The sequence below is a fragment of the Mesorhizobium japonicum MAFF 303099 genome (assembly GCF_000009625.1).
GTDB lineage: Bacteria > Pseudomonadota > Alphaproteobacteria > Rhizobiales > Rhizobiaceae > Mesorhizobium > Mesorhizobium japonicum.
Map to the genome: position 1 here is coordinate 2,982,904 of NC_002678.2, position 221,392 is coordinate 3,204,295.

Consider the following 221,392-nt stretch of genomic DNA (forward strand, 5'->3'; position numbering starts at 1 on the left):
TCCGGCTATTCCGATCCGGACGAGATCAAGGCATCCTTTCCGGGGGTGAGGCTGGTCACCAAACCCTATTCAGGCGAAGATCTCGTTGAAGCGGTGGCGCTGGCCTATGGGCGCGGCTTTCCAGGCTGAGGTCGATCCGGGTTCCGGTACCACGTCAATGCGCCGCAGTCCCCGTGACCTGGGCAGAGATCGCATCGGGACCATATTCGTCCTCGCCGGAAATCTTGAGAATCTCCTGCAGACGTGTGCGCGCCCTGCTGACGCGGCTCTTGATCGTTCCGACCGCGCAACCGCAGATTTCAGCGGCCTCCTCATAGGAAAAGCCCGATGCGCCGATGAGAATGATGGCCTCGCGCTGGTCTTCCGGCAACTGCTCGAGAGCACCACGAAAATCCTTGAGATCGAGTTGGCCATGCTGGGCCGGATGCACCGCGAGCCTGGCCGTCATGATGCCGTCGCTGTCCTGCACTTCGCGGCCGCGTTTGCGCATCTGCGAATAGAATTCATTGCGCAGGATGGTGAAAAGCCATGCCTTGAGGTTGGTGCCGGGCTGGAAGCTCTCATGCTTGTCCCAGGCCTTGACCAGCGTTTCCTGAACGAGGTCGTCGGCCTTGTCGGCATTCTGCGTCAGCGACACGGCAAAGGCCCGCAGGCTCGGGATTGCCCCAAGCAGATCGGTCTTGAAGCCTTGGGAGACCGCTGCCATGCCTCAGTCCTTCTTCTGTGCGGGTTCGGCCTGTTCCAGCTGGCTGAGCAGCTGGGCAAAGCGATCCGGCACATCGTCGGAGACCAGCTCGTCATAATATTGTTTGAGTTTGCGCCCGATTTCGGAGTTGGGCCCGAGCGGGTCACCGACACCGTTCCGGCGCCTGCCCTCGGCGCCAGCCAAAATATCTTTCGTCATGTCCTTCATTTCGCCCTTATATTCCCAGCATCAGGCCGCTCATACTCAACTCAACACAAGGCAAGCGGCACCCTCGTCTGGTTGCCCAACCCGACACCAAACGCCGTTCCCGACTTTTTGTTCCATATCGGCCGGAACTTTTTGAGAAAATACGCGTTGTATTAGCGGGGCTTGCAATCAGCTTGACCTGCAACGCGTCATACTGAGGGAGACGTCTTATCATGAGTTTATCCGCCACCATCGCACCGCACCTGCCGTTCCTGCGCCGCTTCTCGCGCGCCGTCTCGGGATCGCAAGAGAGCGGCGACGCGCTGGTCGCTGCGATGCTTGAGGCCATCATCGCCGATGTCGACATCTTCCCCGACGCATCGAGCGACCGTATCGCCCTTTACAAGGTCTTCGCCAAACTTTTCACGTCCGTCGCCATCCGCGTGCCGCAGGAGCAGGCCCAATCGGCGTGGGAACAGCGTGCCGCCGCCAATCTCAATGCCATCGCGCCCCTTCCGCGCCAGGCCTTCCTGCTGGTTGCCGTCGAAGGTTTCAGCGAAGACGAGGCGGCCGAGATCCTCGACGTCGGCGACCAGCAATTCTCCGAGCTGCTTGCCCAGGCAAGCAACGAGATTTCCCGGCAGGTGGCGACCGATGTGCTCATCATCGAGGACGAACCGCTGATCGCCATGGACATAGAGGAGATGGTCGAGAGCCTCGGTCATCGTGTCGTTGGAACGGCGCGCACGCATGCCGAAGCGGTGACGATGTTCGGCAAGACACGACCGAAGATGGTTCTGGCCGACATCCAGCTCGCCGACGGCAGTTCGGGCATCGAGGCGGTCAACGAGATCCTGTCGTCAACCTCTGTGCCGGTGATCTTCATCACTGCTTTTCCCGAACGCCTTCTGACTGGCGAGCGCCCCGAACCGGCCTTCCTGGTGACCAAGCCGTTCAATCCCGACATGGTCAAGGCACTAATCAGCCAGGCGCTGTTCTTCGACCGTCAGGCGAAGGCCGCCGCATAGGGGCGCGACCTTTCCAGCCGGGAAAGCAAACCAAAGGCCGCCCGATGCGATGTGTCGGGCGGCCTTTTTGGCAACCGGACCCATCAGTCGCGAATTTGAAGCGCTTTACCTCGAGCAGTTCACCGCTTCAAGTAAACGCCGAGCTGGCCTAAGTTGTTGTTTTGACGCAATTCCCAAGGGAAAGCGCTACGCGCTTTCCTGGAAAACCGCTCACACTTTTCCTGGAATTGCTCTAACGATTTGCAAGCATCGCCTTTTTCGGCAAAGGGTGGAACAAACCGCACCCACCCACGTTTTCCCTGCAGCATTCGGAAGGAGATGAACCATGCTTTACTGGGCGCTCGTATTTCTCGTCGTGGCGATCATCGCCGGCGCGCTTGGTTTCGGCGGCATCGCCGGTACATCCGCCGGCATAGCGCAGATATTGTTCTTCATCTTTCTCGCCTTCCTGGTCATTTCGCTCCTGGCCGGCCTGTTCAGACGGGCGTGAGGGCGAACGCTTCTTCGAGCGAACACTGGAAGCCGCACCCCTCAAACGGTTTCCAGCCACCGCCGGGCGGTATCCTTCAAAGGGAGACCGTCCGGCGGACCGTTTTAGGGGCAGGTCCCCGGAAATTTCATTTGGGAACCCATTTCAAAGTGAGCCGTTCAGCCTGAATTGGGTGGACCGATCAATCGATGCGTTCCAGGACTGCAGATAAGACGGAAGGCGCACGGAGCGACGAAGTCATCGCCCTGCATCCGGCCGAAAGTGGCATGCAGCTTGGCCGGGCTCTTCTCCACGCGCTGCACAATGCCGGCATTTCCGTCCTCTATCAGGATCGCGAGATGAAAACCGTCTGGGCCCGCAACATGCGCGCGCCCTGGATTTCGGACAACTCCGACGGCAATGGCATCCTGCCGATGGCGCAGGCCGACCGCATCAGCACCGCCAAGCGCGATGTGGTCGCCACCGGCAATCCGGAGCGCCTTGAGATCAGTGTTCCGGTCGAAAACGGCGTCCGCTGGTTTCAGGTTTGGGTCGATGCCGACCGGGGCGACGCCGGCGACGTGCAAGGTGTCGTCACCACCATGGTCGAGACGACCGAGCAGAAGCGGCGCGAACAGACCCTGACGACGCTGTTGCGCGAGGTCAGCCACCGCTCGAAGAATTTGCTGGCGATCATCCAGAGCATCGCGACGCAGACCGGTCGCTATTCCGACGGCATCGGCGACTTCCTCACGCGCTTTCGCGGCCGACTGCAGTCGCTCTCCTCCTCCCAGGATCTGGTGACATCCTCCAACTGGAGAGGTGCGGCCCTTCATGAACTGGTGACGAGCCAGGTCGGCCGCTATGGGACGAACACATCGCACAGCCTTCGCCTCCGGGGCGCCAACCCTTATCTCAATCCCAATGCTGCGCTGCATATCGGCCTGGCGATGCATGAGCTTGCCGTCAACTCGGTCAGCTATGGCGCCCTGTCCCGGCAGGATGGATTCGTCGAAGTGACCGCCAATCTCAACATCATCGCCCCTGGCGAGGTTGCGCTGTCGCTGACATGGGCCGAAGCCATAGGAACCAATGACGGCCGGGGGGGTCAAAAGCGTTTCGGCAGCGTCGCGCTGGAGCGGGTGGTGCCGGCATCCCTGAGCGGAACCGCAAGCCTCGACATCGCGGACGGCCGCCTTGAATACCGTCTTGTCGTCCCGCACAGCAATTTCGAGACGCAGTGAGCGGTCGCCGGCTGCAATCAACGATCCTTAACCGGCTGTTCACCATACGAGCGGATGCTGTTTTACCCAGATGCCGCTGCGATCCACTGGGTTGCGGCACGGTGTGGGAGGAATGCTTGACGGTCATCGACATGAACAGACTGGAACAGGCCGCCCGTGTTTCGGTGGGCGACTTCCACGATCCCGAAGCATCCGCAGAACCGCTTGCCTCGCCGCATCACACATTGCCGTGGGGCATCGTCCTGGCGGCGGCCTCGACAATTCTCCTCATCGCCCTGTTCAATCTGACCTGACCGAACATTCCCTGCCGACAACAGTGCGCGCTGTTAACCGCTTGCAGCGCCGGCATTATTCGCATGTCCCCCCGACCGCTCCGGAACTTTTGGCCGATATGGGCCGTTGTTGTGGCGAGAGGACATGTCGCCATGGAACACATCGCTGCATTGTTGCTTGTCATCGGCTGCAGCAACTCGATGACCGATTGTCGTGAACTGCAGGTGCCGGTGAGCATTTTCGAAACCGCCGACGAATGCACCGCCGAACGCCCTTTCGCCATGGGCGACGTGCAGGGGCAGGCGCAGCATATCGTCGCCAAATGTCTCGCTGTCGATCCCGCACTCGAGGATGATTATGACCAGGTCGTCTGGAACGTGCGTCCCGACGGCAGCCTCGACGCCTCTCTTGCCATTTCCAGCCTCGTCATGGCATCGAATGCGATGCGCCCAGAAAAAGACTATCTTAGCCAAGAATAAATTCGAGCAGCAAAGGCCGTCATTTCATGCTAAATGGCTGCTGGAGCTTACCAAAGTGTGGACACAAAGTGAGGAGTGACTCTATGCGGAAGATGATTATTGCCATGGCTGCGGTGGCCGCTCTCAGCGGCTGCACCACGACCGAGCAGGACGTTGTTGGCGGCGGCTTGATTGGCGCCGGCGTCGGCGGTCTGGTCGGCGGCGGCAAGGGCGCGCTGATCGGTGCGGCTGTCGGTGCCGGTTCCGGCCTGCTGGTGCGCAACCTGCGCAACGGCTATTGCCAGTATCGCGATCATCGCGGCCGGATCTACACGGCGCGCTGCAACTGATTCGGCGATAGTCGAAACTTCGATCCGGAGGCCGGTCCGCCGGCCTCCGGATTTTGCACGTATGGGCGTGCCATTGCTGTCCGCCTGACTGTTCGCCGTCAGCCTGTCAGCGGAATTCTGATTTCCACCTTCAGACCATCGGCCTGATAGTCGCGCTTGATCGTGCCGCGCAATTCGCGCGTGACGTTGAGGTCGATCAGCTTGGTGCCGAATCCGGTCTCGGCCGGCGCCTCGACTTTTTTCTTCCCGGCCTCCCGCCAGTTCAGCGCCAGCGTCCGCTCCCGCCCGCGCCCTTCCACCGACCATTCGACCTTGAGCGCCCAGTCGCTTCTGAGCGAATTGGCGGAATTGCCGGCTTCACCATATTTCAGCGCATTGGTCGCAAGCTCATGGAAGGTCAGGCCGAGCGCCTGCGTCGTGGTCTCGTCGAGCAGCACCTCCGGTCCCGACAACAGCCCCTCGGGCAGGTCCTTGCCGAACACCTGGCCAAGCTCGATGCGCAGGAGGTCGGCGAGATCGGCCTTCTGCCAGCGCGAGCGCGTCAGCATGTCCTGGGAGGCGGCCATCGCCTGCAGCCTGGCCGAAAAGGACGCCGAAAACTCGTTGACGTCCGTCGCCCGCGACGCCGTCTGCCGCGCGATCGCCAGAACCCGGGTGATCGAATTCTTGATGCGATGCTTCATCTCCTGCAGCATCAAGTCCTTTTCGAGCAGGCTCTTTTCGGTTGTCTCGTGCAGGCGCGATGCCGCCTCATAGGCACGCTCCTGATAGCGCGCCACCAGTGCGATGGCGCCCGCCGCGAGCAGGCCGAACAGCCCTAGCATCACCGGGATGGCGCGCGACGACGGCTGCGAGAAGGCGCTGGTCGGCCGGAACAGCACCGTCCACGGACGGCCGGCCACCGTGATCTTGCGGGTGACGAGCAGCCGATCGCCAAAGGCGGAGGCCGGCGGCGTCTCCGACCGGAACAAGAGATTGTCGCTGTTCACCTCGCCGTCATAGATCTCGGTGTTGACCGGCAGCAGCGGCGCGCGGCTGAGCGCGATCTGGAACAGGTCGCGAGCCCGGAAGGCCGCATAGAGAAAGCCCGCGGTCGAGGATCGCGATGCGTTGATGACCTCGGGCGCGGTTTCGACATTGAGCCGCACGACGACCAGGAAGCCGGGGAAGGTCTGTGTCGCGCCGGTGCCCTGGCCGAGCTGCACCAGCCCGCTCGCGTGCTGCTGGTCGTCGGCCATCGCCTTTTCGATTGCCGCGCGCCGCATCGGTTCGCTGAACATGTCGTAGCCGATGCTGGCCTGGTTGGACGGATCCAGCGGCTCGAAGAGCATGATGGGCGCGCGCCAGGGCTGCGTGGTTTCCGGATAGATCGGGTGGCTGACGCCAAAATTGTGGAGGATGTCGCGTTCGAGCGCTGCCTCGTCACCTGTCTTGACCAGCCCGAGGAAACCGATGCCGCGCAGGCCGGCGAAATTGTTGTCGACATCCAGCGCGTTGAAGAACGCCTTGAACTCGGTCTGCGAGATATCGCCATTGCGGGCGTCGAACAGGGCCTGTGTGGATCGCAGCAGCGACAGATGCAGGTCGATACGGCTCTCGATCCGGTTGAGGGCGTCGTCGGCCGCAGCTTCGAACTTGATGCGGGAGGCTTCCTGCGTCGCGAAATAGGCGAACCCTGCCATGGTCATGCTGATCAGCGCTACTGCGATGAACGCGACGATTGGAAAAAGTTTCTTCAACGGATGATGCGGCCCATGAGCAATACCGGACCTTTATGCGCAAGTCGTCAGGCCAACACAATGGCAAGGCCAAGCCATCGCGATCACTGGCATATCACGTGAGCGGCAACCGGCCATGCCGATCAAGCCCATACCGGGCCGCCGGCAGGCCTCAGGCGGCGATCTTCAACGCGCCCGGCCCGGGAATGGCGCCCGGAGGACATTTGCCCAGAATGATCATGCCGAGCACCTCGTCCTGGGTGACATCGGTGGTGCGCGCGGTGCCGACGACCTGGCCGTTCTTCATCACGCAGACCCGGTCGGCAAGTTCGAACACATCGTGGATGTCGTGGCTGATCAGGAAGATGCCGATGCCATCGGATTTCAGCTGCTTGACCAGTTCGCCGACCTGCGCCGTCTCCTGCGGACCAAGGGCTGCCGTCGGCTCGTCCATGATCAGGATGCGGGCGTTGAACAGGATCGCGCGTGCGATCGCCACCGACTGCCGCTGGCCGCCCGATAGCTTGATCACCGGCTCCTTGAACCGCTGGAAGCGCGGATTGAGCCGGCCCATCACCTTGCGGGCCTCGGCCTCCATGGCAACATCGTCGAGCGTGCCCCAGCCGGTCATCAGCTCGCGGCCGAGGAACAGATTGGCGGCGGCGTCGACATTGTCGGCCAAGGCGAGCGTCTGGTAGATGGTCTCGATGCCGTATTTCTTGGCGTCGCGCGGGTTGGAGATCGAAGCCTCCTCGCCATTGACAAAGATCTGTCCGGCATCGCGCTTGTAGGCACCGGACAGGATCTTGATCAGCGTCGATTTGCCGGCGCCATTGTGGCCGAGCAGCGCCACGACCTCGCCAGGGAAAAGATCGATCGAGGCATCGTCGACGGCGCGGATGCCCCCAAAGGCGATCGAGATGTTGCGCATGTCGATCAGCGGCGTGCCAGAGGGCGCAGTTGTGGGGGCAGTTGCGGGAGCGATTTTGTCGGACATGATCATTTCTCCCCTAAACCCGCTTGCGATAGACGGTGTCGAGCCACACCGCGATGACCAGCACGGCGCCGACGACGATGCTCTGCAGCGGCGAGTCGATGCCGAGCAGCACCATGCCCGACTGCAATGACTGCATCAGAAGCGCGCCCAGCATGGCGCCCATCACCGTGCCGGCGCCGCCGGCGAGCGACGTGCCGCCGATGACGGCGGCGGCGATGACCAGAAGCTCGTCCAGCGTGCCCAGCGCATTGGTCGATGCGTTGAGCCGGGCCGAAGAGATCGCCGCGCTGATCGCGGCCAGCACGCCCATGATCATGAAAACCTTCATGGTCACCCAGCGGGTGTTGATACCGGCAAGTTCGGCCGCCTCCGGATTGCCGCCAATGGCGAAAACATAGCGGCCGAAACGCGTGCGCTTGGTGATGAACGTCATGATAATGCCCACGGCCACCGCCATCAGCACCGGTATGGCAATGCCATGCGCGATGTACAGCCCGCCTTCGGGAACGGTAATGCCGTTCTGCTGGGCATACTGGCGCACGATGCCGATCGGCCATGGATAGGAATTGGCGATCCAGACGGCGCCAAGGATAGCGGCGCAGGCAACCCCGCCAAGCAAAATCTCGGCCCAAACCGGGCGCAGTGGAAAGTGGAACCGTTTGCGCTGTGACCGGCCGTTGAGCAGCGCGAAGGCGACAGCCGCGCAAGCGACGATTCCGACGATCCAGCTGGCGGTGGCGCCGATCGAGCCGCGTGGTCCGCCGCCCATCAGTTGGAAGGTTGTGTCGAGCGGCGCGACCGTGCGGCCGCTGGTGATCAGCCATGCCATGCCGCGCCAGACCAGCAGGCCGCCCAGCGTCACGATGAAGGCCGGAACCTCCATATAGGCGATGATGAAGCCCTGGAATGCGCCGATCAGGAGGCCAAGCACCACGCCGGCCGCCAGCGCGATGATCCAGAGCCAGGGATTTCCAAGCTGGAAACCGACGACGCGGATGAGGAATTCAGCCTGCGCCACGCCCATGATCATGCCGATCACGCCTTCGACGGATCCGACCGAGAGGTCGATGTTGCGCATGACGATGACCAGCACCATGCCGGTCGCCATGATCGCGACCGACGAGGTCTGCACCGACAGGTTCCACAGATTGCGCGGCGTCAGGAAAAGCCCGCCCGACAGGATATGGATGCCGACCCAGATGACCAGCAGCGCGCCGACCATGCCGAGCATGCGCGTATCGAGCTCGGTAGCCTTGAGGAACCGCCCGACGGCGCTGAGTTCGGATGCACGCGCCCTGTCCGCCGCAGTGCTGCCGACCGGTTGATTAGAGGTCGTGTCGGTCATGCTATCCTCCCACCGGTTTACCGTCTGGCGCGGGTACCGAACATGGATGCTATTTGCTTTCCGCGGTCATTTGAAGCGGGAAGCCCCTTGAGAAACGCCGCGGCTTTTGGGCCGCGGCGTCGATATCGAACGGTATTGCGCCGTTTACTTGCAGGCTGCGACGCTGCCGGCGGCGACACCCGCGCAGACTTCGTCCTTCTTGATCCAACCGGCGTCGATGACGACGTTGAGATTGTCCTTGGTGATGGCGACCGGGGTCAGGAACAGCGACTTGACGGTGTTGCCGCCAGGCGTCGTGAAGTCCTTTACACCGGCGATGTCAGCCATCTTCTTGCCGTCGGCCAGCTGCGAGGCGATCTCGGCGGCGTTCTTGCCGAGTTCGCGCGCGTCCTTCCACACCGACACGGTCTGGGTGCCGAGCGCGATGCGGTTCAGCGCGGCATGGTCGCCGTCCTGACCCGAGACCGGCACGGTGCCGGCAAGACCCTGCGCCGTCAGCGCCGCGACGACGCCGCCGGCGGTGCCGTCATTGGCAGCGACGACCGCGTCGACCTTGTTGTCGTTGGCGGTCAGGAACTGCTCCATGTTCTTCTGGGCGTTGGCGGGCAGCCAGCCGTCCGTATAGGCCTCGCCGACATTCTTGATCTTGCCGCTGTCGATGGCAGCCTTGAGCACTTCCATCGAGCCCGCGAACAGGAAGTCGGCATTCGGATCGGCGCCCGAGCCCTTGATGAAGACATAGTTGCCTTCCGGCTTGGCCTTGAACACCGCGCTGGCCTGCAAGCGGCCGACTTCCTTGTTGTCGAAGGTCAGGTAGAAGACGTCCTTGTTCTCGATCAGGCGGTCATAGCCGACGACCGGAATGCCTTCGTCCAGCGCCTTCTGCACGGCCGGGCCGATGGCCGAGGCATCCTGCGCCAGGATGATCAGCGAATTGGCGCCCTGCGAGATCAGGCTCTCGACATCGGTAAGCTGCTTGCCAGGATTGGACTGCGCGTCGGCGGAAATGTACTTGTCGCCGGCGGCCTCGATGGCCTTCTTCATGGCGGCCTCGTCGGTCTTCCAGCGCTCTTCCTGGAAGTTGGACCACGAAACGCCGATGACCTTGTCCTTCGCCTGCGCGACCGACGCCAGCGTCAGCGACATGGCGACACCCGCCAGGATGGCGGCTGTGAATCTCTTCATGATATTCCTCCCTGCGCCGCGTATGGCGCGACCAAACTGGCCCGAAGGCCGGCACAGAGGCTCTATTTTTTCGAGCCTCGAAAAAACACTGATCCAACACCGGAACGCTGTCAACAACGATTCTGAGGGATTTTGATGTCCTTATGAATTTTTTTCGAGCCTCGGAATAAATAAATGACAGGACGGGCCGCTTCTGCCAGTATTTGATCGTGTCGCCGGCAGCGTTCGAGGGAGGACCGGAAGAACCGCGGCGACGGGGAGGATGTGAGAAACATGTCGGTCGGAATCCGCCACGACGATCTGCGCCGGCGCAACCGCGCCATGGTGATTGCCGCCGTGCGCCGGGCCGGTCGGCCCTCGCGCACCGAGATCGCCGCGACCACCGGCCTCAGCCACTCGACCATATCGGCGATTTCCTCCGACCTGATCGGCGAAGGCATACTGGCCGAGGGAAAGCCGAGCGAGGCCGGCGCGCTGAAACGCGGCAGGCCGCAGGTCGGTCTCGGCCTTAACCCGGAGGCCGCGGCAGTGATGACCGTGGTGCTGTCGCTGAACTTCCTCTCCGTCGCCGTCATCGATTATGCCGGCCAGGTGATATCGGAAGAACAGCGCCGGCTGGATACGCTGACCATGTCGCGCGAGGCGCTGATCGGCGAGTGCGTGGCCATCGTAAGGCGGCGTCTCGAGGATCCCGACATCGACGTGCGCAGCGTCGCCCGCATCGCGCTGGCGATCCAGGGCATCACCGACACCGAGGCCCGGGCGATGCTGTGGTCGCCGATCACGCCGCAGACCGATATCGCCTTCGCCGACATACTCGAAGCCGAGTTCGGCATCCCCGCAACCATGGAAAACGACTGCAACATGATGGCCGTGGCGCTGCGCTGGCGCGATCCCGAGCGCTACCGCGACGACTTCATCGCCATCCTTTTGTCGCACGGCATCGGCATGGGGCTGGTGCTGAAGGGCGAGCTGTTCACCGGCACCCATTCCTCGGGCGGCGAGTTCGGCCACATGATCCATCGGCCGGGCGGCGCGCTCTGCCGCTGCGGGCGGCGCGGCTGCGTCGAGGCCTATGCCGGCAATTATGCCATCTGGCGCAACGCCAGGCAGCTCAGCGAGGACACCGAGCCGGTGGCCGATGTCAGCGACGCGCAGATGCGGGCGCTGGCCGCGACGGCGCGCGAACGCGACGGACCCGAGCGCGAAGCCTACCGCAAGGCCGGCGAGGCATTGGGCTACGGCCTCGGCAGCCTGTTTGCGCTGATCGATCCAGCACCCGTTGCCATGGTCGGCGTCAGCGCCGCCGCCTTCGACCTGATCGAGCCGGCATTGCGCGAGGCGATCGCCCAGACCGCCGGTGGCCAGCACTCGGAATCGATCTCCTTCGACACCGAACCGAACGAACTGCCGCTGATCCGCGAAGGTTGCGCCATGCGCGCGCTGACCTTTGTCGACCAGGAGATTTTCGCGCCGGGCGTGCAAACGAAAGCAGGCCTTGCCGCGAAGAAAAACGTCGCCTGATTCAGGTCGTGCTCAATCCTCGCGGATCGCGTAGCCCGCCCCACGAATGGTTCTGATAACATCCGGCATGCGGCCATTGTTGACCGCCTTGCGCAGGCGGCCGACATGCACGTCCACGGTGCGCTCGTCGATGTAGATCGTCTCGCCCCAGACATTGTCGAGCAGCTGGCTGCGCGAGAACACGCGGCCGGGATGACGCATCATGAATTCGAGCAGGCGGAATTCAGTCGGCCCGAGCCGGATCTCGCTCTTTTTGCGATAGACCCGGTGTGATTCACGGTCGAGCACGATGTCGCCGACCTTGAGCACGCTGGACAGCACTTCCGGCTTGGCGCGGCGTAGCAGCGCCTTCACGCGAGCCATGAATTCCGGCGTCGAAAACGGCTTGACCAGATAGTCGTCGGCGCCGGTGGAGAGCCCACGCACACGGTCGCTTTCCTCGCCCCGCGCGGTCAGCATGATGATCGGCAGCCGCTCGGTCTCGGGCCGCATCCGCAGGCGCCGGCAGAGTTCGATGCCGGACACCGCCGGCACCATCCAGTCGAGCACCAGGAGATCGGGCACGTTCTCCTGCAGGCGGATTTCGGCTTCGTCGCCGCGTGTCACCACCTCGACCTGGTAACCCTCCGATTCCAGATTGTAGCGGAGGAGCACGCCGAGCGGCTCCTCGTCCTCCACCACCATGATGCGTGGTGCGATCATCGATTGGTTACCCCTGCGCTCAGGCCGCCGGCGCCGACATCGCCGTCTCGTCCTGTTTTGGACGGTTGGCGGGCAGTTGCGTGCCGGTCAGGACATAGTACGCATTCTCGGCGATATTGGTCACGTGGTCGCCGATGCGTTCGAGATTCTTGGCGCAGAACAACAGATGCGTGCAGGCCGTGATGTTGCGCGGATCTTCCATCATATAGGTCAGCAATTCGCGGAAGACCGAGGTGTATTTGACGTCGATGCGCTCGTCGTCGGCGCGCAGCTTCGCCAGTGCCGCGGCATCGCGCGCCGCATACTCCTCGATCACGCCCTGCACCTGGATCAGCACCAGCTGCGCCATGGCGTCGATGGAATGCGACAGGTCGCGCGGCGTGGCGCTGAGGCCGACAGTGCCGACCCGCTTGGCGATGTTCTTGGCAAGGTCGCCAATGCGTTCGAGGTCACCAGCCATGCGGATCGAACCGACCACATGGCGCAGGTCGTCGGCCATAGGCTGGCGCTTGGCGATCAGCGTGATGGCGCGGTCGTCGAGTTCGCGCTGGCGCGCATCCATGATGGCGTCGTCGGAGACGACGCGCTGAGCGAGAGCATTGTCGGAATTCAGAAGCGCCTTGGTGGCGCCGCCGACCATCGAGCCGGCGAGGTCGCCCATGTCGCTGATCAGCCTGCTGATCTGTCCGAGATCCTCGTCGAAGGCTGCGACTGTGTGTTCGGCCATGATCCTGGTCCTCGTATGCGTGCGATCAGCCGAAGCGGCCGGTGATGTAGTCTTGCGTGCGCTTCTCGCGAGGCGACGTGAAGATCTTCTCGGTGCGGTCGAATTCAACCAGTTCGCCCAGATACATAAAGGCCGTCTGCTTCGACACGCGCGCCGCCTGCTGCATGTTGTGGGTGACGATGACGATCGTGTAGTCGGCCTGCAGCTCGTCGATCAGTTCCTCGATCTTGGCGGTCGACAGCGGGTCGAGCGCCGAGGCCGGCTCGTCGAGCAGGATGACCTCCGGCTTCACCGCCACGGTGCGGGCGATGCACAGCCGCTGCTGCTGGCCGCCCGACAGGCTGAGGCCGCTGGCATTGAGCTTGTCCTTGACCTCGGTCCACAGTGCCGCGCGCTTCAGCGCCTGCTCGACACGGCCGTCCATCTCGGCCTTGCTGATCTTCTCGTAGAGCCTGACGCCGAAAGCGATGTTTTCGTAGATCGACATCGGGAACGGCGTCGGCTTCTGGAACACCATGCCGATCTTGGTGCGCAGCAGGTTGAGGTCCTGCGAACGGTCGAGAACGTTCTGGCCGTCGAGCAGCACCTGGCCCTCGGCGGTCTGCTTGGGATAGAGCTCGTAGATGCGGTTGAAGACGCGCAGCAGCGTCGACTTTCCGCAACCCGACGGGCCGATGAAGGCGGTGACGCTGCGCTCGGGCAGCGATAGCGTGATATCCTTCAGCGCCTTCGACTGGCCGTAGTAGAAGTTGAGGTTCTTGACCTCGATCTTGGCCTTGGTCACCGCCTCGGCGGCGATCGTCATGTCTGGAGACAACATCTGGCTCATTTGTCCTCTCTGCGTCCGGTCAGGCTGCGCGCAAAGATGCTGAGCGCGAGAACCGTCAATGTGATGATGAGTGCGCCGGTCCAGGCCAGCTGCTGCCATTCCTCGTAGGGACTGAGAGCAAACTGGAAGATGGTGACAGGCAGGCTGGCCATCGGCGCGTTGAGATTGCTCGACCAGAACTGGTTGTTCAGCGCCGTAAACAGAAGCGGTGCGGTCTCGCCGGAGATACGGGCGATGGCCAGCAATATGCCGGTGACGATGCCCGAAAGCGCGGCGCGATAGGCCACCGAGCGGATGACCACCCAGCGCGGCGCGCCGATCGCGGTGCCGGCTTCGCGCAAGGCGTTCGGCACCAGGTTGAGCATGTCCTCGGTGGTGCGCACGACGACGGGAATGACCAGGATGGCAAGTGCCACGGCACCGGCGATCGCCGAGAAATGCCCCATCGGCCGCACCATCAGCTCATAGACGAACAGACCGATGATGATCGACGGCGCCGACAGCAGGATGTCGTTGATGAAGCGCACCACCGTGGTGAGCTTCGAGAAGCGGCCATATTCGGCCATGTAGGTACCGGCCAGCACGCCGATCGGCGTGCCGACGATGATGCCGATGATGGTCATCACGATGCTGCCGTAGATGGCGTTGAGCAGGCCGCCGGCATCGCCGGGCGGCGGCGTCATTTCCGTGAAGACCGAGAGCGAGACGCCGGCCAGACCCTTGTAGAGTAAGGCGCCAAGGATCAGCGCCAGCCAGGCAAGGCCGATGCCGGCGGCGACGACGCACAGCATCATCATCACGCCATTCTTGCGCTTGCGGCTCTGGTGAAGCGATGCGGCTGTCGACATCGGTCAGGCTCCCGTGCGGGCGTCGATGCGCATCAGCATGTAGCGGGCGATGGCAAGGATCAGGAAGGTGATAACGAACAGGATCAGGCCGAGCGCAACCAGCGAGGACGTGTAGAGATCGCCGACCGCTTCGGTGAATTCGTTGGCGATGGTCGCCGAGATGGTCGTTGCCGGCGCAAACAGCGACGTCGAGATGCGGTGCGCGTTGCCGATGACGAAGGTCACCGCCATCGTTTCACCGAGAGCGCGGCCGAGAGCGAGCATGACGCCGCCCATGATGCCGATGCGGGTGTAGGGAATGACGACGCGGCGCGTGACCTCCCAGGTCGTGCAGCCGATGCCATAGGCCGATTCCTTCAGCACCGACGGCACCGTATCGAAGACGTCCTTCGTGATCGAGGTGATGAAAGGCAGGATCATGATGGCCAGGATCATCGCCGAGGTCAGCAGGCCGATGCCATAAGGAGGACCGGCGAACAGTCCGTTGAGGCCCGGAATGCCGTGGAACATGCTGATGATGAGGGGCTGCACCGTCGTCTGCAGGAAGGGCGCCAGCACGAACAGGCCCCAGATGCCGTAGATGATCGAAGGGATGCCGGCCAGCAATTCAACCGCCATGCCGATCGGGCGCCGCAGCGGGCGCGGGCAAAGTTCGGTGAGGAAGATGGCGATGCCGATGCCGAGCGGCACGGCAATCAGGATGGCGATGGCCGAGGTGATGACGGTGCCGTAGATCGGCGCCAGGGCACCGAACTTCTCCGTCACCGGGTTCCAGCTTTCGCTGGTCAGGAAGGAGAAGCCGAAGGTCGACAGGGCTTGCCAGGAACCGGCAAACAGCGAGATCGCAACGCCGCCGAGCAGGACCAGCACCAATATCGCGGCGGCGCGGGTTGTCGCATGGAAGATTGCGTCGGTCAGCGCGAACCGTCGAACGGTGGCATCGCGCGAACTTCTAACGGCTGGCAAGGCTTCCTGGACAGCGCTCATGTCAAGCTCGGCTCTTTCAAGTTGATGAGAAAAGGAGCGCCGCGGGCGCGGCGCTCCTTCGCAGGATGTTACTCGCCGGCGTAGACGGGCTTGCCGCCGGCCTGGATGTCGGCCTTCCACGAAGCCTTGATCAGGTCGACGACGCTGTCGGGGATCGAGACATAGTCGAGCGCCTTGGCGGTTTCCTTGCCGTCCTTGTAGGCCCAGGCAAAGAACTTCAGGGCTTCGCCGGTGGCAGCGGCATCATCCGGAGCCTTGTGGATCAGGACCCAGGTCGAGGCCGCGATCGGCCAGGTGGTGTCGCCGGGCTCGTTGGTGATGATGACGTTGAAGTTCTTGGCGCCCTTGAAGTCGGCATTCGAAGCGGCAGCGCCGAAGGATTCGAGCGACGGCTCGACGACCTTGCCGGCTGCGTTCAGCATCTTGGAGTAGGACAGGTTGTTCTGCTTGGCATAGGCGTATTCGACGTAGCCGATGCCGCCATCCGTCTGCTTGACGGTGTTGGCAACGCCTTCGCTGCCCTTGGCGCCGACGCCCGTCGGCCATTCGACGGCGGTGTCCGAACCGACCTTGTCCTTCCAGTCGGGCGAGAGCTTTACCAGATAGTTGGTGAAGTTGAAGGTGGTGCCCGAGCCGTCCGAACGATGCACGACGGCGATCGCGGTCGACGGCAGGGTGAGGCTGGGGTTCAGCGCCTTGATCGCGGCATCGTCCCAGGTGGTGATGGCGCCGAGATAGATCTGGGCGAGCGTCTTGCCGTCGAGGACGAGTTCGCCCGGCTTGACGCCGGTGAGGTTGACGATCGGCACGATGCCGCCCATCACCATCGGGAACTGCACGAGGCCGTTCTTTTCCAGATCGGCATCGGACATCGGCTTGTCGGTGGCGCCGAAGGTCACGGTCTTGGCGATGACCTGCTTGATGCCGCCGCCCGAACCGATCGACTGATAGTTGAGGCCGACGCCGGTGTCCTTCTTGTAGGTGTCGGCCCACTTGGCGAACACCGGATAGATGAAGGTCGAGCCAGCGCCGGAAAGGTCAGCTGCGATGGCTGCGGAAAGGGTGAAGGTAGACGCTGTAGCCATTGCGATCGCAACGGCCGCCGAGCGGATGAAATGTCTCATGTGGCCTGCTCCTGTTCGGAAGATGGTCTCTCGGCGCCATTCCTAACCAGCGCCCGCTGAGGCCAATAGCCCTCGATTATTACAGTCGCATGACAGTTTCGTGTCAGCCCGGTAACGCGTCGCCGGCGCTGGAAAAGGCGGTGGCGTCGGGTGGCCGTGGCCTGACCCGAGTTTGCGCCCGGAATCAGGGACTTGAGCCATCCGCCGGCCGGAGCCGCCGCCCGATTCGACGGGGCGTTCTCAGATGAAGAAAATCCGGACGGGAGCGCGTTGCTCAAGGCCAGAGCGTGTCATGGCCGGGCCATCGCCAAAAACAGGTCCGTTGGGGTAGGTTGACGCTGTTTCTTGCCGGCGGTCGCTGCTCCCGCCCGTAACTGCAAGGGCGGAATTCGATTTTGCCATTGTCCCGGCTCGGCGCCGCCTTTGGTATGGTGCGATCGCACCATAGGCATTGCACGCAGGGGTAGCAGCAGATCTGCGATTGATTCCCTCGGTTTGCCCCTTCGGACCCCTGGAATCGGGCGACGCGCAGCTATCCCGCGTTGCGCTGGACCTGGCGGCCGGCGCCGAGCCAGCGCTCGACTTTCTCCAGCAAGGCCCTGGGGCTGATCGGCTTGGGCAGATAGTCGTCCATGCCCGCCTCCAGGCAGCGTTCGCGATCGCCCTTGAGCGCATGCGCTGTCACGCCGACGATCGGCACGTGTGTGCCGGTTTGCTGCTCCAGCTGACGGATCGCGGCGGTCGCCTCGAGCCCGCTCATTTCCGGCATCGAGACATCCATCAGGATCATGCACGGATTGAGCTTGCCGAAAGCGTCTAGCGCCTTGCGGCCATTGCCGACGATCTCGAAACCATAGCCGGTCTCGCCGAGGATCTGGGTGAAGACCATCTGGTTCACCTCATTGTCCTCGGCCACCAGTATATCCAGCCTGTGTCCGTCGCCGCCAGTGGCGGGCAGCCGGGGCCGAACCGGGGGCGGCTGCAATTGCGCGCGCTGTTCGGACAGCGCCAGCGGCGGCGGCTGTGGAACATCAGGCCTTTCGGCTGCAAGCGGCTGGACGGCGTGGCTGTCCGTGGCGTGGCGATGGCGCTGGATGGTCGCCACCAGCGTCTCCAGGAGCACCGAGGAGCGCGCCGGCTTGATTAGCTGGGCGTCGATGCCGAGGTCGCGGTAGCTGGTGTTGGCGAGCGATTGGTCGACCGAGGTCAGCATGATGATGGGCGTGTCGGCGAGGCCTCCGGTGTTGCGCACGATGCGCGCCATTTCGGCGCCGCTCATCTCGGGCATCTGGTAGTCGAGCACGACGCAATCCACGGGCACGCCATAGGCGGCGGCCGCGATCAGCACCTTGAGGCCCTCCGCGCCGCTTTCGGCCGCACAGGAATCGAACGTCCACGAGGTCATCTGCTCGGTCAGGATGGCCCGGTTGACGGCATTGTCGTCGACGATCAGCACGCGGGCTCCCGTCACGTCCACCGGCATGATGCGCTGCCCGTTCTGCTGTCCGGCCCTGGGCAGCGTCACGGTAAACCAGAAGGTCGAGCCCTTGCCCTCGGCGCTCTCGACACCGATGGTGCCGCCCATCAGTTCGACCAGCCGTGAGGTGATGGCAAGGCCAAGCCCGGTGCCCTCGTGCCGCCGTGTCGAAGAGGTGTCGACCTGGCTGAATTTTTCGAACACCAGCTTCAGTTTCTCCTCGGGAATGCCGATCCCGGTGTCGGTGACCGAGATCGTCAGCCTGGTTCCGGTCGGAACCCTCTCACCGGTCACGTCGACCAGCACATGGCCTTCGTCGGTGAACTTCACCGCATTGCCGAGCAGGTTGGTGACGATCTGCCGGATGCGGCCGACATCGCCGACGAACAGGCTTTCGAGCCTCGGCTCGACACGCACGATGAGTTCGAGGTCCTTTTCCTTGGCGCGTGTCGACACCAGCGTCGCCACGTCCTCGATCGCCTCGGCAAGATTGAAGGGCGCCGGATCGAGCACCATCTGGCCGGCATCGATCTTGGAGAAATCCAGGATGTCGTTGATGATGGTCAACAGCGCGTTGCCCGACTTGACGATGATGTCGGTGAACGTCTTCTGCTTGGGATCGAGATTGGATTTGGCCAGGAGTTCGGCCATGCCCAGCACACCGTTCATCGGCGTGCGGATCTCATGGCTCATATTGGCGAGGAATTCCGACTTGGCGCGGTCGGCGAGCACGGCGCGCTGGCGCGCCTCGCTGAGTTCCGCCTCGCGCATCTTCAGTTCCGTGATGTCGGTGGTTGACCCGATCAGGTAGAGCGAACCGTCCGACGCGATCATCGCGCCCTTGCGCGCGAACTGATGCCTGACGCTGCCGTCGGCAAGCCGCACCGTCTCCTCTACCTCCTGGGTTTCGCCGGTGCGCAGCACGGCCAGATCGCCGGCCACGAAAGCCTCGCCGTCCTCCCCGAAAATCTCGATGTCGGTCTTGCCGATCGCATCTTCCCTGCTGAGACCGGTCAGATCGCACCAGCCCTTGTTGACATAGAACTGCCTCAGATCGGAGCGCTTGGCGTAGATCGACACCGGTACATTGTCGATCAGGCTGCGGAACACCTCGTTTTCGCGCATGCTCTCTTCCAGAGCCTTCTCGCGCGCCTTGACATCGGTGATGTCGGTGCTGGAGCCGACCAGATGCACCGATCCGTCTGTCGCCACCAGGCGGCTCTTGCGCGTCATCAACTGCCGCACCGTGCCGTCGCGATGGGTGACAGGCTCCTCGACCTCAATACCCTTGCCGGTTACCACGACCTGGGTGTCGTCATGGCTGTAGCCTTCCGCGTCTTGCGTGCCAAACAGCTCACGGTCGGTCCGGCCGATGACGTCTTCCTTGGCGATGCCAGTCAGCGCGCACCAGGCCTTGTTGACGAACTCGATGCTCAAATCCTGCGCCTTGATGAAGGCGGCCACCGGCAACTCGTCCATGACGTGGCGGAAGAGATCGATCTGGCGCATCGAGTCGCGCAGCGCCGCCTCGCGGCTCTTGATGTCGGTGATGTCGACGCGCACGCCGATGAACGTCCCGTCATCGGTGCGCATGTCGTAGACCTGGTACCAGCGCCCATCGGCATTGAGGCGCTCGTAGGAAGAATTTGGCAAGCGGTAGCGCGCCAGCATGCTGTCGAGCCAGTGCTCGGGTTCGACCTCGTACAGCCTGTCGATCCCGGCATCGCCGCTCGAGCGGAAATAGCCGATCGACTGGCCGAATTCCAACGCCTCGCGGAAGCTGCAGCCAGGCTGCCAGAAGGGCTTCAGCGCTGGCAGCGTGTCCTGCAGCTTGCGGTTGGCGAAGACGAATTTGTCGTCACGGTCGTAGATGATGACGCCGGCCGGCAGCGATTCCAGCACGCTGGCGAGATGCTTGCGCGCGTCCTGTGCCTCGGTCTCGCGCCCCTTCATGTCGGTGACGTCGACATAGGAGATGAGCCGCTTGCCGCCGGGCAGCGGCGCCAGCGATGCGACAAGCGTGCGCCCGTCATTGTGCGGCAATTGCTTGGAGCCGGCGACGCCGGCCCTGATTTCGGCTTCGCGTTCCGTTGTATGACGTTGCCAGGCAAGTTCATCGGCGCCGTAAGGGTCGATGGCGCGGCTGGCTTCCATCAGTTCGCGAAAGGCCGAGCCGATCCCGGCGCGGCCTGGATCGATCCTCCAGAAGTCATAGAAGGCGCTATTGATAACTTCGGCGCGCATATCGGCATCGAGGACCAGGACACCGATCGGCATCTCATCGACCATGGTGCGCAGATTGACGAAGGTCTCGGCGATCTTGGCGTTGGCGCTTTCGATCTCGGCATCGCGACGCTTGAGTTCGGTGACCTCATAATAGGTCAAGAGCCGCTTGCCGCCGGACAGCGCCGTCACCGAGAACATCATCGTCCTGCCGCTGGCATGGACAAATTCGCGAGGCGCGACTGAGCCGGCGCGAATCTCCTCGATACGGCTGGCGAGATAGCGCTGCCACTGCTGTTCGTCGATATCGCCATAGATGCCGTTGCGGCGGTTGAGTTCCATCAACCGGCTGAACGGAGCGCCGACGGTCACGGCACCATCCGGAATGCTGGACAGGTCGCGATAGGCCTTGTTGACGATCAGCGTGTCGAGCTTGGCATCGAGAAGCACGACGCCCATGTGCATGGCGTCCATCGTCCGCTCGAGATCGGCAAGATGCCGGTCGGGATCGCTGCCCGACAACGGGTTTTGCTCCACGGTTTCGAAGGCGCCGGCCAGTGTGGTGACGTTGCGGCCTATGCCGCGATAGCCGGCAAATTTCCCCTCGTTGTCGAACCGTGGGAAGCCAGACGTCAGCACCCAGCGGCAGTCGGCGCCGCCCGCCTTCAGTTCGTAGACGAAGTCGCGGAACGGCCGGCGTGCCTGCAAATCCTCCAGATGCGCCGCCGCGCTGCGGCTGCCTTTCAGGTCCTGGTTGAGGAAATCGAAGCGGAACCGGCCCAGCACATCAGCCGGATCGATACCGGTGGCCGCCTGGTACGTGGGTGAAAGCCAGGAGAATCGCAGTTCGGCGTCGGTCTCCCAGATCCAGTCCGAGCCCGCCTCGAGCAGTTGGCGAAGCGCGTCGGGCGAATCCCTGTCCGCGCATGGCGGTGCGTCGCCGCGATGCACCGGCTTGTCGGGCCCACGCTTGCCGCGCGCGCCGATTGCTTCGTCCGCTTCCGCCATCCTGTCCCCACCCCGAAAATCAAGGCCGAACCCTCCCTCCGCGGTTCGTCGGCGGAATGTGCCCGAGAAGCATTAACGATCCGCTAACCTTAACGGCGCAACCAGCACGCTCTTCCTGCGTTATTCCGTCCGGTTGTCGGGCAGGCCAAGGCCGCGTTATAAGCCCGCGCAGGGGTGTTGCTAATGTATCGACGGATAGGGCCTTTCTTGCTGGGCGTGGCGCTGCTTTTCGGCAGCGGCTGTGCGCGCAGCTATGACGGCACGGTCATCATCCCGCGGCCGCTCGACGCCAGGCGCTTCTGGGAACGGCCGCCGCCCAATGTCGACTACGTGCCGCCGGCCGACAACGATGCCTCTCCGGTGTCGCCGCAGCCGCCCGCACAATTTTCCGAACGCAGGGTTTCGAAACCGGCCACGCACAGACGGCATCAGACGCGATTTTTACCGCCGCCTCCCCCACCGTCGGACCCGGAAAAGCAATTGGCATGCAGGAACGTAAGCGCGCCAGGCGAACGCGTTCGCATGGTCTGCGAATAGGGCAATTCAGGAAAGTTCCCCGCGGCCTTACAGCGATGCCGCGCCCTTCTTCGGTTCCTTCGCGCCAAGCTTGTCGAGCGCAAGGCGAACCTGGCGTAGATCGTCCTGCCAGCCGTCATCATCATCCATGGAACTCTCCGACGCGGCCCGCTGCAGGCCGCGCGCCTCGGATTCGATCTCACGCAGTTCGGCGACCTTCTCGTCATGGGTCAGGGAACCGTTCTCAACGATCTCCAGAACCCGCATTTCCCTGAACGTAGCCATGGCGTTTCTCCCGGCTGTTGTCGATCACAACGCCGTGAGCGCCCCTCCGTTCCAGATGGTCCCAGAGCCCGCTACGCTCGTTGCAGCCTGTTATCCCAGGAATGCGGAGGGTAGAGAGGTCATTCAGCCGGAAAGAAGGCCGGGCCGACCACGCGCACCGGCCGCGTACCGGCTTCGATCGACTGCAACTGAGCGGCACCCGAGGCCTCGGTGCCGGACTGCGGGGTTGCCGCGACAAAGAGCTCGGACCGCCGGCTATCGGAACTGCCGCGCCGTGGTTCCCCCCGGGGGCGATCAAGCCGGCGTGACCGAAGCTTGACGCTGAAACCTTTGCCTGACTGCCGCGTTGAAGGCACAGGGAGAACGCAGATGTCGATCCACTTCACGGTGTCGGAACTGACAAGAAACCTTTTTCATTCTCTCGGGTTGGATCACGAGCGCGCGCCACGACCGCTCAATCCCGAGGAAAACCTGTTGCTTGAGTGCTATCTGGCCGGGCAGATCCCTGAATCGGCCTGGAGCGACTATGTTTTCGAGACACCGGACCTGGCACGGCATGCGGAGGTTCGACGCCTGAGCCATTGAGCAATGGCTCAGAAGGGGCAGTGCCGGCCGCTATTTCTTCGGGGAAACCAATTGCAACGTGAAAACGTTGCCGCCAATGCCTTGCGCCAAAGCCGGTGACAAACTCAGAGGCGTGCAATTCTTGACGGCGGCGATGGCGGCGTCGATGTACGCCTTTCGCGCCTTGTCATCGCCGGCCACCTTGGCGGCGGTCGGCCGTGGCGGACCAATCAGCGAGCCGTCACGCTTGAAGCTGAAACTCAGGGTTACGGTCGAATTCCCCGCATCCGCCGGCGGCGTCCAGCACGCCTGGATCGCGTCCCCGACATCATCCATTGTGTTGAGCACGGCTGCCTGTGACGGGAGAAGCGTCCCAGCCAGCATTCCACCGGCGTTCATCAGCATTGCCGCCACGCATTTCATCGCAAGCCCTCATCTCATTCCAGGCCGGCATTCCAAGCCGGATCCGCTGAACGGGATGTTAGGTACAACACCGGCGATGACAATATCCCGACGCAAAAAGTTGATGCTCCGGCACGGTCCTATCACCGTCGCGCGATGTCCCGGCATGGGTCCAAAAGGCAAAAAGGCCGGCACGGAGCCGACCTTTCCTTCCACCGATATTGCGCCAGTACATCCGTGGTCGCGTGGTGAATTCCCGCCAGTAGACAGGGCTTTGGTTAACGAATCCTTAAGCCGAAGCCTTCGCCTGCGACCGCACATAGGCGATATAGCCGCGAACGTCGCCGGCCGGCTCGGCATAGGCCTTGCCGAGCTTCTTCTCGATGGCCGCCATGTACTCCTGCGCCCATTTGGGCAGCGCATAGTCGATGACCGCCAGGAATTCGAGCGTCGCCGCCAGCCTTATGTCGGCGATCGAAGGGTTGTTGCCGCCGATGAACGGCTTGCCGTCCCTGAAGAAGCTGTGGAAGACCTCCAGCGGTTCGGCGATCGCCGCCATCGCGGCCTTCTGTGCCTCCGACTTCCTGTCGGGATGGGCATCGCTGTGGCCGACCTCGCCGGCATATTGCGGAAAACCCAGCGCCGGATAGGTGGCGCGCGCCACATAGGGGTAGAGCGTACCGATCAGGTAGAACATGGCGCTGTCGATCATCGCCCGCTTGGCTGGCGCCTTGGGATAGAATTTCTCCAGCCCGTGCTTGTTGGCGAGATACTGCATGATGGCGCAGCTTTCCCAAAGCACGCCCCTGGGCAGCCCCTTGTCCTCGATCATAGGCGTCAGATGCGCCGGATTGCGCGCCAGATATTCGGGCGAACGCGTGTGGCCCCAGGCGTCGGTCTCGGCGGAGTCGAACCCGGCCGCGCGGGCAAACACCCGCACCGTCATGTTGTTGACGCTCGGCTTCAGCATGCTGAGCTTCAACGCCGGCTTTTTCGCCGACTTGGCCTTGGCGGTCTTGGGCGCCGACTTTTGCGCCGCCGGTTTCGCCGCCGGTTTTGCCGCGGCTTTCGCGGCCACCTTCGGCGCGGCCTTTGCGGCTGCCTTCATCGCCGGCTTCGCGGCTGCTTTCGCCTTTGCCTGGGCAACTGATTTCCCAGAGCTCTTGGTCACTGTCTTTGCCATTGTTATCCTCCCTCTGTTTTGTTGGCCGTCAGTATGGATTCTTCGGTGCCCGGTCGTCCGACAAGGTCGCGCGGGAGCTTTCGACAAGCACCTGGATCGCATCGGCGAGATGCACTTCCGCTATGTTGTAGTCGCCGCGCCCGACGCGCAGCCTGTGCGCCTGCATCAGAACATCGGCATGGGTGAAACCCGCCGGCGGCTCGAAGCGGTAGGAGGCGAGTTCGATCAAAAGGCCAAGCGGATCCTCGAAATAGATGGAATCCATGAAGCCGCGATCCTTGACGCCGCTGTGCTTGATGCCGCGCTCGTCGAGCCGGGCGACCGCCTGCAGGAAGGTGACCCGTGAGACCGCGAATGCGATGTGGTGGACGCAACCCGGATCGGTTGGTGTGCGCCGCTTCTGCGGCGTGCGGCTCTCATCGGTGAAGACGGTGATCAGCCGGCCGTCGCCCGGATCGAAATAGAGATGGCTCTCGCTGGCCTTGTCGAGGTTGGGCTGCTCGAAGATGAAAGGCATGCCGAGCACGCCTTCCCAGAAATCGATCGAGGTCTGGCGCCCGGCGCCGACCAGCGTGATGTGGTGGACGCCTTGTGCTTGCAGTTTCTGCATTGGCCTTCTCCCCGCGGCATCGATTGCCCGTCAGGATCCGCCTGGCACTCGGCGGTCTGTGCGCCGCCTGAGCCGGGCCTCGAAATCCATGACATGATGCTAATGCAATCGGCCCCGCCGCGCCAGAAGCGGCAAGTCCCATCGTTGCGCGACGGCGAACCGCTCGTGGCCGCAAAGCTGCAGGATCCATCCAAGTGATGAGGCACGAGTGCAACGCCAAGGCCGACCGCATCGCGCCCTGCCGAAGCCAGGACTAGGCGACGGCCCTGTACTCGGCTTCCGCAATCATCCCCACACCGCCACACTCGGTGCAAATGAGGGTTTTCCCCGGGCAACTGGTCTGATGCGTCCCTTGCGGACAGCAATGGCCTTTCGACGCACTCCATCTCGAGCAGTCAAACACCTTGCCGCCGCCATGGCAGCGCGCGCAAATCTTTCCTGACGCCATTCCAACTCTGCCCAACCCAAATCCGCGCTGCCGCGGATGCCATCCCAACACGCCGTAAGTAACAGAGATCGTTGCGCTTTCAAGCGTCGCGGCCTGACTTAAATTGGGGGGATTCGGGCGTGCGGACCGCCGGCTATCGCGGGCTTCGCCAACGGCCAAACACAATCCGCGCGGATGCGCCCCCAAGTATTGTCCAGGCTCTCTCTATTGTAGAGAGGATGGCCCTGAAATGTGAATAAGGCTGTTTCCTTCATCTATTCGGCCGATGCGGCATCTCATCCCGAGGACTACATTTGATGATGATCCTACGGATCAATGAGTAGTCCGAAGCCAGTCCCCTTTGCGGCTACTCCAAGGGCCCCGCTTGACTCCCGGTCGGCGGGGCTTTTCCGTGCAATCAACGGACGACCTTGCGGCGTAAAAGCCGATGGTCGAGCAGCCCGGAATTGCCCCGATCAAAGATTGAAGACGTGCGAAGCGGTCAGCCCGGCCAGCAGGACCCCCGCGAGCAGAGCGATGATCGAGGCGAGGAACCAGCGCAGCGTGACCTGATAGACCGGCTCGTCGTCGTCGCGCGGCAGCAGCGAACGCCACAATGCGACGAGTTGGAGGACGATGGCCAGCGCGAGCAGGAGCGTCGCCAGGATCGAGGCGGCCGTCCATCCGCCATCAGCTTCGAAATTCCAATACCGCAGGAAAAGAAGCGAAAAGCCCAGCAATACGGTGATCGCGGAGATCACACCCTGTCGGTAGCCGTTGGGCAAGGGAACTCTGCGCGCCTCGATTGCCTGAAAACCCTGCTCGATGGTTTCTTCGGGATAGCCGTCTTGACGCTTGGGTGAGTCGATCATGAAGGCAACATCTATCTTGGCAGGCCTTTGGACGTCGGCGCAGGCCTTCCTCGATCGATACGACCGAGGAAGCCTTGCAGCTGTCATCATCATCCCTGTGCCTTCCTCGCGCAAGGCGAGCGACGTGACGGAGGCGATTCACCCGAGCGGCCAGACCACTCCTGAGCATAAGGATGAGCATAAGGAGAGGAACGATTCGACCGGCGTTCGCGTTATTTACAATCGAACCGATGGAGGTAACCGTGAGGAAGCTGATACTCGCATCCGTGCTCGCGTTTGCTACCACGGCCGCCGTCATTTCGCCGACCCAGGCGCAGTTTCTCTTTTCGCCCTTCGGCGGCTATTATGGTGGTTTCGGAGGGTTCCCTTTCCCCTACCGCTATAGCGACGATTACTACGGCGGCCCGTACTACGAGCCATATCGCCCATACTACCGATATCACCACAGGTACTACCACCGCTATTACTACCCGCATAGGTACTACTACCCGCACCGGTACTACTACCATCATAGACACTATTACCACCACCACAGGCACCACCACCACAGGTACTATTATAGGTAGTCCATTGGGCATCTGCGCCCTTCACCGTTAGGCGCCAGGTTCGGCGCGTGGCCGACTTGTGTTTCCGGTATCAGCCGGCCATGATCTCAATCATGGAAAAGCCGATCGTGAACGTCGAACACATTCCCAATCCGCGAATTAAGGAACGCGAGAAGGTCGGACTTCACCCGGCATGAGCAATTGGGCCTAAACGGGAGAATCGCTCTCGTCATCACGAACTCTGTTGGCACGATGTGGTGCGCCTATGTCTTTGCGGGGATCGCCCTCATCAGCTTGCCGGTTGCCATCCAGGGTGGAGTTGCGACGCTGATCGCTTGGATCGCACAAACTTTTTGCAGCTGGTGCTGCTGTCGGTAATCATGGTTGGCCAAAAGGTTTCGGCCGCCGCCTCGGACAAGCAGGCGCTGCAGACCTACAAGGACGCCGAAGCGCTCTTGAAAATCCAGGAAGAGGTGCATCGGCTCATCGAGGTCAACAATAGCCTGACCGAGCAGATCCACCGCGCCGTTACGGCGAAGGGGACGCCAGCTGCCTAGCCGCTGCCCGCAGTTCCCATCAGGGCAACCCCTGGCCGGTATTCCCCAGACAGCCTATTTGACCGTTGCTCGACGGTTTTGATCCACACTCAGTTAAATCATTGAGTCTCTTGGTACGCCCAAGGGGAATCGAACCCCTGTTCCCGCCGTGAGAGGGCGGTGTCCTGACCGCTAGACGATGGGCGCGCTCAAGAACCGGCGATATAGGCTGACGGCTCGGAAAAAGCAACCGGGGTTCGGCGGCTTTGCTGTGTCGAACAAAAAGCCGCCCACGCTTTACCGTTTCGGCTCGATCAGATCCCAGAGATTGCCGTGCAGATCGGCGAAAACCGCGACCGTGCCATAGGGCTCGAAACGCGGTGCCTCGCGGAATTCGACGCCCTTTTCCAGCATCGCCGCATGGTCGCGGGCAAAGTCGTCGGTTTCGAGGAACAGGAAGACCCGGCCGCCCGTCTGGTTGCCGATGCTTTGCCTCTGCGCCTCATCGGACGCCTCGGCTAGCAGCAGCCTGGCGCCCTGCCCATTGGCCGGCGCGACCGTGACCCAGCGCTTGCCGCCGCCGAGATCGACATCCTCGAGGAGCAGGAAACCCAGCCTGCCGACATACCAGGCAATCGCCTCGTCATAGTTGGCGACGACCAGCGCTACGGTTGCAACACGACGATTTCCGGCGAAGCCTGTCATGCCCGAGGCCTGTTCATTTCTGCGACAGACTTGTTTGTTGCATTGCCGCCGGCCTATTTGGTGCGGATTGCGAACTGCCCGATCAGGCGGCGCTCGGCGATGTCATAGACGAAGATCGCACGGCCGCCGTCGGCAAGCTCGGCGTCGATCGAGATGCGATTGCCGGATAGCGACTGGCTGACCACTTTCGCCCCGACCGGCAGCACGATGTCGCCGCTGAGCGGCTCGCCGGCCGGCACCTGGATGTCGCCCGCCAGCGGCGGGCTTGCCGGCGGTGCCTTGCGGGCTTTGTAGACAATCGCCGCGATCACCACCATAAGAGCCAGCAACAGCAGGCCGAGATTGATGGCCATGAAGCGGACGAGCTTGCCACGCATCTTTTCGACCTCGGGGTCGAGCGGCTTTTCCTGATCTTCGTCGGCATCGGGCCGGGCCATGGCAAATATTCCGGAACGGTTTTCGATGAGCGCTCATAACGAAGAGGCCCCCGAATTGATAGAGGACCGATTCATGGCGGCCGAGCCGACAGTGCTGGTGGTGGGCGCGGATGCGGCCGGCCAGCGCCTCGACCAATGGCTGGCCGCGAGCCTCGGCCCCGATATGTCGCGCAGCCGCGTGCAGATGCTGATCAGGCAAGGCGCCGTGAGCGTCGACGGCAAGCCGGCCGACGAGACCAAGCGCAAGATGTCCGCAGGCGAAAGCGTGTCTATCGCCATGCCGGAGCCGGAGCCGGCCGCGCCGCAGGGTGAGGCCATCGCGCTCGATGTACTCTACGAGGACGACGCGCTGATCGTCATCAACAAGCCGGCGGGACTTGTCGTGCACCCCGGTGCCGGCAACTGGACCGGCACGCTGGTCAACGCGTTGATCCATCATTGCGGCGACAGCCTGTCGGGCATTGGCGGGGTGCGCCGGCCGGGCATCGTCCACCGTCTCGACAAGGAGACCAGCGGTGTCATGGTGGTGGCCAAGACCGACCGCGCCCACAAGGCGCTGTCGGAGGCCTTCGCCGATCACGGCCGGACCGGCGATCTCGAACGCGCCTATCTGGCGCTGGTCTGGGGCATACCGCAGAGGCCGACCGGAACGGTCGACGCGCCGCTTGGCCGCGCCGCCGACCGGGTGCGCCGCGCCGTGGTGCCGGAAGGCCGCGACGATGCCCGCCACGCCGTCACCCACTTTGCCGTTCAGGAGCGTTTTGGCGAAAACCAGCAGGAATTCGCCACCGCCAGCCTGGTCGAATGCCGGCTGGAAACCGGCCGGACCCATCAGATCCGTGTCCATATGGCCCATATCGGCCATCCGGTCATCGGCGACCCCGACTACGGCCAGGCGTTCCGCACCAAGGCCAACCGGCTGCCGGAACCCCTGAAAAGTCAGGTCAAGGCTTTTTCCCGGCAAGCTTTGCATGCCTGGCTCCTTGCATTTCGCCATCCCGATACCCATTTAACGATGAGGTTCGAGGCGCCGATACCTAGGGACATGGAGGAACTCGTCGGCGGCTTTCGCAATCTCTGAACCTGCCATCAACATCTCGAAACCAGCCATCAAAAAACCTGACTGGCATTGTTCACTTCAGCGTGACACACTGTTTCGTGTTGAACAAATGCCTGTCTTTTCTGGTTTTGTTCCTGTATAAGACTGTATGCCGCGAGCGAGCCTTTTGGTGTTCGCGTCACATGCCTGCCGCGTTTCGGGGGCATCACTCCAATAGAGAGGGGGCGCTATCATGGCCCAGTCACTACCTAGTATTGTTTCCGGCGAAGGCGGCCTCAGCCGCTATCTGGAAGAAATCCGCCGCTTTCCCATGCTTCAGCCGCAGGAAGAGTACATGCTCGCCAAGCGTTATGCCGAGCATGAAGACACGTCCGCCGCGCACAAGCTCGTCACCAGCCATTTGCGGCTCGTCGCCAAGATCGCCATGGGCTATCGCGGCTACGGCCTGCCGATCGGCGAGGTGATCTCGGAAGGCAATGTCGGCCTGATGCAGGCCGTCAAGAAATTCGAACCCGAGCGCGGCTTCCGCCTCGCGACCTACGCCATGTGGTGGATCAAGGCCTCGATCCAGGAATACATCCTGCGCTCGTGGAGCCTGGTCAAGATGGGCACGACCGCCAACCAAAAGCGTCTGTTCTTCAACCTGCGGAAGGTGAAGGGCAAGATCCAGGCGCTGGATGACGGCGATTTGAAGCCCGACCAGATCGCCGAGATCGCCACGCGGCTGAACGTTACCGAGGCAGAGGTGGTGTCGATGAACCGCCGCCTGTCAGGCGACGCTTCGCTCAACGCGCCGATCCGGGCGACGGAAGGCGAATCCGGCGAATGGCAGGATTGGCTGGTCGACGACCACGAAAGCCAGGAAGAGATGCTGATCGAGCAGGACGAGCTGGAGAATCGGCGCGGCATGCTGTCAGGCGCTCTTGCCGTGCTCAATGAGCGCGAGCGGCGCATCTTCGAGGCCCGTCGCCTCGCCGAGGAGCCGCTGACGCTGGAAGAGCTCTCGGCCGAGTTCGACATCAGCCGCGAGCGCGTGCGCCAGATCGAGGTGCGCGCCTTCGAGAAGGTGCAGGATGCGGTCAAGGCCGCCGCCAAGCGCCAGACCCAGGCGCTGCGCACCATCGAGGCGCAGCCGGCGGCTTAAGCCAGCTTCGGCGACAAAACATCAAGGCGGCGCCAGGATACTGGCGCCGCCTTTTTCGTACGCGGGGTGTCGCGGCGATCGCCTCAAAGCCCATCCAGCGGAAATTTCAGATACCGCCGGCCATTGGCTTCCGGTTCCGGCAGCCGGCCGCCATTCATGTTGACCTGCAGCGCGTGCAGGATCAGCCGCGGCATCGGCAATGTCTTGTCGCGTGCCTCGCGCAGCGCCACGAACTCGGCCTCGCTGTGCGCGGCAGCGAGATGGATATTGCTGGCCCTCTGCGCGGCCACCGTGCTCTCCCACAAGGGCTCGCGGCCGCCGGCCTGATAGTCATGGCCGACGAAGACGCGCGTCTCATCGGGCAGCGCCAGTATCTCCTGGATCGAGCGCCACAGCCGCGCGGCACTCCCGCCGGGGAAATCCGCCCGCGCCGTACCGCTGTCGGGCATGAACAGCGTGTCGTGCACGAAGGCGGCGTCGCCGATCACATAGGTGATCGAAGCCAGTGTATGTCCGGGTGAGAACAGCACCTTGACCGGAAGGGTCCCAATCAGGAAGGTCTCACCTTCCCTGAACAGCCTGTCCCACTGCGAACCGTCGGCGGGAAAATCCGGCCAGTTATAGATCGCCTTCCACAGGTTCTGGACGTCGACGATTCTGTTACCGATCGCCGTCGGCGCCCCGGTCTTCTGTTTCAGATAGTGCGCGGCCGAGAAATGATCGGCATGCGGGTGGGTGTCGAGGATCCACTCGGGCTCCAGTCCGTTCTCCCCCACGAAATCGAGCAGGGCATCCGCGCTCTTCGTTCCCGTCGCACCGGATTTCTCATCGAAGTCGAGGATCGGATCGATGATGGCGCAGCGCCTTGTCGCCGGATCGGTGACGACATATTGAATGGCTCCGGTCGGCTTGTCGTAAAAGCCCCTGACCTCAGGTCTTGCCAAAGCCAATTCCAAGCCGAACTCCCCCAACCCAGCCGACAGGAACGATTTTCTCCGCCAAGCTCCAACAGGAGCATGGTTGTCCACCGAGGCAGGCCAGTCAAGCATGACTTGGCCCGCCTGGGTGGGAAAGGCAAAAGCCGTTCCGGCGCCTGTTTCAGGCGGACGGCTGTTTGGTTTTCCTGAGATAAGGCAGGATGGTGTCAAAGGCGCCAAAGCGCTTGATCGCATCCTCGTTGGAAACGGCGGCGGTGATGATGACGTCCTCGCCTTGCTTCCAGTTTGCCGGTGTCGCCACCTGATGCTTGGCGGTGAGCTGCATGGAATCGACCGCGCGCAGGATCTCATCGAAGTTGCGGCCCGTAGTCATCGGATAGGTCAGCACCAGCTTGATCTTCTTGTCCGGTCCGATGACATAGACCGAGCGCACGGTGGCGTTGTCTGCGGGCGTTCGGCCTTCCGAGGTCTCGCCGGCGCCGGCGGGCAGCATGTCGTAGAGCTTGGCGACCTTGAGGTCCTTGTCGCCAATCAGCGGATAATGCACCGTCTGGCCGGTCGCCGTCTTGATGTCGGCCTGCCATTTGTCGTGGCTCGCAACCGGATCGACGGAGATGCCGATGATCTTGACGTTGCGTTTCTTGAACTCGCCTTCCAGCCCGGCCATCGTGCCAAGCTCGGTCGTGCAGACCGGCGTGAAATTCTTCGGGTGGCTGAACAGGATCGCCCAGCCGTCACCGATCCAGTCGTGAAAGCTGATCGTCCCTTGCGTGGTCTCGGCGGTGAAATCCGGTGCGATGTCGTTGATACGAAGGCTCATGGTTCCTACCCCTGTGAATGCCGCCCGTTGGCGGTCTGCCACCCTTTTTACCACTCCATCGGCGACGTTCAAAACGGTGAGGCCACCCGGCAGTGATGCAGGCCGCGAAAAATTTTCGCCTTTTCCTGGGGAATGTAGAAATTTCGCTGTCGGCGTCGCGAAAGACTAGGATTTCACGGCCAGCGACGTGGCGAGATCTTCCATGCGCTGCGCCAGCGCGCCAAGCGCGTTGGTCAGCACGCTGTCGCTCTTGTCAGCCTTGGTCAGTGCCTCGTCGCGCGTCTTGCGCAAGGTCAGCACTTCGCTTTCCATGCCCTTGACGCGCTTCTGCAGTTCCGAGAGTTCGTCCATCACCATGATGCCGGCCATGACGGTCAGCCGCTGGTCGCCGATTTCGCCAAAGGAATCCTTCAGATGCGAGACATAGCGGTCGAAGCGTTCGGCGAGATCGATCAGATGCTCTTCCTGGCCTTCGTCGCAAGCCATCCGATACTGTTTGCCGTCGATTGAAACCGTGACCTGTGCCATGGGCCAGCTCCTATCTGTCCAACACGGCGCGGATGGTTTCCATGGCGGTCACCAGCCGTCGCGAGACTTCCTTGTTGGCATCCTCCAGCCGTTCGGCGCGCGCTTCGGAATTGTCGAGTTCCTGCGCCAGCCTGGAGCGGTCGGCATTCATCCGCTGCACCTCGGCCTCGGCTTCCGAGTAATCGCGTTCATGCTCCAGCTTGGCCGCGACGGCGCTTTCCAGCCCCTCAATGGCCTTGCCCAGCCTGGCGATGACTTCCTTGAGCGTGGTTTCCCCGGTCATGGCCTTCGTCCTGTGCCCTGCCCATCACCGAATCGTTCGCGTTCAGAACGCGTTATCCGTGAAACATTAGGCACCGGGTGAAGGCAACGTCAACAAAGCTCTCGCGACTGTCCCCCGCTAACGCTAATGTAGGGCCGCCGCCAGCATCACAAGACCGGCAAATCTGCGCCCGATTTGTTGACTAAAAGCCCGCGCCTGCTATGTGTCGCGCACCTTTTCAAGGGCGCTCCCAAGCCCCCAAACCCCCACCTTTGGAGGAACCATGACGTCGCGTGAACAACATGATCGGATGGCCAATGCGATCCGCTTTCTCTCCATGGATGCCGTCGAGAAGGCCCAGTCCGGCCATCCCGGCCTGCCCATGGGCTGCGCCGACATTGCAACGGTGCTGTTCACCCGCTTCCTGAAATACGATCCCAAAGCCCCGCACTGGCCCGACCGCGACCGCTTCATCCTGTCGGCTGGCCATGGCTCGATGCTGCTCTATTCGCTGCTGCATCTGACCGGCTACGAAGACATGACCATCGACCAGATCAAGCACTTCCGCCAGCTCGGCTCCAAGACCGCCGGCCATCCCGAATACGGCCACGCCACCGGCATCGAGACGACGACCGGCCCGCTCGGCCAGGGCCTCGCCAATTCGGTTGGCTTCGCGCTCGGCGAGCGCATCATGAACGCCGCTTTCGGCAACGACCTCGTCAGCCACTACACCTATGTGCTGGCCGGCGACGGCTGCCTGATGGAGGGCGTTTCCCAGGAAGCCATTGCGCTGGCCGGGCATCTCAAGCTCAACAAGCTGATCGTCTTCTGGGACAACAACAACATCTCGATCGACGGCCCGGTCTCGCTGGCCGACAACACCGACCAGGTTGCCCGTTTCCAGGCCTCCGGCTGGAACGCCAGCCATATCGACGGCACCGATCCGGAAGCCATCGCCTACGCCATCGAAGCCGCCCGCCATTCCGACAAGCCGACGATGATCGCCTGCAAGACGACCATCGGCTTCGGCGCGCCGACCAAGGCCGGCACCAACAAGGCACACGGTTCGCCGCTCGGCGCCGACGAGATCGCCGGTGCGCGCAAGTTCTTCAACTGGGAGTCGCCGCCCTTCGAGATTCCGGCCGACATCCTCGATGCCTGGCGCACCGCCGGCAAGGCCGGAGCCAAGCCGCGCGCCGACTGGGAAGGCCGTCTCGCCAAGGCCGAGCCGAAGCTGAAGGCCGAGTTCGAGCGCCGGCTCGCCGGCAAGCTGCCGTCCAATTTCGACGCCGTCATCGCCGACTACAAGAAGAAGCTCTCGGCCGACAAGCCGAAGGTCGCCACCCGCAAATCGTCGGAAATGGCGCTTGAGGTCATCAACGGCGCCGTTCCGGAAACTATCGGCGGCTCCGCCGACCTGACCGGCTCCAACAACACCAAGACCAGCCAGACCAAGAACATCACGCCGGACGATTACGGCCAGCGCTATGTCCACTACGGCATCCGCGAGCACGGCATGGCGGCGGCCATCAACGGCCTGACGCTGCATGGCGGCCTCATCGCCTATGGCGGCACCTTCATGTGCTTCTCCGACTATGCTCGCCCGTCGATGCGGCTTTCCTCGCTGATGGGCATCCGCTCGATCTTCGTCATGACCCATGATTCCATCGGTCTGGGCGAGGACGGCCCGACCCACCAGCCGGTCGAGCATCTGGCAGCGCTGCGCGCCATTCCCAACCACAATGTCTTCCGCCCGGCCGACGCCGTGGAAACCGCGGAATGCTGGCAGATCGCGCTCGAATCCGAAAAGACGCCGTCGACGCTGGCGCTGACCCGCCAGAACCTGCCGACGGTGCGCATCGAGCACTCGGCCAAGAACCTGAGCAGCCAGGGCGCTTACGAACTGGCCGCGGCCAGCGGCGAGGCGGCAGTGACGATCTTCGCCACCGGCTCCGAGGTCGAGATCGCACTCGGCGCCCGCGACCTGCTCGAGAAGCATGGCCACCCGACCCGCGTCGTGTCGGTGCCTTGCTTCGAGCTGTTCGACAAGCAGAGCGACGACTACCGCAAGAAGACGATCGGCAACGCGCCTATCAAGATGGCGATCGAGGCCGGCATCCGCCAGGGTTGGGACCATCTCATCGGCTCGGACGGCATCTTCGTCGGCATGACCGGCTTCGGCGCCTCGGGCACGATCGAGCAGCTCTACCCGCATTTCGGCATCACCGCCGAGGCGGCGGCCAAGGCGGCGGAAGCCCGCCTGCACGCCAAGTAAGGCTCAGCATGCCGCCCAAAACTGTGTCGCGGTTTGGGATAATGGCATGCACAAAACAGAAATGCCCCCGGCGAAACCGCGCAAAGCGATTTCGCCGGACTGGCCCAACCTAATCGATTTAAATCTGCGTCGCTGCGGCTGGATTCTTTGCCCATCCGCCGCTATGAAGCTGCGGACCCCATCGTCAGCCTTCCAGCTCCCAGGGAGAGAAAAATGACCGTCAGAGTTGCCATCAACGGATTCGGCCGCATCGGCCGCAACATCCTGCGCGCCATCCATGAATCCGGCCGCAAGGACATCGACGTCGTCGCCGTCAACGATCTCGGTCCGGTCGAGACCAATGCGCACCTGCTGCGCTACGACAGCGTGCACGGCCGCTTCCCGCATGAAGTGTCGGTTTCCGGCGACCAGATCACCGTCGGCAAGGAAAAGTTCAAGGTCACCGCCATCAAGGATCCGACGCAGCTGCCTTGGAAGGAGCTCGGTGTCGACATCGCGCTCGAATGCACCGGCATCTTCACCGCTCGGGACAAGGCCGCCTCGCACCTGACCGCCGGCGCCAAGCGCGTGCTGGTCTCGGCACCTGCCGATGGCGCCGACCTGACCGTGGTCTACGGCATCAACCACGACAAGCTGACCAAGGACCATATCGTCATCTCGAACGCGTCCTGCACCACCAACTGCCTGGCGCCGCTGGCCGCCGTGCTGCATGAGACGGTCGGCATCGAAAAAGGCATGATGACGACGATCCACTCCTACACCGGCGACCAGCCGACGCTGGACACCATGCACAAGGATCTCTACCGCGCCCGTGCAGCGGCGCTGTCGCAGATCCCGACCTCGACCGGCGCGGCCAAGGCCATCGGCCTCGTGCTCCCCGACCTCAAGGGCAAGCTCGACGGCATCTCGATCCGCGTGCCGACCCCGAACGTCTCGGTCGTCGACTTCAAGTTCATCGCCAAGCGCGCCACCACCGTGCAGGAAATCAACGAAGCGGTCATCGCCGCCTCCAATGGCAAGCTGAAGGGAATTCTCGGCGTCACCCATCACCCGAATGTCTCGATCGACTTCAACCATGATCCGCGCTCCTCGATCATGGCGCTCGACCAGACCAAGGTGATGGACGGCAACTTCGTTTCGGTGCTGTCCTGGTACGACAATGAGTGGGGCTTCTCCAACCGCATGGGCGACACCGCCGTCGCCTTCGGCAAGACCATCGCCTGATCGAAGACTACCTTCTCGAGACCTGAAACGCCCGGCTTCGTCCGGGCGTTTTTCATTTGCCGGAGCAGCAACGCCAGTTGCCGGAAAATCAGCGGCATAGGGCAAAAAACCACCCTCCCGCCTTGCACTGGCCATGCCTTCGCCCCACTCTCCCGTAAATCGATAGAAAGAGGAATTCGAGGGGCAAATCACGGATGGAGCATGCGATCTATCTCGTTACGCTGGTCGGCACGGCGCTCGTTGTCGCCGCCGCGTTTTCGAGCCTGATCGCCTTCCGCTTCGGTGCCCCCCTCCTGCTGCTCTTTCTCTGCATCGGGCTCGCCACCGGAACCGATGGCCTCGGCATAGAATTCGACAATGCCCGCATCGCCTATTTTGCCGGCTCACTGGCTCTCGCCGTCATCCTGTTCGATTCCGGCTTCGGCACGCCGCTCAACGCCTTGCGGCAGGCGGCCGGCCCGGCGCTGTCGCTGGCGACCTTCGGCGTGCTTCTCACCACCGGCCTGTTCGGCGCCGCGGCCTACTATCTGCTTGACCTCACCTGGCTGGAATCCTTCCTGCTCGGCGCCGCCGTCGCTTCGACCGACGCCGCGGCGGTGTTCTTCCTGCTGCGCGCCGGCGAGATCAATCTGCGTGAGCGTGTGCGCTCGACGCTCGAGGTGGAATCCGGCACCAACGACCCGATCGCCATCTTCCTGACCATCACCCTCGTCGAGGTCATCGCCGCCCACGCCAACCCCGAAACCAATGTCCTGGTCACCAACCTGATCCTCGGCTTCCTCGTCAATATGGGCCTTGGCGCCGTCGTCGGCGCGCTCGGTGGCCTTGCCATCGTGCGTCTCGTCGACCGGCTCAATCTCGACCACGGCCTGCTGCCGATCTTCGTGCTGACCCTGTCACTGATGGTCTTCGCCGCCGCCGGCGCCATCGGCGGCTCGGGCTTCCTGGCGGTCTATATCGCCGGCCTCATTGCCGGCAATTCCGACATCCGCGCCGTCACCATCCTCAAGCGCTTCCAGGACGGCATGTCGTGGCTGGCGCAGATCATCATGTTCCTGATCCTCGGCCTGTTCGCCACCCCCTCGCAATTTCCGGCGATCATGGTGCCGGCGATAGCGCTTGGCCTGTTCCTGATGTTTGTCGCCCGCCCGATCGCTGTCTGGCTCTGCCTGATCCCGTTCCGCCTGCCGCGCCCCGAAGTCGCCTTCGTCTCCTGGGTCGGCCTGCGCGGCGCCGTCTCGATCCTGCTCGCCATCACACCGCTGCTCGGCGGGCTGGAGAACGGCCGCACCATCTTCAACGCCGCCTTCATCATCGTACTGGTGTCGCTGGTCATCCAGGGCTGGACCGTCGGACCGCTGGCGCGTCGCCTCGGTCTCATCGTGCCGGCGCGCCTTGGACCGCTGGACAAGGTCGAGCTGGAATTGCCGGGCTCCGCCCATCACGAGCTTCTCGCCTATCGCGTGGCGCATGGCAGCCCGGTGGCGCGCGGCGAGCGCATTCCGCGTTGGGCGCGGCCCTCGCTGGTGCTGCGCGACGGCCGCTCGATGCGCTTTCAGGACATGGGCCGGCTCGCCGCCGGCGACCAGGTCTACATCTTCGTGCCGGACCGCTACCCGCGCCTGCTCGACAAGCTGTTCGCCAGCCGCGCGGTGGTCGACCCGGAAGACGCCGATTTCTTCGGCGCCTTCGCCGTCGACCCGGCGCGCGCCGCGGCCGAATTGGAGGCAGCGTACGCGCCGGGTCTGACCGAGGCGGAGCAGAAGCTCACCGTCGGCGCGCTGGTCACGGCGCGGCTTGGCGGCCATGCCGAATACGCCGATCGCGTGCTGATCGGCTCGATCGAGCTGATCGTCAGGGATGTCGACGACAAGGGCAGGATCACGGGTCTCGGTCTTTCCTTCGAGCCGACCGCGCCGGTGGCGCGGGTGCCGGTGTTCCTGAGCGCCGGCGAGATGGGCGACCGCCTCGGCGCCTTCATCCGCAATTGGCGCAAGCCGACCGAGACGCAGGAAGCGGCAGCACAGGCCGAAGACGCCCCCAAGCCGCCGGTTGAAAAAGCCACGACCGGGAGCTGAGAAGGGCGATCGCTGGCCCTGCCCCGTCATCACCGGGCGATGTTCACGGACTATGTTCCTGCCCGCCTGAAAATTTCGCATCGCGTCGCGGCCAAAGCCTTGCATCGTCACCGATGCGGGGTATGGTCCCGGCGATTTTCCCGAGGAAAGGAACCCGCATGGCCGCCTTCAAGACACTGGACGATATCGGCAACATCAGCGGCAAGCGCGTGCTGGTGCGCGTCGACCTCAACGTTCCCGTCGCCGACGGCAAGGTCACCGACGCCACCCGCATCGAACGCATCGCGCCGACCATCGCCGAACTGTCGGGCAAGGGCGCCAAGGTCATCCTGCTCGCCCATTTCGGCCGGCCCAAGGATGGGCCATCCCCGGAATTCTCGCTGGAGCCGATCGCCAGGGCGACGGCCGAGGTGCTCGGCCGTCCCGTCGGCTTTGCCTCGGATTGCGTCGGCGACATGGCGGGAAGTGCTGTCGCGGCCATGAACAAGGGTGACGTGCTGCTCTTCGAAAATACCCGTTTCTACAAGGCCGAGGAGAAGAACGACCCGGCCTTCAGCGAGCGGCTCGCCGCCAATGGCGACATTTTCGTCAACGACGCCTTTTCCGCGGCGCACCGCGCCCACTCTTCCACAGAGGGGCTGGCGCGTCTGTTGCCTTCCTTTGCTGGCCGCACCATGCAGGCCGAGCTCGAAGCGCTGGAGAAGGGCCTGGGCAACCCGGTCCGCCCGGTCGTGGCGATCGTCGGCGGCGCCAAGGTCTCGACCAAGATCGACCTGCTGATGAACCTGGTGAAGAAGGTCGACGCGCTGGTCATCGGCGGCGGCATGGCCAACACCTTCCTTGCCGCGCGCGGCACCGATGTCGGCAAGTCGCTGTGCGAGCATGATCTTGCCCCCACCGCCAAGCAGATCATGATCGAGGCCGCCGAGGCCGGCTGCGCCATCATCCTGCCGGTCGACGGTGTCGTCGCCAAGGAATTCAAGGCGGGCGCCGCCTGCGAGACCGTCGCCATCTCCGACGTGCCGGCCGATGGCATGATCCTGGATGTCGGCGAAAAGACCGTGAAGACGATCGGCGAATGGATCGACCGCGCCGCGACACTGGTCTGGAACGGCCCGCTTGGCGCCTTCGAGATCGAGCCGTTCGATCACGCCACGGTGGCGGCGGCAAAACACGCGGCCGCGCGCACCAAGGCCGGCAAGCTGGTCTCCGTTGCGGGTGGCGGCGACACGGTGGCGGCGCTCAACCACGCCGGCGTCGCCGACGACTTCACCTATGTCTCTACCGCCGGCGGCGCCTTCCTGGAATGGATGGAAGGCAAGCCTCTGCCAGGCGTCGACGTGCTGAAGCGCTGAGGCGCGATCAACACAAAGAGGCGCCCGGGACTTTCAATCGATTCGAGCTTTCCGATGCCATTCCTTTGGCGGTAGATTTCCGTTAAGCGCGGAACGAACCCTTTTCAGGAGAAGCATGATGAGCGAACGTCTCGAAGACATTGCCGCCGCGATCGTGGCCAACGGCAAGGGCCTGCTGGCCGCCGACGAAAGTTCCGGCACCATCAAGAAGCGTTTCGACGTCATCGGCGTCGAATCGACCGCCGACAGCCGCCGCGACTATCGCGAGATGATGTTCCGCGCCAGGGACGCGATGACCAAGTACATTTCCGGCGTCATCCTCTATGACGAGACCATCCGCCAGAAGGCCGCCGACGGCACGCCTCTGGTCGACATCATCAAGGCATCAGGCGCCATCCCCGGCATCAAGGTCGATGCCGGCGCCAAGCCGCTGGCCGGCTTTCCCGGCGACACTGTCACCGAGGGCCTCGACGGCCTGCGCGAGCGGCTTGCCGACTATTACAAGCTCGGCGCCCGCTTCGCCAAATGGCGCGCGGTGATCGACATCGACACCGGCAAGGGCGTGCCCTCGGCCAATTCGATCAACTCGAACACCCACGCGCTCGCCCGCTATGCCGCCCTTTGCCAGGAAGCCGGCATCGTGCCGATCGTCGAGCCGGAAGTGCTGATGGACGGCGCCCACGACATCGGCACCTGCTACGACGTCTCGAAGGCGACGCTGATCAAGCTTTATGATGAACTCCATGCGGCGCGCGTCGTCCTCGAAGGCACGATCCTGAAGCCCAACATGGTGCTGTCGGGCAAGAAGTCGGGCACTGTGGACAGTCCCGAAAAGGTCGCCGAGATGACCATAAAACTGTTCCGCGAGACGGTGCCGGCGGCGGTCCCGGGCATCGCCTTCCTCTCCGGCGGCCAGGAGGACGAGGAGGCGACCGCCAACCTCAACGCCATCAACGCCATCGGCCCGCACCCGTGGAAGCTGACCTTCTCCTATGGCCGCGCGCTGCAGGCCGCTCCACAGAAGGCATGGAGCGGCAAGGCGTCGAACGTCGCCGCCGGTCAGGCCGCCTTCACCCATCGCGCCCACATGAACTATCTGGCGGCGCTCGGAAAATGGAAGGCAAGCCTCGAACAGGCCGCCTGAGCACAGCGCTTCCGTCATCGTTCAAACCCGGGCCAATGCGCCCGGGTTTTTGTTGTCTGCGATTTGGGGGAAGACCTCTTCATCCCTATTTCCTCTGGGCGTTGCCGGCGATGTCGGTTTGCGCTCGTCCCGAACGTCCTTGGGATGAGAGAGACAGGGAGAGGTTCATGCATCGCAACAAGGTCGTTTCACGCGAAGACTGGTTCCAGGCGCACAAGGCGCATCTGGCGCGTGAGAAGGAACTGACGCGGTTGCGCGAACGTGTTGCGGCCGAGCGGCGGGAACTGCCCTGGCTGAAAGTAAGGAAGGACTACGTCTTTGAGACGGAGCAAGGGCCGAAGAAACTGGCCGAGCTTTTCGCCAACCGCAGCCAGTTGATCGTCTACCACTTCGTGTTCGCGCCAGGTTCCACCCATCACTGCGAAAGCTGTGCCTTCGTCGCCGACCATATGGACGGCGCCAACCGGCATCTCAGGCATCATGACGTGTCGCTTGTCACCATATCACGGGCGCCGCTCGTCGAGCTGCTGCCCTACAAGCAGCGCATGGGCTGGACATTCGACTGGGTGTCTTCCTATGCGTCGGACTTCAACTTCGATATGCAGGTGTCCTTCACCGACAGACAGATCGCATCCGGCGAAGCGGTCTACAATTTCGAAACACCGGTGCTGACGTCGAAGGACCTGCCCGGCACCACCGTCTTCTACAAGGGCGAAACCGGTGACATCTTTCTGACCTTCATGTCACGCGCCCGCGGCAGCGAGCAGTTCATCGGCGCCTACCAGTACCTCGACATTGCACCGAAAGGTCGTGACGAGACCGGTCCATACGGGACCTTCATGGACTGGGTGCGGCTGCACGATGAATATGGCAACAGGTCGCAACGGGACGATGTATGCCCTTAGAGCAATTCCAGGAAAAGTGTGAGCGGTTTTCCGTTCGGAATTGCGTCAAAACAAAGAGTTAGAGTGGTTCGCCGTTTCCATGAAACGGTGGACCGCTCTAAGGAACCGGCCGGCGATGCAAGGATCCGTTCACCTCGGCCCAAACATGCGCTAAGCCTGCCACAGATCATTCCACGGTTCCGCCATGCGCTTCCCGGCCTTTCTCACCTGGCTCGCCTTCCCCGTCTATGTCTGGCAGGGGCTCGGCGTACGCCGCCGCACCACGCGCATGCTGCCGGCACAGGGACCGGTCATGCACGATCTCGCCGGCAAGGCGCCTGATATCTCGCTTCTGGTGCTGGGCGACTCCTCGGCCGCCTCGGTCGGCATCGGCAATTCCGAGGACGGGCTTGCCGCGCAGCTCGCTGTGCTGATCTCGCAGCACACCGGCCGCGCCGTGCGCTGGCGCGCCGCCGGCTTCAATTCGGCGACGTCGGGCCAGATCCGCGACCATGTCCTGCCCAATCTGTCGGCCGACCCATGGACGCATATCGTGCTTGCCATCGGCACCAACGACACCAAGAATTTTCATTCGGTGCCGCGCTTCAAGAAGGAGTTCGGCGGCCTGCTCTACGGCCTGCGCGCCAAATGGCCGGAAGCGCGGGTGGTGTGGTCGCCCGTGCTGGAGTTCACGCGGGCGCCGGCCATGCCGCCCCTGCTCGGCAAGATCCTCGAGATCCGCGCCACCGCGATGAACCGGATGGGCGAACGGCTCTGCCTGGAGCGCGGCGCGGTGCCGGCCCCACGCCTGCCGATCACCAATCCGGAACAAGGTTTCGCCTCGGACGGCTTCCACGCCTCGGAGGCGGGCTACCGCGCCTGGGCCGAGCATCTCGTCGGCCTGGTGCTCGCCAGCTGAACACCGACGGCCGATACGGCTTGCAGACCTATGTCAAATGCCCGAGCACGGCCGCCAGCGAGATCGCGGCCATGGCCAGCAGCGCCAGCTTCCAGAAATCGCCGCGGCGCTTGAGTCCCGGCCAGCCGATCGGTTTGATCAGCTGGATGACCATAAAGCCGACGATGACAAGGGCGAGGAGTTTCGTCATGCCGCCTTTGACCAGCAACGTCGCCGGCTGTCAAAGCGCCTTGTTCGATCTCTGAGAAAGAACAGGCGCCACAATCCGAACCGGAAACGCGGCGCCCACCTTTCAGGCAGTGATCTATTTCAGCGGCCTGAGGCCGGCTTCGATCGACGAGCGCTTCGGTTCGAGGAACGGCGGCAGGGCCAGGCTTTCGCCCAGCGTCTCCAGCGGCTCGTCGGCGGTGAAGCCCGGCCCGTCCGTGGCGATCTCGAACAGGATACCATTGGGCTCACGGAAATAGAGTGAGCGGAAGTAGTAGCGCTCGACCTCGCCGCTCGACGGCAGGCGGAATTCGGCCAAACGGGCGGTCCATTGATGCAGTGTCTCCTGGTCCGGCGCCCTGAAGGCAACATGGTGAACCGCACCAGCGCCTTGCCTCGCGGGAGCCAGCCCGGGCTGCACGGCGACATGAAGCTCCGCCGCCGGCCCGCCAGCGCCCATTTCAAAGACGTGGACCTGGCCCTCGCCATCCGGCGAAGCATAGTCGCGGCCCTTTCGCATGTTCATCACTCGGGTCAGCACCGCCTCGGTGTTGGTGATGTCGGGGACGCTGATGACGATCGGCCCGAGCCCGCGGATCTGATGCTCGGCCGGCACCGGGCTTTGCGCCCAGGGATGGCTGCCGCCCTTGCCGCCATCGCTGACGAGCCGCAGACGCTGGCCTTCAGGATCCTCGAAATCGAGGGAGGGGTAGCCGCCGATGTCGGCAATCTCTCCTGTCACGATGTTTTCGCCTGCCAGGTGCTGCTTCCACCATGCCAGGCTCTCCGGGCTGCCGACCCTGAGGCTGGTCCGCGCGATGCTGTGGGTGCCGCGCCGTTCGCGGCCAACCGGCCAGTCGAAGAAGGTCAGGTCGGTGCCTGGCGTCGCTTCGCCGTCGGCATAGAAAAGGTGATAGGCCGACGTGTCGTCCTGGTTCACCGTCTTCTTGACCAGCCGCAAGCCCAGCACCTTCGTGTAGAAATGAAGATTGCCCGGTGCGTTGGCGGTGATGGCGGTCAGATGGTGGATTCCTGTCAGTTGCAGGCTCATGGTCGTCTCCCTGGCTTTGGGGAAGAATTTTCTCCCTTCATATCAGAACTCCGGTCACCTCGCTGAAGGCCGCCGATCCCGACAGTCCGTCGTCCATGACTGAACAACGATGCCCCTCCGGGCGCCGTTGTGGTGAACAATCCCCATCCATGAGCTGGTCGAAGGGTCACCATCCGAGGACGCTTCCAACAACCGGAGCGATCGTCGCGCGCCCTGCCATCCTCCTGACAGACTGCTGTCAGGAGGGGTATGCGATACTGCCTCCAGTTAAAGAGAGGAGAATAGTCATGAACGGTTTCACCATCCTGCGCGGCATGCAGCACTATGTCGGCAAGGTTCGCACCATGCGCAACGAAATTCGCACGCAGCGTTTCCTGAACACGCTGCCCGCGGACATCCGCAAGGATATCGGCTGGCCTGATATGTATGCCGAACGTCGCATCCGGGGCAATTGAGGCGAATTTTTCGACATCGATATTGGACACGGATGCGCCAATGCCCAGATATAGGTGCGGCGCGCTGGGGGACGGAGCGAGCTTATGCCTGATCAGAAGACAATCGGCTTCGTCTTCATCGAAGGTTTTGCCGACTGGGAATATGGTTTGCTGGCCGCCTCGGCGGTTGAGTGGTTCGGTGCTCGTGCCGTGTCTTTGACCCCGGGACGCAGACCAGTGACCGGGATCAGCGGCTTCCGGCTGGCGCCCGACCGCTCAGCCGGCATCGACGAGAATGCCGATCTTGACGCAGTCGCCGTCATCGGTTCCGACCAGTGGGCGGGCAAAACGCCTCCCGATGTCGCTCAACTGCTCAATGCCGTTGCAACGCGCAGCGGCGTCGTCGGCGGCATCTGCGCCGGTACGCTGGCACTGGCCCGGGCCGGCATGTTCGAACAAGCCAAACATACCAGCAATGGCCGCGACTGGATCAACGGACATGAGGCCGGCTATGCCGGCCACGGCAACTATCTGGACGTGCCGCATGCGGTCACCGACGGCAAGATCGTGTCCGCGCCAGGTTCGGCGCCCGGCACCTTTGCCCTTGCCTTTCTGAAAACGCTCTATCCCGAAAGAGGCGTCGATCTCGCACGGATGCGGACGCTGTTTGCCAAGGAATATGCTGAAGCCTCCTGACAGTATGCTGTCAGGAGGGACGTGCGATGATGGGATAATGCGCATGGCCGGCCGAGAGAACGATCGATGAAAAGTTGGAACGACAGGCTGAACACGCCTGGCATCAACGGTGTGAAACCAACGCCGCGCACAGTGGGTGACGTGGTCGAAGGCCAGCCGATGCTGGTGCCGACCGCGCGCCAGGTCGACGCTTTCATCCGCTCGATTCCCGAAGGTGTCGAGATGGATGTCCGTGCGTTGCGCACCGCCCTTGCCATCGAACATGGCGCCGAAGTGACATGTCCGGTCACCATCGGCTACCATTTGCGCACGGTTGCCGAAGCCGCCAGGGAAGATCTCGAGCGCGGCATGACTCTGAGCGACGTCGCCCCCTTCTGGCGCGTGCTCGATGCGAAGACGCCGACAACGAAGAAACTGTCCTTTGGCGCGGAATTCATCGCCGCGCAGCGCAAGCGCGAAGGACTGAAACCGTAATGAATGTCGCCTGGAAGCGGCTCCGGTCCGGGAGCCGCTCCAGCAACAACACTGGGGAAGCAAACGATGCGCCGCGCCGACAGGCTCTTTCAGATCGTGCAGCATCTGCGGGGTGGCCGTCTGGTCACCGCCCAGAAGCTCGGCACGTGGCTCGAGGTTTCCGAGCGGACGATCTATCGCGACATAGCCGACCTGCAGTCGACGGGAGTGCCGATCGACGGCGAGGCTGGCGTCGGCTACATGATGAGGGAGGGTTTCGATCTTCCGCCGCTGATGTTTACGCGTGACGAGATCGTGGCGCTGGTTGCCGGTGCGCGCATGGTGCGCGCCTTTGGCGGCGCCGCCATGGCACGGGCCGCCGACGAGGCGTTGGTCAAGATCGGCGCGGTGCTACCCGATACCGAGAAGGACCGCATCGCCCGTACCGAGATCCACACGCCGATGTGGGTGGTCAGCGACGCCGCCCGCGAGGCGATCGACCTGATCGAGCGTGCAGTCGAAAAGCGCCAGGTGCTGACCATCGACTATTGCGACGAGGCCGGGCGCGGCACCGCGCGCGACATCAGGCCGCTCGGCCTTTGGTTCTGGGGCAAGGTCTGGACGCTGGTCGCCTGGTGCGAGATGCGCGACGACTTCCGCGCCTTCCGCATTGACCGCATCGCCTCGGTGGTGATCGCCGGCCGCATCTTCAAGCCGGAGCGCGGCAAGCAGCTTGCCGACTTCTACCGCGCCGTGGAGCGCAGCGAGGATTACGGCATGGCGCCGGACCGCGTGGCGCGAAGCTAAGACTGCGTATGGAACAAAAAAAGCCCGCTCGAAGCGGGCTTTTTTTAAGCGCGACCTGCCTTTTCGCTATGGCTCCGGGCGTTCGTCGCTTCAATAGTTGTCGATTGATCGGCCAAGGCCGACCTCTCCTCACTCGTCGTCAGCGTCTTCGTTCTTCGACTTCAGCGCCGAGAGCTTGGCGAACACGGCGTTGGCGTCGAGTTCGGCATCCTCGTCCTTCGGCTTTTCGGGCGCCGGCACCAGCCGCTCGGTCAGGGCCGCCGGCAGCAGCGTGTCGCCGACCGGCTGGGCCTGTTCGCGGCCGCGCGAGGCGCGGTTGACTTCCATGTCGAGGTCGATCTGCGAGGCGAGACCCAGCGTCACCGGGTCCATCGGCTGCAGATTGGCCGAATTCCAGTGCTTGCGTTCGCGAATCTGCTCGATCGTCGACTTGGTGGTGCCGACGAGACGCGAAATCTGCGCGTCCTTGAGTTCGGGATGGTTGCGCACCAGCCACAGGATGGCGTTCGGCCGGTCCTGGCGCTTCGACAGCGGCGTGTAGCGCGGGCCTTTGCGCTTGGATTCCGGCACCCGCACCTTGGGGTCGGAAAGCTTCAGGCGCTGGTTCGGGTCCTTCTCGGCGCGCGCGATCTCGTCGCGGGTCAGCTGGCCGGTCATGATCGGGTCCATGCCCTTGATGCCTTGCGCCGATTCGCCGTCGGCGATCGCCTTGACCTCGAGCGGATGCAGTCCGCAGAACTGCGCGATCTGCTCGAAGGAGAGCGCGGTGTTGTCGACCAGCCAGACGGCGGTCGCCTTGGGCATCAACAGCGTATTGGCCATTTCAAAAATCCTTCTCGTTCGCCCGCGTTCCCGCGCGGGCGGTGGTTTAGAGCCACCAAAATGGGAAATTCGCGGCCTGTATAACCGTTCCCTTGCCGTTTCGCAATGTTTTTGGCGGCGCGGCCGCCCCGATGGGTTCGAGAGCCGGCAAGCGCGTTCGGATGGCTGAGCCGCAGCGACGTTAGCCAAGGGGACCGGCACCTTTGAGCAGGCCGCAGAAGTGCTGCGCGCTCCTGGAATTGCCAGGGCAACTGCCTGGCCCCAAAAAGACAAAACCCGCTGGACGAGGTCCAGCGGGCTCGGAACCGGAAACGGGGAACGTCTGCGACGGCTCTACTTCTCAACACGAGCCCGGCCCTGCGGCCGGGTCATGCTTGATATCAGATCGCCTGGCGGGCGATCCGTTCGATGTCGGCGCGGTTGATGCCGAGATCGCTGAGCTGACGCGCGTTGAGACGGTTCAGTTCGCGCACGGTCTCGTTGTACATGCGCCAGTTACGGAAAGCGCGGATCGGGTTCATGGTAGTCCTCCTGATGGGGTGTTCGTTTCGATGCTGCACAGATAGTGATCATCGATGGGGACTTGAACGGCCGATTTTGCATAGCAATGATGCAAATGCTGCATTGCACCATTAAGCCTCTGTTCATCTTGTAGGCAGCCTGGCCCAGGCCCGGACGTGTCGAGATTCAGGTCAGGCCGAGCCGAGAATGGTGGTTTCCGAGAACCGGAGCGGAGCGTACTAGGGTACGTGAGCACCGGAAGCGCAGGAAGCCGCCATTCGCAGGCCGGGCTCACCTGAATATCGCCGTCCTAGCCGACGTCGAGCACGATCTTGCCAATATGCTCGCCCTCCTCCATCCGCTCATGCGCACGCCAGGCATCGGTAAGCGGGTAGATCATGTCCATGACAGGTGCGACCTTGCGTGTGCCGAGCAGCGGCCACACCTGTGCCTCCAGCGCCGCTGCGATCGCCGCCTTGAACTCGACAGTGCGCGGCCTGAGCGTCGAACCGGTGTGGGTCAGCCGCTTGACCATGATCTTCGAAAAATCGGCGCTGGCGACAGCACCAGCCTGCACGGCGATCTGGACAATGCGGCCCTCGACGGCTGCCGCCTCGTAGTTGCGCTGGACATAGTCGCCGCCGACCATGTCGAGGATGACAGTGGCGCCCTTGCCATCCGTCGCCTCCTTGACCGCCGTGACGAAATCTTCCTCGCGGTAATTGATCGCCCGGTCGGCGCCGAGCTTCAGGCAGGCGTCGCATTTCTCCTTGGACCCGGCGGTGGTGATGACATAGGCGCCGAAGGCCGAAGCCAGCTGGATCGCCGTCGTGCCGATGCCGGACGAGCCGCCATGCACCAGCAGCGTCTCGCCTTTCTTCAGGGCGCCGCGTTCGAACACATTGTGCCAGACGGTGAAATAGTTTTCCGGCACCGCCGCTGCTTCGGTGTGGGTGAAACCGGCGGGCAGCGGCAGCACGCTGCCGGAGTGAACCTTGACATATTCGGCATAGCCGCCGCCGGGAGTCAGCGCGCACACCCGGTCGCCGATGCGCCAGCGCGATATCTCGTCGCCAAGGGCAGCCACTTCGCCCGACACTTCGAGGCCCGGCAGGTCCGATGCGCCGGGCGGCGGCGGATAGGCGCCCTTGCGCTGCTGCACGTCGGGCCGGTTGACGCCGGCGGCATGCACCTTGATCAGGATCTCACCTGGGCCGGGCTGCGGCACATCGCGCGTTTCCGGTTTCAGCACCCGTGGGCCACCCGGTACCGAGATAGCGATTGCCGTCATCCTCGCCGGAATTTTTTGTCCGCTCGCCATGAAGTTTCCCGTCTTTCCTCGCCGCATTCTTACCGGCTGTTTGCATCGACGCCCTTGCCCTATGTATGCTGATTGCCAAATCAGGCAAATGGCCAATCTGGTGTGGCGGAGGAGGAGCAACGATGGCGATCTTCGACGACGAACCCAAGAAGAAGGCACGCCCGCACGAGATCGGGCAGGACCTGTCGCTGCTCTCGGTTGGCGAATTGTCGGAGCGCATCGGCATCCTTCGCGACGAGATCGCCAGGCTGGAGGCGGAGCTCAAGGCCAAGGACAACACAAAGTCGGCCGCCGAGGCACTGTTCCGCCGCGGATAGAGGATCGGGACGCAACGGCTCGCCGCTGAAAAGCCCGAATGCGACTGTCTTCAGACCCTGCCATCCCTTTCAGCGTCCAGCCGGATCAAAAAATGCTCGCATCCTACCGACCGATCCTCTCCCTGCTTCGCGGCACTGCTTTCCTGCTGGCGGCATCGGGCCTGCATGGGCTGCTGCTTCCCCTGCGCGGTCAGGTGGAAGGGTTCTCGACCGCATCGCTCGGCCTGATGGGCACGGCCTGGGCCGGCGGCTTCGTCACCGGCTGCTTCTTTGCCCCGCGCATCGTGCGCCGTGCCGGGCATGTGCGCGCTTTCGGCGCCTTTGCCGCGTCCGGAGCCATCGTGGCCCTGCTCACCGGCCTGATCATCGATGAATATGTCTGGATCCTCTTGCGCGCCTTCACCGGCTTCACCATGGCTGGCGCCTTCATGGTCATCGAGAGCTGGCTGAACGAGAAGGCCACCAACGAGAATCGCGGCACCGTCTTCGGCCTCTACATGATGGTCACCTATGCCTCGATCATGGGCGGCCAGATGATCGTCGCCGGCGGTGACGTGAAATCGGCCTCGCTGTTCATGATCACCGGCATCCTGTTCTGCCTGTCGCTGCTCCCGACCGCGGTTTCGACGGCGTCGCACCCCAAGCCGCTGCAGGACGTCAAGCTCGACGTCAAAGGGCTCTACGCCAACTCTCCGGTATCGGCGATCGCCTGCCTTTTGATCGGCATCGCCAACGGCGCCTGGGGCACGCTTGGTGCGGTCTATGGTGCCCGCATCGGCATTTCCACCGCCGAGATCGCCTTGATGATGAGCCTTGTCGTCGTCGCCGGTGCCGCCATGCAGCTGCCGGCCGGTCGTCTGTCCGACAAGACCGACCGGCGTTTCGTGCTGGCCGGCGCCGCTTTCGGCGCGGCGCTGTTCGCGCTTCTGATCTTCCTGTTCGAACCGCGCTCGGGCATCTTCGTCATCGTCTTTACCGCCGCCTATGGCGCTTTTGCCTACACGCTCTATTCGATCGCCGTTGCGCATGCCAACGACCACGCCCGTGCCGAGGACTTCGTCAAGGTGTCGGGCGGACTGCTGCTGCTTTACGGCTTCGGCACCATGATCGGGCCTTTGCTGGCGGCGGCGCTGATGGGCTGGATGCGCCCGGAGGGCCTGTTCCTGGCCACTGCCTTCGCGCATCTGTCATTGGCAGGCTACACGCTGCTGCGCATCAGCCGCCGCGCTCCGGTGCCGATCGGCGATCGCGACGCGTTCAAGACGCAGCCGGCCGACCGCTCGGTGACGCCGGAAGCATTGCGGCTTGACCCAAGAAGAAAAGCAGAAGCAGACAGTTGAGATTCGAAAAACTTTGCCTCACAAATGAGGCATGATGTTTTCCGACGCCTTCATGGCGATCGCCGACCCCAATCGGCGCCACCTTCTGGAAGAACTTCGACGCGGTCCGAAGACCGTCAACGAGTTGGCGGCCGGACTTCCAGTCTCGCGCCCGGCCGTATCGCAGCATCTGAAAGTGTTGCTCGACGCCGGATTGGTCAACGCCAAGGCTGAAGGCACGCGGCGCGTGTACACGGTAAGCAATGCCGGCTTCCTGAGACTCAACATCTGGCTCGATCAATTCTGGGAAGCGTGACCGTTTCTGGTCGCCGCCGAGCAATTCCTTCAAGTCGTTTTGTCCAGAAAGGCGTCGAGCAAATCGAGCAACACCCCCGTCCCGTGCTCGCGCGTCGACGGCGTGTCATGGCCGTCGAGGAAAGCGCCCTGCTCGGTCAGCACCAGCCGCGTGCCCTCGCCCTCGGCAAAAAGTTGGATCGTGGCCAGCGACACGGAGATGCGGGTTTCGCCAAACAGCATGTCGTAGCTGTAGACGATGCGCTGGTCCGGCACGATGTCCTGATAGGTGGCGGTATAGACATGGATCGGACCATCTTTCGGCCCGCCGGCATTTACCTCCTTGCCGCCGACGCGAAAGTCCATTTCAAAACGGCCGGGCATCGGATTGTCGGGATCGGTGAACCAGCGCCGCTTGGCGTCCGCGTTGCCGAGCGCGAAGAAGACTTTCGACGGCGGCGCCGGATAGAGACGCTCGATGATGAAGGTGGAATGGACGACTGATCGTTCGGTCATGTTGGTTTCCTTCAGTTTTCGTCTTTGTTTTGCGCCAGAAAATCGCCCAGCCGATCCAGCCGGCGCTCCCAGGCGAGGCGCCGCTCGTTGATCCAGTGTTCGGCCGCCCTCAGCGCCATGGGCTCGATCTGGCAGGTCCGTACCCGCCCCACCTTCTGCGTGCGCACCAGGCCGCTCGCCTCCAGAAGGTTCAGATGCTGGACGACGGCCGACAGCGACATCGCCAGCGGCTCGGCCAGTTGGCTGACCGAGGCCGGGCCGCGCGACAGCCTGTCGACCATCTGCCGCCGCGCCGGATCGGCGAGCGCCTGGAACATCAGGTCGAGCTGGGCGGGATCGTGCAGCATCCCGGTCAGCCGTTATTGTAGGGGAAGAACTTGAAGTAGGGCTGCGCCTCCTCGATCACCTTGGCAAAGGCGGGGCGCTGCAGCAGGCGGTCGTGATAGCGCTTCACGGCGGGATATTTGTCGCCGAACGGCTCGACCTTGTTGGCATAGAAGAGCGCCGGAGACGCCGCGCAATCGGCCAGGCTGAAGGCCTCGCCCACCGCCCAGGTCTTCGATTGCATCTCCTGTTCGACGATGGCGTAGGAATTGCGCAGCTGGCCGCGCGCCTGCTCGACGCCGAACGGATCGGTCCTGTCCTGCGGCCGCAACCGGTCGCCGACGATCTTCTGCATCGGCTCCTGCACATAGAAATCATAGAAGCGGTCGGCCTGGCGGACCGCCAGCGCCTGGTCGATATCGGCGGGAACGAGCTCGACCGGCCCCGGATAGTGCGCGGCCAGATATTCCACGACGATGGTCGATTCCAGCACCGAGCGGTCGCGCGCATCGTCGCGCAGCGCCGGCATCTTGCCGCTCGGCGATATCTTCAGGAAGGCCGCGCGCGAGTGCTCGTCGCCGAGATCGACGATGACCGGCTTGAAGGCCGTGCCATTCTCGTAAAGCGCAATCAGCGGCTTCCAGCAGAAGGAGGCCAGCGGATGGAAATGCAGCGTGAGGGACATTTTTTGCTCGTCTGTTTCGTGGTTCGTCGATGGGCGGGAGATCGACACTGAAGCATTTACTTAACTATTGCGCCGTGCCTTGTCCGTCAAGACCACCTGCGAAGGTTCAATTGGATCGGATATGCGCAACAATGGCGGCTGATATCGCCGGCCAGTCTTGCGGATGCAGCTCATGGCCGCCGCCCGCGACGCGAAGGAGTTTCGCGCCGGCGACCGTTTTGGCCAGCGCCTCGCCATGTTCGACCGGAAAGATCGGATCTGATGTGCCATGGATGACCAGCAGTGGCGCCGCCATCTCTTGCAGGCGACCCTTCCACGCATCGCCACCCTTGAGTGAAAAATGATTGGTAGCGCTCAGGAATCCGCCGGAGCGGTCGTAATCCTTTTCGATGAAGGCTCTCATCTGGACCTCGTCGAACGGATGTGTGGTGCTGGCGATCGCCCTGGTATCCCTGACCATGAAATCGATCACTTGGCGGCGGTCCGACCAGTCGACATCGACGCCTGCGGCCGAATGCTCGATATAGGCGTCGGTTGTCTGCGGCAGATGCGAAGTGTCCATCCCCACCGGCGAACTGCTGACCACCGTCAACGACGCGACGCGTGACGGGTGCTTGAGCGCCACGAGTTGCGCGATCATGCCGCCCATCGACATGCCGGCGACATGGGCCTTGCCAATGCCATGGCTGTCCAGCACGCCAATCGCGTCATCCGCCATGTCGTCGAATGTGTAGGGCGGCTTGCCCGGCGGATATTTGGTCGATCGGCCGGTATCGCGATTGTCATAGCGGATCACATACAGGCTGGCATCCGCCAGCTCACGGCAAAATGTCTCCGGCCACCACAGCATCGAGGCCATCGCGCCCATGATCAAGAGCAGTGCGGGATTTTCAGGATCGCCGAAGGCTTCGGATTTGATCTCGGGGCGATTGATCGTCGTCATCACACAGTCTCCTGATCTGATTGCATTTTGCAATCGGTTGCACCATAATAAGACTGATACGATAATGCAACTGGTTTTGTGTGGAGAGAATCGAATGAGCCTCGATCGCCGGTCCGGCTGCCCGATCAACCTGTCGCTGGAAGTGTTCGGCGACCGCTGGAGCCTGATCATCCTTCGCGACATGATTTTCGGCGGCAGGCGGCATTTCCGCGAACTGCTCAACGGATCGATGGAAGGCATTGCCTCCAACATCCTCGCCGACCGGCTGAAGCGGCTGATGGAACTCGGCATGCTGACCAAGGCCGACGACCCCAGTCACAAGCAGAAGGCGATCTACAGCCTGACCGAGATGGCCATCACGCTGGTGCCGATTCTCGCCCATCTCGGCGCCTGGGGCCGGGTCTGGCTGCCGACCAGCGAGGAGCTCTCGATCCGCGCCGAGCTTCTGGAAAAGGGCGGACCGCCAATGTGGGAGAAATTCATGGACGAGTTGCGCCATGAGCATCTGGGCATGCCGCTCGACTCGGCATCCGGTCCTTCCGTCCGCGCGACCCTGCAGGCCGCCTATCAAGCCGTGGTCGCCAGCAAGGCTCTCAGCGCCAGCCCAGCCGCGTAACCAACTATTTTCCCCCGTTGCGAGGCCGGCTCTGCTAGAAGAAGCGGAAACCACAATTCACGGGATTGGATAAGGTCTTGGTTGAGAACTCTCGGGATGCCGCCCGCGCGCGCGCCGATCTGCGCTTCAAGAAGCAGGAAGAGGCGGCAACGGTTCGCCAAAAAGCAATGGCCGAATATGCAGCGGAGAGCGACGCCCGCAAGGCCAAGACCGACAAACTACGGGCTCTGCGGCTGGCCAAGGAAGCCGAGGACCTTGCCAACACAGCGGCGGCGCCCGCCAAGAAGCCTGCCCGCGCCAAGAAGAAATAGCCGCACGGCCCTTCGGCAACCCGGCCTGACCAGCCGACACTGTCGCCTGTCGATCCAGCCGCTCGCCGGCGCCGTCCTGGCAGCAGCCCTTCATCCCGCCGCTTCACAAGAAGCAATTTCAACCGAAACCGGGATTGCTTCGGCCGGCCGGCCGCCGATGATTGTCCCTTTCCAACAGGAGATTGCCATGACCGCACTGCCGCTCGAAAAAGCCAGGCAAATCATCGATGCCGCCTTCGCCAAGGGCGCCGTTCTCAAGCTCAGGCCGCTCGGCGTCTCCGTTCTTGACGCCGGTGGCCATCTGGTCGCCTTCGAGCGCCAGGACGGCGCCTCGTTCCTGCGTCCGCAAATGTCGGCGGGCAAGGCCTATGGCGCACTGGCCATCGGCATGGGCTCGCGCAAGGTCGAAGCCTTCGCCAAGGAGCGCCCGCATCTGGTCGCCGGCATCTCCGACGTGTCGGGCGGACGTGTGCTGCCGGTCGTCGGCGGCGTGCTGATCCGCGACAAGGCTGGCACTATCGTCGGCGCCGTCGGCATTTCAGGCGACACGTCGGACAATGACGAGGCCGCGGCCATCGCCGGCATCGAGGCCGCCGGCTTCACCGCAGATCCAGGCTGAGTACTAGTTGAGGTTGATGTCCCGGCTCGCCGACCGCATCGACACCGCGAAACCGGCCAGCACATCGAACAGCGCGATGATCATCAGCGTGAAGAAGATCGAGTGCGCCGCGCCCTTGACCAGCAGGAACTCGACCAGGAAAGCGACGAAGACCAGCGTCGACAGGAGATGATCCATGATCGAAGCGCCGGTCGTGCGCGCAGACTTCACCATTTCGAGGAACAGGACGATCAGCCCGATCAGTATCATCAGGTCGCCGAGCGTCATCGAGAACACCCCGCCCGACATCATGCGGAACGAGAAGATCTCGTTCTCCCACGGGTCGTCGCCGCCGCCGAAAATTCCGAGCAAGCCAAGATTGTAGAGAATGAAAGGCACGATCAAAAGCGGGACGGCACCGAACATCTGGCGTCTCCATATGGGGGCACCTTCTGTAGAATGCGCCACCGCCACGCCGTCAAGATTTTTCGTGCGAAGCCGCAAACACGGTCGAAGACCGGATGCAACAACCATGTCAGCCGGCTTGGAGCAGCGTGAGACAGAGGCTCGGCACTTGAAGGGCCGGCGCGCGCTGCGCGCCGGTGCAGCCTGAGCCTGTGCCCCGGCCATTAGGTTCGTCAAACGCAAAAAAAGACCGGCCTGAGGCCGGTCTTTTGCAACTAACCCTTCAAAAAAGCTGATCTCAGCTTTCCTTGGGGGTCAGCACCTGGCGACCGCGATACATGCCGGTCTTCAGGTCGATGTGGTGCGGACGGCGCATTTCGCCGGAATTCTTGTCCTCGACATAGGTCGGGGCCTTGAGGGCGTCGGCCGAGCGGCGCATGCCGCGCTTGGACGGAGAGGTTTTGCGTTTCGGAACGGCCATGGATATGCTCCACTACATGGTCAAAAGGCCCGCCCGCCCTCGTGAAAGGGCCATGTCGGGGCCTAAATCTGAGAAAGTCGGGTGCCTATACACGCCTGACACTGTTTTGGCCAGCGCTGCCATGAATTTTTTTGAGTCGGCTACTCGAGACAGCCAACATAAGCGCCGGAGCGGCCGGCCCTGCGCTCGATCAGATTGGCGAGCCGTCTGAGGCCTGGTCCGGGTTTGGCCGGATTGCGGGCGATCGGATTAGGCAAGGTGACGGCGAGAAGCGCGGCCTGCCGACGCGACAGCTGTTTTGCCGGAATGCCGAAATGATGCTGCGCCGCCGCCTCGATGCCGTAGATGCCCGGCCCCCATTCCGCGATGTTGAGATAGATTTCCATGATGCGACGTTTCGACATCACCGCGTCGAAAAAGACGGCGAGCGGCAGTTCGACCACTTTGCGCACCGAGCCCAGCGGGCGCGACCAGAGAAAAAGGTTCTTCACCGTCTGCATGGTGATGGTCGAGGCGCCGCGTGTCGCCTCGCCGGCCAGCGCATCGTCGACGACGCCGCGCAATTCGCCCAGATCGACGCCGCGGTGGAAACAGAACTGCCCGTCCTCTGACATGATGACGGAATGGGCCAATACCGGTGCGACATCGTCGATCGACACCCAGCGCCGGTCATAGCCGGAAAAGGTCGCCAGGTCTTTCAGCATCAGCGTCGACACCGGATGCACGAAGGACGGCAGGTAAAGGAAGGTCAGCATGGTCGGGATGAGCGCCAGGACGGCGGCCACGACAAGGCCGCGCCGGACCCAGCGCCTGAGACTGCGGCGGTTCACGCCGCGCGATCTCGTCGCCATGTCCAGCTTTTCGGTTTCATGATCGACGATCGGTTCCGCCAAGCCGCCCAACCCGTGCTTCTCCTCGCTCCGGCATAATGGCGCTTGCCTTCTTGCGCAACGTCTGAGTGTCGGCTACCGGTCCCGATCATGACGAATGACGACGAAATGGCGTTCGAAATGGCGCTCATCAGGCGGGCAGCCGCCGTCGAGGTGCTGCTGCGGCGCTTGCTCGACGATCGCCCGCTTTCGGGAGAGATCGCGCGGCCCGACCGCCTGATGGCGGCGATGCGCCATGGCGTGCTGAACGGCGGCAAGCGCCTGCGCCCCTTCCTGGTCATGGAAAGTGCCGCCCTTTTCTCCGCCGATGGCGAAGCAGCACTGCGCGTCGCGGCGGCACTCGAATGCGTGCATTGCTATTCACTGATCCATGACGACCTGCCGGCGATGGACGATGATGATCTGCGCCGCGGCCAGCCGACCGTGCACAAGGCCTTCGACGAGGCAACCGCGATCCTGGCCGGCGACGCCTTGCTGACGCTGGCCTTCGACATCGTCGCCAGCGAGGCGACCGTCCTGCCGGCGGATCGGCGAGCGGCCTTGGTGCTGGCGCTTGCCCGTGCGGCCGGAGCCGGCGGCATGGTCGGTGGCCAGAAGCTCGACCTCGAAGCCGAGCAGACACCGCCCGACGAAGCGGGCATCATAACGCTGCAGGCGATGAAGACCGGCGCCCTGATCCGCTTCGCCTGCGAGGCCGGCGCCATCATCGCCGGCGCTCCGGCCGAGGACCGCGAAAGGCTGGCCGAGTTCGGCTCGGCCATCGGCCTTGCCTTCCAGCTTGCCGACGACCTGCTCGATTTGACCGCCGACGCCGGCCAGATGGGCAAGGCGACCGGCAAGGACGCCGCCGCCGGCAAGGGAACGCTGGTGGCGTTGCATGGCGCGAATTGGGCGCACAGCCAGTTGCACGGCCTTGTCGGGCAGGCCCACGCGCTGCTCGACCCCTATGGCGACCGGGCGGCGCTGCTGAAGGAGGCTGCGACCTTCGTCGCGACGCGCAACAGTTGAGCGCGGGCCGCGACGTCGGCGCGGGTTGAGACAAATGGGAGATCAGCTTCGATGTCGGCCAATCTGTTCGATCTCAGCGGGCGCCAGGCGCTCGTAACCGGCTCGTCGCAAGGCATTGGGCTCGCTCTGGCCAAGGGGCTGGCGCAAGCCGGCGCAAGCGTGATCCTCAACGGCCGTGACACGGCGAAGCTCGCCGCCACGGCGGCGCAGATCCCTGGAGCGCAAACGCTTGCCTTCGACGCGACCGAGCATGACGCCGTCCGTTCCGCGATCGACAATTTCGAGCTGTCAGGCGGACCGATCGACATATTGGTAAACAATGCCGGCATGCAGTTCCGCACGCCGCTCGAGGATTTTCCGGCCGATGCATTCGAGCGGCTGCTGCAGACCAATGTCGCCAGCGTCTTCCACGTCGGCCAGGCGGTCGCGCGCCACATGATCAGGCGGGGCCGCGGCAAGATCATCAACATCGCCTCCGTGCAGACAGCACTCGCCCGCCCCGGCATCGCCCCCTACACGGCGACAAAAGGCGCGGTCGGCAACCTGACCAAAGGCATGGCGACGGACTGGGCCAAACACGGCCTGCAATGCAACGCCATCGCCCCCGGTTATTTCGACACGCCGCTCAATGCGGCCCTTGTCGCCGATCCGGCTTTCAGCGGCTGGCTCGAAAAGCGCACCCCGGCCGGCCGCTGGGGCAAGGTGGAGGAACTGGTCGGCGCCTGCGTGTTCCTGGCCTCCGACGCCTCGTCCTTCGTCAACGGCCATATCCTTTATGTCGACGGCGGCATCACCGCATCGATCTGATCGCCGCGCCGCCGCGCGAACGAGCAATCCTGCCGGTCGCGCGAACGAAATCTTAATGTAAATGAAGCGTAATCCCGGTCGTTAAAATAATGCGTATGTGTTGGGGTTGCGCATGCCGGAATATTCTTCCTTCATCCGGTTTGTCCGGGTTCGCTATCTTTCAGGATTGCTGATTTTCGCGCTGGCTTCCACGGCCATCATGGTCGCGCTCAACCGCGTCAATTCCTTTCGTCATGAGATCGACGCGCTGAGCAGCAACCTCGTCGTCTTTACTCGCGACCTGCGCAACGCGACCAGCTTCGCCGAGACCACCGGTTCCGCCTGGCGCAACGAAACGCGCGACGCGCTGACCGCCTCGGCCCGCGACCATTCCGAACGCCTGACCAGCGAGATCGACACACTCTCCGCCCAGTTCGCCGCGCTGCGCTCACGCCTGTCGGCCAAGACCCTCAACGAACTCGAAACCGCCTCGGTCAACGGCGATCTGTTCTGGTCGGCGCACGACATGGTGCGCAATTTCAACCTGATGTCGGTGGCGCAGAAGGCCGATGAATGGAGCTATCGGGAAATCCGCAACCAGAACGACCTGTTCGTCCAGCCGATGCTGGTCCGCGTCCGCACCGCAATGGATGAAGAGCGCCATCTGGCCGACGCGTCCAGCGACCGCTTGCTGTTGTGGGCGAGCGGCCTGTTGTTCGGCGTGCTGGCCATTGTCGCCTTCTGGATCTTCCGGCCGATGGAGCAGGCGATCCGCCGCGCCTTTGCCCAATCGGCCGAATCCCTGTTCAAGGCCGAGGCCGCCGACCGCGCCAAGTCGGAATTCCTGGCCAATATGAGTCACGAGATCCGCACGCCGATGAACGGCGTGCTCGGCATGGCCGAACTCCTGGCCAAGACCGAACTGACCCCACGCCAGAAGACCTTCACCGACGTCATCGTCAAATCCGGCAATGCGCTGCTCACCATCATCAACGACATCCTCGATTTCTCCAAGATCAATGCCGGACAGCTCACCCTGGACCCCGCCCCTTTCCGTCTCACCGAAGCGGTCGAGGATGTGGCGACGCTGGTCTCGGCGCGCGTCGCCGAAAAGAACCTCGAACTGATCGTGCGTGTCGATCCGCGCCTGCCGGCCCATGTCGTCGGCGACGCCGGCCGCTTCCGGCAGATCGTTACCAATCTGGTCGGCAATGCGGTGAAGTTCACCGAGAAGGGCCATGTGCTGATCGATGTCGGCGGCGAAACCGTCAACGATGTCGTCCAGCTCAGACTGCGCGTCGAGGACACCGGCATCGGCATCCCGGCCGAGAAACTGCAGAACGTGTTCGAGAAATTCGCGCAGGTCGACGGCTCCTCGACCCGGCGTCACGAAGGCACCGGCCTTGGGCTTGCCATCGCCGCCCGCCTCGTCGACCTGATGGCCGGCAAGATCGGGGTCGAGAGCGAGATCGGACGCGGCTCCGTCTTCTGGTTCGCGGTGCCGCTGCCCGTGCACCATGCCGAGGCGCGCGAAGCGATCGTGCCGGTCGACGTCACCGGCGCGCGTGTGCTGGTCATCGACGACAATCCGGTCAACCGCGAAATTCTGCTCGAGCAGCTCAGAAGCTGGAGCTTCGACTGCGCCGCCGCCGAAAGCGGCGCGGTGGGGCTGGCCTTCCTCGATCGCGCCTGCCAGCTGGGCGCCAGCGTCGACTGCATCATCCTCGACTACCAGATGCCCGGCATGAATGGCGCCGATGTCGCCAGGGCGATCGCCGCCGACAGCCGGCTGTCGGCCATCCCGATCGTCATCCTGACCTCGGTCGACCAGGTCGATTTCGGCAAGATGATCATCGATTTCGGCATATCGGCGCATCTGACCAAGCCGGCGCGCTCGGCGGTCCTGCTCGGCACGGTCATCTCGGTCATCCAGAAGGCCCGCTCGCAGGGCGGCAAGGCGCAATTCATTCGCGAACCGGTCCAGCCGAAGCCTGTCCCGCAGGCGGCTCCGCCCGCCTTCACCGTCATCCGCGGCCCCGCCGTGCCGGTCATGGCAGTGCCGGAATCGACCGCCATGCCGAACGGCCCGATCGACATCCTCATCGCCGAGGACAATGAGGTGAACCAGCTGGTGTTCGGCCAGATCCTCAACGGGCTCGGTCTGAGCTACCGCATCGCCGGCAATGGCCGCACGGCGGTCGAGATGTACCGGTCGCTGCATCCGAAACTGATCCTGATGGATGTCTCGATGCCCGAGATGAACGGCTATGAGGCGACCCGCGCCATCCGGGCGATCGAGACCTCGTCGGGCGGTCACATCCCGATCATCGGCGTCACCGCGCACGCGCTGAAGGGCGATCGCGACAAGTGCATCGAGGCCGGCATGGACGACTATCTGCCGAAGCCGGTTTCGCCCGATCGCCTGGGGACGAAAATCGGCACCTGGCTCAGCGAAACGGTGGTGGCCAAGACGGCGTGAGATATAGTCGCGTCAGGCGACCAGATCAGCGCAACCGACCGATCGGGATGATTTCCGGAGAGGTGTCCGCATAGGGCTCGCCTTGCCAGTCGCCGAGCCATTGCTCCACCAGCAGGCCAGCGTCATCCAGCATCCCGGCAAGATCTTGCTTCTTCGGAAACGCGATTTTCGATTCGGCGCCCAGAATTGGTCTGCCGCCTGGAATTTCATAGAAGGTCGAATAGGTGACCACCGCGCTGGCGGCATCCCAGTCGGCATCATACCAGGCCCTGACCGTACCAAGGCTGGGATGCTCCACCATCCTTTCGGAGCGCTGCGGCGTCCATTCCAGCCATGCCTCCACGGCGGGATTTCGCGTGTCGAAGATGAAGCGCCCACCGGGACCGAGATGTTCGGCGATGGTGCGCAGCACCGCCCGCTGATCCTCGTCGGTCAGGAAAACCTGGAACACGTGACCGGTCAGCAGCACCAGGTCGAACCGTCTTCCGAGCCGCACCGTTCGCGCGTCGGCAACAACCCAGTCGACCTTGTCACCGCCGGTCCTGCGTCGCGCGACATCGAGCATGGCCGATGCGGGATCGACACCGGTGACGTTGCACCCTTGGGCCATTTCGGCGGCCAGTTGACCAGTGCCGCAACCAAGATCGAGGACCGAGCCGCCATCCCGGGCAAGACGGACGCAATAGTCGAAATCGGCGCGGCCATCCTGATTCTCGATGTCGTAGAACTGAACGAAGTCGGGATCATTGTAGATCAAATCGGTCATGCCGCCGCCTATAGCCCAAATGCTTGCCATGCCCGACAGGCACAATCCACGCTGTCGATAAGGTTGCGACCTTGCTCGGCCTTCATACTCAGCCGGCCGCGTCCAGATGGTAGCGTCGCATCCAGTCGAGACTTGTCTCGTCGGCGAGCTTTGCAACGCCTGGCCGGATGTCCTTGGCATTCGGCTGTTGAACGCCGAGGGCCTCGCAGATGGCCAGCAAGGCCGCCACCGGGTCAGCGGAAAGCCGCTCATAGCCGATGCGCAGCGGGGTCAGGCCTTGCGCGGCAAACCAGATGTTCCACGCCGCGTCATAGGCTTCGAGCTTGGCGAGTTCCCCTTTGATCCGCTCGAAATCATAGTGTGGTTCTTGCGCCGGTGCGACCCTTTCGATCTCGGTGCCGTCCGGCGCGATGTGCCAAAGGCCGGTCTGCTGCGCCTTGATCAGCGAGATCGCCTGCGCAAGCTTGTTCTCACGCGACAGATGTATGTAGAGAATGCGGCCAAAAGCTCTTTCGAAACGCGCCGCGTCCGACGCCAGCCCTGGTAAAATCCGGTCGAGGATCGCCGAAAGTTCATCCAGATTTTCGCGCATCAGGCGCAGGCCGAAAATCCCGGTGTCGCCCTTGCCGGCAACGATCGCCGCTTTGAGATAGGCGACATCGAATTCCAGTTCGCCCATCGTATTGCGACGGGGCAGTTTCCATTCCTCGGCCCACTCCGACAGGTCCTGCCGCCGATAGAAGGAGTGCGGATCGCCTGATGTCCCGGTGGAGGCCAGGAGCTTGCACAGCAACGTGCTGCCGGTTCTCGGCGCGCCGCAGATAATGTAGGCGTCGAACATCGCGCTGCCCTTGTCGTTCATCGCAGGCAGGGCAACCCCGGCCGGTCCACCGCCGCCTATAATTGAAATCGTTGCTGAATGCGACGAGCACATTCGAGCGGTGTGGACTGGCTGGTGTCGACCTCGAGGTCGTAACTTATCCCCGCGTGCACGCGCTCATATTGCCAGCGCGCCAGCCCCGGCAACCTGTCCGCGCGCCGGGCTTCGCGGGCCTCCAGAACCTCCAGCGGCGCCATGACGCCGACCAGATGGAAATCGAAGGCCGAGAGCAGGTCGACACAGTCAGATAGTTCGCCGTTGCACAACACATCGTCGACGATCAGGTCGTTGCCTTGTCCGGCCATGGCGGCAATGGCGTGGCGCATGCCGCGCAGGGTTCTTTCGCCCACCGGTCCGGCCCTGATGACGACCGCGGGTTTGCCGTCCTGCCGGACGGTTTCGTAGGAGAAGCCATCGGCATGATCCTGCAAGGCATCGGGCAGCATCTCGAGAAAACTGTCCATCTGGACATGCAGGAACGGCGCGGCGGTTATTGTCTGCAACGCCCTGGCGATCGAGCTTTTGCCGGCACTGCCGACGCCATTGAGCAGGACTATCCTGGCTTTTACCTTCGACGCTGCTTCAGAGCAACTCTCAACAACTCTCAACAAAAAGACTATACGGCTCCGGATCGAGCTACCGGTTGCGCACCACCACACAGGCCCCGCCGACGCTCTGCAATTTCTGGCAGATGACATTGGCGGCGGCACGATCGTCGATCCCGATCCTGACCGCATAGATGCCGCGCCGGCCGATTGGCGTGCGCACCCGGCTCACCACCGGATCATGGCCGGCAAGCAGCGCCGGAAACCGGCTCCTCACCCTGAGCCACTGGCTGATTGCAGCACTGCGGCGGAAATTGCCGGCCACCTGGACGCCCCATGGTTTGACGTTGATCGAGGCCATCGCCACGGTCTGCGACATGATGACAGGCAGTTTGCGGCAGGCGACGGCAAAATCCGTCTTGGCGTCGAGCGGCTCGATTTTTCCGGCATAGGCTGGGTCGGTGAACTTGTCGACCGGCTCGCCCATGACGTCGAAGACATAGCTCTCGGTCTCCATCGGCAGGAAGCCGCCCGAGCCCAGCCAGCGCGACACCCGGCTTTCGCCGGCATTGTAGGCGGCCGCTGCCAGGCCGAGATTGCCGTAGCCGGTTTTCATTTCGGCGAGATATTTCGCAGACGCCGGGATCGCCTGGTAGATGTCGAAGGAGTTTTCGAGGCCCCGCATCTTGGCGGTGCCCGGCATGAACTGGGCGATACCTTCGGCGCCGACGGGGCTGACGGCATTGGGATCGAAACGGCTTTCCTTCCAGATCAGCCTCGCGAAGAAATCCCGGGGCAGGCCGTTCTGGTCGGCGTGGGCCTGGATCAGGTTGCAGACCTTGTCGATCAGCCGCTGCTTGGCCGATTGCGGCGGATCCGCCTGGGCAAGCGTCGACCAGGCCAGCCCGCAAAGCAGAACCAGCGTCACCCTGAGGAAACGCTGCATTTCGTCTACTCTGCCGCGGCTTTGCCGCCGCGCCCAAACCTCTGCTCGATATAGTCGGTGACCATTTTCTCGAAATCCGCCGCGATCGACGTTCCGCGCAGCGTCGCCGCCTTCTTGCCGTCGACGAAGACAGGCGCCGTCGGCGTCTCGCCGGTGCCGGGCAGCGAAATGCCGATATCGGCATGCTTGGATTCGCCCGGGCCGTTGACGATGCAGCCCATCACCGCGACCTTGAGGTTCTCGACGCCGGGATATTTTTCGCGCCACACCGGCATGTTCTTGCGCAGATCAGCCTGGATGTTCTGGGCAAGCTCCTGGAACACGGTGGAGGTCGTGCGGCCGCAGCCGGGACAAGCGGCGACGATCGGCACGAACTGCCTGAAACCCATGGTCTGCAGCAGTTCCTGCGCCACCTGCACCTCGCGCGTGCGGTCGCCATTCGGCTCCGGCGTCAGCGAGATGCGGATGGTGTCGCCGATGCCTTGCTGCAAGAGGATGCCCATGGCGGCGGACGAGGCGACGATGCCTTTCGAGCCCATGCCGGCCTCGGTGAGGCCGAGATGCAGCGCATGGTCGGAGCGGGTGGCAAGCTCGGTGTAGACGGCAATCAGGTCCTGCACGCCGCTGACCTTGGCCGACAGGATGATCTTGTCGCGGCCGAGGCCGATCTCCTCGGCCATCTCGGCCGACAGGATGGCGGACTGCACGATCGCCTCGCGCGTCACTTCCTGCGCCGTCAGCGGAAAGCCCTTGTCCTGGTTGTCGTCCATCAGTCGGGTCAGAAGCTCCTGGTCAAGCGAACCCCAGTTGACGCCGATGCGCACAGGCTTGTCGTGTTTGATCGCCATTTCGACGATGTCGGTGAACTGCCGGTCCTTCTTGTCCTTGAAGCCGACATTGCCCGGATTGATGCGGTATTTGGCCAGTGCCTCGGCACAGGCCGGATGATCGGCGAGCAGCTTGTGGCCGATATAGTGGAAGTCGCCGACCAGCGGCACATTGATACCGAGCCGCTGAAGCCTTTCGTGAATGCGCGGCACGGCGGCGGCGCTCTCGTCGCGGTCGACGGTTATGCGCACGATCTCGGAGCCGGCGCGGTGCAGTGCCGCGACCTGCGCGACGGTCTGATCGATATCGGCCGTGTCGGTGTTGGTCATTGACTGCACCACGACAGGCGCGCCGCCGCCGACGGCCACGCCGCCGACATCGACGCCGACCGAGGTGCGGCGGGGGAAGGGAAAGGAAAAATATCCGGTCATGCCGGCAGCCTTTTGTCTCTGGGGCGCCGTGCGTCCGCTTGGACGCACAAGGTGCGCTCCCGGCCGATGCGCTGAAGTCCGGGCATGAGGTGGAGGAGCAAAGATGGCTTGTCAATGGCGACAGGTCGCCACTGGCCGCAATTGATCTCCGCTGGCGGCTTGAAACAGCGCACGGCCCGGCGATGGCCGAGGTGCAAAATAAATCTGAAGGGATGTTAGCGGCGGCTTATGAAGTCCCGCTGAAATCAAAACAACCACACCGGCGGCGATTGCCGCCGGCAAGGAAGACCGCATAGTGGCGGCTATGTCAGTCGGGCATCAATGCGTGGTCGGTTGCGCTTTCAGTTTCTCAATCGCATCCTTGAGTGCCAGCTTGCGTCGCTTGAGATTCACGATTTCGAGGTCGTCCACCGACGGGTGGTTCATCGCGTCATCGATTTCGCGTTCGATGTCGCCGTGTTTCCGCTGCAACTCATCAAGATGGGATGCAAGAGACATGATTGGTTCTCCCTTTCATGGTTTCCTCGATTGCAGCCATCACGGCGCGTCCACCGCAGGTCGCTCTGTGACGGCACAATGACACTTTGCCACCTTCCGACTGGGATGTCGAATGCTGCGTGGTAGCATTCCACGACAATGTGAAATGTGATATGGGCTGCGCGCCGGTGGCAGAAATTGCCGCCCCCGCCCAATCAGGCCCAGTTTTTGGGCGACGCAGACGTGCAGACGGTAGAGAATGTCCGATCAGGAACAGGCCGATATTCGCCTCGAATTTTCCCGGCTGAAGCAGGAACACGCCGATTTCGATGCGGCGATCAACGCGATGATCGCCACCAATTGCGACCCGCTGCAGATCCAGCGCATGAAAAAGAAAAAGCTCGCGCTCAAGGACCGGCTGATGAAGCTGGAAGACAAGATCATTCCAGACATCATCGCCTGAACGCGTTCCCCTATCCGCCGATCGAAAGCCTGCCGGCGCGATCACGCAGCAGGCCGATGAGACTGCCGGTCCGCTCCTCGGACGTGTCGATCGGAACAACCAGGCACATCGTCGCCTCGACCTTGCCCGGCGCTGAAAAGACCGGGGCGGCAAGACATTTCGTATAGGCATCGACCAGGCCCGAGGTGACGCAGTAGCCAGTCACCCTAGCCTTGGCGATGTCGTCGATGAAATCGTCGAGCCTCAGCTTGCGTCCGTCGGGCAGCACGAGATCGTCTTCCGACACCATGGCTTCGACCTCGGCCCGCTCCAGCCCCGCCAGAAGCAGCCGGCCGGAGGCGGTCCAGGGCAGCGGTATCTGCAGGCCGGTGGCGGAGCTGATGCGGAACGGCCTGGTGCCGGGGCTGGAATGGACGATGGTGTAGCGGCCGCTCTGCAGCATGCACAGTTCCGAGGTCTCGCCGGTTTCGCGCGACAGATGGTCGACCTCCTGGCGCCCGCGCCGCAGCAGGTCGTTGCAGCGCACATAATCCATTCCATAGAGATAGAGCTTCTTGCCGAAATAGACGCGGTTGCCGTCGCCCGCCATTTCCAGCAGGCCGGCGTCGACCAGCGACCGCACCAGCGTGTAGGTCGTCGAGCGGGGTGCGTTCACCCCCTTGGCAAGGTCGCCAATGCCGATCGCCCGCTGCGTCGTGTGCAGAAAGTCCAGGATCTCGAGCACCCGGTTGAGGCCCTTCTCGCGGGACGCCGTCGTCTTTTCGTCGGCCGAAACGGCCAAGGCATTACCGTCTTGCATTGTCGATTCCTGGTGTTAGTATCTGTCTTGTACAGGATACATGCGTCTCTTGTAAGAGACAACCACTTTGAAGCGCCGACGTGTGTCTTGCCTGTGCATGGGGAACACAACACGAAAGGAGGTCGCCGTGAACGACACATCCGGAAGACGTGATTTTCTGAAATTGGGAATGGCGGGACTGGCGACGGCCGGCGTGCTGGCAACCGTCGATGCGCAGAAGGCCGCCGCCCAGGCCGCATCCGACAGCCTGCTGCGCACCGTGCTCGACCGCGGCAAGCTGATCGTCGGCACCGGCAGCACCAACGCGCCGTGGCATTTCGAGAACGATGCCGGCGAACTGGTCGGCATGGACATCACCATGGGACGCATCCTGGCCAAGGGTCTTTTCGATGACCCGACCAAGGTCGAATTCGTCATGCAGGACCCGGCGCAGCGCATTCCCAACGTCACCACCAACAAGGTCGACATCACCATCCAGTTCATGACGATGACGGCGCAGCGCTCGCAGCTGATCAACTTCTCCCGGCCCTACTACGTCGAAGGCGTTGCCTTGCTGACGCTGCCCACCGCCGAGAACAAGACCTTCGACAAGCTGCTCGCCGGCGGTTCGGCAACGCGCATCTCCATCCTGCAGAATGTCGATGCCGAAAGCTCCGTCCACTATGCCTTGCCACAGGCACAGGTGCTGCAGATCGACACCCAGGCCAACGTGCTGCAGGCGCTGGAATCCAAGCGCGCCGACGCCGCCGCGGTCGATCTGTCCACCGTGCGCTGGCTCGCCTCGCGCAATCCGGACAAATATTTCGATGCCGGCAAGAGCTGGTATTCGATGCTCTACGGCGCTGCCTTGCGGCAAGGCGATCTCGACTGGCTGACCTTCGTCAACCAGACCTTCACCATCGCCATGTTCGGCCATGAATCGGCGCTCTACGATGCTGCCTTCAAGGATTATTTCGGCCAGGAGCCGCCGGCACGCCACCCCGGCTTCCCGGTCATCTGATCCGGATTGCGGAAGGGCGGTCCAGCCCTTCCGCAATCCACTCGACGCCCTTCGCACAAAGGCGCAAGCATGGGCTATGCCCTGAATTTCAACCTGATCTGGCGGCATTTCGACAAGCTGTGGGGCGGCCTGCTGCTCAGCCTCGAGCTTGCGGTGATCTCGATCGCCATCGGCACCGTCATCGGCCTGGTGCTCGCGGTCTGGTACGTCTCGGCCGGGCGCGTCGTGCGGGCGATCATCGCCGCCTATGTCGAATTCATCCGCAACGTGCCGCTGATCCTGCTCGTCTATCTCGTCTTCTACGGCGTGCCGACCGTGGTCGACCTGGCCTACAGCGCGCCGACCTCGTTCGTCCTGACGCTGTCGGTCTATAGCGGCGCCTATCTGGTCGAGGTGTTTCGCTCGGGCCTCGAAGCCGTCCCGCGCGGCCAACTCGATGCCGGCAAGGCGATCGGCCTGACGCCATGGCAAAGGCTCATCCATGTGCGCCTGCCGACCATGCTGCGCATCACGCTGCCGGCGCTGTCCAACACCTTCATCTCGCTGTTCAAGGACACCTCGATCGCCTCGGTCATCTCGGTGCCGGAACTCACCTTCGGCGCCCAGTGGATCAACTTCAACACTTTCCGCATCGTGGAGGTCTATCTGGTGACGACGGCGATGTATCTGTTGACCGGCTACATCCTGCTTTTCGGGCTCAGGCTGGTCGAGCGTCGGTTCAGGGCGGCGCGCTGACATGGCGAGCCAGATCCTCTACGCCCTGCCCTTCCTCGCCAAAGGCTTCGCCGTGACCCTTTGGGTGTCGCTCCTGGTCGTCACCCTGTCGCTCGTCGCCGGCGTCTTGCTTGGCGTTGGCCTGGTCTATGGCCCCGCCCCGCTGCGCTGGGCGGTGCGCATCTTCTCCGACACCATCCGCGGCATTCCGATCCTGGTGCTGATGTTCTTCGTCTATTACGGCCTGCCGGCGATCGGGCTGCATCTGCCCTCCTTCTGGGCCGCCGTGCTGGCGCTCACCCTGTTCAAGACGGCGCAGGTGATCGAATATCTCAGGGGCGCGGTCGCCTCGATCCCGAAAGGCCAGTCCGAGGCGGCAATGGCGATCGGGCTGACCTTTCGACAGCGGCTCACCTTCGTCATCTTCCCGCAGGCCTTCAGGCGCTTCCTGCCGCCCTGGATCAACGGCGTCACCGACGCCGTCAAGGGCAGTGCGCTGGTCTCGTTGCTCGGCATCACCGATCTGATGCAGGCCATCAACCAGGTCATCGGCCGCACCTATGAGGCGATGCCGCTCTATATCCTCGGCGCGCTCATCTATTTCGCGGTCAATTACGCGCTTTCGCTCGCCAGCCGGCGGCTCGAGCGGCGCTTTGCCTTCATTCGGGAATAGCACGATGTCCGACGCCACAAACGCCAGTCCCGCGCTGCTCGACGTGCGCGATGTCTCCAAGGCTTTCGGCACCGTCGAGGTGCTGCGTTCTGTCAGCCTTCAGGTGAAACGCGGGGAGGTGGTGACTGTCATCGGCCCCTCGGGCAGCGGCAAGACCACGCTGCTGCGCTGCGTCAACTTCCTCGAAAGCTATGACTCAGGCTCGATCCGCATCGACGGCAAGGAGGTCGGCTATCGCGAGGCCGGAACGCGCCAGCGCCGCAGCGAACGCGACTTGGCCGCGATGCGCGCCGAGACCGGCATGGTGTTCCAGAGCTTCAACCTGTTTCCGCATCTCACGGCGGCCGGCAACATCATGCTCGGGCTCACCAAGGTGCGGGGAAAGGGTCAGGCCGAGGCGCGCCAGATCGCCGAACATTGGCTCGGCCGCGTCGGCCTCGCCCACAAGGCCGACAGCCTGCCGGCCGAGCTCTCCGGCGGCCAGCAGCAGCGCGTCGGCATCGCGCGCGCCGTGGCCATGGAGCCGAAAATCCTTTTGCTCGACGAGATCACCTCGGCGCTCGACCCTGAGCTGGTCGGCGAGGTGCTGGCCGTGGTGCGCAGCCTCGCCGAGGACGGCATGACCATGCTGATGGTGACGCACGAAATGGCCTTCGCCCGCGACGCTTCGAGCCGCATCGTCTTCATGGCCGATGGCTGCGTCAGCGCCGTCGGCCCGCCCAAGGAGATCCTGGCGGCGGAAACCAGCAATGAGCGCCTCCGAACCTTCCTGGCGCGCTTCCGCGCCTCGCATTTCTGACATTGGACGGCCCGTGCCGTCCCAAGGAGCCTGCTTCCATGACGCCTTACATCCGGCTCGCCGAACTCGGCCTGACGCTGCCCGAGCCGCCGACGCCCATCGCCAATTTCGTCACCCATGCTGAGAGCGGACGATTGATCTTCCTGTCCGGCCAGGGGCCGCTGCGTGCCGACGGCACGCTCTGCACCGGCAAAGTCGGCGAGGACGTCACCGTCGAACAGGCCTATGAGCATGCGCGCCTGACCGGGCTTAATCTGCTGGCCGTCATGCATGCCGCCGCTGGCGATCTCGGCCGCATCGTGCGCGTCGTCAAGCTGCTCGGCTTCGTCAACGCGACGCCGACCTTCAGCGACCACCCGAAAGTGGTCAATGGCTGTTCGGACCTGTTCGCCGATGTCTTCGACAAGATCGGCGGCCATGCCCGTTCGGCGATCGGCGTCGGCTCGCTGCCTGGAAACATCACTGTTGAAATCGAGGCGGTCGTCGAGATCGCCGCATGACCTGCCGCTCACGGGATCCGCTCACATGAAAACCTATTCCGACACCGGTTCCAACACCACCATTCGCGAACGGCTGGGTTTGCGGCCTATCATCAACGTCTCCGGCACCATGACCGCGCTCGGCGCATCGATCATCGTCCCGGAGGCGATCAGCGCCATGGCGGAAATCGCCTCGCAATGGGTGGAGATGGATGATCTGCAGCGCGCCGCGAGCACGGTGGTAGCGCGCCTCACCGGCGGAGAGGCCGGCTTCATCACCGCCTGCTGCGCCAGCGGCATCACCATGGCGATCGCCGGAGCGATGACGGGAACCAGCCTACTCGCCATTGAGCGCCTGCCTGACGACACAGGCGACCTCAAATCGGAGGTCGTTATCCAACTTGGCCACATCGTCAATTACGGCGCCCCGATCGACCAGTCGATCCGTGTCGCCGGCGCCAAAGTGGTGCCCGCCGGCACGGTCAGCGTCACCCAGGACTACCATGTGCGCGAAGCGATCAACGAGCGCACGGCGGCCGGCCTCTACGTGGTCGCCCACCACACCGTGCAGTACGGCATGCTGTCGCTGGAGGAATTCTGCGAGATCTGCCACGCCAAGGGCGTGCCGGTGATCGTCGATGCCGCGTCCGAATATGATCTGCGCGGTTTTCTGGCGCGCGGCGCCGATGTCGTCATCTACAGCGGTCACAAATTCCTGAGCGGGCCGACCAGTGGCATCGTCACCGGCCGCAAGGATCTGGTGCGGGCCGCCTATCTGCAGAACCGCGGCGTGGCGCGCGCCATGAAGGTCGGCAAGGAAAGCATCGCCGGCACCATGGCGGCGCTGGAAGCCTGGGAGAAGCGCGACCATGCCGGCATCCGCCGTCGTGAGGAGGCAGCGCTCAACCTGTGGAAGGACGCCTTGCAGGGACTGCCGGGCATCCTTGCCAAGATCATCCCGGACCCGACTGCCAATCCGCTCGACCGGCTGCAGATCTTCGTGTCGCCGGAAAGCCGCTTCACCGCTGCCGGCCTCGCCTCGGCGCTGGCTGCCGGCTCGCCGCCCATCATCGTGCGCAACCACGAGGTCGAGCGCGGCCACTTCTTCCTCGATCCCTGCAATCTCCATCCCGGAGAGGCCGAAATCGTCGCCGAGCGGCTGCGTGCCGTGCTGACGGCGAAGGACCGCCCCGCCGATGCGATGAAGGCCGCCCGCAAGGATTCGTCCGGCGTCTTGAAGTGGCCGGATTAAACGCGCCAAGCAAGGTTAGGTCTCGCCAGAGCATCTCGCCGCCGGATGGCGATGCATGTCAGTCGGTCCCGGCAACAATCCTGACGACATCCATCGGATCCAGCCCAAGTTTCTGTGCACAGGTCAGCGCGTTCGGCACGATCCAGTATGATGAGTCGGAATCGAATGGTGCGGTGCTGTGGGTAAGATTGAACAGCGTTTTGGCGCAGGCCTCTTCAAACATGAATTGCGCTTCGGCCTGAATCTCGTGCCCGCGATGTGCACGTATCGTCTTGTGCCTGACATGATCAAAAAGATGATGCGCCTTCGGCCAGGAGCCACGGTCGTCGATCATTCGGAGCAGGCGTTCCAAGGTCTCGGTATCGCGGACATGCGGGATGAAGAACTCAATCAGTTCTCGCATTTCTCGCAACATATGCGCCTCCCTTGATCGCCAGAGGATTGTTCGCTCTATCTTCGCCTGGGCGCGAGACACCGCAGATCACGACTCCGTGATCTGCGAAAGCGATGCAAGCGGGAATAAATCGGCGCGGCTGCAAGTCTCTTCGGCATACGCCACCACTGGCGTTGAGGAGACCGGCATGCCCCATCATTGCAGGGACAACGAACACGGCGGCAGCCGTGGCGATGCGCTGGCAAGCATGATGATCGTCAGGCTCTCCTTTGTGGCGCTTGACACCGGTGACGCAGATGAATTCAGTTTCGGCAAGGCAGGCGGCTCTGCCTGCTTCCGGGGGCTTTGCCCCTGCGAGCAGGGCAAGGTCGCCGTCGCATCTTGAGGCGGCACGGCCTGGAGTATCGGATCATGGTGCCGCTTTGAGCGAGAGGGCCCTGGCAGAACGCTTCAACGAAGTGGTGCTGCCGCATCTCGGCGACGCGCTGGCGCTGGCCCGCTGGCTGACCGGCAATGCCGCCGATGCCGAGGATGTGGTGCAGGACGCCTGCATCAAGGCGCATGCCGGCATATCAGGCTACGCCGGCGGCAACGCCCGAGCTTGGTTGCTGACCATCGTTCGCAACACCTCCTATACCTGGATGGCGCGCAACCGGCCGCGCGCCATGATGGCCGTCGGCGATCTCGGCGATCTCGACGACATGGCGGCGGCGCACGGCACCAGCATGCCCGACGAGGACGGCCCGGAGGCGAGCCTGATCGCCAAAGCCGATACGGCGGCACTGGAGGCGGCGATCGCGGCCCTGCCGCAGCCATTTCGCGAGACGCTGGTGCTACGCGATATCAACGGCCTCAGCTATCGCGAGATATCGGCCATGCTTGCCGTGCCGATCGGCACGGTGATGTCCAGGCTGGCCCGCGCCCGTGGCCTGCTTGCGACTGAATTGGGGAGAACGTCATGACACACGACGACGGACTGCCCAACGATCCCGAAGGTATCAGACTGATGATCCATGCCCTTGTTGATGGCGAGCTTGATGCGGCGGCCGCTCTTGCCGTGGAGCGTCGCATCGCCGCCGACCCCAGGCTTGCCGCAGAGCATGCCCGCATTGTCGCCTTGCAAGGCGCTGTCAGCCGCTTGCCGCGCCCCGATGTCAGCGACGCGTTTCGGGCCCGGATCGCGTCGATCGGCATGGCCGGCCCCGAACAGCAGGCGCCGGTCGAGGCGGAGCCGCAACGGGGTACGCCGTCGACGCTGCCGGGGTTGATTGCCGGCGCTGGCGGCGGCCAGAGACGGGAAGCCGGGACACGTCCTTCCCAGGCGCGGCCATCACCGAGAGCGCGCCGTTTCGGCTCGTTCGACTGGCGCGCCATGGCCGCTTCGATCATGATCAGCGCCGTGTTGGCCAGCGGGGCGACGCAATGGGTGATGCAGAGCGGTGTCGAGGACGGCTTTGCCGCCGCGGTCGCCAGCGGCCATCGCCGCAGCTTGCTTGCCGCGAGCCCGATCGACATCGTCTCGTCCGACCGCCATACGGTCAAGCCCTGGCTCGACGCCCGCATTGGCGTCTCGCCGCCGGCGCCAGACCTTGCCCAGGACGGCTACGCGCTGATCGGCGGCCGCGTCGAGGTGATATCCGGCCGGCCGGTGCCAGCCCTGGTCTACCGCCACCGCGAGCATCTGATCACGCTGGTCGCCGAACCGCAGCAAGGCGGCAAGGCCACCCAGCCCGACGACCTTTCGTCCGGCGGCTTCTCGATGGTGCACTGGAGCGACGGCGCCTTCTCCTACTGGGCGATCTCGGACATGGAACGGCCCGAACTCGACGACTTCGTCGCCCGCTTCCGCAAAGCGGCGGTTTAGGCTGGATTGTGGCCGTCGGTTGCCGCCGATGCCCGCATATCCTTGCGGCCCCGCGCGAATTCCGCTAAGGCGCGCCTTTGTCGCCGGGGAGCAACAAGCTTGAACGATCAACGCGCCGACGTCGCCATCATCATGGGCAGCCAGTCCGACTGGGCGACGATGCGCCAGGCGGCCGAAACGCTGGAGGCGCTGGGCGTCCCGCACAAACGGCTGATCATCTCGGCGCATCGCACGCCCGACCGGCTCTATGAATTCGCCAAGGGCGCAAAGGCCGCCGGCTACAAGGTGATCATCGCCGGCGCCGGCGGTGCCGCGCACCTGCCCGGCATGACGGCGGCGATGACGCCGCTGCCGGTGTTCGGCGTGCCGGTGGAATCGAAGGCGCTGTCGGGGCAGGATTCGCTGCTCTCCATCGTCCAGATGCCAGCCGGCATTCCTGTCGGGACATTGGCCATCGGCAAGGCGGGTGCGGCCAATGCGGCCCTGTTGGCAGCCGCCGTGCTGGCGCTCAACGACGACAAGCTTGCCCAGCGCCTCGACGCCTGGCGCGCCTCGCAGACCGCCAAGGTCGCCGACGAACCGACGGACACGCCGTGAGCCTGCCCGCCGGATCGACCATCGGCATTATCGGCGGCGGCCAGCTCGGCCGCATGCTGGCAATGGCCGCCGCCCGCCTCGGTTATCGCACCATCGTGCTGGAGCCGCAGCCGGATTGTCCGGCGGCACAAGTCGCCAACCGGCAGATTACATCAGCCTATGACGACCCGGCCGCCCTTGCTGAACTGGCGGCGGCAAGTACCGTCGTCACCTACGAGTTCGAGAATGTTCCCGTTGCCGCCGCAGAAGCGCTTGCCGCCGAGGTTGCAGTCTACCCGCCGGCGCGCGCGCTCGACGTGGCGCAGGACCGGGTGAGCGAAAAAACATTCCTCAATGGCATCGGCATTGCCACCGCCGATTTTTGTCCGGTCGACACGGACGCGGAACTGACAGCGGCGCTGAAGAGATTCGGCGGCAGCGGCATCCTGAAGACGCGGCGCATGGGCTATGACGGCAAGGGCCAGCGCGTCTTTCGCAACATGGAAGCGGGCGGCTTCGCCGGCACTTGCGAGGCGATGGGCAATGTGCCGCTGATCCTGGAAAGCTTTGTCCCCTTCGAGCGCGAGATCTCGGTGATTGCAGCGCGCGGCTTGGATGGCGCCGTGGCCGCCTACGACCCGGCCGAGAATGTCCACCGCCACGGCATTCTCCACACCTCGACCCTGCCGGCGGGCGTCAAACTTGAAACGGCTGAAGCGGCACGAACGGCTGCGGCAAAAATCCTGTCGGCGCTCGATTATGTCGGCGTCATCGGTGTCGAGTTCTTCGTGCTTTCCGACGGTTCGCTGCTGGCCAACGAGATTGCGCCGCGCGTCCACAATTCCGGCCATTGGACCGAGGCCGCCTGCATCGTTTCGCAGTTCGAGCAGCATATCCGCGCGGTTGCTGGCTTGCCGCTGGGCAACCCTGGCCGCCACTCTGATTGCGTGATGGAGAACCTGATCGGCGACGACGTGCTGCGCGTGCCGGCCCTGCTCGCCGAGCCCGATCTGATGCTGCATCTCTATGGCAAGGCGGAGGCGCGCCCTGGCCGCAAGATGGGCCATTTCACCCGCATCAGCCGCCGCGTTTAATAGCCAGAAGCGACCCTATTGCACCTCGTCGCTGTCCTGGTTGGGACTGGCGCAACTCGCATCGCCTTCCTGGCAATTGGCCGAGGCGGCGAGTTGCTTGATGCGGTCATTGGTCAGCCTGGTCAGGCACTGCGAGACCTCCATCGCGTGGATGGAGCCGCCCGCGCTGGCGGCGGTGCTATGCGCGCACTCGGCATCGCGGAAGGTGATCCAGGCGCGTTGCGCCACCTGCAGCAATCTCTTGCCGTCGGCATCATCGGAGCTGATCAGGTCCTTATAGGCCGCATTGAGCTTGGCGTCGGCGGCCTGGTAATCCTCGCCGGCGCAGATGTTCATCATCTGCTGGCTGTCGTCGGAGCGGTCGCATTCCTGTGCGCGTACGATCGACGTTCCCGCAAGGACGACAAGGCAGGCGGACAGCAATATTCGGCGCATGATCGTCCCCAAATCACCTCAAATATACCGCATCATCCCAGCCTGCTTAGAACCGTGCAATGCCAAGGGGCCGACATGGCGGATATTTGATGATATGCGGGTGCGGAGCATGCTTGCGGTTGACATGGGCAAGGCTCCTCGTTTATGAGCCACCCACCGTTGAAAAGGCGCGTCTTCTGGCGCGCCTTAAAATTTCGACCCGGAACCGGGTCCACACCGACAGGCAAGACCATGAAGATCAAGAATTCGCTCAAGGCGCTGAAGGCGCGTCACCGCGACAACCAGCTGGTTCGCCGCAAGGGCCGCGTTTACATCATCAACAAGACCGCCCCGCGCTACAAGGCGCGCCAGGGTTGAGCTTTCGGTCGGAGGCTTTTCGCCTCCGCCCCTTGATGCTTGTCGGCCTGCCGACCTTCTCACGCTAAAATCACTTTGCTGTTCCGCCGCCCGGGACTAGGATCGGGCGATGCGGATTCTTTTTGCATTTTTGACAGCCCTGCTTGTTTCCGGCGCCACAGGCTTGCCGGCCAGGGCCGCGGATGATCAGCCGGCAGCACCGGCTGCCCCGGAGGCTCCCGCCGCGCCAATGACGAAACAGGCCCGGCTCGACAAGCTGTTTTCCGACCTCAAGCGCGAACGCAACGAAAAGGCGGCCGAACGCATCGCCGGCAACATCTGGGGCGAATGGTTCCAGTCCGGCAGCGCCTCGATCGACCTGATGATGCTGTGGTCGCAAAAGGCGATGGACAATCAGAAATTCGACGTCGCGCTCGATTTGCTTGATCAGGTGGTGACCTTGCAGCCGACCTATGCCGAAGGCTGGAACCGGCGCGCCACCGTGCATTTCATGATGAAGAACTACGGCAAGTCGATGTCCGACATCGACCACACGCTACAGCTCGAGCCGCGCCATTTCGGCGCGCTGTCGGGCCTGGCGCAGATCATGGCCCTGACCGGCCACAAGCAGTCGGCGCTCGAGGCCTGGCAGAAGGTGCTCGCCATATATCCGATGATGCGCAGCGCCCAGGACCAGGTCGCGACACTTTCCGAAGAGCTTGCCGGCGAAGGAATTTGATACTCTGAAGGGAGTAAGGGAATAGGGCAGTAGGGGGACCGCGGAACACTCACCCTACTGCCCTACTGCCCTACTGCCCTACTGCCCTACTGCCCTACTGCCCTACTGCCCTACCCAAACTTATCCCAACCCACCCCCGTATCTCCGGCATGAACCTGATCTACGCCGCGTTCGCCTTCCTTCTCGCGCTCGTCTTTACCCTGGTCGGCGTGACCCGCGTCGGCTCGTGGCTGATCGAACGCCGCAATCCACCCATTGGCGAATTCGCCGACATCGGCGGCGCCCGCATCCACTATGTCCACATTCCGGCACCCGCCAATGCGGAGCTGCCGCCGATCGTCTTCATCCATGGCGCCAGCGCCAATCTCGGGGATCAGATGCTGCCGCTCAGGCCGCTGCTCGAAGGCCGCGCCGAAATGCTGTTCTTCGACCGGCCGGGCCACGGCTGGTCGGGGCGCGGGTTAGGCAACAATGAGGATCCATCAGCACAGGCCAAGACCCTCGCTGCCTTGATGGACCGCCTCGGCATCAGGAAGGCGATCGTTGTCGGCCATTCCTTCGGTGGCGTGGTGACGGCGGCTTTCGGCCGCGAGCATGCAGACAAGACGCTCGGTCTCGTCTTCCTGGCGCCGGCGACCCATCCCTGGCCGGGCGGGACGACGTCCTGGTACTACGATCTGACCACCGTTCCGGTGGTCGGCCGGCTCTTCTCCGAAACGCTCGCCTATCCTGCCGGCACGTTTCAGATGGCCGATGCAACGACCTGCGTGTTCTCGCCCAACAAGGTGCCGGACGACTATCTCGGCACGGCAGGGATCCCGCTGGTGTTGCGGCCGTCGGTCTTTCGCGCCAACGCCACCGATGTCGCCGGCCTCTATCGCTACACGCTTGGCGCCGCGCCGCACTACAAGGATATCACCGCGCCGACCGTGGTCATTTCGGGCGACCGCGACAAGGTCGTCTACGCCCATATCCATTCCGTAGGCCTGGCGCGCGATATCCCGGGCGCGGAGCTCGTCTGGGTGCACAATCTCGGCCACAAGCCGGACTGGATCGCCCCGGACCTCGTCGCCGGCGCCATCGAAAAGGTCGCCGGCAGGGATGTCGACCTGGAAGCGATGGCCAGAACGGTGGAAGCGCGGATCGCCGACGATGCCTATGGTGTGGGCAAATGCGCCGACATCAAGGAGCCCCAGGCCGAACTCGCGCCGACCTGACATGTACGTCCTCAAGCACGGCATCAAGAAAAACCCGGAAAGGCGATGGGCTCTGCCGGACCGGATATTTTTCGGCTACGGCGCATGCCACATTCTTGCAGGCACTTTCCTCGAGCATCCCCCGCTTGCAGGATTTTTTGCGGAGCGGATCATCCCGGCCGAGGGCTTTTCGGGAAACCATATCTATGTAACGAACGGCGTCATCGCTTTCGACTACCACGGTTATTCCAACCGAGAGCGCCTGTTGGAGCACCATCGAAAGGGCTGGACCTCCCACAGTGCCGGCTGGCACTGCACGATCGAGAAGGTCGATTTCGACCTGCTCGACACGACTGAATTGAACCGGCGAAAGATGCTGGGCCCGGATCAGTATCTGTATGACGCAGTTTTCCGTGCGCGTGGCTTTCTCCAGCGCATGGACCACGCGGAAGCCGCGGCAAGAGCGCTCGGGATCGCGACGGCCAGAGGCTAGATGAAGGCTGGGACCATTGCCCCGCGCCTTTGTATTCCAGCCACGGCGAACCGCACGAATCCGCGCGACACGCCTCTTCAGTCACGAAATCAGCTGCTTACCGGCTGCCCTGCTTTTCCGACCCGACATAGGCAATGCGCAGCATGTTGGTCGAGCCGGGCGTCCTCAGCGGCACACCGGCCGTGATGATGACGCGGTCGCCCGGCTTGCCGAACTCTTCTTCCAGCGCAATGCGGCAGGCGCGGTTGACCATGTCGTCGAGATCGGTGGCATCGGGCGAAACGACACAGTGCGTGCCCCACAGAAGCGACAGCCGCCGTGCGGTGTTGAGGATCGGCGACAGAGCGATGATCGGCACCTGTGGCCGTTCGCGCGCGGCGCGCAGCCCGGTGGTGCCGGACGCCGTGTAGGTGATGATCGCCGACAGTTTCAGAGTCTCGGCGATTTCGCGGGCAGCCAGCGAGATCGCGTCGGCTCCGGTCGCTTCCGGCTCGGAGCGCTGGGCGTTGATGATGCCGGCATAGGTCGGATCGGTTTCGACCTTGGTGGCGATGCGGTCCATCATCGCCACGGCTTCGACGGGATAGGCACCCGCCGCCGATTCCGCCGACAGCATGATGGCGTCGGCGCCCTCGAAGACGGCGATCGAGACGTCGGAGACTTCGGCGCGGGTCGGCACCGGGGCGGTGATCATCGATTCCAGCATTTGCGTGGCGACCACCACCGGCTTGCCGGCGCGGCGCGCGGCGCGCGTGATCTGCTTCTGGATGCCGGGAACGGCTTCCAGCGGCATTTCGACGCCGAGATCGCCACGGGCGACCATCAGCGCGTCGGACAGTTCGATGATCTCGGCCAAGCGGGCGACGGCCTGCGGCTTTTCGATCTTGGCCATGATCAGCGCCCGGCCCCGCGCGATCTTGCGCGCCTCGGCCAGATCCTCGGGGCGCTGCACGAAGGACAGCGCGATCCAGTCGACGCCCGTGGCGAGCACCGCGTCGAGATCCTTGCGGTCCTTTTCGGTCAGAGCGCCGACCGGCAGGTCGGTATCGGGCAGGCTGACGCCCTTCTTGTCGGAAATCGTGGTGCCGGCGACGACCGTGCAGACGATCGACTTGCCATCGCTCTTCACCGCCTTCAGCTCGAGCTTGCCGTCGTCGATCAAAAGACGGTGACCGGGCTCGACCGAACTCAGGATTTCCGGATGCGGCAGATAGACCCTGCTCGACGTGCCGGGCTCGGGATTGTCGTCGAGCGTGAAGGTCTGGCCTGGCGTCAGCACCTCCTTGCCATTGGCGAACTTGCCGACGCGCAGCTTGGGGCCTTGCAGGTCGGCGAGGATGCCGATCGGCCGGCCGACCTTTTCCTCGACGGCGCGGATGCGCCCGACCAGCGTGCGCATCAGTTCGTGGTCGGTATGGCTCATGTTGATGCGGAACACATCGGCGCCCGCTTCGAACAGCTTCTGCAGCATCTCCTCGGAGGAGGAGGCCGGACCGATTGTGGCTAGGATCTTGACCTTGCGGCTGCGTCTCATTGACTATTTGTTCCCGGGGCGGCTGGTGCGCCTCCCGTTGCGGGCTCATCGGTCAGCTGGACCATCCAGCTTGCCTGTTCGCCCGTGTCATATTCCTGAAATCCGGCGCGCTGGAAGCCCCGGGCGACGCAGTCGTTTACGCCGGCGATCTTGAACTCTTTTTCAGCCACGCACATGTTGATCGGGCCGTCCCAGCGTCCACCGCGCTCGGCGTCTTCTGCATAAAGATAGTAAAACCTTGATGACAGCGGCCCTTCGATCAACGTCTTGCAGCTCGATCCTTCGATGTGCCACCAGCCCTCGGTGATCCAGCCGGCCTTGGCACGATAGCCGATGCCGACGCCGACCAAGTTCTGTGTGGCGTTGCAGACGCGGAAATCGGCGCGCGCCGGCGAGGCCATGACTATCGCCGACAGGCCGACGGCCACGGTCAGGAACGGCATGGCAAAGGCAGAGCGCATGCGCTGCCTGCCGGCGGAACCCATCCGAAAACCCCTCAAGAACCACATCAGCATCTCTCTGCGCCCCTTTTCGGAAAAGTCCGGGCGCATGTCAACGCGCCGTTTTGACCAATTCCAATCGATTTAGGAAGGCTCCCGGCGCACTATCCGTCGCCCCTTGCCAGATTTCCCGGGAAACCTTGGCCAAACAACGGCATTGCGCACGCGTCGTCTTCGTGGAATGACGATAGCACCCTCCCCGGAAGCCAGCGAACAGACCATTTCCCGCCAATGACCCGATCCACAGTTTTCGCGCCTTTCGATATTGTCGAGGGCGACCGCAAGCGGGGCATCGTGCTTCTCGCCGATCATGCCCGCCGCGACCTGCCCGACGACTATGGCAGCCTCGGCCTGCCCGCTGCGGAATTCGAGCGCCATATCGCCTATGACATCGGGGTCGAGGCGGTGACGCGCGAACTCGCCGGTTTGCTCGACGCGCCGGCGGTCATCGCCAATTTTTCGCGGCTGTTGATCGATCCCAATCGCGGCGAGGACGATCCGACGCTCATCCGCCAGCTCTATGACGGCACGGTGGTGCCGGGAAACTATCCCATCGCGCCGGAAGAGCGCGAAAGGCGGCTCGACCGCTTCTACCGACCCTACCACGACGCCGTCGGCGCCATGATCGCCTCGGTCGCGCAGGCATCCGGCCGGGCGCCCTTCATCTTCTCCGTGCATTCCTTCACGCCGGTGATGCAAGGCAGGCAACGTCCCTGGCATGTCGGCATCCTGTGGGATCTGGACGACCGCGTGGCGCGGCCGCTGATCGACATGCTGGCGCAGGACAAGAACCTGATCGTCGGCGACAACGAGCCCTATGACGGTGCACTGCGTGGCGACACCATGTTCAGGCACGCCATCGTCAATGGCTACGCCCACGCGTTGATCGAGATCCGCCAAGACCTGATAGCGGACCAGCAGGGCGCCCTTGCCTGGGCCGGGCGCCTGGCGCCAATCGTTGACGCGATCGACCGCCGTCCCGATATACATGCGGTAAAAATATTCGGCTCGCGCACCGGGCCACTATGACGGAGGTTCCGATGACCGAACTCAGCGAAGAGCAGAAGCGCGATTTCGAAGCCGCCGCCTTTCGCCGGCTGGTCGCGCATCTCAGGGAACGCAGCGACGTCCAGAACATCGACCTGATGAACCTCGCCGGCTTCTGCCGCAACTGCCTGTCGAACTGGTATCGCGAGGCGGCTAATGCCGAGGGCGTCGATCTCTCCAAGGATCAGTCGCGCGAGATCGTCTACGGCATGCCTTATGCCGAGTGGCAGGCTCTCAACCAGACCGAAGCATCGGACGCCAAGAAAGCCGAATTCGAGGCCAGGCGGCCGAAAGATCACTAGGACACGGCTGGCGTCAAGAATTGACTGGTCTAGCCGGCATTGGCAGAACTGGTCAGGCGTTTTTGCCTGATCTTCTCCATAAGATCGCTTAGCATACCACGGGCTTCGGCCGATCCAACGTGATCGACGTAGTCTCGCGATTCTACAATCTCCCCATTTCGCACGCGCACGACGAAGATACAGGGATAGGAAACAGCCTCGCCGCTTTCGATCACGTGCCCCGCATAGCTAAATTCAGCCACGATGACCTCCGGATCGGCAGTCTCATGGACATGAATGTTCGTCGGCTCCAATCTAATCGTCGGGGTGCCCTTCATTGCCCCAAAATGTCGCCGAAGTGCTTCGCGGCCGACAAGCTCAGGTCGTTTCAATGGATCGAATGGGTGCACGACCGACGTGTTCTCCGCATACAATTCCGGCAGATCTGGGCTTGCTTCGCAAATCCCGCGCACCAATGCGAGGAATGTGTCTTTTGGTGTCCGTGTTGACGGCAATCGATACTCCTTTAAGTCTTCAAATGGTGGTGCACGCTTGATCGCCGTGCTTGGGCAGGGCCGGGCGGCGCGCACCGTTGGCGGCGCAGAATGGATCATCTCTCATCTGGCCGCTGGTCTCAAGAAGGCATGGATGCCGGCCTTCCTTGATGGCAGGCCATGCGCAGCGGCACCCCACGAAAACGTGGGCTAGCTGGCCCTCTGCTTGGCCCAGAACTTTCAGCAATGAGCGCTTGACTGAAAATTGAATCGATCTAATTTGCCGCGCAAAGCCATTTCTTGACCGGATTCGAGCCGTGGATGCGCAACACGCCATGCAGACTGCCATTCGCGGGCGATGGGCCGTGGCGGCCATTTTCCTCGCCAATGGCTTCCTGACCGGCAGTTGGGCGCCGCAGATCCCGGTGTTCCTCACGCGGCTCGACATTTCGAAATTCACGCTTGGTCTGCTGATCCTTTTGTTCGGCGCCGGCGCGGTCACCGCCATGACCTGGTGCGGCCACCTGATCTCGAAACATGGCTCGCGCACCGTGCTGCGCTGGTTCGGCCTGTGCGGCAGCCTCGGCCTGCTGGTCGTGGCGCTGGCGCCCAACCTGCCGCTGGCGGCCATCGCCATGTTCATTTTCGGCGGCTCGATCGGCGGCATGGATGTCGCCATGAATGCCAATGCGGTGGTGGTGGAGCGAAAAATGTCCCGCGCCATCATGTCCTCCTCGCACGGCTTCTGGAGCCTTGGCGGTTTCGCCGGCGGCGGCCTCGGCGGCTTTGCCATCCAGCACTATGGCCACCTCGCCCATGCCGCGGTCGTGACCGTGCTTGCCTTCGCGGCGATCGCGATGGCCGTCGGCTATCTCGTGGCCGAGGACAAGCCGCAGGCGGCCGAGCATCATAAATTCGCGCTGCCGGCAAACCCGCTGGTTTACCTGATCGGCCTGATGGCCCTGCTGACGATGGTCTCCGAAGGCGCGGTGCTCGATTGGGCGGCGCTGTATCTGCGACAAGAACTCGGCGCCGACCTTGCCATCGCCGGTCTTGCCTACGCCGCCTTTTCCGGCGTCATGGCGATCATGCGCTTCTTCGGCGATGGCGTGCGCAACCGCTTCGGCGCGGTGACGACGCTGCGCGGCTCGGCTGTTGTCGCCGCCACCGGCATGCTGGTCGCCGGCCTGTCGCCTTCGCCCTGGTTCGCCATCGCGGCTTTTGCCACGTGCGGCTTCGGCATCGCCAACATGGTGCCGATCATCTTCTCGGCCGGCGGCAATCAGGAAGGCATGTCATCCGGCACCGGCATGAGCGTCGTCACGACCATGGGCTATTCCGGCATCCTGGTGGCGCCGTCGGCGATCGGTTTCGTCGCCGAGCATTCCAGCTTCGGGCCGATCTTCATCGCCATGTCGGTGCTGCTGATCGTCGTCCTGCTGATGGCGGGCCTCGCTCACCGCGCCGAATTCGCCCCCGTGCCCGCCGAATAGCGCTTCAGCTCCTCGTGGAGAAAATCCGCCACGCGGCGGATGCGCACGCTGCTGCGCACATCGCGATGCATGGCCAGCCATACCGGCAGGCTTGGCAGCGGCAGGCCGGGCAGCACCTTCTCCACCAGCGGGTCGCGATCGGCCAGCGGCTCCTGGCCAAGGCCAATACCGTTTCCCGCCCTCACCGCCTCCCACAGCACGACCTGATTATCGGCCCTGAAGCGGAAACTGCTTCGGGTGACAGGGATACCGAATTGCGTGAAGCCCCGGATCATCTCGTCGCTGCGATCGAAGCCGATCAAGGGGTGGTCGACGAGGTCGGCCGGCCCGACCGGGCGGCCGCGCCGGTCGAGATAGGAAATGGCCGCGCAGGCGCAGAGCTCGATATCGCAGACCTTGCGTGCCACCAGTTCGTTCTGCGCCGGCTTGACCATGCGGATGGCGATGTCGGCGTCCCGGCGCAGCAGGTTCTCGACCTGGTTCGAGGCAACGATCTCCACCTCGATGCCGGGTTCCTCGACGCCGAGCCGTGCGGTCATGTCGGGCAGCACATAAGCCGCCACCACTTCGCTGGCGGCGATGCGCACCGTGCCTTCGATCGCCTCGACCGAGCCCAGTGCCAGGCGTGAAAACGCACTCGCCTGCTCGCTGACCGCCTTGCCGCGCTCGAACAGCGTGGCGCCGGCTTCCGTCAGCGCATAGCCGCTCCGCCCACGCCTGAACAGCGTCACACCGAGCGCCTGCTCCAACTCGCCGATATGACGGCCAAGCGTCGGCTGGCTGGCCGACAGCTTGCGCGCGGCGGCCGACAGACTGCCGGTTTCCGCGACCGTGACGAAGCTCTTGATCAAGTTCCAGTCGATGTCGGCCATTCAATAATGAATATCAAAACTGCATCCATGGTCAATTTCAATTCATCGGTGAGGCAATCATATTCGCCCAGCAAACACCGATACAGACTGCAACGACCAACCAGGAGAATTCAAATGACCAAGATCGCAATTCTCGGCGCCAATGGCCGGCTCGGCCGCGTGGTTGCCAAGGCCTTCATCGACGCCGGCTTCGACGTCCGCACCGTCACCCGCACCGGCAAGGTGCCGGCAGAGCTCGATGGCGCCACGGCGGTTGCCGGCGATGCGCTGGATCGTCAATCGCTGATAAGTGCCACCGAGGGCGTCGACATCATCTTCAACGGCCTCAACCCGATCTACACCGACTGGGGCAAATGCCTGCCGATGGCCGAGAACGTCATGGCCGCCTGCCATGCCAACAACGCGCTGCATCTGTTCCCCGGCACCGTCTACAATTACGGCTCGCCGATGCCGGCGGTGATCACGGAAGACACGCCGTTCCATCCGACCACCGAAAAGGGCCGCATCCGCTGCGCCATGGAGGAGCTGTTCCGCCGCGAGGCCGATGCTGGCCGCGTCCGCACCATTCTTTTGCGCGCCGGCGACTTCTTCGGCGGCACCGGCAGCGGCTCCTGGTTCGACCTGGTCGTCGCCGCCAAGATGAGCAAGGGCGTCTACACCGCGCCCGGTCCGGTCGATCTGGTGCATGAATGGGCCTATCTGCCGGACTTCGCCGTGGGCTTCGTCGCGCTCGCCAGGAATCTCGACAGGCTCGGCTCCTATGAGGCGCTGAACTTTCCAGGCCATGCCGTCACCGATCTTGAGATCAAGGCCGCTGCCGAGAAGGCGCTTGGCCGGCCGCTCAAGATGACTTCGATGCCCTGGTGGGTGCTGCGCGCCGGCAGCCCGTTCGTGGCGATGTGGCGCGAGATCGTCTCGATGTCCTATCTGCGCTTCGAACCGCACCAACTGGCCTCGACGCGGCTGGAAGGCATCATCGGCGAAATCCCGCACACGCCGCTCGATCAGGCCGTCGCCCAGGCCCTCGAAGACATCGGCATCGCCACTGTGAAGGGCATGAAAGCTGCCTGAGTCAAGCCGGCGGGCCATGCCCGCCACGAACCGGAAAGGCGGCTCAGAGCCGCCCCATCAGCAGCAACACCAGGACCACCACCAGCGCCACACCGACAATGCCAGAGGGTCCATAACCCCAGGAGCGCGAATGCGGCCAGGCCGGCACCGCGCCGACCAGGACAAGGATCAGGACGACGATGACAAGGGTGCTGATCGGCATGAGAAATTCCTCGCATTGAGTCTGGCCGAGGACGACACTTTCGCATGACCCCAGGAGAACAATGCAAAAGGCCGCCCGGTTGTTCCGGGCGGCCTTTGCCGTTCAGATGGGAAGCCTGCCTACTCGGCGGCTTTTGGAAAGGCGATCGCGGGTTCCGCGTCGACATCCGCTGCCGGCGCGTCCGACGAGATCTCGCCCTTGCCGCGCCGGAACAGCCGGCTGATCAAGCCGCGCCGTGCGCCTGGCTTGACCTTGGCGCGGGTGAACACCATCAGCATCGACGGCGTCACCACCAATGTCAGCACCGTCGCGAAGGACAGGCCGAAGACGATCGCCGAGGACAGCGAAATCCACCATTGCGTCGACGGCGCGTTGATCGTCGTCTCGTGATGGAAGATTTCCAGCCCGAGGCCGAAGGCGATCGGCAGCACGCCGAGAATGGCCGACACGGCCGTCAGCACCACCGGTCGCGCGCGCTCGCGGCAGGTCTGCAGCACTGCATCCATCTTGTCCCAGCCTTCTTCGCGCAACCGGTCATAGGTGTCGATCAGCACGATGTTGTTGTTCACCACCACGCCGGCCAGCGCGATGACGCCGATGCCCGACATGACGATGCCAAACGTCTCGCCTGTTATCAGCAGTCCCAGGAACACGCCGATCGTCGCCATGACGACGCAGGACAGCACGAGCCAGACGCTGGTAAACTTGTTGAACTGCGCCAGAAGCACCAGGAAGATCAGGAAGATCGCCGCGCCGAAGGCCTTGCTGAGGAAGGCACTGGCTTCGGCGCTGTCCTCATTCGAACCGGCCAGTTTCCAGCGTATGCCGCTGCCGAGATTCATGTCGGCGACGGCCTGGGTGACCTCCTGCTGCACGGTGGCGACCTGGGTGCCGGCGGTGACGTTGGCCTGCACCACCACGGTGCGGGCGCCGTCGATGCGGTTGAGGATGCCGACGCTTGGCTTGGCCTTGCGGACGACGAAGTTCGAGATCGGCACCGATCCTTGCGAGGTCTGCACCCTGAGCTCGTCGAGCGTCGACAGCGTGCGCCGGTCTTCCGGCAAGCGCAGCCGGATGTCGACCGCCTTGTCGGCTCCGGCAGGCCGGTATTCCGACAGCTTCAGGCCGTTGGTAACGAGCTGCACCACCGTCCCGACCGAGGTCGGGCTGATGCCATACTGGGCAGCCTTGGCGCGGTCGACCTCGAGTGCCCAGTCGACGCCGGGCGGCGGCAGTCCGTCGGAAATGTCGATGACGCCGGGCACCTTGGCAATGCGCGCCGCCACCGCACGCGCCTTCTCGTCCAGTCCCTTGGGATCGATGGCCGAAAGCCTGATCTGGATCGGCTTGCCGGTCGGCGGGCCGGCTTCCGGCACGCGGACCTCGACGTCGACGCCGGGAATGCCGGCCATGACGCCGCGCAGGTCGTTCAGGATCTGGTTCGCCGATTTGCGCTCGCGCCAGTCGATGAATTCGTACTGGATGACGCCGACGACATCCTCGGGCACATCCTGGCCGCCGCCCTGGGACTTGCCGACGCGGGTATAGACCGACTTCAGGCCCGGCCAGCCGAGCAGCCGGTTTTCGGCGATCTTGGTCGCTGTGTCCATTTCGGCCAGTGAGAGGTTGCCGCGGGCATGCACGTAGAGCAGGCCGTAGTCGGGTTCCACGCTCGGGAAGAACTCGACGCCGGCGCCATATTTCGAATAGCCAACGAAGATGCCTACCAGCAACATCACGGTCAGCACCATCACGGTGATGGGGAAACGCACCGCCTGCTTGACGACAGCCATGTACCAGCCGTCGCGATTGCCATCCTCATGATGCTGAGGCGCCTTGGCGAAGATCGCCCCAAGCGTCGGTGCGAAGACCAGCGCATACAGCATCGACGCCGAGAGCGTGACGATCAGCGTGATCGGCATGTACTTCATGAAGTCGCCGATGATGCCCGGCCAGAACAGCAGCGGCGAGAAGGCGGCGATGCGCGTCATCGTCGCCGCGATGACCGGACCGGCCATGCGCTTGGCGGCAAGCGCGAAGGCTTCCTGCTTCGGCATGCCTTCGCTCATCCGCCGTTCGGCGAATTCGGTGACGATGATGGCGTCGTCGACCAGCATGCCGACCGCCAGGATAAGGCTGAACAGCACGATCATGTTGATCGTGTAGCCCATCATCGCCAGGAGCAGGATGCCGATCAGGAAGGACGACGGGATGGCGAGGCCGATGAGCAGCGAGGCACGGCCGGACAGCGCGTAGAGGATGACGATGAACACCAGGATGACGGCGATCATCACATGGTTCTGCAGGTCACCCAGCAGCTGGTTGACGAAGACCGACTTGTCCTGCGTGTAGGTGACGTGCATCCCCTCGGGCATGGTCTTGACGAAGGCGTCGGACACCGCCCTCACCTTGGTGAGCGTGTCGATCAGATTGGCGCCGATGCGCTTCTTGACCTCGATGGCGATGGCCGGCTTGCCGTTGAGGCGCGTGATCGTCGTGGCGTCGGCGAAGGTCGAGCGGATCGTCGCGATGTCCTTGGCCTGCACCACGGCATTGGGGCCGGCAACCACGGGCAGCGCCGCGACATCCTCCGGCGTCTCGATCAGCGACGGCACCTTGACGGCGTATTTGCCTTGCGAGCCCTCGATGTTGCCGGCGGCGACCAGGCTGTTGGAAGCGCCGACGGCGCCGATCAGCTGGTCGAGCTGCAGCCCGTAGGAAGACAGTTTCATCGGATCGATGACGACCTCGACGAGATCGTCGCGGGAGCCCTGCAGAGAGCCTTCGAGAACGCCGGGCACTTCCTCGATGCGGTCACGCAGTTCACGCGCCGCGGCGGCCAGCACGCGTTCGGGCAATTCGCCCGACAATGTGACGACGAGCACCGGGAATTCGGAAATGTTGACCTCGGTGACGACAGGCTCCTCGGCCGCTTGCGGCAGGTCGGCCTTGCCGTCCTGCACCTTGGAGCGCGTATCCTGCAGCGCCGTCGCCAGATTGGTCTGCGGCTGGAATTCGACCAGCACATAGCCACCGCCCTGGAAGGCGGCCGAGCGCATTTCCTTGAGGCCTTTCAGGCTTTTCAGCTTGCTTTCCATCGGCCGCAGCAGAAGACGCTCGGAATCCTCCGGCGAGATGCCTTGATAGATCAGGCTGACATACATCATCGGAATCGGAACGTCGGGTTCCGCTTCCTTCGGCGTCGACTGATAGGCGACCCAGCCTGCAATCAGCAGGAAGACCAGGACCGAGATGGTCAGGCGGGCATTGTTGATTGCGAGTCTGACGATATCCATGACTTATGCCTGTTGCTTTCGGGAGTGGCGAACGGACTGACGTCGCCGGGCAGGGCCCGGCGCCGGCCTCGCTGCGCTACTGCGTCCCGGCGGTGGCTTCGCCGATCAGCTTGTTGATGGTCGCTTGGTCGGCCTCGACCGGCTTGACCTCATCGCCTTCCTTCACCAGTTCCTGACCGGCAACGATGATGCGCGCATCGTCCGGGATGCCGCCAAGCACGAGGCCGGTCGGGGTGTCGTCGACCAGGTCGATGGGGAAGAACGCCACTCTGTTGTCCTTGCCGACGGCGCGGATGCCCAGATCGCCCTTGTCGCCCAGTGTCACCACCGAGCGCGGCAGCAGGACCGCGTCGGTCGGCAGCGCGCTGAGCTGGATTTCCGCCGTCATGCCGGCCGGCACCGAGCCGTCGGCATTGGGGATGGCGACCTCGACGCGGAAGGTGCGGGTCGCCGACGACGCGTCGCGGCTGATATAGCGCACGGTGCCTTCGACGGTCTGGCCGCTGACCAGCCGGACGCCGGCCTTGTCGCCGATCTTGAGATAGCCGAGGTCGCGCTCGCTGATCTCGCCGCGGGCGATCACCGGATCGAGCTTGAGGATGGTGGCCACCTCGCCGCCCTGCATGACGGAGCTGCCGAGTTCCACCGGTACCCGGTCGATGACGCCGTCAAACGGCGCCTTGACCTCGTTGCGGTCGAGTTCGGCCTGTGCGGTATCCAGCTGCGATTGCGCCAGGGTCAGATTGGAGCGGGCGGTGTCGAGCTGCAGCTTGGGCAAATTGCCCGTCTTCATCAGCCGCAGCGACGCGTCCAGCTCGGCCTGGCGTTGCGCGACAAGCTGCTTGGCATTGTCGACCATCGAGATCTTTTCTTCCGCCGCCAGCATCAGCACCAGGTCGCCGGTCTTGACGTGATCGCCTTGCTTGACCGGCAGCTTGTCGATGACGCCGGCGACGCGGGTTGCCAGAACCGCGCGCTTGTCTGCCTCGGTCAGGCCGGAAATGCGGATGGCGCGCGCATAGGTCCTGCGCGGCGGCGTCACCACGGCAACGGTGCGCAGTGGCGCCTTCGGTTCGGCTTCCGCCGTCTTCGGCTTGCTCGCGTCCGCCGCCTTGCCCGGCTCGACTTCGGCCGCCTTGGCCTTGTTGGCCGCTACGCTGCCGACCGACGAGAACTCGCCTGTCGCCATCCACGCCGCGAAACCAATGAGCACAACAATGGCTGCAAGCTTGTGAAACCTGATTTTAGGCATCGTCGTTTTTTCCGTTGCGGGTTCGGTCAGCTCCGCGCCTTCATGACGCGGGCGCGTCGCCGATATGGGTGCGCGCCTGACCGTGTTCAAATTGCCGTGATAGGCGAGCGCGTTTCTACATCAAAGTTGCACTGCAATATAGCCTTAAAGTTGCAAGACCATTACGGCATCGGGCAAGGTGAACCCGCCGCCATCCAGTTTTCGATCGCTTGATAGGTCGCTTCGGCAGAGCCCGGAGCCGGCTCACGATCCGAGCCCGGCGCCCAGCCCCAGGCGACAAGTTTATCGTCGCGGACATGCAGCGCGACATCAGCCAGTTTGCGGTTGCCATTGCGCGCCGGATCCTTGATCTGGGCGCAGATTTCGGCCGAGGATTTACCGAACCAGGCCATCTCGGCCGGCGCCAGATGCCAGCCCTCGGCGCCGGGCGGTCCGTGCAATGCATTGGAATTGCTGGAGAAATGGCAGGTTGTGCAGCGCAGGCCCGGATTGCCGAAGCCCGATTCGTCGGCGCCGCGCTGGACGTTGAAAGCGTGCACACGTGTGGCGCCATAATGCGCCCCCGACCAGCGCGGCCGGTCGTCCGCAACATGACAATCGGCGCAGCGCGGATGTGAGAACACCGCATAGATCTTGTCCCATTCGGACAGGCCCTTGGCCATGTCTACCGTCGGGCTCGATGATGTCTGGCTCTCCTGAGCGGTTGCGAAAGGCGCCGCCGAAAACAAGATGGCAGCAGGCGTCAGCATGATGAGAAGCTTTTTCATGCGAAGGCCACCGTTGTCGACAGCGGCAGTGTGCGGATGCGCTTGCCGGTAAGCGCGAAGATGGCATTAGCCAGCGCCGGCGCCGCCGGCGGTGTGCCAACCTCGCCGACGCCACCCATCTTGTGGAAATTCTCCAGGATGGCGACTTCGAAGACCGGGCACTGGAAGATCCGCATGGCGTCGAAATCGTGGAAGTTCGACTGTTCGACCATGCCGTCGGCGAAGGTGATCTGCTGTCCCATTGCCGCCGACAGGCCATAGATGGCGGCGGAGATCAGCTGCGCCTCGATGATGCCCGGATCGAGCGCGGTGCCGACATCGGCGGCGATCCATACCTTCTCGATGCGGATGCCGGCCGGCGTGTCCGCCACCTGGACGATCTCGCCGACCCAGCTTCCGAAAGACAGCGTGAAGGCCATGCCCTTGGCCTTGTCGGCAGGCAGCGCCTCGCCCCATTTCGCCATCGCCGCGACTTTCTCCACCACCTTCACCGCCGAGGGATAGGCGGCCATCAATCTCTTGCGCATCTCGATCGGATCGATTTTGCCGGCGGTGGCAATCTCGTCCATGAACCCTTCATGGAAGAAGCCGTTGATAGAACTGCCGACCGAGCGCCAGAAGCCGACGGGAATCGAGACGGGCGCCGCGACGCCGCTCACCCGATAGTTCGCAATGGTGTAGGGCTGGTCATAGGCCCCATCGACAATGGACTTGTCGGGACCGACCGGCGGTATCGAGGGAAACAGCCGGCGCAAGGTGCTGGCGATCACCGACGGCGAGGCGATCTTCATGTCGACGGCGACCGGCATGCCGTCGTCGCCAAGCCGCGCCTGAAACTTGCCGACCGCGGCCGGCCGGTAGGCGTCGTGGCGCATGTCCTCTTCGCGCGTCCAGGTCACCTTGATTGGGCGCCCGCCTGTCTCCTTCGCCATCAACGCGGCGCAAAGCGAGAAGTCCATCTCGGTACGGCGGCCGAAACCGCCGCCCATGAAGGTGGTGTGGACAGTGACCTTGTCCTGCCCGATGCCGACCGCATTGGCGCAAAGCTGGCGCAGCAGGGTCGGCGCCTGGTTGCCGCACCAGATGTCCAAGGCGCCATCCTTGAACCGCGCCGTCGCATTCATCGGCTCCATGGTCGCATGCGCCAGATAGGGCACGGCATAGTCCGCCTCGACCATCCGTTCGCGCGGCGCGTCGGCGAAGGCGGTATCGACATCGCCATTGTCGCGCATTGCCGAACCCTTGGCGCCGAGCGCCTGTTTCAGCACGTCTGATATGGCGGCGCTGCCGAGCGGATATTCGGGCTCCGCCCACTGGGCGTCGATGGCGTCGGCCGCCTTGAAGGCCGCCCAGGTATTTTGCGCGATGATGCCGAAGCCATGGCCGTAATTCGTCTCGAGCGGCACGATCTTGATCACGCCGGGCATTTTCTCGGCTTTGGCGAGATCCGCCTTGACTGGCTTGGCCCAGAAGCGCGGGCTCATCTTCACCGTGCCGTAGAGCATATCCGGCAGCCTGACATCGATGCCGAAGATCGGCGCTCCGGTGACCTTGGCCAGCATGTCGATGCGCTTCTGCGGCTTTCCTAGCAGCTTCCAGTCGACTCTGTCCTTGAGCCTGACTTCGGCCGACGGCGCCATGGTGGCGGCAGCCGCGGCAACCGCGCCATAGGTCAGCGACTTGCCCGATGCCTTGTGCAGGATCGAACCGTTGGCTGTTTCCAGATCGGCGGCGGCAACGCCGAGTTTCTGCGCCGCGGCCGCGATCAGCAGATGCCGGGCTGCGGCGCCCGCCTGGCGCATCTTGTCGAAACCATCACGCGCTGAAGCCGAACCGCCGGTGGCCTGGACAGCAAGGAACTTGCCGACCACACCGAGACCTGAGCGCACCGCTTGCGCCGTCATGCCCTCGTCGAAGAAGGCGAACGGACCGCCCTCCTCGAGGATCGCCGCGTTGTAATAGGCGTAGGAGGCCGGGCCGTGCTCGACTTTGACCTGATCGAGACCGACATCGAGTTCTTCGGCGACCATGACGGCGAGCGTCGTCGAGATGCCTTGTCCCATCTCGGCGCGCGGCGCGACGATGGTGATGGTGTTGTCGGCGCCGATCTTCACATAGGGGTTGAAGGTCGCCTCGCCCTTGCCGAGATCGGCCTCGAGCGGGTTCGCAAACGGTTTGCGATAATAGTAGTAGCCGACGGCAACGCCGCCCGCGACAGCGGCCGCGCCGATCAGAAACGTGCGGCGGGCGATCTTTCCGACACTGGCCATTGTCAAAGCCCCGCCGTCTTGAGCGCTGCAGCCTTCCTGATGGCCGAGCGGATCTTCGGATAGGTGCCGCAGCGGCAGAGGTTGCCGCCCGTGGCGTTGTCGATGTCGGCGTCGCTCGGGTCGGCGACCTCGTCCAGCAGCGCCACCGCGCTCATGATCTGGCCGGCCTGGCAATAGCCGCATTGCGCGACCTGTTCCTCCAGCCATGCCTGCTGCACAGGATGCAGCCTGTCCGCTGTGCCGATGCCTTCGATGGTGGAGACAGCGCCGCTGACTTGGCCGACCGGAAGCGAGCAGGAGCGCACCGGTTGACCATCGACATGCACGGTGCAGGCGCCGCAGGCGGCAATGCCGCAGCCGAACTTCGGTCCGGTCTTGCCTATGAGATCGCGCAGCGCCCACAGCAGCGGCATGTCCGGATCGGCGTCGATGTCGAATGATTGCCCGTCGACGGTAAGGCGCATGGGGATACCCTTTGTTGTCGTCCACTGCCCGAGGGCGAAGAGCCCCTTGGGTCGCTTCGTCTTCAAACAGATTGACAAATTACGTCATTTTGTCAATTGAGATTTTGCAGGATAATGTGGTTCCATGAATCAGATCGAAGACATCGCCGCCGCCGACCCCAAACGCGTCCGTATCCTGGATGGCGCAATGAAGGTGTTTTTGGCCTATGGCTTCTCCCGCACCACCATGGACGACATCGCCCGCGCCGCCGACATGTCGCGACCGGCGCTTTATCTTCAGTTCAAGAACAAGACCGACATTTTCCGCGCCATCGCCATGATGGTGCTGTCGCGCTCGGTCGCGGCGGCAAAAATGGCTCTGGCCGGCGATGGTGCTTTCACCGAGCGCATGATGCGGGCCATCGACGAGGCTTTCATCTCGATGATGAGCGCCGTCGTTGCCTCGCCTCATGGCGCCGAATTGCTGGACATGAAATCGAGCCTCGGCGATCTGGTCGGATGCTGGCGCGGCGCTCTTGTCGAACATATCGCCGCCGCCATCCATGGCGAGGCGGCCAGGAACGGCGTCGATCTGGCGGCCAGGGGCCTGTCGGCGCAACTGCTTGCCGACATGCTGCTCGACGGGCTGGAAGGCATGAAGGCGCGGATCAGCGATCCCGAGGGGCAGCGGCAAGCGGCCGGCGCCCTGGTCAAGGTGATCGACCTGGCGCTGAAAGCTGGATGAAGCCTAGAGCGTTTCACCGTTTCATGGAAACGGCGAACCACTCTAACTCTTTGTTTTGACGCAATTCCAGACGGAAAACCGCTCACACTTCTCCTGGAATTGCTCTAGACGTGTGGGGGTCCGGTCAGGCCCGGCGGCGCTCCGCTTCCGGGTTCTTGCGCACCGCGAGGAATTCCTTGACCCGGCGGCCGGGTGCTGGACCGCGCACCGGCTTGAAGCCATCATCGAGTTCGCCGGAGAGATCAAGCGTCGGCCGCTTGCCGACGGCATCGTAATTCTCTTCCAGCCAATCGCTGGCGGCGGTGCGGCCGAGGTCTCTGAGATAGGTCAGGAAGGCCCATTCGGCATTGACCTTCGATGACGCCGACAAATCCTTGAACGCCTCGTCGGCGTCGATGCGGTGCATGCGGATGTCGCGGTATTCGCCATGCGGCAGCCGGCCGGCGGCGATCAGTTCCTTGACGAAGGCGATCGAGCGGAATTCGCGCAGCAGCCCGGCATTGAAGGTGATTTCGTCGATGCGGTTCTGGATCTCGTTGGCGCTCCTGGGCGTCCCTTCGCGCACCACCGGATTGATCTGCACCAAGAGCACATCCTCGGTCGCCGCCGTCTTGAAGAACGGATAGAGCGCCGGGTTGCCGCCATAGCCGCCATCCCAATAGGGCACGCCCTTGATCTCGACGGCGCGGAACAATTGCGGCAGGCAGGCCGAGGCCATCACCGTGTCGAGGTCGATCTCGCCATCGGAAAAGACCCGCAGCTGCCCGGTCTCGACATTGGTGGCGGAAATGAACAGCTCCATCGACTTGCAGGCGCGGACATTTTTGAAGTCGATCTCCTGCGCGACCACGTCGCGCAGCGGGTTGAGGCCGAGCGGGTTGGCGACATAGGGCGAGAACACCCGCGACATCGTGTCGAAGAAGACATAGCCCGGTGTGTTCTCGATCGACCAATTGCCCCAGGCGACATCCCACGGCATGCGCTGCACCGGGCTGAACCGGCCTTTTGCCGCCACCGCGCGCCAGAAATCGTCGAGCTTTTGCCGCGCACCGTCGACCCCGCCACGCACAAATCCATCGGCCAGCGCTACCGCGTTCATCGCGCCGGCGCTGGTGCCGGAAACCGCCGATATCTCCAGCCTGCCGTCCTCCAGCAGCCGGTCGAGCACGCCCCAGGAAAAGGCGCCATGCGAGCCGCCGCCCTGAAGCGCGATGTTGATCTTCTTGTTTTCCTCCGCCTTGCCGTTCTTCGTCATGGCGTTCCTGTCGTCCTGATGCGCCAGCCTGCCCCAACGTCACGGAAGGAAGCAGCTATTGGCGGCCTATGTTGCAGTGCAGCATATAAGGACAGACCAAGGCAAGAACACGAACACGGTCGCGTGATCACATGAAATTTCGGTCATGGGAGAAAGCCCTCCCTCGAAGTGGAGAGGCTGTGTCCTTGGATCAGGGATGCCTAGGCGACCAAATCGGGCACCGGGCCGACATAGCGCGATTGCGGACGAATCAGCCGCCCGGTCGTCTGCTGCTCGCGCGCGTGCGCGATCCAGCCGGCAACGCGCCCGGCGGCAAAGACATTGCTGAAGGCCTGTGGCGGGAAACCCGCCGCTTCCAGCACCAGCGCGGTGTAGAATTCGACATTGGTCTGCAGCGAGCGCTGCGGCTTGGCAATCCGCAGCACCTCGAGCGCCGTCTTTTCGACCTCCTCGGCGAAAGCCAGCCGGCGGCCGGTCTCGCCCTCGCCGCCAAGCTGCCGAACGACCGCTTTCAGCACATCGGCGCGCGGATCGCGCACGCGGTAGATGCGGTGGCCGAACCCCATGATCCGTCTGCCTTGCGCGATCTCGTTGCGCAGCCAGCCGGCCGCATCGCCATGCGCCTCGATCGCGTCAAGCATCTCGATCACCGGGCCGGGCGCGCCGCCATGCAGCGGTCCCTTGAGCGCGCCGAGCCCGGCCAGCACAGACGAGGTCAGGCCGGCCAATGTCGAAGCGACGACGCGCGTGGCGAAGGTCGAGGCGTTGAGGCCGTGGTCGCAGACGGTCACCAGATAGGTGTCGAGCGCTTTTGCCAATGCCGGCGACGGAACGGAACCCCTGAGCATCCGCAACATGTCGGCGGCATGGGCGGCCTTGCCGTCCGGCGCAACTGGCTGCTCGCCGCGCTGCAGGCGCAGCAAGGCAGGCGTCAGCACGGCGGGCGCCGCGATCAGCCGCAGCGCGTCCGCCAGTGTTTCGCCGTCCGGCAGCAGAGCCATGCCGGCGCGCATGGCGCTGTAGATGTCGAGTGGCGCCAGCAGCGGCAACGAAGGCTGAAGCCGTTCGAACACATCGACACGCGCCTCACCCAGTTGCGCCGCCAGTTCGGCATCGCCAGCCAGATCCTCGAAAAAGCCGTCGAGCAACAGCCGGACGACCTGCGGAAAGCTCCATCGTCCGGCCAGTTCCGCCAGCGAATGACCACGGATCGTCAGGCGGCCGCCCAGACCATCCACGTCGGACAGCACGGTTTCGGCCGCCACCACATCATCGAGCCCATTCGCCATAGCCTTGTCTCCTTGAAGCATGCCCGGATCGGAGATAAGGCTGATCAACCTAAGCATCAATCTTGATCAATAGAATCAATATCAGAGCCCAAAATGTCGGAATGGTTATCGCGGGAAGAGGCGCTGGAAAGGCTTAGGGTGCGGCCGCAGACGCTCTATGCCTATGTCAGCCGCGGGCGCATCGGCATGCGCCCCGACCGGGCCGATCCGCGCCGCAGCCAGTATCGCGCCGACGACATCGCGGCGCTGGCAACACGCCGGGCGCGCGGACGCAGCCCCTCGGCCATCGCCGAAAGCGCGATTGCCTGGGGCGAGCCGTCGATCGCAACGGCGATTTCGACCGTCTGGCACGGTCACCTCATCTATCGGGGCCGGGACGCCGCCGTGCTGTCCGACAATGCCACGCTGGAAGAGACCGCCGCCGTGCTTTGGGGCCTGCCTGAACCGATCCGCTTCGAGGCGCCGGCGCCGGATGCACCGCGCCAGCCCGGCCGAGCCTCGGCCTTTGCGCAACTTGCCTTGCTCGCCGGCCAGGCTCGGCCTTCGCTAGGACGCAGCGCCGCTTCGTTATGTGCCGACGCCGCGCGCGCAATCGGTGTGCTGGCCGGCGCCCTCGGTGCCGAAGCGGGGCCGGATCCGGTGCATCGGCGATTGGCGCGGGGCTGGTCAGTGGATGATGCCGGTGCGGATGCGATCCGGCGCGCCCTTGTCCTGCTTGCCGATCATGAACTCAACGCATCGACCTTCGCTGCCCGCGTGGCGGCCTCGACCGGGGCATCGCCTGCCGCATGCCTGCTGGCGGGCCTGGCAACGCTATCCGGCCCGCGCCATGGCGGCGCCGGCGAGGCAGTGATGCAACTCGCCGAGGATGCCGCAAGACACGGCGCCGATGCGGCGATCCGGCGCTGGCTCGGCCACGACCGGCCGCTGCCGGCATTCGGTCATCCGCTTTATCCGGACGGGGATCCCCGTACCACCGCACTTTCGGCAGCTATCCCTGTCGACGAGACGCTGCAGCAGTTGGAAAAGGCCGCCATTGCCATGACCGGCGCGCGCCCGAACATCGACTTCGCCCTGGCTGCGCTGACGCGCGGTCTTGGCTTGCCGCGCGATGCGCCGTTCCAGCTGTTCGCGCTCGGGCGCAGTGTTGGCTGGGCCGCCCATATGGTCGAGCAGATCGTCAGCGGCAGCATCATCCGGCCGCGCGGCCGCTATGAAGGGCTGTTGCCCTGACGGCGTGCGAAGTCGTCAGGCGGAGTTGGCATTGGTCCCGAACCGCGCCCGGTACGCGGCGGGCGTCGTGGCGAATTGCCGGCGGAAATGATGCCGCAACGTCGCCGCCGCGCCAAAGCCGGCGGTCTCGGCAATCCGCTCGATCGGCAAGGCGGTGTCTTCCAGCAGCGTGCGCGCCCTCGAAAGCCGCTCCGAGAGCAGCCAGCGCGCCGGCGTGACACCGGTCGCGGCCGCGAACCGGCGCAAAAATGTCCGCTCGCTCATCCCCGCCAGGTCGGCCAGGGTGGCGACGGGATAGTCGGCGGCAATGTCGGCACGCATTCTGTCGATCAACGGTCCAAGCCGGCCGCGTTCGTGTGGCTCGGGAACGGAACTCTCGACATACTGTGCCTGGCCGCCGTCGCGGTGTGGCGGCACGACCAGGCGGCGCGCCACCATATTGGCCGCCTTGGTGCCGAAGTCGCGCCGCACCAGATGCAGGCACAGGTCGATGCCCGCCGCGCTGCCGGCCGATGTCAGCACATTCCCCTCGTCGATGTACAGGACATCCGGAACCACGGTGATGTCGGGATACATCTCCCTCAGCCTGTCGCTGTAGCGCCAATGCGTGGTTGCCTTCTTGCCTGACAGCAGGCCAGCCGCGGCCAGCACGAAGACGCCGGAGCAGATGGACAGGATGCGTGCGCCCCGCTCACTGGCCGCCCGAAGCGCCTCGATCAGCAATGGCGGCACCGGACAGTCCACACCGCGCCATCCCGGCACGATCACCGTACCGGCCTCGCCGATCAGATCGGGTCCGCCATCGGCGACGATGCGCACGCCGCCCATCGCACGCATTTCGCCGGCATCGATGCCGGCGACGGCAAAACGGTACCAATCCGAACCCATTTCCGGCCTGGGCAAGGCGAACATCTCGGCCGCCACGCCGAACTCGAACGTGCACAGCCCGTCATAGGCAATGGCAACGACAAGCCTATTGGAAGGGGGCCGATCGGCAGGGGGCGCATTTGGCATGATCTTGACGATATATGGCAAAGCTGCCAGCTGCAATCGCCCCGTCCGGTGCGCTACCTCAACTTCATCAGCGATGGAGACCAGCTCCATCAGCGATGGAGACCCTTAATGAGCTATGTGACAGACGTTCCAGCGGCCTCGCCGGGGATTGCCCGCGACCATTTCCTGCACCGGCTTTCCGTCGAGACGGACTGTTCCGATGTCGCCGCGACGCTGCGCGGTGGAAAGCCGGACTTCGTGCTCCTGCATGTGGTCGGTTCGCCGGATGCCTATGAGCGCCGCCATGTGCCGGGCGCGCTGCACCTGCCGCACCACGAGATATCGGCCGAGCGGATGGCTGAATGGCCGGCAGGCACGCTGTTCGTGGTCTATTGCGCCGGACCGCATTGCAATGGCGCGGACCGGGCGGCCTTCAAACTGGCCAGCCTCGGCCTGCCGGTCAAGATCATGATCGGCGGCATTTCAGGCTGGCAGGACGAAGAGCTTCCTTTCGCCTCGGGCAGGGAGCCTGGCGCTCTGCGGGCGTGATTTGGCCTTGCCGGCCGGCCGTTCACGACATCGTGTCGAGCTTGCGCTGCATGGCAGCGATCTGGTCCTTCAACTGCTGCAGATCGTCGGATTTCTCCGGCGGCGCGTCCTTCCTGGCCGGCTCAGTGGGGGCCGCGGCCGGCGCCGAGCCCGCGGGCGGGAAAGGCGTGAACAGCCGCATCGCGTTCTGGAACATTTCCATGTTGCGGCGGGTCTGTTCTTCCAGTGCCTTGATCGGCGTCGCCATCTTCATCACATCGAGCGGCGACTTGCCGATGGCGCCCTTCATCTGCTCGCGAAAGCGCTCCTGCTCCTTGGAGAAGGCGATCATCGACTGTTCGAGGAAGCTCGGCACGATCATCTGCATCTGGTCGCCGTAGAAGGCGATCAGCTGGCGCAGGAACGGGATCGGCAGCATGTTCTGCCCATCCTTGTTTTCCAGCTCGAAAATGATCTGGGTCAGCACCGGATGCGTGATGTCGTCGCCGGTCTTGGCGTCCTGGACGGTGAATTCCTCGCCCTTCTTGACCATGTCGGCCAGATCCTCGAGCGTCACATAGGTGCTCGTCCCCGTATTATAGAGGCGGCGATTGGCGTATTTCTTGATAATGATCGGATCGTCTTTTGCGGCCATCTGCATCCTCCCCGGACACCGGCGCGCCTGAGTAAGCAGCCGGTAACGATTGCGCCTTTTTTGAAGATATGCGCAAAAGCCTCATAATTCCAAGCAGTTTGTGCAGTGCGGGATCATATAATGCTGCATAGCAGGCAAAATATGCTGCGCAGCAACGGCCCGCCCGCCGGCATGGCGGTGCGCGACCTGCTTGCGGCGCATGGGCGCCATGCCGATTTCCGGTTTGACTTGGGGTTGGGAAAGGGCAAGAAAAGTCCTCAACGACAGAACAACATCCTTGAAGTCTGGAGAAGAAAATGTCCGATTCCATCGTCATTGCCAGCGCCGCGCGCACGGCCGTCGGCTCCTTCAACGGCGCGTTTGCCGCCACGCCCGCGCATGAGCTCGGTGCCGTCGTCATCAAGGAACTTCTATCGCGCGCGGGTGTCGAGGCAGCCGAGGTCGACGAGGTCATCCTCGGCCAGGTGCTGACGGCGGCCCAGGGCCAGAACCCAGCCCGCCAGGCTTCTATCATTGCCGGCCTGCCCAAGGAGACCACCGCCTGGGGCCTCAACCAGGTTTGCGGCTCGGGCCTGCGCGCCATCGCGCTCGGCATGCAGCAGATCGCCACCGGCGACGCCAAGGTTATCATCGCCGGCGGCCAGGAATCGATGTCGCTGTCGCCGCACGCCGAGCATCTGCGCGCCGGCGTCAAGATGGGCGACTACAAGATGATCGACACCATGATCAAGGACGGCCTGTGGGACGCCTTCAACGGCTACCACATGGGCAACACCGCCGAAAACGTCGCCCGCCAGTTCCAGATCACCCGCGACGATCAGGACCAGTTCGCGCTGGCCTCGCAGAACAAGGCCGAGGCCGCGCAGAAGGCCGGCAAGTTCAAGGACGAGATCGTCGCCTTCACCATCAAGGGCAAGAAGGGCGACACCATCGTCGACCAGGATGAATACATCCGTCATGGCGCCACGCTCGACGCCATGACCAAGCTGAAGCCTGCCTTCGACAAGGACGGCACGGTGACCGCCGCCAACGCCTCCGGCATCAATGACGGTGCGGCCGGCGCGCTGCTGATGAGCGAAGCGGAGGCCGCAAGGCGCGGCATCACACCGCTGGCGCGCATCGCGTCCTGGGCAACCGCCGGCGTCGATCCGGCGATCATGGGCACCGGCCCGATCCCCGCCTCGCGCAAGGCTTTGGAGAAGGCCGGCTGGTCGGCCGGCGATCTCGACCTGGTCGAGGCCAACGAGGCATTCGCCGCGCAGGCCTGCGCCGTCAACAAGGGCATGGGCTGGGATCCCTCGATCGTCAATGTCAATGGCGGCGCCATCGCCATCGGCCATCCGATCGGCGCCTCGGGCGCCCGCGTCTTCAACACGCTGGTCTACGAGATGCGCCGCCGCGGCGCCAAGAAGGGCCTCGCCACGCTGTGCATTGGCGGCGGCATGGGCGTCGCCATGTGCGTGGAAGCCCTCTGAGAAAACGATGACCGGGCGGCGCGAGCCGCCCGTTCCATATCCAGTGACTGCCAAGCCCGAAAACAGGGCGATATCAAAAAGGGGAAATGCATGACCAAGGTTGCAATCGTCACGGGCGGATCGCGCGGTATCGGCGCGGCGATCTCGATCGCTTTGAAGTCCGCCGGCTATTCGGTTGCCGCGAACTATGCCGGCAATGACGAGGCGGCGGCGAAGTTCAAGGCCGAGACCGGCATTCCGGTCTACAAATGGTCGGTCGCCGACTATGACGCTTGCGCCGCCGGCATCAAACAGGTCGAGGCCGACCTCGGCCCGGTCTCGGTGCTGGTCAACAATGCCGGCATCACCCGCGATGCCATGTTCCACAAGATCACCCGCGACCAGTGGAAAGAAGTTATCGACACCAATCTGTCCGGCGTCTTCAACATGACGCATCCGCTGTGGAACGGCATGCGCGACCGCAAGTTCGGCCGCGTCATCACCATCTCCTCGATCAACGGCCAGAAGGGCCAGGCCGGCCAGGTCAACTATTCCGCCGCCAAGGCCGGCGACATCGGCTTCTCGAAGGCGCTCGCCCAGGAGGGCGCTCGCGCGGGCATCACCGTCAACGTCATCTGCCCCGGCTACATCGCCACCGAAATGGTCAAGGCCATCGACGAGAAGGTGCTCAACGAGCGCATCCTGCCGCAGATCCCGGTCGGCCGCCTCGGCGAGCCGGAAGAGATCGCACGCTGCGTCGTCTTCCTCGCCTCGCAGGATGCCGGCTTCATCACCGGCTCGACCATCACGGCCAATGGCGGCCAGTACTTCGTCTGAGGCTTCCGGAGGCTCGGCAGAGGTCTGCTCGCCTGACAATCGACATTGTCAGGCGGCGAGTTTTAGTTTGGGTCCGGTTTCGGACTTGCTGGCCTCGACTGCCCCCGGCATAGCTGAAGGCGCGGGCAGCCGCGCGAGCGGCGCACGGCTGAGCCCTGACAGTTTCAGCGCGATGCGACGCTTCAGGAACGGGCTGAGGTCCACCACGGAGAGCGCCAGATTGCGCAGGAACCGCTTCACCGGATTGCGAGCAAGTGCCATGTCGGTCATCCTGCCCGCGAGGTCGAGTACCTCCTGAGCAGCCGGGCGGCGCAGCGTTTCATAGAGGTCGAGTTCCGCCTCCGAGCGAACGCCGTTGACCACATCGCCAAGCAACTGGCCAAGCACGACCGCATCGATGATGCCTGTGTTCATGCCTTGCCCACCCGCAGGGCTGTGGACATGAGCCGCATCGCCCATCAGGAATAGTCGGTCCTTGCGGTATGCCCGGACAAGGCGATGGTGAAGGCGGAATCGCGAACTCCAGCCGATGCCAAGCACCCGGGCTTTGTTTCTGGTCGGTCCGCGGCTGTCGAGCAGCGCCTGGATGTCGGCGACATCAGGCTTTTCCGGGGCCTCATCCATTGTCGCGACGACGCGATATGATCCGTCCGGAAGTGGCGCCACCACCACCAGTCCCGCCGGGGCAAAGAACAGCGACACCTCTGTCGGCCCCACCGGCCAGTCGAGACGAACGTCCGCCAGCACAAACGAGCCGTCATAGGCCGCGCCGTCGAACTCGATGCCTGTCGACTTGCGCACCAGGCTTTGCATGCCGTCGGCACCGACGACGTAGCGAGCCGATATGATCTTCTCTTGGCCGTTTTGGACCACTGTCACGCGCGCGCCGACACTGTCTTGAGCAACCGCCACAGCCTCGACTTCGCGATGAATGGTGCCGCCAAGTGCGGAGATCCGCTCGGCAAACACCTGCTCGGTCAGGTTCTGCGGCAGCATCATCAGATAGGGATGCCTTGATGGGAGCTTGCAGAAATCTAGCTTGAGCAGCGCTCTGTTTCGGTCGCGTATGGCGAAGTCTTCCAGCTTCACGGAAAGCTCACTCAGCCGCTGAGTGACGCCGAGTGGCTCAAGCGATTCCAGCGTCTGTGCATGGATGACACCGGCGCGCGACGTCTGCAGACCATGCGCAAGCTTTTCGATGAGCACGTGATCGACATTGGCCTGGTGCAAAGCAATCGACAACGCCATGCCGGTCGGACCGGCACCGATGATCAGAATTTCAGTCATATCGGGCAACATTTTCCTTCTCCATTTGTCAACATGTGTTGACTTTCTAATTGGAGCCGTTGAATTTGTCAACAGCCGTTGGCATATGCATTTCATGACCCAGAATCAGACGAAGAAACTCAGCAAGTCGGACCGCACCCGAGCACACATCCTCGACGCCGCGAGGACGCTGTTTGCCGTGCACGGCTATGACGGCGCCTCCATCCGCGACGTGGCGGCACGTGCCTCGATCGACCCCGCCATGGTGATCCGCTACTTCCGCAGCAAGGATGAACTGTTCGCCAGGGCTGCGATCGTCGATCTGCGTTTGCCGGAACTGCGGGTAATTGACCTAGCCGTCGTCGGCGAAACATTGATCAGGCGCTTTCTCGAAATCTGGGAAGATGCAGCCAGCGGTCCGGGCATGACAATTCTGCTGCGTTCGGCGATGTCGAACGACTTCGCCGCCGAGAAGTTGCGCGAGGTGTTTGCCAACCAAGTGAGGCCGGTGGTTGCGGCAGTCGGTGACCAAGCCGACGCGGGCCGACGGGCCGGTCTCGTTTCGAGCCAGTTGCTGGGTCTGGCGATGTGCCGATACCTGCTGCGGCTTCCGCCGATCGTCGCTCTGTCCCACGACGAGATCATCCGGGAAGTCGGCCCCACGCTGCAGCGCTATATCGTGGGGCAGGACGCGCCTTGAGCATCCATCAAAGCGGGCCTGCTCGTTATGCATCGCTTGCGCAGCCCATGGCTCGGCATCGACAGTCCCGAAGCGAGACACAAAAGTTAATGGCGGCAGCGCCGCCTGTGCGAACCCTGTGGGCAAGCCTGTGAATCCTCGGTGGATAAGCTGTTCACAACACAAGATATTGAGGGAACAAAACGGGAAAATGCCGCCGGCGCTGATTTGTCGCCGATTCGTTCCGGCTTTGAGCGGAAGTTAACGTTAATGCCCCGGATTCAGCTGTGTGTCCTTAACGCCGAATTCAGAAAGATTAACAATTTCATAATCTTGAGAGATAGCCACTGACCTGCTTCTTTCATTTGCCGGCAAACGTTAAGGACAAGGCTCACCCAGCATAAAACGGGCCAGTTCGACGATTCAGCATGTGGTGAGAATCAGCACCACAAAATCCATATGTAGCCGTGAACAAAAGCTGAATCTGAGCGAGTCGCCGATTCGTAGCTGATTCGTTCCAGACTCGTTCCATCAGTTAAGCAGCAGCCAATTTAGCGCCAGATAGAGTTGCTTTCGAAGCCGCCGGTGGAACATTCCGCTTTCGCTTCGCGCCCGAAATCCCTATGTGTCGGCTGTCATACGCGCCAGTTGAGGCACGCTCCCGACAACCAGAGGCCAGAAAGCCTTATTTCCAGGTCGATGAACATCCAGCCGAAACACACTGAGCCGCTGATCCTGTCGGGCCGCGACGTGACCGCCGTGCTTGGCCCGACCAACACCGGCAAGACCCATCTCGCCATCGAGCGCATGGTGGCGCACGAAACCGGCGTCATCGGCCTGCCGCTCAGGCTGCTGGCCCGGGAAGTCTATACGCGTGTCTGCGAAAAAGTCGGTGCCCACAAGGTGGCGCTGATCACCGGCGAGGAGAAGATCCAGCCGGCGGGCGCGAAGTATTCGGTCTGCACCGTCGAGGCCATGCCGCGCGAGACGGACGCCGCCTTCGTCGCCATCGACGAGGTGCAGCTCGCCGGCGACCTCGAGCGCGGCCACATCTTCACTGACCGGATCCTGCATCTGCGCGGCCGCCAGGAAACGCTGCTGCTTGGTGCCGCCACCATGCACGGCATCCTGCAACGCCTGCTGAAGGGCGTCTCGGTGGTGACGCGGCCGCGGCTGTCGCATCTGGCCTATGCTGGTTCGAAGAAGCTGACCCGCCTGCCGCGCCGCACCGCGATCGTCGCCTTCTCCGCCGACGAGGTCTACGCCATCGCCGAGTTGATCCGCCGCCAGCAGGGCGGTGCCGCCGTCGTGCTCGGCGCGCTCTCGCCGCGCACCCGCAACGCCCAGGTGGCGCTGTTCCAGTCGGGTGATGTCGACTATCTCGTCGCCACCGACGCCATCGGCATGGGGCTCAACCTCGATCTCGACCACGTCGCCTTCGCACAGAACCGCAAATTCGACGGCTACCAGTACCGCAATTTGACGGCGGCCGAGCTTGGCCAGATCGCCGGCCGCGCCGGCCGGCATCTGCGCGACGGCACGTTCGGCGTCACCGGCCAGGTCGACCCGCTCGACGAAGAGCTGGTCAAGAAGATCGAAAGCCATGACTTCGATCCGGTGAAGGTGCTGCAGTGGCGCACCGCGCACTTCGACTTCGCCAGCCTCGATGCGCTGAAGCGCTCGATCGAGACCAACGCGCCGGTCGAGGGCCTGACGCGCGCATTGCCGGCGGTCGACGCGCAGGCGCTCGAATATCTCTCCCGCGACGAGGACATCCGCACGCTCGCCACCGATGCCAAGCGCGTGGCGCTGCTGTGGGAAGCCTGCGCGCTGCCCGACTACAGGAAGATCGCGCCCGCCCAGCATGCCGACCTCATCGCCTCGATCTACATGGACCTTGCCCGTCATGGCCATGTCGACGAGAACTACATGGCCGAGCAGGTGCGCCGCGCCGACACCACCGAGGGCGACATCGACACGCTGTCGCACCGTATTGCCCAGATCCGCACATGGACTTTCGTGTCGAACCGGCCCGGCTGGCTGGCCGATCAGGCACACTGGCAGGAAAAGACGCGCGAAATCGAAGACAGATTGTCGGATGCGCTGCATGAGCGGTTGACGAAACGCTTTGTAGACCGCAGGACTTCCGTCCTCATGCGGCGCCTTAGAGAAAATACCATGCCTGAAGCCGAAATCAGTCCTACCGGAACCGTCCTTGTCGAAGGCCACCATGTCGGCGAGTTGCAAGGGTTCCGCTTCACCGCCGACCAGACCGCCGGCGGCGAAGACGCCAAGGCCGTGCGCACGGCCGCGCAAAAGGCGCTGGCCGCCGAATTCGAGGCGCGCGCCGAACGCTTCGGCGCCTGTGCCAATGGCGATCTGGCGCTTGGCTCGGATGGCACGCTGCGCTGGATCGGCGCGCCGATCGGCACGCTGGTTTCGGGCGAAGACGCGCTGAAGCCGCGCCTCGTGCTTTTGGCCGACGAACAGCTGACCGGCCCGGCGCGCGACAAGGTCGCCGCGCGCGCCGAACGCTTCGTCAATTTCCAGATCGAAACGCTGCTGAAGCCGCTGATCGACCTGAAGAACGCCGAGCAGATTTCCGGCATCGGCCGCGGCATCGCCTTCCAGCTGGTCGAGAATTTCGGTCTCATCAACCGCCGCGATATCGCCGAGGAGATGAAGTCGCTCGACCAGGAGGGCCGCGCGGCGCTTCGCCGGCTCGGTGTGCGCTTCGGCGCCTACCACGTCTTCGTGCCCGCCCTGATCAAGCCGGCGCCCGCCGGGCTGGTGACCTTGCTGTGGGCGCTGAAGAATGACGGCAAGGACAAGCCTGGTTTCGGCGACGTCGTCCACGCGCTGGCGTCGGGCCGCACCTCCGTGGTCATCGATCCGGCCTTCGACAAGGCTTTCTACAAGCTGGCCGGCTACCGCAATCTCGGCCGTCGCGCCGTGCGCATCGACATATTGGAACGGCTGGCGGACCTCATCCGTCCGGCGACCAACTGGAAGCCCGGCCTCGGCCAGCGTCCGGACGGCGCCTATGACGGCCATTCCTTTATGGTGACGCCGCCGATGATGTCGATCCTCGGCGCCACCGCCGACGACATGGAAGAGATTCTAAAAGGCCTGGGCTACCGCGCCGAGCCGAAGCCGGCGGCGGAGGTCAAGGCACGGCTGGAAGCACAGGACAATGCCGCGCGGGAAGCCGCTGCCGCGAAACTTGCGGCAGAAGAAGCCGCGCGCGCCGAGCAGGCCAAGGCAGCCGAAGCCGCCGCAACGGACGCGGCCGCGGAGGCGGCGTTCGAGGGTTCGGAGCCGGCTGCCGCCGAGGCCGCCGTCGAAGCGCCAGTCGAGGTCATCGCGGAAACGACAGCAGAGCCGGTCGCGGAAGCGCAGCCGGAAGCTCCAGCCGAAGCCGTCGAAGAACCCGCTACCGAGGTCGCTGTCGCCGAAGCGGTTGGTGAACCTGCTGCCGGGCCAGAAGCGGAAGTCGAATCGGTCGAGGCGACGCCAGTGGAGCCAGTTTCCGAAGCCGCACCGGCGACGGAAGCAGTTTCGGACGAGCCAGCCGTGGTGGCCGAAGCCGCCGGCGAGCCCGCCGCCGAAGCCGAAGCACCCAAGCCGATCCTGCTGTGGCGCCAGGGCCGTTTCGAACAGCGCCCGCGTCATCACGAAGGCCGCAACAACCGCCAGCGCAACGGACAAGCCCGTGGACGCGGCAATGCGCCGGCTGAGGCCGGCACTGCGCAAACCACCGGCGCACCCGGAGAACGTCCCGCCCACGAGGGGCGTCGCGATGGCGCCGGCAAGCCGCGCTTCGACCGTTCGAAGTTCAAGCCCAAGCCGCAGGGTGAGGGCGAACAGCGTCGTGACGGCCGCCCGCAAGGCGAGCGTCCCGAACGCCGCGAAGGCCGACCCGACTGGAAGGGTGGCCGGCCCGAGGGCAAGGGTGGTCCCGATCGCGGCAAGGGCAGCGCAAAGCCCGCTTTCCAGCCGAAGCCGCGCGAGGAACGTCCGGTGCGCTTCGATCCGGATTCGCCGTTCGCCAAGCTCGCCGCCTTGCGCGATCAGCTGAAGAAGTAGGCTCGGTGGGTCCGATGGTTGCCGAAGGCCGCCAGCGCATCGACAAATGGCTGTTCTTCTCGCGGGCGGTGAAATCGCGCTCGCTGGCGGCGAAGCTCGTCGTCGCCGGGCGCGTGCGCATCAATCGCGACAAAGCAGCGCAGGCCTCCGATCTGGTCAAGTCGGGCGACGTGCTGACCATCACGCTCGACCGGCGCATTTTCGTCTGGAAGGTGCTCGGCGCTGGTGTCCGGCGCGGCCCGGCGGAGGAAGCCCGCACCCTCTATGAGGATATGTCGCCGCCGCCGACACCGAAGGGCGAGGCGCTTCCCGACGCCATTCCGGCGCTGCGCGAGGCCGGCAGCGGCCGCCCCACCAAAAGAGAGCGCCGCCAGACCGACCGCCTGATTGGCGAAGATTGAGGCTTTCCGGCCAGATCGCAGGCCGCGATTACCGGGGCAATGGCGGGCGCAGGACAGAACCGAACCCGGCAAACAAGATGCTCCCGGGACATCAGCCACCCTCGCAGCGCCTGCCGCCTGGAGTTCCATTCCGCCAACGCCGAAGCGGCCGCGCATGGCAACCCTTGCAAGCGAGAGACAAAGGCGTTACCTCACGGAAAAAGCCCAAGAAAACTGGCCCATTAAGCTGGGACGTCCCGGAGCCGACCGATGACCTATGTCGTGACCGACAATTGCATCAAATGCAAATATATGGACTGCATCGAGGTCTGTCCGGTCGACTGTTTCTACGAAGGCGAGAACATGCTCGTCATCCATCCCGACGAGTGCATCGACTGCGGCGTCTGCGAGCCCGAATGCCCGGCCGACGCGATCAAGCCCGACACCGAGCCAGGTCTCGACAAATGGCTGCAGATCAACACCGAATATGCCGAGAAATGGCCCAACATCACCGCCAAGAAGGAGCCACCGGCCGACGCCAAGACCTTCGATGGCGAGGCCGGTAAGTTCGAGAAATACTTCTCCGCCGAGCCTGGCGAAGGCGATTGACAATTCGGCCGCAAAGGCTTGTATGACGCAGCGTAACAGGCACATCGGATTAACCGCCTTGACAGGCGGCGATTGGTTGTGGCCTTCGCTTACGCAGCAAAACCTTGATTCTTCCGACTTTTTGTGCTACATCAGCCAAACATGCCGGTGACACAACGTCGATTTATGGCGCAGACGCCCCAAATCACTGAAAGGTGAAAATCCCATTCCGGACCAGAGCGATCTGGGCCAGGCGGTCGCAGTTCGTGCGGTTTGCCGGTCCCGGCCTTTCCGGTGGGTTCATCTGTTGTGCGGCTAACGATCGGTTTCCCCGGTCGCACGAGTTCAGCCGGCACCGCCGCCGGCCCACAACAAGGAGTTCAGGGCGTAATGGCAACGATCACCCCGCAGAAGAAGTCCACTGGTGCGCGTCACGGTTTCAAGACCGGCGAGTACATCGTCTATCCGGCGCATGGCGTCGGCCAGATCGTGTCGATCGACGAGCAGGAAGTGGCCGGCCATAAGCTGGAACTGTTCGTCATCGATTTCCAGAAGGACAAGATGCGCCTGAAGGTGCCGGTCGCCAAGGCGACCTCCATTGGCATGCGCAAGCTGTCGGAAGAGGATTATGTCGAGCGCGCGTTGAAGGTCGTGCAGGGCCGCGCCCGCGTCAAGCGCACCATGTGGTCGCGCCGCGCCCAGGAATATGATGCCAAGATCAATTCCGGCGACCTGATCTCGATCTCGGAAGTCGTGCGCGACCTCTACCGCGCCGACAACCAGCCGGAGCAGTCCTATTCCGAGCGCCAGCTCTATGAAGCGGCGCTCGACCGCATGGCCCGCGAGATCGCGGCCGTCAACCGGATGTCGGAAACCGAAGCCGTGCGCCTGATCGAGGTCAACCTCAACAAGGGCCCTAAGCGCGGCGCCAAGGCGGACAATGAGGAAGCCGAGCAGGAAGAAGCTGCCTGATCTCTCGAGCCTTTAAGTTCACGAAGAACCCGGCCCTCGCGCCGGGTTTTTTGTTTAGGCAGAACGAGGCATGTAGGGACCGCGTCTACGCCTGACCGCCGCCTTCCTTCTCGGCTTCCTGTTTCAGCGTCGCGATGAACCGCTTGGTCCGTTCGCGTTCCGGATTGCCGAAGAGCACGGCGGACGGCCCCTGCTCGACGATGACGCCGGCATCGAGGAACACAGCTTCCTGGGCGATCTTGGAGGCAAGCCGCAGATCGTGCGTCGCTATCACCATGGTCGTGCCTTCGCTGGCGAGCTTGCCGAGCACGTCGACCACCTCCTGCGCCAGTTCCGGATCGAGCGCCGAAGTCGGTTCGTCGCACAGCAGCACTTTCGGCGACGGCGCGAGCGCCCGGGCGATCGCCACGCGCTGCTGCTGGCCGCCTGAGAGCGTCGCCGGCCAGGCATCGGCCTTGTGCGCCATCCCGACCTTTTCCAGCAAGGCCAGCGCCCGCTCGCGGGCCTTCTCAGGCGACCATTTCAGCACCGTCACCAGCCCTTCCATGACATTCTCAATGGCGGTGCGGTGCGGAAACAGCTGGAAATTCTGGAACACCATGCCGGTTTGCAGGCGCAGCCGCCTGATGTCGGCGGCCGGCACCTTGATGCCCGGGCGAAACGCGAGCGTCTCGTCGCCGATGCGCACCGTGCCCGAGGTCGGGATCTCCAGGAGGTTGATGCAGCGCAACAGCGTGCTCTTTCCCCCGCCCGAAGGGCCGACCAGTGCCGTGACACTGCCTTCGGCGATCGCGACCGTCACGCCTTTGAGCACGAGATTGTCGCCGAAGCGCTTTTCGATATTGGTGAGGCCGATCATGCGCGTGCCTCCAGGAAGCCACCATAGCGGTTGAGCCGTTCCTCCAGCCGCGTCTGCAGGGCCGACAGCACGGAGCTCATCGCCAGATAGAGGATCGCCGCCTCGACATAGAGGATCAGCGGCTCATAGGTGGTGGCGACGATGCGCTGCGCGGCCTGGAACATTTCGGGCACGGTGATGGCGGCGGCCAGCGAGGTATCCTTGACCAGCGAGATGAAGGTGTTGGAAAGCGGCGGCACCGCGACCCGTCCGGCTTGCGGCAAGATGGTGCGCCGCATCGCTTGGCTCCAGGTCATGCCGATCGAATAGGCGGCTTCCCACTGGCCTTTCGGCACCGAGCCGATGGCCGCGCGGATGATTTCCGACGTGTAGGCGCCGATGTTGAGCGTGAAGCCGATCAGCGCTGCGGTAAAAGCATCAAGCAGGATGCCGACCGACGGCAGGCCGTAGAAGATCAGGAACAGCTGCACCAGCAGCGGCGTGCCGCGGAAGATCCAGACATAGAAGCGCACGAGCATGACCAGCGGCTTCGGCCCGAACAGCCGGCCGAGTGCGGCGCCCAGGCCAACGGTCAGGCCCAGCACGAAGGACGACAGCGTCAGCGGCACGGTGAAAATCAGGGCGGCCCAGAGCAGCGAAGGCAGCGATTCCAGCATCAGTTGGAGCCAGTGCGGCACGAAGGACCCTCCAGAATGATCGAGATGGCTTCATCGAAGCGCGAATGCGCCGGCCATGTCACGACAAAAGCGGCGAGCCGTCAAAGACGGCCCGCCGCTGGATGCATTGCGGGAGCGACAACTCGCCCCACTCAAAGTTATTTCGAAACGTCCTGGCCGAAATAGGTGTCGGCGATCTTCTTGTAGGTGCCGTCGGCCTTGATATCGGCCAGCGCCTTGTTGATGGCGGCAACCAGTTCCGCATCGCCCTTGCGCACGATGACGCCGGAATAATCAGCATTTTCCTCTTGCGCGGCGATCTTCACATTGGCGTCGGGCTTGTGCTTCTTGAAGTCGAGGAACGACAGGCTGTCATTGATGGTGGCATCGGCGCGGCCGGTCAAAAGCAGCTGGATCGACTGGTCGAAACCGTCGGTGCCGACCAGTTCGGCGCCGCTCGCCTCGGCGAGCTTGCCGAAGTTCGAGGTGAGCGACTGCGCCGACTTCTTGCCCTTGAGATCGGCGAAGGTCTTGATGTCGGTGTTGTCGCCGCGCACGATCAGCACCGCCTTGGAGGCGATGTAGGGATCGGAGAAATCGTACTTGGCCTTGCGCGCGTCGGTGATGCCGACCTCGTTGATGACGGCGTCGTAGCGCTTGACGTCGAGACCGGCGATCAGCCCGTCCCATTTGCCTTCGAGGAACTCGACCTTGACGCCGAGCTTGTCGGCGATCGCCTTGGCGATCTCCACGTCGAAGCCGACGAGCGCGCCGGACGCGTCATGGTAGGTGAAGGGCGCGTAAGTGCCTTCCGTACCGACCTTGATGACGCCGGCCTGCTTGATCTGATCGAGATTGGCGCCGGCATGGCCTGATGTGACCGCCAGGGCCTGCAGCGTTCCGGCGACGATAAGCGACTTGAGCCATTTCATTTTTTTGTGATCCCGTCCTTGGCCTGACATCAGGCCTGTTGTGAGGGCCGGAAAATGACAGATGCGAGCCGAAAGAATAAGGAACCAGATTTCAAAAACAAAGATTTTCCGAAACCAAATTCTCTAAATGCGATTCCCCGCAGCGTCCGAACGTCCCCGGCAACCGCGTCGAAATCGTCCGGACAACATCTCTCGCCCGCCCGCGCCAGCGGAACCTTTCTCGCGCATGGCAGTTTTGGCTGTTCTAGGGCGCGACGCCGCGATTTCAACCGGCGCCCTGCCAAGTTCGTAACGTCGGTTGTATCGCCTCAGCCAGGGAGCGCCTCATGATGGAAGACACGGCAGGACGGATCATGGTCCGCGCGGCGATGAAAGCTCCCTATCTCGAACGCGACGAGGAACATCGGCTGGCCTTGCTCTGGAAGCAAGACAACGACCAGAACGCATTGCACAGCATCACTGTCGCCCATATGCGGCTGGTGATTTCCATGGCCTCGAAATTCCGCCATTACGGCCTGCCGCTCGGCGACCTGATCCAGGAAGGCCATGTTGGCCTGCTCGAGGCCGCCGCCCGCTTCGAGCCCGAACGCGAAGTACGGTTTTCGACCTATGCGACGTGGTGGATCCGCGCCTCGATGCAGGACTACATCCTGCGCAACTGGTCGATCGTGCGCGGCGGAACCAGTTCCGCGCAGAAAGCCCTGTTCTTCAACCTGCGCCGCCTGCGCGCCCGGCTGGCGAATGGCGCCGAGCCGCTTTCCAACACGACCCTCTATCGCGAAGTATCGGTGGCGCTTGGCGTCTCCGAGGCTGACGTGGCGATGATGGATTCACGGCTGTCGGCGCCCGACTCCTCGCTCAACATGCCGCTTGCCGACGATGCGGGTGCCACCGAGCGGATGGACTTCCTGGTTTCCGATGATCCCCTGCCTGACGAGATTGTCGGCGACAAGATCGATGTCGCGCGCCGTTCACTCTGGTTGAAAGAAGCCCTTCACGCGCTCAACGCGCGGGAACTCAGGATCATCGAGGAACGCCGGCTGAACGACGAGGGCGCCACGCTCGAGGCACTCGGCGAGACGCTCGGCATTTCCAAGGAACGCGTCCGCCAGATCGAGGCCCGCGCCATGGAAAAGCTCAAGGTGGCGCTGGTGAAACAGAACCCGGAATTTCTGGCGACAGCCGCGTGACTCCCGCGTAACAGCGCTTACTTGTCGGTGACGATCTTGACCTTGTCGCCGGCCGAAACCGCGGCGCCCGGCGACAACGCGTTGAGCACCCGGAACAGGTCGAGCTTGCGGTCGACGCCGACCATCTGCGCGGCGAGCGAGCCCATGGTCTGGCCCGGCTGTACGGTAAGCACGCGGATATGCAGCGGCTTCAGGGCCGCCTTTTCAGCGGCACTCAGGACACGGAACGACCCGCTGACCGAGCGCGCCACCGTCTCCAGTGAGGTGCTGGCCGAGGGTGCAGCGGTCAGCAGCCGGTAGACCTGGCCGCCGGCTCGGATCACCGCGATATCGAACTGCCAGCCTTCGGCGCCGGCATGCGCGGTCGCGGCCTCGTTGCCGTTGATGGTTTCCTGCTTGACCGTGCTGTCGTCGAGACCGGCCACCCAGCCGCTTCTGATATAGTCGGTCAAGGCGCGGTTCTTGTCGATCGAAACGCCGTCGAAGCGAATCGCTATGTCGCCAGGCCCGGTCGCCGTCACCGCCGCCGCCGAATTGTCGATGATGAAACCGTCCGGCACCGTGAACGACACGCCGAGGCCCGGATGCAGGAAGGTCTCGCCGCGCACGTAGCCTTCTTCCGGCGTATCGCCATAGAGCAGGCCGTCTATGCCAGCGAGGAAGGAATCGCGGTCGCGCGTGCCGACGCCGGGCGCGCCGAACTGGCGGGCATGGCGCTGCGCGAGATCAATGCGCTGCGGCGTATTGGGATGGGTCGCCAGGAAGTCGAGGCTGGCGTCGGTGGCGCCGCTGATCGAGCGGAAATCGGTATAGGCCGACATCGACTGCAGGAAGCGGCCGGCGGCATAGGGGTCGTAGCCGGCTTCGCCGATCGACTTGATGCCGATGGCGTCGGCCTCGAGCTCCTGGTTGCGCGAGAACTGCGCCAGCCGGAGCTTGCCGCGGATCAGGGCCGCCTTGGCGGTCGGGCTGTCGCCGAGCACGTCAGAGACCACCTTGGTCGCCAGGCCTTCCTCGGCCTCCAGCTGCTGGCGCTGCAGGCCGTGATTGGCGGTGACGTGGCCCATTTCATGCGCGATGACGGCGGCGAGCTCGGACGAATCATTGGCCAGCGCCAGCAGGCCGCGCGTGATGTAGAGATAGCCGCCCGGCAGCGCGAAGGCGTTGACGTTGGGCGAATTGAGGATGGTGATGCGATAGGTCTGGGTCGGGTTCGCCGACACCACGGTCAAATTGCCGACGACCTTGGCGACCATGCGCTCGAGCTTGGGATCGGAATACTCGCCGCCATAGGTCGCCAGGATGCGCGGATGCTGCGCCTTGGCCAGCTCGGCGAGCTTGTTGTTGGCACCGACATTGTCGACTGTGATCGGCCTGTCGGACGGCTGGAAGCCGGATTCCTGGACCTCCGGCGGCGTGAACATCTGGCAGCTTGCCAAGGCCACGGTAAAGCCGGCCAGCGCTAGAAAGCGCGCCAGCGGGTTCATTCGTAGCTTGTCGACGCCGATCGCCAGAGCGGCTTCCTTTCAGGTCCCGGCGCATGACCAAGAAAATCGGGGGCGATCTTCGGAACCTGTCATGCGCAAAATACAAATTTCTACGGCACCCGTTGCGCGTCCCTTGGGGCGCGCGGCGGATGCAGTAGGCAAATCACGGCCTGTGCCGGACCAGTAGGGCGGACCTAGCCACACTACTTCTGCCATGGCAAGCAAGAGCCCCGTTGCCTGATGCCGGTTTGACCGTAAATTATGTCCGCTTCCGGGCAATATCTTGTGATACGGCATTGCCGGCACTTGCGCCGATATAGCGCCGGAACGCCTCCGGACCAGCCCCCGCGAAGAAATCATCCGCGCTGCCGGTGGCCGCCACAGTGCCATTGTCCAGAAACACCACATTGCGGCCGATGCGGCGGGCGTCCTGTGGCTGGTGCGTGACGAACAGCACCGTCATGCCGCGCTCCGCATGCACGCCGGCAACCAGGTCGAGCATGTCGTCGCGCAAGGCAGGCCCAAGCGATGCGAAGGGCTCGTCGAGCAGCAGCACCGGGCGATCACGCACCAGTACGCGCGCCAGGGCAACACGCTGGCGCTCGCCGCCGGAGAGTTCGCGCGGCAAGCGCTTTTCCTTGCCGCCAAGGCCTGTGCGCGCAAGCGCCCCGTCGATCGCCTCGCGGTCGACCTCGGTCAGCCGCAGCGATGGCGAGCGGCCGAGCCCGACATTCTGCTCGACGGAGAGATGCGCAAAAAGGTTGTTTTCCTGGAACACCATCGACACCGGCCGTGCGGCTGGCGGCGCGGCGCCGACATCGACCCCGCCGATCAGCACACCGCCTGACTGCGGCGTCTCGAAGCCGGCGACCAGATTGAGCAGCGTCGACTTGCCCGAACCGCTCGGCCCCATGATGGCGGTGATTTCCGCGGCCGCGAACGCGACATCGAAGGTGAGCGGCGCCTCGCCATAGCTGAACGAGACCTTGTCCAGCCGCACCGGAACACCCTTCCCTCTCATCGCCCCGTCAGACATTGCGGACCTTGTCTCTTCCCAGCCAGTCCGCCGCTAGCACCAGGGCGAGGCAAACGAGGCCAAGCAACAGCGCCAGGCCGGCGGCGTCCTGCGTGCGGTAGCTGCCCATGCGCGCCAGGAGAAGGTAGGGCAAGGTCTGCACGGAATCACTGCCGAACAGTGCGATCACACCGAGATCGCCGAGCGACAGCGCCATGGCGAAGGCGAAGGCGGTGGCGAGCGGCCGCCGCAATGACGGCCAGTCGACCAGCCGCAGCCTGGCCCAGCCCGAAATGCCGAGCTGCGCGCAGAGCCGTTCGTGGCGCTCGCTCGCCGCGTCATAGGCGGGACGGACGGCGCGCAGCGCGAAAGGCATCGCCATGACAGAATTGACGGTGACGACCATGACCGGGGCGATGGCAAAGACATCGCCGGCATGGCGCAGCAGCAGGAACCAGCCGGCGCCGATGACGATCGGCGGCACGACCAGCACAAAACCGGCGCCGGTATCCGTGGCATGTTCGAGTAGTGTTCTCGGACCGGCGCGGCGGTTCAACGCGAGTGCCCGTCGCGCCATGGTCAGCGCCAGCGACAACATCACCGAAAGCAGCGCCGACAGGCAAGCGAGCACCGCACTGGTCAGCGTCGCCTGCCGGACAGTGGCCTCGCCGGCGAGCCGGCCGAGATCGGCGCCCAAGCCTGCCGAGACGGTCGCGGCCATCGGTCCGACAACGAACAGCAGGGCCAGCACGATGAGCACTGCGTTCAGTGTGGTTTCGGTTCCTTTGACCGAGAGATAACGGCGCGGCGCCACCGGCAGGTTGGTGTCGCCGACGACATTGGCGCCAAGCCGCGTCAGCGCCAGCACCACGATGAAGGTCAGCGCGATCTGCAGCAATGTCAGGGCGACGGCCCGCGCGGGATCGAAATCGAAGCGCAGCGCCTGGTAGATGCCGACCTCCAGCGTCGTCGCCGCCGGCCCGCCGCCAAGCGTCAAAACGATGGTGAATGAAGTGATGCAGAGCATGAAGACCAGCCCGGCGACACCCGGCAGAGCGGCGCGCAGAGTCGGCCATTCAATCAGCCGGAAGGCCGGCCGCGCGCCCATGCCGAGCTGGCTCGCCAGTCGCCACTGGTCGGCGGGAATCGTCTGCAGCGCCTCGAGGAACAGCCGGGTCGCCAACGGCAGATTGAAGAAGACGTGGGCCACGAGAATGCCGGACAGGCCGTAAATGCCTGGCCAGCCCTGGCCGCCGACGGCGCTGAACAGCCCCGCGAAATAACCGGCACGGCCATAGAGCGCCAGTATGCCGAGCGCCGCGACGATCGCCGGCAGCGCCAGCGGCACGGCGAAGAGCTGCAGGATGAAAGCGCGGCCGAAAAAACGCGGATGCCGCGACAGGGCGCGTGCGACGAACAGGGCCGGGATGACCGAAAGCAGGGTCGAGAGGATGGCCTGCCAGAGCGTGAAGCGCACGACGCGCAGCAGATAGGGATCGAAGGCGGCCCAGGCGCCCGAGAAATTATGAGCGCCTTCGACAAGCAGGCCCGCGAATGCGCCGCCGATAAGCAGCGTGATCGCGGCGAGCGCAATGATTCCGGCGCTGACGCGGGGATCAGCGCGTCGCACGCTCGACCGCCAGTCTCCGCATAGCGACACTTATAGAGGGTTGCGTTCCTTGGCGCCCCCCTCTGTCCTGCCGGACATCTCCCCCACGAGGGGGGAGATTGGCTGTTTCAGCGCCTCGCTCATACCTATAGCGTCGGCGATTAGCGAAATCACCGATAGCATTCGATCTCCCCCCTTGTGGGGGAGATGTCCGGCAGGACAGAGGGGGGCGCCGTAGAGCACTCATCTTTCGATCATACGGCCAAACTATTTGCTCATCACCGCCAGCCATTCATCCACCCAAGCCTTGCGGTTGGCGGCGACCTCTTCGGGGCTGAACAGCAAGGTCTTGGCCGGCTTGACCAGTTTGTCGAAGGCCGGGTTGAGCGGCTTGTCGGTCTTGCCGGCCGGGAACATCCAGTTGGTCTCGGGGATCGCATCCTGGAATTTTGGGCCGGTCATGAAGGCCATGAATTTCGCCGCCAGCGGATTCTTCGCCCCCGTGGTGGTGATGCCCGCGACCTCGATCTGCAGATACTCGCCCTCCTCGAACGAAGCCGCCTGGTAGCGCTGCGTGTTCTCGGCGACCATGTGGTAGGCCGGCGAGGTCGTGTAGGACAGCACCATCGGCGCCTCGCCCTTGGTGAACAGGCCATAGGCCTCGCTCCAGCCCGGCGTCACGGTCAGCACCTTCGTCTTGAGCTTGGCCCAGGCTTCCGGCGCCTTGTCGCCGTAGACCGACTTCACCCACAACAGCAGGCCGAGGCCCGGCGTCGAGGTGCGTGGATCCTGGATGACGATCTTGTCGTCGGCACTGCCTTCGACCAGTTCCTTCAGGCTCTTCGGCGGCGTCTTCAGCTTTTCGGTGTCGTAGACGACGGCGAAGTAGCCGTAGTCGAAGGGAACAAAAGTGTCGTCGCTCCAGCCGCCCGGCACGTTGACATCGGAGACCGCGCCATGCGGGGCAAACAACCCGCTAGCCTTGGCATCGGCGGTGAGATTGGTGTCGAGGCCGAGCACGATATCGGCCTTGGTCGACGCCCCTTCGAGCTTGACGCGGTTGAGCAGGGCCACGCCATCGGCGACCGAGACGAACTCGACGTCGCAGCCGCATTCGGCCTCGAATTCCTTCTTCACCACGGGGCCTGGACCCCAGTCGGCGGTGAAGCTTTCATAGGTGTAGACGGTGAGCTTGTCCTTGGCCAAGGCCGGCCCGGACAGCGCCACGACCATCGTCGAGACAAGAGCGTATAAAAGCGTGCGCATCGGCGCCTCCTTCGTTCGAATTGAAAAGGAATTGAGGCGCCGGACTGTCCGAAACGTCTAATCCCTCCGCCGGTACAAACCGGATCAGGTTCAGCGGGTTGGCGAGACTGCCTCTCAGCCGGTCCGCGAAGATCGCGTCCGGCACCCCGTTAGAGCGTTTCGACACATAGGCCGGGCCGAGGAACCGCGCAAGTGGCAGTTTGCCGGCCTTCCGTTTCCGCTGCCGGGCTGGTACAGGCCACCGGATATGAGCACATTCACCATCCTGCTTGGCGGCGATCTCATCCGCACGCCCCGGCTCGACCGCCAGGTCGAAGGCTCGCGCGTCATCGCCGCCGACGCCGGCATCGGCCATGCCCGGCTGCTCGGCCTTGTGCCGGAATTGTGGGTGGGCGATTTCGATTCCGTGCCGACCGATCTGCCCGCCGACCTTGCCGCGGTGCCCCGCCGGACTTTCCCGGCGGAGAAGGACAAGACCGACGGCGAACTGGCGATCGCCGCAGCACTCGAGCGCGGCGCGACCCGCCTTGTGCTGGCGGGTGCGTTCGGCGGCAAGCGCGCCGACCACGCCTTCCTGCATCTGGCGCTCGCCCTGCGCCTGGCCGAGGCCGGAACGGAGGTGCTGCTGACCAGTGGCGCCCAGGAAGGTGTCCCGCTGCTGCTGGGAACGGCCGGCTTCGACTATGCCGACGGCACGCTGTTTTCGATCCTCGGCTTTTCCGAACTTGCCGGCCTGACCGTCACCGGCGCCAAATGGCCGTTGAACCAGGTCGAGGTGGCCTTCGGCTCGTCGCTGACCATTTCCAACGAGGTCCGGGGTCGCCTGGACATCGCGCTCGGCCACGGCCGCGCGCTGCTGCTCGCGCATCCGTATCCACTACCTGAAAGCTGACATGGCCCCGCCCCTTCTCAATCTCGACGGGATAAGACTGACCTTTGGCGGCACACCGCTGCTCGACGGCGCCGCGTTGACCGCTTCGGCCGGCGACAAGATCGCGCTGGTAGGCCGCAACGGGTCCGGCAAGTCGACGCTGCTCAAGATCGCCGCCGGCCTGGTCGAGCCGCAGGACGGTGAGGTGTTCCGCCAGCCCTCGGCAACCGTCCGCTATCTGCCGCAGATGCCCGACATGGAAGGTTTCGCCAATGTGCGTGCCTATGTCGAGGCGGGGCTTGGGCCAGCCGACGACCCTTACCGCGCCTCCTATCTGATGGAGCATCTTGGCCTCACCGGCGAGGAACGGCCGGGCGATCTCTCAGGGGGCGAGGCCAGGCGCGCAGCCCTGGCCCGTGTCATGGCGCCGGAGCCTGATATTCTGTTGCTTGATGAGCCGACCAACCATCTTGACCTGTCGGTCATCGAATGGCTGGAAGAAGAGCTCGTGCGCACCTCCTCGGCACTCATCGTCATCTCGCACGACCGCCGTTTCCTCGAGCGCGTGTCGCGCGCCACCGTCTGGCTCGACCGTGGCCAGACCCGCAGGCTGGACAAGGGTTTTGGCCATTTCGAGGAATGGCGCGACCAGGTGCTGGAAGAGGAAGAGCGCGAGCAACACAAGCTTGGCCGCCAGATCGTGCGTGAAGAACACTGGCTGCGTTATGGCGTGACGGCGCGGCGCAAGCGCAACATGCGCCGCTTGGGCGAGTTGCAGACCATGCGCCAGCGTTTCCGCGGCCATCGCGGCGCCGAAGGCACCGCGACCATGGTGGCAAGTGACGCCGCCGAATCCGGCAAGCTGGTGATCGAAGCCAAAAACATCGAGAAGAGCTTTGGCGACCTGGCCGTGGTCAAGGGCTTCTCGACCCGCATCCAGCGCGGCGACCGCGTCGGCCTCGTCGGACCGAACGGCGCCGGCAAGACGACGCTTTTGAAGATGCTGACCGGCGAATTGGCGCCGGATGCTGGCTCGGTGCGGCTCGGCACCAATCTGGAAATCGCCACGCTCGACCAGAAGCGCGAGGCAGTCGATCCGCAGGAGACGCTGGCGCAATACCTCACCGACGGGCGCGGCGAAAACCTCGTCATCAATGGCGAGCAGCGCCATGTCGTCTCCTACATGAAGGATTTCCTGTTCAAGCCGGAGCAGGCGCGCACGCCGGTGCGCGAACTGTCCGGCGGCGAGCGGGCGCGGCTGATCCTGGCGCGCGTGCTGGCACGACCGGCAAACCTCCTGGTACTTGATGAGCCGACCAACGATCTCGACATGGAGACGCTGGAACTGCTGCAGGAACTGGTCGCCGGCTTTGCCGGCACCGTTATCCTGGTCAGCCACGACCGCGATTTCCTCGACCGTACCGTCACCAGCCTGATCGCGCCGGATGGCGACGGGCGCTGGATCGAATATGCCGGCGGCTATTCCGACATGCTGGCGCAGCGCGGCGGCACCAGGCTCGACGACCGCAAGGCGCGCGCCAAGGCTGAAGCCGCCGATGCGCCGGCGCCGGGCAAGAGCGAGCCGGTGGCGCCAAAAGGCCCTGCGAAGAAACTGTCGTTCAAGCAGAAATTCGCCTTGGAATCCCTCCCAAAGAAGATCGAGGCGGTGACCGCTTCGATCTCGCGGCTGGAGAACAACATCGCCGACCCGGCCTACTACGAGCGCGATCCGGCCTCGTTCCAGAAGACCATCGCCGCCCTCGACAAGGAGCGCGCGACACTGGCCGCGCTCGAGGAAGAGTGGCTGGAACTGGAGATGCTGCGCGAGGAGATGGAGGGGTAGTTGGTGCCTGCGAGATTATGCGTCTATGTTAGGCGCATAAAGGGCAGCTCCATGCTTCAACCGAAAGCCGAACTTCAACGAAAATCCGCCAAGATATCGACCAGCTTGCAGTTGCTCGAAGACGCAAAGGTGTTGAGCATCGACATCTCTCGTGCCGCAGAGACGGGTATCGCCAAGGCTATTGCGAAGAAAAAGACGCTTCAATGGCAAGCAGAGAACAAGAAAGCCATTGCCAGCTCGAACGGCTATGTCAGCCGAAACGGACTGCCCTTAGCCAAGTATCGGCCGTTTTGAGACCACAACCCTATCCAAATCCGCGCCGCCTTCTCAGCCCGCCGTCTTCGCCTGCCAGGCCTTGATCGCCTCGTCGAACACCTTCTCGCCGGGAATGCCTTTTTCCATGGTCAGCAGCGCCCGCCGGCCGGTCTTGTAGACGACCGGCACGTCGATCCAGTCCTGGCCGCGCAGCAAGGTCATGTTGGCGTCCTCGTCGGCCTTGGTGTCGTTGAGTGCGACGAGGAAGAAGCCGTCGGCGATCTTTGCCGGGATGCCGATCAGCGGGCTGCCGGCATCCTGCTCGGAACTCTTCATCGCGACGCGCAATATGTTGTCGACACCGCCACCCTCAAAACCGTCGGGCGTCAGGAAGATCATCTCGATGATGTGGCTGGCCGGCAGCGTCTGGTCGGTGTTGCGGCGGATGGTCATGCGCAACTGGATGTCCTTGCCGGGGATGGTCGCCTCGGCGCGGATCGCCGGCTCGGGCGGCAGGTCGCCACCGGGCGATTCCTGCACCAGCGACCAGACGATGCTGCCGGGCTCGGCTGAACCCTGCGCGGTGCTGGTGCGCTCCTCATAGAAGATCGCCTTCTGGCCGACCGGCACCGAGGCCGCCGCCACGGGGGCAGCCGGTGCCGCGGGCGTGGCACCCGCTGGGGCAGGCGTGGCGCCCGCTGGGGCGGGCGTAGCGGCGGCATTGGCCGGCGCCGCGGGTGTAGTTCCGTTGGCAGGCGGGGGTGCGGCGGGCGCGGCGCCCGCCGCGGGTGCGGTCGCGGCAGGCGCCGCCGCGGCGGGCACTGCCGCGGGCGCGGCTGCAGCCGGGGGCGGATTGGCCGGCGCATTCGTCGCCGATGGCGGCGTCGTCAGCGCGGCGACGGATTCACCCTCGCCTACGCCGGTTTGGCCACCGGCCGGGCCGGGGTCGGTTTCGCCGCCTTCGGGCGTCAGCCGCTGTGTGAATTTCGTCGCCTCGGTACCTGCCGCGGGCGCTGGTGTCGCCGGGGCGTCGGTCGCCGGCTTGGCCGGCGCCGGTTTCACCGGTTCGGTCTTGGCGACGACCTTGCTGCCGTCCAGGCCCAGCATCTTGCCGAAGGCGTCCTTGTTCAGCCAGATGCCATAGCCACCGCCGGCAACGACCAACAAGGCGACGACGGCGGCGATCAGCCCGCCATAGCTGCGCCTGCGCTCGGCCGGACGCAGGCGGAAAGTATCGGCGGCCGCCGGCTCCTCATCGTTCGGGAAGACGTCGGCGCGGTCATCGTCCTGGTCCGTATCCATGCCCGGCAAGGCAGGATCGGCGAGATCGGGGGCCACCGGTTGCACCGGCGTGGGTTTCTGCCAGCTTGGCTCGGCCTTGGCCGCAGGCGAAGGCACGGACTGGTAAGGTTCCGGCGTGGCGGCAGGCGGCGGCGCGGGCCGGTAGGGCTCGGCCTTGGCGGCTGGCGGTGCCGGCCACGCCGGCTCAGCCTTCACCGGCTGGCGCGTGTGGCTTGGCTGGTTCTTGTTGCGATCGATCGAGGAAAAGATATGTTCCAGCTCGGCGAGCGGATCCGCTTCCGGCACGCTCTTGGTATACTCGTGCTCTACGCTCGCAATGGCGTCTTCCAGCGAGCGCTTCTGCTTGGCCACGACGTCGGCCGACAATGGCGGCGAAAACTCCGCGAGCTTCTTGACCAGCGCCGAACGAGCGCCGTCATAGGTCCGCGTGCGCGTTTCAGGCGTCGGCTCGCCATATTTGTCGAGCGCCTTTTTCAGAACAGCAACAAAATCTGCCATGCTTCAGTCGACCTGTATTTTTGCTTCCGCGCCGGCCCCCGCAAATCAGCCGTGATGCCCGGAAAGGCTTCAGAAACTAGTCTTGAAACGGATCGGTCACAAGTATCGTATCGTCCCGTTCCGGGCTGGTGGAGAGGAGTGCCACTGGCGCGCCGATCAGCTCCTCTATGTATCGGACATATTTGACGGCCTGGGCCGGAAGGTCGTTCCAGCTGCGCGCGCCGGCAGTGGTGCCTTTCCACCCTTCCAGCGTCTCGTAGACCGGTTCGACACGGGCCTGCGCGCCCTGGCTGGCCGGCAAATAGTCGATCATCTCGCCGTCGAGGCGATAGCCGGTGCAGACCTTGATCTCGTCCAGCCCATCGAGCACGTCGAGCTTGGTCAGCGCGATGCCCTTGATGCCGTTGACGGCGACGGCCTGGCGCACCAGCACCGCGTCGAACCAGCCGCAGCGGCGCTTACGCCCGGTGACGACGCCGAATTCATGACCGCGCGTGCCGAGGAACTCGCCGATCTCGTTCTTCTGTTCGGTCGGGAACGGGCCTTCGCCGACGCGCGTCGTGTAGGCCTTGGTAATGCCGAGCACGTAGCCGATGGCGCCCGGGCCGACGCCCGAGCCGGCGGCGGCCTGGCCGGCCACCGTGTTGGACGAGGTGACGAAGGGATAGGTGCCGTGGTCGATGTCGAGCAGCGTGCCTTGCGCGCCTTCGAACAGGATGCGCTCGCCGGCGCGGCGCTTGTCGTCGAGGATTTTCCAGACACGGTCCATATAGGGCAGGATCTCGTCGGCGACCGAGGTCAATTCAGCCATGATCGCGTCATGTGTGACTTCGCCATGGCCAAGCCCGCGGCGCAGCGCATTGTGGTGCGTCAGCAGCCTGTCGACCTTCAGGGGAAGCGTTTCCAAATCCGCCAGATCCATCACCCGCACCGCGCGCCGACCCACCTTGTCCTCATAGGCCGGACCAATGCCCCGGCGGGTCGTGCCAATCTTCGTCCCGGAATTTGACGCGGCGTCCTCGCGGAATCCGTCCAGCTCCCGGTGCAGCGACAGGATAAGCGCTGTGTTTTCGGCTATTTTCAGGCGATCCGGCGTCACTTCGACGCCCTGCGCCTTGAGCTTCGCCACTTCGGCCACGAAAGCATGCGGGTCGAAGACGACGCCATTGCCGATGATGGACAGCTTGCCCTGCCGCACGACGCCGGACGGCAACAGCGACAGCTTGTAGACCTTGCCGTCGACGACCAGCGTGTGGCCGGCATTGTGGCCACCCTGGAAACGCACCACCACATCGGCGCGCTCCGACAGCCAGTCGACGATCTTGCCCTTGCCTTCGTCGCCCCATTGCGAGCCGACGACCACCACATTGGCCATGTTTCTTTTCCCTTGAGACGCCGCCGAGCGGCTTGGATATGGTTCGAAACGACAGGCCTCTATAGCGTCAAGACCTCGCGAGTGCGACCTTTCTTTGCCGCCGAAAATGCCCTGAGGCACAACAATTTTCGGCTTTGACATCATTTACTTGGGCTGAGAGGGGCAATAGGCCGGCAAACACCGCAACGCATCCGTCGCGGCCGGAATCCCGCGATGCATCGACACGCCTACTTATTGCTGCTGCTCACCACCTTGCTGTGGGGTGGCAATTCGGTGGCCGGCAAGCTGGCGGTCGATCACGTCTCGCCGATGATGCTGGTCTTCCTGCGCTGGGTGCTGGCGGTGGCGATCCTGCTGCCGATCGGCTGGCGCTCGATCCAGCAGGACTGGCCTGTGGTGCGCCGACACTGGCTCATTCTGGCGGCACTCGGCGCCAGCGGCTTCACGCTGTTCAACGTGATCTTCTACACGGCACTCAACTACACGACGGCGATCAACGTCTCGATCGAACAGGCGGCGATGCCGATCCTGATCATGACGGCCAATTTCGTCTTCTTCCGGCTGCGCGTGAACTGGGCGCAGATCGCCGGCGTCGTGCTGACCATTGCCGGCGTGATCCTGACCGCTTGCCACGGCGATCCGCGCCGGCTGCTGACGCTGGAGCTCAATTTCGGCGACGCCATCATGCTGGTGGCGGTCGTCCTCTACAGCGGCTATTCGGTCGGGCTGCGGCTGAAGCCGGCGCTGCGCTGGCAGAGCCTGATGCTGACCATGTCGATCGCCGCCCTCATCACCTCACTGCCCTTCTTGCTGTGGGAGGTCGCCGCAGGGACCGTGGTCGTGCCCGACGCGCGCGGCTGGACGGTCATCGTCTATACCGCGATCGGCGCCTCGGTCGTCTCGCAGATAACCTACATCAGGGGCAACGAACTGATCGGCGCCAACCGCGCCGGCCTGTTCATCAATCTCGTGCCGATCTTCGGCACGCTGCTTTCGGTGCTGATCGTCGGCGAGACGTTCCAGCTCTATCAGGCGCTGGCGCTGGTCCTCGTGCTGGGCGGCATCGGGCTTGCCGAACATAGCGGGCGCAAGATGGCGATGACCCCGCCAGCCAGGGCGCGCTGAGCCGCAAGAAGGCGCGACAAACGCCGCGCCTTCCGATCCTGGCGAAAAGGCGGATCAGATCCCGCCGACGTCGAACTGCAGCCGCTTGGCCGAGTCGATCGACTTGTGCGCCCGCACCTGCTCCAGCACCTTTTCCGGGAACGGCGCGTCGAGATAGAGCAGCGCTATGGCGTCGCCGCCCGGCCGGTTGCGGCCAAGCTGGAAGTTGGCGATGTTGACGCCATTCTCGCCGCACACTGTGCCGAGCAGGCCGATGATACCGGGCGCATCGGCATTGGTGGTGTAGAGCATGTGCTGACCGACCTCGGCGTCGAGGTTGATGCCCTTGATCTGGATGAAGCGCGGCTTGCCGTCCGAGAAGCAAGTGCCGGCGATCGAGCGCGTCCTGTGCTCGGTCTTGACCGTCAGCTTGATGTAGCCATCGAACACACCCGACTTGTCGCGCTTGACCTCGGCTACAATGATGCCGCGCTCCTTCACCATGATCGGTGCCGAAACCATGTTGACGTCGGAGACCTGCGGCCGGATCAGCCCGGCAAGCGTCGCGCTGATCAGCGCGCGCGTGTTCATCGTCGCGGTCGAGCCGTCGAACAGGATCTCGACCTCCATGATCGGATCCTCGGTGACCTGGCCGACAAAGGCGCCGAGCACTTCGGCGAGCTTGACGAAGGGCTTCAGCCGTGGCGCTTCTTCCGCCGTGATCGACGGCATGTTGATGGCGTTGGAGACCGCGCCCTTGATCAGATAGTCCGACATCTGCTCGGCGACCTGCAGCGCGACATTCTCCTGCGCTTCCGCCGTCGAGGCGCCGAGATGCGGCGTCGCCACCACGTTCTCCATGCCGAACAAGGCGTTCTGCTCGGCCGGCTCGACCTCGAACACGTCGATGCCGGCGCCCGCCACCTTGCCGCTCTTCAGCGCCGCGATCAGGTCGGCCTCGACGATCAGCCCGCCACGCGCGCAGTTGATGATGCGCACGCCGTTCTTCATCTTGGCGATTGCCCCGGCATCGATGATGTTGCGCGTCTTGTCGGTCAGCGGCGTGTGCAACGTAATGAAGTCCGCGCGCGCGAACAGCTCATCGAGCTCGACCTTCTCGACGCCGAGCTCCTCGGCACGCTTGTCCGACAGGAACGGGTCGAAGGCGACGACATGCATCTTCAGGCCGACGCCGCGTGTGGCGACGATCGAACCGATATTGCCGCAGCCGATGACGCCCAGCGTCTTGCCGGTGATCTCGACACCCATGAAGCGGTTCTTCTCCCACTTGCCGGCATGGGTCGAGGCGTTGGCTTCCGGGATCTGGCGCGCCAGCGCGAAGATCATCGCCACGGCGTGCTCGGCCGTCGTGATCGAATTGCCGAAGGGCGTGTTCATCACGATGATACCCTTGCGGCTCGCCGCCGGGATATCGACATTGTCGACGCCGATGCCGGCGCGGCCGATGACCTTGAGCCTGGTGGCGGCGTTGATCAGCTTTTCGGTGACTTTGGTCGCCGAGCGGATGGCAAGGCCGTCATACTGGTCGATCACTTCGAGCAGCTTTTCCTTGTCCTTGCCGAGGTCGGGCAGATAGTCGACCTCGACGCCGCGATCCTTGAAGATCTGCACGGCGGTGGGAGAGAGTTTGTCAGAGACGAGTACGCGGGGCGCCATGGCGGCCTCCTTGAAATGGGATTGATCCGGGAATGGGCGGCCCGCGGGCCGCCACGGAAAGTCTCAGGCCGCCGCTTTCAGCGACGCCTTTTGCGCGGCGAAGGCCCAATCGAGCCAGGGCAGCAGCGTTTCGAGATCGGAGGTCTCGACCGTCGCGCCACACCAGATACGCAGGCCGGGAGGCGCGTCGCGATAGGAGCCGATGTCATAGGCGACACCTTCCTTGTCGAGCGCCGAGACCAGCCCCTTGGCGAAAGTCGCCTGCCCGTCGGCATCGAGCGCCGCCACATCGGGATCGGTGAAGGACAAGCAGACTGATGTGTTCGACCGCGTCGCCGGCTGGACGGCGAGATGGCCGAGCCATGAGGACTTGTCGACAAACCCGTCGAGCACGGCAGCATTGGCATCCGCCCTGGCGACCAGCACATCGAGGCCGCCGATCGACTTCGCCCAGTGCAACGCGTCGAGATAATCCTCGACGCACAGCATCGACGGCGTGTTGATGGTCTCGCCCTTGAAGATGCCCTCGATCAGCTTGCCGCCGGAGGTCAGGCGGAAGATTTTCGGCAGCGGCCATGCAGGCTTGTAGCTCTCCAGCCGGGCAACGGCGCGGGGCGACAGGATCAGCATGCCATGCGCGCCCTCGCCGCCCAGCACTTTCTGCCAGGAGAAAGTGACGACATCGAGCTTTTCGAAATCGAGCCTTTGCGCGAACGCGGCCGAAGTGGCGTCGCAGATGGTCAGGCCCTTGCGGTCGGCAGGAATGAAATCACCGTTCGGCACGCGCACGCCCGAGGTCGTGCCGTTCCAGGTGAAGACCACGTCGCGGTCGAAATCGATCTTGGCCAGATCCGGCAATTCGCCGTAGCCGGCCTCGAGCTTGCGCACGTCGGGCAGCTTCAGCTGCTTGACCACGTCGGTGACCCAGCCGGAGCCAAAACTTTCCCAGGCGACCATGTCGACACCACGCTCACCGAGCAGCGACCACAGCGCCATCTCGACGGCGCCCGTGTCCGACGCCGGCACGATGCCGATGCGGTGGTCCGCAGGAACCTGGAGGATTTCGCGCGTCAGCTCGATCGCCTGTTCGAGCTTGGTCTTGCCGATCTTGGCGCGATGGGAACGGCCGAGCGCGGCATTCTTCAGCGCCTCGACCGACCAGCCGGGGCGTTTTGCGCAAGGACCTGAGGAGAAATTGGGATTTGCCGGACGGAGTCCGGGCTTCGTATGCGTCGTCATCGTGGTCTATCCTTCCAGATAGTGGCCCCTCGTTGGGGAGGGGTGGCCCACGGACGGCGATATGCGTTCAGGCCTCGGGCGTCAAGAGGAAAGTTTTTGTCGCTGCCGGGATACCGGCGATCGGCGATCAGGATCGCGTGATCTCAAACGCGAACGGCGGACCACTGGGATCCGCCGCTAAAGTCTTGCCCGGTCCCTGACCTACCAGAGATCGTAGCGCAGCCCGAGCTTGATCTGGTGATTGCTGATGCCCTTGTGGACCGGAAAGGAGGTCAGGCTTGCAGCCGTGACATACTCGGCGTCCGGAGCGGAGAAATACTGATAGCCCAGATCGACCGAAACGTTCTTTGACACCTGGTAGGCAAGGCCCGCATTCAGCGTATAGGCCAAGGAATACTTCGTCTTGTCGTCTGTCTGGACGAAATCGTCGGTAGGGTCGCCATTGTTGGTGAAATAGTTGGCCGAGAGCCGGCGCGTGCTCTGTACGATACCGACGCCGCCGCCCAGATAAGGGGTGATCCCCACATAAGTGCCGAGGTCGACATAGGCGTTGAGCATGAGCGAGTAGGCGTAATTCTTCAGGTCCGCCGATGCGACGGTGGAGGTTGCCGGCGGCACGACGCTCAGTGAATCGTCGTAGCCAATGCCAATCTTGTTGCCCGGCAGATAGCCGAGGTTGAGATCGGCACGCAGATAATCGTTGAAATGATAGCCAAAGCCGATGCTGGCAAAGATCGGATCTTCTTTCTCGTCGAAGCTCGCCGGCGTGAAGGCGAAATCATCGTTCTTGAAGCTCTTCTGCGCCAGATAGGAGACGTCGCCGCGCAGATACCAGCCGGAGCCGACCTCGACCGGCACATAGTCGGGAGCCTGGTCGGCGTAGATCGGCGGATCGTAGTCGGCGGCGACTGCCGGTGTCAGCGGCAAGAGGCCGAGTCCGGCAAGCGCCAGCACAATACGCGATGTGAGTGTCATGGTCCCCGACTCCCGGATTTGACGACACCTGCGATCAACACGGCAGCCATCGTTTCAGGAAGCATTGTTAACCATAGTGGTTAAGTCACGGTTAAGGCTAATAGAGCGTTAGCGAATTGATTTCAGCTAATGCATGACGCCCTGAATTGACCTTCCTTCCAGACACTTCGTTGGCGACAGCGCAAACGAAAACCGCCCGGGCAAGCCGGGCGGTTCGCTTATATTCGAGGCCGTAAAGTTCTTATTTGGTGTAGATCGGCTCAGGTTCGGGCTGATAGGCCACCACCGGTGCCGCGCACCCATTGTTGCCACCGAACTGATAGCGCAGGCCGCCGCGCACCTCGTGGGTGTTGATGCCCCGGTCGAAACCCGGGCCGGCGCTGCTCGCATCCCATTCGAACATGCGGCCGCCCTGGATATGGGAGAAACGATAGCCCGCATCGAGGATGATCTTATCGGTCAAGCAGTAGGAAGCACCGGCCATCAGAGCGTAAGCAAAGCGCCAGTTGGATGCTCCGGGATTGGTCTCGGCGGTGTTGGGGTCGTAGACGGTATCCCACTTGACGCGTGCGCCGCCGATACCGGCGCCGACATAAGGCGTGATGCCGTGCCAGGTGCCGATATCGACATAGGCATTGGCCAGCAGCAACAGGGCGCTCATCTTCGACACTTCGGTCGACGTCGAGACGAGATCCGATGTACCGCCGTTGAAGTTCGACTTGAACCAGTAGTCGGCGGTCACGTCCGCACGCAGACGATCGTTGATCTTGTACCCGACACCGCCGCCGAGCGAGAAGCCGCCCTTGAGCTTGCCGTAGTCGAAACTCTTGCCGCCCGGTATGACCGTACAATTACAGGGATCGATGCCGTAGGTCATGTAGTCGATGCCGCGCACATCGGACTTGTGATAGTCGATGTCGCCACGGATATACCAGCCGCCGACGTCGACCGGCTGTTCGTAGACCGGCGGCGGCGCCTCTTCGACCTGCGGCTCAGGCAGGTCGGCCGCGAACACTGGCGAGGCCAGGCCCGCGAACAGCAACGCGAGCAGGGCCTTTCTTGCTGTATTGAACATGCTTGTCACCCCTAGGAACCCTCGGCACGCGATCGCGCCCGAACGAGATTGGCTTTCAGGCGTGGATAATGAATTGGAAAAGTTAAAAGGCGTTTAACCCTGTCGATTAACCACGAATCTCTAAAATTCGAGGAATCCGGGCATGATTTCGACAAATAAGAAGGCCGGTTCCGGCCAGCAAAAAGCCCGCCGGAGGGGCGGGCTGGATGCGACAGGAGCGACGTGACGCCCTGAGGCACGGCGGGAGGTCAGGCGGCGCTGCGGGTCTCCGAAATGACCTCGACAATGTCGTTGACGACGGCCTCCACCAGTTGCGGATCGTCGCCCTCCGCCATGACACGGATCAGCGGCTCGGTGCCGGACGGACGGATGACCAGACGACCGGCCTTGCCGAGACGGTTGCGCGCATCCTCGATCGCCGCCTTGACCGGAGCTTCCTCGAGCGGCTTGCCGCCGGCGATACGGACATTCTTCAAGAGTTGCGGCACCGGCTCAAATTTCTTCGACAGTTCGCTGACCGGGCGGCCCTGGCGCTTGATGCAGGCCAGCACCTGCAGCGCCGACACTAGGCCGTCGCCGGTGGTCGAGAAATCCGACAGCACGATGTGGCCGGACTGTTCGCCGCCGACATTGAGCCCATGCGCGCGCATATGCTCCACGACATAGCGGTCGCCGACCTTGGTGCGGTGCAATTGCAGCTTCATGTCGCCGAGGAAGCGTTCGAGGCCGAGATTGGACATGACCGTCGAAACCACGCCGCCGCCGGCAAGCCGTCCGCTCTGGTGCCAGGACTCGGCGATCATCGCCATGATTTGGTCGCCGTCGACGATCGCGCCATTCTCGTCGACGATGACGACGCGGTCTGCATCGCCGTCAAGCGCGATGCCGATATCGGCGCGCACTTCATGCACCTTCTTCTGCAGTCCGGCCGGATGGGTCGAGCCGCATTCCTTGTTGATGTTGAAGCCGTTGGGTTCGATATTGATGGCGACGACCTCGGCGCCGAGTTCCCACAGCGCCTCGGGCGCCACCTTGTAGGCCGCGCCATTGGCGCAATCGACGACGATCCTGAGGCCCGAAAGCGACATCGAGCGCGGCAATGTACGCTTGGCGAACTCGATGTAGCGGTCATGCACGCCATCAACACGCTTGGCGCGGCCAAGCCCGTCGGAATCGGCGAGTGTCAGTTCGACATCCTTGTCGAGCATGCTCTCGATGCGCTCTTCGATCTCGTCCGAGAGCTTGTAGCCGTCCGGCCCGAACAGCTTGATGCCGTTGTCGTAATAGGGGTTGTGCGAAGCCGAGATCATGACGCCGATATCGGCGCGCAGTGAACGCACCAGCATGGCGACGGCGGGCGTCGGGATCGGTCCGAGCAGGAACACGTCCATGCCGGCGGCGCAGAGACCCGCCACCATCGCGTTCTCGATCATGTAGCCGGAAAGCCTGGTGTCCTTGCCGAGAACGACGCGGTGGCGGTGGCTGCCACGCTGGAACGAAAGGCCGGCGGCCATGCCGACCCGCATGGCGATTTCCGCGGTCATCGGAAACTTGTTGGCGCGCCCGCGGATGCCGTCCGTGCCGAAGTAATTCCCTGCCATGCGAGTTCAATTCCCTAAAGGTTCTTTGCCGGCATCTCATGCCACAATTGGCCAGCGCGCCATGATCACATTGTGTGATTATATGTTACCAATCCTTAGAAAATCATTGTTGTGCACCGCACACAACAAGGCTGCATCCTGACATGGCGCACCGCGGCGCCGCAATATACCAGTTCTGCGAGCTATTCACTGCGGATGCACGCGGAAAATCTTGTTTTTGACCCGGTAAGGAATAATGATTTCATCACCTTATCGGGAGAAGCGAGCTTTGGGCGATATATACGCCACTTAGCATCTGGCGCAACCGACCGTTGAGCGTTATTGATTCGCTGGGACGTATAATGGGCTGCTGCAACGGAGAAACGCTATGCTCATCCACCGACTTGCCACTTTGACCGGCCTCGCCGTAGTGACGTTGTTTCTGGCCGCGCCAGCCAACGCACTGACGATGGCCGAGTGCAGCACGAAGTATAACGCCGCCAAGGATGCGGGGACACTGGCCGGCCAGACCTGGAACCAGTTCCGCAAGGCACAATGCGGCACCGATGCCGCCGCCACCACGGACACCAAGCCGGCCACGACCAAGGCGGCCGAAACGAAGCCGGCCAAGGCCACCGAAACCAAGCCGGCCAAGGCCGCCGCCGCGGCGGCCGACAGCACCGCGAAAGGCCTGACGTCCAAGGAATGCAGCGCCAAATACCAGGCGGCGAAGGCCGCCGGCACGCTGAACGGCATGAAGTGGAACGACTTCCGCAAGACCGAATGCGCCGCCGGCGCATCCGCCGCCGCTGACACCACCAAGCCGGCAACCACCAAGCCGGCAACCACCAAGGCAGCCGCGGCCCCCGCCGGAGGCAAGGGTCTGACCATGGCCGAGTGCAGCGCCAAGTACCAGGCCGCGAAGACGGCGAACACGCTGAAAGGCCAGAAGTGGAACGACTTCCGCAAGGCCGAATGCGGTGCCGCCGCCGCCGATGACGACAGCGTGCCTGCTCCGAGCGAAGCAAATTACACCAAGGAGCCGGCAAAGCCGACGACGGTTGCGCCCAAGGGCGTCACCTTCCCGTCCGCGATCTCGCCGAAATATGCCAGCGAGACCCCCGGAAAGGGCCGCATGCACACCTGCCTCGACCAGTATTATGCCCTCAAGGACGCCAACGCGCTTGGCGGCCTTAAGTGGATCCAGAAGGGCGGCGGCTTCTACAGCCTGTGCAATGCCAAGCTGAAGGGCTAAGCTACGCATTCCCCCGGATCGATGAGGCATGAGCCGGTTGAGATCGAATTGAGTTAGACGGAAAGTCTGACAAGGACAGGCAAAGGCCCGCGATGCATCTGCTACGCGGGCCTTTTGTTGCTCGCGACGACGCGACGCCTGCGGCCTTGCTCGCATCTATCGGGGAGCCGTCGGCATCAATTCGCCCCACACTGCCCACCTCCGGGCTTATCGCTAGCTCCCAAAGATTCTAATTGAACATATCAGGAACAAACAGTATACAAAAGGATGTCTAACTTGTTATCAACCCGGAGGATCTTATGCCCAATTTGAAATTAGCGGTATTGGCTGTGACGGCATCGGTTGCTTGGAGCGTCGCCCCTGCAAGCGCACTGACGATGAAGGAATGCGGCGAGACCTATCGGACAGCCAAAGAAGGCGGCACGCTGAACGGCATGGACTGGGCCGCTTTCCGCAAGGAGAAATGCGCGACGCCCGCTGCGGAGAGTGTCAGCGGGGATACCGTTAAAACCACGCCGCAGCCGAAAAAGGAAACCGACGCGGCGGTCGCCCCCACTGTAGCGCCGGCAGGCGTGACATTCCCAACCACCCTCGCCGCCGAGTTCAAGACCGAAAAGCCCGCGAAGGCGCGGATGAAGACCTGCCTGCAGGGTTATCACGGCAACAAGGAGGCGGGTACGTTGAACGGCCTTCGCTGGATCCAGAAGGGCGGCGGTTATTACAGCCTGTGCAATGCGCGGCTGAAAGCTGAATCATAAAAATCGAATACGGCGGACAAAGCGGTCACGCAGACGCTGAGCTGTGATCCTCGGGCTTGTCCCGAGGATCTGCTGTCCGCCCTGGCTCAACTCGACGGCTGTGGCTCCATGCCGCCTTCGGGCTCGGGGCCTTTCTTGCGGCGGCCGCCGGACTTCGGCACGGCCGAGCCGCGGCTGGGCGGCGTGTCGTCGCCGAGGTCGCGCGCGGGCTTTTCGCCGGCGATCAATTGCTTGATCTCGTCGCCCGACAGCGTCTCGTATTCGAGCAGCCCCTGCGCCAGCGCGATCCATTCCTTCTTCTTCTTGGTCAAGATGGATTTCGCCGTCGAATAAGCCTCGTCGATCAGGCGGCGCACTTCGGCGTCGATGATCTGCGCGGTCTCCTCCGAGATGTTCTGCGTGCGCGCCACCGAATGACCGAGGAACACTTCCTCCTGGTTGTCGCCATAGGCGACATGGCCGAGCTTGTCGGAGAAGCCCCAGCGCGTGACCATGGCACGCGCCAGCTTGGTCGCCTGTTCGATATCCGAGGAAGCGCCCGAGGTGATGTTCTCCTTGCCGAACTTGAACTCCTCGGCCACGCGGCCGCCCATCATGATGGCGAGGCGCGAGATCATGTATTTGTAGCTCATCGAATAGCGGTCGCCTTCCGGCAACTGCATCACCATGCCGAGCGCGCGGCCACGCGGGATGATGGTGGCCTTGTGCAGCGGGTCGGCCGACGGCACGTTGAGCGCCAGTATGGCGTGACCGGCCTCGTGATAGGCGGTCAGCTCCTTCTCGGCCTGGGTCATGGCCGACGAGCGGCGCTCGGCACCCATCATGATCTTGTCCTTGGCGTCCTCGAACTCGGCCATGGTGACGAGGCGCTTGTTGCGCCGCGCCGCCATCAGCGCCGATTCGTTGACCAGGTTCATCAGGTCGGCGCCGGAGAAGCCCGGCGTGCCGCGCGCGACCACCTTGAGGTCGACATTGGGCGCCAGCGGCACGTTGCGCACATGCACCTTGAGGATCTTCTCGCGGCCGACGATGTCGGGGTTCGGCACCACGACCTGGCGGTCGAAACGGCCCGGTCTGAGCAGCGCCGGATCGAGCACGTCGGGACGGTTGGTGGCGGCGATCAAGATGATGCTTTCGTTGGATTCGAAGCCGTCCATCTCGACCAGCAGCTGGTTCAGCGTCTGCTCGCGCTCGTCATTGCCACCGCCGAGGCCGGCGCCACGATGGCGCCCGACCGCGTCGATTTCGTCGATGAAGATGATGCAGGGCGCGTTCTTCTTGGCCTGGTCGAACATGTCACGCACGCGGGATGCACCGACGCCGACGAACATCTCGACGAAGTCCGAACCCGAAATGGTGAAGAACGGCACGTTGGCCTCGCCGGCGACCGAGCGGGCAAGCAGCGTCTTGCCGGTACCGGGAGGGCCGACCAAAAGCACGCCGCGCGGGATCTTGCCGCCGAGCCGCTGGAACTTCTGGGGATCGCGCAGGAACTCGACGATCTCTTCCAAATCTTCCTTGGCTTCGTCGACGCCGGCGACGTCCTGGAAGGTGACGCGGCCATGCGCCTCCGTCAGAAGCTTGGCCTTCGACTTGCCAAAACCCATGGCGCGCCCGGATCCAGACTGCATCTGGCGCATGAAGAATATCCAGACGCCGAGGATCAGGATCATCGGCAGCCAGGAGATCAGGTAGCCAAACAGCGAATTGGAACCGTCGGCCTCGGGCCGCGCATTGATGGTGACGTTCTTGTCCTGCAGCCGCGAGACCAGCTGGGGATCGCCGGGCGAATAGGTCTGGAAGCCGGTGGAATTGTCGGTGTAGGTGCCGGTGATGCGGGCGCCCGCAATGGTCACCGTCTTGACCCGGCCGGCCGCGACATCCTGCAGGAATTGCGAATAAGGCACATCGCTCGAAGCCCCGCGCGTCTGCGGCGTCTGGAACAGATTGAAGAGAGCGATGAGCAGGACCGCTATGATCGCCCAGAGCGCGAGGTTGCGATAGTTCGGATTCATCAATTGTCCCGTTGGCGTCCGCGCACGGACAGCATCATGAGAGGAAACTTGGGCCTAACATAGGGAGAGCGTCTCCCCTTGCCAAGCAGAACAGCATGTGTGGGTTAAGCTTTCGACCACCATCAATCGGCACTGTGGCCGCCCAATGGCGAAGCGGGAAGCGGTGACGCGCCGATCAGTTCGGCGACGGCCCGCGCCGGCGCCAGATCGAAGGACGGCAGGAAGCGGGCAAAAGGCGACACGACCGGTCGCGCCGCGAACACCGGTAAGCGCGGCTCGCCCTGCGGCAAACCAAGGTTTTCAAAGGCTTGCAGCAATGTCGGTTCCGCGGCCAGTGCGGCGCGTATCAGGCTTGCCGGGGTTTCTCCATCATCGATCGCCAGCCGCCTCGCTGCTGCCGCACCCAACGGGGCGATCAATAATGCGCCGGACATGTCGTTCAACGTGATGTGGCGGCGGCCGTCCCAGATGGTGTTGTCGACAGCGGTGGCGGCGGGCGGCAAACCCCGCGCCTCGCGGCGCAGGAAGAGACCGGCGTGCCGGAAATCGACCACCGTCCGCGACAATGTGGCGCAAAGAAATCCGGCCTTCAGCCGGACGAACAGCGCCGCGCTGCGCGCCTGGTCCGGCAGGAAGGCAGCGCCTCCGGCGGTGGCCAGCAAGATGCGCAACGCATAGATGGCCGCCTGGTCGTCCGCGATCAGCAGAGCAGGATCGAGCCGGATGAGGCCCGTGCTCGGCTGGCTGGCAATGCGACGGATCAGATTGGCGGCGCTGGCGCCAAGCTGCCCGCGCTCGACGGCCGCCTGGCCGGCGAGCCGCAGCGTATTCTCCATGTGCCCGGCACTTTCGCCGGCAAGTGCCGCGCGTACGCGCGGCCGTTCGAAGGCTTCGTCGATATTGGTCGGGTCCTCGGCCCAGCCGACATGTTCGCGCCGCAGGAAATCGCGAAGCGCCGAGCGCCGCGTGCCCAGAAGCGGCCGAACGATCCACTCGCGCCAATCATAGAGGGTGGCCGGTGCCATACCGGCAAGCCCACGACCCGCCAGGTCGGCAAGCTCCCGGTCCCGTGCATGCCGCATCAACACCGTCTCGGCTTGGTCGTCGGCGGTATGACCGGTGACGATCAGGCCGATGCCTTCCGCGCGCGCCGCCTCGGCCAGCAGATGGTAGCGCGCGTCCCGCGCCGCCGCCGGCAGGCCGGTCGATGGCTTGCGCCCGGTCCACGTCAAGGTGCGGTGGGCAATGCCGCGCTCCGCGCACAGCTTCGCCACGGCTTGCGCCTCGGCTGCCGAACCCTGACGCAATCCATGGTCGATTGTCACCGCCAGCAGCTTCGCGGACGATCCGGTTCGGTCGAAATGGTGCTTGAGAAGGAGAAGCAGGGCGGTCGAGTCGCTCCCGCCGGACACGGCCGCAACGGCGCCGTGGGTAAAATCGATATGCGAAAAAAGTCTGGTCGAAAGGTCAGGCTCGGTGTCGAGCATCAACGCATGTCGTCCGAAAGTGGTCGCGGTCCTGGGACAAAGACATGCCTGGGAAAAATCAGCACGCAGCCAGGGCCTTCTCCTGCTTGACGCGTTCCTTGAGTGCACTGGAGATGTCGGGGTAGCGCTTGCCGACTTCGCTGAAGGTGGCGCAGGCGACGTCGTGCTGCTTGAGGCCGACCAGCGACACGCCGAGCTTCAACAGCATGTCGGGTGCCTTCTTGGCCTTCGGGTAGTCCTTGCTGGCGGCGAGGAAGACCTCGGCCGCGTCGCGGTATTTCTGCTGGCCAAGCAGCGATTCACCCAGCCAGTAATGGGCGTCCGCCGCCTTCGCATCACGCGGGAAGCGGGAGATATGATCGCGAAAACCCTGTTCGGCGGTGCCGTAGTCGCCCGACAGGATGAACTGATAGGAATTGCGGTAAAGCTCTTCCGGGTCGTTGGTGGAGGGCAGCGCCGCGACGATCGTGCCGTTGGACTTGCCGGCCTTGGCCGGGGCCTTGGTGGCTGGGGCCGCGTCTTGCGTCGGCGCAGTCGACTGGGTGTTGCCGCCGGCATCGATCACATTGCCGTTCTTGTCGACAGTGATGGAACCGAAGGTCTTTTCCGGAGCTCCCGTGCCGGGAATCACCTTGCCGGGGTCGCCTTCGGGCGATTCGACGATGACGTCCTCGACTGTCTTGCCGCCCGCGGACTGATTGCCGCCAGGCGCGGCGCCGGCATCAGCCGGAGCCTGGGTTGCCGGGGCCGCCGCCACGTCGGTGTTGGTGTTGGTGGTGGCGTCGGATTTCTTCGGCGCCGGAGGCTGTCCGCCTTGCGCGCCGCCTTCAAGCTGCTGGAAGCGGAACTCGTTGTCTTCCTGCTGCTTGCGCATCTGTTCCTGCATCTGCAGGATCTGGAAATTGAGCTCTTCGATCTTGCCGTTCATCTGGCGCAGCTGGTCCTCGAGCCCGGTGGCGCCGGCGCCGTTCGACTGCTGCGCGAACTGGACCTGGTCGGGTTTCTTCTTGTCGCCGAAGAGGCTCGGCAGTTCGAGGCTCGGCAGATGGAAGGAAAAGCCGCTGTCGGTTGACTGCCCTGGGCCGCTTGCCCCCGGGCCGCTTGCCAGGGCGGTGAAGCCTGATAGGAGCAGCGCCGCAAGCGTGCCGCTCAGAACCGATCTCAAATGCATGTGCCTCTCGCCGTGTGTCGTTAGTCTGTTCGCGCCTTCCAATCAGGATGGGACCAGCCAAGCGCCCTCGGCTCATAGCAGGACGCGAGACTTCGGCCAAATTTTGTTTCGGGCACCCGGATATGAAAAAGGCGGCCCGAAGGCCGCCTTTCGCGAAGCTGTGTTGCATTTTTGCCAGTCGGCGCGCTCGCGTCTCCCGACGCGGGCAACTCAGGAACCGGCGCCGCTGAGCGTGGTGACGGCGCGGCGATTCTGCGACCAGCAGGAGATGTCGTCGCAGACCGCGACCGGACGTTCCTTGCCGTATGAAATGGTCTTCAGACGGCTGGAAGCGACACCTTTGGAAACCAGGAAGTCGCGGGCGGCGGCAGCGCGGCGGGCGCCGAGCGCCAGATTGTATTCGCGCGTGCCGCGCTCGTCGGCGTGACCTTCGACGACGATGGCGTACTGCTTGTACTGGTTCAGCCACTGCGCCTGGCGAGCGAGTGTGGTCTGCGCGTCGGCGCGGATCGAGGACGAGTCCGTATCGAAGAAGATGCGGTCGCCAATGTTGACGGTGAAGTCCTGCGCCGAGCCGGGCGTTGCCGCACCGGCGCCGTTGAGGCCGAGGTCGGCGGCGTTGTTCGGCGTCTTCTTCGAAGCGCAACCGGCGATGGCGAGCATCGCCACCAGCGCGATCATGACCGGGTTTCTGGTAAGTGCTGCGATACGGCCCATGCCGCCTCTCCTTCGCATTTCGAGTGATTTCGTTGATCACCCAGTAACCACGTTTGGGTTAACCGGCATTCAAGAAACACGGTTAAAATTTGGTTTAGGCTGCCCGTCCGCAACCTTTTGATCGGGGTCACAGTTGGCGCGGACCCTAGGCGGAAATGCGGCCAAAACGCGACGAAGGCGTGGAAAAGGGGCCGAAACGGCCCCTTTTCAGCATGTGTGGCAATTCGGCCGACGCTATTCCAACAAGGGCGACCAAGCGGGATCCGACGCGAAGTTCGCCGTCGGGATCGGCTGCTCGTTGCGGCCGGTTAGGTCGACCGAAACCAGTTTCGGCCCGCCATTGGAGTCGCGGAAGAACATCAGCACGCGGCCGTTCGGCGCCCAGGTTGGTCCTTCCTGCTGGAAACCGGACGACAGGATGCGCTCGCCGGAACCGTCGGTCTTCATGACACCGATCTGGAATTCGCCGCCGGTCTGCTTGGTGAAGGCGATGAGGTCGCCGCGCGGCGACCACACCGGCGTCGAATAGACGCCGTCGCCGAAGGAGATGCGGGTCTGGCCCGAGCCGTCGGCGCCCATGACATAGATCTGCGCGCGACCGCCGCGGTCGGAGGTGAACACCACCTTGCTGCCGTCGGGCGAATAGGAGGGCGAGGTGTCGATGGCGGTCGAGTTGGTCAGCCGCGTCGTCGAGCGGCTGCGCAGGTCCATGGCGAAGATGTTGGAATTGCCGTCGTCGCGCAGCAGGCTCATGATCACCTTCTGGCCGTCGGGCGAGAAGCGCGGTGCAAAGGTCATGCCGGGGAAATTGCCGACCAGTTCGCGCTGCCCGGTCTCGATCTGCAGGAGATAGACCCGCGGCTGGCCGCTCTCATAGGACATGTAGGTGATTTCCTGCCGGTTCGGCGAGAAACGCGGCGTCAGCACGATCGAGCGTCCGTCCGAGAGATAGCGGACGTTGGCGCCATCCTGGTCCATGATAGCCAGGCGCTTCTTGCGCGCATTCTTGGCGCCGGACTCGTCGATGAACACCACGCGCGTGTCGAAATAGCCCTTCTCACCGGTCAGCCGCTCATAGATGGCGTCGGCGATGATGTGGGCGACGCGGCGCTGGTTGGCGTCGTTGGCGAAGAACTGCTCACCCGACATCTGCTGGCCGGCAAAAGTATCCCAAAGCCGGTACTGCGCACGGATGCGGCCGTCAGCTTCCTTGCTGACGCTGCCGGTGACCAGCGCCTGCGCGTTAATCACCTTCCAGTCGTCGAAGCGGGGGGCGGCATCCGGGTTCGAGATCTTCTCGATGAAGGCGCTCTTGTCGATCGGCGCGAACAGGCCGGAGCGTTTCAGGTCAGCCGTGACGATCTGGGAAATCTGCGCGCCAAGCGCATCGCCGCCCTGGAAATCCGTGATGGCGATTGGCAGCGGCTCGACATTGCCCTTGTTGACGTTGAGCTCGACGAGCGCCCATGCCGGCATGGGGATTACGGCCGTCATGCCCAGCGCCATGGCTGCAATCGTCAGGAGCGGCTTGAGGAAGGATCTCATATCTTCTCGCTTCTCTTCTTTTGATTTGGGTGGGCGCCAGGCCTAGAGGCCAAGCATCTCCCTTGGATCGAAAGTGACCCGGATGTCGTTCCAGATGTCCTGCTTGCCGGCAGGAACCTGCAGGCCGGCCACGTCGCATTTCTGAACCGCGCGAACCGCGCTTTCATCGAACTGCCGGTTACCGCTCGACTTTTCGACGGACGGGCGGCCATCGAGCTTGCCGGAATTGTCCAGGTTGAAGCGCACGACGACGACGAAGTTCTCCGAGCCCTCCAGGCCAACCGGCAGCGTCCAGCACCCACCCAACTGGCTTTCCAGAGCGCCCTGCTCCGACTTCGACAGTTTCTGGCCCTGATCCTTATCGCCGCCGAGCGAGGCCTGCTGCGTCGAACGCTTGGCGCCGCCGCCGGACGGCTTCTGCTTGTCGAGCAGCGCCGAGATCTCGTTGGCGTTGAACTGCTTGTCGTCGGACTTCGGCTTCGACGACGCTTCCTTCACCGGCTTCTCGGCATCCTTGCGTTCCGGCGCCTTGGCGCTTTCGGCCTGCGCCGGCTGCGGCTTCGGCCGTGCTTCCGGCGCGGGCGCCGAGCTCGGCAATTGCGTCTCTTCGGCCGGCGGATCCTTGGCTATGGCCTCGGCGACGGCATCCGGCTTGACCTCGGGCGTCGGATCGATAGCGGCGGTCTTGTCCTGCGGCGGCGGGGTCGGCGCCGGCTTGGCCGGCGTCGGCTTCGGCTCGGTCTGCTTGACCGGCTCGGGCTTGACCTCTTCCTTGGGCGTCGGCGCAGGCGCCACTTCCGTCGCCGGAATGGGCTTCGGCTTTTCCTGCGGCTTCGGTACGTCCTCGGTCTTCGGCGTCTCTTTGGGGGTCGGCGCGGGTGGCGGGGCCGAGGTCATGTCGACGGGCTTCGGCTTGGCTTCCGGCGTTATCGGCTTGTCGGTATCGACGCTGTTTTCGCCGACCTTCTGCGACGCCGGCACGATGTCCGGGCGCTGCGTCGGCAGTGGCGCCGGTTTTTCATGCATCACGGCCTTCTTGTCGCCCTGCAGCGTCTGCGCGATGGCTTCCATCGGCACGATATCGACCGCGACCGACTCGACATCAGCGGACGGGAGCGCGGCCGGCGCCGACAGGGTGAACAGGCCGAAGGCCAGCACCGCCGTGTGCAAGATCACCGATGTGGTGAGGCCGGTTTTCATCTCGCGTCTATTGATCCTGTTCCTGCAACGAAACCAGGCCGATATTCTTGTAGCCGGCGGCTGAAATGCGGGCCATCACCTTCATCGCCGTGCCATAGTCGGTGGACTTGTCACCACGGATGAAGATGCGCTCCTCATAACCGGTCTTCGAGATCGCCTGCAGCTTGGCCACCAATTCCTCGATCGGGATCTCGGTTTCCTGGAGATAGATTTGGCCGGCGGCGTTGATCGAGACGGTGATCGGCTGCGTGTCGGCATTCATCGCCTTGGCCTGCGTGTCGGGCAGGTCGATCGGTACGCCGACCGTCAGCATCGGTGCCGCGACCATGAAGATGATCAGCAGCACCAGCATGACGTCGACCATTGGCGTGACGTTGATTTCCGACATCAGCCCATGATGACGGCCGCGCCGCCTGTGGCCGCGCCCGCCGCGTCCCGCCATGCCTACGGACATACCCATCAGCTACTCCTCAGGCCTTCGGCGCGACTTTTTCATCGATTTGGCGCGAGAGTATGGCGGAGAACTCGTCGGAGAACCCTTCCATGCGCACCGCGAGCTTGCTCGCATCCGATGACAGCTTGTTGTAGGCAATGACGGCCGGGATGGCGGCGAGCAGGCCGATGGCCGTCGCCAGCAGCGCCTCGGCGATGCCGGGCGCGACAACCGCGAGACTAGTGTTCTTGGAGCCGGCAATGGCCTGGAACGAGGTCATGATGCCGATGACCGTCCCGAACAGACCGATGAACGGCGCCGCCGAGCCCGTGGTGGCGAGAAAGCCGAGGCGGCCCTCCAGCTTCTCCATCTCGCGGGTCAGCGCCAGGTCCATCGCCTTGTCGATGCGGGTCTGCAGCCCGAGCGGCGTCTTGGCGCCCTTCTCGAAGCTCTTCTTCCACTCGCGCATGGCGGCGACGAAAATGGCGCCCATGCCTGATGTCTTGCGGTCGGCGAGCGTGCGGTAGAGCTCTTCCAGCGACTGCCCGGACCAGAAGACCTGCTCGAAGCGGTTCAGCGCTAGCCGCATGCGGCCATAGGCAACCAGCTTGTCGATGATGATCGCCCAGGTCCAGACCGAGGCGCAGAGCAGCCCGATCATGACCAGCTTGACCACCCAGCTGGCCTGCATGAACAGCGCCCAAATCGACAATTGCGCGCCCGGATCGGCGAGTGCGATATTTTCCATCGTTACGTCCTTAAGATTTCCGGGCGAAGCTGGCAGCTGGCCCCTGGCATCCCTTGTGGTCGGTTCGCACGAAGCTACCGGACGCCCCAAACCGTGCCGTTAGCGGCCTTTTCAGGGCAAATATTGGTGAAAGGAAGGCGTTGGATAACGCCAATCTTCACCAATCTCTTCATGAACCGTTATGGTTAAGGATGGGTTAGTAAATAAGGCGCGGCGCATTGCCGCGCCCGTCAGTCCCCGAACCGGGCCTGCGTCAACTCATACGCCGTTCAAAGGTGGGTTGAGATTCAGGTCAGGCCGAGTCGAAAGCGGTGGGCTCCGAGAACCGGAGCGGAGCGTACTTTTGTGTACGTGAGCACAGTTCTACTGCGTCGCAGTAGAACGGGGAGGCGCAGGAGACCGCCGTTTGCAGGCCGGCATCACTGAATATCAGCCCACCTTGGGCATGAAGGCCGCAACCCACTCCTTGGGAAAACGTCTCGGTCGTCCATTCTCGCCGATGATCGCCGCCTCGACCTTGGCTTCGACCAGCACCTCGTCGCCACGCCTGAGCTGCTGCGCCATGAAGATGCGCGCGCCGGAAATGGCGTCGGTGCGGGTATCGACGGTCAGAATGTCGTCGATGCGGGCGGGGCTGCGGAAATCGATCTCCATGCGCCGCACCACCCAGACGATCTTCTCACCATGCTTGCCGTCGGCGAGCTCCGTGTGATGCACGCCGGTGAGCCTGAGATAGTCGGAGCGGCCGCGCTCGAGGAATTCGAGATAGCGCGCATGGTAGACGACGCCGGAGAAATCGGTGTCGGCATAATAGACCCGCGCCATCAGCCGGTGGCCGAACGTCGTCAGCGCGCCGGAAAGCCCGGCCAGCAGCGTCGCCGATTCACCATGATCGTCCATTGCGCTTCCTTTTTAAGTCCCGACGAGGCACCTGTTCTCCGCGCTACAAAGCATCGGATGGCACCGTTGACGGCGATGATCAAGAGTTTGATGGCGGCGCTGCTGGTGCTCATGGCCTTGGTGTTGCCTGGCCAGGCAGCGACTTTCACGATGAAGCGCGGCCTCAATCTTGACCAGTGGGTCACCTGGCCCGGCGAGGATCAATGGGGTGACGCCAAGACCATACTGCCCTATCCGGAATGGCGCAAATTCCTTGGAGATGACGATCTCAGAGCGCTCAAGGGAGCAGGCTTCGATTTCCTGCGTATGCCGGTCGACCCGTCGCCTTTCCTGTCCGACCAGACAGCGGCGCTGCGCGATGACCTCTATGCCAGCGTGCTGGACTCGGTGCGCATGATCAACCGTGCCGGCCTGAAGGTGATCGTCGACATGCACCTGATCCCGGCCGGCGGCAGCCGCAAGATCGGCATGGCGCAGGTGATGGACGATCCCCGGACCTTCGACCGCTACCTCGATATGGTGCGCAAGATGGCCCGCACCCTGGCCGGCGAGGATCCCGAAAAGGTCGCCTTCGAACCGATGAACGAGCCGATCGTCGACTGCGACAGCGATGGCACCAGCCTGTGGCCGGACCGCCAGCGCGAATTGTTCGCCGCGGCACGATCGTCGGCCACGAAACTGACGCTGGTGCTGACCGGCGCCTGCTATTCCGCCGCCTCGTCCCTGGAGAAGATCGATCCCAAGGCGATCTCCGACGACAATGTCATCTGGACTTTCCACTCCTATGATCCGTTCCTGCTCACCCATCAGGGCGCGACCTGGGCCGGCGACTTTATTCCCTATGTGACCGGCCTGCCCTACCCGCTCAATGCCGTGCCGAAGGCGCAGCTCGACGCGACGCTCGACATCATCCGCGCCCGGATCAAGGCCGAGGCGCCGTGGACACGGCAGAGCGGCCTGCTGGCCTATCTCGACGAACAGGTCGCCAGCATGGACAGTCCCGACAAGCTGCTCGGCCTGATGGACGCGCCGTTCAAAAAGGTTGAGGCATGGGCGAAAGCCAACGGCGTCAAGCCGGAAAACATCACGCTGGGCGAGTTCGGCATGATCCGCCAGGAATATGGCAATGCCTATGTGATGCCGGCGCAGTACCGCGCCGCTTACGTCAGGGACATGATCGCCCGCGCCGAGGCGCATGGTTTCTCATGGTCGGTGTGGAGCTATGGCGGCGCCTTCGGCATCGTCGACGCCTTCAATGGCGACAAGGGCGAGCCGGATGTGATGGACGTGATCCGCTCGCTTCACTGAGAGCTGTTGTTCAAATCAGCCAAGGTCGATCTGCAGGATCTCCGGCCGCACGCCGAAACGCACCGGCATGATGCTGAAGCCGAGTCCGCCCGAAACGATCAGATTGCGGTCTTTCTCGACGACATGGCCATAGGCATAGCGGTTGCCGAAACGCGACGGCACGACCGGCGAATAGCCGAACAGCCGCACCTGCCCGCCATGGGTGTGGCCCGACAGGGTCAGCGAAACCCGGGACGGGACGGTCGGAAAAATATCGGGCTCATGGGCGAGCAGGATGATCGGCGCGGTGTCGCCAACCTTGGCCAGCGTGCCGTCGAGATCGTCGAGCCCCTTGCAATCGTCGCCCTTCCTGGCCGGCAGCAGCGCCAGCTGGTCGGCAAGCCCAGCGATCCAGACGCTCTGGCCATCCTTCTCCAGGCGCACGACATCGTTCTCCAGCACCGGGATGCCGACCTTTTCCAGGGCCTTGCGTGCGATGATTGGGCCTGCCCCGGCGCGCTGCGCAAAGCCGTCGCTCCACCAATCGTGATTGCCAAGGATCGACAGCACGCCGAGCGGCGCCTTGAGGCCCGACAGCGCGGACGCCCATTGCGACGGCGTCACCGGTCCCGTCACCAGGGGCATGCCGGCAATGTAGTCGCCCAGCAGCACGATGAGGTCCGGCTGCAGCGCATTGGCGTCTTCGACGAGAGAAGCAATCCGCTCCTGCGTCATCCAGGGCCGGCAGGCATGGATATCGGCGAGCGCCACAACCCGCAGCTTCAGGCCATCAGGCCAGTGCGGCGGCGTCAGCGCGTAACGCTTCACATGGGTCAAGAGCATCGGCTCGATGCCGACCGCATAGGCGCCGAGCGCGGCAGCCGTCAGGAACGACCCGCCGATGAAGCGCAGGAACCCGCGTCTGGTTATCATGGATTGGCTCCCCGGCCCTTCGATCGCAGCGGTTCCCCGCACGCGTTCGATAAAATCCAGGATTGCGCCGGCAAATCGGCAAAGACGAGCAGATTTTGCGCAAGCCGTTCACGGATGCTTGATCACTGGCCTGAAAATCCGAGCCTGATCGCTTGGCCGCTATTCTTCCTGGAACAGGTTGATCTGCTGCTGCGCCAAATCCTTCGGCGCGTCGAGGCCGAGATGGCGCCAGGCGTTGGCCGTCAGCATGCGGCCGCGCGGCGTGCGCTGGATGAAGCCTTGTTGGATCAGATAAGGCTCGATGATGTCCTCGATGGCATCGCGCGGCTCGGACAGCCCAGCGGCGATCGTCTCGATGCCGACTGGCCCGCCGCCGAAATTGCGGGCGATCATCGAGAGATAGCGGCGGTCGAGCGCGTCCAGGCCGAGCGCATCGACCTCAAGCCGGGTCAGCGCCTCGTCGGCGATGAGACGGTCGACATGGCCGTCGCCGGCGACCGAGGCGAAATCGCGCACGCGGCGCAGCAACCGCCCCGCGATGCGCGGCGTGCCGCGCGCGCGCCGCGCGATCTCCAGCGCGCCATCGTCGCCGAGCGGCATTTGCAGGATGCGCGCGCCGCGACGGACGATCTGCTCCAGTTCCTCGACCGTATAGAAATTGAGCCGCACCGGAATGCCGAATCGGTCGCGCAGCGGATTGGTGAGCAGGCCAAGTCGCGTGGTGGCGGCGACGAGGGTGAAACGGGCGAGGTCGATCTTGACCGAACGCGCCGCCGGCCCCTCGCCGATGATCAGGTCGAGCTGGAAATCCTCCATCGCCGGATAGAGAATTTCCTCCACCGCAGGATTGAGCCGGTGGATCTCGTCGATGAACAGCACATCACCTTCTTCGAGATTGGTGAGCAATGCGGCGAGATCGCCGGCCTTGGCGATGACCGGTCCGGACGTCGAGCGGAAATTGACGCCGAGTTCGCGCGCCATGATCTGCGCCAGCGTCGTCTTGCCCAGCCCCGGCGGCCCGACGAACAGCACATGGTCGAGCGCCTCGTTGCGGCCCTTGGCGGCCTCGATGAAGACTTTGAGATTGGCCCGCACCGCCGCCTGGCCGACAAAGTCGGCGAGCGTCTGCGGCCGCAAGGTCTGATCGGCATCCTCGCCGCGTTTTTCCGGCGCAATGAGACGGGGCGACAGGCTCATGCTGTCTTCCTGGCATATGGCACGAGCAGGGACAAGCGAGCCCTCACCGCGCCAGTTCCTTCAGCCCGAAGCGGATCAGCTTCGAGGCATCCGCGTCCTCGCCCGCCGTCTTCAGTGCCGCGGCCACCGCATTGGCGGCGGTGTCGCGCGAATAGCCGAGATTGACCAGTGCCGAAACCGCATCGGTGATCGGCGCGGGCGCCACTCCTTCACCGAGCTCCTGCTTCAGGCCGATGGTGCCGGAGGCGGCGCCCGCATAGGCCGGCGCCTTGTTCTTCAATTCGGTGACGATGCGCTCAGCCACCTTCTTGCCGACGCCTGGGGCTCGGCTGACCATGGCGATGTCGCGCAGCGCGATCGCATTGGCGAGGTCGGCCGGCGCCAGCGTCGACAGGATGGCCAGCGCCACCTTGGCGCCGACACCCGGCACATTGTTCAGCAGCAACCGAAACCATTCGCGCTCCAGGGCCGACTGGAAACCATAGAGGCGCAGCATATCCTCGCGCACATAGGTCTCGATGAACAGCACCACCGCCTCGCCGGGCGAAGGCAGCGCGGCAAGTGTGCGCGCCGAACAATAGGCGACATAGCCGACGCCATGAATGTCGACGAGGCAATGATCCTCGTCGATCTCGTCGAGCGTGCCCTTGAGCTTGCCGATCATGCCTGATCTTTCATGGAAGATGGGCCCTCATGGGTGCATATCCGGAGAGATGATCTCGAGGTCGGGAAAGTAACTGCGATAACGCGTGGCGTCGCGTGTCAAAAGACGATGTCCGGCAACGGACGCATGAGCGCCGATAAAGAAATCAGGCAAGGTCCTTTCCCTGACGCCACCGGCCCGGCGATAGCGGGAATGCGTGACGCCAGCAAGGAATGCCGCGTCCCAGGGTATAAGTTCGCGATCCATCTCGAGCATGTCGACGGCTTTTCGAAGCGCGGCCTCTGTCGCGATCAGCGGCGCCAGTTCAGACCAGATGATCGAATTGACGACCAATGCGCCGTCGCGGCGGCATGAAGCGATTGCCGATGCCGACCATTCTTTCATCGGCCCGGTTGGTCCCCAAACGTCGATCAGGACATTTGTGTCAATCAATGTCGAGATCTTCACGCGGCCCCCTCAACCACTCCATGTATTGATCGGTGGTCATGCCCCCCAGATCCAACGTGCCTTCCATCCGGTCGAGGACATCGTGGAACCTGCGCAATTTCTCCTCATGCGAGAGGTTCTCGTTGACGGGAACCAGCCGAACGCCCCCGTCGGTGGCCACGAATTCCACCTCCGAGCCCGGACCTATGCCCAGATGGTCCCTTATCGGTTTGGGGATTGTCACTTGCCCTTTGGTGGTCACGCGCATGGTAATACCTCTATGGTATTACTTATCCTCACAACGTGAACAAGTCAAGAACATCGTTATCCGGCAAGCGCCATCCGGTAGGCAGCGCTCTGGCGGTGATGCGCGTGGCAAATCGCGATAGCCAGCGCGTCGGCGGCGTGTTCGGTGTCGAAGGTCGCTTTCGGCAGCAGCACCTTCACCATCATGTGGATCTGCTTCTTGTCGCCATGGCCGACGCCGATGACCGCCTTCTTCACCGCATTGGGTGCATATTCGGCGACGACAAGGCCGGCACGCGCCGGCACCAGCATGGCGATGCCGCGCGCCTGGCCGAGCTTCAATGTTGCCACGGCATCCTTGTTGACGAAAGTCTGTTCGACGGCCGCCTCATGCGGCATTGCTGCATGCAGGACTTCGGCGAGCCCGTCATGCAATTGGCAGAGCCGCGTCGCCAGCGCCGCCTTGTCCTCGGAGCGCACGGTGCCGGACGCGACGAAGCGCAAGGAATTGCCGAGGCTCTCGACGATGCCCCAGCCGGTGCGCCTGAGCCCCGGATCGATGCCGATGATGCGAATCGCGTCCCCCATCCGGTCACTTTACCTCCGGGGGACAGCGATGCCAGCGAAATGTGAACAAACCGGAAACGGAGGCCTATCGAACCGGAAATAGTCCGAAGCCGCTCAGTTGCGGGCGAACGCCGTGTTGAGCAGGCTGATCTGGTCGGAAACCGGATTGGGCCGGCGGCCCATGGGCTGCATGTCGACCACCGCGCCGGCGCCGTAGATTTCGTCGTCCATGCGGCGCACCAGCGCCTGCAGGCGGAGCGAGCGGGTGACCAGGTCGAGGAACTCCTCGGGCAGTTCGGCCCAGCCGGCGGCTTCGTCATGCGCGGAAGCGGTATCGAGGCGCACCTTGGACTTTTCCGAAGCAACCTGGTCTCGGGTCATCTCGCCGGAATTGGCCGCGCGCTGCAAAAGCAGCCAGGAGGCCACCTGCATCAGCCTGGTCGTCAGCCGCATCGATTCAGCTGCGTAGAGCGTGGCGGCCAGCCGCGACAGCTTCTTGGCCTCGGCGCGGCCCTTGCCGTCGAGATACTCGGCCGCCTGTTCGACCAGCCCCATGCCTTCCTGGTAGAGCGGCTTGAAGGAATGCGAAAAAACCCGGCGCTCCGCCAGTTTGACGGTTTTCGCACTGCCCTTCGAAGGCTCGTTCATTGATACGCCCCTGCACTTGTAACCGGCCGATTCGGTTCACTGCCGATACACCCGGCACCCTATCTGACTGAAGCTTGAAAATGCGCTTCGCCGGGGGTGAAGGCAAGCACATGTTTAACAGAAGGTTAACGGCGAGCCGCCGCGCTAGGGTCCCCGGAATGCGGACAAAAAAAGAGCCGCGGATAAGGCGGCTCTCAGGAGTTTAACAGGGAGGCGTCAAACAAAGTGGCTCCAACCACTCGGTAAGAATCCAGATCACTGGATGCGCATAGTAAACGCCTGTAAAGCTTAATGAACCTTTAACGGGCCCGATGTTTTTTGACCGAACGTCCCCTTCCTGTGCCGTAACAGCACAGCCTCGAACCTCGTTCAGGCCTTCTTCCAGACGGCCGGCAAGGCGATGAAGGCAAACAGCAGCATGGCCGCGTAGAAGCCCATCGAAGAAATTCCCACCAGCGGTTCGATCGCGGCATTGCCGGCGAGCAGGAAATAGAGGCCGATCAACAGGCCGATGCCGCTGATCGCCGTCAGCCAGAAATGGATGGTGGCGAGCATCTTTTGCCCGACCGCCGGAAACAGATGGTAGAAGAAGGCGAAGACCGCCGACATCAGCCATCCGGCCACCATCGTGTGGGCGTGGGTGGGCATCTGGCCATGATCCTGGCTGATCGCCATGTGCAGGCCGAGCGCCATGCCGCACAGCGAATAGATGATGGCCAGCGTGAAGAAATTCCGTGCTACCCCTTGCATAATGTTCCCCCTGATTGCCTCTTCCCGTCTGCGGGAATGGGTTGATTGTCAGGCGATTCCTGTCGCCACCGGGCTCCCGGCGTCGGCGCACTAGCATCGGCAATGTTTCCGGACGATGTCGCGCCAACCCCTCCCGACACTTCGCATATTAGCGGAAACGGATCTAAGCATCTGTAGTTGTTATAGGTTATGCCCGTGAAAAAGCAGCCGAAACAGAGCCGGGTTTCCGCGACATCGTTCCGAAACAGGCGCCGCGCTAAACGCCCGCTCCTCTGACGGCTGGCGCATATCCGCTCCACCGCAACCAAATTGAAGCAGCAGGAGCAACGCATGGACTGGTATTCGATCGTCAAATTTCTCCACGTCGTCTCGGCCATTTTGTGGGTCGGAGGCGGCTTCGTATTGTTCCTCCTCGGCGTGCTTGCCGAGCGCGCCGGCAACATCGAGGACAAGCTTCAGGCGATGCGGGCCAGCGGGCAGTTGGGCGGGCGTTTCTTCGCGCCGATGTCGATGCTGACCCTGCTCTTCGGCCTCATCATGTGCGGCTTCTGGGTCGGCTTCTCCGACCTGTGGATCATCATCGGCCTGGCCGGATACGCCACGACCTTCTCGATCGGTATGCTCATCTTCAAGCCGACCGGCGAGCGCATGGGCGCGATGATCGCCAAGGAGGGCGTGACGCCTTCCGTGCTTGCCATTGGCCAGCGCATGATGAGCGCGGCGCGCTTCGACTATGCGGTGATGCTGGTGATCGTCGCCGACATGGTGCTCAAGCCGACCATGCATGACATCGGCATCCTCGCCGGCATGATACTGGTTCTGGTGGTAGGCGCCACGCTGGCCTTCGGCGGAAGCCGCCGGCTCGTGGAAAGCGCCGCCTGACGCTGGTGGTGAACTGCGCTCGGCAGCAAAGCCGCCGGCTTGCTACATCAGGCCGGCAACGCCATCCCACAAAAGCTTCAGCGCCACGACGGCCACGGTCGCGTAGGTAAAGGGATAAAAGATCTCAGGCCGCATGCGCCGCACCAGCCAGGCGCCGGCGATGGTCGACAGCGGCGCCAGCGGCATCAGCACGGCCGACGCCGTCAGGTTGGCGGTGTCGAACTGGCCGAGCGCGAAATAGGGGACGAGCTTCAACGCATTGGTCGCGGCAAAGAAGATCGCGGCCGTGCCCGACAGCACCTTGGGGTCGAGCCGGATCGGCAGCGCATAGACCTGGAAGGGCGGGCCACCGACATGGGCGACGAAGCTGGTGAAGCCGGCGACCGTCCCCCAGATCGCGGCAGCCACGCGGTTGGGTTCGGCGGCATGGTCGGCGCCATGGCGGAACTGCAGATAAAGCCAGCGCAGCACGAAGATGATGGCGACGGCGCCGACGATCAGCCGCACCGCCTCCTCGGTCACCAAGGCCGCCGTCAGCCAGCCGAGGCCGATTCCGATGACGGCGCCCGGCATCATGTCGACCAGCATCTTGCGGTCATACACGCCCCACCACGTCCAAACCGAGACGATGTCCATCAGGCACAGGATCGGCAGCAGGATGGCGGCCGCCTGCACCGGCGGCATGGTCAGCGCCATCAGCGGCACGCCGACGAAACCGACAGCGCCGCCAAACCCGCCCTTGGACAGGCCGACCAGAATGACCGCCGGAATGGCGGCCGCGTAAAACCACGGATCGAGAAGCAGGCCTGACATGGGGAGGGACTGGTCTGGAGGGAAGGCGTCAACGCCTGAATAGCCCAGAATTGCGTTTTGGGCGACTGTAAATCCAGGCTGGCCGTCCGCCAATGTCCGGCTTGGGCCTAGCGGCGCGCCGAGACCAGCAGGAACATCGGCCGATCGAGCTCTTCCGCCAGTTCCGGCCTGGCCGTGATCTGCGCGTCTGTCGGACAGAACTCCTCGACATGCTCGATCGCGAAACCGGACCGGATCAGCGCGTTCAGCGTCGTGCCGACAGTGCGGTGGTGTTTCACCACGCCCTTGGCCAGCCAGTCGGTCTTGCGCGGGCCTTCCACCAGATAGCGGTCGATAGGCCATGTCCTGCGGCCTTCGGCATCGATCGCCCAGCCGGGCCTGGCCGGGGCCATGTAGATCGGATGTTCCGTCGAGAAGACGAAATGGCCGCCGGGCGACAGCGCCTGGTGCACCGTCCTGAACAGCCGCGCGACATCCTCGACATAATGCAGCGCAAGCGAGCTGTAGGCGAGATCGAAGCTGTCTTGCGGCAGATGGAGCTTGTCGAGGTCGGCACGCTCGTAGGTGATGCCTGTGTCCGGGCCGGCGGCCCTCGCCCGGGCCAGCATCTTCTCCGACAGGTCCAGCCCAAGGACATAGCTCGCCCCGTGCTCGTGCGCCCAGCGGCAGAACCAGCCGAAACCGCAGCCGAGGTCGACGATCCGCAATCCGCCGACTTCAGGCAGCATCGCGCGCAGCGCCGGCCATTCGGCGGCGCCGTCAAGGCCTTCGATCGACCGGCCAAGCTGGCTGTAGCCCGCGAAGAAATCCGGCTGGTCGTAGATATTCTGCGCCATGTCTTCCTCGTCTCACAGCCCATCATCTGGCGGGCTGACATCTAGTGGACCGGTCGCGCCTGTCCACCACGGCCATGCGGGATCAAGACGAAGATGAAGATGGCGCCACGAGCGGCGGCGGCCGCCGCCGGATCGGCTGCGCCTTGATGATGGCGGTGCTGGTCTCGGCCTTGTCGGCGATGCGATCGAGAATGCCGTCGAGGTCACCGATCGAACGCACGAACAGCCGGGCGACGAAACAGTCGTCACCCGTCACCTTGTCACATTCACCGAACTCGGCGATCTCCTCGATCAGTTTCTGGACGATGTGCAGCTTGCCCGGCAAAGGCCGGATGCGCACGATCGCCTGCAGCGTATAGCCGAGCGCCAGCGGGTCGATCTCGACTGTGAACGCCCGGATGACGCCGCGCTCCTCGAGCCGTCGCAGCCGCTCCGAAACGCTCGGCGACGACAGCCCGACCTGGGCAGCCAGCTCCTTCAGCGAGGTCCGTGCATCCCTGACCAGGATTTCGAGGAGGTTTCGGTCGAGATCGTCAAGCATTTCAGATTTCTCACAGATTTGCGGAAAGCACCTAATATAATTAGGTCATATCTCCATACAGCCTTTCCAATGAGATGGAAAGCGACCATCTCGCATGAGATCATGCCGCCTCAACGGGCTCAGAGGTTATCATGAACGATACGGTACGTGGCACGGTCGAAATGTCGGCTGCAATGGCGATCCTTGGGACGATAGGATGGTTCGTCATCATGTCCGGCCAGCCGATCATGGATGTGGTGTTCTGGCGCTGTGCGTTCGGCGCGGTGACGCTGCTGATCATCTGCGCTTGCCTGGGATTGTTGCGCGGCGGACTTTCCCTGCGCGTCATCGGCCTCGCCGCGTTTGGCGGCGCGGCCATCGTCATCAACTGGCTGCTCCTGTTCAGCGCCTTCTCCCGCGCGTCGATCTCGATCGCCACCGCCGTCTACAACACACAGCCCTTCATGCTGGTCGGCTTCGGCGCGCTCTTCTTCGCCGAGCGGCTGACGCTGACCAAGCTGACATGGCTGGCAATAGCCTTCGCCGGCATGGTTCTGATCGTCGAGGCCGCGCCTGACGCCGGCGATGTCGGCACCAACTATTTTGCCGGCATCCTCATGGCGCTGGCCGCGGCCTTCTTCTGGGCCGTCGCCGCCATCGTCACCAAGAAGCTCAAGGGCACGCCGCCGCATCTGATCGCGCTGATCCAGGTCTGCGTCGGCGTCGTCATGCTGGCGCCCTTTGCCCATCTCTCGCACCTTCCCGCCGACCCGTGGAGCTGGGCGATGCTGGCGACGCTCGGCATCGTCCACACCGGCCTGATGTACATATTGATGTATGGCGCCATCCAGAAGCTGCCGACGCATCTGCAGGGATCGCTGTCCTTCATCTATCCGGTGGTTGCCATCCTGGTCGATGTCGTGGCTTTCGGCCATCGGCTGCATCTCAGCCAGGCCGCCGGCGCCGCAGCCATCCTGGTGGCGGCCGCCGGCATGAACCTCGGCTGGTCCTTGTGGAAATCGAAACCGGTCACCGCGAGCCCTGAGCCGGTCAAGTAAGGCAGGCACTCCGGCCGCCCCGGCGGTCAGGAAAAGCGATCCCGACTGCCCGCCTGTTCAAAGCGGGCAGTTTGCTCTATGCCGCAATGCAACCATCTTCGCCCGGCATAGGCGAAACCCGGGATCGAAGAACCATGAACGACGCCACACCCCCAAATCGTTGCCGCATCGTGCTGATCGCGCCGCCCGGCGTGCCGGCCGCGCGCATCGCCACCGCATTCGACGGCGGCGATGTCGCCTCGCTGATCCTGCCCGAGAACGGCATGGACGAGGCTTCCTTCCAGGCCTTTGCCGAACAGATCGTGCCGACGGCCCAGGCTGCGGGCGTGGCCGTGATCATCGCCGGCGACACCCGCATTGCCGGCCGTGTCCAGGCCGACGGCATCCATGTCGAGACGTCCAAGGCCGAACTCGCCGAGACGATCGAACATTTCCAGGCGAAGATGATGGTCGGCGCCGGCGGCGCCAAGAAGCGTGACGACGCGCTCGAGCTTGGCGAGGTCAGGCCCGACTACATCTTCTTCGGCCGCTTCGGCTATGACAACAAGCCGGAGCCGCATCCGCGCAACCTGTCGCTGGGCGAGTGGTGGGCGCAGATGATCCAGATCCCCTGCATCGTCATGGCCGGATCCGATCTGGCTTCCGTCGAGGAAGTGGCTGCCACCGGCGCCGAGTTCGTCGCGTTGTCGAGCGCGGTGTTCGCCGACGGTGTCGATCCGAAAACGGCCGTGGCCCGAGCCAACGCATTGCTCGACGAAACCGCGCCGCGCTTCGAGGACTGATGTGGCTCCGGTAAGGCTTCCCCTTCAGGCCTTGCTTGCAGCGGTCATGATCCAGACCGCCGCCGCCGAAACCATACCCTTGCCGCCGCCCATGCCTGAAACCGGCGCACACACCGACAAGCCGATCGAAAAGCAGTTGCCGCAGCCCGCCACCACGGCGGAGCCCGCACCGCTGCCCTCGGTCGACAGCATCAATCCCGACCGCTTCGGCGCCAAGCCGGCGGACGCCGCCTATGGCGCCTTCCAGCGCGGGCTCTACAAAACGGCCTATAATCTGGCGCTGACCCGCGCCCAGAATGGCGACCCGGCGGCGCAGACATTGGTGGCCGAGATCCTGTCGCGTGGGCTCGGCGTGCCGTTGAATGCCGCGGAAGCCTCGAAATGGTATGCGCTCGCCGCCGAACAGGGCGTGCCTGAGGCGCAGTTCCAGTATGCGCTGATGCTGCTCGACGGCCGTTACGTCAAGAAGGACCCGAAAGAGGCCTACGCCCTGATGCAGGCCGCCGCCGAAGCCGGCAACCAGCTGGCGCAGTTCAATTTCGCGCAGATGCTGGTCCGCCAGGATCCCGGCGACACGGGCCTGGCCAAGGCAGTCTCCTATTATGAGCGCGCCGCCGCGACCGGCCTCGCCGACGCGCAATACGCCATGTCCCAGATCTATGCCAACGGCGTTGGCGGCAAACCACGCGACGACGCGCAGGCAAGGCGCTTCCTGGCGCAGGCTGCGCGGCAGAACTACGACACCGCGCAGATCGATCTCGCCGCCTGGATGATCGAGGGCCGCGGCGGCGCCCGCGACCTGAAATCGGCTTTCGGCTGGACGAAGCAGGCCGCCGAGGGCGGCAACGTCGCCGCGCAGAACCGGCTGGCAAAACTCTACATGCAAGGCATCGGCACAGACCCGGACCTGGTGCTCGCCGGCGCCTGGTACATCGTCGCCCGCCGCGCCGGTCTCATCGATCCCGACATGGACGATTTCCTACAAGGGCTGAGCGACGACCAGACCAAACAGGCCCTGCAAAAGGCGAACCGCCTGCCCTAATGGCGGTTGGTGAATCATTGCGTGTGATCGAGGACGACCTTGCCGAAGGGCGAACCGTGTTCGAGGTGCCGGAAGGCTGCAGCCGCGTCCTTCCAGGCAAACACCTTCTCGATCACGGGTCTTATCCGGTTGACTGTCAGGCCTCGGTTCATCGCCTCGAAGGATTCGCGTGAGCCCACAGGTATGCCGCGCGCCCTGACCTGGCGGCGGAAGATATCGAGGGGATTGATCGACCCTTCGCTGCCGCCGAGATAGCCGATGACGTTGATCTGGGCGCCTCGTGCCGAAGCCTTCAGCGACTGAGCGAAGCTTTGCGGCCCGCCGACCTCGATAATATGGTCCGCGCCGCGGCCGTCGGTCAGCGCCAGCACTGCCGACGACCAATCGGGATTGACGCGATAGTTGATGCCGTGATGCGCGCCAAGCGCCTTTGCCCGCGTGAGCTTGTCGTCGCTGCTAGACGTGACGATGACGTGTGCGCCGGCTGCCGCGGCGAACTGCACGGCAAACAGCGAGACGCCGCCAGTGCCCAGGCTGAGAACCGTCTCGCCCGGTTTCAACTGGCCTTCGGTGAACAGCGCGTGCCAGGCCGTCACCGCGGCGCAAGGCAATGTCGCCGCCTCGACATCGCTCAGATGGGGCGGCGCAAGCACGGCCGCCTGTTCGTCCAGCCGCGCGAACTCGCTGAGCAAACCGTCAATGGGGCCGCCGCGCTGATAGGAGGGCTCGGCCATGGCGAAACTGCCACCGACCCAGCGCTGCCAGAATGTGCCGCAGACGCGGTCGCCGACCTTGAAACGGGTCACTTCGGCGCCAACCGCGACCACTTCACCCACACCATCCGAAAGCGGTATCAGCGGCAGCGCAAAGGCGGTGTGGTAGCTGCCACGGGCGATCTCCACATCGCGGTAGTTGAGCGCTGTTGCCTTGACCTTGATGATCATCTCCTGGCGGCCCGGTTCCGGCATTGGCCGCTCGACCAGTCTGAGATTGTCGATGCCGCCGGGGGCCCGCAATTCGATCGTCTTCATTGTCTTCGCTTTCCTTTTGAAAATCCGTCGAAAGGAAAATCGCTTGCCGGCAGCCTGATTTCAAATTCATAATAATCAGAATGATTATGCATTTGAGGACCGAAGGATGCTGGAAGAATTGCGCACGCTTGTCCTCTTCGCCGAGGAAGGCTCGATCCAGAATGTGGCCCGCCGCCTGCCTTTGACGCAGCCGGCCGTCACCCGGCAGATGCAGCGGCTGGAGGACATGCTCGCGACAACGCTTCTCGATCGCCGGCAGAAGCCGCCGCGGCTGACCGCGGCGGGATTGGAGGTGCTGGCGCGCGCAAAGGACATACTGGCTTCGGTCGAGGCTCTGAAAGCGTTCGCCGCCGACGCCGAGCCGCAGGGCGTGCTGCGTGTCGGCCTGGCGCATGGCTTGTCCGATGCAAGCATCGCGGGCGCCATCGCCGGCGCGGCCGCCGCGTTTCCAAAGATATCGTTGCGGCTCAAGACCGGCTGGAGCGCTGAGCTGATCGAGCAGTTCGAACGCGGTCAACTCGATATGGCGATCGTTCTGCGACCTGCCGATCATCAAGGCCCGGACGCGCTCGGCACCGAACGTCTCTGCATCATAGCGCAAGCCGGCGCCCATCTCACGGACGCTCGGGTCCCCATGCCCTGGGTTCTCAGCCCCGAGCCTTGCGACGCGCGCCAGACGCTCCTCTCCAGTTTGGGCGGCGAGCGGCATCCGCTCATCGTGGCGGCGGAAATTCAGGACCCGGCGATGCAGATGGAATGGGTCCGTCGGGGACACGGCCTCGGCCTCATGCCGTTGCGGCTCGCGGCGCGAGGACTTCCCGACGGCCTCGCGCTTGTCGATCTCGAAGATGTCGACCTTTCATTGCAGGTCGTGGCACTACGCTCGCCACATCTCAACCGGCTGGCGAAGGCCGTGGAGGCCATTGCACAAACCGTCGGCGAAGCCATCAAGATCGAGGCCTGATACCGGCTGACCGACTGGGACCGATCGGGCGTCCCTTGCCTCTCCGGACGATTTGTGGTCTTGGGAGCCCCTAAATCGCCAGTCCCGGCGAAAATCTCATTCCGGATCACCCCATCATGGCCAAGATCAATGGCAACGAAATCCGTCCCGGCTACGTCATCGAGCATGATGGCGGCCTGTGGGTGGCGGTCAGGACCAACACCGTCAAGCCCGGCAAGGGCGGCGCCTACAACCAGGTCGAATTGAAGAATCTGATCAACGGCACCAAGCTCAACGAGCGCTTCCGCTCGGCCGAGACGGTCGAGCAAATCCGCCTCGACCTGAAGGATTTTTCCTTCCTCTACGAGCAGGACGACGCGCTGGTGTTCATGGACACCCAGAGCTACGAACAGCTCGAACTGAACAAGGATTTCGTCGGCGACCGCGCCGCATTCCTGCAGGACGGCATGATGGTGACGGTCCAGCTCTATGAGGAGAGGCCGATCGGCATCTCGCTGCCCGATCAGGTGACCCTGACCATCACCGAGGCCGACCCGGTGGTGAAGGGCCAGACGGCGGCGGCCTCCTACAAGCCGGCGGTGCTGAAGAACGGCATCCGCGTGCTGGTGCCGCCTTTCATCGGCGCCGGCGAACGCATCATCGTCGACACCAACGAAATCACTTACGTGCGCCGCGCCGACTGACGCGCTGCAGCAGGAAGACATACGATGGCACGCTCAGCCCTTCTCAACGTCATGGTCCAGGCCGCAATGAAGGCCGGCCGCTCGCTGTCACGCGACTTTGGTGAGGTCCAGAACCTCCAGGTCTCGTTGAAGGGACCCGGCGACTATGTCAGCCAGGCCGACCGCAAGGCCGAGGACATCATCTTTGCCGAATTGTCGAAGGCGCGCCCGGGCTACGGTTTCCTGATGGAAGAGCGTGGCGCGGTGGAAGGCGAAGACAGCCAGCACCGCTGGATCGTGGATCCGCTCGACGGCACCACCAATTTCCTGCACGGCATTCCGCTGTTCGCCGTCTCGATCGCGCTGGAGCGCCAGGGCCAGATCGTAGCCGGCGTCATCTACAATCCGGCCATGGACGAGCTCTACACGACCGAGCGCGGTGGCGGCGCTTTCATGAACGACCGCCGGCTGCGCGTGGCTGGCCGCATCAAGCTGGTCGACACGGTGATCGGCTGCGGCATGCCGCATCTGGGACGCGGCCACCACGGCAATTTCCTCGTGGAATTGCGTAACGTCATGGCCGAGGTCTCGGGCGTGCGCCGTCTCGGTTCGGCCGCGCTCGATCTCGCTTATGTCGCTGCCGGCCGCATGGACGGTTTCTGGGAAACCGGCCTGTCGGCCTGGGACATTGCCGCGGGCCTGCTCCTGATCCGCGAAGCCGGCGGCTTCGTCTCGGACATGGATGGCGGGCAGGACATGCTGGACAACGGCTCGGTGGTCGCGGGCAACGAGGTCATCCAGCGCGCGCTGCTGAAGGCCGTGAAAAAGCCTCTCTCGGCGCGCTGAAGGGCCGCAGTCGCAAAACCGCCACCTAAGCTTGAAATACTGTCCGGCGGTTGCCCAGATATGGGGTGAAGCAGGACGATCGATGGCCAATATCCCGCCCCAACTCGAAATCCCCTTTGTCGGGCGCTGGCACTACTCCCGCGCGGAGATGATCGCCGACGGCATTGTCCATGCTGTCGGCATCGTGTTGGCGATCGCGGCCGGCTCGGCGCTGCTGGCGCTGGCGGCGTTTCGCGTCGGGCCGGGCGAGTACATCGCCGCCGCCTTCTATGTCGTTTCGCTGCTCACTGTGCTGTCGGTGTCGCTGGCCTACAATCTGTGGCCGGTGTCGTCCCCGGCCAAATGGGTTCTGCGGCGTTTCGATCACGCCGCGATCTATCTTCTGATCGCCGCCACCTACACGCCTTTTCTGGCTCAGCTCGACGCTTCGCCGCTGGCCCGCTGGATGATCGTACTGGTCTGGATCGCGGCGGCGACGGGCATCGCCATCAAGGTGTGCTTTCCCGGCCGTTTCGACCGGCTGGCGATCGTCTTCTATCTCGCCATCGGCTGGAGCGGCATCGTCCTGGTCAAGCCGCTCGTCGAGACGCTGCCGACGACGTCGATCGTGCTCATCGTCGCCGGTGGCGTCGTCTATTCCTGCGGCGTCATCTTCTTCGCCTGGAAGGGTCTGCGCTTCCACAACGCCCTGTGGCACGGCTTCGTCGTCACTGGCGCGGGCCTGCATCTGGCGGCCATGGTCGACTGCCTGGTGATAAACCGTTTCTGATCCGCCCGCGGCAATATTGCCAAGCGCCATTCAATTTGGTCACAATTCCGTTTAGAGTCGCGAACGACGTGATCGGCGGCAGCGGCAGCGAAAACGGGGCACGGATGGCTTTTCTCAGATCCTTCGGCATGGGCAGGCGCTCCGACGTACTGATCTACGATCCACATAAACTGTCGAGTCCGCAGGTGTTCCTGCTGACCATGGTCATCTTCCTGGCCATCGTCGCCTTCATTGCCGCCATCCTGACCCGCCAGATCTCGACGGCCTTCGTCACCAATCCCGGACTCAACGGCCTGATCATCGGCGTGCTCGCGGTCGGCATCCTGCTTGCTTTCGCCCAGGTCGGGCGGCTGTTTCGCGAGGTGCGCTGGCTCAACTCCTTCCGCGCCGGCTCCGAGACCACCGAGCCGGTGCTGCTGGCGCCGATGAAAGCCATGATCGGCCGCTCCTCGACCATGGCCTTCTCGACCTCCTCGATGCGCACCATGCTCGATTCCATCGCAACGCGCCTCGACGAAAGCCGCGACACCTCGCGCTACCTGGTCGGCCTCCTGGTGTTCCTCGGCCTGCTTGGCACCTTCTGGGGCCTGTTGAACACGATCGGCTCGATCCGCGAGACCATCGAATCGCTCGACCCCGGCACGGGTGACGCCGCGGCGGTGCTCGATTCCTTGAAACAGGGCCTGTCGGCGCCGCTGGCCGGCATGGGCACCGCCTTCTCGTCCTCGCTGTTCGGCCTCTCCGGCTCGCTCGTGCTCGGCTTCCTCGATCTGCAGGCGGGCCGCGCCCAGACGCGCTTCTACACCGAGCTTGAGAACTGGCTGTCCTCGGTCACCGATCTCTCCTCCGACATCGTCGTCTCCGATCAGGCCAAGAGCGAACCATCCGACGAGATCCGTCTGCTTTCGGAGCGGCTGCGCAGCATGCAGGAGAATGGCGGCGGCTCCAATCCGCGCGTCGCCACCGCCATGGCCAATCTCGCCGATGGCATTTCCGGCCTGGTCAAGAACATGCGCTCCGAGCAGCAGATCATGCGCGACTGGGTCGAGGCCCAGTCCGATGAGCAGAAGGCGATGCGCAACACGCTGGAAAAGATCGCCGACGCCCTGAAGAAGCCCGGGGTGCACTGACATGGCGCTTGCCAGGGGCCGGCGTACCGATCGCCGCATCGACTACTGGCCGGGCTTTGTCGACGCGCTGTCGACGCTGCTGCTGGCCATCATGTTCCTGCTCACCGTCTTCGTGCTGGCGCAGTTCCTGCTCGGCCGCGAGATTTCCGGCAAGGATACGGTGCTCGCCCGTCTCAACTCGCAAATCAACGAATTGACCCAGTTGCTGGCACTCGAGCGCTCGACGGCGCAGGACAAGGACGATTCGCTGGCCAATCTGCAGGCGTCGCTGTCGGCCGCCGAGGCCGAGAAGAGCCGGCTCGAACAGTTGCTGGCGCAAGGCGCCGGCGCCGGCGACCAGGCCAACCAGCGCGCCGCGGCGCTTTCGGGCGAACTCGACAGCCAGCGCCAGATCAGCCAGCAGGCGCTGAGCCAGGTCGAGATCCTCAACCAGCAGATCGCAGCACTTCGCAAGCAGATCGGCGCGCTTGAAGACGCGCTCAATGTGTCCGAGGCCCGTGACCGCGATTCCAACACCAAGATCGCCGATCTCGGCCGCCGGCTGAACGTCGCCCTGGCGCAGCGCGTGCAGGAATTGAACCGCTACCGCTCCGACTTCTTCGGACGTCTGCGCGAGATCCTCGCCGATCGCGAGAACATCCGCATCGTCGGCGACCGCTTCGTCTTCCAGTCGGAAGTGCTGTTTCCGACCGGCTCCGAGGTGATCAACGATGCCGGCAAGGTCGAGATGAAGAAGCTCGCCGACGCCATCATCGAGTTGCAGAAGGAAATTCCGCCCGAGATCAACTGGGTGCTGCGCGTCGACGGCCATACCGACAACAAGCCGCTCTCTGGCACCGGCCGCTTCCGCGACAATTGGGAACTGTCGACGGCGCGTTCGACCTCGGTGGTCAAGTTCCTGATCGAGAACGGCGTGCCGGCCAACCGCCTGGTCGCCGCCGGCTTCGGTGAGTTCCAGCCGCTCGACCCCGCCGACACCGACGAGGCGCGCAACAAGAACCGCCGCATTGAACTGAAGCTCACCGAACGTTGATTTCTCATCACGCGAAGTCACGCGAATTTGTTCGCCGGCTCAACTCTAGGGCGCAGGCCGGGGCCGGCAAGGCCTGAAAAGATTATCTTTTTTTAATTACACTTCGCGCCGGAGCGCTCCTAGCTTGCCACGCAGGGCCGAGAACCGCCGGCGATGCCTCCCATCGCGACGCGACGGAACTGGACGACCCAAACGGTCGGAAGGCGAGGCGGCGCGGCCGCTCCCTTCCTAGCAGGAGGAAGCGCGCCATGCGCACATCTCTCAAGACGGCAACGCTTGCCGCAATTCTCATTGTCGCCCCGCTCGCCGGCGCCTATGCCGCGGGCCATCACAAGGGCGCTCTCGACGCGACGGACCCGACCGACATGACCGGCCCGCGTGTCGAGGCTCTCATCGAACAGGTTCAGGGCGTCCATAAGGGCATAGTCGACGCCAGGCAGGCCAACAACATCACCCCGGCGGTGGCGGAGCGCCTGGAAATGCGCACCGCCCGCATCAGCCAGGCGGCCGAGAAGATCGCCGCGTCGGATCACGGCAGGATACCGGCCGCGCAATATCATGACCTGCTGCGCCGTCTCGACAATGTCGACCAGCGGCTGCGGGTCGATACCGGCAGCGGTTTCCTGATGGGTGACGGCGCCGACGGCGGAACCTATCCGAACGGCTGAGGCCATCCTGCAAGGTCCGAGAGGAAGGGACCACCTGGCGCCCACGGGTCCCCAATCCCGCGGGCGTCCTTTTTTGCTCACCAGCCCGGCTTGCCTACCAACCAAGCCAGACCGCGATCAGGGCGACCACCGCCGGCACGGTCTGGATGAACAGGATCTTGCGGCCGACCGTCGCCGCGCCGTAAAGGCCGGCAATGGCGACGCACAACAGGAAGAACACCTTGACCTGAAAACCGGTGGCGCCGAGGTAGAGCCCCCAGATCAGGCCGGCGGCAAGAAATCCGTTGTAGAGGCCCTGATTGGCGGCCAGCACCTTCGACGCCTTGGCGAATTCCGGCGTCAGGCGGAATGCCTTGTGCCCGCGCGGCGTGTCCCACAGCACCATCTCGAGATAGACGATGTAGACGTGGATCAAGGCCACCAGCCCGACCAGGATGTTGCCGATCATTTGCTCCCCCCTTGATGCGTTGCCGGCAGCATTTCATGTGTGGCATCGCTTGCGCAAGATGCATCTGCCGGAGGGCATCTGAGCAATTCCAGGAAAAGTGTGAGGCGGTTTTCCGTCCGGAATTGCATCAAAACAAAGAGTTAGAGCGGTTTGCCGTTTCCATGAAACGGTGAACTGCCCTGAGGGTTGCCAAGGCTTTTGCGTTGGTGTCTTTTCGCGCCGTCCTCAATCACGGAAGCCGCCATGTCCTTTCAAAAACTCGACGACCTCGGCCACAAGCTCGAAGCGCTTGAGCATGCGCTGGCCATCCTCGGCGCCGACGAAGCGACGCATATGGCCGTCGGCGGCGGCGAGAAGCGCGCCGAGGCGATGGCGGCACTGGCCGGCATGTACCATGCCAGGGCGACCGCACCGGAAATCGCCGACTGGATCGCCGCCGCCGAAGGCGAGGCGCTCGACGACGAGCAGCGCGCGGCGCTCGGCGAACTGCGGCGGCAATACACCAACCTGACCTGCCTGCCGGTCGAATTCGTCGAACGCCAGACGACGGCGCGCATGCGTTGCGAGCAGCTGTGGCGCGACCTGCGCGCCAAGAACGACTGGGCGGGTTTCCAGCCGGCGCTCGAGGGCGTTGTGGCGCTGGTGCGCGAAGAGGCGGCTATGCGCTCAGACGTGCTCGGCCTCGCCCCTTACGATGCGCTGATGGAGCAATTCGACCCCGGCAACCGTACCGCCGACATCACCCCCGTCTTCGCCGACCTGAAAGCCTTCCTCAAGGGATTCGTGCCGGAGGCGCTGGCGATCCAGGAAGCGCGGCTGCGCAAGCATCCGCTGAAGCCGCTCTCGGGCACCTACGCGATCGACAAGCAGCGCGAGCTTGGCCTTGCCATGATGGCGGCTGTCGGTTTCGACCTGACGCATGGCTCGCTGTCGGTGTCGCACCATCCCTTCTGCGGCGGCGTGCCCAGCGACGTGCGCATCACCACCCGTTACAAGACATCGGACTTCCTGTCGGCGCTGATGGGCGTGCTGCACGAGACCGGCCATGCGCTCTATGAACAGAACCTGCCGAAGGCGTGGTCGCACTGGCCGCTCGGCAAGGCGCGCGGCATGGCCGTGCATGAAAGCCAGAGCCTGTTCGTCGAAAAGCAGATCGGCCGCAATCCCGCCTTCTGGCGCTGGGCCCTGCCGGTGGTGGAAAAACATCTCGGCGAAGCCTGGTCGCTCGACGACCTCCTGCCGCATGTGCATCGCGTCGAGCGCGGCCTGATCCGCGTCGACGCCGACGAGGTGACCTATCCCCTGCATGTCATCCTGCGCTACGAGCTGGAGCAGGAGCTGGTCTCGGGCAGGCTGGAGGTTGCCGATTTGCCCGAAGCCTGGGACGCCAAGATGCGCGACTATCTCGGTCTCTCCACGCTGGACAACCCGGCTGACGGGCCGATGCAGGACGTGCACTGGCCAGGCGCCGCCTTCGGCTACTTCCCGTCCTACACGCTGGGCGCGATGATGGCGGCGCAGCAATGGGCCGCGCTGACGCGCGAACATCCCACCGCCGATGACGACCTTGCCAAAGGAAACTTCGCGGCCATCAATGGATGGCGCCGCGAAAAAATCTGGTCGCAGGGTTCGCGCTGGTCGACGCCGAACCTGCTCGAACGCGCCACCGGCGAAAAGCTCAACGCGGTGCATTTCGTCAATCACCTGAAGCAGCGCTACGGCGGATGAGATCGGCCGCCCCGGTTTCGGCGACCGGCGGCGGCGAACAAGGAGGCGATGACGCGCCATCGCCGGGCGGCGATCTTGCGGGATCGCCGCTACTTTTCTATCACTGGTGGTATCCGAGCGTATATTGCAAGACGTGCGGACCATGAGGGCGGTACTTCCGGTGACATCTTCTGCGACAACGCGGCTTTTCGTCTTGATTGCCTTTACGCTTTTCTGCGCACCGGCCATGGCCGACGCCGAAATCCACAAGGGCAGCCCTGGCAGCTGGATCGACCGGGTCGAGCTTCCGAAGGCGGACCCGCGTTTCGACAGCCGGATCAAGAACGGCATCTCCAATCTTGTCTCGGAATATCAGATCCGGCAGCGGCCCGGCGGCATCGAGGCCTTCGACCGCTATGCCTACAGGATCGTCGACCGCACCGGGCTCGAGCGTGGCGCCGCCATAAATTTCGAATTCGATCCTGCGACGTCGCAAGTGACGATGAACTGGCTGAACATCATCCGCGACGGCGTGGTCATCGACCGGCTGCCCGGAGCTACTTTCGATGTGTTCCGGCGTGAGAAGGATGCAGAGAAAGGCCTGTTCGACGGCTGGCTCACCGCTTACGTGAATGTCGACGATGTCCGTGTCGGCGACATCATCGACTATGGCAAGACCACCGTCAGGACACCCATCGTCGGCGCGGATCTGTTTTTCCACTCGGTCGCCATGGCCTGGGGCGAGCCCATAGCGCTCATCCGCGAGAAGGTCGTCTGGCCGGCGAACCAGCCCCTGAACATCCGCCAGGTTCGCACCGACATCCAGCCGGATGTCAAAACCGACGGCGCCTCGAAAACCTATAGCTGGCAAAGCATCAACCCTGCCCCGGTCAAGCCCGAGGAAAACCTGCCGGCGGATTTCCTGACCTATCCGACGATCCAGATTTCCTCGACAGCCAAATGGCAGGATGTCGTCGACGCGATGTTGCCCTACTACCGGCTCGACCAGGAATTGCCGGCCGCTTTCGCATCGAAGCTCGACGATATCGCTGCCCGATACGCTAAACCCGAAGACCGGATGATCGAGGCGATGCGGCTGGTCCAGGACACCATCCGTTATGTCAGCCTGTCGATGGGCCGTGGCTCCTACATTCCCCGCAGCCCGAGCACCGTGATTGCCTCAGGCTTCGGCGACTGCAAGGACAAGGCCCTGCTTCTTGCCTCCAGCCTGCGTCGGCTTGGCGTTGAGGCTGAGCCTGCCCTGACCGATCTCGACGACGGACTGGCACTTGGCGACATGCTGCCGACGATCCGCGCCTTCGACCACGTCATCGTCAAGGCATCGATCAAAACCCAGACATACTGGATCGATGCGACCAACTATCTGCAGGGTGGCCGGGCCGAGAACCTTGTTCCACCGGACTATGGATTCGCCTTGCCGGTCGTCGCCGGCAGCGCTCGGATGGAACGGATAGAACGCAAGGAACTTTTCCAGCCGACCACCTTCGTCAGCGAGGCGTTCGACTTTCCCAAAAACACAGGCGAGGCGCTCAAGCTGACGGTCAGCACGACCTACCGGGACGCGGATGCCGACTCAATGCGCTACAGGCTGGTTTCCCAATCGGCCACCAAGCTCGCCGACGACTATCTCCAATATTACAACCGGCAATATCCGGGGATGACCAGCCTGGCGCCGTTGTCGGCAAAGGACGACCGTGACGGCAATGTCGTCACCACGGTCGAATCCTACGAGCTGCCGGCCGAGGATCTCGACGCCGATGATCTCGTCAAGAACTTCCCCTTGAAGGCCGATGTCGGCATCAACAATTTGCCGGAGCCGGACATGGTTGGCAGGGCCGGGCCGATCTGGCTCGGCAGCCCGATGTTCAAGCGTCATCAGTGCATCGTCCGGAACCTGAAGGCGGAGTTTGTCGGCCCCGAAAAATCCGACGACGTGATCACGCCCTATGTCGCCTTCAAGGCGCGCTGGTCGAGTACGCCGAGCGAATTCCAGGTCGACTGGTTTCTCAAGACGATCAACGATCGCGTTCCCGCCAAGGATATCGGTTCATATCTGAGATCGCGCAGGAAGATGGGCGACAACGCCTCCTGGACCTACAATTTCGGCTATGCCGAAACCGAGGCGAACTGAGCCCGCCAAGCAACTCCCGTGAAATGATTTCCGGCGAAAACGGCTCGGGAAGAGCCTACTCCGCCGCGCCCCTGAAGGCGCTGGCGCCGGTCTCGAACTGCAGCTTGGCCAGCCTGGCATAGATGCCGCCCTTGGCGACCAGGCTCTGGTGCGTGCCTTCCTCGACGATGCGGCCGCCATCCATCACCAGGATCCTGTCGGCCTTCAGCACCGTCGCCAGCCGGTGGGCGATGACGATCGTGGTGCGGCCCTGCATCAGCCGCTCTAGCGCCGTCTGCACCAGCGTCTCGCTTTCGGCGTCCAGTGCCGAGGTGGCTTCGTCGAGCAGCAGGATCGGTGCGTCGCGCAGGATGGCGCGGGCGATGGCCACGCGCTGGCGCTGGCCGCCGGACAGCGTCACGCCGCGCTCGCCGACCTGGCTGTCATAGCCGTGTTCGAGCTTGAGGATGAATTCGTCGGCCAGCGCGTCCTTCGCCGCCGCCTCAATTTCGGTATTGCCTGCGCCCGGCCGGCCGAAGCCTATATTGTCGCGCGCGCTCGCCGCGAAGATGGTGACGTCCTGCGGCACGATGGCGATGCGCTCGCGCACCGAAACCGGATCGGCTTCGCGCACGTCGACGCCATCGATCAGGATCTTGCCGGTTTCGGGATCGTAGAAGCGCAGGATCAGCGAGAAGACCGTGCTCTTGCCGGCCCCCGAGGGACCGACGATGGCTACCGTCTCGCCAGGCATGACCTGGAAACTCAAGCCGTGGACGGCGGCCCGGTCGGGCCGCGCCGGATAGGAGAAGGAGACGTCGTCGAAGACGATCGCGCCCTTGGCGACCGTAGGCAGCGGCTTCGGCTCGGCCGGCGCCTGGATCGCCGGGTTCTCGGCCAGGATCTCGGTCAGCCGCTCGGCCGCACCCGCTGCCTGGGCAAGTTCGCCCCAGACCTCCGACAGCGCGCCGAGCGCGCCGGCGGCGAACACCGAATAGAGCAGGAACTGGCCGAGCGTGCCCGGCGATATCGTGCCTTCGAGCACGTCGCGCGAGCCGAACCAGAGCACCGCCACAACGGACGAGAAGATGGTGAAGATGGCAAAGAAGGTGAGGAAGGAGCGGGCGAAGATCGAGGCGCGCGCCGCCTCGAAGGCAGCCTCAACCGCGCCCGAAAACCGCCCGGTGACCAGCTTCTCATTGGTGAAGGCCTGCAGCGTGCGCACCGCGCCGATTTGCTCGCTGGCATAGGCTGTCGCCTCGGCAAGCGTGTCCTGCGCCTGCCTCGACTTGCGGCGCACCGAACGGCCGAAGGCGACCAGCGGCAGCACGATGACGGGAATGGCTGCAATGACCAGGCCGGACAGTTTTGGACTGGTCACGACCATCATTCCCACCGCGCCGAGACCGAGGATGACGTTGCGCAGCGCGACCGAAGCGGTGGCGCCGACCGCCGATTTGATCTGCGTGGTGTCGGCGGCAAGCCGTGACACGATCTCGCCCGACTGGGCGGTGTCGAAGAAGGCGGGCGACAGCGTCGTCACATGGGCAAAGACATCGCGGCGGATATCGGCGACGACGCGCTCGCCAAGCGTGATGACGAAATAGTAGCGGCCGGCGGATGCCGCCGCCAGCACGGCGGCCATCGCCACCAGTGCGGCGAAATATTCGGCGATGAAAGTGGTGCTGGACGACGAGAAACCGTGATCGATCATCCGCCGTACGGCCAGCGGCAGCGTCAATGTCGTTGCCGCCGCGATGGCCAGCGAGATGAGGGCGCCGACGACCAGCGTGCGATATCCAGCGATATAGGGGAACAGGCGCCTGAGCGGCTTGAGCGAGCGTCGGCGCTCGTCTGCGCTGCTTGATTGCGCCATCTCGGTGTGTCCTCTAGCCGCTTCGGCTTCATGCGCCGCAATATGCGCTTGCCGCGGCCTTGTGATTCAATTCCGCCTGATGTATAGGCTCGCCGACCGTTTTAGAAGCCGTGGCTCCTCAATAGCTGCGGCTTCGAGTTTTAAAAAGAGGCGCATCGACGCAGGCTTATGCCCGTCAGCCGCGCCGGCAAGCCAGGAACCGAGCCATGAAGAGCGCTATTCATCCCGACTACCACACCATCAAGGTCGTCATGACCGACGGCACCGAATACACGACCCGTTCGACCTGGGGCAAGGAAGGCGATACGATGAACCTCGATATCGATCCGACCACCCACCCGGCCTGGACCGGCGGCCAGCAGACCCTGCTCGACCGCGGCGGCCGCCTGTCGAAGTTCAAGAAGCGTTTCGAAGGCTTCGGCCTCTAAGCCCACTTCGGCATTGTCGCAGATCAAGAACCCGCCTTCGAGGCGGGTTTTTTGTTGACCTCAAGCAGTCGTATTGGGGACGAATTCGTCTGAAAGGGTGACATGTCTATTCTCGACGATAGCAGATGGTCCGGCCTCAAAGGCGGGTACAAGGTTGTGTACGATCCGCGACCGGCTTTGCAAACGCTGACCGTTCACTACACCAGCAAGTCGGCCTGGGACGAACTCTGGAATGAACTGCATCATCAGGGGGATGTCGGGGACGCTTCCTACGCCGCCGTCGTGGAGTTGGTTCGCATCTCCAAAGACCACGCTCCGGCCTATTGGGGTGCTTACGGCCTGGCCGCGACGATCGAAGAAGCGCGACAGCTCGATGACCGGAACCCACCGGTTCCGGATTGGATCGAACCGCACTACAGGGCAGCGTGGCGGACGCTTCTGCACCTGGCGTTGCGGGACCTGGCAACTAAGATTGACGACGAAACCGCTAACTGTGCGTTGGCTGTTGTCGCACTCCGTCGAGGCAGCCTGAGCCTTGCCCGAATGGCAATGTGCGCAGAGGATGAGCGCGCGGAAATGCTTCGCAGCTATTTCGGCACATAGCGCGCTTGTTCAGCGGATGGGGGCACGGACACAGTCGCCCTTGATGACGACCGAGGGCTTGGCGCCGGCGTTGTTGGGAAGCGTGCTGTCGACGAAGGAGGCCGTCGCGGCGACCGAATACATCCTTGCCGGCCACATCCTTGTCGGAGCAGGGAAAATGAGCAGGCGCGGCGCCGTTCAGTCTCCGGTCAGTTCCCGCAGCGCCATGCGCTTGTAGGCGGCGACCAGCCTGTCGCCCTCCTGTCGCTCGACCGAGATGGCCAGCCGTACCGCGGCCTCGCCCATTTGCCAGACGAGAAATGCCGTGGTCTCCAGGGCGACGGGGTCGGCGCCGGGACGCAGGCGCTTCAGCACCGCCACGAGGAACTCCGCATTGGCCCGGCTGTCGGCGAGTTCGAGCTGGCGCAACGCCTTGTCGGCCTGCGTGCCCGACCAGATGTCGCGCATCACCGGCTCGGCCAGGAACAGCCCGTAGTAGATATCAACCAGCTCCGAGAAAGCCCGCCGCAGGCCTTCGGCGTCGCTGACATCCTTGAGCGCGGCCGAGATACAGGCCTGGCTTTCGGCCGTGTAGCGCTCGGCCAGCGCCCAGATGATCGCCCGCTTGTCGGGAAAGAACTGGTAGAGCGAACCGATCGACACCCCTGCCCGTTCCGCGACCTCGCCCATGCGCATGGCGTCGCTGCCTTGCTCGGTGATCAGCGCCGAGGCCGCGGCAAGCATGCGCTCCACCCGCTCCCGGCTGCGCTGCTGGCTCGGCGCCCGCCGTGGCGAAGCGATCTGCTCGTTGGCCGGTGTGCCTTCCATGACTGTCTCCAACAACCCCTTCGGCACAATCGCCGAGAAAATGGCTTGACTCACAAAATACGAGGGTTTATCACGTTTTGCAAATGTGAGGATTGCTCATGTTTTCAAACAGAGGAAAACCACCATGACCGACACCAGACCAATTCTGATCCTCGGCGGCACCGGCAAGACCGGTCGCCGTCTTGCCGAGCGGCTGACGGCGCGCGGCATACCGGTACGGATCGGCTCCCGTTCCGGTACGCCGCGCTTCGACTGGGAGGCCCCCGCAAGCTGGGCTCCTGCACTCGAGGGCGTCAGCGCGGTCTATATCAGCTACTATCCCGACATCGCCGTGCCTGGCGCCGCCGAAGTCATCGATGCCTTCACCCGCCTTGCCGTGGAGCATGGCGTTCGCCGGCTGGTGCTGTTGTCGGGCCGCGGCGAGCATGAGGCGCAGCGCGCCGAAGAGATGCTGAAGGCTTCCGGGGCCGACTGGACGATCCTGCGCTGCGCATGGTTCTCGCAGAATTTCAGCGAAGGCTTCCTCATCGAGCCATTGCTGGCGGCCGAAGTGTCCCTGCCGGTCGGACCTGTCGGTGAACCCTTTGTCGATGTCGACGACATCGCTGACGCCGCCGAAGCGGTGCTGACTGAGCCCGGTCATGTCGGCCAGCTCTATGAACTGACGGGGCCGCGGCTGTTGAGCTTTGCCGACGCGGTCGCCGAAATTGCCAAGGCGACAGGACGCGACATCCGCTTTGTCAGAATTTCGCATGATGAGTTCACGACCGCTGTCGCGTCGCATGAACTGCCACCCGAAATCGTCTGGCTGCTCGATGAGCTGTTCACCAAGGTGCTCGACGGCCGCAACGAATCGCTCACCGACGGCGTCCAACGCGTGCTCGGCCGGGCACCGAAAGACTTTTCCGCCTACGCAACCGAAACCGCCGCAGCCGGCTTCTGGAGTAACTGAGATGAGCAAGCTTGTTCCCGCCCTCACCATCATCGCCGCAATCGGCTCGGGCGTCGTCGGCGGCGTCTTCTTCGCCTTTTCCAACTTCGTCATGGCAGCACTGGCCCGGCTGCCCGTCCCGCAAGGCATCGCCGCGATGAATTCGATCAACATCACGGTGATCACGCCGACCTTCATGACGGCGCTTTTCGGCACCGGCCTGCTCTGCCTGGTGCTCATCGCCGCCGCCATCATGGGCTGGAGCCTGCCCGGCTCGTACTGGCTGCTTGCCGGTGCGGTGATCTATGTGATCGGCAGCCCGATCGTGACCATGGTCTTCAACGTGCCGCTCAACGATGCGCTCGCCGCTGTCGACCCTGCCAGCAGCAACGGCGCCGCCGTGTGGGCGAACCATCTAAGCCAGTGGGTGATGTGGAACCACGTCCGCACCGTCACCTCCATCGTGGCGATGGCCTGCTTTATCTTCGCATTGCTGTAAAGAGGCCTTGCGAAACGCAAAGGGCCTCGCTCAGGCGGGGTCTTTTTGCGTGTGCCCCTTTGACGTGTGGCCCTTGCGGTCGGAATGACCGAGATCGCGATCCGGGTCGATCACGTCGCGCACCAGCTGCTTGAGTTTTGCCGCATCGGGAAAGCCACCGTCGCGCTTGCGATCCCAGATGAGAACATCATTGCAGGAGATGGTGAAGACGCCGCCGGTGCCGGGCACCAGCGTCACTTCGCCGAGATCGGTGCCGAAGGTGGAGAGCAGTTCCTGCGCCATCCAGCCGGCACGCAGCAGCCACTGGCACTGCGTGCAATAGGTGATGCGGATGGCGGGCAACGGCGTCTCGCTCATATCGGATTGAGCTTTGCTCATATCCCAACCGATCAGGCCGCGCTGAGCTTGGCCAAGGTCTCGTCGTCGACTTCGAAGTTGGCGTATACGCTTTGCACGTCGTCGTCATCCTCGAGCGTGGCGACCAGCTTCATCAGCGACTGTGCCCGCTCCTCGTCGACCGGAACATTGTTCTGCGGACGCCAGATCAGCTTCACCGACTCCGCCTCGCCGAGCGCGGCTTCCAGTGCCTTCGACACCTCGCCGAGATTCTCGAAGGCGCAATAGATCGTGTGGCCTTCCTCGTCACTTTCGACGTCGTCGGCGCCGGCTTCAATCGCCGCTTCCATGACCTTGTCGGCGCTGCCGGCCGATGCCGGATAGTAGATCTCGCCGACACGGTCCCACATGAAGGACACCGAACCGGTCTCGCCCATCGCGCCGCCGGCCTTGGTGAAGGCGGCGCGGACATTCGACGCCGAGCGGTTGCGGTTGTCGGTCAACGCCTCGACGATGACGGCGACGCCGCCTGGGCCATAACCTTCATAGCGCACGGCCTCGTAGTTCTCGGCATCGCCCATCGACGCCTTGTTGATGGCGCGCTGGATGTTGTCCTTCGGCATCGACACGGCCTTGGCGTTCTGGATCGCCAGCCGCAGGCGTGGGTTCATCGATGGGTCGGGCGTGCCGCTCTTGGCGGCCACGGTGATTTCGCGCGCCAGCTTGGAAAACATTTTCGACCGCACCGCGTCCTGACGGCCCTTGCGGTGCATGATGTTCTTGAACTGTGAATGGCCAGCCATGGCACCCCTGTCGTGTTCGGCTAGAGCATCTCGCAGCCAGGTGGATCACCTCGCCCTTGCAAAATGCTCGAATTCAAAATTTCAGAGCGTCCCAGGTGCAACCCGTGGAAGCACGGCGTTCTCTGTCGGAATGGCCGGCTTATAGATAAATCGGCTCAATTCGTCCAGCCGCGCCGTGCTGCCGGCAGCCAACAAGGACGTCTACAAGCGCTCACGCCTCCAGATCGGACTTCAGCCGGTCGATGATGCTGAGCGCATGGCCGGCATACTGGCTGATCCAGCGGTCGTGGATCTGCTTGATCGGCAGCGCGTTGAGATGGTTCCAGCGCTCGCGTCCGTCGCGGCGCGCAACGATCAGCTCCGCCTCCTCCAGCACCTTCAGGTGCAGCATGACGGTGCAGCGGTCGATGTCGGGAAAGGCATCGCACAGCATGCCCGTGGTCTTCGGCTCGTCCTTCAGCCGATCGAGCATCTCACGCCGGCGCGGATGCGCCAGCGCCTTGAAAACATTGTCGTCTTGCGATCGGCTTGACATGTTATATTTCTATAACATAACGTAAGGCCAATCAAGCAGGGAGTTGTGGATATGTCTTTCGGATTCCGCGTTTCCGGCCGCATCGGCAAACCGGTCGCCGAAGTTTTCGACGCCGTCGTCAACCCCAAGAAACTGAGCGGCTATTTCACCACAATCGGCGGCGCCAGCGCGCCGCTGGAAACCGGTGTTGGCGTCGTTTGGTGGGGCAAGGTGCCGGTCGAGGTCGACGAAGTGGTCAAGGACAGCCGCATCGTGCTGCGCTGGGACGCCACCGATGCCGACGGCAAGCCGGCCTACAAGACCCGCATCGAAATGAATTTCGAACCGCTGGACGATGGCGGTACCTTCGTCACCATCGCCGAAAGCGGCTGGCAGGAAGGCGCGGTCGGCTTGAAGAAATCGTACCTCAACTGCGAGGGCTGGTCGCAGATGCTGGCCTGCATGAAGGCCTATGTCGAATACGGCATCAATCTGCGCGACGGCTATTACCGCAGTGAGATGAAGGGCGAGCCCGCCAACGAGACCAATGTTTGAGCGTTCCCATGGAGATCCGCGAAACCCCGACAGCCGAAACCGGCATGCTGATCCGGCGGCCTGTCGCCGAAGTGTTCGAGGCCATCGTCGATCCGGCCATCACCACCAAATTCTGGTTCACCCACGGCAGCGATCGGCTGGATAGCGGCGAAGAGGTCCGCTGGGAGTGGCGCATGTACGGCGTCTCGACGACCGCCAAGGTCAGCGAGATCGTCAGGAATGAAAGGATCGTCATGCAATGGAGCGATCCGCCGACAACGGTGGTCTGGACCTTCACCGAAATGCCCGGCGATGCAACCTTTCTCGAGGTCCGCAACTTCGGCTTCGCCAGCACGCCCGACGAGCAGGTCAAAGAAGCGATCGGCTCGACCGGTGGCTTCACGTTGGTGCTGGCCGGCGCCAAGGCCTGGCTGGAACAAGGCCTGACGCTAGGCCTTATCGGCGACCGCCACCCGAAGGGTGTGCCGGGGCGTTAGATGCCCCAGCATGCCGGTCTCAATGCCCGTCGTCGGGCTTCGCTTTCCTGCGCCGCCGCGCCAGCATGTTGAGCCCTTCGACCAGGGCCGAGAAACCCATCGCCGCATAGATGTAGCCCTTGGGCACGTGGTAGCCCATGCCGTCGGCGATCAGCGTCATGCCGATCATCAACAGGAAGCCCAGGGCCAGCATGACGATGCTGGGGTTCTTGGCGATGAAGTTGGCCAGCGGACCCGCCGCCAGCATCATCACGCTGACGGCCACGATCACGGCGATGTACATGATGGCGATCTCGTCGGTCATGCCGACGGCGGTGATGATGGAGTCGATCGAGAAGACGAGATCGAGCAGCAGGATCTGGAAGATCGCGCCGGCAAGCGAGATCTTGAGCGTCTCACCCATCATCGTGTCCTTGTGGTCGTCGGGATCGACCGTGTGATGGATCTCCTTGGTCGCCTTCCACACCAGGAACAGGCCGCCGGCGATCAGGATCAGGTCGCGCCAGGAGAAGCCATGGCTGAAGGCGGTGAAGACCGGCGTCGTCAGCTGGACGATGACCGAAATGGTGGCGAGCAGCACAAGCCGCATGACCAGCGCCGCCGAAATGCCGAGCCGGCGGGCGCGGGCCCGCTGCGCTTCCGGCAGCTTGTTGGTCAGGATCGAGATGAAGATCAGATTGTCGATGCCGAGCACAATTTCGAGCACCACCAGCGTCAGCAAGGCGACCCATGCGGTTGGATCGGAAACGAATTGAAAATGCGGCGCAAGAAATTCGATAAGCTGCATGGAGGTCGTTGTCCCCTCTTTTAACGATCTGAAGCAGATGTCGTCGGCAATTAGGTACTGCGCGCGCCTATATCAATGTCATGACCAGAAGGATGGAGCCGTTTCTTCCAGCCTTGGCCCGCGACGAAACGGCGCGATCTTCTCGGTCAGTCCGGTACGATCGGAAATATTGACACCGACCCCGCACAAGGTCGCCGGGCCGGTCGCAGCCTCGAAGCGCCCCTTCGGCACTTTCGACAGGAACCGGTTGAGCGGTTCCTCCTTGTCCATGCCAAGCGAGGAATCGTAGTCGCCGCACATGCCGGCATCCGACAGATAGCCGGTGCCGCCATTGAGGATCTGGTGGTCGGCCGTCGGCTGGTGGGTGTGGGTGCCGACCACCAGGCTGGCGCGGCCGTCGACGAAATGCGCAAAGCACATCTTTTCCGAGGTCGCCTCGGCATGGAAGTCGATCACCACCGCATCCGCCTGCTCGCCGAGCGGGCAGGCGGCAAGCTCGCGCTCGCCGGCCTGGAACGGATCGTCGAGCTCGGGATGCATGAACACCCGCCCCATGATGTTTGTGACCAGCACGCGCGCGCCGCTCCTGGCGATGTAGACGCCGGAGCCGCGCCCGGGCGTGCCCTTGGGGAAATTCGACGGACGCAGGAAGCGCTCTTCGCGCGGCGCGAAGGCGAGCGCATCGCGCTGATCCCAGACATGGTTGCCGGTGGTGACGACATCGGCGCCGGCCGCGATCGTCTCGCGAAAGATTTCTTCTGTGATCCCGAAGCCGCCGGCGGCATTCTCGCCATTGACGATGACGAAGTCGAGTTTGAAGTCCGAGATCAGGCCGGGCAGTTGTTCCCACACCGCCGTGCGTCCCGTTTTTCCGACCATGTCACCGAGGAAGAGAAGTCTCATATGATCCCGCACCGAAAGTCAGCGAAGCAAAAGCTGCATGACATCCGCGAAAAGATCATGCCTCCATTATCTACAATTTTGGCGTGAAGCGGCGCAACCCGCTCTCGGTGAGTATTTCCGGGATGATGACGTCATGGTTCTCGTCCGGAACCTGCGCCACCTCCTGGCAGTCAAAGGCGATGCCGATCAGCCGGGGTGTATGCCCCTTGTCGACAAGCTTCGCGATTGCGCGGTCGTAATAGCCGGCGCCATAGCCGATGCGGTGGCCGCGCGCGTCGAAGGCGGCGAGCGGCACCAGCATCACCTCGGGATCGAGCACCTCGGCCTCTTCATGGGGCCCGACCGTGCCGAAGCCCATATCCACCATCGGCGCGCCGCGCACCAGCTCGCGAAAGACGATCGTGGTCTTGTCGAGAATGGCGGGCAGGCAAAGCCTGGCGCCCTGTTCGCGCAAGGCGAACATCAAGGGCCTGACGTCGACTTCCGAACGCATCGGCCAGAAGCCGGAGACGATCTGGCCAGGCTCGATCGCCAGATGATCGCGCGCTGTCTCGGCCATTTCCAGCGCCACCTCCACCCGCCAGAACTCATCGAGCGCGTCGCGGCGTCCAAGCGCCTGGAGCCGCAGCTGTTTTTTCAGGTCTTTGAGAGATGTCATGCGCGGACGATAGAAAAGGCCGGATCTGGATGGCGTTTTGGGAGCGACGTTTTCCACCGCATCATCCACCGAAATGCGTGGATACAGGGGCAAGAAGTGACGATCCACACAACCGGTGGAGAGAGCGATCCCGGGAACCTACAAAGTAGGTGGGCGCCGTGTGAGAAAACCCACGGGTCTTCCCAGGGACAGCTCCCTAAGGATCGTTAAGGCCCCGGGGAAAATGTTCTCCTGCCGGGAAGCACAGACCGTCCCGTCCAATATAGGCCGCTCATCGGTCGAGCGCCAGTGAGACCGGCAGTTTCGGCGGCTTTATTCGCCATCCGCGCCGCACCCTTGCACAGGCCGGGCGGCGTCCTTACGGTCACAGGGTGAACCAAGGAGCAAAAATGCGTTTCGAAGGCACGGCGGCCTATGTCGCCGACAAGGATCTGATGGTGGCCGTCAACGCGGCGATCGCGCTGGAGCGGCCCCTGCTGGTCAAGGGCGAGCCCGGCACTGGCAAGACCGAGCTTGCCCGTCAGGTGGCGGCGGCCCTCGGCCTCGATCTCATCGAATGGCACGTCAAATCGACGACGCGGGCGCAGCAAGGCCTTTACGAGTATGACGCCGTGTCGCGGCTGCGCGACAGCCAGCTTGGCGATGCCAGGTTCAACGACATCAAGAACTACATCAAGCGCGGCAAGCTCTGGGAGGCGTTCGCGGCGGGCAAGAAGGTCGTGCTTTTGATCGACGAGATCGACAAGGCCGACATCGAGTTCCCCAACGACCTGCTGCAGGAACTCGACCGGATGGAGTTCTTCGTATACGAGACCGGCGAGACCATCCGCGCTGCTATCAGGCCGATCGTCATCATCACCTCCAACAATGAGAAGGAACTGCCGGACGCCTTCCTGCGCCGCTGCTTCTTCCACTACATCCGCTTTCCCGACGTCGACACGCTGCACAGGATCGTCGACGTGCACTATCCCGGCATCAAGCAGAATCTGGTGCGCGCCGCGCTCGCCCAGTTCTACGAGATCCGCGAAGTGCCGGGCCTGAAGAAGAAGCCGTCGACCTCCGAGGCGCTCGACTGGATCCGCCTGCTGGTCGCCGACGACATCGCACCCGAGGATTTGCGCGCCGACCCGAAGAACGCATTGCCCAAACTGCATGGCGCCCTGTTGAAGAACGAACAGGACGTGCATCTGTTCGAGCGGCTGGCCTTCATGGCCAGAAGACAGCAATAGGCAGGCAGCAATAGCGCTTTTCCCGGCCGTGGACCGTTGCTGCCAGCCGGACGGGAAGGCAGCTTCGGCTGCAACCTTTCGCAGGAGATGAAATGTCCGAGATTATTGTCCGCCCGCTCGCGCAGTCCGACCACGCCGACTGGAAGCGCCTGTGGACCGACTACCTGACCTTCTATGAGACCAAGCTGCCGGAAGAGGTCTACGCCGTCACCTGGAAGCGGCTGTTCACGGCAGGCGAATTCGAGCCGAAGGGTTTTATCGCCACGCTCGACGGCAAGGCCGTCGGCCTCACCCACTATCTCTACCATCGCTCAGGCTGGTCCGAGAGGAACAACTGCTACCTGCAGGACCTGTTCGCCGACCCGGACGTGCGCGGCAAGGGCATCGGTGCGGCGCTGATCAATGCCGTGAAGCAGGAGGCCGCAAAGATCGGCGTCAAGAACGTCTACTGGATGACGCACGAGACCAACGCAACCGCGCGCAAGCTCTACGACCACGTGGCGCGCCGCACCGGCTTCATCGAGTATGATCTGCTGTAATGAAATCGTCAGCGCAGCGCGCAAAGCTGACCTGGAATGCCAATCGGTTTGAGGCGTTGGAACGCATACGCGCTGTCTTGCTGGAAAGCGAGTTCAGGCCGCTCTATGCCAGCTACATCGCATATCTGGAGCTGCGGGAGCGCGGGCTGAGAAAACGATCCTTTGCCCAGCTCGATGCCTTTATTGAGCAAATAGCTTCCGACCCGTTTGAAGTGCGCCTGTCGGTCGTGCGGCATCTCGTTGGCGCAACTGAAGAGTACTGGGACAATTGGCCAGCGCCCGACAACTGGCAGTTTCCTGAACAGATATCTCGACGGCTGACTGGACCGCTCTGGCGCGAATGGCAGGAGCGGGATCCGGCCAATCCTGAGGCATGGCTACATGGTTTTGACGATCTGTCCCGCGGAGTCGATGGCAGGGAGGTTGCGTTTCTGCTGGACCCAACTCATCCGCGCTACCAATATGCCCATCTGAATGGTCTCTGCGCGCAGCTGAACCATGAGCTTCACGAGTTGGAACACGTTGAGACAATCCTTTGCACTCCCGAACACTTTGGCAAGCTTGCCGGTTCGGTGTCCGCTGTTGCGGCGGCAATCGGTGGCAACATGACTGAAGAGGTCGCGAGAACACCTGTCCAACTGAACGAACTGGCGGCGATCTATCGCAGCCACAAGAGGGATAGCGGTACCTTTTTGCGAGAGCTTCTGCGGCTCGGTCGCAAAGATCTGGTCGACTTTCCCATCTTGCCGGCCCGGCGTTGGTTCCGTGTGCTGCCCCATCCTCTAGGTTGATCCGCTCGCATGTTCATCCCCTTCTTCCTCGAACTGAAGGCTGCGCGCGTTCCCGTTTCGCTCCGGGAATATCTGTCGCTGCTGGAAGGGCTGGAAGCCGGGCTGGTCGACTATGACGTCGAGGGGTTTTATTACCTGGCCCGCGCCGCTTTGGTGAAGGACGAGCGCCACATCGACCGCTTCGACCAGGTGTTCGCGCATGTCTTCAAGGGCATTGAAGCGCTAGGCGGACCGGATGCGGTCGATGTCGCCAACATTCCCGAGGAATGGCTGCGCCGGCTTGCCGAAAAGCATCTGACTGACGAGGAGAAAAAGCTGGTCGAGGCGCTCGGTGGCTTCGAAAAGCTGATGGAGTCCTTGAAGCAAAGGCTCGAGGAGCAAAAAGGCCGCCACCAGGGCGGCTCGAAATGGGTCGGCACCGGCGGCACCTCGCCCTTCGGCGCCTATGGCTACAATCCCGAAGGCGTGCGCATCGGCCAGCACGAAAGCCGTAACCGCCGCGCGGTGAAGGTCTGGGACAAGCGCGAGTTCCGCAATTTCGACGATGCCGTCGAGCTCGGCACCCGCAACATCAAGATCGCGCTGAAACGGCTGCGCCGCTGGGTGCGCGAAGGTGCCGAGGAAGAATTCGACCTACCCGGCACCATCCACGCCACCGCCGAACATGGCTATCTCGACGTGCAGACGCGGCCCGAGCGCCGCAACGCGGTGAAGCTTTTGATGTTCTTCGATGTCGGCGGCTCGATGGACGACCATATCAGGAGCGTCGAGGAGCTGTTTTCGGCGGCCCGCGCCGAATTCCGCCAGCTCGAATATTTCTACTTTCACAATTGCCTCTACGAGGGTGTCTGGAAGGACAATCGCCGCCGTTATGCGGAGGTGATTCCGACCTTCGATCTCCTCCATAAGTACGGACCGGACTACAAGGTGATCCTTGTTGGCGACGCCTCGATGAGTCCTTACGAGATCGCCCACCCCGGCGGCTCGGTCGAGCACTGGAACCCGGAGGCCGGCGCCGTCTGGCTCGGCCGCCTGCTGCAGCAATGGCCGAACGCGGTATGGCTCAATCCCGAGAGCGAAAAGAACTGGGGTTACACCCATTCGATCGCCATGATCCGCGACATCTTCGGCGGCCGCATGTTCCCGCTGACGCTGGCCGGACTCGAAACCGCGACGAAGCAGCTTTCCAGAAAGCACTGAGCAATTTCCGGAGCCACCATGACCTGCTTCCTCTGCCTGCAATGCGGGGTTCAGTTCGCGGCCAAGGAGACGCCGCCGCAACACTGCCCGGTCTGCGAGGACCAACGGCAGTTCGTCCGCTGGGAAGGCCAGGCCTGGATCACGCCGCAGGAGCTCGCCGCCGGGCATCGGCTGTTGATGCGGGATGATGCCGGCGTGCTCGGCTTCGGCATCGAGCCGCGCTTCGCCATCGGCCAGCGGGCGCAACTGGTGCAGACGCCGCACGGCAATGTGCTGTGGGACTACGTCTCGATGGTGAGCGACGAAGCGGTGGCCGAGATAAACCGGCGCGGCGGCCTGGCGGCCATCGCCATCTCGCACTGCCATTTCTACTCGGCGATGGCTTGTTGGAGCGAGGCGTTTGGCGGCGTGCCGGTCTATCTCCACGCCGACGACCGCCAATGGATCATGCGGCCGCATCCCTCGATCGTCAGCTGGCAAGGCGAGACGTTTGCCCTCAATCCATCGCTGACGCTCGTCCGCTGCGGCGGCCACTTTGCCGGCAGCCAGGTGCTGCACTGGCAGCGCGAGGGCGGCAACGCCCTGCTGACCGGCGACACCGTGCAGGTGACGCCGACTCGCCGCTATGTCAGCTTCATGTACAGCTATCCCAACCAGATACCGCTCAACGCGGCAGCCGTACGCCGCATAGGGGCGGCATTGGAGCCATTCGACTTCGACGATATCCGCGGCGCATGGTGGGACCTGAACATCATCGGCGGCGCAAAGGCGGCGTTCAACGCATCGGTCGCTCGTTATCTCGCCGCCATCGCATGATATCAGATCGAAAATGCGAGAAAATCCGGTAACAAATGCCTATGTTGGTGCGAATATGAGGCTGCAACCAAGAACGAGCCGCCAAGGCTGAGGAGATCAAATGGACACCCACACCTACCCCGTCACCCGCACCGATGCCGAATGGCGCGCCCGGCTGACGCCGGAGCAGTATGCGGTCATGCGCAATCACGGCACCGAGCGGCCGGGCAGCTGCGCTTTGCTCTACGAGAAGCGCGCCGGCACATTTTCCTGCGTCGGCTGCGACCAGCCACTGTTCGAATCCAAGCTGAAGTTCGAGAGCGGCACCGGCTGGCCGAGCTTCAACGACCCGGTGCCCGGCTCGATCGAGACCACTGTCGACCGCAGCTACGGCATGGTCCGCACCGAGTGCCATTGCTCACGCTGCGGCAGCCATCTCGGCCACGTCTTCGAGGACGGCCCGCCGCCAACCGGCCTGCGCTATTGCATCAACGGCGTGGCGCTTAATTTCGAGCCGGCGGCCTGACGGGCATCGCGTAGAATTCCGGCAAAGGGCGGCTTCGGCCGCCCTTTTTCATGCTGCGTTCCGCCCGCTCAGACCACAACCGTGGCGATGAGCCAGAGCGCCGAGCCCAGCAGCGTCAGCGCGGCCTTGGCGCCCGATTGCTCAGCCGTCCGCCAGACCGCGATAGTGAGGAAGATGTTGTAGGGTACCGGTGCGAAATGCACCGCCAGCACGAGCCCGAGCGGCATCTTCAGCCCAAGCAGGATCAGAGCGACCACGGACGAGGCAATGCTGATCCCCGTCCCGACCAGCAGCATGTCGCGCCAGAACAGCCGGTCGATCGGCACCTCACCTAGCCAGCGCGCACGGAAGAAGCCGCCGTTGCGTTTGGCCCGGCCAGGCGCCGCGCCCGTCGCATCGAGATCGTCCATCGATCGAGCCTTCGCCACCTCAGCATGTTCTAAAAACGCACCGCGGACGGCGCAGAAATCCGCCGCCAAACCATATATGATCACGGAGCTGTGATCCGTATAGCATTCTGCCATCCGCGCAAACATGGAGGCGTTCGAAATGAGCGATCATGTCTACAACGTTCTCTTTCTTTGCAATGCCAATTCCGCCCGTTCGATCATGGGCGAAGCTATCTTGAACCGGGTCGGGGCAGGCCGCTTCAAGGCCTATTCCGCCGGTGCGCGACCGAAAGGCAGCGTCAACCCTTTTGCGCTTCAACTGCTGGAAAGCCTGAACTACGACACATCCTTTGCCCGCTCGAAAAGCTGGGACGAGTTCTCCAGGCCCGACGCGCCGCGGATGAGTTTCGTCTTCACCGTTTGCGACAACACCGCAAATGAGAGCTGCCCTGTCTGGCCCGGTCATCCGATGACGGCACTCTGGGCGGTGCCGGATCCAGCCAAGGCCAGCGGCACCGAGGCCGAACGGCATCTCGCCTTCGCCGACGCCTATCGCATGCTGAACAATCGCATCGCGGTGTTCACCAATCTGCCGATGGCATCACTCGATCATCTGGCCCTGCAGCAACATTTGGACGACATCGGCAGGGGTGAGCCGTTGCCGAACTGAATCCGGGGCCGCCCTCTGTGACGAGGCGGTCAGACTTGAGGCAGGGATTCGTTTCCGAGCACCGCGACAACAGCGCGCTCGACGCGCGAGCATTCCGTCACCAGCCAGTCAGTCATGGCGGGCCAATTGTCCTCGGCAAAGCAGTTGACCCGCCACATCGAATTGATGCCGAGGCCCTCGCAGCTTTGTTCCGGCCTGAGCTTCAGCCTCCCTTCGATCGCCGGCTGGAACGGCTTCAACCGCGACCAGCTTTGGGTGGCGCCGAACTTCTCGTTGCGGCCAAAAAAGACGCCGACATGGTTCTGCGCCGGCGCGACATACATGGAAATGACCAGGGCGAAGTCAGGCAGCCCGCGCTGCCAGAACCAGGGCCCGCGCCGCACCAGCCGTGCCCTTTCTTCCGGATGCCGCTCGGCGAACAGCGACCAGAAGCCGCGATGGCGGAATTCCGAGGCGCGGCGTCCGCCGAAGTCGAATTCGCTCATGGTTCGATGCTCTCTCCAGCATCACACTCGGCCGAGACTGTTTCGAAATTCGCTCCGGCGAGCCATATGGTGGTGGTTTCGAGAACCGGAGCGGAGCGGACATTCGAGTCCGTGAGCTCAGTTCTACTGCGCTGCCGCAGTAGAACGGGGAAGCGCAGAAAACGCCATCAGATGGCCGGCGGAGTAGAATTTCCAGACAGTCTCTTACACCATGCCGAGCGCGGCCATGTACAGATCGAGGATGGCATCCTCTTCCTGGCGCTCGGCCTGGTCCTTCTTGCGCAGGCGGATGATGGTGCGTATCGCCTTGGTGTCGAAACCGGTGCCCTTGGCCTCGGCGAACACTTCCTTGATGTCGTCGGCGATCGTCTTCTTTTCTTCCTCGAGCCGCTCGATGCGTTCGATGAGGGCACGCAGCTGGCCGGCGGCAACAGTCTGGCTGGTCTCGGTGATATCGTCGGCCATGTTTTTCTCCAAAATTGGTTCTGGGCCGCGACTCGGCGAAAGACGGCGGCAAATTTGAGCCGGTTCGATGCCCGACCGGCGGCGGCGGGTCAAGCTGTTATCGAACAAGGCATGAGGGCTGCCGACAGCCTGCCCTCTCTTTGCCGGCTCTCAAGCGAAGGCTATCAGCAGATCCTTGGCATCGATCTGGTCGCCGGCCTTGACCAGCACCTCGGCGACGGTGCCGTCACGCTCGGCATGCAGCGCCGTTTCCATCTTCATCGCCTCGATGGACAGCAGCACGTCACCGGCTTTCACCGCTTGCCCCGTGGCGACCGAAAGCGCCGAAACCACGCCCGGCATCGGCGCGCCGACATGCGCCTCGTTGCCAGGCTCGGCCTTACGGCGCGCCTTGGCGGCGGAGGCGCCATGCGCCCGGTCCGGCACCTTCACGCGCCGTGGCTGGCCGTTGAGCTCGAAGAACACCGTGACCATGCCCTTGTCGTCCACATCGCCGATGGCAAGGCACCGCACGACCAGCGTCTTACCCTTCTCGATGTCGATGAAGATCTCGTCTTCCGATTTCATGCCGTAGAAATAGGTCGGCGTCGGCAGGACGCTGACCGGGCCGTAGGTTTCCTGCGCGCCGGCGAAGTCAGTGAACACCTTCGGATACATCAGCCAGGAGGCGAATTCGTATTCCGAGAGCTTGCGCTCGAGCTTCTCCTCGATCTCCTTGCGGCTGGCCTTGAGATCGGCGGGCTTGAGCAGCGAGCCTGGCCGTGCCGTGATCGGCTCGTCGCCTTTCAGCGCCTTCTTCTGCAGCGCCGCCGGCCAACCGCCGGGCGACTGGCCGAGATCGCCGCGCAGCATCGAGACGACCGAGTCCGGGAAGGCAATATCCCTGGCCGGGTTCTCGACATCGGCGACGGTCAGGTCCTGGCTGACCATCATCAGGGCCATGTCGCCGACGACCTTGGATGACGGCGTCACCTTGACGATGTCGCCGAACATCAGATTGACGTCGTGATAGGTCTGCGCCACCTCATGCCAGCGCGTTTCCAGCCCGAGCGAGCGCGCCTGCTCCTTGAGGTTGGTGAATTGTCCGCCCGGCATTTCATGCAGGTAGACTTCCGAAGCCGGCCCTTTGAGGTCGCTTTCGAAGGCGGCGTACTGGTTGCGCACCGCTTCCCAGTAGAACGAGATCTTGCGGATCCATTGCGGGTCGAGGCCCGGGTCGCGCTCGGTGCCCTTCAGCGCCTCGACGATCGAGCCCAGGCAAGGCTGCGACGTGTTGCCGGAGAAGGCGTCCATCGCCGCATCGATGGCGTCGACGCCGCTCTCAACCGCCGCCAGCACGGTCGCCGCCGACAGGCCAGACGTGTCGTGGGTATGGAAATGGATCGGCAGGTCGGTCGCCTCGCGCAGCGCCTTGAACAGCACGCGGGCGGCGGCGGGCTTCAACAGGCCGGCCATGTCCTTGACGGCGATGATGTGGGCGCCGGCGGCCTGCAATTCGCTGGCCAGGCCGACATAATATTTCAGATCGTATTTGGCCCGCGCCGGATCGAGAATGTCGCCGGTGTAGCACATCGCCGCTTCGATCAGCTTGCCTTCGGCGCCGACCGCGTCCATGGCGACGCGCATGTTCTCGACCCAGTTCAGGCAGTCGAAGACGCGGAACAGGTCGATACCGCCGCTCGCCGCCTGCTTGACGAAATGCTGCACGACATTGTCGGGATAATTGGTGTAACCGACGCCGTTGGCGCCGCGCAGCAGCATCTGCAGCAACAGGTTGGGCGCCGCCTCGCGCACCAGCGACAGCCGCTCCCAAGGATCCTCGGTAAGGAAGCGCATGGCGACGTCGAAGGTCGCGCCGCCCCAGCATTCGAGCGACAGAAGCTGCGGCAGGGCGCGCGCATAGGTGCCGGCAATATTGGCAATGTCGTGCGTGCGCATGCGCGTCGCGAGCAGCGACTGGTGGCCGTCGCGCATCGTCGTATCGGTGACCAGAACTTGCCTTTGTTCGCGCATCCAGCCGGCGAATTTTTCCGGACCGAGCACGTCCAGCTTCTGCTTGCTGCCGCCCGGCACATTGCCGTTGAGATAGGGCACGACCGGTGCGGCCGCATCGGCCTTCGGCGTCGGCCGGCCGCGCGTCTCGGGATGGCCGTTGACGCTGACATCGGCCAGATAGTTGAGCAGCTTGGTCGCGCGGTCCTGCCGCTTGACCTGCTGGAACAGCTCCGGCGTCGTGTCGATGAACTTGGTCGTGTAGGAATTGTCGGCGAAGCTCGGGTGGTTGATGATCGCTTCGAGGAAGGTGAGGTTGGTGGCAACGCCGCGAATGCGGAATTCGCGCAGCGCCCGGTTCATGCGGGCAATGGTCTCGGCCGGCGTCGGCGCCCACGCCGTCACCTTCTCCAGCAGCGGATCGTAGAAGCGGGTGATGACCGCGCCAGAATAGGCGGTGCCGCCATCCAGCCGGATGCCGAAGCCGGTGGCGCCGCGATAGGCGGTGATGCGGCCATAGTCCGGGATGAAATTGTGCTCGGGATCCTCGGTGGTGATGCGGCACTGCAAGGCATGGCCGTTCAGCCTGATATCCTTCTGCGCCGGCACGCCCGATTGCGGTGTGCCGATGGCGAAGCCGTCGAGGATGTGGATCTGCGCCTTGACGATATCGATGCCGGTCACCTGCTCGGTGACGGTATGCTCGACCTGGATGCGCGGGTTGACCTCGATGAAATAGAATTTTCCGGTATCGGCATCCTGCAGGAACTCGACCGTGCCGGCGCCGATATAGCTGGTCTCGCGCGCGATCTTCAGCGCGTAGCCGCAAAGCTCCTCGCGCTGCGACATTTCGAGATAGGGCGCCGGCGCCCGCTCGACGACCTTCTGGTTGCGGCGCTGGATCGAGCAGTCGCGCTCGAACAGGTGCACGGCATTGCCATGCGTGTCGCCAAGCACCTGCACCTCGACGTGGCGGGCGCGCTCGATCAGCTTTTCGAGATAGACCTCGTCCTTGCCGAAGGCGGCTTTCGCCTCGCGCTTGCCTTCCGTGACCTCACGGGCGAGATCGGCCTCGGAGCGGATGGCGCGCATGCCGCGCCCACCGCCGCCCCAGGAGGCCTTGAGCATCACTGGATAGCCGATCTCCTTGGCCAGTTTCTTGACCGCCTCCATATCGTCCGGCAACGGATCGGTGGCGGGAATGACAGGCACGCCGACCTCGATGGCGAGATTGCGCGCCGCGACCTTGTTGCCGAGGCGGCGCATCGTGTCCGGCTTCGGCCCGATGAAGGTGATGCCCGCTTGCGCGCAGGCTTCGGCGAATTCGGGGCTTTCGGACAGAAGCCCGTAGCCGGGGTGGATGGCATCGGCGCCCGAGAGCCGGGCGACGCGGATCACCTCCTCGATCGACAGATAGCTCTCGATCGGCCCCATATCCTTGGTGAGATGCGGACCGCGCCCGACCTGGTAGCTCTCGTCGGCCTTGAAGCGGTGCAGCGAATATTTGTCTTCCTCGGCCCAGATCGCCACGGTTTTGAGGCCCAGTTCATTGGCCGCGCGAAAGACGCGGATGGCGATTTCTGACCGGTTGGCGACGAGGATCTTCGTGATGGCCAAGGACTGGGCTCCAGCAGCGGAAGGAACGGGAAATCGGTGCAATGATTAGCGTGAAAATGCTGCAGTGCAAACAAAATCAGCGCCGGTTTAAACCGATTTAAATCAATTATCCGGCCAACACTCGCACGCCTTAGCCCCCACGGACGGAACAATGGCGACAATTTCGATCCTGGATGCGATCTCTCCAAGCTGGGAGGAGCCCACAAAGAGGCTCATCGGCCACCGGAATGCGCCAAAGAAAATGCCCGGCGCGTTGCGCCGGGCATCTTGGATTTCAGACCTGCCAGAGCAGCTTATTTCGGGAACCAGGAATACTTGCCGTCGTCCTTCTTCTTCCACTCGTACATGATGTAGCCCGGCAGCTTCGGGTCGCCCTTGGCGTCATAGGCGAGATCGCCCAGCACGCTCGGGAACGGGCCGCTTTCATGCATCGCCTTGGCAACGGCCTGCGGGTCGTTCGTCTTGGCGGCGGCAGCCGCCTCGGCGACCACCTGCACGGCGGCATAGGCGTAGAGCGTATAGGCTTCCGGCTCGAAGCCCTGCGCACGGAACTTCTCGACGAGTTCCTTGTTGGCCGGGATCAGGCGCGGATCGGGTCCGAACGTGTTGAGCGTGCCGGCGACAGCGTCGCCCGCGATCGCGGCGAGTTCGTCCGTCACGATGCCGTCACCCGACATCATCGGTGCCTTGAGGCCCTGGTCCGCCGACTGACGGATGATCAGGCCGGCTTCGGTGTGCAGGCCGCCCCAATAGATCAGGGTGACGCCGGCTTCCTTCATCTTGGCGATGAGCGCCGAGAAGTCCTTGTCGCCGACATTGACGCCTTCATACATCACTTCCTTGACGCCGGCGGCGTTCATCGCCTTCTTGGTTTCATCGGCGAGGCCCTGGCCATAAGGGGTCTTGTCGTGCACGACAGCGACCTTGGCATCCTTGAAGTTCGCGGCGATGTAGGCGCCGGCGATGCTGCCCTGCTGATCGTCGCGTCCGCAGGTGCGGAACACGTTCCACAGGCCGCGCTCGGTGAACTTCGGGTTGGTCGCGGCCGGGGTGATTTCGACGATGTTGTTTTCGGCGTAGACTTCCGAGGCCGGGATCGAGACGCCCGAGTTGAAGTGGCCGATCACGAACTTGACGCCGTCGCCGACGAACTTGTTGGCGACCGAGATGCCTTGCTTCGGATCGGAGACGTCGTCGCCGACTTCGAGCTTGATCTGCTCGCCGTTGATGCCGCCCTTGGCATTGATCTCGGCGACCGCCGCCTCTGCGCCCTTCTGCAGCTGTGCGCCGAAGGCCGCGTTCGGACCGGTGATCGGACCGGCAACGCCGAATATTACATCAGCCCACGCGTTGCCGCCGAACGCGACCAGCGCGGTCAGGGCGACGGCGGACAAAAGTGTCTTTTTCATTTAAACGCTCCCATTAACGGAGTGGGCGTGGATGAAGCTTTCATGCGATGCCCACCCTTATCGCAGAAAGCATAGTTTGCCGATTTTCAGGCACTTGTCACGCCGATTCATCCTTGACGCGGCGTTAATGATGAACGTCAACCTTTCGGCTTCCAGCTCAAGATTGAAGCTCTTTCGTAGAGCCAATTATACTGTGTGACCATCTGGTTGGTTCGTGTGTATTGATAGCCGACGAAGCCCAGTATCATCAGCACGATGGTGTCGACGATATAGTACTGCAGCGAGAACATCGTGCCGTCGAACAGCGCGTGATGGATGAAGCGGATGCCGATGCCGAGACCCAGCAGATAGGCGAAAAGCTGGATGAAGGAACGCCATGTCTGGGCGCTGGCCTTGCCGGTCATCCAGGCCGCCCAGCCGCCGAGCAGGCAGGTGACGAAGAAGAACTGCCAGATCGAGGGTTCCTCATAGAGAATGCCCTGCATGATGAAGTCTCCCTAGCACGATCCCGAAAAGTTGCAGACTTTTCGGATAAGGATCATGCGACAAACAAACAAGTTGGAGCGGGATGCCGGATGCACATTCCGCCCCAAACTCAGTGATGTCCACCTTCGAGATAGGCGGCGCGCACTTCCGGATTGGCGAGCAGTTCCTTGCCGGTGCCGCTCATCGTCACATTGCCGTTGACCATGACGTAACCGCGCGTGGCGAGCTTCAGCGCACCGAACGCGTTCTGCTCGACCAGGAACACGGTCAGCCCTTGCGTGCGATTCAACTCGCGGATGGCGTCGAAGATCTGCTTGACGATCAGCGGCGCCAGGCCCAGCGACGGCTCGTCGAGCAGAAGCAGCTTCGGCCGCGCCATCAGCGCGCGTCCGATCGACAGCATCTGCTGCTCGCCGCCCGACAGCGTGCCGCCGCGCTGGGCGATGCGCTCCTTGAGCCGCGGGAACAGCGTGAACACCTTCTCGACGTCCTCGTCATAGTGCTTGAGGTTGTCGAGGCTGGCGCCCATTTGCAGGTTTTCCATCACCGTCATGCGCGGGAAGATGCGCCGGCCTTCGGGTGATTGGGCGATGCGCATGCGCGCGATCTCGTGCGTCGGCAACTGGGTGATGTCGGTGCCGGCGAAGGTGATAGTGCCGGTGCGGGCGCGTGGGGCCCCGAAAATGGTCATCATCAGCGTCGACTTGCCGGCGCCGTTGGCGCCGATCAGCGCCACGATCTCACCTTCCTTGACGGTGACATCGACGCCGTTCAGCGCTCGGATGTTGCCGTAATAGGTCTCCACGCCCTTGATATCGAGCAGCGTTGTCCCGGCCATTATTTACGCCCCCCACGCGGCTTGGCTGTCGAGGATTTTCCGGTCGGCTTGGCCGTGGCCCGCTCAGAAGGCTTTCTTGGCAAATTGGCCCTTGCATCGACCTGTGCCGCCTTGGAGGCGCCCTTCGACACCGTGACGCGCTCGCCCTCGCTGTGTCCGACGGTGTCGGTCACAGGTCCGGCCAGGTATGACGACGATGTTCCCGGCCCATGCGCGGCATCCGGCCCTATGTCGAGCTGCTCGATGACGTCCTCGTCGCCGACCTCGGTCAGCACGGTCTCGACCTCCTCGTCGTCAACGCCGAGATAGGCGGCGATGACGCGCGGATCGGTGCGCACCGACTGCGGATTGCCGTCGGAGATCTTGCGGCCATATTCCAGCACCACGACATGGTCGGAAATCTGCATGACCACCGACATGTCGTGCTCGATCAGCAGGATCGAGGTGCCCGTGTTGTTCTTGATGTCCATCAAGAGCTCGTTGAGCGCCGCCGATTCCTTCGGGTTGAGGCCGGCCGCCGGCTCGTCGAGACACAGAAGCTCCGGTCCCGTGCACATGGCGCGCGCGATCTCGAGGCGCCGCTGCGCGCCATAGGGCAGATCGCCGGCCGGATCATCGGCGCGATCGACGAGATCGGCCTTCTCCAGCCAATGCCTGGCCAGCTCCATCGACTCGGCCGAGGCCTTGCGGTAACCGCTGAAGCCGAACAGGCCAAGCACCGTATAGCCCGATGCCTTCATCAGCTTGTTGTGCTGGGCAACCAGAAGGTTCTCCAACAGCGTCATGCCCGAGAACAGCCGAATGTTCTGGAAGGTGCGCGCGACCTTGGCGCGCGCCGGGATCTCATGGTTGGGCAGCCGTTCCAGCAGGTAGCTGGAACCATCGGCCCGGTTGAGCGTGATCATGCCTTCGGACGGCTTGTAGAAGCCGGTGATGCAGTTGAACACGGTGGTCTTGCCGGCGCCGTTAGGCCCGATCAGCGCAGTGATCTCGCCGCGTCTGGCGGTGAAGGACAGGTCGCCGATGGCAACCAGGCCGCCGAACTTCATCGACAGATGTTCGACCTGCAGGATGGCGTCGTTCATTTGCGTGGTCACATTCATCAGCCGTGACCCTCCTTGGTGAAGGAGCTTGAGACAGCTCTTCGCTCCTTGAGGAAGGCGGTCGGTTCACGACTGCCGACGAAGCCGCGCGGCTTCCACAGCATGACGATGACCATGGCCATGCCGAACAGAAGCATGCGGTAGAGTTCGGGGGTGAAGTCCGGCCCGAAGATCTGCTTGAGGAAGTCGAGTTCGCGCAGCGCCTCGGTGCCGCCGATCATCACCATCGCGGCAACCGCGATGCCGACCAGTGAACCCATGCCGCCGAGAACGACGATGGCAAGGATGATGGCCGATTCCAGGAAAACGAAGGATTCCGGGCTGACGAAGCCTTGCCGCGCGGCGAAGAACGAGCCGGCGAAGCCACCGAACATGGCGCCGGTGGCGAAGGCGGTCAGCTTGGTAGTGGTGGTGTTGATGCCGAGCGAGCGGCAGGCGATCTCGTCCTCACGCAAGGCTTCCCAGGCGCGGCCGACCGGCAGACGGCGCAGCCTGATGGTGACGAAGGCGGTAAGCAGGCACAGGCCCAGGATCAGATAGTAGAGGAAGATCTTGTAGTAGGCGCTCGAGGTCGCGAGATGCAGAACCTTGGCAATGTAGTTGGGGTCCGACACGTTGAAGGTCATCAGGCCGAAGAAGGAAACCTTGGGAATGCCGGAGATACCGGCCGACCCGTTGGTGACCTCGCGCCAGTTGATGAGTACCAGGCGGATGATCTCACCGAAGGCGAGCGTCACGATCGCCAGATAATCGCCGCGCAGGCGCAGCACGGGGAAGCCGAGCAGCACCCCCCAGAGAGCGGCCATGCAGCCCGCGGCCGGCAGCAGGATCCAGAACGACAGGCCGTAATGCGTGGCAAGAAGCGCATAGGCATAGGCACCAAGTGCATAAAAGGCGACGTAGCCGAGGTCGAGCAGGCCGGCAAGGCCAACGACGATGTTCAGCCCCCAGGCCAGCATCACGTAGATCAGGATCTGGATGCCGAAATTGTCGACCCATTTCAGCGAGCCCTGCAGCCCTCCTGCAATCGACCAGGCGTTCAGCGACAGCACCGCGACCACGAGGATCGGGTACAGCACCAGCGCTGTGATGCCCAATTTGGTGAAGTTGGCATGGATGAAGGCGCGGAAGTAGTAGATCACGCAAGCCAGCAGATAGATGATCGCCAGGGCGCGCAGGAATTGCAGATAGCCGGCCGGTTCTGCTCCCACCCATCCGGCGAGAGAATTGTTGAACACGAACAGCACCACCGCCGCGACGACAGCCACGATGAAGGCTGGCAGCGTAAAGAACCGTGACCCCACGCTGGCCGGCAACAGACCGGTGGCGACGTTGGCGATCTTTTGGTTGGCCATGAAGGGCTGGCCATAGGCGACATAGAGAAAACGCCCGACGGCCGTGGCGATCACCACGGCGGCGAGCAGGCCCCAACGCTGAGTCAGGACCAGTTCATTGGACATGTTCTGACCGGTCTTCAGACCGATGAACAGCACGAACAGGCCAAGCGCGATGGCGCCGGCATAGAACGCTTCCTTAAGCGCGCGTTGGGTGGGGGTGGCGACGCTGTCGCTCTCACGAGATACGGTCACGGCCATGATCTCAGACCTTTTCGACTTCAGGCCGGCCCAATATGCCGGAAGGCAGGAAGATCAGCACGATGGCCAGGATCGAGAACGCCGCGACGTCCTTGTAGTCGATCGAGAAATAGGCCGACCACATGCTTTCGATGAAGCCGATCAGCAGCCCGCCCAGCACGGCGCCTGGCAACGAGCCGATGCCGCCAAGCACCGCCGCGGTGAATGCCTTCACACCCGGCACAAAACCGTCGGAGAAAGCCACCACGCCATAATACATCAGGAACAGCGTGCCGGCGACAGCGGCAAGCGAGGCACCCATGATGAAGGTGATCGAGATGGTGCGGTCAACGTCGACGCCGAGCAGCGCGGCCATCTTGCGGTCCTGTTCGCAGGCGCGTTGCGCCCGGCCAAGGGAGGTCCTGTTGACCAGGTACCAGAACACCACCAGGAGCAGCGCGGTGACGATGACGATGATGATCTGCTTCAGCGACACGCTGACGCCGTCGATGTTGTAGACTTGGCTGACCATCGGCGGGATCGGCTTGTTGCGCGGACCTTGCGTCACCTGGACGAAGTTCGACAGCGCGATCGACATGCCGATGGCGGTGATCAGCGGCGCCAGCCGGAACGAACCGCGCAGCGGCCGGTAGGCCACCTTCTCGATCGTCCAGTTGTAGAGGCTGGTGAGCAGCATCGCCACGATCATCATGACCAGCAGCGCGATGACCACGGGCACCGAATAGAACAGCGCGCCGAGGATGAGGAAGACGATCAGCGCCGTGAAGGCGCCCACCATGAAAATGTCGCCATGGGCGAAGTTGATCATGCCGATGATGCCGTAGACCATCGTGTAGCCGATTGCGATCAGCCCATAGATCGATCCCAGCGTCAGCCCGTTGATAAGCTGCTGGACAAAATACTGCATGTGTACGTGGCTCCCCTGGAATGTCGCCCATGCAGACGCATTCCTTTTCGTATTTCCCCTAGTCGTAAAGTTTCGAGCCCGGATTGCAACGTGATTTTTTTGACCGCCCCGCGTGTTTCCGATTCACGTCGTTCCGACCGCCCGTTTTCTGCACCCGACCCCTGGACTATCGCGGACCCTATCATTGGCATAACGCAATGTCTTTGACGATTCGGCCGTATCATGCGCCCCGTTTCGAAGAAATCACCGTCAAAATTAGGTGATAAGAGGAATCGTTGCGTTCCTGATAGGGTTCGTCTTTTCGCCACACTCCTTTCCGTAGGGTCAGGATTCTCGTCACGTGACTACGAAACCATGCGCGAACGGATCGCGGTCGTCGATGAAGATCGTGTTCAGTCCGGTCAGGCGCGCCCAGCCGCCGATCGAAGGGATGATCGCCGGTTTGCCCGCGACAGTGACCTCCTTTTCGACCTTGCCCTTGAACAGCGAACCGATGATCGATTCGTGCACGAAGGCGTCGCCGGCCTTGAGTTTGCCCTTGGCATGAAGCTGCGCCATGCGCGCCGAGGTGCCTGTGCCGCATGGTGAGCGGTCGATCGCCTTGTCGCCGTAGAAGACGGCGTTGCGGGCGTCGGCCCCTTCCACTGTCGGCTTGCCGGTCCACAGCATGTGCGACAGCCTGTTGATGCCGGGGTTTTCCGGATGCACGAAGGAATACTTCTCGTTGAGCCGCTGCCGCACCACCGGGCTCCAGGCGATGAGGTCGCCAGCCGAATGGTCGGCCATGTCGCGATAGTTCTCCTGTGGCTCGACGATGGCGTAGAAATTTCCGCCATAGGCGACATCGACGGTGATCTCGCCGAGCCCGGGGCATTCGACCGTCAGACCCTCGGCGTGGAGGAAAGACGGCACGTTGGTGATGCGCACCTCCTCGACATATTCGCCGACCTGTTTGTATTCGGCGATGACCAGCCCGGCCGGCGTATCCAGCCTCAGCACGCCCGGCGTCTTCGGCTTGATCAGCCCGTGTTCGATGGCCATCGTCACCGTGCCGATGGTGCCGTGGCCGCACATCGGCAGGCAGCCGGAGGTCTCGATGAACAGGATGGCGATGTCGCAATCCTCGCGCGTCGGCGGATAGAGGATCGAACCCGACATCACGTCATGGCCGCGCGGCTCGAACATCAGCCCGGTGCGGATCCAGTCATACTCGGCCAGGAAATGCGCACGCCGCTCCATCATCGTCGACCCCTCGAGCAGCGGGCCGCCGCCGGCGACCAGCCGCACCGGATTGCCGCATGTGTGGCCGTCGATGCAGAAGAAGGATTTCTTGGCCATGTCGTTCCTCGAAAAATTTCAAAACCGTTGTGGACCGAAGGGGGCGAGATCAATAGACGCAACCTGCCCCATGATGATTTCCCGGATCAACCGTCCCGTCGCCGCGGCCTGGGTGAGGCCGAGATGGCCGTGGCCGAAAGCATAGACCACCGGCCGGCTTCCCGACGCCTTACCGATGACAGGCACCGAATCCGGCAGCGAGGGCCGGAATCCCATCCATTCGCGCCCGCCCGAGGGATTGAGCCCGGGCAGGAATTGCTGCGCCTTCCGCAACAGCGCCTTCGACCTGGCAAAATTGGGCGGCCGCTCGATGCCGCCGAGCTCGACGGCGCCGCCGACGCGCAGGCCCGTGTCGAGCGGCGTGATGACGAAGCCATGGCCTGAGAAGATCAGCTGCCGCTTCACATCGAAGGCGCTCCTGGGCAGCGTCGTGTTGTAGCCGCGCTCGGTCTCCAGCGGAATGCGGTCGCCAAGCTGTCGCGCCAGAAGATGCGACCAGGCGCCGGCAGCGATGACGAGCTGCCTCGCCTGCCTGGTCGTGCTGTCGGCCAGCATCAGCGTCGCGCCATCCTGGTCCGCCGCGATCTGGTCGATGCGGGCCATTTCAAAGCGGGCGCCCTTGGCCCGGGCATAAGCCCACACCGCCTTGCCGAGCAGTTTTGGATCGGCGACCGTCTTCCAGCCCGGCACGAAGGTGCCCTTGATGAAGCGCGGGGAGAGGCCCGGCTGCAAACCCACCAGGCCTTCGCCCTCGACGTGGCGAAAGCCGATGCCGAAACGCTCGCGCGCGGCCCAGCCCGACAGCGAGGCGCGGAACTCGGCTTCGCTCTCGTAGAGCTCCAGCGAGCCATCCTCGCGCAGCATCGGCCGCGTGCCGGAGCGATCGAGCAGGTCCATCCATTCCGCTTCGGCGAGTTTCATCATGCCGGCCTGGGCGATGAGGCTCGCTTCATACTTCGCCGGCGCGCCGGCGCGCCAGAAGCGGATCAGCCAGGGCAGCAGCCGCGGCAGATAGGCGGGCGGAATGCTGAGCGGACCGAGCGGATCGGCCAGCCATTTCGGCAGGTTCTTGATCATGCCTTTGTGCGCCAGCGGCAGCACGTCCGAGAAGGCGAAGGCCGCCGCATTGCCGGAACTCGTCTCCTCGCAGATGCCGCTGCGGTCGAAGATTGTCACGCTGCGCCCCGCCTCGGCGAGGAAGGCCGCGGCACAGATGCCGATGATGCCGCCGCCGATGATGGCGATGTCCTCACCTCCTCCCCGCTCACGGGGAGAAGGTGCCCCAGCGGCCGAGCGCTGCTCCTGTTCCGGGGATTCGGAATTTCCTGGCACGTCGGTGCTGTCCCTTATTCGGCTGCCACCTGTCTGTCCGCCGATAGAGGAGACGTCTGGAGCGACGGCAGCTTCGGCCGCGCCGCCAGCGCATCCCGTATGATCTTCTCGACCGCCTTGCGGCGCTCGCCCGACAACGGTTGGCGCGGCATGCGCACGCGGTCATTGGTATCGATTGCCAGCACTTCGGCAAGCTTGATGTTCTGTACCAGATAGGTCGAGACGTCGAGATCGAGCAGCGGCCGGAACCAGCGGTATACGGCAAGCGCCTCCTCGCGGCGGCCCTGCTTCATCAGCTGGAAGATGGCAACGGTTTCGCGCGGGAAGGCGGTGACCAGGCCGGCCACCCAGCCGATGGCGCCGACCGACAGCGCTTCGAAGGCGAGATTGTCGACACCGGTGAACAGATCGTAGCGATCGCCAAGCCGGTTGATGATCTCGGTCGAGCGCCTGATGTCGTCGGAGGATTCCTTGATGGCGACGAAGCGCTTGTCCGATGCCAGCTCCTCCATCTGGTCGACGGTGACGTCGACGCGATAGGCGAGCCGGTTGGAGTAGATCATCACCGGCAGGTCGCCGGCCTCGGCGACCGCGCGCAGCGCAGCCACCGTCTCTTCCGCGTTGGTGTGGTAGATCGGGCTCGGCACCACCATCAGGCCATCGGCGCCCTCCCTGGCGGCGCGCCTGGCGATAGCGGCGGCCTCACGGGTGCCCGCTTCGTTGACGGTCAGCAGCACCGGCTTCTTGCCGGCGACTTTCTGCGCGGTCTTCAGCACTTCGATCTTCTCGTCAGGCGACAGCATCGGCCCTTCGCCGAGCGAGCCGCAGACGATGATGCCGTCGCAGCCGGCCTCCATCTGCAGGCCGAAACAGCGCTCCATTTCGGCATGGTCGAGCCGGTCGTCGGCGGTGAATTTGGTCGTAACGGCGGGGAAAACTCCGGTCCACATGGTCGCGTCTCCATCTGATATATCAGCCGTATATCTGTTAAGAAGCCCGCTGTCAATGCAGAATCCGTTATGATATATTCGGGATATATCAGGAGATCGCCTTTGATATCCATGGAAGCAACCATGACGTCCGAGCCGGTGGCGGCCAGGGCCTATCGCGTGCTCGAGCACATGATCGTCACGCTGGAACTGGCGCCCTCGAGCTTTGTCACCGAGGGGGCGCTTATCGAAAAGCTGGACCTCGGCCGCACTCCAGTGCGCGAGGCGATCCAGCGGCTGGCATGGGAAGGGCTGCTGGACGTCAGACCGCGCGCCGGCATCGCGATCGCGCCGCTGCATCCCGGCGACTGGCTGCGCGTGCTCGACGCCCGGCGCGGCGTCGAGGTGGTGCTGGCCCGCTCGGCCGCCCGCTTCGTCACCCGCGAGGCCGCCGACCTGTTTCACGAGGCGGCGCTGGCCATGCAGAAGGCGGTCATCTCGGGCAATGTGCTTGCCTTCATCCAGGCCGACAAGGCGCTCGACGAGGCACTGGCGCTGGCCGCCGACAATCCCTTCGCCGCGCGGCTGGCCGCGCCCCTGCAAACCCACAGCCGCCGCTTCTGGTTCCGCTACAAGGCCGATACGGGCCTGGCCGAATCAGCCGAGCATCATGTCGCGCTGATCCGCTCGATCCTCGACGGCGACGAGGAGGCAGCCGCCAAGGATGCCAAGCGGCTGATGGCGCTGCTGCGCAGCCATGCCGAGGTCGCCGCGACGCGCTGATCGGGCGATCAGATTCCTTGCTTGGTGGCGATGGCGGTATCCTCCCATCCCTCACCGGTCGCGAAGATGCAGCTTCGGCCCTGCACGTCGGTCACCAGCATGGACCAGGTCCCGCTTGCCGAGACATAGATCTCGACAATGGCGGATTGCCCGACCACACCGTAACCGATCTGCTTTTGTTGAAAGGCCTGCGCCAGTCCCGTGACAAGGTCACTGTGGCCGCCGCAGATGAATTGCGCCTGTGCCGATAGCGCCGACAGCGCCAGCGCGGCGCCGATCGCGGCTATCTTGATCCATCGAAACGAAAATCTGTGTGCCATTTGGCACCTCCTTCGCCTTGGCGTTTCCGGCAAAGGGAGGCACATGGGCAGCCCAACACACCGGAACGCTCCAGGCCGGGTTCGACGTCTTCATCACGTCACTCCTTCTGGTTTCCGGTCTGTCGTCAGGAAATTTTATCATTCCCTGGAATCGATATGGTGAGGCCCCGATCCGAAAACAAGCTCCATTTCGGAGCTCACGGCGCGTTGCCGGACGACGATCAGCGTCAGGCTTGCGCGGGCTCGCGAAGTGCCGCCCATTTCAGCAAGGCGTCGAGGGCCGGGCACAGGGCCTGGCCCCAATCGGTCAGGCAGTACTCGACCTTCGGCGGCACCTGGTGGTGGACGATACGGCGAACGATGCCGTCGGCCTCCATCTGCCGCAGCTGTTGGATCAGCATCTTCTGCGAGATCGCTGGGATCGCCCGTTCGAGGTCGGAGAAGCGCAGCACCTTGCCGCCGAAAAGATGAAACAGGATCACCAGCTTCCAGCGGCCTTCGAGGATGCGCAGCACATTCTCGACGCCGCTCGCCGCCGACAACGGCGTCAGTGCCTCAACCTCATTCGGGGGCCGGGCCTTGCCTACAGGACTGCCCTTACTTTCGGGTAAGTACCTTACTTTTTCGTCAGTTCTTGTCATTTCGCCAGTATATCTCATTTTAGAAGCCGGACAAGCGCCGCCGGCCTCGGTGGCGGCGACCCACACCGGAGACGACACCATGACCGCAAACCTTCCGCAGCCGCTGGCCGACTATTTTTCCGCCAAGAACCGGCACGACATCGACGCCATGCTCGTGCCTTTCTCGTCGGACGCCACGGTCAAGGACGAAGGCCAAACCCATCGGGGTTCGGCCGCCATTCGCAGCTGGATAGAGGAAACGACACGCAAATACCGGGTGACCGTCGAGGTCGCCGACGTGACGGTCAACGGCGATAGATGGCGGATCGCCGGCATCGTGTCTGGAAATTTCCCCGGCAGTCCCGCGACGCTCCACTACGTCTTCACACTGGCCGATGACCGGATCACGCGACTGGAGATCGGCGCATGACAGGACGAAATGACGCCGCGCAAAAAAAGGGCGCGGCAAAAGCCGCGCCCTTAGCTCGGTGAAATAAATGTCAGACTTCAGTTCATCGTCGGGATGACGAACTCCGCACCGTCCTTGATGCCGGACGGCCAGCGCGAGGTCACCGTCTTGGTCTTGGTGTAGAAGCGGAAGGCGTCCGGGCCGTGCTGGTTGAGGTCGCCGAAGGACGACGCCTTCCAGCCGCCGAACGTGTAATAGGCGATCGGCACCGGGATCGGCACGTTGACGCCGACCATGCCGACCTGGACACGGCTTGCGAAGTCACGCGCGGCGTCGCCGTCGCGGGTGAAGATGGCGACGCCATTGCCCATCTCGTGGTCGTTGGCGAGCTTGATCGCGCTCTCATAGGTCGGTGCGCGCACCACCGAGAGCACCGGCCCGAAGATCTCTTCCTTGTAGATGCGCATGTCCGCCGTGACATTATCGAACAGGCAGCCGCCCATATAGTAGCCGTCCTCATAGCCCTGCATCTTGAAGCCGCGGCCGTCGACGACGAGCGTGGCGCCTTCCTTGACGCCGGTGTCGACATAGCCTTTCACGCGCTCCAGTGCCTGCGCGGTCACGAGCGGGCCGAAATCGGCGGCCGAATCCGTCGACGGGCCGACCTTCAGGCTCTCGACGCGCGGGATCAGCTTTTCCATCAGCCGGTTGGCGGTGTCGTTGCCGACCGGAACAGCCACCGAGATCGCCATGCAGCGCTCGCCAGCCGAGCCGTAGCCGGCGCCGATCAGCGCGTCGACGGTCTGGTCCATGTCGGCGTCGGGCATGATGATCATATGGTTCTTGGCGCCGCCGAAGCACTGCACGCGCTTGCCGGCCGCGGTGCCGCGCGAATAAATGTAGTGGGCGATCGGCGTCGAGCCGACGAAGCCGACGGCCTTGATGTCGGGATCGTCGAGGATGGCGTCGACGACTTCCTTGTCGCCGTTGACGACGTTGAGGATGCCTGCCGGCAGCCCCGCCTCGAGGAACAGTTCGGCGATGCGGATCGGCACGCCAGGATCCCGCTCCGACGGCTTCAGGATGAAGGCATTGCCGCAGGCGATCGCCGGCGCGATCTTCCACAGCGGGATCATTGCCGGGAAGTTGAACGGGGTGATGCCAGCGACGACGCCGAGAGGCTGGCGCATCGAATAGACGTCGATGCCCGGGCCGGCACCATCGGTGAATTCGCCCTTCATCATGTGCGGCGCGCCGATGCAGACTTCGACCACTTCGAGGCCGCGCTGGATGTCGCCCTTGGCGTCGGCGATCGTCTTGCCGTGCTCGCGCGCCAGTATGTCGGCCAGTTCGTCATAGTCGCGGGCGACCAGTTCGAGGAATTTCATCAAGACGCGCACGCGGCGCTGCGGGTTGGTGGCGGCCCATTTCGGCTGCGCCGCCTTGGCATTCTCGACCGCCGCGCGCAATTCCGCCTGCGAGGCCAGCGCCACCGTGCCGCGCACGGAACCGTCCATCGGCTGCATGACGTCCTGCTTGCGGCCGCTGGTGCCGGCGACACGCTTGCCGCCGATGAAATGACCGTATTCTATCATGATATCTCTCCCTTGTTTGTGATGGCGCATTGTCCGCCTTTGCGGTGGCGAAGGCAACGCGAGGAAGAACGCAACCGTTGTGCGAAAATTAGATAACGATTGACGGGCGGGCATCAATTCTCGCAAATGGCGGATCGCAAGATATCTCCAGGGGATTCCCATGAACTGGGATGACGTCCGCATCTTCCTTGCCGTGGCACGCGCCGGCCAGATCCTTGGCGCAGCCAGGCGGCTGGAGCTCAACCACGCCACCGTCTCGCGCCGGATCGCAGCGCTCGAGGACGCATTGCGCACAAAGCTCTTTCGCCGTCTGACCACCGGCAGTGAACTGACACCGGCCGGCGAGCGTTTCCTCGACATTGCCGAGCGCATGGAGGGCGAGATGATCGCCGCGCGCTCGACCATATCAGGCGAAGGCGACGATATCTCCGGCACCGTGCGCATCGGCGCGCCGGACGGGTTCGGCGTCGCCTTCCTGGCCCGGCGCCTCGGCGAACTGACCGCGCTGCATCGCGAGCTGACGATCCAGCTCGTGCCGGTGCCGCGCTCCTTCTCCCTGTCCCGGCGCGAAGCCGACATCGCCATCACCGTCGAGCGGCCGACAGAAGGCCGGCTGGTGGCGGGAAAGCTGGTCGATTATTCGCTCGGCCTGTTTGCGTCGCGCGCCTACGCCGATGCCAATGGTCTGCCCAAAACCGCAGCCGAACTCGGCCGGCATCCCCTCATCGGCTATGTGCCCGACCTCATCGTCAGCCCTTCGCTCGACTACGCGGCCGAATTCAGCGCGGACTGGCGCACCAGCTTCGCTATTTCCTCGGCACTCGGCCAGGCTGAAGCGGTGCGCTCGGGCGCCGGCATCGGCATCCTGCACACCTTCGTCGCGCGCTCGATGCCGGAGCTGGTGGCCGTCGATGCGGTGGCGCCCATCCGCCGCGCCTACTGGCTGGTTTATCACGAATCGGTCAGGCCGCTGCGCCGCATCCAGATCGTCGCCGGCTTCATCACCAAGGCGGTGGAGCGGGAAAGAAGTCTTTTCCTTTAGAGCAATTCCAGGAAAAGTGTGAGCGGTTTTCCCGGGAAAAGCGCGTTGCGCTTTCCCTTGGGAATTGCGTCAAAACAAAGAGTTAGAGCGGTTCGCCGTTTCCATGAAACGGTGAAACGCTCTAGAGGCGCTCAGGGTCCATCGAGAACAAAAGAGCTCGCCACCCGTTCAGCCTCATCGGCCAATGGCACCCACTTCCGCTTCATTTGCTCGACGCTGTCGCCCGTGAGCCCGCAGGTCACCAGACCGAAGTGTGTGCCGCGTAGCGAAAGCACGACCTTGGCGTGACCGGGGAAGCTGGCGCTGCCGTCGCCGACCTGGAAATCCATATCGGCCATTCGTGCCGGATAGCCGTCGGGAAAGCGGATCAACTTTTCGTTGCTGAAGACCGACGAGGTAAAGGCGGCTCCCACCATCTCTTGCCAGGCCTGCGGCGACCAGCCCGTCTCGAGGAATGCCTTGGGATCGGCGGGGGAATCGGACGCCTGCGGATCATAGAGACCGATCGATACCCGGCAGGTGAGGCCCTGATCGCCGGACTTTATCTTCAGCCGCATCGTCTTGCCGGAAGGCTCCTCGATGGTCCACCCTTCCGGAAAGGTCAGGGAAAATCCGTTATCCTTGTCGTGAACGGTCTTGTCGGCGGCATTGGCCGCCGAGGTGCAGGACAGAAATACGGCAGCCGCAACCGCAAAGCCGATACGCATCACTGATGCTCGCGAAATGCCAGACGGGGACCATGCGCCCGGCAGGTTGTACCGCCGCGGTCATAACACGGTCAGGTGATGGCCGCCGCCTTTTCCTTGCCACAAAACCGGCCAGTGTGGCATCAGGCATGTGGTCGCCGGCCATGGGCAGGCCGCCGGTGGGGAATCGTTCAGAAAGCTGGCGCGGAAAAAATGCGAGCCGTTCTTGCCATCCTGCCGCTGGTGTTCGTTTCGGCCTGCGCCAACCCGTGGACAAAAGTGCCGGAAGCCGAATTGCCCAAGCCGATCCGTTATGTCATGGCGGGCCCCTCGCCTTTCGTCTTCGGCAATTATTGCGGCCCTGGCACCCGCACCGGCGATCTGTCGGCTCGGCCGGTCGACCGCCTCGACGCGGTGTGCCAGACCCACGACGCCTGCTACATCGCCCGCCACAATCATTGCGATTGCGACGGCGCGCTTGTCGCCTCTGCCAGGGCAATCCGGGATGACAGGACGGCGCCACGCAAGATGCGCGACGAGGCGGAATTGCTGATCGCTACCTTCGCCATCCCCGTCTGCAAGGTGTTTCCCCAAGGGTTCATGCCGCCGCGCGACCCGGCACAGTTGAGCGCGATGAAGGCCGGAGCCACCGGGTGAATCGCCACGCATTTGTCATCCTTGCCCTGTTCGGGCAGACCGCCCTTGCCGGTTGTGCCGGCATTGGCCGCAATGCCTGCGATATCCTGCCGGGACAGGTGGCCTGCGCGCGGCCGTCCCTGTCGGCCGGCACGCCTGGAGTCGCGGCTTCGCAGTTTTTTGGCGATGCCGGCGCCAGCGACTACGAAAGGCGCTTCCTGGCGCTGCTCGCCCACAACCAGCTCGGCGCCATGGATCGCGCCAACGGCACCGGCCCGTTCGGGCGCAACCGTCGCGATGTGCAGAACAGCGACTTCCAGGCGACCTATTCGACGCTGCAGCAACTGGCCGGTCCGGTTGCCAGGGCGCATCTGCCGCCGGCAAATGGCAGCGGCGAGGGTCATTTCGACGGACGCTGGCGGGTGTCGCGGCAGACTCTCTACATCGACGCGGCAGCGCGGCCCTCGGCCCCCAAAAATTTCGATTTCTCCGGCCTGCAGGCGCGCAGCGTCGAGATCGTCGTGCGCCAGGCCGGCGAGCAGCCGGCCGAGATCGAGGCCACCTGCGACGGCGCCTTGGCGATCCGCGCGGCCGGCGCCTCGCGCACCATCACCGCCGGCGCGGCATTCCGCTTTCGCCTGGCGGGCGAGGACGACACGGTCAGCCTGTTTCCCAGCGACAGCCTGAACCGCTGCACGGCAAGGATCCGCTCCAGCCTTGCCCCGGCCGGTGCTCCGCTTACCATCCGACGCGAAGAGGCCGCGGATCCGGCTCTCGCCAGCCTCGACAGCCGCTATGAGCGCTGTCCGGTCCCCGACAGCGCCGGCCTCGACGCGCTCGAGCGCGTCTTCTATGCCAGCCGCTGGCTGTCGCAGACCTGCGCCCTGCCGATCGGCGAGCTCCGGCTGCTGCGCAAGTCGCGCGACGGCTTCAACGCCAAGGTCGAGGCGCTGATGGGCGCACCGCTGTCCGATGCGGCAATAGACAAAGGCGACCCGGAGCTGCCTCTCGATTTCTCCAAGGCGCCACGGCTGAAGCTGATCTATCTGTCCTCGCTGGAATTCAAGGCGGACTTTTCCGGCTGCATCATCGAGCGGTTGATCCGCCATCATGCCGCCCTTGGCACCAAGGTGCGCATTCTGGTCACCGACGTGCTGGAGCGCGAAAAGGACGACGCCATGCTGCACCGGCTGGCGGCGGAGTTCCCCAATGTCGAATTGCAGGAATATCGCTGGCGCGCCGATCATGGCGCGCCGATCGACGAGCAGATTTCACAGCTGCACAAGACCCATCATATCAAGATGCTGGCGACGCTGGCTGTGGACCCAGCGCGCTCGCGCGTCATCATCGGCGGCCGCAACATCCATGACGGCTTCCTGTTCCACAGTCCGATCGACCTGTCGCGCTATCCGGACCTGCAGCAATACGGCAAGACCGACGGCTTTTCGCTGAACTACTATTCGAACTGGAGCGACTTCGACATCGAGTTCGCCGACCGGGCGACGGTCGAGACGCTCGCCGCGCATCTGTCGACAATATGGTTGCGCGATGCCGACACCAATCTGGCGCGCCCCTTCTCCATCCCGGTGCGTGGAGATGGCCGCCCCCGCGGCAATGCCCGGCATTTCATTTCCGTGCCCTATGAGGACGACCATGCGCTGGAGGGCTATTTTGTCGAACTGGTTGACGCCGCCCGGCGCCATATCCAGATCGTCAACCCCTACCTCAATCTGACGCCGAGCCTCGCCCAGGCCTTTGACCGGGCGCTCGCCCGCGGCGTAAAGATCGACATTGTCGGCCGCATCGACCTCAAGGGCGATATTGGCGGCAAGTTCCTCACCGCGCTCAACAGGCTGTTCGTCGAGAAATATGGCGACCGCATCAACATCCGCGAGTTCAAGGCGCCCGACGTGGTGCTGCATTCCAAGATCATGATGATCGACGAAAGGCTGGTCGCCATCTCCTCGGTCAACCTCAACAACCGCAGCTTCTTCCACGATTCAGAGAACGGCATGATGGTGCTCGATCCCGCCTTCTACGTCAGGATGAAGCCGATCTATGACGACTATCTCGCCCATTCGAATCCGGTTTCCGCCAACGTGACGATCCCATGGGCCTATCGGCTGCTGTTCGATGAAGCCTGGGTCAGGCAGGCATTCTGATCTCCCCGCGCCGCGCCTATTTCAGGTAGCGCTCCTGTGCCAGGGCACGGGCATCGATCTCGGGCACCTTGTTCGACATGATGTCGGCCAGCACCTTGGCCGAACCGCAGGCCATGGTCCAGCCGAGCGTGCCATGGCCGGTGTTGAGGAAGAGATTGGAAAGCTCGGTGCGGCCGATCAGCGGCGGCCCGTCCGGCGTCATCGGCCGCAGGCCGCACCAGAAGGTCGCCTCGCGCATGGCGCCGGCGCCCGGAAAGAGATCGCCCACCGAATGTTCCAGCGTGCGCCGCCGCGATTCATGGAGCCTGAGGTCGAAGCCTGAAATCTCGGCCGTGCCGCCGACGCGGATACGGTCGCCGAGCCGGGTGATCGCCACCTTGTAGGTCTCATCCATCACGGTCGACACCGGCGCCACGTCGGCGTCCTTGATCGGCACGGTGATCGAATAGCCCTTGACCGGATAGACCGGGATCGACCGTTTCATCCGGCGCATGAAGCCGGCCGAGTAGCTGCCCAGCGCCATCACATAGGCTTCGGAAGCCTTGAACCCCTTGCTGGTGCTGAGGTTGGCAACGCGGTTGCGGCTGCGAAGGACGCGCCAGATCGTCGTGTCGTATTCGAACTTGACGCCACGCGCCACGCAGAGCTCGGCCAGTTTCTCGGTGAACATCTTGCAGTCGCCGGTCTCGTCATGCGGCAGCCTCAGCCCGCCGACGAATTTCTCGCGCACGCCGCCCAGCGCCGGCTCCGCCGCAATGCAGCCGTCCTGGTCGAGGATCTCGTAGGAAACGCCATATTTCTTCAGCACCTCGACGTCACCACCGGTGCCATCGAGCTGCTTTTGGGTGCGAAACAGCTGCAGCGTGCCCTGGGTGCGCTCGTCATAGGTGATGCCGGTCGCCTCGCGCAGCGCCTTCAGCGTGTCGCGGCTGTATTCGGCCAGCGGCACCATGCGCGACTTGTTGATGGCATAGCGCTCGGTCGTGCAGTTGCGCAGCATCTTGACCAGCCAGGTCCACATATGCGGGTCGAAGGCCGGTCGAACCACCAGTGGGCCATGCTTCATCAACAGCCATTTGATCGCCTTTAGCGGAATGCCGGGCCCGGCCCAGGGCGAGGCATAGCCGGGCGAAATCTCGCCGGCATTGGCAAAACTGGTTTCCAGCGCCGGGCCTTTCTGGCGATCGAGCACCGTCACCTCGTGGCCGGCCTCGGCGAGATAATAGGCCGTGGTCACCCCGATGACGCCGCCGCCCAGCACCATGATCTGCATCGTTCACTCCTTGCCGCGCCGCGCATCCTCAGGACGCCCGTGGACGCGGCCGCATTTCTCGATTTGCGCATGATCCCAAATGAAAATCGACGCCGATTTTCGAGAACCATACGCTGTTGCCCATTCACGCCGCCGAGGGACCGGGGTCGTCGTCTTCTGTCTGCCGCATTCCGGCCGTCTCGCCAAGAGGCTGCCAATCGTCTGCGGCGCTGTAGACGAGAGTGAGCCCATGCGGTCGCCGCCCGTCGGCCCGGTCTTTCTGCCTGACCGCGCGCCCGGCAGCCTCCGGCTGGTAAAGCACGGCCTTGATCAGGATCGACTCCCGCCGGCCGTCGGCGTGCTCGATCGAGGCCGTTTGGCCCTGTGCCATGCCAAGCATGCAGAGCCCGCGCCTGGTTGCCACCGACAGGCTGGAGCCGACCGGTCCGCGCACCTCGTTCTGCACCAGGGTGCGCGTCTGGGCGTGACCGGCATCGATGCTGAACACCACCCTGCTGTTCAGCGTGACGATATCGGGGCCGACCGTATCGATCGGGACGACATCGGCGCTTGAAAGCTTGTGTTCGAGCACATGCACGATCGGATCCGCGAATGCCCGCCGGCGCTCCAGCATGACTTCGAGGACGGCACGGTCCTTCGTCGTCAGACAGCAATTCGTACTCTTCATCACCGCCTCCACGATCAGCGCCGCTGCGCGCCGGAGACCGGCGTGTCGACGGCTTCGACGGTCACCGACAGCTCACGGCCGCCACGACTGCTCCAGCACACCGCCTGCCCGATCGACGCTCCGATGAGCGCCGTTCCCATCGGCGTCAGCACCGAGATCCTGTTTTCGGCAATGTCGGCTTCGCCGGGATAGACCAGCATGATGCGCTGGGTCGCCCCGCCTTCGCCGCGGACCGTCACGGCCGATCCCATACGCACCACGTCGGCCGGCATCGCCGCCGCGTCCGTGACGACGGCGCGGTCCATTTCGAAGAGCAGCTCCTCGGCCGTCTCGGGGGCACGGTCGAGCAAGGCTCTCGCCAGGCCGGTCAACCTGTCATGGTCGGTGTCGCTGATCAGAATCCGGCTCGATGGACGCGGTCCTGTTGCATGTTGCATGGCAAACCTCATGGATCGGCGCATCGAATGGATGCGCGCTTGCCACCGCACTGACGGCGGCGTGATGAAAAAGCCGGCAGCCGCGAAGGGCTATACGGCTTGATGGCGGTTGTGGATGTATGGATGCCCCGATACGGACGGACGCCAGAAGGCGGCCGCGCCGGGGCTACGATCCCGCGATCGGGCAGACCCTGAACAAGGTTCTGGTGTAAGCGAGGTTGCTCATGCCCCGAACCTTGCCGACAGGCGCCCGCTTGTCAAGCGCGGCCAAACCGCTCAGCCGCCGACATAGTGGCGGTGAAAGCGCGGGCCGAGACTGGCCAGGATTTCATAGCCGATGGTGCCGGCATGGCCGGCGGCGTCGTCGACGCTCTGCGAGGGACCGAGCAGCTCGACCAGATCGCCCTCGCGCAGCCTGCCGGGCGGCAAAGCGGAGATGTCGAGAATAATCGAATCCATCGACACACGCCCGAGGAAAGGCAGGCGCACGCCTTCGAACCAGGCCGCCGAAGCGGAGCGGCGCAGCCAGCCATCCGCATAGCCGAACGAAATCGTCGCCAGGCTCAGCGGACCGTCCGCGTGATAGCTGTGACCATAGCCGATGCCGGCGCCCTTTTCGATGCGGCGCGTCTGCGCCACCTTGGCCTGCAGCCACACCACGGGCAACATCGGGTTGGGCTCGCCCGGCGTCGGGTTGATGCCGTAGAGCGCGGCTCCGGGCCGAGCGAGATCGTGATGGTAGGACGGCCCGAGAAAGATGCCGGAGGAATTGGCGAGCGAGGCGGGCGCCCGGGGCAGCATGGCGCGCAGCCGTTCGAAGGCCAGCCTCTGCTGTTCGTTGGCCGGATGGCGCGGCTCGTCGGCGCAGGCCAGATGGCTCATGACATATTTGATGTCGATGCCGTCGAACGCGCTGCTATCCCCGGCCAGCGCCTCGACTTCGGCCGGCGCCATGCCGAGCCGCGACATGCCGCTGTCGACCTGGATGGCCGCCGGCAGCCGGCGACCGGCATCGTGCACCGCCGCGCGCCAGGCTTTCAACTGCGCGCCACTATTGATGACCGCGCAAAGGCCAGCCGCCACCGCTTCCGGCTCGGAGCCAGGCGGCAGCCCGTTCAGCACGTAGATGTCCGGTCCGGTCCCGACCGCCTTGCGCAGCGCGATGCCTTCGGCCAGCAGCGCGACGAAGAAGATGTCACAGCCTTCCCGGGTCAGTGCCGCCGCCACCTTGGCCGCGCCAAGGCCGTAGCCATTGGCCTTGACAACGCCGGCGCAGTGCACGCCGCCCAGCAGCGCCTTCAGCCGCCGGTAGTTTTCACGGATCGCGCCGAGATCGATGGTCAGGATCGCGCCGGCCGCGGCCTCGCTGACCGGCCAACCGGTGACGGTTTTCGCAGCAGTCGGATTGACGGCGTCGTTCATGGCGACCCTCATTGCATCGGCCATCAATACGACCCCCGCACCAACGCGGCAACCTCGACGCGGCTAACGCGCCAGATGGCTGAACGCCGCCACCACCTCTTCATAGACCTTGCGCTTGAACGGCACGATCAGGTCGGGCAGATCTTGCATCGGCCGCCACGACCATTTGTCGAATTCGGCGGTGTGGCCGCCCGGCGGCGGATTGATCTGGATCTCGCTGCCGTCGCCATGGAAGCGGAAGGCGAACCATTTCTGCATCTGGCCGCGATATCGACCCTTGAAGGCAATGCCGACGAGATGGTCCGGCAGGTCGTAATTGATCCAGTCCGGCGCTTCGGCGAGCAGCGAGACGCTGCGCATGCCGGTCTCCTCATAAAGCTCGCGCTCGGCCGCCTGCAGCGGCTCCTCACCCTTGTCGATGCCGCCCTGCGGCATCTGCCAGAGCTGCGTCGTGCCGGCGAATTCGCTGTCGGGTTCGGCAATGCGATGCCCGACCCAGACCAGGCCCTCGCCATTGAGGATCATCAGCCCGACACAGGGACGGTAGGGCAGCGTTTCGCGGTCGACCTTCTTCGTCTTTGGCATCAGTCAGTCTCTCCAGCCATCTTCAGAAGGGCATCGCCTAGCCCTTTTGCGGATCGATCGCCACCGCTGAAATCGGCACGATCTCGATGCCGCGCTTCTTGGCCTCGGCAATCCAGGATGAGACGATGTCGACTGTGAGATCAAAGGCCGAGCCGATGCCGACGGCCGTGCCCTTGGCCCGCGCCGTGGCTTCGAGACCGTCGAGTTTCTTCAGGATGGCGCCGCGATCCTGCACCGCGTCGATCGCCGTATCGCCGGCGACGAAGGGCACGCCGTCCTTCAGCGCCAGGTCGGGCGCCAGGCTGCGCGCCGATGAGCCGTCGTCTATATAGGCGAGACCCCGTTTGCCGAGTTCGGCCATGAACGGCTCCATCGCCGCCTTGTCGGCGGAAAAGCGCGCGCCCATATAGTTCATGACGCCGGTGTAGTTCGTCGTCCGCGACAGCGCCCAATGCAGATTCTTGAGGTTTTCTTCGGCGCTCCCTGCCACTGTCAGCGTGTTGCGGCCGGGGTTGACGTTGGGATAGTCGAACGGTTCGAGCGGCACCTGCATGACGATCTCGTGGCCACCCTGCCTTGCGGCCTGCATCCAGCGGCCGATGCTGTTGCCTTGCGGCGCGAAGGCCAGCGTCACTTCCGCAGGCAGCTTGGCTATCGCAGCCTGGGTACCGGTCTGCGAGACGGCCAGCCCGCCGATGACGATCGCCACCCGCGCCCCGCGCGCTCCGGACCACGGCCGTGCATAGACATCGAACGGGCGCCTTCCATCGGCGGAGCGCATCGGCAGCGGTCCAGTGTCGCTGGCCTCGATCAGCGCCTTGTCGGGAAGATGCGCGATCTTCAGGTTCTGCCCAATGCTCGATGGGTCGCGGATGACGATAGCGGCCTGCGGAGGGCCATCGCCCTCCTCCTTCTGCACATGGATGATCTGAGGACCACCGGTCTTGGACGGCGTTTCGACCTTTGGCGTCGCGGCTGGGGCCAAGGCGGATGGCGCGGAGGCGGGCTCGGCCGCAGCCGTCACTTTCGGCGTCGAAACAGCGACCTCTTGCGGCTTGCGAAACGGCTTTTCCCTGAGTGCGATCGCGGCCGAGACGCCGACCAGCGCCAGCACGACGACGGTGGACACGACCACGCCAGTGCCGCCTTTGCGGGCAGCGCGCGGCGCCCGGACGGTCTGTCCAAGCGGGCGTTCGATGTCCTTGCCGATATCAGCCAAGCCCTGTCCCCAGGGCGCATGGTTGCGAAGGCGATCCCTTCAGCGACATGCGCGCATTCATCAACCCTGGCGCCCCCTGGCGCCGCATCCGGAGGCTTGGTCTTGCCTCCCCGAATCAAACTGCCGGAACCTTTCGGTCCCGGCAGCATCGCATTGCTTCGTTCAGCCGGCCAGACTGGCTTACTGGTTGAGCACGGCCTTTTCCGGATTGGGCGGGAAAGCGGGATCGGTCTTCTGTCCACGCAGCAGTTGCTCAGCAAAGATGAGCTGCAGATCGTCCTTCGGATCCGGCGGCACATAGGCTGCCGAGCCCGAGCCGGTCTTGCTCTCGTCGGCGCCCTTGATGTGGCCCTTGAGATCGGATTCACCGCGCGTCAGGTCCCTGCCCTGCAGTTCCGGCGGCAGCGGCTGGTCGACCTTGATGTCGGGCGTGATGCCCTTGCCCTGGATCGACTTACCCGACGGCGTGTAATAGAGCGCCGTCGTCAACCGCAGCGCGCCATTCTCGCCGAGCGGAATGATGGTCTGCACCGAACCCTTGCCGAAGGACTGCGTGCCCACCACCGTGACGCGACGCAGATCCTGCAGCGCGCCGGCGACGATTTCGGACGCGCTGGCCGAGCCGCCATTGACGAGCACGATCATCGGCTTGCCGTTGATGTCGTCGGTCTGCTTCGGCTTGGCATCGAAACGGGTGACGTCCTTCGGATCGCGTCCACGCGTCGAGACGATCTCGCCACGCTTCAGGAAGGCGTCGGACACGCTCACCGCCTGGTCGAGCAGACCACCCGGATTGAGGCGCAGGTCGAGCACATAGCCCTTGAGCTTGTCGTCCGGCACCTGCTTCTTGATGGTGTCGATGGCGTTCTCGAGGTCGTCATAGGTCTTTTCGGTGAAGGAGGTGATCTTCATGTAGCCGATGTCGTTCTCGACCCGGAACTTGACCGCCTTGACCTTGATGATGTCGCGCACCACCGTCAGCTCGATCGGCTTGTCGGCACCCTGGCGCAGGATGGTGAGCTTGATCGGCGTGTTGACCAGGCCACGCATCTTGTCGACCGCGTCGTTGAGCGTCAGGCCGCGAACCTCTTCGCCGTCGATCTTGGCGATGTAGTCGCCGGCCAGCACGCCAGCCTTGGCGGCGGGCGTATCGTCGATCGGCGTGATCACCTTAACCAGGTCGTTCTCCATGGTGACCTCGATGCCGAGGCCGCCGAACTCGCCCTTGGTCTGAACGCGCATGTCCTGCGCCTGTTCGGCATTCATGTAGGAGGAGTGCGGGTCGAGAGAGGAAAGCATGCCGTTGATGGCGTTCTCGACCAGCGACTTGTCGTCAGGCGGCGTGACATATTGTGCCCGCACCCGCTCGAAGATGTCGCCGAAGATCGCCAGCTGCTTGTAGGTCTCCGAGCCCGCAGCGTTCGCCGACGAGCCAGGAGCACCATAGACAAGGCTCATGGCGGATGCGCCCATCAGCGCACCGGCAAACAGAAGCGACAGTTTCCGCATCATTTCACGTCCTTCCAGAAAAACGGTCCGCCCACCATGGGGCCGGATCGACGGGTTTTCCATCCTTGCGGAACTCGACGTAGAGTTCCGGCGTGGCATTTCCATTCTTCGAAACCGAGGTGCTTGCCACCCGGGCCTCTCCCATCGCGCCGACCGGCTCTCCTGCGAGCACTGACTGGCCAGTCACGACGCTGATTCTGCTCATCCCCGCCAGAACGACATGATAACCGTCGCCGGCATTGAGGATCAAGAGTTGACCATAAGAGCGAAACGGCCCCGCATAAAGCACATTCCCATCCGCCGGAGCGGTGACGATGGCTCCCGATTGTGTCGCAAGCATGTCACCAAGCATCACTGCGCCGTTACCGTCGTCCGCGCCGAACCGGCGTTTGATGCGGCCGGTCACCGGCAGCGCGATCTGCCCCTGCAGCGCCGAGAAGGGGGCCGTTGCGGCGAGCCGGTTGCCTTCGGGAACCGGCAGTGACGCCAGCGATGCCGTTTTGTCGCCGCCATCGTTTCCATCGCTGGCCTGAACGTCACCCGGCTGGCCCGCGGCGGCTGCCTTTGCGGCATCCGCGGCCTTGCGGGCCTTGTCGGCCTGCGCTTCGAGCGAGGCGATCAGGTCCTTCAGGCTGGAGGCCTTGGCCGCCAACTGCTGGGAACGCTGCTGTTCGGCCGCCATTTGCGCCTGCGTATCGGCCTCGAGCTTCTGCTTGGCTTCCAGCAGCATGCCGAGCCGCTTCTTTTCCGCCACCTGCTCGCCGACAGCGTCCGTCAGCCGCGCCCGCTCGGCCTCGATCGAGGCCGTCACCCGGGTCTGCTCCTTGAGGTCAGCCAGCAGGCTGTCGGTCTGCTGGCGCAATTCCGGCACCACGGCGCCGAGCAGGATGGCGCTGCGCACCGACGAAAGCGCGTCCTCCGGCTTGACCAGGATTGCCGGCGGCGGGTTGAGCCCCATGCGCTGCAGCGCGCCCAGCACTTCGGCCAGCACATCGCGGCGCGCCACGAGCGAGGCGCGGATTTTCTGTTGCTGGTCCTTCAGCCCTTCCAGCTTGGCGCCGATGTCCTCGATGTCCTGGCCAAGCTTCTGCTCGGTCATCGCCGACTGGATCAGCGCGGCGGTGATCGAGGCATGGTCCTTCTTGACCGCTGCGATATCGGCGGCGAGCTTGGCAAGCCGTTCTGACGACAGCGTTATCTCCTTGGAAACCTGCTCGTATTCGGCGCGGCTCTGATCCGGATCGGGCGCCATGTCGAGCGTGCTCTCGGCCCGCGCCGCGTGGAACGACAAGAGGATCGCCGCTGCCGCGATACCGCAGCGCGCGCGCCAGGAGCCCCCTGTTGGGCCCGGTGTCGATTTCCAGCCTTCAGACATTCGCGATCTATACTATCCGCGGCTTCGTTAACGAATCATTAACCATGTTTGACGAGCCCGCCTCCGAATGGATGTTGCCCAAAGTGGTCCCCGTTTTGGACAACGGCGTGCATCAAAACCACAGATTCTAAATCTAGCTCGGCATTGGGGCGGAAATCCGGGCAATGGGCGACGAATCACCGCTGGCGGCCACTCTAGCGGCAGGTTCACGCGCGATGATAGGGGTGGCCGGAGAGGATCGTCGCCACCCTGTAGAGCTGCTCCCCCAGCATCACCCGCACCAGCTGATGCGGCCAGGTCAGCGCGCCGAACGATAGCACCAGATCGGCCTGGTCGCGCAGCGGCGGATCATGGCCGTCGGCGCCGCCTATGGCCAGCACCAGCACCTTGCGCCCACCGTCGCGCAACTGTCCGATGCGATTGGCTAAATCCTGCGAGGAAAGGCTCTTGCCGCGCTCATCGAGCAGGATCAGCGCCGTGCCCGGCTGCAGCTGCGCCTGCAGTCGGGAGCCTTCGTCGCGCTGGCGCTCGATAGCGCTCTGCGACCGGCCCTCGGCGATCTCGGTAATTCCGGCGAATTCGAGCCCGACCGCAGGCCCGCTCTTGGCGAAGCGCTCGAAATAGCGGTCGGCCAACTCCCGCTCGGGGCCGGCTTTCATTCGGCCCACGGCATGAACTGAAATCTTCATCCTCGCCTCTATGAGCCGCTAATGCATGTCATCCAAAAGTGGGAAGCGGTTTTGGGATAATCACATGCATCAAAACAAAGGCGGCTTAGTGGAGGGTCTCTTCCTCGAGATCCGGCGCCTGCCACATCTTTTCGAGATTGTAGAATTCGCGGACTTCGGGGCGGAAGACATGGACGATGATGTCGCCCGAATCGATCAGGACCCAGTCGGCGCCGGACAGCCCCTCGACGCGCGCCGTGCCGAGCCCGGCATCCTTGAGCGCCTTGAGAAGATGGTCGGCGACAGCCGAGACATGACGGTGCGATCGGCCCGACGCGACGACCATGTAGTCGCCGAGGCTCGATTTCCCCTGAATGTCGATTGAGACGATGTTTTCGGCCTTGGAGTCTTCCAGACTGGCAAGGACTGTGTTGATGGCGCGGGACACGGCGTCGTTTACGCTGATCCCGGCCGGCGAAGGCACGATGTCGGCCTTCTTCCGCAGTGCTGTTCTCAGTGTATTTCCTTTCGCAGCAAGAACAACCAAATCACCCCCAAAAGCAGGTGACACCACTTAGATAGGCAGAGTTCCCTGACAGTTTCAAGACGCAGCCCCAACTCACGCGAACTCGCCGGTTGCCCGCTTGTTCCCTACGGGGCGCAAAAAAGATCGGAACCGAGGCGTCTGGCATGGGTTATCGGCTGACCGACCAACCGGAATCCCGCCATGCCGATCGATCCGCAAAACACCCTTCTCACCGTCCAGGCCGGCCTGGCGCAGCTCAGCACGCTGATCGTCTCCTATTCCTTCTCGGCCATCGGAGCCATCATCCTGCTGGTGGTCGGCTACATCGTCGCCGGCCTCGCCGAGCGCTCGATCTTCGCCGGCCTCGGCCATATCCATGGTTTCGACGCGACGCTGCGGCATTTCTTTTCCAAGATCGTCCGCTACGCCATCCTGATCCTCGTCGTCATCATGGTGCTCGGCCAGTTCGGCGTGCAGACCGCCTCGATCATCGCCGCGATCGGCGCCATCGGCCTTGCCATCGGCCTGGCGCTGCAAGGCACGCTGCAGAACATCGCCGCCGGTATCATGCTTCTGGCGCTGCGGCCGTTCCGCATCGGTGAGTCCGTCGAAGTCGGCGCCATATCAGGCTCGATCGAGGAGATCGGCCTGTTCGCCACCAGGCTCAGGACCGCCGACGGCGTCTACATACTGGCGCCCAATTCGACGCTGTGGAACCAGCCAGTGCGTAATTTTTCGCGCAACGGCGTGCGCCGCAGCGACATCAGCTTGAGCATCGGTTCGTGGAACGACATCGACGGCGCCCAGAAGACATTGCTTGCCATTGCCGGCGTCGACAAGCGCATCCGTCGTGAACCGGCGCCGGTCGCCTTCGTGGCCAGCCTCGGCGACACGACCGTTTCGCTTACCTTGCGCTATTGGACTTCGGCGGCCGACTACTTCTCCACGAATATCGACATGACGAAGCGCGCAAAGCAGGCTTTCGACGCAGAGGGCATCTCCATCCCGCTGCCGCCGCCGGAAGCGCCGGCGCCGGAGGCCCGCAAGCAGTAGGCGATGGCGGGGCGCCCGGAGCGGTTTCCCTACGGCCTTGCGAAGAAAAACAGCCTTCAATCCTTGGTCCGGCCTGCGATCTCTTCCGGCGCATAGGCGAGTTCCACCGGCAGCGGCGCCTGCGCCGTCATCGGTGCGAAGCTGCCGGTCTCGGTGGCGGGCACGGCCTGCGTGGTGAAGACGCGCAACAGCACGAACAGGCAGAAGGCGCAGGCGATGACGACAGCCACATAGATGAAGGCCTGCGTGCCGAAAATGGCCGACAGGGCCGTCACGATGCCCGGCACCACAAAGCCGGCCAGAGACCAGGCGAACAGGAGCGAGCTGGACAACGCCACCATGTCGTCCTTGCCGGCACGGTCGGCGGCATGCGCGCTGGACAGCGAATAGATCGATTCCGAGGCGCCGTCCCATAAGACATAGATCACCAGCAGCGCCGGCAGCGCGCCGCCGTCGAAACCGAGCGCGAGC

At 63.6% G+C, this 221,392-nt stretch carries 236 protein-coding genes, 1 tRNA gene, 1 other RNA gene, 1 pseudogene and 1 riboswitch (2 of these 240 running past the window's edge); of the genes and pseudogenes, 105 read left to right on the top strand and 134 right to left on the bottom strand.

Annotated features, from left to right (window positions below):
- Positions 1–129, top strand: partial view of a response regulator gene (locus MAFF_RS36635; RefSeq protein ID WP_244420796.1) — the end only. The gene continues 252 nt to the left of window position 1, outside the view; 129 of the gene's 381 nt are visible here — the last part of the coding sequence; its start codon lies beyond the left edge, outside the window; the stop codon is at positions 127–129.
- Positions 130–154: 25 nt separating this feature from the next.
- Here the strand turns inward: MAFF_RS36635 and MAFF_RS15575 are convergent, their stop codons facing one another.
- Positions 155–706, bottom strand: a complete 552-nt coding sequence (locus MAFF_RS15575) for an RNA polymerase sigma factor (RefSeq protein ID WP_010911883.1) — start codon at positions 704–706, stop codon at positions 155–157.
- 3 nt (positions 707–709) lie between these two features.
- A complete protein-coding gene (locus MAFF_RS15580; protein WP_010911884.1) occupies positions 710–913 on the bottom strand; it encodes a NepR family anti-sigma factor in 204 nt (67 codons plus the stop codon).
- Between the two features lie 212 nt (positions 914–1,125).
- Here MAFF_RS15580 and MAFF_RS15585 point away from each other — a divergent pair, with 212 nt between their 5' ends.
- The 6 genes from MAFF_RS15585 to MAFF_RS15605 all read left to right on the top strand — a co-directional run bounded on the left by MAFF_RS15585 (position 1,126) and on the right by MAFF_RS15605 (position 4,714).
- Positions 1,126–1,920, top strand: coding sequence for a response regulator (locus tag MAFF_RS15585; protein WP_010911885.1), 795 nt, complete (start codon positions 1,126–1,128; stop codon positions 1,918–1,920).
- 325 nt (positions 1,921–2,245) lie between these two features.
- Positions 2,246–2,410, top strand: a complete 165-nt coding sequence (locus tag MAFF_RS37095) for a DUF1328 domain-containing protein (protein ID WP_010911886.1) — start codon at positions 2,246–2,248, stop codon at positions 2,408–2,410.
- 188 nt (positions 2,411–2,598) lie between these two features.
- Positions 2,599–3,633, top strand: coding sequence for a sensor histidine kinase (locus tag MAFF_RS15595; RefSeq protein ID WP_010911887.1), 1,035 nt, complete (start codon positions 2,599–2,601; stop codon positions 3,631–3,633).
- Between the two features lie 116 nt (positions 3,634–3,749).
- Positions 3,750–3,926 (top strand): hypothetical protein, encoded by a 177-nt coding sequence (locus MAFF_RS37725; RefSeq protein ID WP_155766993.1) that lies wholly within the window; start codon positions 3,750–3,752, stop codon positions 3,924–3,926.
- A gap of 132 nt (positions 3,927–4,058) precedes the next feature.
- Positions 4,059–4,385, top strand: coding sequence for a hypothetical protein (locus MAFF_RS15600; RefSeq protein ID WP_044548371.1), 327 nt, complete (start codon positions 4,059–4,061; stop codon positions 4,383–4,385).
- Between the two features lie 83 nt (positions 4,386–4,468).
- Complete coding sequence (locus MAFF_RS15605) at positions 4,469–4,714, top strand: hypothetical protein (protein WP_010911890.1); 246 nt, start codon at positions 4,469–4,471, stop codon at positions 4,712–4,714.
- 98 nt (positions 4,715–4,812) lie between these two features.
- Here MAFF_RS15605 and MAFF_RS15610 read toward each other — a convergent pair whose 3' ends face one another.
- From MAFF_RS15610 to xylF, 4 genes are all read right to left on the bottom strand, one after another.
- Complete coding sequence (locus tag MAFF_RS15610) at positions 4,813–6,453, bottom strand: CHASE domain-containing protein (protein WP_010911891.1); 1,641 nt, start codon at positions 6,451–6,453, stop codon at positions 4,813–4,815.
- Between the two features lie 151 nt (positions 6,454–6,604).
- Positions 6,605–7,429 carry an ATP-binding cassette domain-containing protein gene (locus MAFF_RS15615; protein ID WP_010911892.1) on the bottom strand — a complete coding sequence of 275 codons (825 nt, stop codon included), beginning with the start codon at positions 7,427–7,429 and terminating at the stop codon, positions 6,605–6,607.
- A 13-nt stretch (positions 7,430–7,442) separates the two neighbouring features.
- Positions 7,443–8,774, bottom strand: a complete 1,332-nt coding sequence (locus MAFF_RS15620; RefSeq protein WP_010911893.1) for a sugar ABC transporter permease — start codon at positions 8,772–8,774, stop codon at positions 7,443–7,445.
- Positions 8,775–8,918: 144 nt separating this feature from the next.
- Positions 8,919–9,959: a D-xylose ABC transporter substrate-binding protein gene (xylF, locus tag MAFF_RS15625; RefSeq protein WP_010911894.1), complete on the bottom strand. Its 1,041-nt coding sequence runs from the start codon at positions 9,957–9,959 to the stop codon at positions 8,919–8,921.
- Positions 9,960–10,232: 273 nt separating this feature from the next.
- On the opposite strand from xylF, the gene MAFF_RS15630 reads away from it, so the two are divergent.
- Positions 10,233–11,483 (top strand): ROK family protein, encoded by a 1,251-nt coding sequence (locus tag MAFF_RS15630; RefSeq protein WP_010911895.1) that lies wholly within the window; start codon positions 10,233–10,235, stop codon positions 11,481–11,483.
- A gap of 12 nt (positions 11,484–11,495) precedes the next feature.
- On the opposite strand, the gene phoB is transcribed toward MAFF_RS15630, so the two are convergent.
- From phoB to MAFF_RS15665, 7 genes are all read right to left on the bottom strand, one after another.
- Positions 11,496–12,185, bottom strand: coding sequence for a phosphate regulon transcriptional regulator PhoB (gene phoB / locus MAFF_RS15635; RefSeq protein WP_010911896.1), 690 nt, complete (start codon positions 12,183–12,185; stop codon positions 11,496–11,498).
- 19 nt (positions 12,186–12,204) lie between these two features.
- Positions 12,205–12,912, bottom strand: a complete 708-nt coding sequence (gene phoU / locus MAFF_RS15640) for a phosphate signaling complex protein PhoU (protein ID WP_010911897.1) — start codon at positions 12,910–12,912, stop codon at positions 12,205–12,207.
- A 25-nt stretch (positions 12,913–12,937) separates the two neighbouring features.
- Positions 12,938–13,741, bottom strand: a complete 804-nt coding sequence (gene pstB, locus MAFF_RS15645; RefSeq protein ID WP_010911898.1) for a phosphate ABC transporter ATP-binding protein PstB — start codon at positions 13,739–13,741, stop codon at positions 12,938–12,940.
- Positions 13,738–14,589, bottom strand: a complete 852-nt coding sequence (gene pstA, locus MAFF_RS15650) for a phosphate ABC transporter permease PstA (protein ID WP_010911899.1) — start codon at positions 14,587–14,589, stop codon at positions 13,738–13,740. Before pstA ends, pstB begins: the two co-directional genes overlap by 4 nt.
- A gap of 3 nt (positions 14,590–14,592) precedes the next feature.
- The gene (pstC, locus tag MAFF_RS15655) at positions 14,593–15,576 is read right to left on the bottom strand and encodes a phosphate ABC transporter permease subunit PstC (RefSeq protein ID WP_010911900.1); all 984 of its coding nucleotides are present in this window, start codon (positions 15,574–15,576) and stop codon (positions 14,593–14,595) included.
- A 68-nt stretch (positions 15,577–15,644) separates the two neighbouring features.
- Complete coding sequence (gene pstS, locus MAFF_RS15660; RefSeq protein WP_010911901.1) at positions 15,645–16,700, bottom strand: phosphate ABC transporter substrate-binding protein PstS; 1,056 nt, start codon at positions 16,698–16,700, stop codon at positions 15,645–15,647.
- A 532-nt stretch (positions 16,701–17,232) separates the two neighbouring features.
- Positions 17,233–21,408 (bottom strand): PAS domain-containing protein, encoded by a 4,176-nt coding sequence (locus tag MAFF_RS15665; protein ID WP_010911902.1) that lies wholly within the window; start codon positions 21,406–21,408, stop codon positions 17,233–17,235.
- A gap of 183 nt (positions 21,409–21,591) precedes the next feature.
- On the opposite strand from MAFF_RS15665, the gene MAFF_RS15670 reads away from it, so the two are divergent.
- Positions 21,592–21,945 carry a hypothetical protein gene (locus MAFF_RS15670; RefSeq protein ID WP_244420797.1) on the top strand — a complete coding sequence of 118 codons (354 nt, stop codon included), beginning with the start codon at positions 21,592–21,594 and terminating at the stop codon, positions 21,943–21,945.
- A 27-nt stretch (positions 21,946–21,972) separates the two neighbouring features.
- Here MAFF_RS15670 and MAFF_RS15675 read toward each other — a convergent pair whose 3' ends face one another.
- Positions 21,973–22,209: a hypothetical protein gene (locus tag MAFF_RS15675; protein ID WP_010911904.1), complete on the bottom strand. Its 237-nt coding sequence runs from the start codon at positions 22,207–22,209 to the stop codon at positions 21,973–21,975.
- Positions 22,210–22,578: 369 nt separating this feature from the next.
- Here MAFF_RS15675 and MAFF_RS15680 point away from each other — a divergent pair, with 369 nt between their 5' ends.
- On the top strand, positions 22,579–22,794 hold the full coding sequence (locus tag MAFF_RS15680; protein ID WP_032931973.1) for a hypothetical protein: 216 nt from the start codon (positions 22,579–22,581) through the stop codon (positions 22,792–22,794).
- 30 nt (positions 22,795–22,824) lie between these two features.
- Here MAFF_RS15680 and MAFF_RS15685 read toward each other — a convergent pair whose 3' ends face one another.
- The 4 genes from MAFF_RS15685 to MAFF_RS15700 form a co-directional block, all read right to left on the bottom strand.
- Positions 22,825–23,196 carry a hypothetical protein gene (locus MAFF_RS15685; RefSeq protein WP_010911905.1) on the bottom strand — a complete coding sequence of 124 codons (372 nt, stop codon included), beginning with the start codon at positions 23,194–23,196 and terminating at the stop codon, positions 22,825–22,827.
- 268 nt (positions 23,197–23,464) lie between these two features.
- A complete protein-coding gene (locus MAFF_RS15690; protein WP_044548372.1) occupies positions 23,465–24,358 on the bottom strand; it encodes a glutathione S-transferase family protein in 894 nt (297 codons plus the stop codon).
- 28 nt (positions 24,359–24,386) lie between these two features.
- A complete protein-coding gene (locus MAFF_RS15695; protein ID WP_010911907.1) occupies positions 24,387–24,968 on the bottom strand; it encodes a VOC family protein in 582 nt (193 codons plus the stop codon).
- Between the two features lie 903 nt (positions 24,969–25,871).
- On the bottom strand, positions 25,872–26,360 hold the full coding sequence (locus MAFF_RS15700; RefSeq protein ID WP_010911909.1) for a hypothetical protein: 489 nt from the start codon (positions 26,358–26,360) through the stop codon (positions 25,872–25,874).
- An 80-nt stretch (positions 26,361–26,440) separates the two neighbouring features.
- Between MAFF_RS15700 and MAFF_RS15705 the strand changes: the two genes are divergently transcribed.
- Both MAFF_RS15705 and MAFF_RS36640 read left to right on the top strand, forming a co-directional pair.
- The gene (locus MAFF_RS15705) at positions 26,441–26,833 is read left to right on the top strand and encodes a hypothetical protein (protein WP_193364008.1); all 393 of its coding nucleotides are present in this window, start codon (positions 26,441–26,443) and stop codon (positions 26,831–26,833) included.
- A gap of 332 nt (positions 26,834–27,165) precedes the next feature.
- Complete coding sequence (locus MAFF_RS36640) at positions 27,166–27,369, top strand: hypothetical protein (RefSeq protein ID WP_157865999.1); 204 nt, start codon at positions 27,166–27,168, stop codon at positions 27,367–27,369.
- A 111-nt stretch (positions 27,370–27,480) separates the two neighbouring features.
- Here MAFF_RS36640 and MAFF_RS15715 read toward each other — a convergent pair.
- From MAFF_RS15715 to MAFF_RS15725, 3 genes are all read right to left on the bottom strand, one after another.
- Positions 27,481–27,555: transfer RNA gene (locus MAFF_RS15715), tRNA-Glu, on the bottom strand.
- A 90-nt stretch (positions 27,556–27,645) separates the two neighbouring features.
- Positions 27,646–28,053: a VOC family protein gene (locus tag MAFF_RS15720; RefSeq protein ID WP_010911911.1), complete on the bottom strand. Its 408-nt coding sequence runs from the start codon at positions 28,051–28,053 to the stop codon at positions 27,646–27,648.
- A gap of 53 nt (positions 28,054–28,106) precedes the next feature.
- The gene (locus MAFF_RS15725; RefSeq protein WP_010911912.1) at positions 28,107–28,490 is read right to left on the bottom strand and encodes a hypothetical protein; all 384 of its coding nucleotides are present in this window, start codon (positions 28,488–28,490) and stop codon (positions 28,107–28,109) included.
- A 25-nt stretch (positions 28,491–28,515) separates the two neighbouring features.
- Between MAFF_RS15725 and MAFF_RS15730 the strand changes: the two genes are divergently transcribed.
- Entirely contained in the window at positions 28,516–29,571 is a 1,056-nt protein-coding gene (locus MAFF_RS15730; protein WP_032933831.1) for an RluA family pseudouridine synthase, read from the top strand.
- Between the two features lie 211 nt (positions 29,572–29,782).
- Complete coding sequence (gene rpoH, locus MAFF_RS15735) at positions 29,783–30,694, top strand: RNA polymerase sigma factor RpoH (protein WP_010911914.1); 912 nt, start codon at positions 29,783–29,785, stop codon at positions 30,692–30,694.
- A gap of 83 nt (positions 30,695–30,777) precedes the next feature.
- Here the strand turns inward: rpoH and MAFF_RS15740 are convergent, their stop codons facing one another.
- The 4 genes from MAFF_RS15740 to MAFF_RS15755 form a co-directional block, all read right to left on the bottom strand.
- Positions 30,778–31,650: an MBL fold metallo-hydrolase gene (locus tag MAFF_RS15740; protein WP_080511870.1), complete on the bottom strand. Its 873-nt coding sequence runs from the start codon at positions 31,648–31,650 to the stop codon at positions 30,778–30,780.
- A gap of 142 nt (positions 31,651–31,792) precedes the next feature.
- Positions 31,793–32,452, bottom strand: a complete 660-nt coding sequence (locus MAFF_RS15745) for a peroxiredoxin (protein WP_010911916.1) — start codon at positions 32,450–32,452, stop codon at positions 31,793–31,795.
- A gap of 165 nt (positions 32,453–32,617) precedes the next feature.
- Positions 32,618–32,980, bottom strand: coding sequence for a cell division protein ZapA (locus tag MAFF_RS15750; RefSeq protein ID WP_010911917.1), 363 nt, complete (start codon positions 32,978–32,980; stop codon positions 32,618–32,620).
- 10 nt (positions 32,981–32,990) lie between these two features.
- On the bottom strand, positions 32,991–33,263 hold the full coding sequence (locus MAFF_RS15755; RefSeq protein ID WP_010911918.1) for a DUF4164 domain-containing protein: 273 nt from the start codon (positions 33,261–33,263) through the stop codon (positions 32,991–32,993).
- A 262-nt stretch (positions 33,264–33,525) separates the two neighbouring features.
- On the opposite strand from MAFF_RS15755, the gene tkt reads away from it, so the two are divergent.
- The 7 genes from tkt to MAFF_RS15790 all read left to right on the top strand — a co-directional run bounded on the left by tkt (position 33,526) and on the right by MAFF_RS15790 (position 43,121).
- Complete coding sequence (gene tkt, locus MAFF_RS15760) at positions 33,526–35,517, top strand: transketolase (RefSeq protein WP_032931981.1); 1,992 nt, start codon at positions 33,526–33,528, stop codon at positions 35,515–35,517.
- 213 nt (positions 35,518–35,730) lie between these two features.
- Positions 35,731–36,741 carry a type I glyceraldehyde-3-phosphate dehydrogenase gene (gene gap / locus MAFF_RS15765; protein WP_010911920.1) on the top strand — a complete coding sequence of 337 codons (1,011 nt, stop codon included), beginning with the start codon at positions 35,731–35,733 and terminating at the stop codon, positions 36,739–36,741.
- Between the two features lie 194 nt (positions 36,742–36,935).
- Complete coding sequence (locus tag MAFF_RS15770; RefSeq protein ID WP_010911921.1) at positions 36,936–38,819, top strand: potassium/proton antiporter; 1,884 nt, start codon at positions 36,936–36,938, stop codon at positions 38,817–38,819.
- A gap of 158 nt (positions 38,820–38,977) precedes the next feature.
- Positions 38,978–40,174, top strand: coding sequence for a phosphoglycerate kinase (locus tag MAFF_RS15775; RefSeq protein ID WP_010911922.1), 1,197 nt, complete (start codon positions 38,978–38,980; stop codon positions 40,172–40,174).
- Between the two features lie 118 nt (positions 40,175–40,292).
- Positions 40,293–41,318, top strand: coding sequence for a class I fructose-bisphosphate aldolase (locus MAFF_RS15780; RefSeq protein ID WP_044550977.1), 1,026 nt, complete (start codon positions 40,293–40,295; stop codon positions 41,316–41,318).
- 167 nt (positions 41,319–41,485) lie between these two features.
- A complete protein-coding gene (locus MAFF_RS15785) occupies positions 41,486–42,223 on the top strand; it encodes a DUF899 domain-containing protein (protein WP_044548373.1) in 738 nt (245 codons plus the stop codon).
- A gap of 184 nt (positions 42,224–42,407) precedes the next feature.
- Positions 42,408–43,121, top strand: a complete 714-nt coding sequence (locus MAFF_RS15790; RefSeq protein WP_010911925.1) for an SGNH/GDSL hydrolase family protein — start codon at positions 42,408–42,410, stop codon at positions 43,119–43,121.
- 28 nt (positions 43,122–43,149) lie between these two features.
- On the opposite strand, the gene MAFF_RS15795 is transcribed toward MAFF_RS15790, so the two are convergent.
- Together MAFF_RS15795 and MAFF_RS15800 are read right to left on the bottom strand one after the other, a co-directional pair.
- Positions 43,150–43,329 (bottom strand): hypothetical protein, encoded by a 180-nt coding sequence (locus tag MAFF_RS15795; RefSeq protein ID WP_032931990.1) that lies wholly within the window; start codon positions 43,327–43,329, stop codon positions 43,150–43,152.
- A gap of 96 nt (positions 43,330–43,425) precedes the next feature.
- Entirely contained in the window at positions 43,426–44,379 is a 954-nt protein-coding gene (locus tag MAFF_RS15800; protein WP_010911926.1) for a ring-cleaving dioxygenase, read from the bottom strand.
- A gap of 287 nt (positions 44,380–44,666) precedes the next feature.
- Here MAFF_RS15800 and MAFF_RS40035 point away from each other — a divergent pair, with 287 nt between their 5' ends.
- The 4 genes from MAFF_RS40035 (at position 44,667) to MAFF_RS15815 (ending at position 46,769) form a co-directional block, all read left to right on the top strand.
- Positions 44,667–44,834, top strand: coding sequence for a hypothetical protein (locus MAFF_RS40035; protein ID WP_080511871.1), 168 nt, complete (start codon positions 44,667–44,669; stop codon positions 44,832–44,834).
- 84 nt (positions 44,835–44,918) lie between these two features.
- Positions 44,919–45,509: a type 1 glutamine amidotransferase family protein gene (locus MAFF_RS15805; RefSeq protein ID WP_010911928.1), complete on the top strand. Its 591-nt coding sequence runs from the start codon at positions 44,919–44,921 to the stop codon at positions 45,507–45,509.
- Positions 45,510–45,575: 66 nt separating this feature from the next.
- Positions 45,576–45,983, top strand: a complete 408-nt coding sequence (locus tag MAFF_RS15810) for a hypothetical protein (RefSeq protein ID WP_010911929.1) — start codon at positions 45,576–45,578, stop codon at positions 45,981–45,983.
- Between the two features lie 66 nt (positions 45,984–46,049).
- Entirely contained in the window at positions 46,050–46,769 is a 720-nt protein-coding gene (locus tag MAFF_RS15815) for a helix-turn-helix transcriptional regulator (RefSeq protein WP_010911930.1), read from the top strand.
- Between the two features lie 129 nt (positions 46,770–46,898).
- On the opposite strand, the gene MAFF_RS15820 is transcribed toward MAFF_RS15815, so the two are convergent.
- The 3 genes from MAFF_RS15820 to MAFF_RS15825 all read right to left on the bottom strand — a co-directional run bounded on the left by MAFF_RS15820 (position 46,899) and on the right by MAFF_RS15825 (position 49,413).
- Positions 46,899–47,591, bottom strand: coding sequence for a DUF1013 domain-containing protein (locus MAFF_RS15820; protein WP_044548374.1), 693 nt, complete (start codon positions 47,589–47,591; stop codon positions 46,899–46,901).
- Between the two features lie 380 nt (positions 47,592–47,971).
- The gene (locus MAFF_RS37100; RefSeq protein ID WP_064987068.1) at positions 47,972–48,112 is read right to left on the bottom strand and encodes a DUF1127 domain-containing protein; all 141 of its coding nucleotides are present in this window, start codon (positions 48,110–48,112) and stop codon (positions 47,972–47,974) included.
- A 290-nt stretch (positions 48,113–48,402) separates the two neighbouring features.
- Positions 48,403–49,413 carry an NAD(P)H-quinone oxidoreductase gene (locus MAFF_RS15825; protein ID WP_032932001.1) on the bottom strand — a complete coding sequence of 337 codons (1,011 nt, stop codon included), beginning with the start codon at positions 49,411–49,413 and terminating at the stop codon, positions 48,403–48,405.
- A 122-nt stretch (positions 49,414–49,535) separates the two neighbouring features.
- Here MAFF_RS15825 and MAFF_RS15830 point away from each other — a divergent pair, with 122 nt between their 5' ends.
- From MAFF_RS15830 to MAFF_RS15840, 3 genes are all read left to right on the top strand, one after another.
- Positions 49,536–49,730 carry a DUF1192 domain-containing protein gene (locus tag MAFF_RS15830; protein ID WP_027047479.1) on the top strand — a complete coding sequence of 65 codons (195 nt, stop codon included), beginning with the start codon at positions 49,536–49,538 and terminating at the stop codon, positions 49,728–49,730.
- Positions 49,731–49,822: 92 nt separating this feature from the next.
- A complete protein-coding gene (locus MAFF_RS15835) occupies positions 49,823–51,070 on the top strand; it encodes an MFS transporter (RefSeq protein ID WP_010911935.1) in 1,248 nt (415 codons plus the stop codon).
- A 31-nt stretch (positions 51,071–51,101) separates the two neighbouring features.
- Positions 51,102–51,365 carry an ArsR/SmtB family transcription factor gene (locus MAFF_RS15840; RefSeq protein WP_010911936.1) on the top strand — a complete coding sequence of 88 codons (264 nt, stop codon included), beginning with the start codon at positions 51,102–51,104 and terminating at the stop codon, positions 51,363–51,365.
- Positions 51,366–51,394: 29 nt separating this feature from the next.
- Here the strand turns inward: MAFF_RS15840 and MAFF_RS15845 are convergent, their stop codons facing one another.
- From MAFF_RS15845 to MAFF_RS15860, 4 genes are all read right to left on the bottom strand, one after another.
- Positions 51,395–51,859, bottom strand: a complete 465-nt coding sequence (locus MAFF_RS15845) for an SRPBCC family protein (RefSeq protein ID WP_010911937.1) — start codon at positions 51,857–51,859, stop codon at positions 51,395–51,397.
- An 11-nt stretch (positions 51,860–51,870) separates the two neighbouring features.
- Positions 51,871–52,206 (bottom strand): ArsR/SmtB family transcription factor, encoded by a 336-nt coding sequence (locus MAFF_RS15850; protein WP_010911938.1) that lies wholly within the window; start codon positions 52,204–52,206, stop codon positions 51,871–51,873.
- A gap of 5 nt (positions 52,207–52,211) precedes the next feature.
- On the bottom strand, positions 52,212–52,868 hold the full coding sequence (locus MAFF_RS15855; RefSeq protein WP_010911939.1) for a glutathione S-transferase family protein: 657 nt from the start codon (positions 52,866–52,868) through the stop codon (positions 52,212–52,214).
- Positions 52,869–52,974: 106 nt separating this feature from the next.
- On the bottom strand, positions 52,975–53,811 hold the full coding sequence (locus MAFF_RS15860; RefSeq protein WP_044548375.1) for an alpha/beta fold hydrolase: 837 nt from the start codon (positions 53,809–53,811) through the stop codon (positions 52,975–52,977).
- Between the two features lie 94 nt (positions 53,812–53,905).
- On the opposite strand from MAFF_RS15860, the gene MAFF_RS15865 reads away from it, so the two are divergent.
- From MAFF_RS15865 to MAFF_RS15875, 3 genes are all read left to right on the top strand, one after another.
- Entirely contained in the window at positions 53,906–54,427 is a 522-nt protein-coding gene (locus tag MAFF_RS15865; RefSeq protein WP_010911941.1) for a winged helix-turn-helix transcriptional regulator, read from the top strand.
- 77 nt (positions 54,428–54,504) lie between these two features.
- Complete coding sequence (locus MAFF_RS15870; RefSeq protein ID WP_044550980.1) at positions 54,505–54,738, top strand: hypothetical protein; 234 nt, start codon at positions 54,505–54,507, stop codon at positions 54,736–54,738.
- A gap of 187 nt (positions 54,739–54,925) precedes the next feature.
- Positions 54,926–55,357 carry a GlcG/HbpS family heme-binding protein gene (locus tag MAFF_RS15875; RefSeq protein WP_010911942.1) on the top strand — a complete coding sequence of 144 codons (432 nt, stop codon included), beginning with the start codon at positions 54,926–54,928 and terminating at the stop codon, positions 55,355–55,357.
- Positions 55,358–55,360: 3 nt separating this feature from the next.
- On the opposite strand, the gene MAFF_RS15880 is transcribed toward MAFF_RS15875, so the two are convergent.
- From MAFF_RS15880 to MAFF_RS15890, 3 genes are all read right to left on the bottom strand, one after another.
- The gene (locus MAFF_RS15880) at positions 55,361–55,762 is read right to left on the bottom strand and encodes a hypothetical protein (protein WP_032932015.1); all 402 of its coding nucleotides are present in this window, start codon (positions 55,760–55,762) and stop codon (positions 55,361–55,363) included.
- Positions 55,763–56,039: 277 nt separating this feature from the next.
- On the bottom strand, positions 56,040–56,222 hold the full coding sequence (rpmF, locus tag MAFF_RS15885) for a 50S ribosomal protein L32 (RefSeq protein ID WP_008834724.1): 183 nt from the start codon (positions 56,220–56,222) through the stop codon (positions 56,040–56,042).
- A gap of 140 nt (positions 56,223–56,362) precedes the next feature.
- Entirely contained in the window at positions 56,363–57,124 is a 762-nt protein-coding gene (locus MAFF_RS15890; protein ID WP_044548376.1) for a biosynthetic peptidoglycan transglycosylase, read from the bottom strand.
- A gap of 78 nt (positions 57,125–57,202) precedes the next feature.
- Here MAFF_RS15890 and MAFF_RS15895 point away from each other — a divergent pair, with 78 nt between their 5' ends.
- From MAFF_RS15895 to MAFF_RS15905, 3 genes are all read left to right on the top strand, one after another.
- Positions 57,203–58,120: a polyprenyl synthetase family protein gene (locus MAFF_RS15895; protein ID WP_010911945.1), complete on the top strand. Its 918-nt coding sequence runs from the start codon at positions 57,203–57,205 to the stop codon at positions 58,118–58,120.
- Between the two features lie 51 nt (positions 58,121–58,171).
- On the top strand, positions 58,172–58,927 hold the full coding sequence (locus MAFF_RS15900) for an SDR family oxidoreductase (protein WP_010911946.1): 756 nt from the start codon (positions 58,172–58,174) through the stop codon (positions 58,925–58,927).
- A 112-nt stretch (positions 58,928–59,039) separates the two neighbouring features.
- Complete coding sequence (locus tag MAFF_RS15905) at positions 59,040–61,385, top strand: response regulator (RefSeq protein ID WP_032932021.1); 2,346 nt, start codon at positions 59,040–59,042, stop codon at positions 61,383–61,385.
- Positions 61,386–61,410: 25 nt separating this feature from the next.
- Here the strand turns inward: MAFF_RS15905 and MAFF_RS15910 are convergent, their stop codons facing one another.
- The 5 genes from MAFF_RS15910 to ispG form a co-directional block, all read right to left on the bottom strand.
- Positions 61,411–62,151, bottom strand: coding sequence for a class I SAM-dependent methyltransferase (locus tag MAFF_RS15910; protein WP_010911948.1), 741 nt, complete (start codon positions 62,149–62,151; stop codon positions 61,411–61,413).
- Between the two features lie 88 nt (positions 62,152–62,239).
- The gene (locus tag MAFF_RS15915; RefSeq protein WP_010911949.1) at positions 62,240–63,013 is read right to left on the bottom strand and encodes a Stf0 family sulfotransferase; all 774 of its coding nucleotides are present in this window, start codon (positions 63,011–63,013) and stop codon (positions 62,240–62,242) included.
- Between the two features lie 35 nt (positions 63,014–63,048).
- Positions 63,049–63,642, bottom strand: a complete 594-nt coding sequence (locus tag MAFF_RS15920) for a chloramphenicol phosphotransferase CPT family protein (RefSeq protein WP_341872724.1) — start codon at positions 63,640–63,642, stop codon at positions 63,049–63,051.
- A gap of 25 nt (positions 63,643–63,667) precedes the next feature.
- Positions 63,668–64,522 carry a lytic transglycosylase domain-containing protein gene (locus MAFF_RS15925; RefSeq protein ID WP_032932026.1) on the bottom strand — a complete coding sequence of 285 codons (855 nt, stop codon included), beginning with the start codon at positions 64,520–64,522 and terminating at the stop codon, positions 63,668–63,670.
- A 5-nt stretch (positions 64,523–64,527) separates the two neighbouring features.
- Positions 64,528–65,781 carry a flavodoxin-dependent (E)-4-hydroxy-3-methylbut-2-enyl-diphosphate synthase gene (gene ispG, locus MAFF_RS15930; protein WP_010911952.1) on the bottom strand — a complete coding sequence of 418 codons (1,254 nt, stop codon included), beginning with the start codon at positions 65,779–65,781 and terminating at the stop codon, positions 64,528–64,530.
- A gap of 38 nt (positions 65,782–65,819) precedes the next feature.
- Between ispG and MAFF_RS39120 the strand changes: the two genes are divergently transcribed.
- The gene (locus MAFF_RS39120; RefSeq protein WP_155771232.1) at positions 65,820–66,077 is read left to right on the top strand and encodes a hypothetical protein; all 258 of its coding nucleotides are present in this window, start codon (positions 65,820–65,822) and stop codon (positions 66,075–66,077) included.
- Between the two features lie 22 nt (positions 66,078–66,099).
- Here the strand turns inward: MAFF_RS39120 and MAFF_RS15935 are convergent, their stop codons facing one another.
- On the bottom strand, positions 66,100–66,279 hold the full coding sequence (locus MAFF_RS15935) for a YdcH family protein (RefSeq protein WP_010911953.1): 180 nt from the start codon (positions 66,277–66,279) through the stop codon (positions 66,100–66,102).
- A gap of 238 nt (positions 66,280–66,517) precedes the next feature.
- Here MAFF_RS15935 and MAFF_RS15940 point away from each other — a divergent pair, with 238 nt between their 5' ends.
- Entirely contained in the window at positions 66,518–66,721 is a 204-nt protein-coding gene (locus MAFF_RS15940; protein WP_010911954.1) for a YdcH family protein, read from the top strand.
- A gap of 10 nt (positions 66,722–66,731) precedes the next feature.
- Here the strand turns inward: MAFF_RS15940 and MAFF_RS15945 are convergent, their stop codons facing one another.
- Positions 66,732–67,520 carry an IclR family transcriptional regulator gene (locus MAFF_RS15945; RefSeq protein WP_010911955.1) on the bottom strand — a complete coding sequence of 263 codons (789 nt, stop codon included), beginning with the start codon at positions 67,518–67,520 and terminating at the stop codon, positions 66,732–66,734.
- A gap of 169 nt (positions 67,521–67,689) precedes the next feature.
- Between MAFF_RS15945 and MAFF_RS15950 the strand changes: the two genes are divergently transcribed.
- The 6 genes from MAFF_RS15950 (at position 67,690) to MAFF_RS15975 (ending at position 72,437) form a co-directional block, all read left to right on the top strand.
- Positions 67,690–68,520, top strand: a complete 831-nt coding sequence (locus tag MAFF_RS15950; RefSeq protein WP_010911956.1) for a transporter substrate-binding domain-containing protein — start codon at positions 67,690–67,692, stop codon at positions 68,518–68,520.
- A 69-nt stretch (positions 68,521–68,589) separates the two neighbouring features.
- Positions 68,590–69,255, top strand: coding sequence for an amino acid ABC transporter permease (locus MAFF_RS15955; protein ID WP_010911957.1), 666 nt, complete (start codon positions 68,590–68,592; stop codon positions 69,253–69,255).
- Position 69,256: 1 nt separating this feature from the next.
- On the top strand, positions 69,257–69,907 hold the full coding sequence (locus tag MAFF_RS15960) for an amino acid ABC transporter permease (protein WP_010911958.1): 651 nt from the start codon (positions 69,257–69,259) through the stop codon (positions 69,905–69,907).
- 4 nt (positions 69,908–69,911) lie between these two features.
- Positions 69,912–70,706: an amino acid ABC transporter ATP-binding protein gene (locus MAFF_RS15965; RefSeq protein ID WP_010911959.1), complete on the top strand. Its 795-nt coding sequence runs from the start codon at positions 69,912–69,914 to the stop codon at positions 70,704–70,706.
- A 38-nt stretch (positions 70,707–70,744) separates the two neighbouring features.
- Complete coding sequence (locus MAFF_RS15970; RefSeq protein WP_010911960.1) at positions 70,745–71,206, top strand: RidA family protein; 462 nt, start codon at positions 70,745–70,747, stop codon at positions 71,204–71,206.
- A 25-nt stretch (positions 71,207–71,231) separates the two neighbouring features.
- Complete coding sequence (locus MAFF_RS15975) at positions 71,232–72,437, top strand: aminotransferase class V-fold PLP-dependent enzyme (protein WP_032932031.1); 1,206 nt, start codon at positions 71,232–71,234, stop codon at positions 72,435–72,437.
- A 58-nt stretch (positions 72,438–72,495) separates the two neighbouring features.
- Here the strand turns inward: MAFF_RS15975 and MAFF_RS15980 are convergent, their stop codons facing one another.
- Positions 72,496–72,771 carry a hypothetical protein gene (locus MAFF_RS15980; protein ID WP_244420798.1) on the bottom strand — a complete coding sequence of 92 codons (276 nt, stop codon included), beginning with the start codon at positions 72,769–72,771 and terminating at the stop codon, positions 72,496–72,498.
- Positions 72,772–72,814: 43 nt separating this feature from the next.
- On the opposite strand from MAFF_RS15980, the gene MAFF_RS15985 reads away from it, so the two are divergent.
- From MAFF_RS15985 to MAFF_RS16005, 5 genes are all read left to right on the top strand, one after another.
- Positions 72,815–73,216 carry a hypothetical protein gene (locus MAFF_RS15985; RefSeq protein WP_162034340.1) on the top strand — a complete coding sequence of 134 codons (402 nt, stop codon included), beginning with the start codon at positions 72,815–72,817 and terminating at the stop codon, positions 73,214–73,216.
- Between the two features lie 37 nt (positions 73,217–73,253).
- A complete protein-coding gene (locus tag MAFF_RS15990; RefSeq protein ID WP_010911964.1) occupies positions 73,254–73,793 on the top strand; it encodes a sigma-70 family RNA polymerase sigma factor in 540 nt (179 codons plus the stop codon).
- Complete coding sequence (locus MAFF_RS15995; protein WP_010911965.1) at positions 73,790–74,695, top strand: anti-sigma factor family protein; 906 nt, start codon at positions 73,790–73,792, stop codon at positions 74,693–74,695. The genes MAFF_RS15990 and MAFF_RS15995 overlap by 4 nt, the downstream gene beginning before the upstream one ends.
- 99 nt (positions 74,696–74,794) lie before the next feature.
- On the top strand, positions 74,795–75,292 hold the full coding sequence (gene purE, locus MAFF_RS16000; RefSeq protein WP_010911966.1) for a 5-(carboxyamino)imidazole ribonucleotide mutase: 498 nt from the start codon (positions 74,795–74,797) through the stop codon (positions 75,290–75,292).
- Positions 75,289–76,365 carry a 5-(carboxyamino)imidazole ribonucleotide synthase gene (locus MAFF_RS16005; RefSeq protein ID WP_010911967.1) on the top strand — a complete coding sequence of 359 codons (1,077 nt, stop codon included), beginning with the start codon at positions 75,289–75,291 and terminating at the stop codon, positions 76,363–76,365. Before purE ends, MAFF_RS16005 begins: the two co-directional genes overlap by 4 nt.
- Positions 76,366–76,380: 15 nt before the next feature.
- On the opposite strand, the gene MAFF_RS16010 is transcribed toward MAFF_RS16005, so the two are convergent.
- Positions 76,381–76,800 (bottom strand): lysozyme inhibitor LprI family protein, encoded by a 420-nt coding sequence (locus MAFF_RS16010; RefSeq protein WP_044548378.1) that lies wholly within the window; start codon positions 76,798–76,800, stop codon positions 76,381–76,383.
- Positions 76,801–77,031: 231 nt separating this feature from the next.
- On the opposite strand from MAFF_RS16010, the gene ykgO reads away from it, so the two are divergent.
- The 4 genes from ykgO to MAFF_RS16030 all read left to right on the top strand — a co-directional run bounded on the left by ykgO (position 77,032) and on the right by MAFF_RS16030 (position 79,564).
- Entirely contained in the window at positions 77,032–77,157 is a 126-nt protein-coding gene (gene ykgO / locus MAFF_RS16015) for a type B 50S ribosomal protein L36 (protein WP_006327841.1), read from the top strand.
- A gap of 109 nt (positions 77,158–77,266) precedes the next feature.
- Positions 77,267–77,875, top strand: coding sequence for a tetratricopeptide repeat protein (locus MAFF_RS16020; protein ID WP_010911969.1), 609 nt, complete (start codon positions 77,267–77,269; stop codon positions 77,873–77,875).
- A 149-nt stretch (positions 77,876–78,024) separates the two neighbouring features.
- Positions 78,025–79,092 carry an alpha/beta fold hydrolase gene (locus MAFF_RS16025; RefSeq protein ID WP_010911970.1) on the top strand — a complete coding sequence of 356 codons (1,068 nt, stop codon included), beginning with the start codon at positions 78,025–78,027 and terminating at the stop codon, positions 79,090–79,092.
- Between the two features lies 1 nt (position 79,093).
- Entirely contained in the window at positions 79,094–79,564 is a 471-nt protein-coding gene (locus tag MAFF_RS16030; protein WP_010911971.1) for a hypothetical protein, read from the top strand.
- Positions 79,565–79,661: 97 nt separating this feature from the next.
- On the opposite strand, the gene pyk is transcribed toward MAFF_RS16030, so the two are convergent.
- Together pyk and MAFF_RS16040 are read right to left on the bottom strand one after the other, a co-directional pair.
- Entirely contained in the window at positions 79,662–81,098 is a 1,437-nt protein-coding gene (gene pyk, locus MAFF_RS16035) for a pyruvate kinase (RefSeq protein WP_010911972.1), read from the bottom strand.
- Positions 81,095–81,541 carry a DUF1036 domain-containing protein gene (locus MAFF_RS16040; protein ID WP_425280331.1) on the bottom strand — a complete coding sequence of 149 codons (447 nt, stop codon included), beginning with the start codon at positions 81,539–81,541 and terminating at the stop codon, positions 81,095–81,097. The genes pyk and MAFF_RS16040 overlap by 4 nt, the downstream gene beginning before the upstream one ends.
- Positions 81,542–81,829: 288 nt before the next feature.
- Between MAFF_RS16040 and MAFF_RS16045 the strand changes: the two genes are divergently transcribed.
- Together MAFF_RS16045 and MAFF_RS16050 are read left to right on the top strand one after the other, a co-directional pair.
- A complete protein-coding gene (locus MAFF_RS16045) occupies positions 81,830–82,627 on the top strand; it encodes an N-formylglutamate amidohydrolase (protein WP_010911974.1) in 798 nt (265 codons plus the stop codon).
- An 11-nt stretch (positions 82,628–82,638) separates the two neighbouring features.
- On the top strand, positions 82,639–82,947 hold the full coding sequence (locus MAFF_RS16050; protein WP_044551000.1) for a DUF1244 domain-containing protein: 309 nt from the start codon (positions 82,639–82,641) through the stop codon (positions 82,945–82,947).
- Positions 82,948–82,976: 29 nt separating this feature from the next.
- Here MAFF_RS16050 and MAFF_RS16055 read toward each other — a convergent pair whose 3' ends face one another.
- On the bottom strand, positions 82,977–83,540 hold the full coding sequence (locus MAFF_RS16055; protein ID WP_010911976.1) for a nuclear transport factor 2 family protein: 564 nt from the start codon (positions 83,538–83,540) through the stop codon (positions 82,977–82,979).
- A gap of 197 nt (positions 83,541–83,737) precedes the next feature.
- Here MAFF_RS16055 and MAFF_RS16060 point away from each other — a divergent pair, with 197 nt between their 5' ends.
- Positions 83,738–84,913: an MFS transporter gene (locus tag MAFF_RS16060; RefSeq protein ID WP_010911977.1), complete on the top strand. Its 1,176-nt coding sequence runs from the start codon at positions 83,738–83,740 to the stop codon at positions 84,911–84,913.
- On the opposite strand, the gene MAFF_RS16065 is transcribed toward MAFF_RS16060, so the two are convergent.
- The gene (locus tag MAFF_RS16065; RefSeq protein WP_010911978.1) at positions 84,877–85,785 is read right to left on the bottom strand and encodes a LysR family transcriptional regulator; all 909 of its coding nucleotides are present in this window, start codon (positions 85,783–85,785) and stop codon (positions 84,877–84,879) included. The genes MAFF_RS16060 and MAFF_RS16065 overlap by 37 nt on opposite strands.
- Before the next feature lie 114 nt (positions 85,786–85,899).
- On the opposite strand from MAFF_RS16065, the gene MAFF_RS16070 reads away from it, so the two are divergent.
- On the top strand, positions 85,900–86,856 hold the full coding sequence (locus MAFF_RS16070) for an SDR family oxidoreductase (protein WP_010911979.1): 957 nt from the start codon (positions 85,900–85,902) through the stop codon (positions 86,854–86,856).
- Positions 86,857–86,899: 43 nt separating this feature from the next.
- On the opposite strand, the gene MAFF_RS37105 is transcribed toward MAFF_RS16070, so the two are convergent.
- From MAFF_RS37105 to MAFF_RS16100, 6 genes are all read right to left on the bottom strand, one after another.
- Entirely contained in the window at positions 86,900–87,058 is a 159-nt protein-coding gene (locus MAFF_RS37105) for a DUF3309 family protein (RefSeq protein ID WP_010911980.1), read from the bottom strand.
- 119 nt (positions 87,059–87,177) lie between these two features.
- Entirely contained in the window at positions 87,178–90,354 is a 3,177-nt protein-coding gene (locus MAFF_RS16080; protein ID WP_010911981.1) for an efflux RND transporter permease subunit, read from the bottom strand.
- Between the two features lie 76 nt (positions 90,355–90,430).
- Positions 90,431–91,606 carry an efflux RND transporter periplasmic adaptor subunit gene (locus MAFF_RS16085; RefSeq protein ID WP_080512076.1) on the bottom strand — a complete coding sequence of 392 codons (1,176 nt, stop codon included), beginning with the start codon at positions 91,604–91,606 and terminating at the stop codon, positions 90,431–90,433.
- A gap of 161 nt (positions 91,607–91,767) precedes the next feature.
- Positions 91,768–92,373 carry a hypothetical protein gene (locus MAFF_RS16090; protein ID WP_010911983.1) on the bottom strand — a complete coding sequence of 202 codons (606 nt, stop codon included), beginning with the start codon at positions 92,371–92,373 and terminating at the stop codon, positions 91,768–91,770.
- Positions 92,370–94,643: a xanthine dehydrogenase family protein molybdopterin-binding subunit gene (locus tag MAFF_RS16095; RefSeq protein ID WP_010911984.1), complete on the bottom strand. Its 2,274-nt coding sequence runs from the start codon at positions 94,641–94,643 to the stop codon at positions 92,370–92,372. Before MAFF_RS16095 ends, MAFF_RS16090 begins: the two co-directional genes overlap by 4 nt.
- A gap of 2 nt (positions 94,644–94,645) precedes the next feature.
- Entirely contained in the window at positions 94,646–95,107 is a 462-nt protein-coding gene (locus MAFF_RS16100; RefSeq protein WP_010911985.1) for a (2Fe-2S)-binding protein, read from the bottom strand.
- Between the two features lie 124 nt (positions 95,108–95,231).
- Between MAFF_RS16100 and MAFF_RS16105 the strand changes: the two genes are divergently transcribed.
- On the top strand, positions 95,232–95,831 hold the full coding sequence (locus tag MAFF_RS16105) for a TetR/AcrR family transcriptional regulator (RefSeq protein WP_010911986.1): 600 nt from the start codon (positions 95,232–95,234) through the stop codon (positions 95,829–95,831).
- A 124-nt stretch (positions 95,832–95,955) separates the two neighbouring features.
- On the opposite strand, the gene MAFF_RS16110 is transcribed toward MAFF_RS16105, so the two are convergent.
- Positions 95,956–97,086, bottom strand: coding sequence for a patatin-like phospholipase family protein (locus tag MAFF_RS16110; protein WP_010911987.1), 1,131 nt, complete (start codon positions 97,084–97,086; stop codon positions 95,956–95,958).
- Positions 97,087–97,286: 200 nt separating this feature from the next.
- Positions 97,287–98,375 (bottom strand): citrate synthase/methylcitrate synthase, encoded by a 1,089-nt coding sequence (locus tag MAFF_RS16115; RefSeq protein WP_010911988.1) that lies wholly within the window; start codon positions 98,373–98,375, stop codon positions 97,287–97,289.
- Between the two features lie 93 nt (positions 98,376–98,468).
- Here MAFF_RS16115 and MAFF_RS16120 point away from each other — a divergent pair, with 93 nt between their 5' ends.
- Positions 98,469–99,608: a citrate synthase gene (locus MAFF_RS16120; RefSeq protein ID WP_010911989.1), complete on the top strand. Its 1,140-nt coding sequence runs from the start codon at positions 98,469–98,471 to the stop codon at positions 99,606–99,608.
- A gap of 15 nt (positions 99,609–99,623) precedes the next feature.
- On the opposite strand, the gene ftrA is transcribed toward MAFF_RS16120, so the two are convergent.
- Positions 99,624–100,622 (bottom strand): transcriptional regulator FtrA, encoded by a 999-nt coding sequence (gene ftrA, locus MAFF_RS16125; protein ID WP_010911990.1) that lies wholly within the window; start codon positions 100,620–100,622, stop codon positions 99,624–99,626.
- Positions 100,623–100,730: 108 nt separating this feature from the next.
- Between ftrA and MAFF_RS16130 the strand changes: the two genes are divergently transcribed.
- Positions 100,731–101,150 (top strand): rhodanese-like domain-containing protein, encoded by a 420-nt coding sequence (locus MAFF_RS16130; protein ID WP_044548381.1) that lies wholly within the window; start codon positions 100,731–100,733, stop codon positions 101,148–101,150.
- A 22-nt stretch (positions 101,151–101,172) separates the two neighbouring features.
- Here the strand turns inward: MAFF_RS16130 and phaR are convergent, their stop codons facing one another.
- Entirely contained in the window at positions 101,173–101,784 is a 612-nt protein-coding gene (phaR, locus tag MAFF_RS16135; protein ID WP_032933839.1) for a polyhydroxyalkanoate synthesis repressor PhaR, read from the bottom strand.
- 296 nt (positions 101,785–102,080) lie between these two features.
- Here phaR and MAFF_RS16140 point away from each other — a divergent pair, with 296 nt between their 5' ends.
- A complete protein-coding gene (locus MAFF_RS16140; protein ID WP_010911993.1) occupies positions 102,081–103,259 on the top strand; it encodes an acetyl-CoA C-acetyltransferase in 1,179 nt (392 codons plus the stop codon).
- Between the two features lie 90 nt (positions 103,260–103,349).
- Positions 103,350–104,075, top strand: coding sequence for an acetoacetyl-CoA reductase (gene phbB, locus MAFF_RS16145; RefSeq protein ID WP_010911994.1), 726 nt, complete (start codon positions 103,350–103,352; stop codon positions 104,073–104,075).
- Positions 104,076–104,123: 48 nt separating this feature from the next.
- On the opposite strand, the gene MAFF_RS16150 is transcribed toward phbB, so the two are convergent.
- Complete coding sequence (locus MAFF_RS16150; RefSeq protein ID WP_010911995.1) at positions 104,124–105,374, bottom strand: FAD-dependent oxidoreductase; 1,251 nt, start codon at positions 105,372–105,374, stop codon at positions 104,124–104,126.
- Positions 105,375–105,447: 73 nt separating this feature from the next.
- On the opposite strand from MAFF_RS16150, the gene MAFF_RS16155 reads away from it, so the two are divergent.
- The 5 genes from MAFF_RS16155 (at position 105,448) to MAFF_RS16175 (ending at position 112,046) form a co-directional block, all read left to right on the top strand.
- Positions 105,448–106,041 carry a TetR family transcriptional regulator gene (locus tag MAFF_RS16155; RefSeq protein WP_244420799.1) on the top strand — a complete coding sequence of 198 codons (594 nt, stop codon included), beginning with the start codon at positions 105,448–105,450 and terminating at the stop codon, positions 106,039–106,041.
- A gap of 678 nt (positions 106,042–106,719) precedes the next feature.
- Positions 106,720–110,106 carry a helicase-related protein gene (locus tag MAFF_RS16160; protein ID WP_044548382.1) on the top strand — a complete coding sequence of 1,129 codons (3,387 nt, stop codon included), beginning with the start codon at positions 106,720–106,722 and terminating at the stop codon, positions 110,104–110,106.
- A gap of 14 nt (positions 110,107–110,120) precedes the next feature.
- A complete protein-coding gene (locus MAFF_RS16165; RefSeq protein ID WP_044548383.1) occupies positions 110,121–110,507 on the top strand; it encodes an RNA-binding S4 domain-containing protein in 387 nt (128 codons plus the stop codon).
- Between the two features lie 249 nt (positions 110,508–110,756).
- The gene (fdxA, locus tag MAFF_RS16170) at positions 110,757–111,095 is read left to right on the top strand and encodes a ferredoxin FdxA (protein ID WP_008873823.1); all 339 of its coding nucleotides are present in this window, start codon (positions 110,757–110,759) and stop codon (positions 111,093–111,095) included.
- Positions 111,096–111,464: 369 nt separating this feature from the next.
- The gene (locus tag MAFF_RS16175; RefSeq protein ID WP_010911999.1) at positions 111,465–112,046 is read left to right on the top strand and encodes a CarD family transcriptional regulator; all 582 of its coding nucleotides are present in this window, start codon (positions 111,465–111,467) and stop codon (positions 112,044–112,046) included.
- A gap of 85 nt (positions 112,047–112,131) precedes the next feature.
- On the opposite strand, the gene MAFF_RS16180 is transcribed toward MAFF_RS16175, so the two are convergent.
- The 3 genes from MAFF_RS16180 to MAFF_RS16190 all read right to left on the bottom strand — a co-directional run bounded on the left by MAFF_RS16180 (position 112,132) and on the right by MAFF_RS16190 (position 114,493).
- Complete coding sequence (locus tag MAFF_RS16180) at positions 112,132–112,905, bottom strand: amino acid ABC transporter ATP-binding protein (RefSeq protein ID WP_010912000.1); 774 nt, start codon at positions 112,903–112,905, stop codon at positions 112,132–112,134.
- The gene (locus MAFF_RS16185; RefSeq protein ID WP_010912001.1) at positions 112,902–113,582 is read right to left on the bottom strand and encodes an amino acid ABC transporter permease; all 681 of its coding nucleotides are present in this window, start codon (positions 113,580–113,582) and stop codon (positions 112,902–112,904) included. Before MAFF_RS16185 ends, MAFF_RS16180 begins: the two co-directional genes overlap by 4 nt.
- A 137-nt stretch (positions 113,583–113,719) precedes the next feature.
- Entirely contained in the window at positions 113,720–114,493 is a 774-nt protein-coding gene (locus MAFF_RS16190) for an amino acid ABC transporter substrate-binding protein (protein WP_044548384.1), read from the bottom strand.
- A 326-nt stretch (positions 114,494–114,819) separates the two neighbouring features.
- Between MAFF_RS16190 and MAFF_RS16195 the strand changes: the two genes are divergently transcribed.
- Positions 114,820–115,683, top strand: a complete 864-nt coding sequence (locus MAFF_RS16195) for an RNA polymerase factor sigma-32 (RefSeq protein WP_010912003.1) — start codon at positions 114,820–114,822, stop codon at positions 115,681–115,683.
- Positions 115,684–115,700: 17 nt separating this feature from the next.
- On the opposite strand, the gene MAFF_RS16200 is transcribed toward MAFF_RS16195, so the two are convergent.
- The 4 genes from MAFF_RS16200 to thiB form a co-directional block, all read right to left on the bottom strand.
- The gene (locus MAFF_RS16200; protein WP_010912004.1) at positions 115,701–117,170 is read right to left on the bottom strand and encodes a M48 family metalloprotease; all 1,470 of its coding nucleotides are present in this window, start codon (positions 117,168–117,170) and stop codon (positions 115,701–115,703) included.
- 259 nt (positions 117,171–117,429) lie between these two features.
- On the bottom strand, positions 117,430–118,191 hold the full coding sequence (thiQ, locus tag MAFF_RS16205) for a thiamine ABC transporter ATP-binding protein (RefSeq protein WP_010912005.1): 762 nt from the start codon (positions 118,189–118,191) through the stop codon (positions 117,430–117,432).
- A 7-nt stretch (positions 118,192–118,198) separates the two neighbouring features.
- Positions 118,199–119,815, bottom strand: coding sequence for a thiamine/thiamine pyrophosphate ABC transporter permease (thiP, locus tag MAFF_RS16210; protein ID WP_080511872.1), 1,617 nt, complete (start codon positions 119,813–119,815; stop codon positions 118,199–118,201).
- A 246-nt stretch (positions 119,816–120,061) separates the two neighbouring features.
- Positions 120,062–121,060, bottom strand: coding sequence for a thiamine ABC transporter substrate binding subunit (gene thiB / locus MAFF_RS16220; RefSeq protein ID WP_010912007.1), 999 nt, complete (start codon positions 121,058–121,060; stop codon positions 120,062–120,064).
- Positions 121,061–121,104: 44 nt separating this feature from the next.
- A riboswitch (TPP riboswitch) is annotated at positions 121,105–121,219 on the bottom strand.
- Positions 121,220–121,307: 88 nt separating this feature from the next.
- Between thiB and MAFF_RS16225 the strand changes: the two genes are divergently transcribed.
- The 3 genes from MAFF_RS16225 to MAFF_RS16235 are packed head-to-tail and all read left to right on the top strand — an operon-like array spanning position 121,308 to position 124,068.
- Positions 121,308–121,952 (top strand): thiamine diphosphokinase, encoded by a 645-nt coding sequence (locus MAFF_RS16225; RefSeq protein ID WP_010912009.1) that lies wholly within the window; start codon positions 121,308–121,310, stop codon positions 121,950–121,952.
- A 1-nt stretch (position 121,953) separates the two neighbouring features.
- Entirely contained in the window at positions 121,954–123,774 is a 1,821-nt protein-coding gene (locus MAFF_RS16230) for an ABC-F family ATP-binding cassette domain-containing protein (protein WP_010912010.1), read from the top strand.
- Positions 123,775–123,825: 51 nt separating this feature from the next.
- Positions 123,826–124,068, top strand: coding sequence for a type II toxin-antitoxin system CcdA family antitoxin (locus MAFF_RS16235; RefSeq protein WP_044548386.1), 243 nt, complete (start codon positions 123,826–123,828; stop codon positions 124,066–124,068).
- Positions 124,069–124,101: 33 nt separating this feature from the next.
- Here MAFF_RS16235 and MAFF_RS16240 read toward each other — a convergent pair whose 3' ends face one another.
- Positions 124,102–125,829 carry a hypothetical protein gene (locus MAFF_RS16240; protein ID WP_010912012.1) on the bottom strand — a complete coding sequence of 576 codons (1,728 nt, stop codon included), beginning with the start codon at positions 125,827–125,829 and terminating at the stop codon, positions 124,102–124,104.
- Between the two features lie 76 nt (positions 125,830–125,905).
- Positions 125,906–127,204: an adenylosuccinate synthase gene (locus tag MAFF_RS16245; protein WP_010912013.1), complete on the bottom strand. Its 1,299-nt coding sequence runs from the start codon at positions 127,202–127,204 to the stop codon at positions 125,906–125,908.
- A 213-nt stretch (positions 127,205–127,417) separates the two neighbouring features.
- Between MAFF_RS16245 and MAFF_RS16250 the strand changes: the two genes are divergently transcribed.
- A complete protein-coding gene (locus MAFF_RS16250) occupies positions 127,418–128,329 on the top strand; it encodes a DMT family transporter (protein WP_010912014.1) in 912 nt (303 codons plus the stop codon).
- Positions 128,330–128,383: 54 nt separating this feature from the next.
- Here the strand turns inward: MAFF_RS16250 and serA are convergent, their stop codons facing one another.
- From serA to glmM, 5 genes are all read right to left on the bottom strand, one after another.
- Positions 128,384–129,985 (bottom strand): phosphoglycerate dehydrogenase, encoded by a 1,602-nt coding sequence (serA, locus tag MAFF_RS16255; protein WP_010912015.1) that lies wholly within the window; start codon positions 129,983–129,985, stop codon positions 128,384–128,386.
- A 63-nt stretch (positions 129,986–130,048) separates the two neighbouring features.
- Positions 130,049–131,224, bottom strand: coding sequence for a phosphoserine transaminase (locus MAFF_RS16260; protein WP_010912016.1), 1,176 nt, complete (start codon positions 131,222–131,224; stop codon positions 130,049–130,051).
- Positions 131,225–131,425: 201 nt separating this feature from the next.
- On the bottom strand, positions 131,426–132,199 hold the full coding sequence (locus MAFF_RS16265) for an outer membrane protein (RefSeq protein WP_010912017.1): 774 nt from the start codon (positions 132,197–132,199) through the stop codon (positions 131,426–131,428).
- A gap of 241 nt (positions 132,200–132,440) precedes the next feature.
- Positions 132,441–133,274, bottom strand: coding sequence for an outer membrane protein (locus tag MAFF_RS16270; RefSeq protein ID WP_010912018.1), 834 nt, complete (start codon positions 133,272–133,274; stop codon positions 132,441–132,443).
- Between the two features lie 248 nt (positions 133,275–133,522).
- Complete coding sequence (glmM, locus tag MAFF_RS16275) at positions 133,523–134,875, bottom strand: phosphoglucosamine mutase (RefSeq protein WP_010912019.1); 1,353 nt, start codon at positions 134,873–134,875, stop codon at positions 133,523–133,525.
- A gap of 367 nt (positions 134,876–135,242) precedes the next feature.
- On the opposite strand from glmM, the gene MAFF_RS16280 reads away from it, so the two are divergent.
- Together MAFF_RS16280 and MAFF_RS16285 are read left to right on the top strand one after the other, a co-directional pair.
- Positions 135,243–136,109 carry a hypothetical protein gene (locus tag MAFF_RS16280; RefSeq protein ID WP_010912020.1) on the top strand — a complete coding sequence of 289 codons (867 nt, stop codon included), beginning with the start codon at positions 135,243–135,245 and terminating at the stop codon, positions 136,107–136,109.
- Positions 136,110–136,408: 299 nt separating this feature from the next.
- A complete protein-coding gene (locus tag MAFF_RS16285; RefSeq protein WP_010912021.1) occupies positions 136,409–136,867 on the top strand; it encodes a hypothetical protein in 459 nt (152 codons plus the stop codon).
- 86 nt (positions 136,868–136,953) lie between these two features.
- Here MAFF_RS16285 and ftsH read toward each other — a convergent pair whose 3' ends face one another.
- From ftsH to ybgC, 9 genes are all read right to left on the bottom strand, one after another.
- Entirely contained in the window at positions 136,954–138,882 is a 1,929-nt protein-coding gene (gene ftsH / locus MAFF_RS16290) for an ATP-dependent zinc metalloprotease FtsH (protein WP_010912022.1), read from the bottom strand.
- A gap of 122 nt (positions 138,883–139,004) precedes the next feature.
- Positions 139,005–140,369 (bottom strand): tRNA lysidine(34) synthetase TilS, encoded by a 1,365-nt coding sequence (gene tilS, locus MAFF_RS16295; protein ID WP_010912023.1) that lies wholly within the window; start codon positions 140,367–140,369, stop codon positions 139,005–139,007.
- A 58-nt stretch (positions 140,370–140,427) separates the two neighbouring features.
- Positions 140,428–141,540 (bottom strand): tol-pal system protein YbgF, encoded by a 1,113-nt coding sequence (gene ybgF / locus MAFF_RS16300; RefSeq protein WP_010912024.1) that lies wholly within the window; start codon positions 141,538–141,540, stop codon positions 140,428–140,430.
- A gap of 210 nt (positions 141,541–141,750) precedes the next feature.
- Positions 141,751–142,257: a peptidoglycan-associated lipoprotein Pal gene (gene pal, locus MAFF_RS16305; protein ID WP_010912025.1), complete on the bottom strand. Its 507-nt coding sequence runs from the start codon at positions 142,255–142,257 to the stop codon at positions 141,751–141,753.
- Between the two features lie 234 nt (positions 142,258–142,491).
- Positions 142,492–143,802: a Tol-Pal system beta propeller repeat protein TolB gene (tolB, locus tag MAFF_RS16310; RefSeq protein ID WP_010912026.1), complete on the bottom strand. Its 1,311-nt coding sequence runs from the start codon at positions 143,800–143,802 to the stop codon at positions 142,492–142,494.
- Positions 143,803–143,844: 42 nt separating this feature from the next.
- Positions 143,845–145,002: a cell envelope integrity protein TolA gene (locus MAFF_RS16315; protein WP_010912027.1), complete on the bottom strand. Its 1,158-nt coding sequence runs from the start codon at positions 145,000–145,002 to the stop codon at positions 143,845–143,847.
- A 7-nt stretch (positions 145,003–145,009) separates the two neighbouring features.
- Positions 145,010–145,462 carry a protein TolR gene (tolR, locus tag MAFF_RS16320; protein ID WP_027047494.1) on the bottom strand — a complete coding sequence of 151 codons (453 nt, stop codon included), beginning with the start codon at positions 145,460–145,462 and terminating at the stop codon, positions 145,010–145,012.
- Between the two features lie 10 nt (positions 145,463–145,472).
- The gene (gene tolQ, locus MAFF_RS16325; RefSeq protein ID WP_010912029.1) at positions 145,473–146,183 is read right to left on the bottom strand and encodes a protein TolQ; all 711 of its coding nucleotides are present in this window, start codon (positions 146,181–146,183) and stop codon (positions 145,473–145,475) included.
- Between the two features lie 429 nt (positions 146,184–146,612).
- Positions 146,613–147,083 carry a tol-pal system-associated acyl-CoA thioesterase gene (gene ybgC / locus MAFF_RS16330; RefSeq protein ID WP_010912031.1) on the bottom strand — a complete coding sequence of 157 codons (471 nt, stop codon included), beginning with the start codon at positions 147,081–147,083 and terminating at the stop codon, positions 146,613–146,615.
- A gap of 57 nt (positions 147,084–147,140) precedes the next feature.
- Here ybgC and MAFF_RS16335 point away from each other — a divergent pair, with 57 nt between their 5' ends.
- On the top strand, positions 147,141–148,391 hold the full coding sequence (locus MAFF_RS16335) for a glycoside hydrolase family 5 protein (protein WP_044548387.1): 1,251 nt from the start codon (positions 147,141–147,143) through the stop codon (positions 148,389–148,391).
- 15 nt (positions 148,392–148,406) lie between these two features.
- Here MAFF_RS16335 and MAFF_RS16340 read toward each other — a convergent pair whose 3' ends face one another.
- The 8 genes from MAFF_RS16340 to MAFF_RS16375 all read right to left on the bottom strand — a co-directional run bounded on the left by MAFF_RS16340 (position 148,407) and on the right by MAFF_RS16375 (position 153,801).
- Complete coding sequence (locus MAFF_RS16340; protein ID WP_044548388.1) at positions 148,407–149,303, bottom strand: metallophosphoesterase; 897 nt, start codon at positions 149,301–149,303, stop codon at positions 148,407–148,409.
- 159 nt (positions 149,304–149,462) lie between these two features.
- Positions 149,463–150,500, bottom strand: coding sequence for a Holliday junction branch migration DNA helicase RuvB (ruvB, locus tag MAFF_RS16345; protein ID WP_010912034.1), 1,038 nt, complete (start codon positions 150,498–150,500; stop codon positions 149,463–149,465).
- 43 nt (positions 150,501–150,543) lie between these two features.
- Positions 150,544–151,164, bottom strand: a complete 621-nt coding sequence (gene ruvA / locus MAFF_RS16350) for a Holliday junction branch migration protein RuvA (protein ID WP_010912035.1) — start codon at positions 151,162–151,164, stop codon at positions 150,544–150,546.
- A 27-nt stretch (positions 151,165–151,191) separates the two neighbouring features.
- On the bottom strand, positions 151,192–151,611 hold the full coding sequence (locus MAFF_RS16355; RefSeq protein ID WP_010912036.1) for a type II toxin-antitoxin system VapC family toxin: 420 nt from the start codon (positions 151,609–151,611) through the stop codon (positions 151,192–151,194).
- Positions 151,589–151,858, bottom strand: a complete 270-nt coding sequence (locus MAFF_RS16360; protein ID WP_010912037.1) for an AbrB/MazE/SpoVT family DNA-binding domain-containing protein — start codon at positions 151,856–151,858, stop codon at positions 151,589–151,591. Before MAFF_RS16360 ends, MAFF_RS16355 begins: the two co-directional genes overlap by 23 nt.
- Before the next feature lie 56 nt (positions 151,859–151,914).
- Positions 151,915–152,424, bottom strand: a complete 510-nt coding sequence (gene ruvC / locus MAFF_RS16365; RefSeq protein ID WP_010912038.1) for a crossover junction endodeoxyribonuclease RuvC — start codon at positions 152,422–152,424, stop codon at positions 151,915–151,917.
- A 93-nt stretch (positions 152,425–152,517) separates the two neighbouring features.
- Positions 152,518–153,051: a DUF1465 family protein gene (locus tag MAFF_RS16370; RefSeq protein WP_010912039.1), complete on the bottom strand. Its 534-nt coding sequence runs from the start codon at positions 153,049–153,051 to the stop codon at positions 152,518–152,520.
- A gap of 369 nt (positions 153,052–153,420) precedes the next feature.
- A complete protein-coding gene (locus tag MAFF_RS16375) occupies positions 153,421–153,801 on the bottom strand; it encodes a hypothetical protein (RefSeq protein WP_010912040.1) in 381 nt (126 codons plus the stop codon).
- A 330-nt stretch (positions 153,802–154,131) separates the two neighbouring features.
- Here MAFF_RS16375 and MAFF_RS16380 point away from each other — a divergent pair, with 330 nt between their 5' ends.
- Complete coding sequence (locus MAFF_RS16380; RefSeq protein ID WP_010912041.1) at positions 154,132–154,683, top strand: DUF2269 family protein; 552 nt, start codon at positions 154,132–154,134, stop codon at positions 154,681–154,683.
- A gap of 42 nt (positions 154,684–154,725) precedes the next feature.
- On the opposite strand, the gene MAFF_RS16385 is transcribed toward MAFF_RS16380, so the two are convergent.
- The 3 genes from MAFF_RS16385 to MAFF_RS16395 all read right to left on the bottom strand — a co-directional run bounded on the left by MAFF_RS16385 (position 154,726) and on the right by MAFF_RS16395 (position 156,873).
- Positions 154,726–155,496, bottom strand: coding sequence for a sulfite exporter TauE/SafE family protein (locus MAFF_RS16385; RefSeq protein WP_010912042.1), 771 nt, complete (start codon positions 155,494–155,496; stop codon positions 154,726–154,728).
- A 107-nt stretch (positions 155,497–155,603) separates the two neighbouring features.
- Complete coding sequence (locus MAFF_RS16390; RefSeq protein ID WP_010912043.1) at positions 155,604–156,332, bottom strand: class I SAM-dependent methyltransferase; 729 nt, start codon at positions 156,330–156,332, stop codon at positions 155,604–155,606.
- Between the two features lie 82 nt (positions 156,333–156,414).
- Positions 156,415–156,873, bottom strand: a complete 459-nt coding sequence (locus MAFF_RS16395; RefSeq protein ID WP_010912044.1) for an Lrp/AsnC family transcriptional regulator — start codon at positions 156,871–156,873, stop codon at positions 156,415–156,417.
- A gap of 131 nt (positions 156,874–157,004) precedes the next feature.
- On the opposite strand from MAFF_RS16395, the gene MAFF_RS16400 reads away from it, so the two are divergent.
- From MAFF_RS16400 to MAFF_RS16410, 3 genes are all read left to right on the top strand, one after another.
- Positions 157,005–157,910 carry a DMT family transporter gene (locus tag MAFF_RS16400; protein WP_010912045.1) on the top strand — a complete coding sequence of 302 codons (906 nt, stop codon included), beginning with the start codon at positions 157,005–157,007 and terminating at the stop codon, positions 157,908–157,910.
- Positions 157,911–158,044: 134 nt separating this feature from the next.
- The gene (locus MAFF_RS16405) at positions 158,045–158,692 is read left to right on the top strand and encodes a thiamine phosphate synthase (protein WP_032932084.1); all 648 of its coding nucleotides are present in this window, start codon (positions 158,045–158,047) and stop codon (positions 158,690–158,692) included.
- A gap of 46 nt (positions 158,693–158,738) precedes the next feature.
- Positions 158,739–159,734, top strand: coding sequence for a tetratricopeptide repeat protein (locus tag MAFF_RS16410; protein ID WP_425280332.1), 996 nt, complete (start codon positions 158,739–158,741; stop codon positions 159,732–159,734).
- Positions 159,735–159,748: 14 nt separating this feature from the next.
- Here MAFF_RS16410 and MAFF_RS16415 read toward each other — a convergent pair whose 3' ends face one another.
- Positions 159,749–160,765: a zinc-dependent alcohol dehydrogenase family protein gene (locus tag MAFF_RS16415; protein WP_010912048.1), complete on the bottom strand. Its 1,017-nt coding sequence runs from the start codon at positions 160,763–160,765 to the stop codon at positions 159,749–159,751.
- Between the two features lie 106 nt (positions 160,766–160,871).
- Here MAFF_RS16415 and MAFF_RS36645 point away from each other — a divergent pair, with 106 nt between their 5' ends.
- The 7 genes from MAFF_RS36645 (at position 160,872) to MAFF_RS16450 (ending at position 166,837) form a co-directional block, all read left to right on the top strand.
- Positions 160,872–161,729, top strand: coding sequence for a LysR family transcriptional regulator (locus MAFF_RS36645; RefSeq protein WP_010912049.1), 858 nt, complete (start codon positions 160,872–160,874; stop codon positions 161,727–161,729).
- Between the two features lie 116 nt (positions 161,730–161,845).
- Positions 161,846–162,412 (top strand): elongation factor P, encoded by a 567-nt coding sequence (gene efp / locus MAFF_RS16425; RefSeq protein ID WP_010912050.1) that lies wholly within the window; start codon positions 161,846–161,848, stop codon positions 162,410–162,412.
- Positions 162,413–162,436: 24 nt separating this feature from the next.
- Positions 162,437–163,237 (top strand): inositol monophosphatase family protein, encoded by an 801-nt coding sequence (locus MAFF_RS16430; protein ID WP_010912051.1) that lies wholly within the window; start codon positions 162,437–162,439, stop codon positions 163,235–163,237.
- 82 nt (positions 163,238–163,319) lie between these two features.
- Positions 163,320–164,006 carry a PAQR family membrane homeostasis protein TrhA gene (trhA, locus tag MAFF_RS16435; protein ID WP_010912052.1) on the top strand — a complete coding sequence of 229 codons (687 nt, stop codon included), beginning with the start codon at positions 163,320–163,322 and terminating at the stop codon, positions 164,004–164,006.
- Between the two features lie 104 nt (positions 164,007–164,110).
- Complete coding sequence (locus MAFF_RS16440; protein WP_032933843.1) at positions 164,111–165,136, top strand: MotA/TolQ/ExbB proton channel family protein; 1,026 nt, start codon at positions 164,111–164,113, stop codon at positions 165,134–165,136.
- 1 nt (position 165,137) lies between these two features.
- Positions 165,138–166,169 carry a peptidoglycan -binding protein gene (locus MAFF_RS16445; protein WP_010912054.1) on the top strand — a complete coding sequence of 344 codons (1,032 nt, stop codon included), beginning with the start codon at positions 165,138–165,140 and terminating at the stop codon, positions 166,167–166,169.
- Between the two features lie 248 nt (positions 166,170–166,417).
- Positions 166,418–166,837 (top strand): hypothetical protein, encoded by a 420-nt coding sequence (locus tag MAFF_RS16450; RefSeq protein ID WP_010912055.1) that lies wholly within the window; start codon positions 166,418–166,420, stop codon positions 166,835–166,837.
- A gap of 94 nt (positions 166,838–166,931) precedes the next feature.
- On the opposite strand, the gene MAFF_RS16455 is transcribed toward MAFF_RS16450, so the two are convergent.
- Positions 166,932–167,285 (bottom strand): DUF1304 domain-containing protein, encoded by a 354-nt coding sequence (locus MAFF_RS16455; RefSeq protein WP_010912056.1) that lies wholly within the window; start codon positions 167,283–167,285, stop codon positions 166,932–166,934.
- 243 nt (positions 167,286–167,528) lie between these two features.
- Here MAFF_RS16455 and MAFF_RS16460 point away from each other — a divergent pair, with 243 nt between their 5' ends.
- Together MAFF_RS16460 and MAFF_RS16465 are read left to right on the top strand one after the other, a co-directional pair.
- The gene (locus MAFF_RS16460; protein ID WP_010912057.1) at positions 167,529–169,013 is read left to right on the top strand and encodes a carboxypeptidase M32; all 1,485 of its coding nucleotides are present in this window, start codon (positions 167,529–167,531) and stop codon (positions 169,011–169,013) included.
- A 226-nt stretch (positions 169,014–169,239) separates the two neighbouring features.
- Positions 169,240–171,144: a DUF3857 domain-containing transglutaminase family protein gene (locus MAFF_RS16465; protein WP_157866001.1), complete on the top strand. Its 1,905-nt coding sequence runs from the start codon at positions 169,240–169,242 to the stop codon at positions 171,142–171,144.
- A gap of 55 nt (positions 171,145–171,199) precedes the next feature.
- On the opposite strand, the gene MAFF_RS16470 is transcribed toward MAFF_RS16465, so the two are convergent.
- Entirely contained in the window at positions 171,200–172,999 is a 1,800-nt protein-coding gene (locus tag MAFF_RS16470; protein WP_010912059.1) for an ABC transporter transmembrane domain-containing protein, read from the bottom strand.
- A 206-nt stretch (positions 173,000–173,205) separates the two neighbouring features.
- On the opposite strand from MAFF_RS16470, the gene rpmE reads away from it, so the two are divergent.
- Both rpmE and MAFF_RS16480 read left to right on the top strand, forming a co-directional pair.
- Entirely contained in the window at positions 173,206–173,427 is a 222-nt protein-coding gene (gene rpmE / locus MAFF_RS16475; protein WP_010912060.1) for a 50S ribosomal protein L31, read from the top strand.
- A 102-nt stretch (positions 173,428–173,529) separates the two neighbouring features.
- Positions 173,530–174,030: a hypothetical protein gene (locus MAFF_RS16480; RefSeq protein WP_010912061.1), complete on the top strand. Its 501-nt coding sequence runs from the start codon at positions 173,530–173,532 to the stop codon at positions 174,028–174,030.
- 177 nt (positions 174,031–174,207) lie between these two features.
- Here MAFF_RS16480 and MAFF_RS16485 read toward each other — a convergent pair whose 3' ends face one another.
- Positions 174,208–174,837, bottom strand: a complete 630-nt coding sequence (locus tag MAFF_RS16485) for a TetR family transcriptional regulator (RefSeq protein WP_010912062.1) — start codon at positions 174,835–174,837, stop codon at positions 174,208–174,210.
- A gap of 124 nt (positions 174,838–174,961) precedes the next feature.
- Between MAFF_RS16485 and MAFF_RS16490 the strand changes: the two genes are divergently transcribed.
- Positions 174,962–175,789: an NAD(P)H-binding protein gene (locus MAFF_RS16490; RefSeq protein ID WP_010912063.1), complete on the top strand. Its 828-nt coding sequence runs from the start codon at positions 174,962–174,964 to the stop codon at positions 175,787–175,789.
- 1 nt (position 175,790) lies between these two features.
- Entirely contained in the window at positions 175,791–176,267 is a 477-nt protein-coding gene (locus tag MAFF_RS16495; RefSeq protein WP_010912064.1) for a DUF1772 domain-containing protein, read from the top strand.
- Positions 176,268–176,297: 30 nt separating this feature from the next.
- On the opposite strand, the gene MAFF_RS16500 is transcribed toward MAFF_RS16495, so the two are convergent.
- The 3 genes from MAFF_RS16500 to MAFF_RS16510 form a co-directional block, all read right to left on the bottom strand.
- Positions 176,298–176,645, bottom strand: coding sequence for a SelT/SelW/SelH family protein (locus MAFF_RS16500; RefSeq protein WP_010912065.1), 348 nt, complete (start codon positions 176,643–176,645; stop codon positions 176,298–176,300).
- A gap of 11 nt (positions 176,646–176,656) precedes the next feature.
- Complete coding sequence (locus tag MAFF_RS16505) at positions 176,657–177,406, bottom strand: YebC/PmpR family DNA-binding transcriptional regulator (protein ID WP_010912066.1); 750 nt, start codon at positions 177,404–177,406, stop codon at positions 176,657–176,659.
- A 211-nt stretch (positions 177,407–177,617) separates the two neighbouring features.
- Positions 177,618–177,941, bottom strand: a complete 324-nt coding sequence (locus MAFF_RS16510; RefSeq protein ID WP_010912067.1) for an ArsR/SmtB family transcription factor — start codon at positions 177,939–177,941, stop codon at positions 177,618–177,620.
- Positions 177,942–177,992: 51 nt separating this feature from the next.
- Here MAFF_RS16510 and MAFF_RS16515 point away from each other — a divergent pair, with 51 nt between their 5' ends.
- Both MAFF_RS16515 and MAFF_RS16520 read left to right on the top strand, forming a co-directional pair.
- On the top strand, positions 177,993–178,475 hold the full coding sequence (locus MAFF_RS16515; RefSeq protein WP_044548389.1) for an SRPBCC domain-containing protein: 483 nt from the start codon (positions 177,993–177,995) through the stop codon (positions 178,473–178,475).
- 8 nt (positions 178,476–178,483) lie between these two features.
- Positions 178,484–178,951 (top strand): SRPBCC family protein, encoded by a 468-nt coding sequence (locus MAFF_RS16520; RefSeq protein WP_010912069.1) that lies wholly within the window; start codon positions 178,484–178,486, stop codon positions 178,949–178,951.
- 19 nt (positions 178,952–178,970) lie between these two features.
- Here MAFF_RS16520 and MAFF_RS16525 read toward each other — a convergent pair whose 3' ends face one another.
- The 4 genes from MAFF_RS16525 to ssrS form a co-directional block, all read right to left on the bottom strand.
- Positions 178,971–179,738, bottom strand: a complete 768-nt coding sequence (locus MAFF_RS16525; protein ID WP_010912070.1) for a TerC family protein — start codon at positions 179,736–179,738, stop codon at positions 178,971–178,973.
- A 78-nt stretch (positions 179,739–179,816) separates the two neighbouring features.
- Complete coding sequence (locus MAFF_RS16530; protein WP_010912071.1) at positions 179,817–180,641, bottom strand: TIGR00282 family metallophosphoesterase; 825 nt, start codon at positions 180,639–180,641, stop codon at positions 179,817–179,819.
- A 70-nt stretch (positions 180,642–180,711) separates the two neighbouring features.
- The gene (locus MAFF_RS16535; protein ID WP_010912072.1) at positions 180,712–181,299 is read right to left on the bottom strand and encodes a 5-formyltetrahydrofolate cyclo-ligase; all 588 of its coding nucleotides are present in this window, start codon (positions 181,297–181,299) and stop codon (positions 180,712–180,714) included.
- A 97-nt stretch (positions 181,300–181,396) separates the two neighbouring features.
- Positions 181,397–181,552, bottom strand: a non-coding RNA gene (gene ssrS / locus MAFF_RS37010) — 6S RNA.
- Positions 181,553–181,688: 136 nt separating this feature from the next.
- Here ssrS and MAFF_RS16540 point away from each other — a divergent pair.
- The 6 genes from MAFF_RS16540 to msrB all read left to right on the top strand — a co-directional run bounded on the left by MAFF_RS16540 (position 181,689) and on the right by msrB (position 186,379).
- Entirely contained in the window at positions 181,689–182,528 is an 840-nt protein-coding gene (locus MAFF_RS16540; protein ID WP_044548390.1) for an AAA family ATPase, read from the top strand.
- Positions 182,529–182,620: 92 nt separating this feature from the next.
- Positions 182,621–183,067, top strand: a complete 447-nt coding sequence (locus MAFF_RS16545; RefSeq protein ID WP_010912074.1) for a GNAT family N-acetyltransferase — start codon at positions 182,621–182,623, stop codon at positions 183,065–183,067.
- Positions 183,067–183,858, top strand: a complete 792-nt coding sequence (locus tag MAFF_RS16550) for a hypothetical protein (protein ID WP_010912075.1) — start codon at positions 183,067–183,069, stop codon at positions 183,856–183,858. The genes MAFF_RS16545 and MAFF_RS16550 overlap by 1 nt, the downstream gene beginning before the upstream one ends.
- 9 nt (positions 183,859–183,867) lie before the next feature.
- On the top strand, positions 183,868–185,058 hold the full coding sequence (locus MAFF_RS16555; RefSeq protein WP_010912076.1) for a vWA domain-containing protein: 1,191 nt from the start codon (positions 183,868–183,870) through the stop codon (positions 185,056–185,058).
- A gap of 18 nt (positions 185,059–185,076) precedes the next feature.
- On the top strand, positions 185,077–185,874 hold the full coding sequence (locus MAFF_RS16560) for a hypothetical protein (protein ID WP_010912077.1): 798 nt from the start codon (positions 185,077–185,079) through the stop codon (positions 185,872–185,874).
- A 100-nt stretch (positions 185,875–185,974) separates the two neighbouring features.
- Positions 185,975–186,379: a peptide-methionine (R)-S-oxide reductase MsrB gene (gene msrB, locus MAFF_RS16565; RefSeq protein ID WP_010912078.1), complete on the top strand. Its 405-nt coding sequence runs from the start codon at positions 185,975–185,977 to the stop codon at positions 186,377–186,379.
- Between the two features lie 68 nt (positions 186,380–186,447).
- Here the strand turns inward: msrB and MAFF_RS16570 are convergent, their stop codons facing one another.
- Entirely contained in the window at positions 186,448–186,789 is a 342-nt protein-coding gene (locus MAFF_RS16570; protein ID WP_032933846.1) for a hypothetical protein, read from the bottom strand.
- A 139-nt stretch (positions 186,790–186,928) separates the two neighbouring features.
- Here MAFF_RS16570 and MAFF_RS16575 point away from each other — a divergent pair, with 139 nt between their 5' ends.
- Positions 186,929–187,438: an arsenate reductase ArsC gene (locus tag MAFF_RS16575; RefSeq protein ID WP_010912080.1), complete on the top strand. Its 510-nt coding sequence runs from the start codon at positions 186,929–186,931 to the stop codon at positions 187,436–187,438.
- 29 nt (positions 187,439–187,467) lie between these two features.
- Here MAFF_RS16575 and MAFF_RS16580 read toward each other — a convergent pair whose 3' ends face one another.
- The 12 genes and pseudogenes from MAFF_RS16580 to MAFF_RS16635 form a co-directional block, all read right to left on the bottom strand.
- Positions 187,468–187,923, bottom strand: a complete 456-nt coding sequence (locus tag MAFF_RS16580; RefSeq protein WP_010912081.1) for a hypothetical protein — start codon at positions 187,921–187,923, stop codon at positions 187,468–187,470.
- Positions 187,924–188,127: 204 nt separating this feature from the next.
- Entirely contained in the window at positions 188,128–188,388 is a 261-nt protein-coding gene (locus MAFF_RS16585) for a DUF2312 domain-containing protein (protein ID WP_010912082.1), read from the bottom strand.
- Positions 188,389–188,538: 150 nt separating this feature from the next.
- Positions 188,539–191,997 (bottom strand): pyruvate carboxylase, encoded by a 3,459-nt coding sequence (gene pyc, locus MAFF_RS16590; RefSeq protein ID WP_010912083.1) that lies wholly within the window; start codon positions 191,995–191,997, stop codon positions 188,539–188,541.
- 293 nt (positions 191,998–192,290) lie between these two features.
- Entirely contained in the window at positions 192,291–193,406 is a 1,116-nt protein-coding gene (locus MAFF_RS16595; RefSeq protein WP_010912084.1) for a branched-chain amino acid ABC transporter substrate-binding protein, read from the bottom strand.
- 137 nt (positions 193,407–193,543) lie between these two features.
- Complete coding sequence (locus tag MAFF_RS16600; protein WP_010912085.1) at positions 193,544–193,891, bottom strand: DUF6867 family protein; 348 nt, start codon at positions 193,889–193,891, stop codon at positions 193,544–193,546.
- A gap of 110 nt (positions 193,892–194,001) precedes the next feature.
- Positions 194,002–194,730 (bottom strand): ABC transporter ATP-binding protein, encoded by a 729-nt coding sequence (locus MAFF_RS16605; RefSeq protein ID WP_010912086.1) that lies wholly within the window; start codon positions 194,728–194,730, stop codon positions 194,002–194,004.
- A 17-nt stretch (positions 194,731–194,747) separates the two neighbouring features.
- Positions 194,748–195,833 (bottom strand): annotated as a pseudogene (locus MAFF_RS16610) (ABC transporter ATP-binding protein); the annotation flags it as partial.
- Positions 195,833–197,428, bottom strand: coding sequence for a high-affinity branched-chain amino acid ABC transporter permease LivM (gene livM / locus MAFF_RS16615; RefSeq protein ID WP_010912088.1), 1,596 nt, complete (start codon positions 197,426–197,428; stop codon positions 195,833–195,835). The pseudogene MAFF_RS16610 and the gene livM, both read right to left, overlap by 1 nt.
- Before the next feature lie 4 nt (positions 197,429–197,432).
- On the bottom strand, positions 197,433–198,335 hold the full coding sequence (locus MAFF_RS16620; protein ID WP_010912089.1) for a branched-chain amino acid ABC transporter permease: 903 nt from the start codon (positions 198,333–198,335) through the stop codon (positions 197,433–197,435).
- A 336-nt stretch (positions 198,336–198,671) separates the two neighbouring features.
- Positions 198,672–199,673: a 4-hydroxyproline epimerase gene (locus MAFF_RS16625; protein WP_010912090.1), complete on the bottom strand. Its 1,002-nt coding sequence runs from the start codon at positions 199,671–199,673 to the stop codon at positions 198,672–198,674.
- Between the two features lie 18 nt (positions 199,674–199,691).
- Positions 199,692–201,005, bottom strand: coding sequence for an NAD(P)/FAD-dependent oxidoreductase (locus tag MAFF_RS16630; protein ID WP_010912091.1), 1,314 nt, complete (start codon positions 201,003–201,005; stop codon positions 199,692–199,694).
- A gap of 14 nt (positions 201,006–201,019) precedes the next feature.
- On the bottom strand, positions 201,020–201,955 hold the full coding sequence (locus MAFF_RS16635) for a dihydrodipicolinate synthase family protein (RefSeq protein WP_010912092.1): 936 nt from the start codon (positions 201,953–201,955) through the stop codon (positions 201,020–201,022).
- A gap of 69 nt (positions 201,956–202,024) precedes the next feature.
- Here MAFF_RS16635 and MAFF_RS16640 point away from each other — a divergent pair, with 69 nt between their 5' ends.
- On the top strand, positions 202,025–202,717 hold the full coding sequence (locus tag MAFF_RS16640) for a GntR family transcriptional regulator (RefSeq protein ID WP_010912093.1): 693 nt from the start codon (positions 202,025–202,027) through the stop codon (positions 202,715–202,717).
- Between the two features lie 8 nt (positions 202,718–202,725).
- Here MAFF_RS16640 and MAFF_RS16645 read toward each other — a convergent pair whose 3' ends face one another.
- Together MAFF_RS16645 and MAFF_RS16650 are read right to left on the bottom strand one after the other, a co-directional pair.
- A complete protein-coding gene (locus tag MAFF_RS16645) occupies positions 202,726–203,037 on the bottom strand; it encodes a hypothetical protein (protein WP_044548392.1) in 312 nt (103 codons plus the stop codon).
- A gap of 227 nt (positions 203,038–203,264) precedes the next feature.
- On the bottom strand, positions 203,265–203,588 hold the full coding sequence (locus MAFF_RS16650) for a winged helix-turn-helix transcriptional regulator (RefSeq protein WP_044551005.1): 324 nt from the start codon (positions 203,586–203,588) through the stop codon (positions 203,265–203,267).
- Positions 203,589–203,757: 169 nt separating this feature from the next.
- Here MAFF_RS16650 and MAFF_RS16655 point away from each other — a divergent pair, with 169 nt between their 5' ends.
- The gene (locus MAFF_RS16655) at positions 203,758–204,087 is read left to right on the top strand and encodes a nuclear transport factor 2 family protein (RefSeq protein ID WP_010912096.1); all 330 of its coding nucleotides are present in this window, start codon (positions 203,758–203,760) and stop codon (positions 204,085–204,087) included.
- A 77-nt stretch (positions 204,088–204,164) separates the two neighbouring features.
- Here MAFF_RS16655 and MAFF_RS16660 read toward each other — a convergent pair whose 3' ends face one another.
- Positions 204,165–205,661 (bottom strand): CoA-acylating methylmalonate-semialdehyde dehydrogenase, encoded by a 1,497-nt coding sequence (locus MAFF_RS16660; RefSeq protein ID WP_010912097.1) that lies wholly within the window; start codon positions 205,659–205,661, stop codon positions 204,165–204,167.
- Positions 205,662–205,821: 160 nt separating this feature from the next.
- Here MAFF_RS16660 and MAFF_RS16665 point away from each other — a divergent pair, with 160 nt between their 5' ends.
- Entirely contained in the window at positions 205,822–206,703 is an 882-nt protein-coding gene (locus tag MAFF_RS16665) for a LysR family transcriptional regulator (RefSeq protein ID WP_010912098.1), read from the top strand.
- A gap of 131 nt (positions 206,704–206,834) precedes the next feature.
- Here the strand turns inward: MAFF_RS16665 and MAFF_RS16670 are convergent, their stop codons facing one another.
- Positions 206,835–207,410, bottom strand: coding sequence for a hypothetical protein (locus MAFF_RS16670; RefSeq protein ID WP_044548393.1), 576 nt, complete (start codon positions 207,408–207,410; stop codon positions 206,835–206,837).
- A gap of 192 nt (positions 207,411–207,602) precedes the next feature.
- Here MAFF_RS16670 and MAFF_RS16675 point away from each other — a divergent pair, with 192 nt between their 5' ends.
- Together MAFF_RS16675 and MAFF_RS16680 are read left to right on the top strand one after the other, a co-directional pair.
- On the top strand, positions 207,603–208,046 hold the full coding sequence (locus MAFF_RS16675; protein ID WP_010912100.1) for a hypothetical protein: 444 nt from the start codon (positions 207,603–207,605) through the stop codon (positions 208,044–208,046).
- On the top strand, positions 208,043–210,187 hold the full coding sequence (locus tag MAFF_RS16680) for a phospholipase D-like domain-containing protein (protein WP_044548394.1): 2,145 nt from the start codon (positions 208,043–208,045) through the stop codon (positions 210,185–210,187). The genes MAFF_RS16675 and MAFF_RS16680 overlap by 4 nt, the downstream gene beginning before the upstream one ends.
- Before the next feature lie 16 nt (positions 210,188–210,203).
- Here MAFF_RS16680 and MAFF_RS16685 read toward each other — a convergent pair whose 3' ends face one another.
- The 10 genes from MAFF_RS16685 to rsfS form a co-directional block, all read right to left on the bottom strand.
- A complete protein-coding gene (locus tag MAFF_RS16685) occupies positions 210,204–211,460 on the bottom strand; it encodes a D-amino acid dehydrogenase (RefSeq protein WP_010912102.1) in 1,257 nt (418 codons plus the stop codon).
- 124 nt (positions 211,461–211,584) lie between these two features.
- On the bottom strand, positions 211,585–212,127 hold the full coding sequence (locus MAFF_RS16690; protein WP_010912103.1) for a nucleoside-diphosphate kinase: 543 nt from the start codon (positions 212,125–212,127) through the stop codon (positions 211,585–211,587).
- Positions 212,128–212,141: 14 nt separating this feature from the next.
- Complete coding sequence (gene rnk, locus MAFF_RS16695; protein ID WP_010912104.1) at positions 212,142–212,564, bottom strand: nucleoside diphosphate kinase regulator; 423 nt, start codon at positions 212,562–212,564, stop codon at positions 212,142–212,144.
- A 276-nt stretch (positions 212,565–212,840) separates the two neighbouring features.
- Positions 212,841–213,986, bottom strand: coding sequence for an alanine racemase (gene alr, locus MAFF_RS16700; RefSeq protein ID WP_010912105.1), 1,146 nt, complete (start codon positions 213,984–213,986; stop codon positions 212,841–212,843).
- A gap of 63 nt (positions 213,987–214,049) precedes the next feature.
- The gene (locus MAFF_RS16705) at positions 214,050–214,571 is read right to left on the bottom strand and encodes an RNA pyrophosphohydrolase (RefSeq protein ID WP_010912106.1); all 522 of its coding nucleotides are present in this window, start codon (positions 214,569–214,571) and stop codon (positions 214,050–214,052) included.
- Between the two features lie 37 nt (positions 214,572–214,608).
- A complete protein-coding gene (locus tag MAFF_RS16710) occupies positions 214,609–215,790 on the bottom strand; it encodes a divergent polysaccharide deacetylase family protein (protein WP_032932117.1) in 1,182 nt (393 codons plus the stop codon).
- A 180-nt stretch (positions 215,791–215,970) separates the two neighbouring features.
- Entirely contained in the window at positions 215,971–217,302 is a 1,332-nt protein-coding gene (locus MAFF_RS16715) for a S41 family peptidase (RefSeq protein ID WP_010912108.1), read from the bottom strand.
- Position 217,303: 1 nt separating this feature from the next.
- On the bottom strand, positions 217,304–218,674 hold the full coding sequence (locus tag MAFF_RS16720; protein ID WP_010912109.1) for a murein hydrolase activator EnvC family protein: 1,371 nt from the start codon (positions 218,672–218,674) through the stop codon (positions 217,304–217,306).
- Between the two features lie 206 nt (positions 218,675–218,880).
- Positions 218,881–219,363, bottom strand: coding sequence for a 23S rRNA (pseudouridine(1915)-N(3))-methyltransferase RlmH (gene rlmH / locus MAFF_RS16725; protein ID WP_010912110.1), 483 nt, complete (start codon positions 219,361–219,363; stop codon positions 218,881–218,883).
- A gap of 85 nt (positions 219,364–219,448) precedes the next feature.
- Complete coding sequence (gene rsfS, locus MAFF_RS16730; protein WP_010912111.1) at positions 219,449–219,826, bottom strand: ribosome silencing factor; 378 nt, start codon at positions 219,824–219,826, stop codon at positions 219,449–219,451.
- Positions 219,827–220,069: 243 nt separating this feature from the next.
- Here rsfS and MAFF_RS16735 point away from each other — a divergent pair, with 243 nt between their 5' ends.
- Positions 220,070–220,921, top strand: a complete 852-nt coding sequence (locus MAFF_RS16735) for a mechanosensitive ion channel family protein (RefSeq protein WP_010912112.1) — start codon at positions 220,070–220,072, stop codon at positions 220,919–220,921.
- Positions 220,922–220,977: 56 nt separating this feature from the next.
- On the opposite strand, the gene MAFF_RS16740 is transcribed toward MAFF_RS16735, so the two are convergent.
- Positions 220,978–221,392 carry the end of an MFS transporter gene (locus MAFF_RS16740; protein WP_010912113.1) on the bottom strand. 884 nt of this gene lie beyond the right edge of the window, so the window shows 415 of its 1,299 coding nt (coding positions 885–1,299); the start codon falls outside the window, past its right edge; it ends in the stop codon at positions 220,978–220,980.

Bases quoted from the DNA above. Each gene is read 5' to 3' on its own strand.
- MAFF_RS15880 (WP_032932015.1), bottom strand. From the start codon at position 55,762: ATGTTCGGTGCCGTCCCGCTTTTGATCGTGCCTTTCATTCTCTACAAT.
- MAFF_RS16155 (WP_244420799.1), top strand. From the start codon at position 105,448: ATGCATTTCATGACCCAGAATCAGACGAAGAAACTCAGCAAGTCGGAC.
- MAFF_RS15850 (WP_010911938.1), bottom strand. From the start codon at position 52,206: ATGCTGCACGATCCCGCCCAGCTCGACCTGATGTTCCAGGCGCTCGCC.
- MAFF_RS16600 (WP_010912085.1), bottom strand. From the start codon at position 193,891: ATGCAGGGCATTCTCTATGAGGAACCCTCGATCTGGCAGTTCTTCTTC.
- MAFF_RS15575 (WP_010911883.1), bottom strand. From the start codon at position 706: ATGGCAGCGGTCTCCCAAGGCTTCAAGACCGATCTGCTTGGGGCAATC.
- MAFF_RS15900 (WP_010911946.1), top strand. From the start codon at position 58,172: ATGTCGGCCAATCTGTTCGATCTCAGCGGGCGCCAGGCGCTCGTAACC.
- MAFF_RS16245 (WP_010912013.1), bottom strand. From the start codon at position 127,204: ATGGCCAATGTGGTGGTCGTCGGCTCGCAATGGGGCGACGAAGGCAAG.
- MAFF_RS16480 (WP_010912061.1), top strand. From the start codon at position 173,530: ATGTCTATTCTCGACGATAGCAGATGGTCCGGCCTCAAAGGCGGGTAC.
- MAFF_RS16465 (WP_157866001.1), top strand. From the start codon at position 169,240: ATGGCCGACGCCGAAATCCACAAGGGCAGCCCTGGCAGCTGGATCGAC.
- MAFF_RS16665 (WP_010912098.1), top strand. From the start codon at position 205,822: ATGAACTGGGATGACGTCCGCATCTTCCTTGCCGTGGCACGCGCCGGC.
- MAFF_RS16415 (WP_010912048.1), bottom strand. From the start codon at position 160,765: ATGAAGACGATCGAATTGCGGGCCCCCGGCGGCATCGACAATCTCAGA.
- MAFF_RS16110 (WP_010911987.1), bottom strand. From the start codon at position 97,086: ATGACGAAGAACGGCAAGGCGGAGGAAAACAAGAAGATCAACATCGCG.
- MAFF_RS16080 (WP_010911981.1), bottom strand. From the start codon at position 90,354: ATGGATATCGTCAGACTCGCAATCAACAATGCCCGCCTGACCATCTCG.
- MAFF_RS16095 (WP_010911984.1), bottom strand. From the start codon at position 94,643: ATGGCCAGTGTCGGAAAGATCGCCCGCCGCACGTTTCTGATCGGCGCG.
- MAFF_RS16655 (WP_010912096.1), top strand. From the start codon at position 203,758: ATGACCGCAAACCTTCCGCAGCCGCTGGCCGACTATTTTTCCGCCAAG.
- MAFF_RS15700 (WP_010911909.1), bottom strand. From the start codon at position 26,360: ATGATGATGACAGCTGCAAGGCTTCCTCGGTCGTATCGATCGAGGAAG.
- MAFF_RS16180 (WP_010912000.1), bottom strand. From the start codon at position 112,905: ATGATCGGCCTCACCAATATCGAAAAGCGCTTCGGCGACAATCTCGTG.
- MAFF_RS16515 (WP_044548389.1), top strand. From the start codon at position 177,993: ATGTCTTTCGGATTCCGCGTTTCCGGCCGCATCGGCAAACCGGTCGCC.
- MAFF_RS16140 (WP_010911993.1), top strand. From the start codon at position 102,081: ATGTCCGATTCCATCGTCATTGCCAGCGCCGCGCGCACGGCCGTCGGC.
- MAFF_RS15865 (WP_010911941.1), top strand. From the start codon at position 53,906: ATGAGCCTCGATCGCCGGTCCGGCTGCCCGATCAACCTGTCGCTGGAA.
- MAFF_RS15615 (WP_010911892.1), bottom strand. From the start codon at position 7,429: ATGTCCGACAAAATCGCTCCCGCAACTGCCCCCACAACTGCGCCCTCT.
- MAFF_RS15820 (WP_044548374.1), bottom strand. From the start codon at position 47,591: ATGGCCAATACGCTGTTGATGCCCAAGGCGACCGCCGTCTGGCTGGTC.
- pstA (WP_010911899.1), bottom strand. From the start codon at position 14,589: ATGTCGACAGCCGCATCGCTTCACCAGAGCCGCAAGCGCAAGAATGGC.
- MAFF_RS15780 (WP_044550977.1), top strand. From the start codon at position 40,293: ATGAGCGAACGTCTCGAAGACATTGCCGCCGCGATCGTGGCCAACGGC.
- MAFF_RS16085 (WP_080512076.1), bottom strand. From the start codon at position 91,606: ATGCCTAAAATCAGGTTTCACAAGCTTGCAGCCATTGTTGTGCTCATT.
- MAFF_RS37100 (WP_064987068.1), bottom strand. From the start codon at position 48,112: ATGAACCCGATCCGCGCTTTCCGTAACTGGCGCATGTACAACGAGACC.
- MAFF_RS16120 (WP_010911989.1), top strand. From the start codon at position 98,469: ATGTCGGAATGGTTATCGCGGGAAGAGGCGCTGGAAAGGCTTAGGGTG.
- rpoH (WP_010911914.1), top strand. From the start codon at position 29,783: ATGGCCCAGTCACTACCTAGTATTGTTTCCGGCGAAGGCGGCCTCAGC.
- MAFF_RS37095 (WP_010911886.1), top strand. From the start codon at position 2,246: ATGCTTTACTGGGCGCTCGTATTTCTCGTCGTGGCGATCATCGCCGGC.
- MAFF_RS15810 (WP_010911929.1), top strand. From the start codon at position 45,576: ATGAAAAGTTGGAACGACAGGCTGAACACGCCTGGCATCAACGGTGTG.
- MAFF_RS16625 (WP_010912090.1), bottom strand. From the start codon at position 199,673: ATGGCCAAGAAATCCTTCTTCTGCATCGACGGCCACACATGCGGCAAT.
- livM (WP_010912088.1), bottom strand. From the start codon at position 197,428: ATGGCCGTGACCGTATCTCGTGAGAGCGACAGCGTCGCCACCCCCACC.
- MAFF_RS16430 (WP_010912051.1), top strand. From the start codon at position 162,437: ATGGCACGCTCAGCCCTTCTCAACGTCATGGTCCAGGCCGCAATGAAG.
- rpmE (WP_010912060.1), top strand. From the start codon at position 173,206: ATGAAGAGCGCTATTCATCCCGACTACCACACCATCAAGGTCGTCATG.
- MAFF_RS16375 (WP_010912040.1), bottom strand. From the start codon at position 153,801: ATGCAAGGGGTAGCACGGAATTTCTTCACGCTGGCCATCATCTATTCG.
- MAFF_RS16640 (WP_010912093.1), top strand. From the start codon at position 202,025: ATGATATATTCGGGATATATCAGGAGATCGCCTTTGATATCCATGGAA.
- MAFF_RS16505 (WP_010912066.1), bottom strand. From the start codon at position 177,406: ATGGCTGGCCATTCACAGTTCAAGAACATCATGCACCGCAAGGGCCGT.
- ruvC (WP_010912038.1), bottom strand. From the start codon at position 152,424: ATGGGGGACGCGATTCGCATCATCGGCATCGATCCGGGGCTCAGGCGC.
- MAFF_RS16230 (WP_010912010.1), top strand. From the start codon at position 121,954: ATGGCCCCGCCCCTTCTCAATCTCGACGGGATAAGACTGACCTTTGGC.
- MAFF_RS15970 (WP_010911960.1), top strand. From the start codon at position 70,745: ATGACGCCTTACATCCGGCTCGCCGAACTCGGCCTGACGCTGCCCGAG.
- MAFF_RS16410 (WP_425280332.1), top strand. From the start codon at position 158,739: ATGATCCAGACCGCCGCCGCCGAAACCATACCCTTGCCGCCGCCCATG.
- MAFF_RS16525 (WP_010912070.1), bottom strand. From the start codon at position 179,738: ATGCAGCTTATCGAATTTCTTGCGCCGCATTTTCAATTCGTTTCCGAT.
- MAFF_RS16360 (WP_010912037.1), bottom strand. From the start codon at position 151,858: ATGCGCGTGACCACCAAAGGGCAAGTGACAATCCCCAAACCGATAAGG.
- ykgO (WP_006327841.1), top strand. From the start codon at position 77,032: ATGAAGATCAAGAATTCGCTCAAGGCGCTGAAGGCGCGTCACCGCGAC.
- rlmH (WP_010912110.1), bottom strand. From the start codon at position 219,363: ATGAAGATTTCAGTTCATGCCGTGGGCCGAATGAAAGCCGGCCCCGAG.
- MAFF_RS16520 (WP_010912069.1), top strand. From the start codon at position 178,484: ATGGAGATCCGCGAAACCCCGACAGCCGAAACCGGCATGCTGATCCGG.
- MAFF_RS16240 (WP_010912012.1), bottom strand. From the start codon at position 125,829: ATGGCAGATTTTGTTGCTGTTCTGAAAAAGGCGCTCGACAAATATGGC.
- thiQ (WP_010912005.1), bottom strand. From the start codon at position 118,191: ATGAGAGGGAAGGGTGTTCCGGTGCGGCTGGACAAGGTCTCGTTCAGC.
- MAFF_RS16440 (WP_032933843.1), top strand. From the start codon at position 164,111: ATGGCTTTTCTCAGATCCTTCGGCATGGGCAGGCGCTCCGACGTACTG.
- MAFF_RS15580 (WP_010911884.1), bottom strand. From the start codon at position 913: ATGAAGGACATGACGAAAGATATTTTGGCTGGCGCCGAGGGCAGGCGC.
- MAFF_RS16025 (WP_010911970.1), top strand. From the start codon at position 78,025: ATGAACCTGATCTACGCCGCGTTCGCCTTCCTTCTCGCGCTCGTCTTT.
- MAFF_RS15675 (WP_010911904.1), bottom strand. From the start codon at position 22,209: ATGGCTACGTTCAGGGAAATGCGGGTTCTGGAGATCGTTGAGAACGGT.
- MAFF_RS16235 (WP_044548386.1), top strand. From the start codon at position 123,826: ATGCTTCAACCGAAAGCCGAACTTCAACGAAAATCCGCCAAGATATCG.
- MAFF_RS16270 (WP_010912018.1), bottom strand. From the start codon at position 133,274: ATGTTCAATACAGCAAGAAAGGCCCTGCTCGCGTTGCTGTTCGCGGGC.
- MAFF_RS16585 (WP_010912082.1), bottom strand. From the start codon at position 188,388: ATGGCCGACGATATCACCGAGACCAGCCAGACTGTTGCCGCCGGCCAG.
- ybgC (WP_010912031.1), bottom strand. From the start codon at position 147,083: ATGGACGATCATGGTGAATCGGCGACGCTGCTGGCCGGGCTTTCCGGC.
- MAFF_RS15770 (WP_010911921.1), top strand. From the start codon at position 36,936: ATGGAGCATGCGATCTATCTCGTTACGCTGGTCGGCACGGCGCTCGTT.
- MAFF_RS16490 (WP_010912063.1), top strand. From the start codon at position 174,962: ATGACCGACACCAGACCAATTCTGATCCTCGGCGGCACCGGCAAGACC.
- MAFF_RS36645 (WP_010912049.1), top strand. From the start codon at position 160,872: ATGCTGGAAGAATTGCGCACGCTTGTCCTCTTCGCCGAGGAAGGCTCG.
- MAFF_RS16070 (WP_010911979.1), top strand. From the start codon at position 85,900: ATGACCAAGATCGCAATTCTCGGCGCCAATGGCCGGCTCGGCCGCGTG.
- MAFF_RS16460 (WP_010912057.1), top strand. From the start codon at position 167,529: ATGTCCTTTCAAAAACTCGACGACCTCGGCCACAAGCTCGAAGCGCTT.
- MAFF_RS16595 (WP_010912084.1), bottom strand. From the start codon at position 193,406: ATGAAAAAGACACTTTTGTCCGCCGTCGCCCTGACCGCGCTGGTCGCG.
- efp (WP_010912050.1), top strand. From the start codon at position 161,846: ATGGCCAAGATCAATGGCAACGAAATCCGTCCCGGCTACGTCATCGAG.
- MAFF_RS16445 (WP_010912054.1), top strand. From the start codon at position 165,138: ATGGCGCTTGCCAGGGGCCGGCGTACCGATCGCCGCATCGACTACTGG.
- MAFF_RS15685 (WP_010911905.1), bottom strand. From the start codon at position 23,196: ATGAAATGCGTGGCGGCAATGCTGATGAACGCCGGTGGAATGCTGGCT.
- MAFF_RS15800 (WP_010911926.1), bottom strand. From the start codon at position 44,379: ATGAGCCTGCAACTGACAGGAATCCACCATCTGACCGCCATCACCGCC.
- tkt (WP_032931981.1), top strand. From the start codon at position 33,526: ATGACGTCGCGTGAACAACATGATCGGATGGCCAATGCGATCCGCTTT.
- MAFF_RS16065 (WP_010911978.1), bottom strand. From the start codon at position 85,785: ATGGCCGACATCGACTGGAACTTGATCAAGAGCTTCGTCACGGTCGCG.
- ybgF (WP_010912024.1), bottom strand. From the start codon at position 141,540: ATGCATTTGAGATCGGTTCTGAGCGGCACGCTTGCGGCGCTGCTCCTA.
- MAFF_RS16495 (WP_010912064.1), top strand. From the start codon at position 175,791: ATGAGCAAGCTTGTTCCCGCCCTCACCATCATCGCCGCAATCGGCTCG.
- MAFF_RS16570 (WP_032933846.1), bottom strand. From the start codon at position 186,789: ATGGACGATCTCGATGCGACGGGCGCGGCGCCTGGCCGGGCCAAACGC.
- MAFF_RS16670 (WP_044548393.1), bottom strand. From the start codon at position 207,410: ATGCGTATCGGCTTTGCGGTTGCGGCTGCCGTATTTCTGTCCTGCACC.
- alr (WP_010912105.1), bottom strand. From the start codon at position 213,986: ATGAACGACGCCGTCAATCCGACTGCTGCGAAAACCGTCACCGGTTGG.
- MAFF_RS15730 (WP_032933831.1), top strand. From the start codon at position 28,516: ATGAGCGCTCATAACGAAGAGGCCCCCGAATTGATAGAGGACCGATTC.
- MAFF_RS15925 (WP_032932026.1), bottom strand. From the start codon at position 64,522: ATGCAGCGTTTCCTCAGGGTGACGCTGGTTCTGCTTTGCGGGCTGGCC.
- MAFF_RS16285 (WP_010912021.1), top strand. From the start codon at position 136,409: ATGCCCAATTTGAAATTAGCGGTATTGGCTGTGACGGCATCGGTTGCT.
- MAFF_RS16260 (WP_010912016.1), bottom strand. From the start codon at position 131,224: ATGACGACGCATACGAAGCCCGGACTCCGTCCGGCAAATCCCAATTTC.
- MAFF_RS15745 (WP_010911916.1), bottom strand. From the start codon at position 32,452: ATGAGCCTTCGTATCAACGACATCGCACCGGATTTCACCGCCGAGACC.
- tolQ (WP_010912029.1), bottom strand. From the start codon at position 146,183: ATGGAAAATATCGCACTCGCCGATCCGGGCGCGCAATTGTCGATTTGG.
- MAFF_RS16105 (WP_010911986.1), top strand. From the start codon at position 95,232: ATGAATCAGATCGAAGACATCGCCGCCGCCGACCCCAAACGCGTCCGT.
- MAFF_RS16150 (WP_010911995.1), bottom strand. From the start codon at position 105,374: ATGTTGCCCGATATGACTGAAATTCTGATCATCGGTGCCGGTCCGACC.
- MAFF_RS16115 (WP_010911988.1), bottom strand. From the start codon at position 98,375: ATGGCGAATGGGCTCGATGATGTGGTGGCGGCCGAAACCGTGCTGTCC.
- MAFF_RS16735 (WP_010912112.1), top strand. From the start codon at position 220,070: ATGCCGATCGATCCGCAAAACACCCTTCTCACCGTCCAGGCCGGCCTG.
- MAFF_RS16100 (WP_010911985.1), bottom strand. From the start codon at position 95,107: ATGCGCCTTACCGTCGACGGGCAATCATTCGACATCGACGCCGATCCG.
- rnk (WP_010912104.1), bottom strand. From the start codon at position 212,564: ATGCAACATGCAACAGGACCGCGTCCATCGAGCCGGATTCTGATCAGC.
- MAFF_RS15950 (WP_010911956.1), top strand. From the start codon at position 67,690: ATGGCGGGACTGGCGACGGCCGGCGTGCTGGCAACCGTCGATGCGCAG.
- MAFF_RS15720 (WP_010911911.1), bottom strand. From the start codon at position 28,053: ATGACAGGCTTCGCCGGAAATCGTCGTGTTGCAACCGTAGCGCTGGTC.
- MAFF_RS15875 (WP_010911942.1), top strand. From the start codon at position 54,926: ATGACCGCACTGCCGCTCGAAAAAGCCAGGCAAATCATCGATGCCGCC.
- thiB (WP_010912007.1), bottom strand. From the start codon at position 121,060: ATGCGCACGCTTTTATACGCTCTTGTCTCGACGATGGTCGTGGCGCTG.
- ruvB (WP_010912034.1), bottom strand. From the start codon at position 150,500: ATGAGCCTGTCGCCCCGTCTCATTGCGCCGGAAAAACGCGGCGAGGAT.
- rpmF (WP_008834724.1), bottom strand. From the start codon at position 56,222: ATGGCCGTTCCGAAACGCAAAACCTCTCCGTCCAAGCGCGGCATGCGC.
- MAFF_RS16560 (WP_010912077.1), top strand. From the start codon at position 185,077: ATGACCTGCTTCCTCTGCCTGCAATGCGGGGTTCAGTTCGCGGCCAAG.
- MAFF_RS16050 (WP_044551000.1), top strand. From the start codon at position 82,639: ATGACCGAACTCAGCGAAGAGCAGAAGCGCGATTTCGAAGCCGCCGCC.
- MAFF_RS16550 (WP_010912075.1), top strand. From the start codon at position 183,067: ATGAAATCGTCAGCGCAGCGCGCAAAGCTGACCTGGAATGCCAATCGG.
- MAFF_RS16605 (WP_010912086.1), bottom strand. From the start codon at position 194,730: ATGGCCGGGACAACGCTGCTCGATATCAAGGGCGTGGAGACCTATTAC.
- MAFF_RS15750 (WP_010911917.1), bottom strand. From the start codon at position 32,980: ATGGCACAGGTCACGGTTTCAATCGACGGCAAACAGTATCGGATGGCT.
- ispG (WP_010911952.1), bottom strand. From the start codon at position 65,781: ATGACCGGATATTTTTCCTTTCCCTTCCCCCGCCGCACCTCGGTCGGC.
- MAFF_RS16335 (WP_044548387.1), top strand. From the start codon at position 147,141: ATGGCACCGTTGACGGCGATGATCAAGAGTTTGATGGCGGCGCTGCTG.
- tolB (WP_010912026.1), bottom strand. From the start codon at position 143,802: ATGAGATCCTTCCTCAAGCCGCTCCTGACGATTGCAGCCATGGCGCTG.
- MAFF_RS16500 (WP_010912065.1), bottom strand. From the start codon at position 176,645: ATGAGCAAAGCTCAATCCGATATGAGCGAGACGCCGTTGCCCGCCATC.
- pstB (WP_010911898.1), bottom strand. From the start codon at position 13,741: ATGAGCCAGATGTTGTCTCCAGACATGACGATCGCCGCCGAGGCGGTG.
- MAFF_RS15845 (WP_010911937.1), bottom strand. From the start codon at position 51,859: ATGACCGAACGATCAGTCGTCCATTCCACCTTCATCATCGAGCGTCTC.
- MAFF_RS15935 (WP_010911953.1), bottom strand. From the start codon at position 66,279: ATGTCTCTTGCATCCCATCTTGATGAGTTGCAGCGGAAACACGGCGAC.
- MAFF_RS16535 (WP_010912072.1), bottom strand. From the start codon at position 181,299: ATGACATCTCTCAAAGACCTGAAAAAACAGCTGCGGCTCCAGGCGCTT.
- MAFF_RS16390 (WP_010912043.1), bottom strand. From the start codon at position 156,332: ATGGCGCAGAATATCTACGACCAGCCGGATTTCTTCGCGGGCTACAGC.
- MAFF_RS16315 (WP_010912027.1), bottom strand. From the start codon at position 145,002: ATGAAAACCGGCCTCACCACATCGGTGATCTTGCACACGGCGGTGCTG.
- MAFF_RS16385 (WP_010912042.1), bottom strand. From the start codon at position 155,496: ATGTCAGGCCTGCTTCTCGATCCGTGGTTTTACGCGGCCGCCATTCCG.
- MAFF_RS16450 (WP_010912055.1), top strand. From the start codon at position 166,418: ATGCGCACATCTCTCAAGACGGCAACGCTTGCCGCAATTCTCATTGTC.
- MAFF_RS16200 (WP_010912004.1), bottom strand. From the start codon at position 117,170: ATGAACCCGCTGGCGCGCTTTCTAGCGCTGGCCGGCTTTACCGTGGCC.
- trhA (WP_010912052.1), top strand. From the start codon at position 163,320: ATGGCCAATATCCCGCCCCAACTCGAAATCCCCTTTGTCGGGCGCTGG.
- MAFF_RS15620 (WP_010911893.1), bottom strand. From the start codon at position 8,774: ATGACCGACACGACCTCTAATCAACCGGTCGGCAGCACTGCGGCGGAC.
- MAFF_RS15960 (WP_010911958.1), top strand. From the start codon at position 69,257: ATGGCGAGCCAGATCCTCTACGCCCTGCCCTTCCTCGCCAAAGGCTTC.
- MAFF_RS16090 (WP_010911983.1), bottom strand. From the start codon at position 92,373: ATGAAAAAGCTTCTCATCATGCTGACGCCTGCTGCCATCTTGTTTTCG.
- phaR (WP_032933839.1), bottom strand. From the start codon at position 101,784: ATGGCCGCAAAAGACGATCCGATCATTATCAAGAAATACGCCAATCGC.
- MAFF_RS15910 (WP_010911948.1), bottom strand. From the start codon at position 62,151: ATGACCGATTTGATCTACAATGATCCCGACTTCGTTCAGTTCTACGAC.
- MAFF_RS16690 (WP_010912103.1), bottom strand. From the start codon at position 212,127: ATGAAGAGTACGAATTGCTGTCTGACGACGAAGGACCGTGCCGTCCTC.
- MAFF_RS15690 (WP_044548372.1), bottom strand. From the start codon at position 24,358: ATGGCAAAGACAGTGACCAAGAGCTCTGGGAAATCAGTTGCCCAGGCA.
- MAFF_RS15805 (WP_010911928.1), top strand. From the start codon at position 44,919: ATGCCTGATCAGAAGACAATCGGCTTCGTCTTCATCGAAGGTTTTGCC.
- MAFF_RS15775 (WP_010911922.1), top strand. From the start codon at position 38,978: ATGGCCGCCTTCAAGACACTGGACGATATCGGCAACATCAGCGGCAAG.
- MAFF_RS16455 (WP_010912056.1), bottom strand. From the start codon at position 167,285: ATGATCGGCAACATCCTGGTCGGGCTGGTGGCCTTGATCCACGTCTAC.
- MAFF_RS15855 (WP_010911939.1), bottom strand. From the start codon at position 52,868: ATGTCCCTCACGCTGCATTTCCATCCGCTGGCCTCCTTCTGCTGGAAG.
- MAFF_RS15980 (WP_244420798.1), bottom strand. From the start codon at position 72,771: ATGATCGACGACCGTGGCTCCTGGCCGAAGGCGCATCATCTTTTTGAT.
- MAFF_RS15665 (WP_010911902.1), bottom strand. From the start codon at position 21,408: ATGGCGGAAGCGGACGAAGCAATCGGCGCGCGCGGCAAGCGTGGGCCC.
- MAFF_RS15995 (WP_010911965.1), top strand. From the start codon at position 73,790: ATGACACACGACGACGGACTGCCCAACGATCCCGAAGGTATCAGACTG.
- MAFF_RS15975 (WP_032932031.1), top strand. From the start codon at position 71,232: ATGAAAACCTATTCCGACACCGGTTCCAACACCACCATTCGCGAACGG.
- MAFF_RS15955 (WP_010911957.1), top strand. From the start codon at position 68,590: ATGGGCTATGCCCTGAATTTCAACCTGATCTGGCGGCATTTCGACAAG.
- MAFF_RS16130 (WP_044548381.1), top strand. From the start codon at position 100,731: ATGAGCTATGTGACAGACGTTCCAGCGGCCTCGCCGGGGATTGCCCGC.
- ftsH (WP_010912022.1), bottom strand. From the start codon at position 138,882: ATGAATCCGAACTATCGCAACCTCGCGCTCTGGGCGATCATAGCGGTC.
- pal (WP_010912025.1), bottom strand. From the start codon at position 142,257: ATGGGCCGTATCGCAGCACTTACCAGAAACCCGGTCATGATCGCGCTG.
- MAFF_RS16225 (WP_010912009.1), top strand. From the start codon at position 121,308: ATGAGCACATTCACCATCCTGCTTGGCGGCGATCTCATCCGCACGCCC.
- phoB (WP_010911896.1), bottom strand. From the start codon at position 12,185: ATGATCGCACCACGCATCATGGTGGTGGAGGACGAGGAGCCGCTCGGC.
- MAFF_RS16660 (WP_010912097.1), bottom strand. From the start codon at position 205,661: ATGATAGAATACGGTCATTTCATCGGCGGCAAGCGTGTCGCCGGCACC.
- MAFF_RS15825 (WP_032932001.1), bottom strand. From the start codon at position 49,413: ATGGCGAGCGGACAAAAAATTCCGGCGAGGATGACGGCAATCGCTATC.
- MAFF_RS15965 (WP_010911959.1), top strand. From the start codon at position 69,912: ATGTCCGACGCCACAAACGCCAGTCCCGCGCTGCTCGACGTGCGCGAT.
- pstS (WP_010911901.1), bottom strand. From the start codon at position 16,700: ATGAGACATTTCATCCGCTCGGCGGCCGTTGCGATCGCAATGGCTACA.
- MAFF_RS16165 (WP_044548383.1), top strand. From the start codon at position 110,121: ATGGTTGCCGAAGGCCGCCAGCGCATCGACAAATGGCTGTTCTTCTCG.
- MAFF_RS15605 (WP_010911890.1), top strand. From the start codon at position 4,469: ATGCGGAAGATGATTATTGCCATGGCTGCGGTGGCCGCTCTCAGCGGC.
- MAFF_RS16250 (WP_010912014.1), top strand. From the start codon at position 127,418: ATGCATCGACACGCCTACTTATTGCTGCTGCTCACCACCTTGCTGTGG.
- MAFF_RS16715 (WP_010912108.1), bottom strand. From the start codon at position 217,302: ATGATGCGGAAACTGTCGCTTCTGTTTGCCGGTGCGCTGATGGGCGCA.
- MAFF_RS15895 (WP_010911945.1), top strand. From the start codon at position 57,203: ATGACGAATGACGACGAAATGGCGTTCGAAATGGCGCTCATCAGGCGG.
- MAFF_RS15790 (WP_010911925.1), top strand. From the start codon at position 42,408: ATGCGCTTCCCGGCCTTTCTCACCTGGCTCGCCTTCCCCGTCTATGTC.
- MAFF_RS15600 (WP_044548371.1), top strand. From the start codon at position 4,059: ATGGAACACATCGCTGCATTGTTGCTTGTCATCGGCTGCAGCAACTCG.
- MAFF_RS15940 (WP_010911954.1), top strand. From the start codon at position 66,518: ATGTCCGATCAGGAACAGGCCGATATTCGCCTCGAATTTTCCCGGCTG.
- MAFF_RS16635 (WP_010912092.1), bottom strand. From the start codon at position 201,955: ATGTGGACCGGAGTTTTCCCCGCCGTTACGACCAAATTCACCGCCGAC.
- MAFF_RS16010 (WP_044548378.1), bottom strand. From the start codon at position 76,800: ATGCGCCGAATATTGCTGTCCGCCTGCCTTGTCGTCCTTGCGGGAACG.
- MAFF_RS15705 (WP_193364008.1), top strand. From the start codon at position 26,441: ATGAGCATAAGGAGAGGAACGATTCGACCGGCGTTCGCGTTATTTACA.
- MAFF_RS15985 (WP_162034340.1), top strand. From the start codon at position 72,815: ATGAAGAACTCAATCAGTTCTCGCATTTCTCGCAACATATGCGCCTCC.
- MAFF_RS16175 (WP_010911999.1), top strand. From the start codon at position 111,465: ATGGCAACGATCACCCCGCAGAAGAAGTCCACTGGTGCGCGTCACGGT.
- xylF (WP_010911894.1), bottom strand. From the start codon at position 9,959: ATGAAGAGATTCACAGCCGCCATCCTGGCGGGTGTCGCCATGTCGCTG.
- MAFF_RS16405 (WP_032932084.1), top strand. From the start codon at position 158,045: ATGAACGACGCCACACCCCCAAATCGTTGCCGCATCGTGCTGATCGCG.
- MAFF_RS16195 (WP_010912003.1), top strand. From the start codon at position 114,820: ATGATGGAAGACACGGCAGGACGGATCATGGTCCGCGCGGCGATGAAA.
- MAFF_RS16160 (WP_044548382.1), top strand. From the start codon at position 106,720: ATGAACATCCAGCCGAAACACACTGAGCCGCTGATCCTGTCGGGCCGC.
- MAFF_RS15840 (WP_010911936.1), top strand. From the start codon at position 51,102: ATGATGTTTTCCGACGCCTTCATGGCGATCGCCGACCCCAATCGGCGC.
- MAFF_RS15585 (WP_010911885.1), top strand. From the start codon at position 1,126: ATGAGTTTATCCGCCACCATCGCACCGCACCTGCCGTTCCTGCGCCGC.
- MAFF_RS16280 (WP_010912020.1), top strand. From the start codon at position 135,243: ATGCTCATCCACCGACTTGCCACTTTGACCGGCCTCGCCGTAGTGACG.
- MAFF_RS15695 (WP_010911907.1), bottom strand. From the start codon at position 24,968: ATGCAGAAACTGCAAGCACAAGGCGTCCACCACATCACGCTGGTCGGC.
- MAFF_RS15945 (WP_010911955.1), bottom strand. From the start codon at position 67,520: ATGCAAGACGGTAATGCCTTGGCCGTTTCGGCCGACGAAAAGACGACG.
- MAFF_RS16340 (WP_044548388.1), bottom strand. From the start codon at position 149,303: ATGATAACCAGACGCGGGTTCCTGCGCTTCATCGGCGGGTCGTTCCTG.
- MAFF_RS37105 (WP_010911980.1), bottom strand. From the start codon at position 87,058: ATGCCGATCAGCACCCTTGTCATCGTCGTCCTGATCCTTGTCCTGGTC.
- glmM (WP_010912019.1), bottom strand. From the start codon at position 134,875: ATGGCAGGGAATTACTTCGGCACGGACGGCATCCGCGGGCGCGCCAAC.
- MAFF_RS16395 (WP_010912044.1), bottom strand. From the start codon at position 156,873: ATGCTTGACGATCTCGACCGAAACCTCCTCGAAATCCTGGTCAGGGAT.
- MAFF_RS15630 (WP_010911895.1), top strand. From the start codon at position 10,233: ATGTCGGTCGGAATCCGCCACGACGATCTGCGCCGGCGCAACCGCGCC.
- MAFF_RS16575 (WP_010912080.1), top strand. From the start codon at position 186,929: ATGAGCGATCATGTCTACAACGTTCTCTTTCTTTGCAATGCCAATTCC.
- MAFF_RS15835 (WP_010911935.1), top strand. From the start codon at position 49,823: ATGCTCGCATCCTACCGACCGATCCTCTCCCTGCTTCGCGGCACTGCT.
- pyk (WP_010911972.1), bottom strand. From the start codon at position 81,098: ATGAGACGCAGCCGCAAGGTCAAGATCCTAGCCACAATCGGTCCGGCC.
- tolR (WP_027047494.1), bottom strand. From the start codon at position 145,462: ATGGGTATGTCCGTAGGCATGGCGGGACGCGGCGGGCGCGGCCACAGG.
- MAFF_RS16400 (WP_010912045.1), top strand. From the start codon at position 157,005: ATGAACGATACGGTACGTGGCACGGTCGAAATGTCGGCTGCAATGGCG.
- MAFF_RS16190 (WP_044548384.1), bottom strand. From the start codon at position 114,493: ATGAAATGGCTCAAGTCGCTTATCGTCGCCGGAACGCTGCAGGCCCTG.
- MAFF_RS16540 (WP_044548390.1), top strand. From the start codon at position 181,689: ATGCGTTTCGAAGGCACGGCGGCCTATGTCGCCGACAAGGATCTGATG.
- MAFF_RS15670 (WP_244420797.1), top strand. From the start codon at position 21,592: ATGTATCGACGGATAGGGCCTTTCTTGCTGGGCGTGGCGCTGCTTTTC.
- MAFF_RS16045 (WP_010911974.1), top strand. From the start codon at position 81,830: ATGACCCGATCCACAGTTTTCGCGCCTTTCGATATTGTCGAGGGCGAC.
- MAFF_RS16620 (WP_010912089.1), bottom strand. From the start codon at position 198,335: ATGCAGTATTTTGTCCAGCAGCTTATCAACGGGCTGACGCTGGGATCG.
- pstC (WP_010911900.1), bottom strand. From the start codon at position 15,576: ATGAGCGCTGTCCAGGAAGCCTTGCCAGCCGTTAGAAGTTCGCGCGAT.
- gap (WP_010911920.1), top strand. From the start codon at position 35,731: ATGACCGTCAGAGTTGCCATCAACGGATTCGGCCGCATCGGCCGCAAC.
- MAFF_RS15725 (WP_010911912.1), bottom strand. From the start codon at position 28,490: ATGGCCCGGCCCGATGCCGACGAAGATCAGGAAAAGCCGCTCGACCCC.
- phoU (WP_010911897.1), bottom strand. From the start codon at position 12,912: ATGGCCGAACACACAGTCGCAGCCTTCGACGAGGATCTCGGACAGATC.
- MAFF_RS15785 (WP_044548373.1), top strand. From the start codon at position 41,486: ATGCATCGCAACAAGGTCGTTTCACGCGAAGACTGGTTCCAGGCGCAC.
- MAFF_RS15830 (WP_027047479.1), top strand. From the start codon at position 49,536: ATGGCGATCTTCGACGACGAACCCAAGAAGAAGGCACGCCCGCACGAG.
- MAFF_RS16720 (WP_010912109.1), bottom strand. From the start codon at position 218,674: ATGTCTGAAGGCTGGAAATCGACACCGGGCCCAACAGGGGGCTCCTGG.
- MAFF_RS15680 (WP_032931973.1), top strand. From the start codon at position 22,579: ATGTCGATCCACTTCACGGTGTCGGAACTGACAAGAAACCTTTTTCAT.
- MAFF_RS16580 (WP_010912081.1), bottom strand. From the start codon at position 187,923: ATGAGCGAATTCGACTTCGGCGGACGCCGCGCCTCGGAATTCCGCCAT.
- MAFF_RS15860 (WP_044548375.1), bottom strand. From the start codon at position 53,811: ATGACGACGATCAATCGCCCCGAGATCAAATCCGAAGCCTTCGGCGAT.
- MAFF_RS16545 (WP_010912074.1), top strand. From the start codon at position 182,621: ATGTCCGAGATTATTGTCCGCCCGCTCGCGCAGTCCGACCACGCCGAC.
- MAFF_RS16470 (WP_010912059.1), bottom strand. From the start codon at position 172,999: ATGGCGCAATCAAGCAGCGCAGACGAGCGCCGACGCTCGCTCAAGCCG.
- tilS (WP_010912023.1), bottom strand. From the start codon at position 140,369: ATGCTCGACACCGAGCCTGACCTTTCGACCAGACTTTTTTCGCATATC.
- MAFF_RS16370 (WP_010912039.1), bottom strand. From the start codon at position 153,051: ATGAACGAGCCTTCGAAGGGCAGTGCGAAAACCGTCAAACTGGCGGAG.
- MAFF_RS16530 (WP_010912071.1), bottom strand. From the start codon at position 180,641: ATGAGACTTCTCTTCCTCGGTGACATGGTCGGAAAAACGGGACGCACG.
- MAFF_RS15905 (WP_032932021.1), top strand. From the start codon at position 59,040: ATGCCGGAATATTCTTCCTTCATCCGGTTTGTCCGGGTTCGCTATCTT.
- MAFF_RS16265 (WP_010912017.1), bottom strand. From the start codon at position 132,199: ATGACACTCACATCGCGTATTGTGCTGGCGCTTGCCGGACTCGGCCTC.
- MAFF_RS16675 (WP_010912100.1), top strand. From the start codon at position 207,603: ATGCGAGCCGTTCTTGCCATCCTGCCGCTGGTGTTCGTTTCGGCCTGC.
- MAFF_RS16485 (WP_010912062.1), bottom strand. From the start codon at position 174,837: ATGGAAGGCACACCGGCCAACGAGCAGATCGCTTCGCCACGGCGGGCG.
- serA (WP_010912015.1), bottom strand. From the start codon at position 129,985: ATGGCGCCCCGCGTACTCGTCTCTGACAAACTCTCTCCCACCGCCGTG.
- MAFF_RS15815 (WP_010911930.1), top strand. From the start codon at position 46,050: ATGCGCCGCGCCGACAGGCTCTTTCAGATCGTGCAGCATCTGCGGGGT.
- MAFF_RS16555 (WP_010912076.1), top strand. From the start codon at position 183,868: ATGTTCATCCCCTTCTTCCTCGAACTGAAGGCTGCGCGCGTTCCCGTT.
- ruvA (WP_010912035.1), bottom strand. From the start codon at position 151,164: ATGATCGGCAAGCTCAAGGGCACGCTCGACGAGATCGACGAGGATCAT.
- MAFF_RS16705 (WP_010912106.1), bottom strand. From the start codon at position 214,571: ATGCCAAAGACGAAGAAGGTCGACCGCGAAACGCTGCCCTACCGTCCC.
- MAFF_RS16055 (WP_010911976.1), bottom strand. From the start codon at position 83,540: ATGATCCATTCTGCGCCGCCAACGGTGCGCGCCGCCCGGCCCTGCCCA.
- fdxA (WP_008873823.1), top strand. From the start codon at position 110,757: ATGACCTATGTCGTGACCGACAATTGCATCAAATGCAAATATATGGAC.
- MAFF_RS16645 (WP_044548392.1), bottom strand. From the start codon at position 203,037: ATGGCACACAGATTTTCGTTTCGATGGATCAAGATAGCCGCGATCGGC.
- MAFF_RS16685 (WP_010912102.1), bottom strand. From the start codon at position 211,460: ATGCAGATCATGGTGCTGGGCGGCGGCGTCATCGGGGTGACCACGGCC.
- MAFF_RS15755 (WP_010911918.1), bottom strand. From the start codon at position 33,263: ATGACCGGGGAAACCACGCTCAAGGAAGTCATCGCCAGGCTGGGCAAG.
- msrB (WP_010912078.1), top strand. From the start codon at position 185,975: ATGGACACCCACACCTACCCCGTCACCCGCACCGATGCCGAATGGCGC.
- MAFF_RS16380 (WP_010912041.1), top strand. From the start codon at position 154,132: ATGGACTGGTATTCGATCGTCAAATTTCTCCACGTCGTCTCGGCCATT.
- MAFF_RS16020 (WP_010911969.1), top strand. From the start codon at position 77,267: ATGCGGATTCTTTTTGCATTTTTGACAGCCCTGCTTGTTTCCGGCGCC.
- MAFF_RS16510 (WP_010912067.1), bottom strand. From the start codon at position 177,941: ATGTCAAGCCGATCGCAAGACGACAATGTTTTCAAGGCGCTGGCGCAT.
- MAFF_RS40035 (WP_080511871.1), top strand. From the start codon at position 44,667: ATGAACGGTTTCACCATCCTGCGCGGCATGCAGCACTATGTCGGCAAG.
- ftrA (WP_010911990.1), bottom strand. From the start codon at position 100,622: ATGCCAAATGCGCCCCCTGCCGATCGGCCCCCTTCCAATAGGCTTGTC.
- MAFF_RS16030 (WP_010911971.1), top strand. From the start codon at position 79,094: ATGTACGTCCTCAAGCACGGCATCAAGAAAAACCCGGAAAGGCGATGG.
- phbB (WP_010911994.1), top strand. From the start codon at position 103,350: ATGACCAAGGTTGCAATCGTCACGGGCGGATCGCGCGGTATCGGCGCG.
- MAFF_RS15915 (WP_010911949.1), bottom strand. From the start codon at position 63,013: ATGAACGACAAGGGCAGCGCGATGTTCGACGCCTACATTATCTGCGGC.
- MAFF_RS15595 (WP_010911887.1), top strand. From the start codon at position 2,599: ATGCGTTCCAGGACTGCAGATAAGACGGAAGGCGCACGGAGCGACGAA.
- MAFF_RS16040 (WP_425280331.1), bottom strand. From the start codon at position 81,541: ATGCCGTTCCTGACCGTGGCCGTCGGCCTGTCGGCGATAGTCATGGCC.